This is a genomic window from Nocardioides insulae DSM 17944 (assembly GCF_000422825.1).
Classification (GTDB): Bacteria; Actinomycetota; Actinomycetes; order Propionibacteriales; family Nocardioidaceae; genus Nocardioides; species Nocardioides insulae.
This window is the reverse complement of sequence record NZ_KE383928.1, coordinates 615,985-846,670: the sequence shown is the minus strand read 5'-3', so window position 1 is coordinate 846,670 and position 230,686 is coordinate 615,985. Positions and strand designations below refer to the sequence as shown.

The 230,686-nt window shown below is 71.2% G+C and carries 205 protein-coding genes, 1 tRNA gene and 1 riboswitch (2 of these 207 running past the window's edge); of the genes, 66 read left to right on the top strand and 140 right to left on the bottom strand.

The genetic code is table 11. From position 1 onward, the window contains the following. Window positions 1-543, bottom strand: partial view of a benzoylformate decarboxylase gene (gene mdlC / locus G515_RS0114140; RefSeq protein WP_051218392.1) — the 5' end (the start) only. It extends 1,089 nt beyond the left edge of the window; the window shows 543 of its 1,632 coding nt (coding positions 1-543); it begins with the start codon at window positions 541-543; the stop codon falls past the left edge of the window. Between the two features lie 89 nt (window positions 544-632). Here mdlC and G515_RS0114135 point away from each other — a divergent pair, with 89 nt between their 5' ends. Continuing rightward, the gene (locus tag G515_RS0114135; protein ID WP_028660656.1) at window positions 633-1,538 is read left to right on the top strand and encodes a LysR family transcriptional regulator; all 906 of its coding nucleotides are present in this window, start codon (window positions 633-635) and stop codon (window positions 1,536-1,538) included. Window positions 1,539-1,746: 208 nt separating this feature from the next. Here the strand turns inward: G515_RS0114135 and G515_RS0114130 are convergent, their stop codons facing one another. Beyond that, window positions 1,747-3,057: a M1 family metallopeptidase gene (locus G515_RS0114130; protein WP_051218391.1), complete on the bottom strand. Its 1,311-nt coding sequence runs from the start codon at window positions 3,055-3,057 to the stop codon at window positions 1,747-1,749. 15 nt (window positions 3,058-3,072) lie between these two features. Further along, the gene (locus G515_RS21555; RefSeq protein WP_051218390.1) at window positions 3,073-6,966 is read right to left on the bottom strand and encodes a Pls/PosA family non-ribosomal peptide synthetase; all 3,894 of its coding nucleotides are present in this window, start codon (window positions 6,964-6,966) and stop codon (window positions 3,073-3,075) included. Between the two features lie 291 nt (window positions 6,967-7,257). Here G515_RS21555 and G515_RS21550 point away from each other — a divergent pair, with 291 nt between their 5' ends. Then, complete coding sequence (locus tag G515_RS21550) at window positions 7,258-8,763, top strand: S1C family serine protease (RefSeq protein WP_084653576.1); 1,506 nt, start codon at window positions 7,258-7,260, stop codon at window positions 8,761-8,763. Window positions 8,764-8,974: 211 nt separating this feature from the next. On the opposite strand, the gene G515_RS0114115 is transcribed toward G515_RS21550, so the two are convergent. Beyond that, window positions 8,975-10,669, bottom strand: coding sequence for an ABC-F family ATP-binding cassette domain-containing protein (locus G515_RS0114115; RefSeq protein WP_028660654.1), 1,695 nt, complete (start codon window positions 10,667-10,669; stop codon window positions 8,975-8,977). A gap of 289 nt (window positions 10,670-10,958) precedes the next feature. Here G515_RS0114115 and G515_RS0114110 point away from each other — a divergent pair, with 289 nt between their 5' ends. Further along, window positions 10,959-12,275, top strand: a complete 1,317-nt coding sequence (locus G515_RS0114110) for a cytochrome P450 (RefSeq protein ID WP_245565408.1) — start codon at window positions 10,959-10,961, stop codon at window positions 12,273-12,275. A gap of 74 nt (window positions 12,276-12,349) precedes the next feature. On the opposite strand, the gene G515_RS0114105 is transcribed toward G515_RS0114110, so the two are convergent. The 3 genes from G515_RS0114105 to truA all read right to left on the bottom strand — a co-directional run bounded on the left by G515_RS0114105 (window position 12,350) and on the right by truA (window position 14,839). Further along, window positions 12,350-13,132 (bottom strand): class II aldolase/adducin family protein, encoded by a 783-nt coding sequence (locus G515_RS0114105; RefSeq protein WP_028660652.1) that lies wholly within the window; start codon window positions 13,130-13,132, stop codon window positions 12,350-12,352. A 229-nt stretch (window positions 13,133-13,361) separates the two neighbouring features. Next, window positions 13,362-13,970: a class I SAM-dependent methyltransferase gene (locus G515_RS0114100; protein WP_028660651.1), complete on the bottom strand. Its 609-nt coding sequence runs from the start codon at window positions 13,968-13,970 to the stop codon at window positions 13,362-13,364. After that, window positions 13,967-14,839 carry a tRNA pseudouridine(38-40) synthase TruA gene (gene truA / locus G515_RS21545; RefSeq protein WP_036555548.1) on the bottom strand — a complete coding sequence of 291 codons (873 nt, stop codon included), beginning with the start codon at window positions 14,837-14,839 and terminating at the stop codon, window positions 13,967-13,969. Before truA ends, G515_RS0114100 begins: the two co-directional genes overlap by 4 nt. A 220-nt stretch (window positions 14,840-15,059) precedes the next feature. Here truA and G515_RS0114090 point away from each other — a divergent pair, with 220 nt between their 5' ends. Then, window positions 15,060-15,512, top strand: a complete 453-nt coding sequence (locus G515_RS0114090) for a hypothetical protein (protein WP_028660650.1) — start codon at window positions 15,060-15,062, stop codon at window positions 15,510-15,512. Between the two features lie 318 nt (window positions 15,513-15,830). On the opposite strand, the gene rplQ is transcribed toward G515_RS0114090, so the two are convergent. The 13 genes from rplQ to G515_RS21530 all read right to left on the bottom strand — a co-directional run bounded on the left by rplQ (window position 15,831) and on the right by G515_RS21530 (window position 38,773). Further along, window positions 15,831-16,349 (bottom strand): 50S ribosomal protein L17, encoded by a 519-nt coding sequence (gene rplQ, locus G515_RS0114085; RefSeq protein WP_028660649.1) that lies wholly within the window; start codon window positions 16,347-16,349, stop codon window positions 15,831-15,833. Window positions 16,350-16,784: 435 nt separating this feature from the next. Continuing rightward, window positions 16,785-17,795 carry a DNA-directed RNA polymerase subunit alpha gene (locus G515_RS0114080; protein WP_028660648.1) on the bottom strand — a complete coding sequence of 337 codons (1,011 nt, stop codon included), beginning with the start codon at window positions 17,793-17,795 and terminating at the stop codon, window positions 16,785-16,787. A 128-nt stretch (window positions 17,796-17,923) separates the two neighbouring features. Further along, window positions 17,924-18,532 (bottom strand): 30S ribosomal protein S4, encoded by a 609-nt coding sequence (gene rpsD, locus G515_RS0114075; RefSeq protein WP_028660647.1) that lies wholly within the window; start codon window positions 18,530-18,532, stop codon window positions 17,924-17,926. Window positions 18,533-18,563: 31 nt separating this feature from the next. Then, window positions 18,564-18,971 carry a 30S ribosomal protein S11 gene (rpsK, locus tag G515_RS0114070; protein ID WP_028660646.1) on the bottom strand — a complete coding sequence of 136 codons (408 nt, stop codon included), beginning with the start codon at window positions 18,969-18,971 and terminating at the stop codon, window positions 18,564-18,566. Between the two features lie 67 nt (window positions 18,972-19,038). Then, a complete protein-coding gene (gene rpsM, locus G515_RS0114065) occupies window positions 19,039-19,416 on the bottom strand; it encodes a 30S ribosomal protein S13 (protein WP_028660645.1) in 378 nt (125 codons plus the stop codon). A gap of 198 nt (window positions 19,417-19,614) precedes the next feature. Continuing rightward, window positions 19,615-19,728, bottom strand: a complete 114-nt coding sequence (gene rpmJ, locus G515_RS0114060) for a 50S ribosomal protein L36 (protein ID WP_028660644.1) — start codon at window positions 19,726-19,728, stop codon at window positions 19,615-19,617. Window positions 19,729-19,779: 51 nt separating this feature from the next. Beyond that, window positions 19,780-20,001 (bottom strand): translation initiation factor IF-1, encoded by a 222-nt coding sequence (infA, locus tag G515_RS0114055; protein ID WP_011757309.1) that lies wholly within the window; start codon window positions 19,999-20,001, stop codon window positions 19,780-19,782. A gap of 308 nt (window positions 20,002-20,309) precedes the next feature. After that, entirely contained in the window at window positions 20,310-21,371 is a 1,062-nt protein-coding gene (locus tag G515_RS0114050) for an LLM class flavin-dependent oxidoreductase (RefSeq protein ID WP_245565406.1), read from the bottom strand. Then, window positions 21,368-23,857: a transglutaminase-like domain-containing protein gene (locus G515_RS0114045; RefSeq protein ID WP_157571111.1), complete on the bottom strand. Its 2,490-nt coding sequence runs from the start codon at window positions 23,855-23,857 to the stop codon at window positions 21,368-21,370. Before G515_RS0114045 ends, G515_RS0114050 begins: the two co-directional genes overlap by 4 nt. Further along, a complete protein-coding gene (locus G515_RS21540; RefSeq protein ID WP_051218389.1) occupies window positions 23,854-25,146 on the bottom strand; it encodes a DUF58 domain-containing protein in 1,293 nt (430 codons plus the stop codon). Before G515_RS21540 ends, G515_RS0114045 begins: the two co-directional genes overlap by 4 nt. After that, complete coding sequence (locus G515_RS0114035) at window positions 25,146-26,114, bottom strand: AAA family ATPase (RefSeq protein ID WP_028660641.1); 969 nt, start codon at window positions 26,112-26,114, stop codon at window positions 25,146-25,148. The genes G515_RS21540 and G515_RS0114035 overlap by 1 nt, the downstream gene beginning before the upstream one ends. 128 nt (window positions 26,115-26,242) lie before the next feature. Further along, the gene (locus tag G515_RS21535) at window positions 26,243-32,494 is read right to left on the bottom strand and encodes a fibronectin type III domain-containing protein (protein WP_036555544.1); all 6,252 of its coding nucleotides are present in this window, start codon (window positions 32,492-32,494) and stop codon (window positions 26,243-26,245) included. A gap of 117 nt (window positions 32,495-32,611) precedes the next feature. Beyond that, complete coding sequence (locus G515_RS21530; RefSeq protein ID WP_051218388.1) at window positions 32,612-38,773, bottom strand: Ig-like domain-containing protein; 6,162 nt, start codon at window positions 38,771-38,773, stop codon at window positions 32,612-32,614. A 317-nt stretch (window positions 38,774-39,090) separates the two neighbouring features. Between G515_RS21530 and G515_RS0114020 the strand changes: the two genes are divergently transcribed. Continuing rightward, the gene (locus G515_RS0114020; protein WP_157571110.1) at window positions 39,091-40,644 is read left to right on the top strand and encodes an FHA domain-containing protein; all 1,554 of its coding nucleotides are present in this window, start codon (window positions 39,091-39,093) and stop codon (window positions 40,642-40,644) included. Further along, window positions 40,641-42,047: a serine/threonine-protein kinase gene (locus G515_RS0114015; protein ID WP_028660639.1), complete on the top strand. Its 1,407-nt coding sequence runs from the start codon at window positions 40,641-40,643 to the stop codon at window positions 42,045-42,047. The genes G515_RS0114020 and G515_RS0114015 overlap by 4 nt, the downstream gene beginning before the upstream one ends. A gap of 55 nt (window positions 42,048-42,102) precedes the next feature. Here the strand turns inward: G515_RS0114015 and G515_RS21525 are convergent, their stop codons facing one another. Then, window positions 42,103-43,311 carry an enterochelin esterase domain-containing protein gene (locus tag G515_RS21525; protein ID WP_036555542.1) on the bottom strand — a complete coding sequence of 403 codons (1,209 nt, stop codon included), beginning with the start codon at window positions 43,309-43,311 and terminating at the stop codon, window positions 42,103-42,105. A 218-nt stretch (window positions 43,312-43,529) separates the two neighbouring features. Here G515_RS21525 and G515_RS0114005 point away from each other — a divergent pair, with 218 nt between their 5' ends. Beyond that, complete coding sequence (locus G515_RS0114005; RefSeq protein WP_028660638.1) at window positions 43,530-44,705, top strand: YncE family protein; 1,176 nt, start codon at window positions 43,530-43,532, stop codon at window positions 44,703-44,705. On the opposite strand, the gene G515_RS21520 is transcribed toward G515_RS0114005, so the two are convergent. The 7 genes from G515_RS21520 to G515_RS21510 all read right to left on the bottom strand — a co-directional run bounded on the left by G515_RS21520 (window position 44,686) and on the right by G515_RS21510 (window position 52,616). Further along, window positions 44,686-45,501: an ATP-binding cassette domain-containing protein gene (locus G515_RS21520; RefSeq protein WP_051218387.1), complete on the bottom strand. Its 816-nt coding sequence runs from the start codon at window positions 45,499-45,501 to the stop codon at window positions 44,686-44,688. The two genes, G515_RS0114005 and G515_RS21520, sit on opposite strands and share 20 nt — an antisense overlap. Then, window positions 45,498-46,544, bottom strand: coding sequence for a FecCD family ABC transporter permease (locus tag G515_RS0113995; protein WP_028660637.1), 1,047 nt, complete (start codon window positions 46,542-46,544; stop codon window positions 45,498-45,500). Before G515_RS0113995 ends, G515_RS21520 begins: the two co-directional genes overlap by 4 nt. Beyond that, window positions 46,541-47,554: a FecCD family ABC transporter permease gene (locus tag G515_RS0113990; protein WP_084653575.1), complete on the bottom strand. Its 1,014-nt coding sequence runs from the start codon at window positions 47,552-47,554 to the stop codon at window positions 46,541-46,543. The genes G515_RS0113995 and G515_RS0113990 overlap by 4 nt, the downstream gene beginning before the upstream one ends. After that, window positions 47,547-48,467, bottom strand: a complete 921-nt coding sequence (locus tag G515_RS22775; protein WP_028660635.1) for a hypothetical protein — start codon at window positions 48,465-48,467, stop codon at window positions 47,547-47,549. Before G515_RS22775 ends, G515_RS0113990 begins: the two co-directional genes overlap by 8 nt. Further along, a complete protein-coding gene (locus G515_RS0113980) occupies window positions 48,464-50,776 on the bottom strand; it encodes a hypothetical protein (RefSeq protein ID WP_028660634.1) in 2,313 nt (770 codons plus the stop codon). The genes G515_RS22775 and G515_RS0113980 overlap by 4 nt, the downstream gene beginning before the upstream one ends. Beyond that, a complete protein-coding gene (locus tag G515_RS0113975; RefSeq protein ID WP_028660633.1) occupies window positions 50,773-51,771 on the bottom strand; it encodes an ABC transporter substrate-binding protein in 999 nt (332 codons plus the stop codon). The genes G515_RS0113980 and G515_RS0113975 overlap by 4 nt, the downstream gene beginning before the upstream one ends. Before the next feature lie 164 nt (window positions 51,772-51,935). Further along, entirely contained in the window at window positions 51,936-52,616 is a 681-nt protein-coding gene (locus tag G515_RS21510) for a FadR/GntR family transcriptional regulator (RefSeq protein ID WP_051218386.1), read from the bottom strand. 276 nt (window positions 52,617-52,892) lie between these two features. Here G515_RS21510 and G515_RS22770 point away from each other — a divergent pair, with 276 nt between their 5' ends. Next, window positions 52,893-55,565, top strand: a complete 2,673-nt coding sequence (locus tag G515_RS22770; protein ID WP_051218385.1) for a YncE family protein — start codon at window positions 52,893-52,895, stop codon at window positions 55,563-55,565. A 173-nt stretch (window positions 55,566-55,738) separates the two neighbouring features. Continuing rightward, entirely contained in the window at window positions 55,739-56,665 is a 927-nt protein-coding gene (locus G515_RS0113960) for a sulfite exporter TauE/SafE family protein (protein WP_028660632.1), read from the top strand. A 216-nt stretch (window positions 56,666-56,881) separates the two neighbouring features. Here the strand turns inward: G515_RS0113960 and G515_RS21500 are convergent, their stop codons facing one another. The 34 genes from G515_RS21500 to G515_RS0113790 form a co-directional block, all read right to left on the bottom strand. Further along, on the bottom strand, window positions 56,882-57,496 hold the full coding sequence (locus tag G515_RS21500) for a 4'-phosphopantetheinyl transferase family protein (protein ID WP_051218384.1): 615 nt from the start codon (window positions 57,494-57,496) through the stop codon (window positions 56,882-56,884). Continuing rightward, window positions 57,489-61,460 (bottom strand): non-ribosomal peptide synthetase, encoded by a 3,972-nt coding sequence (locus tag G515_RS21495; protein WP_036555541.1) that lies wholly within the window; start codon window positions 61,458-61,460, stop codon window positions 57,489-57,491. The genes G515_RS21500 and G515_RS21495 overlap by 8 nt, the downstream gene beginning before the upstream one ends. Then, window positions 61,457-62,401, bottom strand: coding sequence for an isochorismatase family protein (locus tag G515_RS23105; protein ID WP_084653572.1), 945 nt, complete (start codon window positions 62,399-62,401; stop codon window positions 61,457-61,459). Before G515_RS23105 ends, G515_RS21495 begins: the two co-directional genes overlap by 4 nt. Window positions 62,402-62,529: 128 nt before the next feature. Continuing rightward, window positions 62,530-64,206, bottom strand: a complete 1,677-nt coding sequence (locus G515_RS0113940; RefSeq protein WP_028660631.1) for a (2,3-dihydroxybenzoyl)adenylate synthase — start codon at window positions 64,204-64,206, stop codon at window positions 62,530-62,532. Next, the gene (locus G515_RS21485; RefSeq protein WP_051218383.1) at window positions 64,203-65,360 is read right to left on the bottom strand and encodes an isochorismate synthase; all 1,158 of its coding nucleotides are present in this window, start codon (window positions 65,358-65,360) and stop codon (window positions 64,203-64,205) included. Before G515_RS21485 ends, G515_RS0113940 begins: the two co-directional genes overlap by 4 nt. Further along, window positions 65,357-66,133 carry an SDR family oxidoreductase gene (locus G515_RS0113930; RefSeq protein ID WP_028660630.1) on the bottom strand — a complete coding sequence of 259 codons (777 nt, stop codon included), beginning with the start codon at window positions 66,131-66,133 and terminating at the stop codon, window positions 65,357-65,359. Before G515_RS0113930 ends, G515_RS21485 begins: the two co-directional genes overlap by 4 nt. Window positions 66,134-66,506: 373 nt before the next feature. Then, on the bottom strand, window positions 66,507-67,337 hold the full coding sequence (map, locus tag G515_RS0113925; RefSeq protein ID WP_425411233.1) for a type I methionyl aminopeptidase: 831 nt from the start codon (window positions 67,335-67,337) through the stop codon (window positions 66,507-66,509). An 11-nt stretch (window positions 67,338-67,348) separates the two neighbouring features. Next, complete coding sequence (locus G515_RS0113920) at window positions 67,349-67,918, bottom strand: adenylate kinase (RefSeq protein WP_028660628.1); 570 nt, start codon at window positions 67,916-67,918, stop codon at window positions 67,349-67,351. Continuing rightward, window positions 67,915-69,216, bottom strand: coding sequence for a preprotein translocase subunit SecY (secY, locus tag G515_RS0113915; RefSeq protein ID WP_028660627.1), 1,302 nt, complete (start codon window positions 69,214-69,216; stop codon window positions 67,915-67,917). The genes G515_RS0113920 and secY overlap by 4 nt, the downstream gene beginning before the upstream one ends. Before the next feature lie 154 nt (window positions 69,217-69,370). Beyond that, the gene (gene rplO, locus G515_RS0113910; protein ID WP_028660626.1) at window positions 69,371-69,811 is read right to left on the bottom strand and encodes a 50S ribosomal protein L15; all 441 of its coding nucleotides are present in this window, start codon (window positions 69,809-69,811) and stop codon (window positions 69,371-69,373) included. Between the two features lies 1 nt (window position 69,812). After that, window positions 69,813-69,995 carry a 50S ribosomal protein L30 gene (rpmD, locus tag G515_RS0113905; protein ID WP_028660625.1) on the bottom strand — a complete coding sequence of 61 codons (183 nt, stop codon included), beginning with the start codon at window positions 69,993-69,995 and terminating at the stop codon, window positions 69,813-69,815. Continuing rightward, on the bottom strand, window positions 69,995-70,609 hold the full coding sequence (rpsE, locus tag G515_RS0113900) for a 30S ribosomal protein S5 (protein WP_028660624.1): 615 nt from the start codon (window positions 70,607-70,609) through the stop codon (window positions 69,995-69,997). Before rpsE ends, rpmD begins: the two co-directional genes overlap by 1 nt. Before the next feature lie 43 nt (window positions 70,610-70,652). After that, on the bottom strand, window positions 70,653-71,036 hold the full coding sequence (gene rplR, locus G515_RS0113895; protein WP_028660623.1) for a 50S ribosomal protein L18: 384 nt from the start codon (window positions 71,034-71,036) through the stop codon (window positions 70,653-70,655). Window positions 71,037-71,038: 2 nt separating this feature from the next. Next, window positions 71,039-71,578 (bottom strand): 50S ribosomal protein L6, encoded by a 540-nt coding sequence (rplF, locus tag G515_RS0113890; RefSeq protein ID WP_028660622.1) that lies wholly within the window; start codon window positions 71,576-71,578, stop codon window positions 71,039-71,041. 27 nt (window positions 71,579-71,605) lie between these two features. Beyond that, complete coding sequence (gene rpsH / locus G515_RS0113885; protein ID WP_028660621.1) at window positions 71,606-72,013, bottom strand: 30S ribosomal protein S8; 408 nt, start codon at window positions 72,011-72,013, stop codon at window positions 71,606-71,608. A 91-nt stretch (window positions 72,014-72,104) separates the two neighbouring features. Then, window positions 72,105-72,290 carry a type Z 30S ribosomal protein S14 gene (locus G515_RS0113880; RefSeq protein WP_017932844.1) on the bottom strand — a complete coding sequence of 62 codons (186 nt, stop codon included), beginning with the start codon at window positions 72,288-72,290 and terminating at the stop codon, window positions 72,105-72,107. A 1-nt stretch (window position 72,291) separates the two neighbouring features. Beyond that, window positions 72,292-72,861, bottom strand: coding sequence for a 50S ribosomal protein L5 (gene rplE / locus G515_RS0113875; RefSeq protein ID WP_028660620.1), 570 nt, complete (start codon window positions 72,859-72,861; stop codon window positions 72,292-72,294). Then, window positions 72,861-73,217: a 50S ribosomal protein L24 gene (gene rplX / locus G515_RS0113870; RefSeq protein WP_028660619.1), complete on the bottom strand. Its 357-nt coding sequence runs from the start codon at window positions 73,215-73,217 to the stop codon at window positions 72,861-72,863. The genes rplE and rplX overlap by 1 nt, the downstream gene beginning before the upstream one ends. 2 nt (window positions 73,218-73,219) lie before the next feature. Then, on the bottom strand, window positions 73,220-73,588 hold the full coding sequence (rplN, locus tag G515_RS0113865; protein ID WP_028660618.1) for a 50S ribosomal protein L14: 369 nt from the start codon (window positions 73,586-73,588) through the stop codon (window positions 73,220-73,222). 184 nt (window positions 73,589-73,772) lie between these two features. Further along, entirely contained in the window at window positions 73,773-74,048 is a 276-nt protein-coding gene (gene rpsQ / locus G515_RS0113860) for a 30S ribosomal protein S17 (protein WP_028660617.1), read from the bottom strand. After that, window positions 74,045-74,287 carry a 50S ribosomal protein L29 gene (rpmC, locus tag G515_RS0113855; protein ID WP_245565404.1) on the bottom strand — a complete coding sequence of 81 codons (243 nt, stop codon included), beginning with the start codon at window positions 74,285-74,287 and terminating at the stop codon, window positions 74,045-74,047. The genes rpsQ and rpmC overlap by 4 nt, the downstream gene beginning before the upstream one ends. Beyond that, the gene (gene rplP, locus G515_RS0113850; RefSeq protein ID WP_028660615.1) at window positions 74,287-74,706 is read right to left on the bottom strand and encodes a 50S ribosomal protein L16; all 420 of its coding nucleotides are present in this window, start codon (window positions 74,704-74,706) and stop codon (window positions 74,287-74,289) included. Before rplP ends, rpmC begins: the two co-directional genes overlap by 1 nt. Before the next feature lie 5 nt (window positions 74,707-74,711). Next, window positions 74,712-75,530, bottom strand: coding sequence for a 30S ribosomal protein S3 (gene rpsC / locus G515_RS0113845; protein ID WP_028660614.1), 819 nt, complete (start codon window positions 75,528-75,530; stop codon window positions 74,712-74,714). Then, complete coding sequence (rplV, locus tag G515_RS0113840) at window positions 75,530-75,955, bottom strand: 50S ribosomal protein L22 (protein WP_084653571.1); 426 nt, start codon at window positions 75,953-75,955, stop codon at window positions 75,530-75,532. The genes rpsC and rplV overlap by 1 nt, the downstream gene beginning before the upstream one ends. Window positions 75,956-75,992: 37 nt before the next feature. Next, window positions 75,993-76,274: a 30S ribosomal protein S19 gene (rpsS, locus tag G515_RS0113835; protein ID WP_028660612.1), complete on the bottom strand. Its 282-nt coding sequence runs from the start codon at window positions 76,272-76,274 to the stop codon at window positions 75,993-75,995. 5 nt (window positions 76,275-76,279) lie between these two features. After that, window positions 76,280-77,116: a 50S ribosomal protein L2 gene (rplB, locus tag G515_RS0113830; protein ID WP_028660611.1), complete on the bottom strand. Its 837-nt coding sequence runs from the start codon at window positions 77,114-77,116 to the stop codon at window positions 76,280-76,282. A 25-nt stretch (window positions 77,117-77,141) separates the two neighbouring features. Beyond that, window positions 77,142-77,444 (bottom strand): 50S ribosomal protein L23, encoded by a 303-nt coding sequence (rplW, locus tag G515_RS0113825; protein WP_028660610.1) that lies wholly within the window; start codon window positions 77,442-77,444, stop codon window positions 77,142-77,144. Continuing rightward, window positions 77,441-78,070 carry a 50S ribosomal protein L4 gene (rplD, locus tag G515_RS21480; RefSeq protein WP_036555540.1) on the bottom strand — a complete coding sequence of 210 codons (630 nt, stop codon included), beginning with the start codon at window positions 78,068-78,070 and terminating at the stop codon, window positions 77,441-77,443. Before rplD ends, rplW begins: the two co-directional genes overlap by 4 nt. Window position 78,071: 1 nt before the next feature. Next, window positions 78,072-78,743 (bottom strand): 50S ribosomal protein L3, encoded by a 672-nt coding sequence (gene rplC / locus G515_RS0113815; RefSeq protein WP_028660609.1) that lies wholly within the window; start codon window positions 78,741-78,743, stop codon window positions 78,072-78,074. Between the two features lie 11 nt (window positions 78,744-78,754). Beyond that, window positions 78,755-79,063: a 30S ribosomal protein S10 gene (gene rpsJ, locus G515_RS0113810; RefSeq protein ID WP_008360994.1), complete on the bottom strand. Its 309-nt coding sequence runs from the start codon at window positions 79,061-79,063 to the stop codon at window positions 78,755-78,757. A gap of 628 nt (window positions 79,064-79,691) precedes the next feature. Continuing rightward, window positions 79,692-80,522, bottom strand: coding sequence for a TIGR03620 family F420-dependent LLM class oxidoreductase (locus G515_RS0113805; protein ID WP_028660608.1), 831 nt, complete (start codon window positions 80,520-80,522; stop codon window positions 79,692-79,694). A 30-nt stretch (window positions 80,523-80,552) separates the two neighbouring features. Further along, the gene (locus tag G515_RS0113800; RefSeq protein ID WP_028660607.1) at window positions 80,553-81,146 is read right to left on the bottom strand and encodes a dihydrofolate reductase family protein; all 594 of its coding nucleotides are present in this window, start codon (window positions 81,144-81,146) and stop codon (window positions 80,553-80,555) included. A 167-nt stretch (window positions 81,147-81,313) separates the two neighbouring features. After that, window positions 81,314-82,060 (bottom strand): tRNA (guanosine(46)-N7)-methyltransferase TrmB, encoded by a 747-nt coding sequence (gene trmB, locus G515_RS0113795; RefSeq protein ID WP_028660606.1) that lies wholly within the window; start codon window positions 82,058-82,060, stop codon window positions 81,314-81,316. 97 nt (window positions 82,061-82,157) lie between these two features. Beyond that, complete coding sequence (locus tag G515_RS0113790; protein ID WP_028660605.1) at window positions 82,158-83,279, bottom strand: NDMA-dependent alcohol dehydrogenase; 1,122 nt, start codon at window positions 83,277-83,279, stop codon at window positions 82,158-82,160. 213 nt (window positions 83,280-83,492) lie between these two features. On the opposite strand from G515_RS0113790, the gene G515_RS0113785 reads away from it, so the two are divergent. From G515_RS0113785 to G515_RS21470, 3 genes are all read left to right on the top strand, one after another. Next, the gene (locus G515_RS0113785; protein ID WP_084653570.1) at window positions 83,493-84,293 is read left to right on the top strand and encodes a family 16 glycosylhydrolase; all 801 of its coding nucleotides are present in this window, start codon (window positions 83,493-83,495) and stop codon (window positions 84,291-84,293) included. Window positions 84,294-84,437: 144 nt separating this feature from the next. Next, a complete protein-coding gene (locus G515_RS21475) occupies window positions 84,438-85,526 on the top strand; it encodes an Lrp/AsnC family transcriptional regulator (protein WP_051218382.1) in 1,089 nt (362 codons plus the stop codon). 410 nt (window positions 85,527-85,936) lie between these two features. Then, a complete protein-coding gene (locus G515_RS21470) occupies window positions 85,937-87,292 on the top strand; it encodes an MFS transporter (RefSeq protein ID WP_169570610.1) in 1,356 nt (451 codons plus the stop codon). A gap of 87 nt (window positions 87,293-87,379) precedes the next feature. Here the strand turns inward: G515_RS21470 and G515_RS0113770 are convergent, their stop codons facing one another. The 8 genes from G515_RS0113770 to G515_RS0113735 form a co-directional block, all read right to left on the bottom strand. Further along, window positions 87,380-88,672 (bottom strand): RNA polymerase sigma factor, encoded by a 1,293-nt coding sequence (locus tag G515_RS0113770; protein ID WP_028660603.1) that lies wholly within the window; start codon window positions 88,670-88,672, stop codon window positions 87,380-87,382. 22 nt (window positions 88,673-88,694) lie between these two features. Then, window positions 88,695-89,069 carry a YciI family protein gene (locus G515_RS0113765; RefSeq protein WP_028660602.1) on the bottom strand — a complete coding sequence of 125 codons (375 nt, stop codon included), beginning with the start codon at window positions 89,067-89,069 and terminating at the stop codon, window positions 88,695-88,697. Window positions 89,070-89,343: 274 nt separating this feature from the next. Beyond that, window positions 89,344-90,537: an elongation factor Tu gene (gene tuf, locus G515_RS0113760; protein ID WP_028660601.1), complete on the bottom strand. Its 1,194-nt coding sequence runs from the start codon at window positions 90,535-90,537 to the stop codon at window positions 89,344-89,346. A gap of 87 nt (window positions 90,538-90,624) precedes the next feature. Next, on the bottom strand, window positions 90,625-92,739 hold the full coding sequence (gene fusA / locus G515_RS0113755; protein ID WP_028660600.1) for an elongation factor G: 2,115 nt from the start codon (window positions 92,737-92,739) through the stop codon (window positions 90,625-90,627). A gap of 86 nt (window positions 92,740-92,825) precedes the next feature. Next, complete coding sequence (gene rpsG / locus G515_RS0113750; RefSeq protein WP_028660599.1) at window positions 92,826-93,296, bottom strand: 30S ribosomal protein S7; 471 nt, start codon at window positions 93,294-93,296, stop codon at window positions 92,826-92,828. Continuing rightward, the gene (gene rpsL / locus G515_RS0113745; protein ID WP_028660598.1) at window positions 93,296-93,667 is read right to left on the bottom strand and encodes a 30S ribosomal protein S12; all 372 of its coding nucleotides are present in this window, start codon (window positions 93,665-93,667) and stop codon (window positions 93,296-93,298) included. Before rpsL ends, rpsG begins: the two co-directional genes overlap by 1 nt. A gap of 325 nt (window positions 93,668-93,992) precedes the next feature. Beyond that, window positions 93,993-95,246, bottom strand: coding sequence for an MFS transporter (locus G515_RS0113740; RefSeq protein WP_028660597.1), 1,254 nt, complete (start codon window positions 95,244-95,246; stop codon window positions 93,993-93,995). Beyond that, window positions 95,243-95,668: a MarR family winged helix-turn-helix transcriptional regulator gene (locus G515_RS0113735; protein ID WP_028660596.1), complete on the bottom strand. Its 426-nt coding sequence runs from the start codon at window positions 95,666-95,668 to the stop codon at window positions 95,243-95,245. The genes G515_RS0113740 and G515_RS0113735 overlap by 4 nt, the downstream gene beginning before the upstream one ends. Window positions 95,669-95,786: 118 nt before the next feature. Between G515_RS0113735 and G515_RS0113730 the strand changes: the two genes are divergently transcribed. Continuing rightward, a complete protein-coding gene (locus G515_RS0113730) occupies window positions 95,787-96,071 on the top strand; it encodes a DUF2530 domain-containing protein (protein WP_245565402.1) in 285 nt (94 codons plus the stop codon). Window positions 96,072-96,100: 29 nt separating this feature from the next. Here the strand turns inward: G515_RS0113730 and G515_RS0113725 are convergent, their stop codons facing one another. Beyond that, window positions 96,101-96,874, bottom strand: a complete 774-nt coding sequence (locus G515_RS0113725; protein ID WP_245565401.1) for a DUF3027 domain-containing protein — start codon at window positions 96,872-96,874, stop codon at window positions 96,101-96,103. A 94-nt stretch (window positions 96,875-96,968) separates the two neighbouring features. Here G515_RS0113725 and G515_RS21465 point away from each other — a divergent pair, with 94 nt between their 5' ends. Further along, window positions 96,969-98,618, top strand: a complete 1,650-nt coding sequence (locus G515_RS21465) for an MFS transporter (protein WP_157571108.1) — start codon at window positions 96,969-96,971, stop codon at window positions 98,616-98,618. A 174-nt stretch (window positions 98,619-98,792) separates the two neighbouring features. Here the strand turns inward: G515_RS21465 and G515_RS0113715 are convergent, their stop codons facing one another. Both G515_RS0113715 and G515_RS0113710 read right to left on the bottom strand, forming a co-directional pair. Beyond that, complete coding sequence (locus G515_RS0113715) at window positions 98,793-99,191, bottom strand: cold-shock protein (RefSeq protein ID WP_028660593.1); 399 nt, start codon at window positions 99,189-99,191, stop codon at window positions 98,793-98,795. Between the two features lie 202 nt (window positions 99,192-99,393). Then, complete coding sequence (locus G515_RS0113710; RefSeq protein WP_157571107.1) at window positions 99,394-100,134, bottom strand: M50 family metallopeptidase; 741 nt, start codon at window positions 100,132-100,134, stop codon at window positions 99,394-99,396. A gap of 181 nt (window positions 100,135-100,315) precedes the next feature. Here G515_RS0113710 and G515_RS0113705 point away from each other — a divergent pair, with 181 nt between their 5' ends. Further along, window positions 100,316-102,430 carry a S8 family serine peptidase gene (locus G515_RS0113705; protein WP_028660591.1) on the top strand — a complete coding sequence of 705 codons (2,115 nt, stop codon included), beginning with the start codon at window positions 100,316-100,318 and terminating at the stop codon, window positions 102,428-102,430. Between the two features lie 68 nt (window positions 102,431-102,498). Continuing rightward, a complete protein-coding gene (gene lepB / locus G515_RS21460) occupies window positions 102,499-103,221 on the top strand; it encodes a signal peptidase I (RefSeq protein WP_051218380.1) in 723 nt (240 codons plus the stop codon). Window positions 103,222-103,235: 14 nt separating this feature from the next. Here lepB and G515_RS0113695 read toward each other — a convergent pair whose 3' ends face one another. From G515_RS0113695 to G515_RS21455, 4 genes are all read right to left on the bottom strand, one after another. Then, complete coding sequence (locus G515_RS0113695) at window positions 103,236-104,603, bottom strand: MDR family MFS transporter (protein WP_245565400.1); 1,368 nt, start codon at window positions 104,601-104,603, stop codon at window positions 103,236-103,238. A 214-nt stretch (window positions 104,604-104,817) separates the two neighbouring features. Further along, complete coding sequence (locus G515_RS0113690) at window positions 104,818-106,113, bottom strand: RDD family protein (RefSeq protein WP_028660589.1); 1,296 nt, start codon at window positions 106,111-106,113, stop codon at window positions 104,818-104,820. 7 nt (window positions 106,114-106,120) lie between these two features. Then, on the bottom strand, window positions 106,121-107,794 hold the full coding sequence (locus G515_RS0113685; protein WP_028660588.1) for an FHA domain-containing protein: 1,674 nt from the start codon (window positions 107,792-107,794) through the stop codon (window positions 106,121-106,123). Then, a complete protein-coding gene (locus tag G515_RS21455; protein ID WP_036555537.1) occupies window positions 107,791-108,612 on the bottom strand; it encodes a PP2C family protein-serine/threonine phosphatase in 822 nt (273 codons plus the stop codon). Before G515_RS21455 ends, G515_RS0113685 begins: the two co-directional genes overlap by 4 nt. Before the next feature lie 69 nt (window positions 108,613-108,681). Between G515_RS21455 and G515_RS0113675 the strand changes: the two genes are divergently transcribed. From G515_RS0113675 to G515_RS21450, 3 genes are all read left to right on the top strand, one after another. Then, window positions 108,682-110,961 carry a helicase C-terminal domain-containing protein gene (locus tag G515_RS0113675; RefSeq protein WP_028660587.1) on the top strand — a complete coding sequence of 760 codons (2,280 nt, stop codon included), beginning with the start codon at window positions 108,682-108,684 and terminating at the stop codon, window positions 110,959-110,961. A gap of 158 nt (window positions 110,962-111,119) precedes the next feature. After that, window positions 111,120-112,250, top strand: coding sequence for a thiolase family protein (locus tag G515_RS0113670; RefSeq protein WP_028660586.1), 1,131 nt, complete (start codon window positions 111,120-111,122; stop codon window positions 112,248-112,250). A 113-nt stretch (window positions 112,251-112,363) separates the two neighbouring features. Continuing rightward, window positions 112,364-113,347 carry a LysR family transcriptional regulator gene (locus G515_RS21450; protein WP_169570608.1) on the top strand — a complete coding sequence of 328 codons (984 nt, stop codon included), beginning with the start codon at window positions 112,364-112,366 and terminating at the stop codon, window positions 113,345-113,347. Here G515_RS21450 and G515_RS21445 read toward each other — a convergent pair. Then, complete coding sequence (locus G515_RS21445; RefSeq protein ID WP_051218379.1) at window positions 113,254-114,153, bottom strand: LysR family transcriptional regulator; 900 nt, start codon at window positions 114,151-114,153, stop codon at window positions 113,254-113,256. The genes G515_RS21450 and G515_RS21445 overlap by 94 nt on opposite strands. 112 nt (window positions 114,154-114,265) lie before the next feature. On the opposite strand from G515_RS21445, the gene G515_RS0113655 reads away from it, so the two are divergent. From G515_RS0113655 to G515_RS0113645, 3 genes are read left to right on the top strand one after another with little or no spacing between them, the layout of a single operon-like run. Continuing rightward, the gene (locus tag G515_RS0113655) at window positions 114,266-115,078 is read left to right on the top strand and encodes a crotonase/enoyl-CoA hydratase family protein (protein ID WP_028660585.1); all 813 of its coding nucleotides are present in this window, start codon (window positions 114,266-114,268) and stop codon (window positions 115,076-115,078) included. A 2-nt stretch (window positions 115,079-115,080) separates the two neighbouring features. Next, window positions 115,081-116,214: an acyl-CoA dehydrogenase family protein gene (locus G515_RS0113650; RefSeq protein WP_051218378.1), complete on the top strand. Its 1,134-nt coding sequence runs from the start codon at window positions 115,081-115,083 to the stop codon at window positions 116,212-116,214. Next, window positions 116,211-117,260, top strand: a complete 1,050-nt coding sequence (locus G515_RS0113645) for an acyl-CoA dehydrogenase family protein (protein WP_028660583.1) — start codon at window positions 116,211-116,213, stop codon at window positions 117,258-117,260. Before G515_RS0113650 ends, G515_RS0113645 begins: the two co-directional genes overlap by 4 nt. A gap of 214 nt (window positions 117,261-117,474) precedes the next feature. Here G515_RS0113645 and G515_RS0113640 read toward each other — a convergent pair whose 3' ends face one another. The 13 genes from G515_RS0113640 to G515_RS0113580 form a co-directional block, all read right to left on the bottom strand. Next, on the bottom strand, window positions 117,475-118,449 hold the full coding sequence (locus tag G515_RS0113640; RefSeq protein WP_028660582.1) for an NADPH:quinone oxidoreductase family protein: 975 nt from the start codon (window positions 118,447-118,449) through the stop codon (window positions 117,475-117,477). A 122-nt stretch (window positions 118,450-118,571) separates the two neighbouring features. After that, on the bottom strand, window positions 118,572-120,260 hold the full coding sequence (locus tag G515_RS0113635; RefSeq protein ID WP_211221037.1) for a class I adenylate-forming enzyme family protein: 1,689 nt from the start codon (window positions 120,258-120,260) through the stop codon (window positions 118,572-118,574). After that, complete coding sequence (locus tag G515_RS0113630; RefSeq protein ID WP_028660580.1) at window positions 120,257-121,030, bottom strand: crotonase/enoyl-CoA hydratase family protein; 774 nt, start codon at window positions 121,028-121,030, stop codon at window positions 120,257-120,259. The genes G515_RS0113635 and G515_RS0113630 overlap by 4 nt, the downstream gene beginning before the upstream one ends. A gap of 29 nt (window positions 121,031-121,059) precedes the next feature. Further along, window positions 121,060-121,863: an enoyl-CoA hydratase/isomerase family protein gene (locus G515_RS0113625; protein WP_028660579.1), complete on the bottom strand. Its 804-nt coding sequence runs from the start codon at window positions 121,861-121,863 to the stop codon at window positions 121,060-121,062. 1 nt (window position 121,864) lies between these two features. Further along, entirely contained in the window at window positions 121,865-123,442 is a 1,578-nt protein-coding gene (locus G515_RS0113620) for an AMP-binding protein (RefSeq protein WP_211221036.1), read from the bottom strand. A 346-nt stretch (window positions 123,443-123,788) separates the two neighbouring features. Next, window positions 123,789-124,988: an acyl-CoA dehydrogenase family protein gene (locus G515_RS0113615; RefSeq protein WP_245565399.1), complete on the bottom strand. Its 1,200-nt coding sequence runs from the start codon at window positions 124,986-124,988 to the stop codon at window positions 123,789-123,791. A gap of 57 nt (window positions 124,989-125,045) precedes the next feature. Beyond that, the gene (locus G515_RS0113610) at window positions 125,046-126,251 is read right to left on the bottom strand and encodes an acetyl-CoA C-acetyltransferase (RefSeq protein ID WP_028660576.1); all 1,206 of its coding nucleotides are present in this window, start codon (window positions 126,249-126,251) and stop codon (window positions 125,046-125,048) included. 59 nt (window positions 126,252-126,310) lie between these two features. Further along, window positions 126,311-127,216 carry an HTD2 family dehydratase gene (locus G515_RS21440; RefSeq protein WP_051218377.1) on the bottom strand — a complete coding sequence of 302 codons (906 nt, stop codon included), beginning with the start codon at window positions 127,214-127,216 and terminating at the stop codon, window positions 126,311-126,313. Further along, entirely contained in the window at window positions 127,216-127,956 is a 741-nt protein-coding gene (fabG, locus tag G515_RS0113600) for a 3-oxoacyl-ACP reductase FabG (protein ID WP_028660575.1), read from the bottom strand. The genes G515_RS21440 and fabG overlap by 1 nt, the downstream gene beginning before the upstream one ends. A gap of 23 nt (window positions 127,957-127,979) precedes the next feature. Then, window positions 127,980-129,140, bottom strand: a complete 1,161-nt coding sequence (locus G515_RS0113595; protein WP_028660574.1) for an acyl-CoA dehydrogenase family protein — start codon at window positions 129,138-129,140, stop codon at window positions 127,980-127,982. Window positions 129,141-129,168: 28 nt separating this feature from the next. After that, window positions 129,169-129,999, bottom strand: coding sequence for an HpcH/HpaI aldolase/citrate lyase family protein (locus G515_RS0113590; RefSeq protein WP_028660573.1), 831 nt, complete (start codon window positions 129,997-129,999; stop codon window positions 129,169-129,171). Continuing rightward, complete coding sequence (locus G515_RS0113585) at window positions 129,996-131,222, bottom strand: CoA transferase (RefSeq protein WP_028660572.1); 1,227 nt, start codon at window positions 131,220-131,222, stop codon at window positions 129,996-129,998. Before G515_RS0113585 ends, G515_RS0113590 begins: the two co-directional genes overlap by 4 nt. Beyond that, window positions 131,222-132,433, bottom strand: a complete 1,212-nt coding sequence (locus G515_RS0113580) for a CaiB/BaiF CoA transferase family protein (RefSeq protein WP_028660571.1) — start codon at window positions 132,431-132,433, stop codon at window positions 131,222-131,224. The genes G515_RS0113585 and G515_RS0113580 overlap by 1 nt, the downstream gene beginning before the upstream one ends. A 107-nt stretch (window positions 132,434-132,540) precedes the next feature. Here G515_RS0113580 and G515_RS0113575 point away from each other — a divergent pair, with 107 nt between their 5' ends. The 3 genes from G515_RS0113575 (at window position 132,541) to G515_RS21430 (ending at window position 136,099) form a co-directional block, all read left to right on the top strand. After that, the gene (locus G515_RS0113575; RefSeq protein WP_028660570.1) at window positions 132,541-133,452 is read left to right on the top strand and encodes a LysR family transcriptional regulator; all 912 of its coding nucleotides are present in this window, start codon (window positions 132,541-132,543) and stop codon (window positions 133,450-133,452) included. Between the two features lie 295 nt (window positions 133,453-133,747). After that, entirely contained in the window at window positions 133,748-134,527 is a 780-nt protein-coding gene (locus G515_RS21435) for an NAD(P)-dependent alcohol dehydrogenase (protein WP_211221034.1), read from the top strand. A gap of 432 nt (window positions 134,528-134,959) precedes the next feature. Further along, the gene (locus G515_RS21430; RefSeq protein WP_245565397.1) at window positions 134,960-136,099 is read left to right on the top strand and encodes a Ca2+-dependent phosphoinositide-specific phospholipase C; all 1,140 of its coding nucleotides are present in this window, start codon (window positions 134,960-134,962) and stop codon (window positions 136,097-136,099) included. Between the two features lie 59 nt (window positions 136,100-136,158). On the opposite strand, the gene G515_RS21425 is transcribed toward G515_RS21430, so the two are convergent. Next, the gene (locus tag G515_RS21425; RefSeq protein ID WP_084653562.1) at window positions 136,159-136,944 is read right to left on the bottom strand and encodes a TetR/AcrR family transcriptional regulator; all 786 of its coding nucleotides are present in this window, start codon (window positions 136,942-136,944) and stop codon (window positions 136,159-136,161) included. Window positions 136,945-137,046: 102 nt separating this feature from the next. Between G515_RS21425 and G515_RS0113555 the strand changes: the two genes are divergently transcribed. Together G515_RS0113555 and G515_RS0113550 are read left to right on the top strand one after the other, a co-directional pair. Next, window positions 137,047-138,495: an MFS transporter gene (locus G515_RS0113555; RefSeq protein WP_028660569.1), complete on the top strand. Its 1,449-nt coding sequence runs from the start codon at window positions 137,047-137,049 to the stop codon at window positions 138,493-138,495. Window positions 138,496-138,738: 243 nt separating this feature from the next. After that, window positions 138,739-139,560: a hypothetical protein gene (locus tag G515_RS0113550; RefSeq protein ID WP_028660568.1), complete on the top strand. Its 822-nt coding sequence runs from the start codon at window positions 138,739-138,741 to the stop codon at window positions 139,558-139,560. A gap of 84 nt (window positions 139,561-139,644) precedes the next feature. Here the strand turns inward: G515_RS0113550 and G515_RS0113545 are convergent, their stop codons facing one another. The 5 genes from G515_RS0113545 to G515_RS21415 are packed head-to-tail and all read right to left on the bottom strand — an operon-like array spanning window position 139,645 to window position 145,887. Continuing rightward, on the bottom strand, window positions 139,645-140,997 hold the full coding sequence (locus G515_RS0113545) for an MFS transporter (protein ID WP_028660567.1): 1,353 nt from the start codon (window positions 140,995-140,997) through the stop codon (window positions 139,645-139,647). Beyond that, window positions 140,994-141,800, bottom strand: coding sequence for a CoA-transferase subunit beta (locus G515_RS0113540; protein WP_051218375.1), 807 nt, complete (start codon window positions 141,798-141,800; stop codon window positions 140,994-140,996). The genes G515_RS0113545 and G515_RS0113540 overlap by 4 nt, the downstream gene beginning before the upstream one ends. Then, window positions 141,797-142,720, bottom strand: coding sequence for a CoA transferase subunit A (locus G515_RS0113535; protein ID WP_028660565.1), 924 nt, complete (start codon window positions 142,718-142,720; stop codon window positions 141,797-141,799). Before G515_RS0113535 ends, G515_RS0113540 begins: the two co-directional genes overlap by 4 nt. 49 nt (window positions 142,721-142,769) lie before the next feature. Continuing rightward, a complete protein-coding gene (locus tag G515_RS21420; RefSeq protein ID WP_051218374.1) occupies window positions 142,770-144,764 on the bottom strand; it encodes a TRAP transporter permease in 1,995 nt (664 codons plus the stop codon). Then, window positions 144,757-145,887: a TAXI family TRAP transporter solute-binding subunit gene (locus tag G515_RS21415; RefSeq protein WP_036555532.1), complete on the bottom strand. Its 1,131-nt coding sequence runs from the start codon at window positions 145,885-145,887 to the stop codon at window positions 144,757-144,759. Before G515_RS21415 ends, G515_RS21420 begins: the two co-directional genes overlap by 8 nt. 148 nt (window positions 145,888-146,035) lie before the next feature. Between G515_RS21415 and G515_RS21410 the strand changes: the two genes are divergently transcribed. Beyond that, entirely contained in the window at window positions 146,036-146,920 is an 885-nt protein-coding gene (locus G515_RS21410; RefSeq protein WP_051218373.1) for an acyl-CoA thioesterase, read from the top strand. Window positions 146,921-146,959: 39 nt separating this feature from the next. Here G515_RS21410 and G515_RS0113515 read toward each other — a convergent pair whose 3' ends face one another. After that, window positions 146,960-147,619 (bottom strand): GntR family transcriptional regulator, encoded by a 660-nt coding sequence (locus G515_RS0113515; protein WP_028660564.1) that lies wholly within the window; start codon window positions 147,617-147,619, stop codon window positions 146,960-146,962. Window positions 147,620-147,789: 170 nt separating this feature from the next. Between G515_RS0113515 and G515_RS0113510 the strand changes: the two genes are divergently transcribed. From G515_RS0113510 to G515_RS0113485, 6 genes are all read left to right on the top strand, one after another. Further along, the gene (locus G515_RS0113510) at window positions 147,790-149,010 is read left to right on the top strand and encodes a sarcosine oxidase subunit beta family protein (protein WP_028660563.1); all 1,221 of its coding nucleotides are present in this window, start codon (window positions 147,790-147,792) and stop codon (window positions 149,008-149,010) included. A gap of 19 nt (window positions 149,011-149,029) precedes the next feature. Next, window positions 149,030-149,353, top strand: coding sequence for a sarcosine oxidase subunit delta (locus tag G515_RS0113505; protein ID WP_028660562.1), 324 nt, complete (start codon window positions 149,030-149,032; stop codon window positions 149,351-149,353). A gap of 1 nt (window position 149,354) precedes the next feature. After that, complete coding sequence (locus tag G515_RS0113500) at window positions 149,355-152,306, top strand: FAD-dependent oxidoreductase (protein WP_028660561.1); 2,952 nt, start codon at window positions 149,355-149,357, stop codon at window positions 152,304-152,306. Beyond that, window positions 152,299-152,925, top strand: coding sequence for a sarcosine oxidase subunit gamma (locus tag G515_RS0113495; protein ID WP_028660560.1), 627 nt, complete (start codon window positions 152,299-152,301; stop codon window positions 152,923-152,925). Before G515_RS0113500 ends, G515_RS0113495 begins: the two co-directional genes overlap by 8 nt. 138 nt (window positions 152,926-153,063) lie before the next feature. After that, window positions 153,064-154,746 carry a DNA repair helicase XPB gene (locus G515_RS0113490; protein WP_028660559.1) on the top strand — a complete coding sequence of 561 codons (1,683 nt, stop codon included), beginning with the start codon at window positions 153,064-153,066 and terminating at the stop codon, window positions 154,744-154,746. A gap of 245 nt (window positions 154,747-154,991) precedes the next feature. Next, entirely contained in the window at window positions 154,992-157,163 is a 2,172-nt protein-coding gene (locus tag G515_RS0113485) for an ICP22 family protein (RefSeq protein WP_028660558.1), read from the top strand. 121 nt (window positions 157,164-157,284) lie between these two features. On the opposite strand, the gene G515_RS0113480 is transcribed toward G515_RS0113485, so the two are convergent. Then, window positions 157,285-157,806, bottom strand: a complete 522-nt coding sequence (locus G515_RS0113480) for a thioesterase family protein (RefSeq protein WP_028660557.1) — start codon at window positions 157,804-157,806, stop codon at window positions 157,285-157,287. After that, a complete protein-coding gene (locus G515_RS0113475; protein ID WP_028660556.1) occupies window positions 157,803-158,756 on the bottom strand; it encodes an NADPH:quinone oxidoreductase family protein in 954 nt (317 codons plus the stop codon). The genes G515_RS0113480 and G515_RS0113475 overlap by 4 nt, the downstream gene beginning before the upstream one ends. Window positions 158,757-158,859: 103 nt before the next feature. Here G515_RS0113475 and G515_RS21405 point away from each other — a divergent pair, with 103 nt between their 5' ends. From G515_RS21405 to dctP (G515_RS21390), 8 genes are all read left to right on the top strand, one after another. Then, the gene (locus tag G515_RS21405) at window positions 158,860-159,360 is read left to right on the top strand and encodes a hypothetical protein (RefSeq protein ID WP_084653560.1); all 501 of its coding nucleotides are present in this window, start codon (window positions 158,860-158,862) and stop codon (window positions 159,358-159,360) included. 104 nt (window positions 159,361-159,464) lie between these two features. Further along, window positions 159,465-160,664, top strand: coding sequence for a phosphoglycerate dehydrogenase (gene serA, locus G515_RS0113465; protein WP_028660555.1), 1,200 nt, complete (start codon window positions 159,465-159,467; stop codon window positions 160,662-160,664). A gap of 48 nt (window positions 160,665-160,712) precedes the next feature. Next, entirely contained in the window at window positions 160,713-161,318 is a 606-nt protein-coding gene (locus tag G515_RS21400) for an HD domain-containing protein (RefSeq protein WP_036555787.1), read from the top strand. Window positions 161,319-161,461: 143 nt separating this feature from the next. Continuing rightward, window positions 161,462-162,820, top strand: a complete 1,359-nt coding sequence (locus tag G515_RS21395; protein WP_211221032.1) for an MFS transporter — start codon at window positions 161,462-161,464, stop codon at window positions 162,818-162,820. Between the two features lie 403 nt (window positions 162,821-163,223). After that, on the top strand, window positions 163,224-163,739 hold the full coding sequence (locus G515_RS0113450; protein WP_028660554.1) for a TRAP transporter small permease: 516 nt from the start codon (window positions 163,224-163,226) through the stop codon (window positions 163,737-163,739). A 51-nt stretch (window positions 163,740-163,790) separates the two neighbouring features. Next, window positions 163,791-165,311, top strand: coding sequence for a TRAP transporter large permease (locus G515_RS0113445; RefSeq protein ID WP_028660553.1), 1,521 nt, complete (start codon window positions 163,791-163,793; stop codon window positions 165,309-165,311). A 137-nt stretch (window positions 165,312-165,448) separates the two neighbouring features. Beyond that, window positions 165,449-166,741, top strand: a complete 1,293-nt coding sequence (gene dctP, locus G515_RS0113440; protein WP_028660552.1) for a TRAP transporter substrate-binding protein DctP — start codon at window positions 165,449-165,451, stop codon at window positions 166,739-166,741. A 185-nt stretch (window positions 166,742-166,926) separates the two neighbouring features. Beyond that, window positions 166,927-168,168: a TRAP transporter substrate-binding protein DctP gene (gene dctP, locus G515_RS21390; RefSeq protein ID WP_157571105.1), complete on the top strand. Its 1,242-nt coding sequence runs from the start codon at window positions 166,927-166,929 to the stop codon at window positions 168,166-168,168. A 137-nt stretch (window positions 168,169-168,305) separates the two neighbouring features. Here dctP (G515_RS21390) and G515_RS0113430 read toward each other — a convergent pair whose 3' ends face one another. Then, window positions 168,306-168,581: a DUF4031 domain-containing protein gene (locus G515_RS0113430; RefSeq protein WP_028660551.1), complete on the bottom strand. Its 276-nt coding sequence runs from the start codon at window positions 168,579-168,581 to the stop codon at window positions 168,306-168,308. 57 nt (window positions 168,582-168,638) lie between these two features. On the opposite strand from G515_RS0113430, the gene G515_RS0113425 reads away from it, so the two are divergent. Then, the gene (locus G515_RS0113425; protein ID WP_028660550.1) at window positions 168,639-168,983 is read left to right on the top strand and encodes a hypothetical protein; all 345 of its coding nucleotides are present in this window, start codon (window positions 168,639-168,641) and stop codon (window positions 168,981-168,983) included. A gap of 12 nt (window positions 168,984-168,995) precedes the next feature. On the opposite strand, the gene G515_RS0113420 is transcribed toward G515_RS0113425, so the two are convergent. Next, window positions 168,996-169,703 (bottom strand): GntR family transcriptional regulator, encoded by a 708-nt coding sequence (locus G515_RS0113420; RefSeq protein ID WP_028660549.1) that lies wholly within the window; start codon window positions 169,701-169,703, stop codon window positions 168,996-168,998. A gap of 101 nt (window positions 169,704-169,804) precedes the next feature. Here G515_RS0113420 and G515_RS0113415 point away from each other — a divergent pair, with 101 nt between their 5' ends. Next, on the top strand, window positions 169,805-170,416 hold the full coding sequence (locus G515_RS0113415; RefSeq protein ID WP_028660548.1) for an alpha-ketoglutarate-dependent dioxygenase AlkB: 612 nt from the start codon (window positions 169,805-169,807) through the stop codon (window positions 170,414-170,416). Between the two features lie 127 nt (window positions 170,417-170,543). Here the strand turns inward: G515_RS0113415 and G515_RS0113410 are convergent, their stop codons facing one another. From G515_RS0113410 to G515_RS0113350, 13 genes are all read right to left on the bottom strand, one after another. After that, window positions 170,544-171,326: an SRPBCC family protein gene (locus tag G515_RS0113410; RefSeq protein ID WP_028660547.1), complete on the bottom strand. Its 783-nt coding sequence runs from the start codon at window positions 171,324-171,326 to the stop codon at window positions 170,544-170,546. After that, window positions 171,326-172,189 carry an FAD binding domain-containing protein gene (locus G515_RS0113405; protein WP_028660546.1) on the bottom strand — a complete coding sequence of 288 codons (864 nt, stop codon included), beginning with the start codon at window positions 172,187-172,189 and terminating at the stop codon, window positions 171,326-171,328. Before G515_RS0113405 ends, G515_RS0113410 begins: the two co-directional genes overlap by 1 nt. A gap of 52 nt (window positions 172,190-172,241) precedes the next feature. After that, window positions 172,242-174,746: a xanthine dehydrogenase family protein molybdopterin-binding subunit gene (locus tag G515_RS0113400; protein ID WP_028660545.1), complete on the bottom strand. Its 2,505-nt coding sequence runs from the start codon at window positions 174,744-174,746 to the stop codon at window positions 172,242-172,244. After that, on the bottom strand, window positions 174,743-175,228 hold the full coding sequence (locus G515_RS0113395) for a (2Fe-2S)-binding protein (RefSeq protein WP_028660544.1): 486 nt from the start codon (window positions 175,226-175,228) through the stop codon (window positions 174,743-174,745). Before G515_RS0113395 ends, G515_RS0113400 begins: the two co-directional genes overlap by 4 nt. Before the next feature lie 117 nt (window positions 175,229-175,345). Beyond that, window positions 175,346-176,572, bottom strand: a complete 1,227-nt coding sequence (locus G515_RS0113390) for a helix-turn-helix domain-containing protein (protein WP_028660543.1) — start codon at window positions 176,570-176,572, stop codon at window positions 175,346-175,348. Between the two features lie 67 nt (window positions 176,573-176,639). Then, a complete protein-coding gene (locus G515_RS0113385; protein WP_028660542.1) occupies window positions 176,640-177,227 on the bottom strand; it encodes a TetR/AcrR family transcriptional regulator in 588 nt (195 codons plus the stop codon). Window positions 177,228-177,538: 311 nt separating this feature from the next. After that, a complete protein-coding gene (locus G515_RS0113380) occupies window positions 177,539-178,699 on the bottom strand; it encodes a thiolase family protein (RefSeq protein ID WP_028660541.1) in 1,161 nt (386 codons plus the stop codon). A 99-nt stretch (window positions 178,700-178,798) separates the two neighbouring features. Further along, entirely contained in the window at window positions 178,799-179,953 is a 1,155-nt protein-coding gene (locus tag G515_RS0113375) for an acyl-CoA dehydrogenase family protein (protein WP_028660540.1), read from the bottom strand. A 68-nt stretch (window positions 179,954-180,021) separates the two neighbouring features. After that, window positions 180,022-180,900 (bottom strand): acyl-CoA thioesterase, encoded by an 879-nt coding sequence (locus tag G515_RS0113370; RefSeq protein WP_051218436.1) that lies wholly within the window; start codon window positions 180,898-180,900, stop codon window positions 180,022-180,024. 8 nt (window positions 180,901-180,908) lie between these two features. After that, window positions 180,909-182,594: a class I adenylate-forming enzyme family protein gene (locus tag G515_RS0113365; RefSeq protein ID WP_028660538.1), complete on the bottom strand. Its 1,686-nt coding sequence runs from the start codon at window positions 182,592-182,594 to the stop codon at window positions 180,909-180,911. 183 nt (window positions 182,595-182,777) lie between these two features. Further along, window positions 182,778-183,914, bottom strand: coding sequence for an XdhC family protein (locus tag G515_RS0113360; protein WP_028660537.1), 1,137 nt, complete (start codon window positions 183,912-183,914; stop codon window positions 182,778-182,780). After that, complete coding sequence (locus tag G515_RS0113355) at window positions 183,907-185,040, bottom strand: vWA domain-containing protein (RefSeq protein WP_051218369.1); 1,134 nt, start codon at window positions 185,038-185,040, stop codon at window positions 183,907-183,909. The genes G515_RS0113360 and G515_RS0113355 overlap by 8 nt, the downstream gene beginning before the upstream one ends. Further along, on the bottom strand, window positions 185,037-185,912 hold the full coding sequence (locus tag G515_RS0113350) for an AAA family ATPase (protein ID WP_028660535.1): 876 nt from the start codon (window positions 185,910-185,912) through the stop codon (window positions 185,037-185,039). Before G515_RS0113350 ends, G515_RS0113355 begins: the two co-directional genes overlap by 4 nt. A gap of 120 nt (window positions 185,913-186,032) precedes the next feature. On the opposite strand from G515_RS0113350, the gene G515_RS0113345 reads away from it, so the two are divergent. The 6 genes from G515_RS0113345 to G515_RS22765 are packed head-to-tail and all read left to right on the top strand — an operon-like array spanning window position 186,033 to window position 191,122. Then, window positions 186,033-187,091, top strand: coding sequence for an AAA family ATPase (locus tag G515_RS0113345; protein ID WP_036555780.1), 1,059 nt, complete (start codon window positions 186,033-186,035; stop codon window positions 187,089-187,091). A 7-nt stretch (window positions 187,092-187,098) separates the two neighbouring features. Next, window positions 187,099-188,013: a DUF58 domain-containing protein gene (locus tag G515_RS0113340; protein ID WP_028660533.1), complete on the top strand. Its 915-nt coding sequence runs from the start codon at window positions 187,099-187,101 to the stop codon at window positions 188,011-188,013. Beyond that, window positions 187,997-188,494: a hypothetical protein gene (locus G515_RS0113335; protein WP_028660532.1), complete on the top strand. Its 498-nt coding sequence runs from the start codon at window positions 187,997-187,999 to the stop codon at window positions 188,492-188,494. Before G515_RS0113340 ends, G515_RS0113335 begins: the two co-directional genes overlap by 17 nt. A 2-nt stretch (window positions 188,495-188,496) precedes the next feature. Continuing rightward, complete coding sequence (locus G515_RS21385) at window positions 188,497-189,522, top strand: VWA domain-containing protein (RefSeq protein WP_051218368.1); 1,026 nt, start codon at window positions 188,497-188,499, stop codon at window positions 189,520-189,522. Then, window positions 189,519-190,457 (top strand): vWA domain-containing protein, encoded by a 939-nt coding sequence (locus tag G515_RS0113325; protein ID WP_028660531.1) that lies wholly within the window; start codon window positions 189,519-189,521, stop codon window positions 190,455-190,457. Before G515_RS21385 ends, G515_RS0113325 begins: the two co-directional genes overlap by 4 nt. Next, window positions 190,454-191,122 (top strand): hypothetical protein, encoded by a 669-nt coding sequence (locus G515_RS22765; RefSeq protein ID WP_028660530.1) that lies wholly within the window; start codon window positions 190,454-190,456, stop codon window positions 191,120-191,122. Before G515_RS0113325 ends, G515_RS22765 begins: the two co-directional genes overlap by 4 nt. Window positions 191,123-191,144: 22 nt before the next feature. Here G515_RS22765 and G515_RS0113315 read toward each other — a convergent pair whose 3' ends face one another. From G515_RS0113315 to G515_RS23510, 9 genes are all read right to left on the bottom strand, one after another. Then, a complete protein-coding gene (locus G515_RS0113315; RefSeq protein ID WP_028660529.1) occupies window positions 191,145-192,071 on the bottom strand; it encodes an alpha/beta fold hydrolase in 927 nt (308 codons plus the stop codon). A 110-nt stretch (window positions 192,072-192,181) separates the two neighbouring features. Continuing rightward, window positions 192,182-192,526, bottom strand: coding sequence for a Rieske (2Fe-2S) protein (locus G515_RS21375; protein ID WP_084653552.1), 345 nt, complete (start codon window positions 192,524-192,526; stop codon window positions 192,182-192,184). 16 nt (window positions 192,527-192,542) lie between these two features. Further along, window positions 192,543-194,276, bottom strand: a complete 1,734-nt coding sequence (locus G515_RS0113305) for a GMC oxidoreductase (protein ID WP_036555523.1) — start codon at window positions 194,274-194,276, stop codon at window positions 192,543-192,545. Window positions 194,277-194,440: 164 nt separating this feature from the next. Then, complete coding sequence (locus tag G515_RS0113300; protein ID WP_028660527.1) at window positions 194,441-195,043, bottom strand: nucleotidyltransferase family protein; 603 nt, start codon at window positions 195,041-195,043, stop codon at window positions 194,441-194,443. A gap of 7 nt (window positions 195,044-195,050) precedes the next feature. Next, on the bottom strand, window positions 195,051-195,605 hold the full coding sequence (locus tag G515_RS0113295) for a hypothetical protein (RefSeq protein WP_028660526.1): 555 nt from the start codon (window positions 195,603-195,605) through the stop codon (window positions 195,051-195,053). Between the two features lie 263 nt (window positions 195,606-195,868). Continuing rightward, window positions 195,869-196,141, bottom strand: coding sequence for an acylphosphatase (locus G515_RS0113290; RefSeq protein ID WP_028660525.1), 273 nt, complete (start codon window positions 196,139-196,141; stop codon window positions 195,869-195,871). A gap of 179 nt (window positions 196,142-196,320) precedes the next feature. Further along, a complete protein-coding gene (groL, locus tag G515_RS0113285; RefSeq protein WP_028660524.1) occupies window positions 196,321-197,958 on the bottom strand; it encodes a chaperonin GroEL in 1,638 nt (545 codons plus the stop codon). A gap of 368 nt (window positions 197,959-198,326) precedes the next feature. Then, window positions 198,327-199,187: an ATP-grasp domain-containing protein gene (locus tag G515_RS21370; protein WP_051218367.1), complete on the bottom strand. Its 861-nt coding sequence runs from the start codon at window positions 199,185-199,187 to the stop codon at window positions 198,327-198,329. Between the two features lie 159 nt (window positions 199,188-199,346). Next, window positions 199,347-199,490: a GPGG-motif small membrane protein gene (locus tag G515_RS23510; RefSeq protein ID WP_169570605.1), complete on the bottom strand. Its 144-nt coding sequence runs from the start codon at window positions 199,488-199,490 to the stop codon at window positions 199,347-199,349. A 261-nt stretch (window positions 199,491-199,751) separates the two neighbouring features. On the opposite strand from G515_RS23510, the gene G515_RS21365 reads away from it, so the two are divergent. From G515_RS21365 to G515_RS0113260, 3 genes are all read left to right on the top strand, one after another. Beyond that, entirely contained in the window at window positions 199,752-200,321 is a 570-nt protein-coding gene (locus G515_RS21365; RefSeq protein WP_051218366.1) for an RNA polymerase sigma factor, read from the top strand. Further along, complete coding sequence (locus G515_RS0113265) at window positions 200,318-201,121, top strand: hypothetical protein (RefSeq protein WP_028660523.1); 804 nt, start codon at window positions 200,318-200,320, stop codon at window positions 201,119-201,121. Before G515_RS21365 ends, G515_RS0113265 begins: the two co-directional genes overlap by 4 nt. Window positions 201,122-201,382: 261 nt before the next feature. Continuing rightward, window positions 201,383-202,360, top strand: coding sequence for a ketopantoate reductase family protein (locus tag G515_RS0113260; RefSeq protein ID WP_028660522.1), 978 nt, complete (start codon window positions 201,383-201,385; stop codon window positions 202,358-202,360). Here the strand turns inward: G515_RS0113260 and G515_RS21360 are convergent. From G515_RS21360 to thrC, 4 genes are all read right to left on the bottom strand, one after another. Then, complete coding sequence (locus G515_RS21360) at window positions 202,354-203,235, bottom strand: SGNH/GDSL hydrolase family protein (protein ID WP_084653550.1); 882 nt, start codon at window positions 203,233-203,235, stop codon at window positions 202,354-202,356. The two genes, G515_RS0113260 and G515_RS21360, sit on opposite strands and share 7 nt — an antisense overlap. 149 nt (window positions 203,236-203,384) lie before the next feature. Next, window positions 203,385-203,852, bottom strand: a complete 468-nt coding sequence (locus G515_RS0113250; protein WP_028660521.1) for an OsmC family protein — start codon at window positions 203,850-203,852, stop codon at window positions 203,385-203,387. 159 nt (window positions 203,853-204,011) lie between these two features. Continuing rightward, entirely contained in the window at window positions 204,012-204,290 is a 279-nt protein-coding gene (locus tag G515_RS0113245) for a MoaD/ThiS family protein (protein ID WP_028660520.1), read from the bottom strand. Between the two features lie 66 nt (window positions 204,291-204,356). Next, entirely contained in the window at window positions 204,357-205,631 is a 1,275-nt protein-coding gene (gene thrC, locus G515_RS0113240; protein WP_028660519.1) for a threonine synthase, read from the bottom strand. Window positions 205,632-205,640: 9 nt separating this feature from the next. Continuing rightward, window positions 205,641-205,780: riboswitch (SAM riboswitch) on the bottom strand. Between the two features lie 185 nt (window positions 205,781-205,965). On the opposite strand from thrC, the gene G515_RS0113235 reads away from it, so the two are divergent. Both G515_RS0113235 and G515_RS0113230 read left to right on the top strand, forming a co-directional pair. Beyond that, a complete protein-coding gene (locus tag G515_RS0113235; RefSeq protein ID WP_028660518.1) occupies window positions 205,966-207,729 on the top strand; it encodes a histidinol-phosphatase in 1,764 nt (587 codons plus the stop codon). After that, complete coding sequence (locus tag G515_RS0113230) at window positions 207,726-208,346, top strand: hypothetical protein (protein WP_028660517.1); 621 nt, start codon at window positions 207,726-207,728, stop codon at window positions 208,344-208,346. The genes G515_RS0113235 and G515_RS0113230 overlap by 4 nt, the downstream gene beginning before the upstream one ends. A 127-nt stretch (window positions 208,347-208,473) precedes the next feature. Here the strand turns inward: G515_RS0113230 and otsB are convergent, their stop codons facing one another. From otsB to napA, 3 genes are read right to left on the bottom strand one after another with little or no spacing between them, the layout of a single operon-like run. Next, window positions 208,474-209,307, bottom strand: a complete 834-nt coding sequence (gene otsB / locus G515_RS0113225; RefSeq protein ID WP_028660516.1) for a trehalose-phosphatase — start codon at window positions 209,305-209,307, stop codon at window positions 208,474-208,476. Between the two features lie 33 nt (window positions 209,308-209,340). Continuing rightward, window positions 209,341-209,907, bottom strand: a complete 567-nt coding sequence (locus G515_RS0113220) for a LytR C-terminal domain-containing protein (protein WP_051218363.1) — start codon at window positions 209,905-209,907, stop codon at window positions 209,341-209,343. Between the two features lie 8 nt (window positions 209,908-209,915). Further along, on the bottom strand, window positions 209,916-210,209 hold the full coding sequence (napA, locus tag G515_RS0113215) for a nucleoid-associated protein NapA (RefSeq protein ID WP_051218362.1): 294 nt from the start codon (window positions 210,207-210,209) through the stop codon (window positions 209,916-209,918). 149 nt (window positions 210,210-210,358) lie between these two features. Here napA and G515_RS21355 point away from each other — a divergent pair, with 149 nt between their 5' ends. Together G515_RS21355 and G515_RS0113205 are read left to right on the top strand one after the other, a co-directional pair. After that, window positions 210,359-211,567 carry a benzoate/H(+) symporter BenE family transporter gene (locus G515_RS21355; RefSeq protein ID WP_211221031.1) on the top strand — a complete coding sequence of 403 codons (1,209 nt, stop codon included), beginning with the start codon at window positions 210,359-210,361 and terminating at the stop codon, window positions 211,565-211,567. 10 nt (window positions 211,568-211,577) lie between these two features. Further along, window positions 211,578-212,996 (top strand): alpha,alpha-trehalose-phosphate synthase (UDP-forming), encoded by a 1,419-nt coding sequence (locus tag G515_RS0113205; RefSeq protein WP_028660513.1) that lies wholly within the window; start codon window positions 211,578-211,580, stop codon window positions 212,994-212,996. Between the two features lie 17 nt (window positions 212,997-213,013). Here the strand turns inward: G515_RS0113205 and G515_RS0113200 are convergent, their stop codons facing one another. Then, a complete protein-coding gene (locus G515_RS0113200; RefSeq protein WP_028660512.1) occupies window positions 213,014-213,775 on the bottom strand; it encodes an IclR family transcriptional regulator in 762 nt (253 codons plus the stop codon). 175 nt (window positions 213,776-213,950) lie between these two features. Between G515_RS0113200 and G515_RS21350 the strand changes: the two genes are divergently transcribed. The 3 genes from G515_RS21350 (at window position 213,951) to G515_RS0113185 (ending at window position 218,025) form a co-directional block, all read left to right on the top strand. Beyond that, a complete protein-coding gene (locus tag G515_RS21350; RefSeq protein ID WP_036555521.1) occupies window positions 213,951-215,573 on the top strand; it encodes an OPT/YSL family transporter in 1,623 nt (540 codons plus the stop codon). Further along, a complete protein-coding gene (locus G515_RS0113190) occupies window positions 215,570-216,634 on the top strand; it encodes an S-methyl thiohydantoin desulfurase domain-containing protein (RefSeq protein ID WP_028660511.1) in 1,065 nt (354 codons plus the stop codon). The genes G515_RS21350 and G515_RS0113190 overlap by 4 nt, the downstream gene beginning before the upstream one ends. A gap of 170 nt (window positions 216,635-216,804) precedes the next feature. Continuing rightward, on the top strand, window positions 216,805-218,025 hold the full coding sequence (locus tag G515_RS0113185) for an alpha/beta fold hydrolase (protein ID WP_157571103.1): 1,221 nt from the start codon (window positions 216,805-216,807) through the stop codon (window positions 218,023-218,025). 200 nt (window positions 218,026-218,225) lie between these two features. Here the strand turns inward: G515_RS0113185 and G515_RS0113180 are convergent, their stop codons facing one another. Continuing rightward, window positions 218,226-219,227 (bottom strand): LLM class F420-dependent oxidoreductase, encoded by a 1,002-nt coding sequence (locus tag G515_RS0113180; RefSeq protein WP_028660509.1) that lies wholly within the window; start codon window positions 219,225-219,227, stop codon window positions 218,226-218,228. A 231-nt stretch (window positions 219,228-219,458) separates the two neighbouring features. Here G515_RS0113180 and G515_RS0113175 point away from each other — a divergent pair, with 231 nt between their 5' ends. Continuing rightward, window positions 219,459-220,157 carry a uracil-DNA glycosylase gene (locus tag G515_RS0113175; RefSeq protein ID WP_028660508.1) on the top strand — a complete coding sequence of 233 codons (699 nt, stop codon included), beginning with the start codon at window positions 219,459-219,461 and terminating at the stop codon, window positions 220,155-220,157. 54 nt (window positions 220,158-220,211) lie between these two features. Here the strand turns inward: G515_RS0113175 and G515_RS0113170 are convergent, their stop codons facing one another. Together G515_RS0113170 and G515_RS0113165 are read right to left on the bottom strand one after the other, a co-directional pair. Beyond that, window positions 220,212-220,652 (bottom strand): hypothetical protein, encoded by a 441-nt coding sequence (locus G515_RS0113170; RefSeq protein ID WP_028660507.1) that lies wholly within the window; start codon window positions 220,650-220,652, stop codon window positions 220,212-220,214. A 96-nt stretch (window positions 220,653-220,748) separates the two neighbouring features. After that, complete coding sequence (locus G515_RS0113165) at window positions 220,749-221,729, bottom strand: aldo/keto reductase (RefSeq protein ID WP_211221030.1); 981 nt, start codon at window positions 221,727-221,729, stop codon at window positions 220,749-220,751. A gap of 58 nt (window positions 221,730-221,787) precedes the next feature. On the opposite strand from G515_RS0113165, the gene pdxY reads away from it, so the two are divergent. Continuing rightward, window positions 221,788-222,648 carry a pyridoxal kinase PdxY gene (pdxY, locus tag G515_RS0113160; RefSeq protein ID WP_245565390.1) on the top strand — a complete coding sequence of 287 codons (861 nt, stop codon included), beginning with the start codon at window positions 221,788-221,790 and terminating at the stop codon, window positions 222,646-222,648. A 40-nt stretch (window positions 222,649-222,688) separates the two neighbouring features. Here the strand turns inward: pdxY and G515_RS0113155 are convergent, their stop codons facing one another. Both G515_RS0113155 and G515_RS0113150 read right to left on the bottom strand, forming a co-directional pair. After that, entirely contained in the window at window positions 222,689-223,015 is a 327-nt protein-coding gene (locus G515_RS0113155; RefSeq protein WP_028660504.1) for a hypothetical protein, read from the bottom strand. A gap of 256 nt (window positions 223,016-223,271) precedes the next feature. Continuing rightward, window positions 223,272-223,344, bottom strand: a tRNA-Thr gene (locus tag G515_RS0113150). A gap of 157 nt (window positions 223,345-223,501) precedes the next feature. Between G515_RS0113150 and G515_RS21345 the strand changes: the two genes are divergently transcribed. The 4 genes from G515_RS21345 to G515_RS0113130 all read left to right on the top strand — a co-directional run bounded on the left by G515_RS21345 (window position 223,502) and on the right by G515_RS0113130 (window position 228,061). Beyond that, complete coding sequence (locus G515_RS21345; RefSeq protein WP_036555519.1) at window positions 223,502-224,710, top strand: DUF4032 domain-containing protein; 1,209 nt, start codon at window positions 223,502-223,504, stop codon at window positions 224,708-224,710. Between the two features lie 313 nt (window positions 224,711-225,023). Beyond that, window positions 225,024-225,629 (top strand): TetR family transcriptional regulator, encoded by a 606-nt coding sequence (locus tag G515_RS0113140; RefSeq protein ID WP_028660503.1) that lies wholly within the window; start codon window positions 225,024-225,026, stop codon window positions 225,627-225,629. Between the two features lie 133 nt (window positions 225,630-225,762). Then, complete coding sequence (locus G515_RS0113135; RefSeq protein WP_028660502.1) at window positions 225,763-226,941, top strand: acyl-CoA dehydrogenase family protein; 1,179 nt, start codon at window positions 225,763-225,765, stop codon at window positions 226,939-226,941. Window positions 226,942-226,957: 16 nt separating this feature from the next. Then, on the top strand, window positions 226,958-228,061 hold the full coding sequence (locus G515_RS0113130; RefSeq protein ID WP_028660501.1) for an acyl-CoA dehydrogenase family protein: 1,104 nt from the start codon (window positions 226,958-226,960) through the stop codon (window positions 228,059-228,061). Between the two features lie 147 nt (window positions 228,062-228,208). On the opposite strand, the gene G515_RS0113125 is transcribed toward G515_RS0113130, so the two are convergent. The 3 genes in view from G515_RS0113125 to cysS are tightly spaced (at most 7 nt apart) and all read right to left on the bottom strand, a layout consistent with a single transcriptional unit that may run on beyond the window. Further along, complete coding sequence (locus G515_RS0113125; protein WP_028660500.1) at window positions 228,209-229,711, bottom strand: metallophosphoesterase; 1,503 nt, start codon at window positions 229,709-229,711, stop codon at window positions 228,209-228,211. A 7-nt stretch (window positions 229,712-229,718) separates the two neighbouring features. Further along, window positions 229,719-230,666: a 23S rRNA (guanosine(2251)-2'-O)-methyltransferase RlmB gene (gene rlmB, locus G515_RS0113120; protein WP_028660499.1), complete on the bottom strand. Its 948-nt coding sequence runs from the start codon at window positions 230,664-230,666 to the stop codon at window positions 229,719-229,721. 3 nt (window positions 230,667-230,669) lie between these two features. Then, on the bottom strand, window positions 230,670-230,686 hold the final stretch of the coding sequence (gene cysS / locus G515_RS0113115; protein ID WP_028660498.1) for a cysteine--tRNA ligase. Its footprint extends 1,390 nt past the window's final position; only the last 17 of its 1,407 coding nucleotides appear in the window; its start codon lies off the right edge, out of view; its stop codon occupies window positions 230,670-230,672.

Below are 230,686 nucleotides of genomic sequence, written 5' to 3'. Positions count from 1 at the left end.
CCCGGCCGCTGCCGGCCGCTCCCAGTCGTCGTAGGGCACCGAGACGAACGACGGACCCCGCCGGCCCGGCCCGGCGTGGTGGATCGCCTCGGCCAGCGTGCGGGGCACGTCGACGGCGGCCAGCGGCTCGGCGGAGTAGCCGGTCAGCGGCCGGGTCAGCTGGGCCGCGTCCATGTTGGCGAGCATGACGTTCTGCCCGACCGTCTCGCGGACCTGCTGTCCGGCGAGCAGGAGCAGTGGGGAGCGGGACACGGCGGCGTTGCTGAGCCCGCCCATCGCGTTGCCGGTGCCGGAGGCTGCGTGCAGGTTCACCACGCCGAGCTCACCGGAGGCCTGGGCGTACCCGTCGGCCATCGCCACGGCCGCGCCCTCGTGGAGCGCCAGCACATAGCGCATGCTCGCCGGCATCCCGGCGAGGAACGGCAGCTCGTTGGAGCCGGGATTGCCGAAGATCGTGGTCACCCCGGAGCGTTCGAGGAGCGCGTAGGTGCTGTCCCTCACGGTCGTCGTACCGGTCGGCCGGGCAGGTGTCGCGTTGGTCACCGACGAACCGTATGGCTGCCATCACATCGATGACCAATAGAATCGGCTGGGTCGAAACATCGACGGATTCGATAACGAGGGGGTGCGGGATGACCGGCACGCTGGACATGGCGCAGGTGCGCACCTTCGTGCTGCTCTACGAGACCCGGTCGGTGACCGCCACGGCGGAGCTGATGCGGCTCTCCCAGCCCACCGTGAGCTACACCCTGGCCAAGCTGCGCCGGCGGTTCGGCGAGGACCTCTTCGTCCGCGGCCGCGAGGGGCTGCGGCCCAGCGCGCGCGCTCGTGAGATGTACCCCGCCCTGCGGGACGCGCTGGCGACCATCGACCGCACGTTCGCCGGTCCGGCGGAGTTCGACCCGGCCACCACCGAGCGCGAGTTCAGCGTGATGCTCTCCGACTTCGGCGAACTGTCCTTCCTGCCGCTCCTGCTGCCCGCGCTCGCCCGCCGCGCGCCCGGTGCCTGGCTGCGCGCGCGCAAGCTGGTGGTCGACGAGTTCGCCGATCTGCTCGTGGCCGGCCGGCTCGATCTCGCCGTCACCAGCGCTCCCCCGAACGACGACCGGGTGGTGGGGCGTCCGTTCCTCCGGGTCGACTACGCCCTCATCGCCGCCGCCGATCACCCGCGGGCCCGCGGCGGTGCCCTCGACGAGGAGGGGTTCGCGCGGGAGCGGTTCGTCACCGTGCACTCCTCCGGCGACCATCTGGGTCCGCTCCGGCTGCTGCGCCGGCTCGGGCTGGAGGATCGCGTCGAGCTGGAGCTGGCCAGCTACGCCTCGGCGCCGTACGTCGTCGCGACCAGCGACGTGCTCGCCATCGTTCCCCGCCACATCGCCGAGGTCTTCGCCCGGCGGCACGCCCTCTCGGTCATCGACCTGCCCCGCCCGATCGAGGCGATCGATGTCACCGCCTACACCCGCCGCTCGGCCTCCCCTGCTCAACGGTGGATGGCGGACCTCGTCGTGGAGACCCTGGCCGATCAGCGGCTGACCTGAACCCAGACCGGGCCGACCGGCCCGCACCGGGCCGCACCGGGCCGCACCGGGCCGCACCGGGCCGCACCGGGCCGACCCGCTGTCCGGCGACCGCCGAACCGACCCGGTCCCGAGCCCACCCGGTCGCGAGCCGATCCGCGATCGGATCTCCGGCGACCCGATGGCCGGCGATCGTCCCGGCCGGTGCCGGACGGCACCGGCGGGCAGGTCAGGTCAGCGCGGGGAGTTCCTTGCGGCGCAGCCACGCGTCGAACAAGCCGGTGAGGGGGCGTCCGGCGACCTCGGCCGCGAGGGCCTCGAAGTCGGCGGTGTCGGCCGAGCCGCCGGCGTACCGCGCGACCCAGGTGCGCAGCAGGCCGAAGAAGGCGTCGTCCCCGAGCTCGCCGCGCAGCGCATGCAGCGTGAGCGCGCCGCGCTTGTAGACCCGGTCGTCGAACATCAGGTCTGGCCCCGGATCGGCGAGCAGGAGGTCCTTCCGCAGTCCGTCCAGCCGGGCGTGGTGATGCGCCGCCCAGGCGTCGGCCGAGCGGTAGCCACCGTCCTCGGCCCACAGCCACTCGGCGTAGCAGGCGAAGCCCTCGTGCAGCCAGATGTCCTGGAGCCGGCGCATCGTGACGGCGTTGCCGAACCACTGGTGGGCGAGCTCGTGCGCGACCAGGCGCACCTGCTCCCACTCCCCGGTCAGGAAGTTGCGGCCGAAGGTCGAGAGGGACTGCGACTCCAGCGGGATCTCGAGCTCGTCGTCGGTGACCACGACGGTGTAGGCCGGGAACGGATAGGGCCCGAAGAGACGCTCGAAGCAGGCCATCATCTCGCCCTGGCGGCCGAAGGACGCGTCGAAGTCGGCGCGGGCGGAGTCCGGCACTGCCGCGTGGATGGGCACCCGTCCGGCGGAGTCGAGCTCGATCAGGGCGTAGCGCCCGATCTGGACGGTCGCGAGGTATGGCGGCATCGGCTCGACCTGCTGGTACGTCCAGGTCTCCCCCGAGCCGTGCCGGGTACGACGGACCAGGGTGCCGTTGGCCACCACCGTGTAGTTGGCCGCCGTGGAGACGGAGATGGTGTAGGCGGCCTTGTCGTCCGCGCGGTCGTTGCAGGGGAACCAGGTGGGCGCGCCGTGCGGTTGGCCGGCGACGATGACCCCGTCGGTGAGCTCCTCCCAGCCGGCATCGCCGTGGTGGCGCAGGACCAGCGGGTGCGGCTTGCCGGCGTACTTGACCGTGACGGTGGCGCGCTCGCCCGCGCGGATCCGGTCGCGCAGGCTGACCACCAGCCGATGCTGGCGGTGGGCATGCTTGGCCGGCTGCCGGCCGTCGACGGTGACCTTCTTGACCTGGAGGTGGGCCAGGTCGAGCACCAGCCGGTCCAGATCGGTCAGCGCCTCGACCGTGATCACGGCGGTGCCGCTGAGCCGGTTTCCGACCAGGTCGTACTCGAGATCGAGGTCGTAGTGGACCGCGTGCCAGGACGGGTCGCCGTGGTGCGGCAGGTACGGGTCGGCGGTGGGGAGGTGCGGCACGAGTCGCAACCTACGTCACGCTCCCTGGGTCTGCGGGGTAGGGGCGGCGGCCTCGTCGGGGGCGAGCTCCCAGGGGCCGATCGGGTTGCCGATCCACATCGTCTTGGGCGGGAGCGACTCCCCGCGCATGACCAGCGAGGCGGGGCCGACGACCGCATGGCCGCCGATCCGCGCGGCCGGCAGCACGACGCTGTGCGGGCCGAGGGTCGCGCCGTCGTCCAGGCTGACGGTGTCGAGGCTGAGCATCCGGTCGTGGAAGAGATGGGTCTGCACCACCGTGCCGTGGTTGACGACCGCCCCGTCCCCGAGCGTCACCAGGTCCGCCTCCGGGAGCCAGTGCGACTCGATCCAGACTCCTCGGCCGATCCGCGCCCCGAGCATCCGGAACCACCAGACCAGCAGCGGCGTACCCGAGGCGGGCTGGGCGAACCACGGCGCCGCCACGGTCTCGACGAAGGTGTCGGCCAGCTCGTTGCGCCACACGAACGAACTCCACAGCGGATGCTGGCCCGGACGCAACCGGCCGATCAGCGCCCACTTGGCCACCACCGCCGAGAACGCCGCGAGCGCCCCGGCCAGCACCAGCGCGACCCCGCCGAGCAGGACCGCCAGGAGCAGGTGCACCTCCCACAGCCGCACCACCGCGACCACCACGCCCGCGCCGAGCAGCGCCGAGAGCGTGATGGGCAGCAGCCGGCACAGTTCGAGGAGCGCGCGAGCCACCTTGAGCCGCGCGGGCGGGTCGTAGGTGCGGCCCTCATCGCCCTGTTCGGAGGTACGCCGGAGCCGGGCCGGCGGCGAACCGAGCCAGGACTCCCCGGAGCGGGCCTTCCTGCGCCGCGGGGCCGCGGAGAGCACCGCGACCAGCGACGCCTTGGGGACCTTGCGCCCGGGCGCGGCCATCCCGGAGTTGCCGACGAAGGCGCGCTTGCCGACCTTGACCCGCTCGACCCGGACCCAGCCGCCGCCGAGCTCGTAGCCACCGATGAGCGTGTCGTCGGCGAGGAAGGCGTGGTCGTTGACCTGGGTGAGCCGCGGGATCAGCAGTGCGGTCGAGATCTCCACGTCCCGCCCGATGCGGGCGCCGAGCGCGCGGAACCAGGCCGGTGTCAGCATCGAGGAGTACAGCGGGAACAGCCAGGTGCGGGCCTCGTCGAGCACCCGGACGGTCGCCCACACGGCCAGGCCGCGGGTGCTGCGCACCGGGTGTACGCCGGGCGCGATGGCCAGACCGGCCACACGGACGACGGCCCAGACCGCCAGCGCCAGGGTCACGAAGCCCACCGCGGAGGCGAGCGGGGCGATCCACAGCAGGCCGGGCCACGCCCCCTCGGCCAGGGCCGCCACCGTCGACGGCGATCCGGCCAGCAGCCAGGCCACCAGCGTGCCGACCGCGATCGCGAGCACCGGCAGGCCGGCGAGCACCAGCCCGGCGACGCCGTACGCGCCCACCCACAGCGGCGAGGAGCGGCGTCGGGGGTGCCAGGGTCCGCGGGCCTCGCCGGCGACCCGCCGCGCGGGCGAGCCGGACCAGAACTCACCCTCCGGGACGGTGCCGAAGACCGCGGAACCTGGGGCGACCTCGGCCCGGGCCCCGACGAAGGAGTCGGGGGTCAGGGTCGAGCGCGCTCCGATCCGGGCCCCGGCCCCGACGTGCACCGGTCCGAGGCGGACGACGTCGCCGTCGATCCACCACCCGCTGAGGTCGACCTCGGGCTCGATCGAGCACCCCTTGCCCAAGTGCGCCAGACCGGTGACCGGCGGCAGCGTGTGCAGGTCGACGTCACGTCCCACCTTGGCTCCGAGCAGCCGCGCGAACCAGGTCATCCAGGAACTGCCGGCCAACGCATCGGCCCCCACCTGCGCGACCGCCTGGGTCGCGAACCAGAGGCGGAGGTGCGCCTTGCCACCGCGGGGGTGGTCGCCAGGCGTGACCGGCGCCAGCACGATCCGCACCACGCCCGCGGCCAGCAGGATCCGGCCCGGCGGGGTGAGGAAGGCCAGGACGGCGAGCAGGAGGCCCCACCACGGCAGCGTCGGCAGGGCCATCCCGGTGATCGTCTCCGCCGCGGCGGTACCGACCGCGGTCCAGGTGAGCCAGCGCGGCACCGCCAGGCAGCGCACCCCGAAGCTCGCGAGCAGCTGCCCCGCCTGCGTCTTGAGCGGCACCGAGGCCACCTCGTGGTCCCGGGTGGCGCCCCCGGCGGTGAGCCCGTCGAGGTGGTCGGCGAGCTCGCCGAGGGTCGGGTTGGCGTAGAGATCACCGACGACCACCTCGGGGTACGTCGCCCGGATCAGGCTCACCATCTGCGCCGCGGTCAGACTGCCCCCGCCCAGGTCGAAGAAGTCGTCCCCGCGGCTGCCCACCTCCGCACCGAGCACCTCGAGCCAGAGTTCGGCGATCCACGCGGCCGTGCCGCTCAGCTCCGCCCCTCCGGTCCGACCGGCGCCGGGGACCGGCCAGGGCAGCGCGTCCCGGTCGACCTTGCCCGACGTACGGGTCGGCAGGGTGTCCACCACCGCCAGTCGCGGCACCAGTGCCGCCGGGAGTTCCCGGCGGAGCTGGGCGAGCGCGGCGGTGGGGTCGAAGCCCGGGGCGGTCGCGACGTACCCGACCAGCAGTTGATGACCCGCGTTGGTACGCCGCACCGCGGCCGCGGCACCGTGCACCTCCGGCAGTGCCAGCAGGGCACTGTCGACCTCGCCCAGCTCGATGCGGCGACCGCCGAGCTTGACCTGGTCGTCGGCGCGCCCGCCGAAGAGCAGCCCCTCCGGGTCGTTGACCACCAGGTCGCCGGAGCGGTAGGCCCGCTCCCAGCCGAGGGTGGGCATCGGCGCGTACTTCTCCGCGTCCTTCGCGGGATCGAGGTAGCGGGCCAGCCCGACCCCGCCAATGATCAGCTCCCCGGTCGCGCCCGGCGGGACGGGCCGCCCCTCGGCGTCGACGACGGCGAGGTCCCAACCGTCCAGGGGCAGCCCGATCCGCACCGGTCCCTCGCCGGTCAGCAGCGCGCCGCAGGCGACCACGGTCGCCTCGGTCGGGCCGTAGGTGTTCCAGACCTCCCGCCCGGGCCGGGCCAGGCGCGCGGCCAGCTCCGGCGGGCAGGCCTCGCCGCCCATGATGAGCAGTCGGACCCGCTCCAGGGCCGGCGCCGGCCACAGGGCGACCAGGGTCGGCACCGTGGAGACGACGGTGATCTCGTTGGCCACCAGCCAGGGGCCGACGTCCACCCCACTGCGCACCAGGGCACGCGGCGCCGGCACCAGGCAGGCGCCGTACCGCCAGGCCAGCCACATCTCCTCACAGCTCGCGTCGAAGGCGACCGACAGCCCGGCCATCACCCGATCCCCCACGCCCAGGGGTTCCTCCTGGAGGAACATCCGGCTCTCCGCGTCGACGAAGGCAGCCGCGCTGCGGTGCGAGACCGCCACTCCCTTGGGCTTACCCGTCGAACCGGAGGTGAAGATCACCCAGCAGTCGTCGTCCAGGCCCGGGTCGGCCGGCTCGACCGGTCCATCGCCGGGGCGGCGAACCTCGAGGGCGAGGTCAGTACCCACGACCGCAGCCACCTGCGCCTCACCGAAGACCAGCCGGGCGCGCTCCTCCGGGTCCTCGGCGTCCACCGGTACGTAGCCGGCGCCGGCGCACAGCACGCCGAGGACCGCGACGTACAGGTCGGTGGTGCCGCTCGGGATGCGCACCCCGACCTTGTCGCCGGGGCCGATCCCATGCTCGGCGAGCCGCTCGGCGAGCTCGTCGGCCGCCTCCTCCAGCTCGGCGTAGGTGAGCACCCGGTTGCCCGCGTCGACGGCGGGCTCATCCGCGGCACCGGCGACCGTCTCCCGGAAGATGTCGACGAGCGTGCGGGCGGGCGGTGCGGAATCACCGCGCAGGAGGGGGTCGATCACAGCCGGTCACCCAAGCCCACCGAGGTGAACGGAAGGTGAGCAGATCCCACTGGTTGGGCTGGAGATGTCGCAGCTCACACCGAACGACGCGATCTGGGCCCACCCGAGCCCCCAGGCGGCCGCCTGATGCCACGAGTCACCCGGGGCCATCGAGACCCCACCCTCCGGGCTCGGTCCTGAGCAGCGGGCAAGACCCAGGTGAGGATCTCCGGTGAGGGCCGAGACGGATTTCTTCCGTGCCTGACAGGGTGATCTCAGCTGACTCACAGGCTCGGGTCCGAAAGTAAGAACATGACCGAACGCCACGATGAGACCCAGCCGTTCCCCCGCTACCCGGGGCCGACCACGCCCCCGCCGGCCGGGACGCCGTGGACGTTCGACCCGCAGCGTGCGGACGGCGCAGCCTCCCAGCCCACCAGTGAGGCACCCACCCGCAACGAGAACGTGGCGGCCGCCGCGCCGGCAGGTGCCGGGGGGGCAGCGACCGCCACAACCACCACCGCCACCCAGGCGCCGGCTCCGGCCTCGGGGCCCGCGCCGACAGGATCGAAGCGGTCGGGCCGGAGCGGCTTCGTCGCCGGCGTACTGGCTGCCTCCCTGGTCGTGGGCGCGGGCGCCGGCCTGGGTGGTGCGGCCCTGTGGAACTCGCTGGGCGAGGAGCCGTCCAACGGCGGCACCTCCTCCGCGGTGGCCAACGTGGTCGACCAGGGCGACGCGGACGCCGCGGACGGCTCCGTCGAGTCGGTCGCCTCGAACGTGCTCCCCTCCGTGGTCATGATCGAGGTCAGCGGCGAGGAGGGTTCCGGCTCGGGCTCCGGCATCATCCTCAGCGCCGACGGCACCATCCTCACCAACAACCACGTCGCCAGCGTCGCCGGCGACGGCGGCACCATCCGGGTGGACTTCAACGACGGCACCCACGCCCCGGCGACCGTGCTGGGCACCGACCCGCTCACCGACACCGCGGTGATCAAGGCACAGGGTGTCTCGGGTCTCACCCCCGCCACGATCGGCAAGTCCAGCAACCTGGACGTCGGCGAGCAGGTCGTCGCGATCGGTTCGCCCTTCGGCCTGGACTCCACGGTCACCTCGGGCATCGTGAGCGCGCTCGACCGCCCCGTCAACGTCGGCTCCGACGAGGAGGGCAACGCCACCGTCTACCCGGCCATCCAGACCGACGCGGCGATCAACCCCGGCAACAGCGGCGGCGCCCTGGTCGACATGACCGGTTCCCTGGTCGGCATCAACTCCTCGATCCGCTCGACCTCCTCCGCCGACGGTGAGGCCGGCTCGATCGGCCTCGGCTTCGCCATCCCGATCGACTCGGTGATGCCGATCATCGACCAGCTCTCCCAGGGCGAGACGCCCACCCACGCCCGCCTCGGGATCACGGTCTCGGACGCCTCGGCCTCCGGCCAGTCCCAGGAGGCCCCGCAGTACGGCGAGGGCGAGGGCCAGGGCGAAGGCCAGGACGAGGGCGGCCTCGGCGGCTTCGGGTTCGGCCTCCCCGGGCAGGAGGAGCAGCAGCAGCCCGAGCAGCAGGAGCAGGAGCAGCAGTCCACCGAGGACCTCGAGGACGGCGCCCAGGTGCAGGAGGTCTCCGACGGCTCCAGCGCCGGCGAGGCCGGCCTCAAGTCAGGCGACATCATCACCAAGGTCGACGACTCGGCGATCAGCAGCGCCGACGACCTGATCGCCACCGTCCGGGCCTACCGCCCCGGCGACCAGGTCAGCGTCACCTACGTCCGCGACGGCAAGACCGACACCGCCTCGCTGACGCTCGACTCCGACGCCTGACGCCCCGGCGCCCACCGTCCCCCACGGGGCACGGGCGTCAGGCGATCGGCCCCCTCGAGGCCCCACGGTTCCCCCTTGCCGTGGGGCCTCACGCTTGCCCTTGGACCCTCGCTCGATCGATCGCGCCCCGCTGCCGAGCCGGGCTCCGACGGCATCGAACCCCTTCGCGACGGCTGAGGATGCCCACGCCCCGTCGAGGGGCGCGGCGAGCTCAGCGGACGCGTTGGACCCGCCCCTCGTCCCAGATGGGGTCGTCGGACTCATAGACCTCGCCGTCCGCACCGAAGACGAGGAACCGGTCGAACCCGCGGGCGAACCAGCGGTCGTGGGTGACCGCCAGCACCGTGCCCTCGAAGGAGTCCAGGCCGGTCTCGAGCGCCTCCGCGGACTCGACATCGAGATTGTCGGTCGGCTCGTCGAGCAGGAGCAGGGTGGCGCCGGAGAGCTCGAGCAGCAGGATCTGGAAGCGCGCCTGCTGGCCGCCGGAGAGCGAGTCGAAGGTCTGCTCGGCGTTCGCGGCCAGCTCGTACCGGTCGAGCACCCGGCTGGCCTGCTCCCGCCCCATCCCGGCGCGCCCGCGACCGTCCGGGGTCTGGTCCCCACGGTGCAGGATCTCCAGCAGCGTCCGGCCCAGCAGCTCAGGGTGGGCGTGGGTCTGGACGAACCAGCCCGGCCGCACCCGCGCGCCCAGCCGCCCCACGCCGGAGTGGGCGACCGGTGCCACCTGCACGTCGCCGACCGGCAGGTGCTCGACGTCGGGCCGGCTGCCGCCCGCAGCGAGGAGTCGGAGGAAATGGCTCTTGCCGGAACCGTTCGAGCCCAGCACCGCCACCCGCTCGCCGTACCAGACCTCCAGGTCGAAGGGACTCATCAGCCCGGTGAGGCCGAGCCGCTCGCACACGACGGCCCGCTTGCCGGTGCGGCCGCCCCGCAACCGCATCGAGACCTGCTGCTCGCGCGGCTGCTCGGTGGGCGGTCCCGCCTCCTCGAAGCGCCGCAGCCGGGTCTGGGCGGCCTGATACCGGCTGGCCATGTCGGCGTTGTACGCCGCCTTCTGCTTGTACATCAGCATCTGGGCGCGCAGCTTGGCGTGCTCCTCGTCCCAGCGCCGGCGGAGTTCCTCGAACCGGGCGAACCGCTCGGTCCGGGCCTGGTGATAGCTCGCGAACCCACCCGGATGGGTCCACACCCGGTTGCCCCCACCCGAGCCGAGCTCGACGGTGACCACCCGGGTCGCGGTGCTGGCCAGCAGTTCCCGGTCGTGACTGATGAACAGGATCGTCTTCTCCGACTCCCTGATCCGCTGCTCCAGCCAGATCTTGCCGGGCACGTCGAGGTAGTTGTCCGGCTCGTCGAGGAGGAGCACCTCATCGGGGCCGCGCAGCAGGTACTCGAGCACCAGCCGCTTCTGCTCGCCTCCGGAGAGGGTGGACAGGTCGCGGTGCCGGGCCCGGTCGTAGGGCACGCCGAGCGCCGCGGTCGTGCACACGTCCCAGGTGACCTCGAGGTCGTAGCCACCCGCGTCGGCGTACTCGGCGAGCGCGGTGGCGTACCGGAACTGGAGCGGCTCGGTGTCGTCGTCCATCAGAGCGATCTCGACGCGGTCGACCTCGGCCGCGGCGGCCCGGATCCTGTCCGGCGCCACGCTGAGCAGCAACTCCCCGACCGTGGTCGACCCGGCCGCGACGTGTTGGCGCATCACCCCGAGGCCGCCGCTACGGGTCACGACCCCCGCGTGCGGCCCCAGCTCGCCGGACACCAGCCTCAGCAGGGTCGTCTTGCCGGCACCGTTGGCCCCGACCAGCGCGACCTTCGCACCGTCGCCCACCCGGAAGGACACCTCGTCGAGCAGCACCCGGCCGTCGGCGAGCTCGTATCTCACCCCGGCGACATCCACATGACCCACGTCGGCCGATTGTCCTCTCCCCCACCCTCTCCTCGCACACGGGTTTCCTGCCCCCACCCGGTCGAATCGGTCCTCGTGGACGGTCGAGTCGGTCCTCGCGGACGGTCGAAGCGGTCCTCGTGGACGGTCGAGTCGGTCCTCGTGGACGGTCGAAGCGGTCCTCGCGGACGGTCGAAGCGGTCCTCGTGGACGGTCGAAGCGGTCCTCGTGGACGACGCGACCGGCGACACACCCGACATCAGGGGGATTCCCGATGTATCGGATCGTCACATCCGTCAGACTGGTGCCCATGCCGATCACATGGGTGAAGGAGCGGGTCCGCAAGATCGCGATGCGTCGCGTGATGCGGGGCCAGGACTCCGCCCTGCCCGATATCACGACCCTCCGCAAGGTGCCCGACCACCTGACCTACCCGCTGCGCCGCAACGGCCTGGACCTGCTGCCGGAGGTCGCCGACGTCCGCACCCAGGAGCCGGTCACCCTGCTGGGTTCGGTGCTGGGCCTCGACCTGTTCCTGGTCACCGGGTATCACGAGTCGCGCGCCGTGCTCGCCGACCGGTCGTCGTACTCCAACGACATGCGGCACCTGCTGGGCACCCGCCAGCGGTCGGACGCCGAGGGCATCGGCGGGTTGGGCATGACCGACCCGCCCGACCACACCCGGTTGCGTGGCCTGCTCACCCCCGAGTTCACGATGCGCCGGCTCAAGCGACTCGAGGGGCTCATCGACGGGATCGTCGAGGACGCTCTCGATGGCATGGAGGCCGCCGGCCCGGTGGTCGACCTGGTGCAGAGGTTCGGGTTCGAGATCCCCTTCCGGGTGATCTGCGACCTGCTCGGGATGCCCGAAGAGGTCCGCGACGAGTTCCACGGGCTCGGGGTCGCCCGCTTCGACGTCAGTCAGGGCGGGGTCGGCGTCTTCGGTGCGGCCACCGACTCCCGCACCTTCCTGATCGAGACGGTCAAGCAGCAGAGGTCCGACCCCGGCGAGGGGCTGATCGGCGAGATCATCCGCAACAAGGGCCACGAGTACGACGACGTCGAACTGGGCGGGCTGGCCGACGGGGTGTTCCTCGGCGGCTACGAAACCTCCGCCTCGATGCTCTCGATGGGCGCCTACGTGCTGATGCAGCGGCCCGACGCCTACGAACTGCTCCGCTCCGGCACCCGTGCCGAGGTCGACGGCGTGATCGAGGAACTGCTGCGCTACCTGTGCCCGGTGCAGATCGCCTTCCCGCGCTTCGCCAAGGAGGATCACGACCTCTACGGCAAGCAGGTGAAGAAGGGATCGGTGGTGGTGGTCAGCCTGGCCGCCGCCAACCGCGACCCGGCTCACGTGCCGACTCCCGACCAGTTCAGCCTGGAGAACGCCGAAACCGCCCACCTCGCCTTCGGGCACGGCCTGCACCGCTGCGTGGGTGCCGAGCTGGCCCGGATGGAGATGCGCGCGGCTCTGACCGGGTTGGCCCGGCGCTTCCCCGACCTGGCGATGGCCACCGAGGACGTCGGAGAACTCGGCTTCCGAGATCTCTCGATCGTCTACAGCCTCGACAAGCTTCCCGTCCGCCTCAACGCCGACCCCGCGCTCGCCGCCGAGTCCGCCTGAGCTCCCGGCCGGGCGTCCGGCGGGTCGGCCGGCCTCCTGACGGTGCCGGCTGACCCGCCGCTCGCCGTACCTGCCTAGTCGAACAGGTCCGGGTCGGTGCGGATGATCTGCTGGTAGAGGGGCTGGAAGTTCACCCACCCGGCCAGCTCATAGCCGACCTGCCCGTGGGTGAGCTTGGCCTGGTCGTGGTCGATCAGCACGGGTCGACCGGCGGCCTTGGCCAGCAACTGGGCCTGGGCGGAACGCTCCATCGTGATGAACCACCAGGCCGCGGAGTCGACGGACTCGCCGACCGTGAGCAGGCCGTGGTTGCGGAGGATGACGGCCTTGTAGGAGGCGAGTGCGCGGGCGATCCGCCGGCCCTCCTCGGTCTCGAGGACCACCCCGGTGTAGTCGTCGAAGAGCCCGTGGTCCTCGTAGAAGGCGCACGCGTCCTGGGTCAGCGGTTCCAGCAGCTCGCCGAGCGAGGAGAGTGCCTTGCCGTGCACGGAGTGGGAGTGTGCGGCAGCGATCGCGTCGGGGCGGGCCTGGTGCACCATCGCATGGATCGCGAAGGCCGCCTGATTGACCTTGTAGCGACCGTGGACGACCTCGCCCTCGTGGTTGACCAGGATCAGGTCGCTGACCTTGATGTGCTTGAAGCTCATCCCGAACGGGTTCACCCAGAAGTGGTCGGTGTGCTCGGGGTCGCGGGCCGTGATGTGTCCGGCGACCCCCTCCTCGAAACCGAACCGGCCGAAGAGTCGCAGGGCCGCGACCAACCGCTCCTGGCGGTGCCGACGCTCGCTCTCGACGTCCTCGAAGGTCGGCGGAAGAGCGAACTCCAGGTCATCGGACGGAATCGGACGGAGGTTCATGGCGGTTCCCTTCGGGTGATCATGCCTTCGCACCAGACGTTCCTGGTCTGAGCGGCCCACCGCCACGACCGCGGCCGAGCCGGGCCTCACCCTTTCGCACGGACCGCCCGAGTGGCAACGGTCACACCGAGGTCGACCTGGTCTCCCCTGGGTTCCTGGCCCCGTTGCTGCGTGACCGGTCCCGACGCTGGCCGGGCGCACCGGGGCGGGGATCCTCGCCCCTCGCGAGTCACGTCCCGGAGGGCCGGACGCTCTCCAGGACCCGGAAACCCTTTGCGCTGGCGATCCGTGCGGTCGGGAAGCCCTGCTCGGTGAGCCAGCGCTGGAGCGAGTCGCCGCCGAGGTTCTTCCCGACGACCATCACCGCCCGGCCACCGGGCACCAGTCGCGGGAGCCAGGTGAGGAGCAGTTCATGCAGGGCCTGCTTGCCGATCCGGATCGGGGGGTTGCTCCAGATCTCGTCGTAGACCGCCTCGGGGTCCGCTGACCCGGGCGTGAGCGCCTCGAACCGGTCGGTGACGCCGATCGCGGCGGCGTTCTCGCGGGCCAGCAGCAGCGCGCGCTCATTGACGTCGACGGCGGTGACCCGTGCGGAGGGTACGGCGAGCGCGACCGCGAGCCCGATGACGCCGTACCCGCAGCCCAGGTCGAGGATCCGGCCTGCGGCCGGGGGCTGGGTCTCGCGGAAGAGGACCGAGGTGCCGATGTCCAGACGGCCCTGGGCGAAGACGCCGGAGCCGCTGGTGAGTCGGAGCGTCCGACCCCACACCTCCGCCTCGACGGGGGTCCGGCGGAACTCCACCGTCGGATCCGCTGAGAAGTAGTGCTCGTCGTTCACGCGAGATCCTCCTGGGTGCTGTCGGCGGTCGCAGTGGCCCCGTGCGTGGGCCGTCGGGCCCGGGTCTGCTCGGCCCGGCGCAGCAGGCCCTCATCCGGCGGGTAGGCGACCTCTTCGAGGGTGAGACCCGCGGCCGGTGCGACCGACACGCCCTGGTCGCGGCGTCCCGCGTGCAACACCCGGCCCGCCCAGGCCGGGTCGCGGCGGCCCTCACCCACGGTGAGCAGGCACCCGACCAGCGCGCGCACCATCGAGTGACAGAAGGCGTCGGCCACCACGGTGGCCTCGGCGACCCCGCCCGAGTCCCGCGCCCAGGTGAACCGGGCCAGCGTCCGGATCGTGGTGGCCCCTTCCCGCGGACGGCAGAACGAGGCGAAGTCGTGCAGTCCGAGCAGGTCCGACGAGGCCACGTTCATCGCCGACAGGTCCAGCGGCCGGGGCCAGGGGATCACGTGGGTACGCCGGAGCGGGTCCAGCGACCCTGGACGGTCGGCGACCCGGTAGACGTAGCGCCGTTCCAACGCCGAGAAGCGGGCGTCGAAACCCGGCGCCGCCTCCACCGCAGAGCGGATCCGGATGTCGGTCGGGAGGATGCCGTTGAGCCGGCGTACCAGCGCCTCCAGGGGCGGATGCGGCGAACGACCCGCGCTTGCGACCAGGTCGTCCGGCTCCACGTCGAGGTGGATGACCTGTCCACGCGCGTGGACACCGGTGTCCGTGCGGCCCGCGCAGACCACTCGCTGCTCGGGCACACGGAGCGCGGTGGCCAGCGCCGCCTCGAGGGTGCCCTGCACGGTGCGGAGCTTCGGCTGGGTCGCCCATCCGTGGAAGTCGCTGCCGTCGTAGGCGAGGTCGATCCGGATCCGCACCCGGACAATCCTAGGAGTGCGCGGTACGACGGTGGAATTCCTCGGGAGGCGAGCCACGCAGCCCGGCCGGGGTATTGCGGAGCCTGAGGCCCGAGACCGTGTGCGGCCGCTCCGACATGGGGTAGGTCATGTCGGCCGCCACCTCTTCCTGGTTTAGGCCGTCGACGAGGCGGGTACACGGCCTCGCAGTCCGTTCCTCCCGAGTGAAAGTAGCTCTTCGATGAAGCGTCTCATCGCGCTGGTGGCCTCCGTCTTCATGGCCGCCAGCCTCACCCTCCTGGTCTCCCCCTCCTCCGCGCACGCCTCCTCGACCACCAACGCGTCCGAGGGCCGCAGCCTGATCACGGTCGACGGCGTCTCCGCTCGCCGCAAGTGCCTGACCCGGGTCAACCAGCCCGGCACCCGTCAGGTCAACCTGTGCGCGAACGTCCGCAGGGGCAAGCTCGTGCTGACCGGCAAGGTCTTCCCGAAGTACGCGAAGGCCCCCGTCCAGCTGCAGTACAAGAAGCGGGTCAACGGCAAGTGGAAGACCGTCCAGCGGCACCGCACCAACAAGTTCGGCAAGTACAACTTCACCGCCAAGAAGACCGGCTACTACCGCACCCAGGCCCGGGCCGGTAAGGGCTTCCGCGCCTCCTTCTCGGACGGCTACTTCAGCTTCTACCGCTACTGAGCCGAAGCCGCGCAGCGACCTCGACCGCTCCGTTGAGGCAAGGCTGACACTCACGAGGGCGTGTCTCCCACTGGGAGACACGCCCTCCGTCGTCTCCGCAGGCGACTCGTGGGTCCGGCTCTGTCCGTACCGGCTGCGGGTCGGGGACCGTGCGGGTGACACACCTACTCGATTGTCCGCGGCGGCCGAGCCAACGCACCGCAACGCCCGACTCGACCGCCCACAAGGCCCAGCTCAACACGCAGGGACGGTGCGGGCATGCACGAGGGCCCGTCACCTGCGAACAGGTGACGGGCCCTGGTGGGTGATCCGTGGGGATCAGGCCTTGTCGGACTCCTCGGCGGGAGCGTCCTCGGCGGCGTCGGTCGCCTCGGCCTCGGGGGCCTCGGTCTCCTCAGCGGCCTCGGTCTCCTCGACCTTGTCCTCGACCGGAGCAGCCTCGGCGGCGGCCGGCTTGGCGGTCGGGGCCTTGGGCTCGTAGGCCTCGGTGACCAGCTCGATCACGGCCATGGGGGCGTTGTCGCCCTTGCGGGGGCCGATCTTGGTGATCCGGGTGTAGCCACCCGGACGGTCCGCGAACTGCTCGGCGATGTCGGTGAAGAGCACGTGCACGATCGACTTGTCGCGGATGGTCTTGAGGACCTCGCGGCGGTTGTGCAGGTCGCCCTTCCTCGCCTTGGTGATCAGCTTCTCCGCGTGCGGACGCAGCAGTCGCGCCTTCGCCTCGGTGGTGGTGATCCGGCCGTGCTCGAAGAGCGCGGTCGCCAGGTTGGCGATGATGAGCTTCTGGTGGGCCGGGCTACCGCCGATGCGGGCACCCTTCTTGGGAGTAGGCATCTGCCTCGTCCTTTCTCTCCGGCCGTGTCAGGTACCGGGGTAGACGCTCTCGAGGAGCGATTTTGGGAGGGAAGGTGGCCTCGACAGGCTCGGCCACCGGATCTTCAGTTGTCGCGCGGCAGCCGGTGGACAGTGCCGCTTGCATCCACCGGCCGGGCTCGACGAACGAGCCCTGTTCAATTGTCGCGCGGCAGCGTGTCGCGCGCAGCCGGTGGATAATGGCGCTTGCGCCCACCGGCGAGCACGACACGCTCGCGCAGATTCAACCCGCGCCGCAGCGTGTCGCAGCCGCCGGTGCACCCTGTCCTTTGAACGCACCGGCGAGCGGAGACACGCTCGCGCAGATTCAACCCGCGCGGCAGCGTGTCGCAGCCGCCGGTGCACCCTGTCCTTTGAACGCACCGGCGAGCGGAGACACGCTCGCGCAGATTCAACTCAGTACTGCTCGTCCTCGACGAAGGCGTCGTCGTCGTCGTCGCCGTACACGACGGCGGACGGGTCGAAGCCGGCCGGGCTGTCCTTGAGGTTGAGCCCCATCTCGACCAGCTTGGCCTTGACCTCGTCGATCGACTTCGCACCGAAGTTGCGGATGTCGAGGAGGTCCTGCTCGGAGCGGCTGATGAGCTCACCCACGGTGTGGATGCCCTCGCGCTTGAGGCAGTTGTAGGACCGGACGGTCAGCTGGAGGTCCTCGACCGGCAGGGCCAGGTCGGCGGCGAGCTGCTCGTCGACCGGGGACGGACCGATGTCGATGCCCTCGGCCTCGACGTTGAGCTCACGGGCCAGCCCGAACAGCTCGACCAGGGTCGAACCGGCGGAGGCGAGAGCGTCGCGGGGCCGGATCGAGGGCTTGGTCTCGACGTCGATGACGAGCTTGTCGAAGTCGGTGCGCTGCTCGACTCGGGTCGCCTCGACCTTGTAGGTGACCTTGAGGACCGGGCTGTAGATCGAGTCGACCGGCATCCGGCCGATCTCGTTGTCCAGGCCCTTGTTCTGCGCCGAGGAGACGTAGCCGCGGCCGCGCTCGACGACGAGCTCCATCTCCAGCTTGCCCTTGTCGGACAGGGTGGCGATCTTCAGGTCGGGGTTGTGCACCTCCACGCCGGCCGGCGGGGTGATGTCCGCGGCGGTGACGTCACCGGCGCCGGACTTGCGCAGGTACATGGTCACCGGCTCGTCGTGCTCGGAGGAGACGACCAGGCCCTTGAGGTTCAGGATCACCTCGGTGACGTCCTCCTTGACGCCCTCGATGGTCGAGAACTCGTGGAGAACACCGTCGATCTTGATGCTCGTGACCGAGGCGCCGGGGATCGAGGAGAGGAGGGTACGACGCAGCGAGTTGCCGAGCGTGTAGCCGAAGCCAGGCTCGAGCGGCTCGATGACGAAGCGCGAGCGGAACTCGTCGACGACCTCTTCCGACAGGGTGGGGCGCTGTGCGATGAGCACTGATTCTTTCCTTTCCGGGCCCACCCGCTATTTGACGGGCCCGAATTCACAAGGTTGTGGGAATGTGTGGCGGAAAGCCGAAGGGCGGTGGCCCCGCCGCCGTGAGGCAACCGGGCCACCGACCGTGGTCACTTCTTCGAGTAGTACTCGACGATGAGCTGTTCCTGGACCGGGATGTCGATCTGCTCGCGGACCGGGAGCTGGTGCACGAGGACGCGCATCCGGCTGGGGATGGCCTCGAGCCAGGCGGGGACGACGCGCTCGCCGTGGGTCTCACGAGCCACGATGAACGGGGTCATCTCCAGGGACTTCTCACGCACGTCGATCACGTCGTGGGCCGAGACCTGGTACGACGGGATGTTGACCTTCTTGCCGTTGACCAGGAAGTGGCCGTGCACGACGAGCTGGCGGGCGTGCTTGCGGGTGCGGGCGAAGCCGGCCCGGTAGACGACGTTGTCCAGCCGCGCCTCGAGCAGCTGCAGCAGGTTGTCACCGGTCTTGCCGGAACGGCGCGAAGCCTCGGCGTAGTAGTTGCGGAACTGCTTCTCCAGCACGCCGTAGGTGAAGCGAGCCTTCTGCTTCTCCTGCAGCTGGGAGCGGTACTCGCTCTCCTTGATGCGGGCCCGACCGTGCTGGCCGGGGGGGTAGGGACGGCGCTCGAAGGACGAGTCGCCGCCGACCAGGTCGACACCGAGACGGCGCGACTTGCGGGTCATGGGGCCGGTGTAACGGGCCATTACTCTTCAGTCTCCTCTAGTCTCGGGCGGATCAGACGCGGCGGCGCTTCGGCGGACGGCAGCCGTTGTGCGGGGTGGGGGTGACATCCTGGATGGTGCCCACCTCGAGGCCGATCGCGCCGAGCGAACGGATCGCGGTCTCGCGACCCGAGCCCGGGCCCTTGACGAAGACGTCGATCTTCTTCATGCCGTGGTCCATGGCGCGACGGCCGGCGGCCTCGGCGGCCATCTGCGCGGCGTACGGCGTGGACTTGCGCGAGCCCTTGAAGCCGACGGTGCCGGCAGAGGCCCACGAGATCACCGCACCGGTCGGGTCGGTGATCGTGACGATGGTGTTGTTGAACGTGCTCTTGATGTGGGCTTCGCCCTGAGCGACGTTCTTCTTCTCCTTGCGGCGGACCTTGGTCTTCGCCGCGGCCTGACGGCTCTTGGGAGGCATTCAGTATCTCCTGCGGTAGCTGGTCTGTGAGATCGGTGAAGGGGTGATCAGCGCGAGAGCGCTGGGATCACTTGGCCTTCTTCTTGCCGGCGACGGTCCGCTTCGGGCCCTTGCGGGTGCGAGCGTTGGTCTTGGTGCGCTGGCCACGGACAGGGAGACCCTGGCGGTGGCGGCGACCCTGGTAGCTGCCGATCTCGATCTTGCGGCGGATGTCGGCCTGGACTTCACGACGGAGGTCACCCTCGGTCTTGACGCCCTGGGCCTCGATCTCGTCACGGAGCTTGACCAGCTCCTCCTCGGTCAGTGCGTGGACGCGGGTGCTCGGGTCGACACCCGTCGCGGCCAGCAGCTGCTGGGAAGTGGTACGGCCGATGCCGTAGATGTAGGTCAGCGCGATCTCGACGCGCTTGTCATTCGGAAGGTCGACACCTTCGAGGCGTGCCATGGTTGGTCCTTCTGGGTTTCACAGAGGTGTCGGTCGACTCGCGTCCTGGTGGCTGCTCGAATGCTCGAGCCCAGGCTCCGGCCTCTGCTCCGGAGGTGGTTCGCTGCCGGGTCCTCGGATGAGGGACGACGTGCTAGCGGGTCGATGAGATGTTCAGTTGTGTTCGGGCCGAGCCGGTGCGGTGCACCGGCGGCGGCCTCAGCCCTGGCGCTGCTTGTGGCGCGGGTTGGAGCAGATCACCATGACGCGACCGTGGCGACGGATCACCTGGCACTTGTCACAGATCTTCTTCACGCTCGGGTTGACCTTCATGTCAGCCCTTTCTTTGTCGTCGGCTCATGACCTGGCCCCCGGAAGGGCAGGTCACTTGTACCGGTAGACGATCCGACCGCGGGTCAGGTCGTAGGGGGAAAGCTCCACCACCACGCGGTCCTCGGGGAGGATCCGGATGTAGTGCTGTCGCATCTTGCCGCTGATGTGGGCGAGAACCTTGTGACCATTGCTCAGCTCGACGCGGAACATGGCGTTGGGGAGGGCCTCCACAACGGTGCCCTCGATCTCGATCACGCCTTCTTTCTTCGGCATGTCCTCCGCAATCTGTTGGTGGGTTGTCTACCGTTTCCTGCACCGGCAGCGGTACGCCGCCGGGTGGCCCGGGAACCTCTCCACCGCGAAACCGGGGCGGAGTGGACCTCGTGCAGCCGCCGCTTCACCTCACCCGGCACAGCACTCCGCACACGAGGAGGGGGTGGTGACCGGGCAGCCGTGAGGCATGAAGCAACAGACCCACGTTGGGCCGACACGCCAGTCTACTCAGACGGGTGAGACATTTCCCAATCGCTGGAGGTCCCCCACCCCGCGGGCGGGGTGCCGCGTCCGCGGTGCCGAGTCGCTCAGCCGGCCAGCAGGCGCAGCGTCTCGGCCCTGGCGGGACTGTCTGCGGGATCGGTGCCCTCGTGCGCGCCGGGCACGGGGTTGATCATCACCTCGTCGACGTCGTACGCCTCGGCCAACTGCCCGATCCGGCGACGGGCGTCCTCGGGGGTGCCGATGATCCACTTGCCGCGCATCGCGTCGACCAGCCCCCGGTGCGCCTCGGGGATCTCGACCTTCTCGGCCTCCTCGACCAGCAACTGCGGGCGGAGCGGGGCTCCGGTGCGGAGGCTGAGCATGCTCAGCAGCTGCGGCAGGGCGCGGCGCTCGGCCTCCTCCTGGGTCTCGGCGACGCAGGCGTTGACGGTCAGGAAGGTGCGCGGCTCGGCGTTCTCCGGGGAGGGACGGAAGCTGCTGCGGTAGAGCTCGAGGGCCTCGCTGGTGCCCTGCCCGGAGAAGTGGTGGGCGAAGACGTAGGGCATGCCCTTGTCCGCGGCCAAGCGGGCGGAGTAGTCGGAGGAACCGAGCAGCCACACCGTCGGCACGGACCGCGCGTGCGGGGTGGCGTGCAACTCGTGGCGTCGACCGCCGACCGAGACCGCGACCCCGGCGGTGTCCATCATGGCGAGCACGTTCTCGACGTACTCGGGGAACCGGGTCACCGCCTCGTCGGTGACGCCGCCGGCACCGTGCCGCAGCGCCCAACTGGTGACCGGATCGGTGCCCGGGGCGCGCCCGATGCCGAGGTCGATGCGGCCCGGGAAGGCGGCCTCGAGGAGCGCGAACTGCTCGGCCACGACCAGCGGGGCGTGGTTGGGCAGCATCACTCCCCCGGACCCCACCCGGATCCGCTCGGTGGCGGAGGCGAGCAGCCCGATGAGGACGGGCGGGTTGGTCGCCGCCACCGCCGGCATGTTGTGGTGCTCGGCGACCCAGTACCGGGTGAGGCCGAGCCCGTCGGCGACCCGAGCCAGCTCCACCGAGGCGCGGATCGCGTCACCGGTGGCCTGATCGGTGCGCACCGGCACCAGATCGAGGACCGAGAGGGCGGGCAGGGGCGGCGGGGTCGCGGCAGAACTCACGACGGCTCAACCAGTTCGTGGCCGTGCTTGTTCCGCGGGTCCTCGGCCTGCCGGGACGCCTCGCTGCGCGGGACGATCTGCTCGGGTTCCCTGGCCCAGCGGCGGCGGAAGGTGCGCAGGCTGAGCATCGCCTTGAACCGGGTCCACCGGCTCTCGCTCGAGCGCATCGCGGCCCGCTGCTCGTCGACCCCCTGCCAGTACGACGCCACCTCGTCCTCCCCCGGCGGGGTGGGTCCGAAGACGTGGCCATCGGCCGAGCGCGCCAGCTGGTGTGCGGGCACGGTGTCGAGCAGCTGCGCCTGTTCGCGCCGGGTGAGCCCACTGGCGACGGGAACGCCGTGGCCGAGATCGCGGGCGTTGTCGACCAGTTCGCGCCAGCCACCGCCGATCCGGGCGGAGGGGTGGCCGCGGGTCCGGCGCCGGTGCCGACGCCAGGCCTTGGCGCCCAGGATCGACCCCAGCACGAGAGCCAGCAGGAGCAGAGGCGAGCCGAGCACGACCAGCACGATCTGCAGCCACAGCGGGACCGACCAGCCCGAGTCGTCGTCCTCGTCCTCGGAGCGGGTCTTCAGCTGGGTGTCGGTCTGCTCCCCCTCGGTGGACGGCGGCGGGATGGGGGCCGGCGGCGGCACCACCGACCCGCTCATCTCCTCCTCCTGCTGGGGCGGCTGGTCGGCCGGCTTCTGCCGGCCCATGAAGGCCTCGGTGGGGAGGGTCCGCCAGCTTCCGTCGGCGGCCTGCAGCTCCACCCATGCGGTGACCTCGGCGCCGGTGACGACCCCGTCGGCCGGGACGAGGGCTCCCATCACGACGCGGGCCGGCACCCCGATCCGGTTGGCGAGCAGCGCCATCGTGGCGGCGTACTGCTCGGCGTTGCCGGCCATGATCGGGTAGTTGACGAACTCCTCGCCGAGCCGCTTCTGGTTGTGACCGGCGTGGTAGATCCGCTCCTTCGGCGCCACCCCGTCGCTGAATCGGCCGACGGTCCGCAGGTGCTCGGCCGCGGCGAAGACCCGGGCCATCGGGTCGATCTCGCCCTGGGTCCAGTCGTTGGCCTGGGTGTCGAGGAAGGCCGCGGACTGGTAGGCCGCCGGGAGATCGGTGGAGGGCGCGGTGGTCTTCCCCAACGAGTCGTCGGGCAGCACCGCGGTGAAGCGGTAACTCTCGCCGGGCCGCAGGCCGGCCGGGACGATCCCGGTCGAGGCCGCCAGGTTGTACCGGAAGCTGTCCTCGATCGCGTCCGCCTGCTGGGAGTCCGAGTCCTCGTCGAAGGTGAGGTGGCGCAGGGCGCCGACGGTCGGGAGCCACACGTCGGAGTAGCCCTCCCCGAGGGTCACCTCGGCCTCCACCTCCTCGCCCTCCACGGGGTTGTCGATGGTGGAGGAGACCCGCTGATAGGTGTCCAGGCTGGTGGTCGGGTCGACGTCCTCGGCGGCGCGCCAGACCATGCCGTCGTAGTTCTCCAGCGCGGCGAAGCGCACCCGGGTGCCGGGTTCGACGCCGGAGATGGTGAACAGGGTCTTGTCGTGCAGGTTGACCGAACTCTGTTCGGCCTCCTTGTCGGGCAGCTCGACGTACTTGCGGAATCCGGCCAGCGGCGAGGGATAGTCGCCGATGTCGAAGGGCGGCTCGACGTAGCTGCGCAGCACCACCCGCTCGTCCTCGGAGCCGGCCAGCCAGGTGCCGATCGGCCAGGCCAGCGCCGCGGCCAGCCCGACCAGGGCCAGGCCGGCGAGGCCGCGACGGGCGAAGCCGGTGCCGGCACCGGAGCCGGTGCGCGTCGCCAGCGCGAGCGAGCGCAGCGCCAGCCAGGCCAGCGCGGCCGCGGCGAACAGCACGCCCTGGACGAGGACCGAGGCGGGGTGCTGGGTGCCGAGGAGGATCACGCCGACCAGCAGTGCCACCGGGACGAGCACCGGGAGTACGACGCCGACCTGGGCCGGCAGGTGTCGCCACCGGTGCGCGCCGACCAGCAGGGCGCCGCTCAGGCCCGTGGCCAGCCCCATCACCCACGGGATGACTAGGGCGCTGCCGTCGCCGTCCACGGGCGGCAGGGTGGTGAGCAGGTCCTTCCAGCCGAAGATCAGCTGGTCGACCAGGCTCCCCAGGGTGCTGGGGAGCGGCAGGTACGCCGAGGCACCCTCGCTGCGCAGGCACAACGGCCCGCCCAGCACGAAGAACGCCGCCACGGTGAGCAGGATCGCGGCCACGGCCGGCCAGCGTCGCGCGTGGGCGAGCTGGACCGCACCGATCCCGATCACGACCCCGAGCACGCCGACCACGAAGAACCAGATGCCGGTGAAGGTCGGCGCGAAACCGATCAGGGCGAGGGCGGAGAGGCCGAGCAGGAAGGCGAGGTCACGCAGCCGCTCGCGCTGGGCGAGCAGGGCGGTGAGGCCGCCGGCACGGCGGCTGCGGGACGGCATCCCGCTCTGGATCACCGGCGGCGGTCCGGACCGAGGGCCGGGCTGGGGCGGCTGACTCATCGGACACTCCACAGCAGCAGCGCGGCCAGGTCGTCGCGGGAAGCGAGGTGGAGCACCGGGAGGTCGCCGGCCTCGGTCACCCGGCTGCGTTCGGAGGGGTCGATGACCACGGCCAGCTTGCGGACCTCGGGCCCGAACGTGGAGGCCGCCCGGCGCAGCGTCGTGAAGTCGGTGCCGGTGCCGCCCACCAGGAAGAGCAGGCTGGTGTCGCCGGCCACCCGGGCGGCCGTGCGGCAGGCGTCGATCAGGCCGACCCGGCCGGTCTCGGCCCGGCAGACCGTATCGAGGGCCAGTTGGCCGTCGCCGCCGGCGCTGACCCGGTCGCCGACCACCACCGTGGCCTGGAAGTCGTCCAGGAGACCACGCACCACCACGGAGGCGACCGCGGACATCGCGGTCTCGAAGTCGTCCGGGCTGCCCCAGACCGACCCGTCGTCGTCGGTCACCAGGGTGACGTGGCTGCGGCGGGTGTCGAGGTACTGGCGGACCAGCAGTTGGCCCTCGCCGCCGGCGGCCATCGCCTTCGCCGAGGAGCGCCAGTGCACGTGCCGCAGGTCGTCACCGGGCACGTACTCGCGCAGGGCGTGGAAGGCCAGGTCGCTGTGCGAGACGGCGTCGGTGGTCACGCCCTCGAGGTCACGCAGCAGACCGGCGCCGAGGGAGTCCAGCGGCACCATCGGCGGACGCACCATGATCTCGGTGACCCCCACCCAGGTGAGGTCGCGCGAGGCGATGCCGAGCGGGTCGCCGCGCCGGATGGTGGCCGGCCCCACGGGGATCACCCCGCGTCGCTCCGTGCGGATGGTGAAGTCCTCGACGTGCGACTCCCCCGCCGCCAGCGAGGGCAGGTCGTAGCGGAACAGTCCGTTGCCGACCGGGAGATCGAGCCGCAGCGCGCGCATCCGGGAACCGCCGACGTTGGTGATGGTCAAGGACGCCGCCACCGACTGGCCGGCGATCACCCGCTCCGGATCGAGCAGCAACTCGATCCGGACCTTCGCCCGGCCGACCAGCCACGGCAGGGTGAGCAGCACCAGGATGACGCCGGCGGAGCCGACCACCGTGAGCTCGACCCAGTGCAGCCGCATCCCGATGAGCAGCGCGAACAGCCCGAAGAGCAGCGAGATCCAGCCGATCGGCTTGATCACGCCCAGGATGTCGCCGACCACGTCGGCAGCCCGGTCGATGGTCCGGGAGCGGCGTACGGCGTCGCGTGCCCGCTCCAGGGCGCGGCCGAGCGCGGCCACACCGGGGACCGACGTGGCTGCGGCGCGGCGGCGAGCCGACATCAGGCCACCCGGTCGGTCGGCGGCACCACCGACTGGAGCAGCTTGTCGATGACAGACTCGACGGTGACGCCGCTGAACTGGGCCTCGGCGTCGAGCAGCAGCCGGTGGCACAGCACCGGCTCGGCCAGCTCCTTGACGTCGTCGGGGACGACGTGGTCGCGGCCGTCGGCGGCCGCCCAGGTCTTCGCGACCCGGATGAAGGCCAGGCAGCCACGGGCCGAGAGGCCGAGCTTGACGTGGGCCAGGCGGCGGGACTCCTCGGCGAGCTCGGCGACGTAGCCGACCACCGCCGGGTCGACGTACACGTCGTCGGCCAGCTGGCTCATCTGGTGGATGGTCTGTGCGGTGATGACCGGCTGCACCAGCGCCGCCCGGTCGCGCACCTTGGCGTTGATCAGCAGTTCGACGGTGGCCTGCCGGTCGGGGTAGCCCATCGAGGTCTTCATCAGGAACCGGTCCAGCTGTGCCTCCGGGAGGCGGTAGGTGCCGGCCTGCTCGATGGGGTTCTGGGTGGCGATCACCAAGAACGGCTTGCCCACCTCGTGCGGGACCCCGTCCACGGTGACCCGCCCCTCCTCCATCACCTCGAGCAGGGCGGACTGGGTCTTCGGCGAGGCCCGGTTGATCTCGTCGGCCAGCACGATCGTGTGGAAGATCGGGCCGGGGTGGAATTCGAAGGAGCCCTTGTGCTGGTCGTAGACGGTCACCCCGGTGACATCGGAGGGCAGCAGGTCGGGAGTGAACTGGATCCGCGCGTGACTGCCCTGCACCGTGTTGGCCAGCGTGCGGGCCAGCATCGTCTTGCCGGTGCCGGGGAAGTCCTCGAGCAGGATGTGGCCCTCGGAGAGCATGCAGGTCAGGGCGAGCCGCACGACGTGCCGCTTGCCGAGCACCGCCTGCTCCATGTTGGCGGTCAGCGTGTCGAAGGTCTGCTTGAACCAGTCGGCCTGCTCGCGGGTGAGGGTCATCTCGTCCTGTCTCTCATCTGTGCACTGCTGCTTGCTGCTGATTCACTGCTGCTGGCCGTTTACCGGCCGGGCGACCGTCGGCCATGGTACGGCGCCAGGGTGGCCCGGCGACGAGTCGGCGATGCCCCTCAGCCGCCGCCGAATCCGGCGGTCGGCCACGGATGGTGGTTCGACTCCTCGATCCCATCGGACCCGTTCGCCTTCTGGCAGCGGATCCACTGCTCCTTCTCCGGCTTCCCGTAGTACGCGTCGGCCTGGTAGGTGCCGTTTCCCGCGAAGTTCTCCGAATGCCCCCAGTTCGCCCTGTCCACGGAGTGGAAGGTGCAGGTCACCCGGCTGGCACCGAACCCGCTGAGATGGACCTGGATCCGCCCGCAGGTCTTGTCCGTGCACGCGCTCGGGATCCCGAACCCCTGACACGAGGGCGCATCGAAGCTGGGGTCGTCGTTGCACTGGCTGCCCCGGGTGACATTCACGGTCCGGTTCGGCGCCGGGGTCCTGGCCGAGGAGAACACGGCCGACACCGACGAGCGACCGTACTCGCTCCTGTCCTGGATCGTGATCCGCAGCCTCTCCACGGTGCTCGCCCCTACGCCCATGTCGCCCGTACGGACGCTCGTCGGGCCCACGCCGGCGCTGCTGGCCGCCGTGTTGCGGGAGGTGTTGATCCCCTTGACGGTGATGCGCGTCGGCGCCCCCTCCGAGTCCCAGGAGATCGACCAGCGGATCTTGCTGTCGGTACCGGTCGGGGTGCCGGTGGCTCGGATCGTGCCGGCATCGAGCGGTCCGGCGGTCTGCACCGACTGGGTGGGGGTGATCGGGCCGCAGCCCGACTCGTTGCACAACTGCAGGGCGATCCGGTGGGGAGCGTTGACCCCGAGGCTGTAGTACCTGGTCGGGGTGCCGTGCTGATCGGGGAGTGTCGTACGCCGAGTGCCGTCGACGTACACCCGTACCGTGGACTCCTCGCCGCGGGAGTCGGGCACGGAGTAGGTCAGCTTCGCGCGCCTGTCGGCCTTCGGCGCGGTCACGCTCCAGCTCTGCCACGCCGCCGGACTGCCCACGGCCGCCCAGGAGGAGGCCGCACTGGGTCGGCTTGTCCGCGCCGCACCGCCGGTCACACCCGGCACACCCGCATTGGTGGCGGTGACCTGGTAGCGGTAGGAGGTGCCGTCGTAGCGCATCCCGGCGTCCACGCAGCTCAGCGTCCGCAGCCCGGTGCAGTGCGGCAGCCTGGTGCCGTTGCGCAGCACCGTGTAGGTGACCGGGCCGGGTCCGTTGGGCGGGACCGCACTCCAGGTGACCTCGACCGCGCCGGTGTCCCCGGCGGTCTGCCGGTCCTCGATCCTCGGCCGCGCCGGCGCGGCCGGCGTACCGACCGACTGATGGGGCGCCGAGACACGCACCGGACCGGACGCGAGATCGTTGACCGCCACCACCGAGAAGGCATAGGTCTTCTCGTTGTCCAGACCCCCGATGGCAGCCTGTGGGCGAGTGACCTGTCTTGCCTCACCGCCGCCGGGCCAGCTCACCAGGTAGTGGTCGATCGAGCTCTCCCGCTCCGGACGGTTCCAGGCGAGGACCAGCTGGCCCTCGCCGACCCGTTGCAACCGGATCGGACCGACCTGTCCGGGCTTGGCGTCGGGAACGGCCTGCGCCGAGCTGCGACTCGTCTCCGACCAGCCCAGCGCGTTGTGCGCCTGCACGGTGAAGCTATAGGACCGACCGTTGGTCAGTCCGTCGACGGTGCAGGTGGTGGTGGCACAGATCGTGGTGCCGGCGTCCCCGGTGCCGGTGACCCGGTAGCGGTCGATCGGCGAGCCGTTCGACTCCGGTGCCCGCCAGGACAGCTGGACCTCCTGGCTACGCACGGTGCGGCCGGGCACCGGCGCGGCCGGCGTCGCCGGCCGGTCGCGGACCACCGCACGCACGGTCGTGGTCGCGCGCCGGTTGGGCGGTGGGTCCTCACCGGCCACGTCGGTCATCTCGACGCGGAAGCGAGCGGGACCGTGGACGCGGTCGCCCGTCCGCAGGATCAGCCGCGAGCCGTCCGCCCGGGCGTCGACGTCCAGGGTGGTGAGCGGGGTGACCTCGAGGATCCGCGGGTCGGCCTCGTCCACGCCCGGGGTGAGGAAATTCGCCAGGTCCAGGGTGCGCTCCTCGCCCGCGCGGAGGTCGTCGACCGAGACCGGCGCCAGGGTGGGCGCCGGCTGGGCGGTGACCACGATCGGGACGACGCCCGTGGCGCCGTGCTCGGTCGAGACGGTGAGTCGCCCGGTGGAGCCGACCTTGGCGTCGCCGTCGGCGGCCACGCTGATCCGCCGGCCGCGCGGCTCGATGATGCTCAGTCCGTCGCTGCTCGCCTGCCAGTCGGCGGCGTACTCGAGGCCGTCGGCGTCCTCGGGGTCGGTGGTCCAGGTATGGCAGACCGCGGAGACGTCGAGGGTCATGCTCTGTCCCTGGGCGATGCCGATCGGTTCCTCGGGACACCTCAGCACCGGGGCGGTCTCCCCGACCTGCACGGGCACGGTGAGGATGCCGGTGCGGCCCTCGGCGTCATCGACGCCTCGTCCGGTGGTGACCTCGAAGCTGACCGCGGCCGGCCCCTGGTAGTCCTCACCGGCGGTGAGCTCGATGGTGCGCTCGTCGGTGGTCCGGGCAGCGAGCTGGCCCTCGGGCGAGGTCCAGATCCGGTCCACGAGGGTGAGCCGGACCTCGCCGCCGGCAGGGTCGACCACGTGCTCGGAGATGTCGACCGTACGGGTCTGTCCCGGGTCGAGCTCGATGCTGCCACGGGCGTACGGCGCCGACTCGTCGCGCGCCGGGACGTAGACCGACGCGGTCGTGGCACCGCCGTCGGCGTCGGTCACCCGGACGGGCACGACACTCGGTTCGTCACCGCGCGGGAGGGTGAGCGAGCCGCCGTCGACGTCGTAGATCTCCTCCGCGGGCAGGACGACCTGGCTGATCCGCAGGGCGTCGTCGGGGCCGTCCGGGTCGGTGGCGTTCGCCAGCAGGTCGACGGTGACCGTGGAGCTGGTCGCTGCACCCTGCTCGTCGCGCCCGAAGGCGTCGGGGACGATCGGCGGGTTGTCGTACCCCTCGACCGAACGCACCAGGACGGTGCCGCGCGTCGTGCTGACGCCGTTGCCGAGGGTGTAGACGACGGACACATCGCCACCGTCCTCGGGTGCCCGGACCGAGATCGGACCGGTGTCACCGGTCAGTTCGACGCCCTCCGGTGGGTCGACCAGCTCCATCGTGACCCGGTCGCCCGCCGCCACGTGGTCGTTGGCCACAGCGTCGACCCGCACGGTCCGCCCGGGCGCGACCCGGGCGGTGTCGTCGACGGCCAGGGGCGGCTGCGGTTCCGCCGGTGGCGCGACCGCCACCCGGACCGTGCCCTCGGCCGTGCCGCCCTGCTCGTCCTCGACGGTGTAGCCGAACTCGTCGGTGCCGCCACTGTCCGGGAACGCCTCATAGACCAGCGAGTTCGCACCATGGTTGAGCACCCGGCCCAGCCGCGGTGGCGTACTGATCGAGGTGAGGGTCACCGGGTCGCCGTCCGGGTCGACGCCCGCGCCCGGCAGCCGGAGGGTGAGTCGGTCACCGGCGGTGACCCGGCCCTCCAGGGCGGGCGGCTCGGGCACCCGGTTGTCGTCGGCCGGTAGCACGGTGACCTCGACGGTGCCCGGCGCGGACTCCCCGGAGGACACGGATGCCTGGTAGTCGATGGTGGCGGTCGCGGCCTCCTCGAGATCGCCGGGGGCGACGTAGCGGACGTGCCGCCCGGCGACGTAGGCGTTCCCGAGGGTGGGCCGGTCCTCCGCGCTCGGGCGCACGGTCAGCTGGCCCGGCTCTGCCCCCGCGACGTCGTCGACCAGTTGCACGGGTTCCCCGGTCGGGCTGAAGTCGTTGTCGAGCACCGGCACCGAGACGGAGGCACCGGCGCGCACCGTGACCGGGTCCGCCTCGGTGACCGGGGTGGGATCCAGCTGGTCGGGGCGTTGGGTGACCACGACCTCCCCCTCGGCGGAGGAGGCGCCGTTGCTGATCGTGTAGCTCACCGTCTGCGGGCTCGGGGCCAAGGTGTCCTGCCGCAGCGAGACCCGCACCCACCGTCCCTCGACCACGGTCACGTCCAACGCCTCGGACTCCGCCTCGGCGCTCTGCACGGTGAGGAGTTGGCCGGCCGGGTCGACGTCGTTGGCGAGGACGTCGACCAGCCGCGGCGACTGGCCCACCAGGGACGCCTGGTCCGGCACCGCCACCGGCGCCCGCAGATCGTCGGCGGGACGGACGTCGACCCGGATCCTCGCCCGGGAGAAGGCCGAGTTGCCGTAGGCGGCGTCGTACTCCAAGAAGTAGGTGCGCGGCTGCTCGGCCCGGAAGCTCAGGGTGCCCGACACCCGGTCGGTGGTCACCTGCGCGCCGCCGACCGGAGTCACCTCACCGGCAAGGGTGAGCGCGGCGTTCGGGTCGAGCGGGTCCGAGCCCGGGTGGTCGTTGGCCAGCGGCCGGATCAGGATGGGCTCGCCGGCCTCACCGGTCACCACATCGGGCTGGGCCCGCGGCGCGACCGCCTCCCGGGCGGTCGCGTCCTGCACCAGGACACTGACCGACCCCTGGGCGCTCTCTCCCACCGCGTCGCCGACGACGTAGTCGACGGTGACCTCGCCCCGACGGGCCGGAGCGGTGAGCCGGATCCGCCCGTCACCGGCCACCCGGGCCTCGGCCCCCTGGCTAGCCGCGCCCGACACGGTTGCGGACGTGACACCGAGCGGGTCACCGTCGCCGTAATCGCGCCAGTCCGGCAGCACCGGGAGATCGAGGACCCCGCCCGCCGGCACCGCCCAGCGCTCCGGCTCCGCCTCGTCGTACCCCTCCCGCCGGGTGGGGCGGGCGTTGACCTGATCGCTGCGCGGCGTGACGGTGACCTCGGCGGACGCCGCGACGTCCCGGGTGCCGTCGTCTACGTGGTAGGTGAAGGTGACCGGGGTGGCGGTTCCCTCCGGGAGCCGGATCTGGACGGTCTGGCCGTCCGGGCTCACCGTCACCTCGGCCTCACCGTGCGGTGTGTCGACGGAGCGGATGGAGAGCAGCCGTCCCTGCGGCGCCGCATCGTTGTCCAGCGGGTGCAGCACGGTCAGCCGACCCGGGCGGGCGCCGAACCGGTCGTCCTCGGCCTTCGGCGGACGCCGGTCGCCGACCGACTCCTGCTCCTGCTGCTGCTCGGCGTCCTCGGAGTCGACGACCTCCTTCTTGAACGCCTCCCAGTCGTCGATCTGGGTCGGGCTGTCGGTGTCGAGGTCCCACACCGACCCGGTGGCGCGGTCGTTGAGCACGATCTCCCCGCGGTTGACCCGGAACACCAGATCCGAGGCGGTCGGCCCCAGACTCGCCACGTCGGTGCCGCCCCCACCGCAGCGCTGGGCCACCGACGCGTCGGCGCCGCCCATGCTCGACCAGGCGCCGAACACACAGGCTCCGAGCCGCACCGGCTCGGCCGGCGTACCAGCGATGCCGTCGGTGAGATCCCGGGAGTCGCCGGTCTCGAGGTCGACGGTGACCAGTCGGCCGCCGTCCGCCAGGACCACCTCGTCGGCCTCGGGCCCGGGCTGTTGCAGGACCGCGTCGGAGGAGACCGACGAGGTCGCGCCGCTGGGGAGCAGGAGGGTGCCGGACTCCCCGTCGAGGACGACGGGGGCCTCGCCCACCGTGGTGACGCTCGACCCCGGACCGATCTCCTGGTCCAGCGACCGGGTCTCCGGTGCGCCCAGGTCGGCCCCTGAGGGGCGCAGCAGGCTGAGGGTGTCCGCGGCGGCGGAGAGGACGACGGCCGTGCCGCCGGTGCTGACCGCGAGGTCGGCATCGCCACCGAGTTCGGCGATCGGGTCGTTCTGCGCGTCCACCGTGCTGGCCGCCGGGATGCCCGTACCCGAATCGGCCAGGGTGCCCCATATCCGGCCGTCGGCCGGGTCGACGACAGCGAGGGTGCCACCGCTCAGCCCGACCCGGGCCTGCGCCGGTACGGCGGCCACATCGCCCTCGACCACCACCACCCCGGCCGGGTCGATGGTGGCGACCTGCTGCCGGGCCAGATCCACGCCCACCACACCGGCACCGTCCTGGACCACGTCGGGCGAGCTGCCCAGCTCGGTCGGGAGCGCGCTGTCGAGCTGGTTGATCGGCTTGTTCATCCGGCCGTAGAAGCCGTCGGCCCGGTTGGTCACCCAGACCCCGCCGTCGTGCAACTCCGGGTCGTGGGCCTGGTAGCCGTCGGCCCGCACCGCCACCCAGGAGAGGCCGACCACGACCAGCAGCAGCGCGAGGTACGGCGCCGGCGCGGCATACCGCCTCGCCGTCCCTGCCTTGCCCACTGCTGCTCTCCCGAGTCGTTCGTCTCAGCCCTGCCCGATCCGGGTGCGCCCTCGCCGAGACATGCCTACCCACATCGGGAGAGGCTCAATCCCCCGCCGGAGACCTGGGCGGATCGGTCAATACCAGTCGAACTTCCCGCTGCTCACCCCGTCGCAGGTGACCTCGATCCAGTCGATCCGGCCGGCGTACCACCCGGGCTCGGCGTAGCCATCGCTGAGCTGCCTGATCTGGAAGCCGCCGCCCGCGCTGCTGTTGGCCGTGCAGCGGAACGTCGCGCCCGGGTCCTCGAGGTTGAAGTTCTCCAGGGTCACGCCGATCCGGCGGCACTCCGCGACGTCGCAGCGGGTGCCGTCGGGCGAGTTGACCTTGCACGGCGTAGAGCCGCTGTCGTTGCACTTGGATCCGTGGCTGACCCGCACGCTCCTCGCTGGCCGGTCCGGTGTGGTGACCGATGCGGTCGCCGAGTCGCTGCCCCGACCCGAGTCGGTCACGGTCACCGTGACCTTCTCCGTGACCTCGTAACCGAGGTCCACCGCCGAGGTGGTGTAGGTCTGGACGCCGGTCCCCGAGAGCGTCTTCGAGACGTCCCGCTGGGAACTCCTGATCCGCAGCGAGGCGCTGCGACCCATGGTGTCGACCGTGACCGTCCAACTCGCCGAGTTGCCGGAACGGTTCGCCGTGACCGATCTGATCGCGTTGGTCAGCTGGTCGTAGGTCTGGACCGACGTGCTCCCGGTCTCCGCTCCGCAGGTCTGCTCGTTGCACAGTTGCAGGCTCACCGAGTGCGCCGAACCGGTGCTCAGGTCGTAGCTGTGGCTCTGCTGGCCGGTCTCCTCGTAGGTGTACACCGTCCCGCCCACCGTGACCTTGACCGTCGACGTCGCCCCGCGCGAGTTGGGCACGGTGTAGCTGACCACCGCCTTCCCGTCCGCCTTCGGGGCACTGGCGCTCCACGAACCCCAGTCGGCCGGCTTGCCGACTGCGGTCCAGCTCTCCGCGGCGCTGGGGGCGCTGGTGCGGGCCGCGCCGCCGGGCGTACCGGGCACCCCGGCGTTGGAGGCGGTCACGGTGTAGCGGTAGGTCTGGCCGTCGTAGCTGATGCCGGTGTCGTCGCAGGTGGTGGCCGTCTGGTTGGTGCACTGCGCCAGCGGGGCGCCGTTGCGCTGCACGGTGTAGGTCACCGGGCCGGGCCCGTTGGGCAGCACCGGCCCCCAGGCGAGGCTCACCGCCCCCGCGTCCCCCGCGGTCTCCTGGTCGGTGACCGTCGGCGCGCCCGGTGCGGGCGGCGTACCGATCGACTGGTACGGCGCCGAGGTGCGCCCCGGCCCGACGTCGAAGGCGTTCTCGGCCACCACCGTGAAGACGTAGGTCTTGTCGTTGTCCAGCCCGCCGATGGTCGCCGCCGGGCCGCTGACGGTCGCGCCCTCACCACCGGGCCAGGAGACGTGGTAGCGCTCGATCGCCGAGGTCTGGGTGGTGGGTGCGGTCCAGGCCAGCGCGATCGTGCCATCGCCCACGCGGGTACGCCGGATCTCGCCGACGATGCCCGGCTTGGCGTCCGGGGTGGCGACCGCGGATCGCGGACTCGGGTCGGACCAGCCGACCCGGTTGTGCGCCTCCACGGTGAAGGTGTAGTCCACGCCGTTGGTCAGCCCGGTGATCGTGCACCCGGTCGAGCCGCATTCGCGGGTGCCCGCACCGTGATCGCCGGTCACCCGGTAGCGGTCGATCGGCGCACCGTTGGCCTCCGGCGCCCGCCAGGAGAGCACCACTTCCTGGCTGCGCACCGTCCGCCCCGGCACCGGCGCGGTGGGGGCGTCGGGGGTGTCCAGGATGGTGACCTCGAGGGTGCTCGACGCCTGCCGGTTCGCCGGCGGGTTGCCACCGACGTCGGCCATCGTCACCGCGAACCGGGCGGTGCCGTGCACGTCCTCGCCCGCGCGCAGCACCAGGCTGGTGCCGTCGACCTCGGCGTCGACGTCCAGCTCGGTCATCGCCTCGATGCTCAGGATCTGCGGGTCCGGGTTGTCGGCACCGGTCGTGAGATAGGGCAGCAGGTCGACCCGACGTTCCTCACCGGCCGCCATGTCCTCGACGCTGACCGGCGCCAGCGACGGCGACGGGGCCGCGACCACGACCACCGGGATCAGCCCCGGCTCGCTGCCGCGGGTCTTGACCGCCAGGGTGGCCTCGGTACCGGCTTCCGCATCGGGCGCCGCCTCGACGCTGATCTGCTCGCCCCTGGGTTCGATGATGCTGAGCCCGTCCGCCCCGGCCTCCCAGTCGGCGGTGTACTCCAGGTCGTCGGCCTCGTCGGGGTCGCTGGTCCAGGTGTGGCACAGCGCGGTGATGTCCATCTCGATCGTCTGACCCTGCGCCACCTCCAGCGGTGACGAGGGGCAGCGCAGCGCGGGCCTGGTGGAGCCCACCTGGACCGGCACCGAGAGCACCGTCTTGACCCCGGGCGAGGTGTCGGTGACCCCCGAGAGCACCTCGACGCTGACCGCCCCCGGTCCGGCGTACTGCTCCCCGGCGGAGACCTCGAACTCGCGTTCCCCGGTCACGGTGGCATTGATCTGCCCCTCGGGCGAGGGCCAGATCCGGTCCTTGAGGGTGAGCGAGACCCCTTCGCCGGAAGGGTCCACCACGTAATCCTCGAGCGCGGCGGTCACCGTCTCCCCCGGGTCGAGTTCGATGGCCCCGTCGACGTAGGGCAGGGAGCTCCCGGCGGCCGGCACGTAGACCGACGCGGTGGTCGCGCCCCCGTCGGCGTCCTCGACCCGCACCGGCACCACCGTGGGGTGCTCGCCCCGGGTCAGCGTCACCGAGCCGCCGTCGACCGACGCGGCGAGCGCGGCGGGCGCCGTCACCTCGGTGACCTGCAGTGCGTCCTTGGGACCGTCGGGGTCCACGGCGTCCTCGAGCACGTCGACCACGACGGTGTTCTCGGCGGCACCGCCCTCGGCGTCCTGGCCGAAGGCGTCGGGCACCACCGGCGGGTTGTTGAACCCCTCCACCGCCCGCACCAGGATCGTGGCCCGGGTGGTGGAGACCCCGTTGCTCAGCGTGTAGACGACCTTGACGTCCTCGCCGCCGTTCGGCACCCGGACCGAGACCGGCCCGGTCGTGCCGTCCAGGGACACGCCCTCCGGCGGGTCGACCAGCTCCATGCTGACCCGGTCACCCTCGGCGACGTGGTCGTTGGCCAGCGCGTCCACCACGATCCTGCGGCCGGGTGCGGCCCGGGCGGTGTCGTCCACCGCCAGCGGGGCCTGGACCTCGGCCGGCTCGGTCACACCGACCCGGACCGTCCCCTCGGCCTCGGCGCCCTGCGGGTCCTCGACGCGGTAGGAGAACTCGTCGGTGCCGGTACTCCCCGGGAAGGCCTCGTAGACCAGCGAGTTGGCGCCGGATGACAGGATCCGGCCCAGCTTCGGCGGCACCGAGATCGAGGTCAGCGTCACCGGATCGCCGTCCGGGTCGACCTCGGCGCCGGGCAGCCGCAGGGTCACCTCGCCGCCGGCCATCACCCGACCCTCCAGCAGCGGCGGCTCCGGCGGCCGGTTGTCCTCGGCCGGCAGCACCGTGACCTCGGCGCTTCCGGGCGCCACCTCACCGGCCGAGTTGGTCGCCTGATAGCCGATCGTGTACGTCGTCGTCTCGCGCACGGTGGGGGCGACGTACTTCACCACCCGACCGGTGACATAGGCCTGCCCGAGCGGCACCTCCTCGTCACCCGGCGGCCGCACCACCAGCTGACCCGCCTCGGCCTCGGCGACATCGTCGACCAGCCGCAGCGGGTCGCCGGCGGGGCTGAAATCGTTGTCCAGCACCGGGATCGCGGCCGCGCTGCCGGCGCGTACCGTCACCCGGTCCACCTCCGTGACGGGGGTGTTGTCCTCGGGCCGGGGCCGCTGGCTGACCATCACATCACCGGTGACACCGGAGTTGGCACCGTTGCTCAGGGTGTAGTGCACGACCCGGCTGCCGGCGCCCAGCAGGGGCTGCCGGGCGGCGATCCGCACCCAGCGACCCTCGACGACCGAGACGTCCAGGTCGGCGTCGTCGGCTGCCTGCGCGCCCTGCACCGTGAGCACCCGGCCGGCGGCGTCGACGTCGTTGGCCAGCACGTCCACCAGCGTGGGCGCCTGACCGGACAGGGTGACCTGGTCCGGCATCGCCACCGGGTCCCGGGGCGGGTTCTGCGCCGGCCGTACGTCGACGCGGATCTTCGCCCGGGAGAACTGCGAGTTGCCGTACGCCGCGTCGTAGTCGAGGAAGTAGGTCCGTGGTGAGTTCGCCCGCAGGGTCACCGTCCCCTCGACCAGGTCGGTGCTCACCCGGGCACCGCCGGGCGAGGCCACCTGCCCGGCCAGCACCAGCTCGGCGTCGGGGGTGGTCGGGTCGGAGCCGGGATGGTCGTTGGCCAGTGGACGGATGAGGATCGGCTTGCCCACCTCGCCGCTGACCACGTCCGGCTGCGCCGAGGGTGCCACCGCCTGCCGGTCCCGGTGATCCTGGACCCGGACCCGGACGGACTCCTCCACCGGTTCCCCGACCCCGTCACTGACCTGGTAGCTGATCGTGGAATCACCGCGCTGAGCGGGAGCGGTGAACCGGATCCGGCCGCTCCCGGTGACGCGCGCGGTGGCACCGGTCCGGTCTCCGCGCTCCGCGGTCGCCGCGGCCACGCTGATCGGGTCGCCGTCGTCGTAGTCGCGCCAGTCCGGCAGCACCGGGATCTCCAGCACGCCTCCGGCCGGCACCGACCAGGTCTCCGGTTCGAAGCCCTCCCGGAGGGCGGGGACCTCGTTCTCCCCGTCCTGTCTCGGCGTCACGGTCACCTGGGCCTGGTCCGACACGCCCTCGCGGCCGTCGTCCACGTGGTAGGCGAACGTGACCGGCCGGGTCGCGCCCTGCGGCAGCCGGATCTGGACGGTCTGCCCGTTCGGGCTGATGGTCAGTTCGGTGTCGGGATCCGAGGGCTGGTCCAGCGACTGCACCGACAGCAGCCGGCCCTGGGGAGCCGCATCGTTGTCCAGCGGGTAGAGCACGGTGGTCCGACCCGGGCGGGCGCCGAACTGGTCGTCCTCGGCCTTGGGCGGACGCCGGTCACCCGAGGTGGTCTCGTCCTCCTGCTGCTTGTCGTCCTCGGTGTCGACCGTCTTCTTCTTGAACGACTCCCAGTCGTCGATCCGGGTCGGTGCGTCCGTGTCGAGGTCCCACACCCGGCCGCTGGACCGGTCGTTGAGCACGATCTCGCCCCGATTGACCCGGAACACCAGGTCGCTGCTGCCCGCCCCGAGCGTGTTCATCGCCGTGTCCTCGTCGCCACAGCGCTGGGCGACGTACCCGTCCGCCCCGGACCAGGCCCCGAACACACACGCCCCCAGGCGCACCGGCTGGGCCGGCGTACCGGCGGCACCGTCGGCGATGACCTCGGCCTCACCCGAGGCCAGGTCGACCGAGACCAGACGGTCGCCCTCGGCCACCAGCACGCTGCCTGCATCCGGACCGGGCTGCTGCAGCACCGCATCCGGCGCCAGCTGACTCGTGCCACCACCGACCACGCTCAGGGTGCCGGACTCCCGGTCCAGCACCACCGCGGTGTCGCCGACGGTGGTGACCGTCGAGCCGGCACCGACCGGCGACTCGAGGTCCTGCGGGTCCGCGGGCTGCAGGCCGCTCTCGCCGGCGGACAGCTCGGTGAGCTGGTCCTCGGCGGCGGAGAGTACGACGACATCACCGTCCCGGCTCACTGCCAGGGCGGCATCGCCACCCAGCTCCGCGGTCGGGTCCGTCTGCGAGTCCAGTGCGCTCACCGTCGGATGCTGTGCGACCGGGTCCACCCGTTGGGCCCACAGCTGTCCGCTCGCCGGGTCCAGCACCGCCACCGTGCCACCGGCCAACTGCACGGCGGCGTCGGCCGGCAGGACCGCGCGTTCGCCCTGGACCATCTCGACCTGGCCGGGGTCGATGGCGGTGATGCTGCCCTGCCCGGGATCGACCGCGACCACCGCCGCGCCGTCCTGCACCACATCCGGGGTGCTGCCCAATTCCGCCGGGATGGCGCTGTCCAACTGGTTGATCGGCTTGTTCATCCGACCGTAGAAGCCATCGGCGGTGTTGGTCACCCACACCCCGCCGTCGTGGAGTTCGGGGTCGTGGGCCTGATAGCCGTCAGCACGCACCGCCACCCACGAAAGCCCGGCCACCACGATCAACAGCGCGAGATAGGGAGCCAGGGACACGGCGCGACCGCGGCTGCTGCGCGCCATGTCCCCACCTCACAGAGTTCGTCGGCGTCGTCGTCGCGGCTCGCTCGGCGACGGCATACGCGAGGCGAGGGTAAAGCTCAGCGCCTCCAACCGCCAACGTCACGCTATCGACCACCCTCGATCGCCCTGCGCCCGCGATCGGCTCTGCCGACGTACGGGACAGGTCGCGCCCACCCACGGCGCGCCTGGTGGGTCGGACGCGGCCCGGTCACCCAGCGCCCACTCGCGGCCACCTACCATGCCGGTGTCGGGTCCGACGGCAGTGTGATCGGATGGACGGGAGCACCGGCGGCGACCGGACCCGGGGGGAAGTGGGGATGAGCATGCGGGCGGGCTACGTGCCGGGCGGCGGGCTGCTGCTCGGCGACGGGAGCCGCTGGCTGCTCGCCGACTCACCACCCGACCCCGGTACGGCGCAACAGCTCTGGGACGCCCTGGTGGGACCGCGCATCCCCGATCCCGAGGCGGTCGCCGACCTCGCGGCGATGCTGGGCGCCTCCTCGGTGGTCGTGATCGATCTGGACGCGCGGCAGGCGGTCGGCGTCGGGCGAGTGATCCGCGGCGACGCCGGCCTCGCCGAACGCGGTGAGGCCGTCGAACTGGTGCTGGACCGGGCCCACGACCGGGCCCGCGAGCTTCCGCTGGCCTCCGGGGTCGTGGGGGCCGCGAGCGTCCGCATCACCCTCACCCGTCCTGCCCCAGCGGCCATCGCGGGCGGGTCCGGCGGCGGTCGGGAGAGCGCCACCGGGGGCGTGGGCGCCCCGGCCGCGGGCGCCGGTGCCCTCATCGACGGCATCCCCGACGCCATCCTGCACGCCACCGCCCCCGACCTGGCCGGCACCCACGAGACCGTGCACGACACGGCCGCCCACCCGGTACTCGACCCCGAGCACGACCCCGGGCACGACACCCAGCGCTCACCGCGCTCCGCGCCGGAGTCCGGAGCCACCGGCCCCCAGACCGGCCCCCACTCCGGTACGGCGCACGACGCCGACCGGTCCGGTGAGGGTCGGGTCGGGCACACCCGGGTGCGCACCGGGCCGCGTCCCGCGCCCAGCGCGCCCGCGACCTCCCCGCCCACCGATCCACCGCCACCGGTCGACGGGCCGCCCGGCGCCGCCGGGATCGCGGGGTCGGCGGCGCCACCGGGATCGACCGGTCCCTCCCTGCCCGAGCCGTCCTGGCACCCCGACGACCATGACGGGCACACCCAGGCGCGCGGCGCCGAACCGCCCACGGACCACCTGAGCCATGCCACCGGCGAGACCGTCCAGGCGGTGCGGTGCGACAACGGGCACTACACCCCGGCGCACTCCTCGGTGTGCCGGACCTGCGGAGGACCCGTCGCCGAACAACCGCCGTCCCGGGTGCCCCGGCCGCCGCTGGGCGTCCTGGGCCTGCCCGACGGCCAACAACTGCTCCTCGACCGCGGCGTCGTGCTCGGCCGCAAACCACGGCCGCTCCCCGACGGCGAGGCCTGGCCGCACCTGGTGCGACTGCCCGATCAGGCCACCCACCTGTCCCGCCTGCACGTCCAGATCACCCTGGACGGCTGGCTGGTGCTCGCCCGCGACCTCGGCTCCCGCGCCGGCACCACCCTGCTCGTGCCGGGACGCGCACCCGAGCGGCTGCGCCCCTACGACACGGTGATCCTCGAAAACGACCACCGACTCCTGCTCGGCGACGACTACACGGTCACCTTCCGCACCGGTCTGGACCTCGCCGTACCATCGGGGCCGCCGTCGCCGGCGCCCGGCGGGCCGCCGCCCAGTGGGCCTCCCCTGACCGGGCCGCCCCCCGGACCACAGCCCGCGCCCCCGGCGTACGGCGCGCCGACCCCGCCACCGCACAGCAAGGACCGCCATCCGTGACCGCCCCGCAGATCCCCGGCTTCACCTACGTGCAGCCGTTGGGCTCCGGCGGTTTCGCGGACGTCCATCTCTATGAGCAGCAGTGGCCCAAGCAGCGGGTGGCGATCAAGATCGTGCGCCCGGACATCTCCTTCACCGCGCGGGAGAAGGAACTGTTCCGCAGCGAGGCCGACGCGATGGCGCACCTGGCCGACCACCCCTACATCGTCAACGTCCTCAACGCCGGCGAGGTCGAGGGCCGGCCCTACCTGGTGATGCGCTTCTGCCCTCCCCCCGACCTCGGGGTGAGGGTCCGCACCGCCCCGATGTCGGTGGTCGACGTCCTGGCCACCGGCGTGAAGCTGGCCAGCGCCGTGGAGACCGCGCACCGGTCGGGCATCCTGCACCGCGACATCAAGCCGAGCAACGTGCTGGTGACGACCTACCAGGAGCCCGCGCTCACCGACTTCGGCATCGCCGGACGGATCGCCGAGGTCCATGCGGACACCGAGGTCCGGATGTCCTACCCGTGGGCCCCGCCGGAGATGATCGACGGCCGTTCCAACGGCACGGTCGCCTCCGACGTCTACTCGCTGGGCGCCACCTTGTGGAACCTGCTGGTCGGCCGCTCGCCGTACTCCGTGCCGCACGGCGACAACTCCTCGCGCGCCCTCGCCACCCGCATCCTGCACACGCCCGCACCCGCGACCCAGCGGCCCGACGTACCGCCGGCGCTGGAGCGACTGCTGGCGCAGTGCCTGGCCAAGCAGCCCGACCAGCGGCCCCGGTCGGCGCTCGAACTGGCCCGCTCCCTGCAGCAGATCGAGAGCTCGATGGGGTATGCGCGCACCCCCCTCGCGGTGGAGGAGTCCCGGGGGTTCGCGGCGCCCGCGGCCGAGGACAACCCCGAGGACGCCACCGTCTTCAAGCCGAGCACGTTCGTCCAGGGCAGCGGCAGCGTCACCGGTTCGGGGGCCGCCCCCGCGGACGGCGACCTCGAGGAGCCCCCCCGCTCGTCGCGCGGAGTGCTCTGGGCAGCGCTCGGCGTGGTCGCCGCGCTGGCGCTCCTGGTGACGCTCGTGGTCCGTGGTGGTGATGAGTCGGAGGAGCCGACCGAGGAGACCACACCCTCCTCGGCCCTGACCACGCCCGGCTCGCCGCTGGCCGACCCTGCGCCGCCACCGGCTCCCGAGATCTCGGTGGCGACCGTGCCTCGCGGCTACCGGTTCACCTGGTCGCCCGCCGAGACCCCGCTCGCCGACGACACCTACCAGTGGACGGACCCGAGCACCCAGGAGTCGCAGCGCACTCGCGCCACCTCGGTCGTCCGGCCCGCCGAGGGCCGGGTGTGCCTGCGCGTGGTCGTCGTCCGGGTCGGCGCCGGCACCTCCCCTCCCGCCGAGGCCTGTGCCGGCAGCCGCTGACCCGGCGAGCCCTCAGCCCGACCCGGAGCCCTCAGCCCGGCCCGGCCCGGAGCCGTCAGATCGGCTCCGCGGCCCAGCGGACGGCGTCGGCCAGTGCTCCGCGCCACCAGGCGTCGTCGTGGCCACCGTTGTACGACGCCTCGGTGACCCCCACACCGGCCGCGCGGAGGCGCTCGGCGAGTTCGCGGTGGGGACCGGCGAGCACCCATTCCTGGAGTCCGTGGGCGAGGTGGATGCGCGGCGTCCGCTCGGCGCCGGCCAGTTTGTCGACGGCGACGGCGAGGTCGTCCTGCCACAGGGAGGCGCTCTGGCTGGCCACCCACGCCACGGCGTCGGGACGGAGCAGGCCTGCTCGCAGCGCGGTGAGTCCGCCGAGACTCTGACCCGCCACACCCACCTGGTCGGTACGGACGCCGCGGCGATCGGCCACCCACGGGACCAGTCGCTCGACGACGTACTCCACCCCGGCGCCGTCGTTGGAGAGTTCGGCCCAGCGCTGGTCCCGGTCGCCGGCGTCGAGGAAGACGGCCCGCAGCGGCTCGGTGCCGTCGGCCTGGAGGTTGTCGAGGGTGGTGGCCAGGTCGTGCGTCTCGGCCCAGACCTCGCCGTCGAGCACGACGAGCAGCGGCAACGGCTCGGCCGTGGTGAAGGCCGCCGGGTCGTAGAGCCAGACCCGGCGTCCGTCGGGGCCGAGGTCCTCGTGCATGCTGCCCCGTTCGACGTCCGCACGCGGTGCGAGCCAGGGCTGCGGCGCGGCGTCGGGCAGTGCGCAGACGGATCGGAGTGCGCCGTGCCTGCCGGGGCAGGTCTCGGGGTTGCGGGGGTCGGTCCGGCCCTGGTCGAGGGCTCCGCGCAGGCTGACCTGGTCACCGACCACCCAGGGCGCCTGCTCCCCCGGGCGCTGGACGAGGAAGGCGTAACTTGCCCGCCAGTCCGAGGCCATCGCGAAGGACGCGTGCCACAGGTCGGTGTCGCCCTTGCGTTCCAGCAGGGTGGCATCGAGGTCGGTCTCGTCGGTCAGCCGGTTGGCGAAGAGCAGTACCTGCTCCGCGTCGTGGTCGCGCCAGCAGAAGGTCACGACCGCCTCGCCGGGCACGCCGGTCTCCTCGACCAGCGGCAGGGTGCGCGCGATCTGCTCCCAGAACATGGGCACGTCCTCGGGCGCCAGTCGGTCGATCAGGTCGCTCCGGACCCGCGGCACGGGCGTGGGTCGGGGCACCTTGGGCGGGCGGGGACGTGGCGGGATCATCGCGGAGGAGGTCATCTCGGGTCGGGGCAGGGGCGGTGGAACGTTAGTACGCCGGCATCGGCGGCAGCGGACCGCGGTGCGCGGCGAGCGGGTCTCCCCTCGGCGGCCCCCGGTGGGGAGACGAGAAGGAACAGCCTGATATGAAGGCAAGCCTAACCTTGTTCGTCCGAGGCGGTGGAATCGGAGTCACGTCGACTCCGTCCGGTCACCTCGATCTCTCGGGAGGTCTCTTCGTGCTGCATGCCCTCACCCGGTCCGTCCCACCGCCGCATCGACGGCGCCCTCCTCGCGGCCTGCTCGTCCTCGCGGGGTCGACCCTGCTGCCGATCATGGCGCCGTCCGTCGCGGCGGACGGCGGGCCCGCGCCAGCCGGCAACGAGTCCGCTGCCCCCGCGACCCAGGGCACCGAGATCGTGACGAGCTCGCCTCCGGGAGCACTCGGCCAGGGGCTCTACCAGACCGCCGTCAGCACCGAGCGGGGAGTCGTCTACGCCACCACGGCAGGGGGTGGCGTCTCCCGGCTGCACCGGCTCGACCGGGAGACGCTCACCCCGCTCGACTCGGTCAGCCCTCCGGCCGCCCCGTCCGCGCCCGAGCTGCCCCTGGCGGCGTACGGCGTCGGCGTCGACGACCAGCACGGCACGGTGTGGCTCACCCACAGCCGCGATGACACCGTCTCCGTGGTCGACCAGGACACCCTCCGGCCGCTGCACACCCATCCCCTCGGCACTGTCCCCGGTGCCCGCGACGTCCAGCACGACCCCGTCACCGGTCGGGTCTTCGTGACCTCGGCCGCGCCGACCACCGAGGGGACCGGCTCGGTGAGCGTCTTCGAGGGAGACGACGAGGACGGCGACGGTGTCCGGTTCGAGAAGATCGGCGAGACCGGCGTTCTTCCGCGCAGTGAGTTCTCCCCGATGAGCCTGGCCTCCGACCCGTCCACCGGGAAGATCTGGACGGTCAGCCTGAGCACCCCTCGCGCGATGTCGATCGACACCCGGACCCTGCGGCACCGGGTGGTCGAGCTCGATCTGCCCGACACCGGCAGCGCCGGCCCGTCCGGCGTGGCGGTCGACCCCCGCGCCCGCCGCCTCTACATCACCTCCCAGGACGACGGCATTCTGCTGGTGACCGATTACGCCGGCCGCAGGATCGCGGCGACCCGGACCGGCCCGGGTGCCCTCTCGGTCGCGTTCGAGCGGAGGCACCGACGCGTGTACGTGACCGACTTCGCCCAGAACAGCACCCCCGACACCACCGTGTCGGTGCTCTCCGCGCGCGGTCGACTGCTGCACCGGATCCCCCTCACCCACGCCCACCACGTGCGTGCCGACGGGCGCGATGGGGTGCTGGTGTCCACCCTCGGTGGCAGCGACCAGATCCTCCGGCTCACCCGCTCCCGGGGGTAGGTCGACCGGCGGCGGGGGTGCCGACCAACGGCAGGATCATCGGCGTACCGCTCAGCGGGTCCGTGACCACCTGGCAGGGCAGGTCGTAGACCTCCTCGACCAGCTCGGCGGTCACGATCTCGCGCGGGTCGCCGGAGGCCACGATCTCGCCCTGGGCCATCACGATCAGGTGGTCGGCGTAGCGGAAGGCGAGGTGGAGCTCGTGCAGGACACAGACCACGGTCCGTCCCTCGCGCGCCAGCCGGCGGGCGAGCTCGAGCACCTCGAGCTGGTGGGCGATGTCGAGGTACGTCGTCGGCTCGTCCAGCAGGAGCAGCGGCGTCTCCTGGGCCAGCGCCATCGCCAGCCACACCCGCTGGCGCTGGCCGCCGGAGAGTTCGTCGACGGCACGCTCGGCCAGGTCGGTGACGTTGGCCGCGGCCATCGCCGCCCGGACGGCGGCCTCGTCCGCGCGCGACCACTGGCGCAGCAGGCTCTGGTGCGGGAACCGGCCCTTGGCCACCAGGTCGGCCACCCGCATCCCGTCCGGGGCGGTCGGCGACTGCGGGAGGAGGCCGAGCGTCCGGGCGAGCTCCTTGGTGCCGTACTCGCCGGTGGGGCGGCCGTCGACCAGCACCCGACCCGACTCCGGCGAGAGCATCCTGGCGAGGGTGCGCAACAGGGTGGACTTGCCGCAGGCGTTCGGCCCCACGATCACGGTCATCACGCCATCGGGGATCTCGACGTCGAGGCCGTGCAGGACCGGCCTGCCGGCGTACGCGACGCGCAGTTCCTCGGACCTCAGCCGCATGCTCATCTCTTCCTCCAGTCGACCGCGAGCAGCACGATCAGATAGATGCCTCCCAGCGCGCCGGTGACCACACCGACGGCGAGTTCGGTCGGGGCCAGCAGTCGCTGGGCGATCAGGTCGCTGCCCAGCACCAGCAACGCGCCGGTCAGGGCGGGCCCCACGATGCCGGGCGTGGGCGTGCCTGCCAGCCGGCGCGCGACCTGCGGCGCGGCCAGGGCCACGAACGCGATCGGGCCGGTGACCGCGGTCGCGACGCTCACCATGGCGACCGCGATCACCACCGCCGACGTCCGGATCCGCTGCGCCGGTACGCCGACCGCCCGGGCGGTATCGTCGCCCAGCGGGAGCAGGTGCAGCGCGCGAGCGATGGTCACCGCGCACGCCGACAGGACGGCGACGGCGACGGCGAGCATCGTGGTGCGCGGCCACAGCACCGTGTTCAACGAGCCGGCCAGCCACTGGGCCGCGGTCTGGGCAGCCACCAGCGAGGCCTCCGCGACGAGCAGGGTGTTGATCGCCCCCAGGGTGCTGCCCACGCCGATGCCGACCAGCACCAGGCGGGTGCCGGTGAGTCCGTGTGGCCGCACCAGCACCTGCACCAGCGCCGCGGTGAGCAGGCCGCCGACCAGCGCCCCCAGTGCGACCGCGTCGGTGTCGCCCCCGACGACGATGATCTGGATCAGCGCGCCGGTGGCCGCCCCGGTGGTGAAGCCGAGGATGTCCGGACTTCCCAGCGGGTTGCCGGAGACCATCTGGAACAGGCTGCCGGCGACCCCGAGGGCGATCCCGACCAGGATCGCCGCGACCACCCGCGGCAGGCGGATCTCGGTGACGAAGTAGCTGGCCAGCGGGTCGGTGCCGCCGCCGCCGAGCGCGGCCAGCACCTGGCCGGCCGAGACGTCGTAGTCGCCGATCATCAGCCCCACCACCGCCAGGACGAGCACGACCCCGCAGGTGGCCAGGGCCACCCAGGCCGATCGGCGGGAGAACCTGACCGAGCGGTGACCGCGTCGCCAGGTGACCAGTCGCCCCTGCCCGATCGCGCTCACAGCGCCGGCACCTTGCGACGACGTACGACGGCGACGAAGACCGGCCCGCCGAGCAGCGCGGCGATGACCCCCGCGGCCACCTCCTGGGCGGTGACCACCCGGGCGAGGGTGTCCGCGACCAGGAGCCAGGAGGCGCCGAGCAGCAGGCAGAGCGGGGTCATCCAGCGCAGGTCGTGGCCGACCGCGGCCCGGGTGAGCATGGGCACCGCCAGGCCGACGAAGGCGATGGGCCCGACCGCGGCGGTCGCGGCGCCGCACAGCAGCGTGACCGCCACCATGGCGAGGCTGCGGGTCCAGGGCACGCGCACGCCGAGGGCCCTGCCGGTCTCATCCCCCAGCCCGAGGGCGTTCAGGGCGGGGCCGATGAGGACCGCGATCACCAGTCCGACGAGCAGGAACGGGGTGATCGCGCTCAGTTCGGTCCAGCCACGCCCTTCCAGCGAGCCTGCCACCCAGAGCCGGAACTCGTTGAACGCCTGCTGGTCGGCCAGGATCACGGTCTGGGTGATCGCGACCAGCGCCGCGCTGACCGCCACGCCGGCCAGGGCCAGCCGGGCCGGGGTGGCGCTGTGCCGCCCGGTCCCCGCCAGGAGGTAGACGCCGACCGAGGTGACCGCGGCCCCGGCGAAGGCGAACCAGAGGTAGAACCAGATCCCGGTGAGCCCGGTGACCGCCACCGCGAGCACGACCGTCAGCGAGGCGCCCGCGTTGATCCCCAGGATGCCGGGGTCGGCCAGCGGGTTGCGGGTCAGGCTCTGCATCAGGGCGCCGGCCAGCCCGAGCGCGGCCCCGACCGCGACCGCGACCGCGGTCCGGGGGAGCCGCTGGCCGTGGATCGCGGCCGACTCGGTCGACCCGTCCGGGTGGAGCAGCAGGTCCCACACCTCGGTCACCGGCAGCCGGTTGCTACCCACCGACAGGCTCAGCAGCACCGCCACCACCATGATCACGGCGGCGACGACCAGGACGGTCCAGCGGCGGGAGGTGCGGGCAGTCAGCCCATCACCCATGACGCCGCCGACCGAGGAGGATGCCCAGCACGATGCCCGCCACCAGCAGCAGTCCGGCGGTGCCGATCCAGGGGAAGCGGTCCGCGGCGACCGCCGCAGCGGCCTGCCCCTCGGTGTCGTCCGCGACGGGTACGACGGTGTCCGCCGGCTCGGCCGCGGCCGAGACCAGCCGGGCCCGCTCCTTCTTCGAGGGCTTCGACACGGTCAGTGCGGCGCCGGCCTCGATCGAATCGGGGTCCGTCCCCCCGACCGACCCCGGGTCGGCCCCGGTCTCCTCGCCCGATGGGGTGTCACCGGTCGGTGAACTCTGCTGGTCGGTGGTGCTCGGGTCGCTCCCGGTCGACTCGGACTCCTCCGTGCTGCCGGGGTCGGTCGACGTACCCGAGTTGCCCGGGTCGCCCGGGTCGCCCGAGTCGGCCGAACCATCGGCGGTGCTGGTCCCTCCCGAGCCGCCCGCGACCACGGTGAAGTCGGTGTTGCCGCGACAGGTGTAGCCCTGAGTCCCGACGTACTTCCCGCCCTTGGTCAGCTCCTCGCTGGCCAGGAAGCGCAGCCAGTGCCGGCCGGGCTTGATGTCGGTCGGCAGGACGAACGACCCGCTCACCGTCCCGCCCCCGGGGATGGCCTGCTGGTGGACCACGCAGGCGCCGTGCACCGACTTGCTCGAGCAGGTGAGACCGTCGTCGATCTTGATGTAGACGGTCTCCCCCGCAGGGAAGCCGGAGACCCGGAACCCGATCGTCCCGCCCGGGACGACGCTGCCGCCGGAGACCGAGGCCGAGGTGCCGGGAGTGTCCGGGCTGGCACCGCCGTCGGGGATCGCCGAGGCGGGTACGGCGAGGGCGGTGATGGTCAGCAGCACGGCAGCCAGTCCGGCGGCGTACGCCAGCAGGGGCCGCCGCACGGCCCTCACCGGGCACCTCCGCGAGGTCGCATCAGCAGACCGAGCCCGAGGCCGGTCAGCAGCGCAGCTGCCAGGCCGAGCATCCACCCGTCCGTGGCCGAGAACCAGCCGGCGATCTGCCGGATCTGCTCCGTCGTGACGGGCGCCGACGCATCTGTCTCCGGTGTCCCGGTGACGCCGCCGGTCAGGTCGGCCTCGGCCCAGCCGATCAGTTCACCCTCGGCGTCCTGGAGGGTCAGTCGGTACGGCGCGACCGGGAGCTTCGCGAGGTCGACCGTGATCCGTGTCGCCGGCTTCCCCTTCGCACCGGGGCGCACCCAGCCGGCGGGCAGGATCTCCTTCTCGGCGTACACGTGCACGAACAGCGGTCCCTCGGGCGGCTTCTCCGCCTTCTTCACCAGGCTGGCGACCTCGCGCTGGAGCAGCACGGTGACGACCGTGCCCTCGAGCGACGAATCGAGCCGGTCGACGGGGTCGAGGTCGTCGTATGACCTCACCGGCGGCTTCGGGTCGGTGAGGCCGGGGGGCGTGGCCGGATCGGTCGCCGGGTCCGCGTCGGGGGTGAGCGTGCCCCCTGGCGAGGGGGCCGCCTGCTCGTCCTCGTCACCGGAGCCGTCGTCGTCGCCGCCGCCCTTGGGGTCGGAACCCTCATCGTGGTCGGAACCGTTCGGGTCGGAGCCGCCGTCCGGGCCGGTCCCGTCCGGCGAACTCGCCTCGCCCGGGAAGGTGACCGAGGCCCAGCCGACGAGTTCGCCGACGTGCCCCTGGGCACCGCTCTGCAGCACCAACCGGTGCGGCCCCTGGACCGGCGTACCGCCGAGACCGGTGACCAAGGTGCCACCCGCACCGAGGCGGAACCACTGCTCGCCCCACGGGTAACGCGGCGATCCGTCCGGAGCCATCGCGGACAGGAAGATCCAGTCGCCTGCCGCCCCGCGGGGAACCCGGACGGTCAACCGGGCACCGGAGACCGTGGCGGACACGCCGTGCGCACTGCCCGCGGTGAGGGCGCCGGCCGGGAGCGGGTCCGGTGCAGCAGTGGGCCGGTAGGAACCGATCACGAACTCACCGGACTCGACGCTGCGCACGGTGTCGCCCGCGACGAGCGAGCCGGAGAGCAGCCGCAGGGTGTGGGCTCCCCGGCCGATCGCGGGCAGCGAGGTGCCGGTGGTCCCGTCCGGCAGCGTGATGTGGGCGGTGAAGGTGCCGTCCCGGTGCCCGGCCTGCACGATCGCCCAGATGCTGGTGTTGGCATGCAGCGAGGTGTCGACGTGGTTGATGGTGCCCTCGTCGATCTTGACCCCGATCTTGGAGCCCCCGCCGGCGGGGTTGCACCAGCCGGCGCCCGAGATGGTCAGGGTCCCGCCCAGCGAGACCGTCGGAGTCTCGATCGAGACGCTGGGGCTGTCCGTGGTGGGGACGCAGGTGACGTCCGACCCTCCACCGGCCGAGCTGCCGCGATCCCCGGCGACGGCGAGCGGGGTGCTGGTGATGGTGCGCTGGACGTCGCCGGCGGCGAACTTGCCGCTGAACAGCGACACGGTGAGGAAGTCACCCCTGCCCAGGCCGCCGGGCAGGTCGAGACTACGGTCGAAGGACCCGTCCGCCGCCGCGGTGAACCGTGCCCAGATCGTGGCGTCACCATCGATCACGCCCGTGCCGGAGCGAGTGAACTGGCCGGTCGCGGAGTTGAGCTTGACCACCACCGTCGACCCGCCCGACCCGCTGCTCTTGCGCCACCCCGAACCCCGGATGCGGAGGGCACCACCGGGTTCGACGGCGTCCTCGACCCAGGCGGTGGCCCCGCCACCGGTCAGGGTCTGGGCGGCCCAGGCGGGGGGCTCCGGGTCGCTGTCTCCGCGAACGGCGAAGCTCCCGGACTGCAGGGTGCGGCCCGCATCCCCCGGCTTCAGCGATCCGCTGAGGAGGCGGAGGGTGTGGGAGCCCGCGGTGAAGGCCGGGGTCGAACTCTGCGCGGTGCCATCCGGAAGCTCGATCCCGGCCTCGAAGGTGCCGTCGCCACGAGCCTCGACGATCGCCCAGATCGTCTTGTTCGCGTGCACCGAGTCGTCGGTGCGGGAGAATCCGCCCTCGTCGATCTTGACCCCGACCACGCTGCCGCCACCGTCGGGGTGACACCAGCCCCGACCCGAGATCCGCAGGGTCCCGCCGAGGCTGACCGTCGGATCCTCGATCGTCACCGTGGCCTGTGCACCCGAGGCACAGGTGGGTTCGGCCGCCTGGGCGGGCGCGATCGCGACCGTGGCCGGCAGCAGGGTCAGCCCGGCACCCAGGAGCAGGGCGAGGAGCCGCCTCACGCCAGGATCCCCGTCACGTTGTCCACGATCCGCGACATCAGGATCGGCCCGCCGGTCGAGGTCCACAGCGAACCGTCCACCGGGTAGATGTGACCGGTCCGGTACGCCGCCAGCGTGCTGAACCCCGGCACCTCCTCGGCCTGTGCCAGGGCCTGCTGGGCTCCGGTCAGGTCGGCGGCGCCACCGGCGTCCGGGTTTGCGTTGGACGAGCCCCCCAGGGTGCCGAAGAACATGTAGTCGGCGTCGATGGTCGCGATGTTCTCCAGCGAGACGGGCTCGCTGTGGCCCCGCCCCCTCTTGTCCTGCGGGCCGGGCCGCTGGAGGCCGAGGTCGCTCAGCGCCATCCCCGCCGGCAGTTCCTTGAGGATCATCGCGGCCGAGGAACCCTGCCAACGCACGACCGAGAAGGTGTCGTCGGCGTAGGAGGTCAGGTCCTTCTTCGCCTCGGCGACCTTGGCGTCGTACTCGGCGAGCACGGCGGTGGCCGGCTCCTTCTCGTTGAGCGCCTCCGCCACGAGTTCGAAGTTGGCCCGCCAGTCGCCCCCGGCGTAGCCGGTGTAGAAGGTGGGCGCGATCTTGCGCAGCACGCCGATCGCCTCGGGGTTGTTGTTGATCGAGGTGCCGTCGACCAGGATCAGGTCGGGGTCGGCGTTGGCGATCTTCTCGTAGTTGGGCGCGGCGACACCGCCGAGCAGCGGGATCTCTCCGGCCTCATCGGCCAGGTAACTCGGCACCGAGCTCTGGCCGCGTCCGCTGACCGTGCCCACCGGGGTGACTCCGAGGGCCAGGACGCCGTCGAGGGTCGGTTCACTGAGCGTGACCACCCGCTGCGGATCGACCGGGACCTCCATCTCGGTCCCCTCCACATCGACCACGGTCCGGGTCTCGCCCGCGGCGACCGAGGTGGAGGTGTCACCGCAGGCCGCGAGGGCCGGGGGGATGAGCAGGGCGAGCACGGCGAGCGCCGTTCGGGCGGCGCGACGGGGAGCAGTCATGGGTCAGCACATTCATCTCAGACGATCGGTCGGCCGCGGCGTGCCGAGAACACGCGACGAACCAATTGAGTAAGGGGATCCTAACAGCGGTCTGATGTATTGCCGCACGGCGGTGGCCCGTCTCACACCGATGGAACACCCGCCCCGTCCTCCGGGTGCGGGGCTCAGGAACCCGCTGAACCAGGTCCGGTGACCCTGAAGTCGTCCTCGGCATGGGCCGCGGCCAGGGACGCCGCCGCCTCCGGCCTGCCCGCAGCGATCGCCGCGAGCACCGCGGCATGGTCCGCCCGCCGCTGCTCAGCACCTTGGCTGGGCGCGATCTGACCCGTCGCGACCCCCCGCTGCAGGGCACTCATCATGCCGGTGTGCAGCTCGGCGAGAAGCTCGTTCCGGCTCAGCTCGACGATGATCGCGTGGAACCGCCCCGGCACCTTCCCGGACAGGGCGCCCTCCGCCCCCGGCGTATCCGCCTCATGAGCGAGTCGCAGCCGCGCAGCGCCGTCCTCGTCGATGTTCGCAGCGGCCAGGTAGGCGGCCTGGGCCTCGAGCCCCCGGCGGACCGCAAAGATGTCGGCCCAGGAGTGCTCGGCCGCGAAGTCGGAGAGGATCCCTCGCAGCGGGACCAAGGACCGCACGAAGGTGCCCCGGCCCGGCGCCGGCTCGAGCATGCCGAGGTGCGCCAGCCTGCTGACGGCCTCACGGATCGTGCTCCGGCCGACCCCGAACTCGGCGGCGAGCTCGGCCTCGGTGGGGATCTGGCCGTCGACCGGCCAGCGCCCGCGCCGTACGTCGTCCTGGAGCCGACGCACGGTGGCGCGCGCCCTCTCGCCGCCTCGCGCGACCACGGGAACTCCCTTCCGAACGCCGAGGGCGACTCCCTCCGACACCTACCCGGAGTCTAAGGACCCACCGATCGACCACGCCCGATCCGCGCCGGCGCCGATCCACACTCCCCGGACCACCGGCCCGACGACCATCCGCCGCGATCAGGACCTGGGGGTGAAACAGGACACACCGTGGCGAGTTCTCGAATCATCTGCTCTAATTTAGGTTTGCCTCACCTCATGATCGGTCGCGTCTCGGGTCCGCGACCTCACTTCCATCCTTCAGGAGCACAGTCCGTGAGTACTTCCACTCAGCGGCGATCCGGGCGCGTCCGGATCGCCCACGCCGGCATCGCGGCCACGGCCGTCGCCGTAGGTCTCGGCTGCCTCACCATGGCGCCGGCACAGGCCGCCGACCCGCGGCCCACGACGGGCGAGGGCGAGATCCACCTGACCTCCGCCGTCCAGACCAGCCACGGTTCGACCCTGTCCTTCGCCGGCACCGGCTTCGATGACAACAACGACACCGGCTCCTACCAGAAGCTGTCGGTCAAGATCGACGACGGCGCGTACGCCGGCGGCGAGGGCGGCGTCGTCGCCACCACGCAGGTCCAGGGCGACGGGTCCGTGTCCGGCTCGATCACGGTGCCCGAGGACCTGGCCGACCTGTCGACGGACGGCACCAGCGGAACCGGCACCGCAGCCGGCGAGCACTGGCTCCGGTTCCTGGCCAGCACGCCAGTCACCTCCCAGACCAGCGACTACTTCACGCTGAGCGAGGACGCGGCACAGGCACCGACCGTGACCGCCACCGCCACCACGGCCACCGGCCGCAGCTCGGGTGTCACCGTGTCGGTCACGGGTTCCGGCTTCGCCCCCGGCCAGGCCGTCACCGTCGAGGACGGTGCCACCGGCACGGCCTACACCTGGGCCACCGGCGGCACCGCCGACGAGTCGGGTGCGCTCACCGGCACGCTGACCCGGTTCGCGATCGGCGCCTACCCGGCGGGCGAGCACCAACTCGTCCTCACCGGCGGGGACGCCGCGAACCCCGGCGTGGCCCAGGTGAGCGTCCAGCCGGCGATCGCCTTCGCCGGCCTGGCGGTGGGCAGCAGCGGCACCGTCACCGTCTCGAATCTCACCCCCGGTGCGGAGTTCGCGGGCGTCGAGCTGGACCCGAGCCCCGCCGATGGCGACGAGATCGCCCTGCTCGACCAGAGCATCACCGCCGACGCCTCGGGCGTGGCAACCGGCGCGGTCACCGTGCCGGACGGCGAGTACCTGGGCACTCAGGACCTCACCCTGAGCCAGTCCAAGCCGTACGCGCAGACCTACCGGACCTCCTCGAAGGTCTCCCCGAGCTCGACAACCTTCGGCGAGGCGAAGTACGACCGGGTGGAGACCGGCTCCGGCGACGTCGCGCAGGGCCTGTACCAGTCGGCCTACAGCGCCACTCAGGACGCGCTCTACGCCACCGCCGCGTTCAGTGGGACCGGCGGCTGGGACGGCTACCTCTACAAGCTCGACCCCGACACCCTGAAGGTGCTCGACTCCGAGCGCGCCGCCCCGGTCGACCCGACCGGCGCCCCCGAGGGCGCCCGGTTCGCGCAGTACGGCGTCGGCGTCGACGACACCAACGGCACCGTGTGGGTCACCAACACCCGGCAGAACACGGTCGCGGTCTACTCCCAGGACGACCTGAGCCTGCTCTCCCAGCTGCCGGCCAACACGATCACGCACTCGCGCGACGTGATCGCCGACCCGGCCAACGGTTACGTGTTCGTCAGTTCCGCCAGCGAGGGCAACTCCGGCAACGGCGTCATCGGCGTGTTCGAGGCCGACGACCTGGACGCCGACGGGGTGAAGTACGAGTTCGTCAAGAACATCGCGGAATACCCCCGGACGACGTTCTCGCCGATGAGCCTGGAACTCGACGCCGCGAACGGCAAGCTGTTCTCGGTCAGCTCGGCCAGCCAGAAGGCGATCGTGATCGACACCGCGACCCTGGACGAGCACCTCATCGACCTGCCCGACCTCACCGCGAGCAACAGCCGCGGCGCCTCCGGCGTGGCGTACGACGCGGTCACCAACCGACTGTTCATCGCCAGCCAGGTCAGCGACGAGGTGATGATCGCCCAGCTCAACGACGACATGACCGAGGGCACCACGGTCAAGGAGATCGCGACCGGCGCCCAGACCCTGAACTCCGCCTTCGACCCGGTGAACCGGCTGCTCTACGTCGCCAACTTCGGCGGCACGACCATCACGGTCCTCGACGTCGACGGCAACCGGGTGGCCAACCTGCCGCTGGCCCGGCCCAACCACCTCCACGAGGACGGCCAGGGTTCGGTCTACGCGGTCAACAAGGCCGACAACAACCAGATCATCAAGCTGACCCCGAAGGCCGATGACGGCGGCACCGTGCCTCCGGTCAAGCAGAGGCTGACCGTCGGGCGCCCGGCGTACACCGGCGCGGTCAAGGTCGGCGGGACGCTCAGCGCCCGGACCGGTGCCTGGACGAAGGGCACGACGTTCAGCTACCAGTGGAAGCGCAACGGCGCCTCCATCCGTGGCGCCGTCAAGCGCACCTACACCGCCACCCCCGCCGACGCCGGGCGCCGCCTCACGGTCACCGTCACCGGCCGCAAGGCGGGCTACACGACCGCCTCGGCCACCTCGCCGGCCCGCGTGGTCGCCAAGGGCGCCCTGTCGGCAGCGCAGCCCACGATCACCGGCAAGGCGAAGGTCGGCAAGATCCTCAAGGCTCGTGCGGGTCGTTGGACCGCCGGCACCAGGCTGAGCTACCAGTGGTTCGCCAACGGCAAGGTGATCAAGCAGGCCCGCAAGGCGACCCTGAAGCTGAAGACGGCTCAGCGGGGTAAGCGGATCACCGTCAAGGTGACCGGCGCCAAGTCCGGCTACGCGACGGCGATCAAGGTCTCCAAGCGCACGGCCAAGGTCAAGCGCTAGACCTAGTTCCCACACCGACGGCCCTGTCCCCTCCCGGGGGCAGGGCCGTCGTCGTTGCTCGAGCGACACACCGTGGACATGGTGATTGACCGGCCTCTTTCCAGGCATATAGTCTCTTTATTCACTAGTCTTTAGAGCTTCACGGTCATTACTCTTGATAAGGACGGACACCCATGCGCAATCTCCTCCTCCTGGCGCTGGTCGGGCTCGGAGCGCAGCTCGTCGACGGCAGCCTCGGCATGGCCTACGGCGTCACCTCCACGACGCTTCTGCTGGCGATCGGTACCAACCCCGCGGCCGCTTCCGCCACCGTTCACCTGGCCGAGATCGGCACGACGCTGGTGTCCGGCGCCTCCCACTGGCGCTTCGGCAACGTCGACTGGGGTGTCGTCGCCAAGATCGGGATCCCCGGTGCCGTCGGCGCCTTCGCCGGCGCCACCTTCCTCTCCTCGCTCTCCACCGAGGTTGCCGCGCCGGTGATGGCGATCATCCTGCTCGTGCTCGGGCTCTACGTGCTCATCCGCTTCACGGTGGCCGGGCTGCCCACCCAGCACCTCGGCAAGCCGCTGCGTAAGCGCTTCCTGGCCCCCCTCGGTCTGGTGGCCGGCTTCGTCGACTCCACCGGTGGCGGCGGCTGGGGGCCGGTCGGTACGCCGGCGATCCTGGCCAGCGGCCGGCTGGAGCCCCGCAAGACCATCGGTTCGATCGACACCAGCGAGTTCCTGATCGCGGTCGCGGCCAGCGCCGGGTTCATCGTCGGGATCGGGTCCGAAGGCATCGACTACGCCTGGGTCGGCGCCCTCCTGGTCGGCGGCATGATCGCCGCGCCGATCGCCGCCTGGCTGGTGCGTCACCTGCCCGCGCGGATCCTCGGCTCCCTCGTCGGCGGTCTGATCGTGATCACCAACATCCGCACGCTGCTCCAGAGCGACTGGGTCGGCGCCTCCTCGGGCGTCCAGACCGCGGCGTACGCCGTGATCTTCGCCCTGTGGGTCAGCGCGGTGCTGTACTCGCTCCAGGAGTACCGCAAGCAGCGGGCGCAGGAGCGGGAGCTGGTCGAGGAGGCCGAGGGCGCCTCCACCCCCACCCCCGCGCAGTGACGTCGCGCTCGACCGCACCATGACCGGCAGCGCCGGCGCGGACAGGACCCTTCCCCTGACCGCGCCGGCGCTCTCGTCTGTTCAACCCACCCGAGGAGCCACTGATCGATCCCGCCTGCTCCCCGCCGCGATCCGGCACGTCAGGGCGCCGGGCTCGCTCGACAGGCTCCATGCCTACGCCCGCCGGTCGTCGTCGCCTCGCCGAGCCGGTATCGATCAGCGTCGGCCATCGGACGCCCACGCCCCGACGACCCGGCCGTCGGGGGCGACCCACTCGGCCAGGCGCAGGCCTCCGATCTCTTCGGCGGGTGCGTCCCCGGTGAGCACGCACAGCCCGCCGATGGTGTCGAGTTCGGCCAGTCCGGCCTTCACCAGGGCCTCCTTGCGGGTCCAGAGCCGGGCGAACGCGACGCCGGGGGCGGCCTGCTCCCCCACCCACTCGGCCTCCCGGGGGGTGAGCGTGCCAGCCGGAGCCGGGCCGCCTGGCACGACCTCGACATCGACGCCGCACGGCCCCGTCGCCGCGACCGCGGCGACATGACCGCGGGTGTGGCTCAGGCTGACCCGCAGGTCCGAACCGACGACGTACGGTGCGCCGTGACGGTCGCTGCCGCACCGCCCGCACCGCTGCCGGATCTCGACCTCGGCGGCCGCGCCGCCGACCAGTTCCGCGACGCACTCGCGCACCAGCAGGTGGGCCGCGAGGTAGGAGCGCCGGTCGTCCTCGCGACGCAGCCGGTCCAGCCGCCAGCGTTCGGCCTCGCTCAACGCCGCGATGTCCGGCTCGATGTCGGTATCGGCCGCGAACCGGACGGCCACCGCCTCACCCATCGAGCAGTCCGGCCAGCATCCTGCCGATGATATCGACCGCGGGCCGGCGCAGCAGCTCGCCATGGGTCGCCTCGACGGCGTGGCGGCGTACCTCCCCCTCGACGTGGGCCTTCCATGCCGCGGCCTCCAGCCAGAACTCCGGGCGCGGGGCCGTGGCCACCACGACGTCGAGGTCGCCCGGCAGCCCGCGATGACTCGATCCGCGGACCAGCCGGGCGGACTCGATCACGCTCGCCATCGCACCGCTGAGCGCGGGTTCGGGCAGTTCGGCGAGGGCGGAGCCGGCGCGGCGCAGGGTCTCGGCGACCAGCTCGCGGTCGATCCGGCTGCCTTCGGGGAGGAACCCCTCGACGCCGCCGAGGCGCAGGATCCCGAGGAGCGCGTCCTGGTCGGTCGGCTCCTCCAGGTGCGACCACTGCTCGGACGGGTAGGCGTCGAGCAGGACGACCGCACCGACCTCCTGGCCCTCGCCGCGAGCGCGGGCGGCCACCGCATGGGCCGCCATGCCGCCGACCGACCAGCCCGCCACGTGGAACCGGCCGTCACCGACCACCTCTCGGATCGACGCCAGCTGCCGGGCCGCCAGCTCCTCCAGGTCCGCCGCGGGGACCGGCATACCCGCGGCCAGCCCGGGGGCCTGGACCGCGTGTACGGGCTGCGTGCCCGGCAGGGTGCGCAGCAGGCCGGTGTAGCACCAGCCCAGGCCGCCGGCCGGTGGCAGCAGGAACAGCGGGGGCATCCCGTCGTGCCCGGTGCGCAGGGTCAGCAGTTCGGCCAGGTCGCGCCGTGCCTCGCCGGCGTCCGACCGAGTGTCCGACCGAGTGTCCGACCGGGTGTCCGACCGAGTGTCCGACCGGGTGTCGGACCCGGTGCCGGCCCCGCTGTCCCGTCGCGAGGTCCTGACCAGGTCGGCGAGCCCGGCCGCGGTGGGGTACGCGAAGACGTCGGCCAGGCCGAGCGCGCCCTCGGTCACCCCGAGCCGCTCCTCGAGCAGCCCGAGCAGCCGCAACACCCGCAACGAGTCGCCACCGGCGCTGAAGAAGTCCGCATCCGGATCGACCACGTCCAGCTCGAGCACCTCGGCGACCGTCTCGGCCACCTGCTGCTCGAGCAGGTCGCGGGGCCCGGAACCGCCCGCCGTCACTGCCGCCGACGGCGGGTACTGCTCCGCCAGTCGGCGCCGGTCGGTCTTCCCGGACGTGCCCAGCGGCATCGCGGGTACGGCGACCCAGTGGCTGGGCAGGAAGGAGGCAGGCAGGCCCTCGCCCGCGACAGCCATCAGCCGGTGCCGGATCTCCTCGGCAACCCCGGCGTCCTCGGCATCCCCGGCGGCCCCGGCATCCCCGGGCGCCGTGGCGACGTACCAGAGCACGAGCTGCCCGTCGACGACCCCGGCCGCGACGGCGTCCACCCCCTCACAGCCCGCGACCACCGCCTCGATCTCACCCAGTTCGACGCGTTGTCCGCGGATCTTGACCTGGTCGTCGATCCGGCCCAGGTAACGCAGTTCGCCGTCCGACCGCCAGGCGGCCAGGTCGCCGGTCCGGTACATCCGGGCCCCGGGCACCGCGCTGAACGGGTCGGGCACGAAGCGCTCGGCGGTGAGGTCCGGTCGGCCGGCGTACCCCTGGGCGACCTGCACTCCGCCGAGCCAGAGCTCGCCGGGTGTGCCGATCGGCCGGGGTCCGCCGTCGGGGCCGAGGACGTAACAGGAGGTGTTCCAGACCGGGCGGCCGATCGGCACGGCCGCACCTTCGAGGGCATCGTCGGGTCCGCAGTCGTGGACGGTGACGTCGATCGCCGCCTCGGTGGGCCCGTACAGGTTGCAGGGGGCCACCCCGAAGCACTCCAGGGATCCCGCCACCAGATCGGCGGTGAGCGCCTCTCCGCTGGTGACGACCGTGCGTACGACGCCGGCCCCGGCACGCTGCCGGCTTGGCCGGTCGGCGAGGAAGGCGCGCAACATCGAGGGGACGAAGTGGAGGGTGCCGACCCGTTCGCGGACGATCAGGTCGGCCAGAGCGCGCGGGTCCCGGTGCTCGCCCGGCTCCGCGATGACGACGGCAGCACCCACCTGGAGCGGCCAGTACAGCTCCCACACCGAGACGTCGAAGGAGATCGGCGTCTTGTGCAGCACCCGGTCCCCGGGCCCGAGCGGCAGGTGGTCCTGCATCCAGGCCAGTCGGTTGTCGATCGCCTCGTGCCCGACCAGCACACCCTTGGGCCGCCCGGTGGAGCCGGAGGTGAACAGGAGGTACGCCGTGCCCGGCCGCTCCTCCGCCACCCGATCGAGGGTTCGGTAGCCGTCGGCTTCGAGGACACCGACCGCGCCGGCGTCCTCGAGCATCCCCTCGACCCGGGCGGCCGGCAGATCCGGGTCAAGCGGCAGGTAGACGGCCTCCAGCAGGGCCAGCGCATGGACGGCCTCGTAGAGCCGGAAGCCACGCTCCAGGGCGACACCGACCACCTGTCCGGGCCGGACCCCGAGCTCGCCGAGTTCGGCGGCGAGGCCGCGGGCCGCGCCCAGCAGTTCCCGGTAGGACCGGTGCTCGTCACGGAAGACGAGTGCGCACGCGTCCGGCGTGCTCGCCGCCTGGGCCAGGAACCGCTCCGCGAGGGTCGCGCTCTGCCGTGGGTGCACGGTGCCGTTGAAACCCTCCAGCACCAGTGCGCGCTCCTCGACGCTCAGCAGCGGCAGGTCCGCGATGTCGGTCTCCGGCTCCGCGGCGGCGTACGCCGCCAGCCAGTGCCGCAGCCGGGTCAGGTGCCACTCGACCTCGTCGGCGTCGTACAGCGTCGGGTTGGCGTCCAGTTCCAGCCGCAGGGCCCGGCCCCGGCGGGGGGTGCCGCGCAGACACACGGTGAGGTCCTCGACCGGGCCGGCGGTGAGATTGCGGACCACGCCGCGCATCCCACCGAGGGTGATCTCCACGTCGAAGGGGATCAGATTGACCTGCGCGCCGAACAGTTGGCCGCCGTCGCGCCGGGCGAGTCTTCGGGCGAGCTCCTCCTGGCGGAGGAACGGGTGCCGCCGTACTGCCTGCTGCTCGGCGGCGGTCGCCTCGAGTGCCGCCCCGACGGTGCCGGCGGCCGGCACCGTCGCGGGCAACACGTTCATCGCCGTGCACACGGTGCGCGAGCTGGGCAGAGCCGGTTCGCCGGGGATGGTGCGGTTCATCAGGGGCAGCCCGACCCGGACCGCGGGCAGACCCGCCAGCCGACCCAGGTAGCCACCGATCGCGGCGATCGCGAGGTCGCTCCACCCGACGCCGAGCCGCCGGGCACCGGTACCGAGCGCCGCCACCTCGGCGTCATCCAGCATCACGGTGTGCTTCAGCGCGGCGGGCGCCGCCGTCGCGATCCGGCCAGCCGCTCCGGCGGGCCCGCTCATGGCGGCCAACCGCTCCTCCCAGAAGGTCTCGGCGGCCGCGTCGACGCGCCGGGCCTCCTCCGCGACCACGTCGGCCAGTCCCACCCCGGTCGGAGCCGACGGAGCCCCGTCGTAGTGCTCGGCCACGCGACGCAGGAGCTGCTGGGCGCCGTAACCGTCCAGCACGAGGTGGTGGGCGGCGTGGTACCACCAGCAGCGCCGATCGGGCAGCCTCAACACCGCCGTTCGTACGACGTCGCCGGCACCCGGGTCCATCGGGCGGGCGAGATCGCTCCGCATCCACTCCTGCGCCTCGACCTCCCCCGCCACGTCGAGCACCTGGAGCGAGGGGACCTCCTCGCGGACCCACTGCCGGGGCCCGTCGGGGGTGGCCTCGACCAGGACCCGGGTCTGCTCGTGCTCGCGGTAGGTCGCGGCCAGGGCGCGTTCCAGGCGGACCGCGTCGAGCGGTCCGTCGAACTCCACCACCTCCGCGGTGGTGTAGCACGGGTTGTCGGGTGCCAGCTGATGCGCGAAGTAGAGCCCGCGCTGCGCACTGGTGAGCGGCAGCCAGCCCCGTTCGGAACCGCTCACCCGGCTGCGACTGCGCCCTGTCCGCGCAGGAACTCGACGGTGGGACGGCGGGTGAACTCGCCGAAGTCGATGTCGACGCCGTGTTCGGCAAGGACGTCGAGGAACTCGAAGGCCCGCAGCGAGTCCAGGCCGAGCTCGAACAGGTCGCCGGACGGGTCGGCGAACGCGGCGGCCACGACCTCCTCGCTCAGCACGGCGGCGAGGCCGCTCCGCACGGTCTGCTCCCATGGCCCGGCCATCTCGGCCGGCTCGGAGGTAGCCGGCTCGCCGGCGTTCTCGGATCGGGTCTGATCCGGTGCCGGCTCGGGCGCCCAGGCACCGATCACGTCCTCGGCCAGGGTCACCACGCCGCAGCAACCGGCGACCTGATCGATCGCCCGGGCATGCTGCTCCTCACCGAAGTCGGCGACGGCGTCCGCCACCAGGAACGGATGGACCTCGCGTTGGAACCCGTCCAGCGCGGTCGCCGTGATCCCGATGTGTGCGTAGACGCCGGTGAGGACCAACTGGTCCCGCCCGGCCGCCCGCAGCCGCTCCGCGAGATCGCTCTTCGCGAAGGCGCTGTAGCGGCGCTTGACCAGCACCGTGTCCGCGTCCGTGGGAGCCACCTCTGCGACGATCTCGGTGTGTTCGGCCGCCGCCGACATCCCCCCGCCCCACAGGTCGCCCTGCAGGCCACGGTCGGAGTGGTCGCCGTCCTGGGCGGTGTAGAACACCGGTACGCCGGCCGCCCTGGCGGCCGCGAGGACCCGGGCGGTCTGCTCCAACGCCCCCCGCAGGGCCGGGCACTCCGGGCTGTAGGGACGCAGGAAGTAACGCTGGAGATCGTGCACCAGCACCGCCGCCCGCTCGGGGCGCAGCGTCCAATCGGCCTTGCTGGCGGGCAGGGCGCGGCGCGGCGGCACCGGCGCGTCGTACTCGATCAGGGTGGGTAGTGCCATGGGGTTCTCCTTCGCATCGGTGGTGGCCGGAAGCGGACCCTGCACGGGTCTGGCGCAGGTCAGGGGGTGTGCAACAGCGGGGAGTGCACCGTTCACCGGTCGCCCGGTGACGGGCGCCTCCGGGCCGCTCACCCCGCGGGCACCTGGTCGGTGAGTCGAGCGGCAAGCGTGCGGCGCAGGTCGCGGCGGCTGTTCTTGCCGACGTGGGTCTCGGGGAAGTCGTCGAGCACGGTGATCAGGTCGGGGATCTTGTACGTCGCCAGCCCGGCCGCGCGTAGGTAGGTGCCGAGCACGGTGGTCAGGTCGGGGACCTCACGATCCGGCTCGGGGCGGACCACCAGACAGATCCGCTCGCCGAGGTACTGGTCGGGGAGGCCGACCGCGATGGCGTCGAGGACATCGGGATGACTCAGCGCGAGCCCCTCGATCTCCTCACTGGCGATCTTCTCCCCGCCGCGGTTGATCTGGTCCTTGTCGCGGCCGGTCACCACGAGGTGGCCGCTGGGGAGTCGGCGGACCAGGTCACCGGTGCGGTAGAACCCGTCGGCGGTGAAACTGTCCCGGTTGGGCGCCTCGGCGCGGTAGTAACCGCGGATCGTGTACGGCCCGCGGGTCAGCAGCGCGCCCTCCTCACCGTCGGCGACCTCGCGGTCCTCCGCGTCCACGACCCGGACCTCGTCGTACTCGCTGATCGGCCGGCCCTGGGTGGTGAGCACCAGTCCGTCCGGCTCGTCGAGGCGGGTGTAGTTGACCAGCCCCTCGGCCATCCCGAAGACCTGCTGCAACCTCGCTCCGAGCACCTCGCGGATCTGTGGGGCCACCGCGTCGGAGAGCCGGGCGCCGCCCACCTGCACCACGTCCAGGCTGGACAGGTCCGGGGTACGCCGGCGCGCGGCCGAGATCCAGGCCTGCGCCAGCGGCGGCACCAGGGAGGCCATCGTGCAGCGTTCCTGCTCGATCAGCCGGAACGCGGTGCGCGGGCTGGGATCCCGTGCCAGGACGACGGATCCGCCGCTGTGCAGGACGCCGAGGATGCCGGGCGAACTCATCGGGAAGTTGTGCGCGGCCGGAAGGCTCACCAGCAGCACCGTGCTCTCCCCGAGCCCGCAGATCGAGGCCGACTCGCGCACCGAGTAGAGGTAGTCGGCTGCGGTGCGCGGGATCAGCTTGGAGATTCCGGTCGTGCCTCCGGAGAGTTGCAGGAAGGCGACCTCCTCGGCGGGGTGTGCCGTGCCGGGACCGTCGGCAGCGCCGGAGCCGGAGACGGTCGGCGGGTCGGGGGCCGAGGGCCAGGTGGCCACGTCGATCAGCTCCGGGGGTTCCTGCCCTGCGGAGCGCAACTGAGCGGACACCTCGTCGTGCATGGCGCGGAAATCGTGACCGTCCCACTCGCCGACGACCACCAGCGCGGTGGCGTCGCTGAGCGAGCAGAAGTGGGTGAGCTCGAGGGCCCGGTGTGACGGCAGACCGAAGACCGGTAGCGCCCCCATCCGGAACAGGCCCAGCACCACGGCGACGTACTCGACGATGTTGGGCAGGGTCACCACCACCCGGTCACCGCGGGTGACCCCGGCGGCCGCGAGGCGGTCGGCGGCAGCCGAGGCTCGGCGGCCGAGCTCGGCGTAGCTCCATCGCACGGAGCGGCCGTTCGCATCGGTGCCGACCACGGCGGTGCGCTCGGCGTACCTCTCGCATCTGTCGCGGACGAAGTCGGCGAAGGTCTCCCCGGTCCAGCAACCCGCGGCGCGGTATCTGGCGCGGAACTCCTCCGGCCAGGACGGCACCCTCATAAGCGGGGATCTCATCGGGCCACCTCACCGGCGTCGACCAGGTCGGCCGGGAGCCCGATCGCGCGGGCCATGGTGGCCAGCTTCGCGCCCGTCTCGCGCACCTCCGCCTGCGGATCCGAGCCGGCGACGATGCCTGCCCCTGCGAAGATCCGGAGCCGTTCCCGGTGCAGGACGCCGGCCCGGATCGTGACCGCGAACTCGCCGTCACCATCGGGGCCGACCCAGCCGACGGCCCCGGTGAGCGGGCCGCGCGAGGCGCCCTCCAGTTCGGCGATCAGCGAGGTCGCAGCCGCCGTCGGGACCCCGCCGACGGCGGGTGTCGGGTGCAGCGCGTGGGCCAGATGCAGGGCGCTGGGCCCCGGCGCGGCGCCGTCGAGACGCGCCCGGATCGGCGTGGCGAGGTGCCACAGGGTGTCGGTGGCCACGAGTTCGGGACGCGGGGCGGCGCTCACCTCGACGCACACAGGCGCCAGCGCCGCGAGGATCGCATCGACGACGAAGGCGTGCTCGGCCAGGTCCTTGGCCGAGGTGGCCAGCTCCTCGGACCGGCGCAGGTCCTCGTCGGGGTCGGCAGCCCGCGGCACCGAACCGGCAAGGGGGTGACAGGTGACCTCACGGCCGCGGCGCCGGACCAGGAGTTCGGGGCTGGCACCCACCAGGACCGGACCCTCTGCCGACAGGTCGGAGGTGAGTGGGAGGCCGAAGGTGTACTTGCCGGGCCGCGAGGCCACCAGGCGTGCCACCACGTCGTGCGGGTCGAGCGGGATGTCGGTCAGCACGTCGAGGCCGCGGCCGAGCACCACCTTGGCCACGTCTCCCCGCTCGATCCGGTCGAGCGCGGCGAGGACCATCTCGGCGTACTCGCCCGGGGTGGGGCGGGCGGTCACGCGGAGCCGGTTCCCGGCCTGGTCCGCCGGAGCATGGGAGCTGGGGACGGCTGAGTCGGGGCGGACGCGGTGCATCACCGCCGGACCGCCGGGCGCGAAGGCGAGCGCCCCGACGGCGCGCTCGCCGGGGCCGAGCCCCGCCACCACCTCGTCGAGGAAGGCTAGGTCGGCCGGTCCTGCCAGCGTGCGGAGCACGTCGGCCGCTCGCACACTCTCATCGCCGGCGAAGAGCACCGGCGCCGTACGCACGCCGGGGGGAAGGGGGGCGAGCAACTCGGTCACAGGGAGGCACCTCCGTCGACGTAGATCTGTTGCAGGGTGACGTGCCGCGCCTCCTCGGAGAGCAGGAAGCAGACCATCGCGGCGACGTCGTCCGGCTCGGCGATGCGCTGGAGCGGGATCCCGACGCGGTAGGACGCCGGGTCCCCGGCCAGGGTCGCGGAGGCGCCGCCGTCCGGGTCGCGCCACAGCTCGCGCAGCATCGCCGTGTCGGTCGAGCCCGGCTCGACGACGTTGCAGCGGATGCCGCGGGCGGCCAGTTCGAGCCCGGCGCATCGGGTGAGTGCCGAGGTCGCCGCCTTCGAGGCGGCGTAGGCGAGCATGCCGGTGCGCGGCACGCGTGCGGCGTTCGAGCTGACCACGACGACGGCCGCGTCGTCGCGCAACAGGGGGGTGCCCGACTGGAGGCAGTGCAGCACCCCGGTGGTGTTCACATCGAAGTGCCGTTGCCACTCATCCGGCGTCACCTCCGTCAGCCCACCCGGGACGAGGATGCCCGCGGCGCAAGCCAGCGCGTCCAGGGGGCCGAGCTCGTCGGCGGCGCTACGGAACGCGTCCTGCACCGCGACCCGGTCGCTCACGTCCGCGGCCAGTTCGACGACGCGGGCCGCACCGAGCTCGCTCGCCTCCTTGCCGACGAGCCCGACCGCCTCGGCGTCCTGATCGAGCAGCGCGATCGCTGCACCCCGACTTGCCAACTGACGCACGACCGCCCGGCCGATGCCTGAACCGGCACCGGTCACCAGGGCGGTCGCGCCCGAGATCAAACCAACCATGAGCAAGACCTTAGGGCAGGCTTACCTACATAGGCCACCGGGAGTGCGTGAGGCCCGAGTCACACCATCCCCGGCGCCACCGATGCGGCCCCAAGGCCCTCGGCGACCATGGCGCCATCGGCTCCGCCGTGGGGACAGGGGTCACGGGCCGCCGGCTCGACCCCGGCGCAGCGGCGGCCTCGACCTGGACTCCCCCAGCACGCCTGATCCCGCGGGTGTCGGCAGTGGGACGCCCACCGGGTCGGGTCGTGGAGGCAGGGCGTCGGCGCCAGCCGCCCCAGGGGTCACAACGCCCAGGGAAAAGGTGCGTTTCCGGGGGCTCAACTGCCCCGGAAACGCACCTTTCACCGGTGAACCGGGGAAACGTCCGGGTTCAGTCCCGCCCGCCGTACGGCAGGCCGAGGCGCTCGCAGAAGGCGCGGCCGCCGTCGAGGGCGGTGAGGACCCAGAACCCGTCGGGGGTGAGGGTGAAGGTGTGCTCGAAGTGGGCGGCCCAGCTGCCGTCCGCGGTGACGACGGTCCAGTCGTCCTCGAGGATGTCGTTCTCCTGGTCCCCGAGGGTGAGCATCGGCTCGACGGCCAGGGCGAGGCCGCGCTGCAGCTTGGGGCCGCGACCCGCCTTGCCGAAGTTGGGGACGTTGGGGGGCTGGTGCATCTCGGAGCCGATGCCGTGACCGACGTAGTCCTCGACGATGCCGTACGGCGCTGCGCCCGGCTCCTGCTGGCTGCGGACGTACTGCTCGACCGCATGTGAGATGTCGGTGACCCGGCCGCCGAGGCGTGCGCCGGCGATGCCGCGCCACATGGCCTCCTCGGTGACCCGGATCAGCTCGGTGGCCTCGGCGCTGACCTCGCCGACCGGCACGGTCACGGCGGAGTCGCCGTGCCAGCCCTCGACGATGGCGCCGCAGTCGATGGAGATGACGTCGCCCTCGGCCAGCACCCGGTCACCGGGGATGCCGTGCACGATCACCTCGTTGACCGAGGCGCAGATCGAGGCGGGGAACCCGTGGTAGCCCTGGAAGGACGGCGTCGCGCCCCGCGAGCGGATCGAGTCCTCGGCCAGGGCGTCCAGGTCTGCCGTCGTGATGCCGGGACGCACCGCGTCACGCAGCAGCGCGAGGGTCTCCCCCACGACCAGACCGGCCCGACGCATCAGGTCGATCTGCTCGGGGGTCTTGAGCTGGACGCCGCGGTCGAGCAGACCCATCGGGCTCAGGCCAGCCCGCGGAGCACGGTGTGGATGCGCTCGGCCACCACGTCGATCTCGCCGAGACCGTCGACCTCGTGGACCAGGTCCCGCTGGGAGTAGACGGCGATCAGCGGCTCGGTCTGCTCGGCGTACACCTCCTGGCGGTGCCGGATGACCTCCTCGGTGTCGTCGGCGCGGCCCTGCTCCTGGGAACGCTGGAGGAGTCGGGCGACGACCTCGTCGCGGTCGACGGTCAGGCTGATCACCGCGTCCAGTGCGGCTCCGGTGTCGGCGAGCATGCCGTCCAGCTCCTCGACCTGCGCGAGGGTCCGCGGGTAGCCGTCGAGCAGGAATCCACCCTGGGCGTCGGGCTCGGCGATCCGGTTTCGGACCATGCCGTTGGTGACCTCGTCGGGGACGTACTCACCGGCGTCCATGAACTTCTTCGCCTCGAGTCCGAGCGGCGTGCCCTCGGAGACGTTGGCGCGGAAGATGTCTCCCGTGGAGATCGCGGGGATCTCGAACTTCTCGGAGATGAACGCCGCCTGAGTGCCCTTGCCGGCACCTGGGGGGCCCATAATGATCAGCCTCATCGCAGGAATCCTTCGTAGTTGCGCTGCTGGAGCTGGCTCTCGATCTGCTTCACCGTGTCGAGTGCGACGCCGACCATGATCAGGATGGAGGTGCCGCCGAACGGGAAGTTCTGGTTGGCGTTGATCAGCGCCAGCGCAATGAGCGGGATGAGCGCGATCAGGCCGAGATAGAGCGAGCCCGGGAACGTGATGCGGGACAAGACGTAGGACAGGTAGTCCTCGGTCGGCTTGCCTGCCCGGATCCCGGGGATGAAGCCGCCGTACTTCTTCATGTTGTCGGCCACCTCGTGCGGGTTGAAGGTGATCGACACGTAGAAGTAGGTGAAGAAGATGATGAGCAGGAAGTACACCGTCATGTAGATCGGGTGGTCGCCCTGCACGAAGTAGGTGTTGATCCAGTCGACCCAGGCGGCGGTGCTGTTGCTGTTGAACTGCGCGGCCATGGCCGGCAGGTAGAGCAGCGAGCTCGCGAAGATGACCGGGATGATGCCCGCCTGGTTGACCTTGAGCGGGATGTACGTCGAGCTGCCGCCGAACATCTTGCGGCCTACCATCCGGCGGGCGTACTGCACGGGGATCCGGCGCTGGGCCTGCTCGATGAAGATGACCGCGGCGATGAGCGCCAGTCCGATCACCAGGACCACACCGAAGGTCCACCAGCCGCGGGAGTTCTTCACATCCCACATCGCCGCCGGGAAGGTGGCGATCACCTGGGTGAAGATCAGGATCGACATGCCGTTGCCGATGCCGCGGTCGGTGATCAGCTCACCGAGCCACATGATCACGGCGGTGCCGGCGGTCATCGTGATGACCAGGACCAGGAAGGTCGCGGTGCCGTTGTCGACCAGGAGGTCCTGGTCGCATTGGAGCAGGTTGCCCGAACGGGCGAGCGCGACGATGCCGGTCGCCTGGAGGACGGCGAGCCCGAGGGTGAGGTAACGCGTGTACTGGGTGATCTTCGACTGACCGGCCTGGCCCTCCTTCTTCAGCGCCTCGAGCCGCGGGATCACGACCACGAGGAGCTGCAGGATGATGCTGGCGGTGATGTAGGGCATGATGCCCAGCGCGAAGATCGTGAGCTGGAGCAGGGCTCCGCCGGAGAACAGATTGACCAGGTTGTAGAGGCTCGCACCGTCACCCTCACGGGTGGCCTGGATGCACTGCTCCACGTTGGCGACGTCCACGCCGGGGGCCGGGATCTGGGATCCCATCCGGAAGATCACGATGATCAACAGGACGAACAACAGCTTGCGTCGCAGATCCGGAGTCCGGAAAGCGTTCGCGAACGCGCCTAGCACGAAAGTCCTCTTCCTCACACGCAGATACGGGGTTCCCCCGTATGGGGGGAACTCCCAGCGGAATGCCCGGGGAGCCTAACAGTCGGGTTGAACAAAGGCGCGGTCAGGCCGCCTCTCGGCGGTCTGACCGCGCCTTTCACACGTCCAGTGAGGATCAGAGAACCGTGGCGGAGCCGCCCGCGGCCTCGATCTTCTCCTTGGCCGAACCGGAGAACGCCTGCGCGCTCACCGCGACCTTGACGGACAGGTCGCCCTGGCCGAGGACCTTGACGGGCTGGCCCTTGCGGACCGCACCCTTGGCAACCAGTGACTCGGGGGTCACGTCGCCGCCCTCGGGGAACAGTGCGTTGATCTTGTCCAGGTTCACGACCTGGAACTCGACCTTGAACGGGTTCTTGAAGCCCTTGAGCTTCGGAAGCCGCATGTGGATCGGCATCTGGCCGCCCTCGAACCCGACCGGGACCTGGTAGCGCGCCTTGGTGCCCTTGGTACCGCGGCCGGCGGTCTTACCCTTGGACCCCTCACCGCGACCCACGCGGGTCTTGGCGGTCTTGGCACCCGGAGCAGGACGCAGGTGGTGCAGCTTGAGCGTCATGTCAGTCGACCTCCTCGACCGTCACCAGGTGACGGACGGTGTTGACCATGCCCCGGATCTCCGGGCGGTCCTCCTTGACGACCACGTCGCCGATCTTCTTCAGACCGAGCGTGCGCAGGGTGTCCCGCTGGTTCTGCTTCAGACCCGCCAGGCCGCGCTTCTGCTGGACCTTGAGCTGAGCCATCAGTTGCTCACCCCCTGGGCCGCAGCGCCCTCGGCGCGCGCCTTGAGCAGGGCCGCCGGAGCGACCTGCTCGACGGGGAGACCACGACGAGCGGCAACCGCCTCGGGCTGCTCGATCATCCGCAGCGCCTCGACAGTGGCGTGGACGATGTTGATCTGGTTGGACGACCCGAGCGACTTGCTCAGGATGTCGTGGATGCCGGCGCACTCCAGTACCGCACGCACCGGCCCACCGGCGATGACACCGGTACCGGGCGCGGCCGGGCGCAGCATGACCACACCGGCGGCCTTCTCGCCCTGGACGGGGTGCGGGATGGTGCCCTGGACGAGCGGGACGCGGAAGAATGCCTTCTTCGCCTCCTCGACGCCCTTGGCGATCGCCGACGGAACTTCCTTCGCCTTGCCGTAGCCGACGCCGACCAGACCCTGACCGTCACCGACGACCACGAGGGCGGTGAAGCTGAAGCGACGTCCACCCTTCACGACCTTGGCGACACGGTTGATCGCAACGACGCGCTCGATGTAGGCGGTCTTGTCAGCGCCCTGGCCACCGCGACGATCGTCGCGATTGCCTCGGCGCTCGCCACCGCGCTGTCCGCGCTGGGCTCCGCTCATGAGACTCTTCCTCTTCTCTTACTACTGCTTGTCTTGCGATCGGTCAGAAGTCGAGGCCGCCCTCACGGGCGGCGTCGGCGAGGGCCGCGATGCGGCCCGTGTAGGCGTTACCGGCGCGGTCGAAGACCACGCTCTGCACACCGGCCGCCTTGGCCCGCTCGGCGACGAGCTCGCCGACGCGCTTGGCCTTCGCGGTCTTGTCACCCTCGGCCTCGCGCAGGTCCGCCTCGATGGTGGAGGCGGAGGCCAGCGTCTTGCCGACCAGGTCGTCGACGACCTGCACGGTGATGTGCTTGGAGGAGCGGGTCACGACCAGGCGAGGACGCTCGGCGGTGCCGAGGATCTTCTTGCGGCCGCGGATCTGGCGACGCAGGCGCGACTTGGTACGAGCCGCGGTGTGCTTGTTGTTGGACAGCGAGACAGCCATCGTCACTTACCAGCCTTTCCGACCTTGCGGCGGATGTTCTCGCCGGCGTAACGGACGCCCTTGCCCTTGTACGGCTCGGGCTTGCGCAGCTTGCGGATCGTGGCTGCGACCTCGCCGACCAGCTGCTTGTCGATGCCCACGACGCCGAGCTTGGTCGGACCGTCGGTGGTGAAGGTGATGCCCTCCGGCGCGTCGAAGACGATCGGGTGGCTGTAGCCGAGCTGGAGCTCGATCTGGGCCGGGCCCTTGGGCAGGACGCGGTAACCCACGCCCACGATCTCGAGCTTCTTCTCGTAGCCCTCGGTGACACCCACGACCATGTTGTTGATCAGGGTGCGGGTCAGGCCGTGCAGGGCCTTGCTGTTGCGGTGGTCGTCGGGGCGGTTCACCTGGAGGGTGCCCTCGCTCTGCGCGACGGTGATCGGCTCCGCCACGGTGTGGGTCAGCGAGCCCTTGGGGCCCTTGACCGTCACCACGGCGCCGTCGACCGAGACGTCGACACCGGCCGGGACCGCGACGGGGAGCTTGCCAATACGCGACATGCTTCTAACTCCTATCTCGGTCTCTGGTCACCAGACGTAGGCGAGGACTTCCCCACCCACGCCCTTCTGGTTCGCCTGGCGGTCGGTCAGCAGACCCTGGCTGGTCGAGATGATCGCGACACCCAGGCCGCCGAGCACCTTGGGCAGCCCGGTCGCCTTGGCGTACACGCGCAGGCCGGGCTTGCTGATGCGGCGTACGCCGGCGATCGAGCGCTCCCGGTTGCGGCCGTACTTGAGGGTGATGGTCAGCTGCTTGCCGACCTGCCCCTCGGCGGGCTCGAGCACCTCGAAGGAGGTGATGTACCCCTCCTGCTGCAGGATCTCCGCGACGCCGGCCTTGATCTTGCTGTAAGGCATGGACACCGCGTCGTGGTACGCCTGGTTGGCGTTACGCAGACGTGTAAGCATGTCTGCGATCGGGTCAGTCATCGTCATGGCCGTGAGGCCCTTTCTCCACTCCGGTTTCGCATCTGCATCTCAGGCGCGACCTGTAGCGACTCGTTTACGTTGATGGAAGGAACTTCGGTCACCAAGAGGACTTGGTCACGCCCGGCAGCTCGCCGCGGTGTGCCATCTCCCGCAGGCAGATCCGGCAAAGGCCGAACTTGCGGAAGACGGCCTTCGGGCGGCCGCAGCGCTGGCAGCGGGTGTAGCCGCGGACAGCGAACTTCGGCTTGCGGGCGGCCTTGACCTTGAGCGCGGTCTTCGCCATGTCAGTTCTCCTTGAACGGGAAGCCGAGGGCCTTCAGCAGCGCCCGACCCTGGTCGTCGTTGGTCGCAGTGGTCACCAGGGTGATGTCCATGCCGCGGACCCGGTCGATCTTGTCCTGGTCGATCTCGTGGAACATGACCTGCTCGGTGAGACCGAAGGTGTAGTTGCCGTTCCCGTCGAACTGCTTGCCGTTCAGGCCGCGGAAGTCGCGGATACGCGGCAGGGCGAGCGTCAGGAGCCGGTCGAGGAACTCCCACATGCGGTCGCCACGCAGCGTGGTGTGCGCGCCGATCGGCATGCCCTCACGCAGCTTGAACTGCGCGATGGACTTCTTCGCCCGGTTGATGAGCGGCTTCTGGCCGGTGATCGCGGTGAGGTCCTTGACCGCACCCTCGATCAGCTTCGAGTCGCGGGCCGCCTCGCCGACACCCATGTTGACCACGATCTTGGTCAGCCCGGGGATCTGCATGACGTTCTCGATACCGAACTCGGCCTGCAGCGCGGGAGCGATCTCCTCGCGGTACTTGGTCTTGAGTCGCGGCATGGTGGCCGCGGTCTGGGTCTCGGTCATCAGATGTCCTTGCCGGTCTTGCGCGAGATGCGAACGCTGCGCTCCGCGGGGTAGGTCGAACCGTCGGGACGACGCTTCTGGACCTGCTCGCGGCGGTAGCCCACCCGGGTCACGCCGTCGCCCTCGAGGAGCATGACGTTGGAGACGTGGATCGGGGCCTCGGTGGTGATGATCCCACCGGTGTTGCCACGACCCTGCGTGTCCACCTTGGTGTGCTTCTTGATGCGGTTGACACCTTCGACGATCACGCGCTCCTCCTCACGGAGAACGGCGATGACCTTGCCCTCGGCGCCCTTGTCCTTGCCTGCGATCACCTTGACGGTGTCGCCCTTCTTGATGTTCAGGCTCTTAGCCATGCTCACAGCACCTCCGGAGCCAGCGAGATGATCCTCATGAACTTCTTCTCGCGCAGCTCACGACCGACCGGGCCGAAGATGCGGGTACCACGGGGCTCACCGTCATTCTTGAGAATCACGGCGGCGTTCTCGTCGAAGCGGATGTAGGAGCCGTCGGGACGACGACGCTCCTTCACCGTGCGCACGACGACGGCCTTGACGACGTCACCCTTCTTGACGTTGCCACCGGGGATCGCGTCCTTCACGGTGGCGACGATGGTGTCGCCGATGCCGGCGTAGCGACGACCCGAGCCACCGAGAACGCGGATGCACAGGATCTCCTTGGCACCCGTGTTGTCGGCGACCTTGAGTCGCGACTCCTGCTGGATCATTGTTTCTCCTTGTCGAGCCGGTTCTCATCCGGTGCGTTGCCGGGTGAGCCTGGCCGAACTGATAGGGATTGCGGGCGACAGGCCCAGCGATCTATGGTCGCTGGGCCTGCCCCCAGGGGTCAATTCCGCGGCGATGCCGCGAGGTAGGGACGCGGCGCCGAGGCGGTAGCCGGGCGCCGCGACCTCACTTCGCCTTCTCGAGGATCTCGATGACGCGCCAGCGCTTGGTGGCCGACAGCGGACGGGTCTCCATCAGGAGGACCCGGTCACCGATACCGCACTCGTTCTGCTCGTCGTGGGCCTTCAGCTTGCTCGTACGGCGCATGACCTTGCCGTACAGGGCGTGCTTGACGCGGTCCTCGACGGAGACGACGACGGTCTTGTCCATCTTGTCGCTGACGACCAGGCCCTGCATGGTCTTGCGGGCGTTGCGGTTCTCGGGCGCGGTCTGCTCGCTCATGCGGCACCATCCTCGTTGCTTGCACCCGGGGCGGTCCGGATGCCGAGCTCGCGCTCACGCACCACGGTGTAGATCCGGGCGATGTCCTTCTTGACCGTGCGGAGACGGCCGTGGCTCTCCAGCTGACCGGTGGCGGCCTGGAAGCGCAGGTTGAACAGCTCTTCCTTGGCCTCGCGCAGCTTGACCTCGAGGTCCACGTCGTTGAGCTCGTCGAGCTCGTGAGCCTTCAGGGCGCTCATCAGAATTCACCCGCCTCTCGCGAGATGAACCGGCACTTCATCGGGAGCTTGTGCATCGCGCGGCGCATGGCCTCGCGGGCGACTTCCTCCGAGACACCGGACAGTTCGAACATGACACGGCCGGCCTTGACGTTGGCGACCCACCACTCGGGCGAACCCTTACCGGAACCCATCCGGGTCTCGGCGGGCTTCTTGGTCAGCGGGCGGTCCGGGTAGATGTTGATCCAGACCTTGCCGCCACGCTTGATGTGGCGGGTCATGGCGATACGAGCGGCCTCGATCTGGCGGTTCGTCACGTAGTGACTGTCGAGGGCCTGGATGCCGTAGTCACCGAAGGCCAGCTTGGTGCCACCCTTGGCCACGCCGGTGCGCTTGGGGTGGTGCTGCTTGCGGTGCTTGACGCGACGGGGCATCAGCATGGCGGTCAGCCCTCCTGGGGAGTGGTCTCGGCGGCGGGAGCCTCAGCGGCAGCCGGCGCCTCGATGGCGGGAGCACCCTCGACGTTCCGCTGGGAACGGCTCGGACGCGAGCCACGGCCCGGGCGGTCGCCGCGCGCGCGGCCACCGCGGCCGGGGACACCGGCGCGGGCTGCAGCCTGGGCCTGGCGCTCGGCACGCGAGCCGGACACCTCACCCTTGTAGATCCAGACCTTCACGCCGATCCGGCCGAAGGTCGTACGGGCCTCGTAGAAGCCGTAGTCGATGTCGGCCCGGAGGGTGTGCAGCGGCACGCGGCCCTCGCGGTAGAACTCGGTCCGCGACATCTCCGCGCCGTTGAGTCGGCCCGACACCTGGATGCGGACGCCCTTGGCGCCGGCACGCATGGTGGACTGCTGGGCCTTCTTCATCGCGCGACGGAACTGCACACGGCCGGCGAGCTGCTCGGCCACACCCTGCGCGACCAGCTGAGCGTCGACCTCGGGGTTCTTGACCTCGAGGATGTTCAGCTGGACCTGCTTGCCGGTGAGCTTCTCCAGCTCGCCACGGATGCGGTCGGCCTCGGCGCCGCGGCGACCGATGACGATGCCCGGGCGGGCGGTGTGGATGTCGACGCGGACCCGGTCACGGGTGCGCTCGATCTCCACCTTGGAGATGCCGGCCCGCTCCATGCCCTTGCTGAGCAGCTTGCGGATCGCGACGTCTTCGCCGACGTAGGCCTTGTACAGCTTGTCGGCGTACCAACGGGACTTGTGGTCCGTCGAGATGCCGAGTCGGAAGCCGTTCGGGTTGATCTTCTGGCCCATCAGGCCTTCCGTCCCTTCTTCTCGACGACCACGTCAGCCGGCTGGACCGCCAGCGTGATGTGGCTGGTGCGCTTGTTGATGCGGGTGGCACGGCCCTGGGCACGCGGACGCCACCGCTTCATCGTCGGCCCCTCGTCGACCTGGGCGACGGAGATGACCAGGTCGCCGCGGTCGAGACCCTCAGTGGTCTCGGCGTTGGCGATGGCGCTCTCCAGCACCTTGTAGACGGTCTCAGAGGCTGCCTGCGGCGCGAACTGCAACAGGGACAGCGCCTCGTCGACGGGGAGGCCTCGGACCAGGTCGACGACCCGGCGGGCCTTCAGCGGGGTGATCCGCGCGTAGCGGGCACTCGCGAAGGCACCCGGCTGGTCGCCGAGCAGCGACTCGCGGCGGGCGCTCGTGCGCCGGCGCTCAGTAACGCTCATAATGCTCGTTCTCTCCAGTTCCTCGGTCGCCCCCGCGTCAGCGGCGGCGACCCTTCCGGTCGTCCTTCACGTGACCCTTGAACGTGCGGGTCGGGGCAAACTCGCCGAGCTTGTGGCCGACCATGGAGTCGGTCACGAACACCGGGACATGCTTGCGACCGTCGTGGACGGCGATGGTGTGCCCGATCATCGTCGGCACGATCATCGACCGGCGCGACCAGGTCTTGATGACGTTGTGGCTGCCCTTCTCGTTCTCCGCGTCCACCTTCTTCTGCAGGTGGTCGTCGACGAAGGGACCCTTCTTCAGGCTGCGAGGCATCTTGGTTACTTCCTACCCTTGCCGGACTTACGGCGGCGAATGATCTGGGAGTCGGAGGCCTTGCGCTTACGCGTACGGCCCTCGGGCTTGCCCCAGGGCGAGACCGGGTGGCGGCCACCGGAGGTCTTGCCCTCACCGCCACCGTGCGGGTGGTCGATCGGGTTCATCACGACACCACGGACGGTCGGGCGCTTGCCCTTCCACCGCATCCGGCCGGCCTTGCCCCAGTTGATGTTCGACTGCTCGGCGTTGCCGACCTCACCGATGGTGGCGCGGCAGCGGACGTCGACGAAGCGCATCTCGCCGGAAGGCATGCGCAGCGTGGCGCGGCTGCCCTCACGAGCGACCAGCTGGGCGCTGATGCCCGCGGAGCGGGCGATCTTGGCGCCGCCGCCGGGGCGCAGCTCCACGGCGTGGATGGTGGTACCCACGGGGATGTTGCGCAGCGGCAGGTTGTTGCCGGGCTTGATGTCGGCGTTCGGGCCGGACTCCACGGGGGTGCCCTGGGTCAGGTCCTTCGGCGCGATGATGTAGCGCTTCTCGCCGTCCGCGTAGTGCAGCAGCGCGATCCGGGCGGTGCGGTTGGGGTCGTACTCGATGTGAGCGACCTTGGCCGGGATCCCGTCCTTGTCGTAGCGGCGGAAGTCGATGACGCGGTAGGCACGCTTGTGACCGCCACCCTGGTGACGGGTGGTGATGCGGCCCTGGTTGTTGCGACCGCCCTTCTTCGGCAGCGGACGCGTGAGCGACTTCTCCGGCGTGGTCCGGGTGATCTCGACGAAGTCGGCCACCGAGGAGCCACGACGGCCCGGGGTGGTCGGCTTGTACTTACGGATAGCCATGTGTTCAGTCCTTCTTTCCGCAGCCTCAGGCCGTGCCGGAGAAGATGTCGATGCGGTGGCCGTCGGCCAGGCTGACGATGGCGCGCTTGGTGTCCTTGCGCTTGCCGAGCCCGTTGCGGGTACGGCGCGTCTTGCCCGGGCGGTTCAGCGTGTTGACCGAGGTGACCTTGACGTTGAACACCTTCTCGACCGCGATCTTGATCTCGGTCTTGTTCGCGTCCGGACGGACGATGAAGGTGTACTTGTTGGCGTCGAGGAGGCCGTAGCTCTTCTCCGACACCACGGGGGCGATCAGGACATCGCGGTGGTCCTTGTGCAGGGTGCTCACTGGGCAGCCTCCTCGCTGGTCGTGGCGCCGCGGTAGCGGTCGATCAGCGCGTCGTAGGCGCCCTGGGTGAAGACCACGTCGTCGGAAGCCAGCACGTCGTAGGTGTTGAGCTGGTCGACGGCCACGATGTGGACCTCGGCGGCGTTGCGCAGCGAGAGCCAGGTGAGGCTGTCGTTGCGCTCGAGCACGACGAGGAACTTGTTGCGGTCGGTCAGCGCGGCCAGCCCGGCGAGGGCGGCCTTGGTCGACGGCTTCTCCTCGATGCCGAAGCCCGCAACCACGTGGACGCGGTCGGCGCGGGCGCGGTCGGAGAGGGCACCGCGCAGGGCGGCGGCCTTCATCTTCTTGGGGGTCCGCTGGTCGTAGCTGCGCGGCTGCGGGCCGTGCACCACGCCACCACCGGCGAACTGGGGCGCGCGGGTCGAACCCTGACGGGCGCGGCCGGTGCCCTTCTGCTTGTAGGGCTTCTTGCCACCGCCGCGAACCTCGCCGCGGGTCTTGGTGGCGTGCGTGCCCTGACGGGCGGCGGCCTGCTGCGCGACGACGACCTGGTGGATGAGCGGGACGTTGACGTCCGCGCCGAAGATCGCGGCGGGCAGGTCGACCTTGACGGTCTCGAGAGCCATGTCAGGCCTCCTTGCCAGAAGTCGGGTTCAGCTTCGCGGCGCTGCGGAGCAGGATGAGGCCACCCTTGGGGCCGGGGACGGCGCCCTTGAGCAGGATCAGGCCCTTCTCGGCGTCCACGGCGTGCACGGTGACGTTCTGGGTGGTGACGTTGTCGGTACCCATCCGGCCGGCCATGCGGACACCCTTGAACACGCGGCCCGGGGTGGCGCAGGCGCCGATCGAGCCGGGCTTGCGGTGGTTGCGGTGCGCGCCGTGCGAGGCGGACACACCGGCGAAGCCGTGCCGCTTCATCGTGCCGGCGAAGCCCTTGCCCTTGGTGGTGCCGGAGACGTCGATGACCTCGCCAGCGGCGAAGGTGTCGACGGAGATCTCCTGGCCCAGGGTGTAGCTCGCCGCGTCAGCGGTGCGGATCTCGGTCAAGTGGCGGCGCGGCGTGGTGCCGGCCTTGGTGAACTGACCGCTCTGCGGCTTGTTCACCTTGCGTGCCTCGATCTCGCCGAAGCCGATCTGGATGGCGTTGTAGCCGTCGGTCTCGGGCTGGCGGATCTGGGTGATCACGTTGGTGTTCGCGGCGATCACGGTCACCGGGACGATCCGGTTGTTGTCGTCCCACAGCTGGGTCATGCCGAGCTTGGTGCCCAGCAGCCCCTTCACGTTGCGTTCGATCGTCATTACTTCAGACCTCAGAGCTTGATCTCGATGTCGACACCGGCCGGCAGGTCGAGCCGCATGAGGGAGTCGACGGTCTTCGGGGTGGGGTCGATGATGTCGATGAGGCGCTTGTGCGTGCGCATCTCGAAGTGCTCGCGGGAGTCCTTGTACTTGTGGGGCGAGCGGATGACGCAGTACACGTTCTTCTCGGTCGGCAGCGGCACGGGGCCGGCGACCTTGGCACCCGTACGGGTGACGGTGTCCACGATCTTGCGCGCCGAGGTGTCGATCACCTCGTGGTCATAGGCCTTGAGCCTGATGCGGATCTTCTGTCCCGCCATAGGTCTCTCTCGTCCTTCTCGTCAGCTGCCGCGTGCGTTTACCGGGATGTCCTCGGGTTTGAGTCTGTCCCGCCCTGTTGCCCACCACTCGGCTCCGACCCCCGAGGTCGGGCGTGTCGCCTAGTTTCGGCTGACACGGGACCTGGATCTCGCCTGTTGTCGTGGCCCTGACGGTGTGTCAGGTCTGATCGGGTCTCCCCTTCGCGTTCACGAAGGCGGCGCTGGCGCACACTGAACCTCGGAACACTTCCCACAGGCGGACAAACAGCCCGGGAGGGAGACGCGATTCAGAAGTCAAGGTGTGCCGCACCCCGGCAGACCCGCCGGAGCAACTTGTCCATCTTGGCAGATCCCGGGCGTGTCGTCCAAATCGTTGGCGCTCCCCCTCGGCACTGGTCGGATCCGTGGTGGTGACGGTGCCCCACGGGGCGGACCTGGCCACGGCGATCCGGGCGGAAGCCCGAGGCCGAGCCGAGCGTCGGCGCGGTCGCCGGGATGGTGGCCGCGCGTTCCGCTGGGCCCGGACCGCGGGGCCGAGGAGCCCTTCGCCGGGCGGTCGAGCCACCGCAGGGTGCGGCCCCGACCGGCCGGCGGCGTACCCCAGCCGCCGCGTCGCCCGACCGGCGGATCAGACCAGCCGGAGGGCGTCGGAGAGCCGCTCCAACTGGCCCACCGGGTCCGAGCCGATGGGCTGCACGGCAACGTGATCGGCACCTGCCTGGAGGTGCCCCTCCAGGGCGGCGACCGCCGCGGCGGCGGTCGGGTTGGCGGCCAAGGCATCGACGAGGGCGTCGGAGCCACCGTCGGCGAAGTCCGCCGCGGGCACACCGAACCGGATCAACGCGTTCACGTAGTTGCTCAGCCCGAAGTACCTCGCGAGGTACTTGCGCGCCTTCGCCCGGGCCTCCTCCGCGTCGGGGGCGAGCACGATCTTCTGCTCCGGAGCCAGGAACGCCTCCCCCAGCACACCGCGCGCATGCCGGGTGTGGTCCGGCAGCGTGAGGTAGGGATGCGCCCCCAAGGACCGCTCCTTCGCCAGTTCGAGGGTCCGGTCACCCAGGGCGGCGAGGAGCCGGCGGTCCGCCGGCACCCCCTCGGCATCGAGGACATCGAGGTAGTCACGCAGCGCCGCCAGCGGTCGAGCCCGGTGCGGCGTGGCCTCCTGGTGGCCCGAGCCGATCCCGAGTACGAACCGACCCGGGTGCTCCTCCTCGATCCGCCGGTACGACGCGGCCACCTCGACCGGCTCCGCGGTCCAGATGTTGACGATCCCGGTGGCGATCACGATCCGCTCGGTGGCCCGGAGCACCTCCTCGACGATGCGGAGGTCGGCCGGCGGCGAACCGCCGATCCACAGGGTGCCGTACCCGAGTCGCTCCGTGGCCGAGGCGAGGGTCGGGTCGACTCGCGGGCCGCCGTACCAGACGCCGTAGGTGCCGAAGGTATCCGTAGTGGTCATGTCCGTCGGCAACCTCCGGCCGGGCCCTGGCTATTCCGTCATGGCGTGCTGGACGTCATAGACCAGCTTGACCACGCCGTTGGCGTAGGCCCGGCTCTCCCGCAGAGCCAGGGTGTGCTTGTCCTTGTCGGTCTCGCTGAACATCCGCTTGCCGGCACCGAGGACGACCGGGAAGACCAGCAGGTGGTAGCGGTCGATCAGGTCGGCGTCGGCCAGCCCGCGTGCCAGGGCCGCACTGCCCTGCACCACGATCGGGCCGCCGTCGGTCTGCTTCAGCGCGGCGACGTCGTCGAGACCTCGCAGGATGCTGATCTCCCCCCAGCCATCGACCAGGTCCTCCACCTGGAGGGTGGTCGAGACGACGTACTTGGGCATCGCGTTCCAGCCGGCGAACTCCTCGACCATCGAGGGCCACACCTTGCTGAACGCGTCGTAGCTGGTCCGGCCGAGCAGCATCGCCGCTGCCTCCTCCTGCTCCGCGGCCTTCAGTTCGTAGACCTCGGGTAGGAATTCGATGCCGCGGTGGGTCCAGCCTCCGCTCCGGTGGGGCTCGGTCGGGCCTCCGCCGGGGGAATCGACGACGCCGTCGAGGGATACGAAGGCGGTGTAGATCAGGGTGCGCATGGATCGTCCTCGGGTTGTCTCGGAACAGAGTCGTACACAGGTCGAAGCGCCGATCTCCGGATCGACACCTGCCGACGCCGGATCTGGGTAGATCCTGACATGGGCGATCGGGGGGCGGGCGCCGTCAGGGTCGACTCCGGCGAACTGCGGAGGACGTCGTCGTCGGGTCAGGCCGAGGTCGTGTAGCGCAGGTCGGTGATGGTGCGGTCGGCCGCCAGGCCCTTGCGCTCGAACTTGGTGACCGGTCGCTCGGCCCACCGGTCCACGACTCCGCCGGTGAGTCCGGGCTCGGCGTCGAGGACCTCGACCATCTGCTCGGCGTAGTCGGCCCAGTCGGTGGCCAGTCGCCAGGTGCCACCCGGCACCAGCCGGGACACGACGAGCCGGGCGAAGGACGGCGCCACCAGCCGACGCTTGTGGTGACGCTTCTTGTGCCACGGGTCGGGGAAGAAGGTCCACAGCTCCTCGATGCTGTGCGGCGCGATCAGATGTTCCATCGTCCAGACCGCATCCACACTGCACATCCGCACGTTGTCCGCACCCGCCTCGGCGACGCGCCACAGCGTGTCTGCCACCCCGGGGCGCCACACCTCCAGCGCCAAGACGTTGCACTCGGGCCGGGCCGCGGCCAGGGCGGCGGTCGCCTCCCCCACACCCGAGCCGATCTCGACGATCAGCGGCGCCTCCCGACCGAACCAGTCCGACCAGGAGAAGTCGGGCGCCTCGACAGCCTCGTCCGGGATCACCCATCCCTCATGGTGCGCGTCCCATGCCTCCTGCTGGTTGGGGGTGAACCTGCTCCCCCGGCGGGAGTAGGAGAGCACCTCCCGCATCCGGCGGCCGTCGGCGGTGAACTTGTGGTGCGGGCGGGCGGGGCGGGTGCCGCCGGCGGCACCGGGATCTGGCTGCGTCATGACGGCTCCGATCCTAGTGACCCGGCAACGCACTGGCCCGATCGGCGGAGCGCCGATCGGGCCAGTGTCGAAGGGCAGGTCCGGGCCTGCGCCGGACTCAGTCGTAGATGATGACGCCGCGGATGTTCTCGCCGTTGCGCATCGCGTCGTACCCCTTGTTGACGCCCTCGAGGTCGTAGGTGTGGGTGACCAGGCCGTCCAGGTTGTACTGACCCTGCAGATAGAGCTCCATCAGGCGCGGGATCGCGGTGCGGATGTTGGCCGAGCCGAACAGGGAGCCGACGATCTGCTTCTCGAAGAGCGTGAGGATGGAGCCGGGGATGGCCAGGCTCTGCTCGCTGGTCGGGTGGATCTGCGTGATCACGATCCGCGAGCGCTTGGCGCCGAGCTTGAAGGCCTCGCCCACCACGTCACCGTCGCCGACCCCCATGGTCATGATGACCTTGTCGAAACCGCGGCCCCAGGTGGACTCCGCGATCTTCTCCTGCGCCTCCTCGACCGAGGCGTAGGTGTGCGTGGCGCCGAACTCGACCGCCTTCTCGCGCTTGAACTCCACCGGGTCGATCGCCGCGATCGCACGGGCCCCGGCCATCCTGGCGCCCTGGATGGCGTTGGAGCCGATGCCGCCGGCACCCACGACCGCGACGTAGTCACCCACCTGGACCTGGGCGGCGTTGACCGCCGACCCCCATCCGGTCACCACACCGCACCCGAGCAGGCAGGCCTTGTCCAGCGGCCAGCCCGGGTCGATCTTGACCACCGAGGCCTCGTTGACGACGGTGTGCTCCGCGAAGGTGCCCAGCCCGCACATCAGGCCCAGGTCGAGCCCGTCGGAGGAGTGGTGTCGGGAGGTGCCGTCGGCCTGCACACCCATGGCCAGGGCGCCGCCCATGTCACACAGGTTGGAGTGTCCCTCGACGCACGCCGCGCAACGGCCGCACGCGGGGATGAAGCCGAACACGACGTGGTCGCCGGGCTGGACGGAGGTCACTCCCTCGCCCACCTCCTGGACGACGCCGGCGCCCTCGTGGCCTCCGATGACCGGCGGCCCGGCGGCGGCTCCGGCCAGGTCACCGGTGACCAGGTGCTCGTCGGAGTGGCACAGACCCGAGGCCGCCATCTTGACCAGCACCTCCCCCCGCTTCGGCGGGTCGAGTTCGATCTCCTCGATGCTCCAGGGGGTGTTGATCTCGCGAAGAATTGCTGCGCGCGTCTTCATGCCGTGTGTGCTCCCGCCGATGAACTGATGAAGGTGAATGGGGTCCGAGGTGGGCCGTACGGCCCGTCGCAGGGCCGTGATCGGCCTCACAGATCGGACTGTAGGTTCTGGCGCACTCCGGGACAAGGCATTCCCGCTCGGGTCGTGTCCGGACCTCGGCGCCGGCCGGTTCCACAGTTCGGACACAGGTCTCGAGTTGTGTAGCGTGCCCGGATGCTCAGAACACGACTTGTACGCCGGAGCGCGGCGATCGGCTCTGCGGCGGTGCTGGGGCTCAGCCTCGCCACCCTGCCGAGTTCCGCCACGGCCGAGCCCGCACCGTCCCCACGCGTGGGCGGCAAGGACTTCGCCTTCTACGACTACAACTGGTCGCCGGTCCGCTACGTGGACCACTTCCGGGGCGGCCTCAGTCGCCAATGGAAGCGGACGGGGCACGGCAAGGCCTACACCAAGAACGGCATGCTGACCCTGGAGAACGCCAACCGCGGCACGATGGCGGTCACGCTGCGTGCCGACCGGGCGAAGGTCGGCCGCTGGTCGGTGCGGCTGCGGGCACGCGCGTACGAGCGTGGCCAGGCGCCCGCCCGCGCCGTGGTCGAGGTCGTGCCGGCCAAGACGTCGGCCCGGCACTGCGGCGCCCGCGACATCGCGCTGGCGAACTACGTGCCCAAGCGCAAGAGCGTCCGGTTCTACGCCCGTCATGGCAAGAGCCAGTGGGCCGCCAAGAAGCGGGTCGGACTGCGCAACGACCAGTGGCACACCTACGCCGTCCAGGTGACGCGCAAGCACATCACCTGGTTCGTCGACTCCGACCCGATCCGGCGTACGACGCGCGCGGCGTACTCCGACACGCCGCTCACCATGCGGGTGGCGCTCGAGGGCTCCAAGCGGCGGGCGACCAACCACTCCCGACTCCAGATCGACACCGCGCGCACCTTCTCGATGGAGAAGCGCGGCGGAGTCAACGTCAAGGCGCCGCGGCCCAAGAAGGTCGGCTACGCGAAGGCCTGCTGACCGAACCCACATCCCTTCGGCGCCCCGGGACGATCTCCGTCCCGGGGCGTCGTCGTCTCCGCGGCCGGCGCCGCGAACCATGGGGGGGCGCTGAGGAGTCTTCTAGGATCGGCTCGCGGACCACACGGAGCGGAGGTGGCGTGCGTGGCTCCTGCACTGCTCGACGGCTCCGGCGTATCCGATGAGGACGCGTTCGCCCTGATCAACGCCCTCCAGGTCAATCCGCGCGCCTCCTGGGCGAGCGTGGGTCGCGTCCTGCAGATCGACCCGGCGACGGCGGCGCGCCGATGGCAGCGCCTCACCGCGGCCGGGGAGGCGTGGGTGGCCGCCTATCCCCTCCGGACCCCCCGCCGGATGACCGCCCTGATCGAACTGCGCTGTGTCGCCGCACGCACCTTCGAGATCGCGGAGTCCTTGGCCCAGGACCCCCAGTGCATGAACATCGACATCACCACGGGCGGTCGCGAGCTCATCCTCACCCTCATCACCCGATCGGCCACGGAGATGTCGGAGTACGTCCTGCGCCGCTTCTCCGGCCTGGACGGCGTACTCGGCATCAACACCCGACTCGAGTTCAAACAGTTCGCGGACGGCTCGGACTGGCGTGCCCCGACACCGGCGGAGCGGGACATCCTCGCCCTCAGCCCCGAGCACGCCGTCCGGCCCGCGACCCCGCCCACGACCCAGGACTGGGCGATCGCAGCGGCCCTCGGGCGCGACGGTCGGCTCAGCACCTCCGAACTCGCCCAGCTCACCGGGCTGAGCGAGACGACGGTACGCCGGCGCCTCAACCTGCTGCTCGGGAACGGCCAGCTCCGGCTCCGCTGCGACCTCGCCCGCGGGCGCTCACAGACTCCGGTCGGCGTGTGGCTCTTCCTCCGGGTCGCGGCCGACGGGCTCGACGCCTTCGGTCGCGCGATCGCCCAGCACCCCTACATCCGGTTCGTCGGCTCGGTGGACGGCGCCTCCAACCTGATGGCCCAGGCCTGGGTCCCCGAGCCGGGTGAGGTTCCCGCACTCGAGGCCCAGCTCGCCAAGCTGAGCAGGACCGGCCAGGTGGTCGACCGCTGCGTCATCCTGCACAGCGTCAAGCGGGTCGGACGGATCCTGGATCAGCACGGGCGGGCCAGGAGGACCGCCTCCACCGACCTGCGTGAACCGCCGAGCTGGACCGGTTCACCGCCCCTCCCCTGGCTGATCGGCGACGACCCCTCCGACCCGGCGCGCTCCTAGGAGGCGCCCCGGGGGGAAGCGCCGAAGACTCCTCAGGTTCCGTGCACGCCGGCGCCCGACCCGTGAGGCAGCGGGCCCCCGGACGGGCACCGGTAGGACGTCGTACCGCCGCGAGCCGACTCGGCCCAGGCCCCGTTTCGCCCGGAGGAGGCTCCGGCCCGCGGCACGGGACAGACGGATCCTGGGCACAGACCGTCCCATTGCGGCTGAATCCGGCAGAAGCAGCTGGAATGGACTCCCGAATTCCGCGCTGGAACCCCGGCTCTGCTGGGATGACCCGGCATCACCCGTGACCCCCGACACACCTCATCTTCCAGGAGGCCCCGATGGCCAGTACGGCGTCCGTGCGCCCGAGTGCCACGACCCCCCGACGCGACTCTCGCCCACCCGCTCCCGCCGCCCTGGGAATGGTGGGAGCCCTGATCTTCGTCGAGTTCTGCAGCGGCATGCTCCAGGGCTGGATGCAGCCGCTCCTCACTGCCGTCACACACGAGTTCGAGATCTCGGCCGGCCAGGTCGGATGGGTGACCTCGTCCTACCTGCTCGCGGCAGCGATCTTCGTGCCGGTGCTGGCCAAGCTCGGGGACAAGACCGGCCATCGCCGGATGCTCGCCGTCGCCATCGCGATCACCATCGTCGGCGCTGTGCTGGTCGCGACGGCCCCGAACTACCACATGCTGATCCTCGGTCGGGTCCTCATCGGCGCCCTGACCGTCTTCCTCCCCCTGGAGTTCGCGATCGTCCGCGAGCGCGGCGGCAGCTCCGCCGGCCTGGGCATCGGCCTGCTGGTCGGCAGCCTGACCCTCGGCGTCTCGGTCGGCGGCATCCTGAGCGGCCAGGTGATGGACTGGACCGGTGACCTGCGCACCACGCTGTGGATCCCGGTCATCTTCATGACGATCTGCTTGGCGGTGCCGATCTTCCTGGTCAAGGAGACCACCACCCGCGCGGCCGGCCGCATCGACTGGCCGGGCGCCGCCCTGCTCGGCATCGGGCTGGCCGTCCTGCTCTACGGCCTCTCCCAGCAGCCCAAGCAGGGCTGGAGCGGCGCCGTCACCGGGGCGGTCGTGGGCGGGGTCATCGCCCTGGCCGCGTGGGTCCTGCTCGAACTGCGTGTCGCCAACCCGCTGGTGGACGTACGCCGGCTGAGCCGTCGGCTCACCGCGCCGTTGTTCGTCGTCGCAGCCGTCGACGGCTTCGTCTTCTTCGGCCTGATGACGATGTACTCGATCTACGCCGGCCTCCCCCGGGAGACCCTGGGCTACGGCCTGTCCCTCGAGCCGGTCCAGATCGGCTACCTGTTGGCACCCCCCGCCATCGCGGCGGCCGTCGCCGGATTCGTGGCCGCACGCCTCGCGGCGCGGGTCGGTCACGCCAACGCGCTCGGGATCGGCATGGTCCTGGCTGCCGCGGGGTACGCCTCGCTGGCGACCTGGCACGGCTCCCTCGCGGCCGTTCTGGGCGGCAACATGGTGGCCTCCTTCGGCATCGCGATCGCCATGTCGATGCTGCCCACCATGCTGCTCCAGCGCAGCGATCCCGCCTCTGCGGGCATCAACACCGGCATGTACAACATGCTCCGCACCTCCGCCGGCTCCCTCGGCACGGTCGTGTTCGGAATGATCCTGAGCTCGATGGTGCTGAATGGCTCCGCGGTTCCCTCCGAGGCGGCCTTCTCCGTGATCTGGCTCGTCGCCGCCGTGCTGTGCCTGGTCACGCTCGCGTTCGTCGTGATGCTGCGGCGCACCGAGCCCGCCACCGACTGAGCCCACCGGCTCGGCCCACCGACTGGGCCCACCGCGACCCCGAGCGGCCCGCATGCACCCCGCATGCGGGCCGCTCGGCGTTCAGGCTCACCCATGCTCCGAGGCGCGTGCCAGGTTCAGTTCGGCCCGACCGCGCAGGACCGCGCGCTCGCTCTGGTTCCGGGTGCGCGCCGCCGCCTCGGTGAAGGCCCCGGCCGCTTCCCGGTGCCGTCCCGCCCGCTCGAGCAGATCGCCTCGCACGCTGGGCAGCAACGGAGAGTCGGCCAGCGCGCCCCCGGCCAGCGTCGCCAGCACGGCAAGACCTGAGTCCGGGCCGAAGGCGCGTCCGTGCGCCACCGCACGGTTCACCTCCACGACCGGCCCTGGCGCGGCCCGGGCCAGTACGTCGTACAGCGCCGCGATCTGACGCCAGTCCGTGTCCTCGGCACGCTCGGCGCGCGCATGCTGAGCCGCGATCGAGGCCTGGAGGAAGTACTTCCCGACCGGTGTCCCGCGAGTGGCGAGCCGTTCGGCCCGCCGTAGTGCCGCCGTCCCGCTGCGGATCAGAGACCGGTCCCAGCGCGATCGGTCCTGGGCCTCCAGCAGGACCGGCGCACCGCGCTCGTCGACGCGGGCGGACAGCCGCGACCCCTGGAGCGCCACCAATGCCTCCAGCCCGAGCACCTCCGGCTCCTCCGGGGTCAGGTCCGAGAGCATCCCAGCGAGCCGGATCGCCTCCGCGGCGAGTTCTGGCCGCGTCCACTCCTCCCCCGCGGTGGCGGCGTAGCCCTCGTTGAAGATCAGGTAGATGACCGCCATGACATCGTCCAGGCGGCTGTCCCGCTGCGCCGCGGTGGGCAACTCGAACTCGGCGTGCGCCTCGGACAGGGTGCGTTTGGCTCGCGAGATCCGCTGGCCCATCGCGGCCTCGGTGGTGAGGAATCCGCGCGCGATCTCGCGGGTGGTCAGTCCTCCCACCAGGCGTAGGGTCAGGGCGGCTCGGGAGTCGGGGGACAGCGCAGGGTGGCAGGACAAGAAGATCAGTCGCAGGACGTCGTCCTCGACGTGGTCGACCTGATCGTCCAGATCGGGCATCTGCGCCTCCTGTCCCCGGCGCGCATGCGCGACCTCGGCGAGCTTGCCTCGGAGATTGTCGGCCCGTCGGAAGTGGTCGATGCCGCGCCGCTTCGCGGTGGTCATCAGCCAGGCCGCCGGGTTGTGCGGGACGCCGGTCGCGGGCCACTGCTCGAGGGCGGCCACCAGGGCGTCCTGGGCCAGGTCCTCGGCCAGTTCCAGGTCACCGGTCATCCGGGTGAGTGCGCCGACGAGGCGGGCCGACTCGGCCCGCCACGCGGCGAGGACGACCTCGCTCGGGTCCTCGGCGCTGATCCCTTCCGGCACCCGGCCAGCGTAGTGATTCCGCTCAGTCGCCCGGCTCCTCCGGCGCCTCCGAGATCTGCCTCAGGGTCGCGATCACAGTCGCCTCAGGCCAGTGCTTGGCATGCAGTTCGGCGAACTCGCGCTGGTCGGCCACGGCCTCCTCGACGGTGTCGTAGTTCATGATGGCCCAGCCACCGACGACCTCCTTGGCCTCGGCGTAGGGTCCGTCGACCCGGCTGACCTCGCCCTGTCGAACGACGAAGTTCACGGCGTCCTCGGTGCCGTACAGGCCGCCGCCGTCGAGGAACACACCCTTCGCAGCCCGCTCACCGATATGTGCCTCCATCGCATCGAACATCGCCTGCGGCGGCGTGCCGATGCCTTCCGCCATCCTCACGAATCCCATGAAACGGGGCATCTCGATCACTCCTCGTGGTTTGTTGGTGGACCTGCTCTCCAACATGCGTCGAACGGCGACGGCGTTCTTCGACAATCGACGTTGGCACTTTTCCGCTGGCGTGCACAGCCGCACGGAATGCTCCGGCGCCGTTGTCGGGCGACAACCGGCCCTGCACGCAGCGGGGGTCAGGCCCGAGGGTCCCGCTGTGGAGGCGTGCCGGCCGGGAAATGCGAAAGGGCGCCCCCACCGAAGTGGGAGCGCCCTTCACAGTGCGGACGGTGTCCGCGTCAGATCACTTGACGACCTTGGTGATCCGGCCGGCGCCGACGGTGCGGCCACCCTCACGGATCGCGAACTTGTCGCCCTCTTCCATGGCGACAGGCTGGATGAGCTCGGCGCTCATCTCGGTGTTGTCACCCGGCATGACCATCTCGGTGCCCTCGGGAAGGGTCACGACGCCGGTCACGTCCGTGGTACGGAAGTAGAACTGCGGACGGTAGTTGTTGAAGAACGGCGTGTGGCGGCCGCCCTCCTCCTTGCTCAGGATGTAGACCGAGGCCTCGAAGTTCGTGTGCGGGGTGGTGGTCCCCGGCTTGATCACGACCATGCCGCGCTCGACGTCCTCGCGCTTGGTACCGCGCAGGAGCAGACCGACGTTCTCACCGGCCTGGCCCTCGTCGAGGAGCTTGCGGAACATCTCGACACCGGTGACGGTGGTCTTCTGCGAGGCCTCGCGGATGCCGATGATCTCGACCTCCTCGCCGACCTTGACGATGCCGCGCTCGATACGACCGGTGATCACGGTGCCACGACCGGTGATGGTGAAGACGTCCTCGACAGGCATGAGGAACGGCTTCTCGGTGTCACGGGCCGGGGTCGGGATGTAGTCGTCGACCGTGCTCATCAGCTCGGCGACCGAGTCGACCCACTTCTGCTCGCCCTGGAGGGCGGGGAAGGCGGCCACGCGAACGACGGGGATGTCGTCGCCCGGGAAGTCGTACTCGCTGAGGAGCTCGCGCACCTCCATCTCGACGAGCTCGATGAGCTCCTCGTCGTCGACCATGTCGCACTTGTTGAGCGCGACCACCAGGGCGGGGACGCCGACCTGGCGGGCGAGCAGCACGTGCTCACGGGTCTGCGGCATCGGGCCGTCGGTGGCGGCAACCACCAGGATGGCACCGTCCATCTGCGCCGCACCGGTGATCATGTTCTTCACGTAGTCGGCGTGACCGGGGCAGTCGACGTGGGCGTAGTGACGCGCCTCGGTCTGGTACTCGATGTGCGCGATCGAGATGGTGATGCCGCGCTGACGCTCTTCGGGCGCCTTGTCGATGGAGTCGAAGGGCGACTCCTCGTTGAGGTCGGGGTGCTTGTCGTGCAGCACCTTCGAGATCGCCGCGGTGAGGGTCGTCTTACCGTGGTCGATGTGACCGATGGTGCCGATGTTCACGTGCGGCTTGGTCCGCTCGAACTTCGCCTTAGCCACTGTGGGCTCCTCCTGGTGTGTTTTTCTTGACTGACTCGTACTGAGTGGGTGGTGCCGAGGGCACGCTGCGCCGGATCCCCGAAGGGGTCACTCGCCGCGGGCCTTCTTGATGATCTCGTCGGCGATGTTCTGCGGAACCTCGGCGTACGAGTCGAACTCCATCGAGTACGAGGCCTGACCCGAGGTCTTGGACCGCAGGTCGCCAACGTACCCGAACATCTCTGACAGCGGCACAAGGGCCTCGACGACCATGTCGCCGTGCCGCTCCTCCTGCGCCTGGACCTGGCCACGACGGCTGTTGATGTCGCCGATGACGGTGCCGAGGAACGACTCCGGGGTCGTGACCTCGACGGCGAACATCGGCTCCAGCAGCACCGGCTTGGCCTGGCGGACGGCCTCCTTGAAGGCCTGGTTGCCGGCGATCTTGAAGGCGAGTTCGGAGGAGTCGACGTCGTGGTAGGCGCCGTCCTCCAGAGCGACCTTCACGTCCACCATGGGGTAGCCGGCGAGGATGCCGAACTCCATGGCGTCCTGGGCGCCCTGGTCGACCGAGGGGATGTACTCCTTCGGCACGCGACCACCGGTCACGTTGTTGACGAACTCGTAGCCCGCTCCGGTGCCGGTCTCCTCGTCGATGCTGGGCTCGACGGAGATGACGACCTTCGCGAACTGGCCCGAACCACCGGTCTGCTTCTTGTGCGTGTAGCTGTGGTTCGCCACCTTGCGGCGGATGGTCTCGCGGTAGGCCACCTGCGGCTTGCCGACGGTCGCCTCGACCTTGAACTCACGCTTCATCCGGTCGACGAAGACCTCGAGGTGGAGCTCGCCCATACCCGCGATGATGGTCTGGCCGGTCTGCTCGTCGGTCTTGACGGTGAAGGTCGGGTCCTCCTCGGTCAGGCGCTGGATCGCCGTACCGAGCTTCTGCTGGTCGCCCTTGGTCTTCGGCTCGATGGCGACCTCGATCACCGGAGCCGGGAAGGTCATCGACTCCAGCACGACCGGGTTGGCCGGGTCGCACAGGGTGTGACCGGTCTTGGTGTCCTTCAGACCCATGACCGCGACGATCTGGCCCGCACCCACCGACGCGATCTCCTCGCGCTTGTTGGAGTGCATCTGGTAGATCTTGCCGATCCGCTCCTTGCGGCCGTTGATCGGGTTGACCACGGTCGCACCCGCCTCGACCTTGCCGGAGTAGACGCGCAGGTAGAACAGCTTGCCCAGGTGCGGGTCGGAGGCGATCTTGAAGACCAGACCGGAGAACGGCTCGGTCTCCGAAGGCTTGCGCGCGACCTCGACCTCCTCGTCCTTCACGTCGTGGCCGACGATCGACTCGACGTCGATGGGCGAGGGCAGGTAGGCGACGATCGCGTCGAGCAGGGGCTGGACGCCCTTGTTCTTGAACGCGGTGCCGGTGAGGATCGGGTTGAGCTTGTCCGCGAGGGTCGCGCGACGGATGGCGGCCTTCAGGGTGGGCACGTCGAAGACGTCGCCCTCCTCGAGGTAGACCTCCATGATCGCGTCGTCGGCCTCGGCGAGGGTCTCGACGAGCTTCTCGCGCCACTCGGCGGCCTGCTCGACCATGTCGGCGGGGATCTCCTCGACGACGTAGTCCTCGCCCTGCTGGGTCTCCCCGCGCCAGAGCTTGGCGTTCATCTCGACGAGGTCGACGACGCCGATGAAGTCGGACTCGGCACCGATCGGCAGCTGCAGGACCAGCGGGGTGGCGTGCAGCTTGTCGACGATCGAGTCGACGCACTTGTAGAAGTCGGCACCGGTGCGGTCCAGCTTGTTGACGAAGCACATCCGCGGAACGGCGTACTTGTTCGCCTGGCGCCACACGGTCTGCGACTGCGGCTCGACACCGGCCACACCGTCGAAGACGGCGACGGCACCGTCCAGGACGCGCAGCGAACGCTCCACCTCGACGGTGAAGTCGACGTGCCCCGGGGTGTCGATGATGTTGATCTGGTGGTCCTTCCACCAGCAGGTCGTCGCGGCGGACGTGATCGTGATGCCGCGCTCCTGCTCCTGCTCCATCCAGTCCATCGTGGCTGCGCCCTCGTGGACCTCACCGATCTTGTACGAGATACCGGTGTAGAACAGGATGCGCTCGGTGGTGGTGGTCTTACCGGCATCGATGTGCGCCATGATGCCGATGTTGCGGACCACGTTGAGGTCCGTGGTGATGTCGACGGCCACTGTCTTCAGCGTTCCTTAGGTGTCGGTGGTAAGCGGGTGGGGCAGGACGGCCGCCGACCTGTGGGCCGGGACCGTCCCGCCGTAGGTCACCAGCGGTAGTGCGCGAAGGCCTTGTTGGACTCGGCCATCTTGTGAGTGTCCTCGCGCTTCTTCACCGCGGCACCGAGGCCGTTGCTGGCGTCGAGGATCTCGTTCATCAGACGCTCGGCCATCGTCTTCTCACGACGGACCTTCGCGTAGCCGACCAGCCAGCGCAGCGCCAGGGTGGTACCCCGGGTGCCCTTGACCTCGATCGGAACCTGGTAGGTCGCACCACCGACGCGTCGGGACTTGACCTCGATCGCGGGCTTGACGTTGTCCATCGCACGCTTGAGCGTCACGACGGGGTCGGTGCCGGTCTTCTCACGGCAGCCCTCGAGAGCGGTGTAGACGATGCGCTGGGCGGTCTGCTTCTTACCGTCCTGGAGCACCTTGGAGACAAGCTGGGTGACCAGCTGCGACCCGTAGACGGGGTCGACGTCGATCGGCCGCTTGGGGGCCGGACCCTTGCGCGGCATTACTTCTCCTTCTTGGCGCCGTAGCGGCTGCGAGCCTGCTTGCGGTTCTTGACACCCTGGGTGTCGAGGGTGCCGCGGATGATCTTGTAACGGACACCGGGGAGGTCCTTCACACGACCGCCGCGGACGAGCACGATGGAGTGCTCCTGGAGGTTGTGGCCCACGCCGGGGATGTAAGCGGTGACCTCGACGCCGCTGCTCAGGCGCACACGGGCGACCTTGCGGAGGGCGGAGTTCGGCTTCTTGGGCGTGGTGGTGTAGACGCGGGTGCAGACGCCTCGGCGCTGCGGCGATCCCTTCAGGGCAGGCGTCTTGTTCTTCGACACCTTGTCCTGGCGGCCCTTACGGACCAGCTGCTGGATAGTGGGCACCTGGTGGTTCCCCTTCTTCTCTGCTCTCACGACGCGACGATCTGCCGCGAAGGATTGTTCTGCCATCACTGGCTTCGGTGACCGTCTCCGGCCCTGCCATCTCTGGCGTCGTGTCCGGGTGGTGCGCTACCAACCGGTGTCGTCCGCCCCCCGAGGTCGGGCGTGTCGCCCAGCCTGGTCGGTCCCGGCGCTGAGCAAGCCGGCGGGAACCGGGGCGTGCCTACCCGTCGCCCGCGGCCTTGGCCGACGAACAGTTTCCGAGCACGCGCAACGGCCTGGTTGTCCCAGACACGCACGAAAGTGTACGGAGTGGTCGTGAGCAGGGTCAAAATGCTGCGCGCGCGGCCTTGCGCACGTCCGCAAAGGACCGCTGCTGGAGGCGCGCGAGCAGGGCCACCGCGACGAGGGTGCCGAGGATGACGAGGGCTCCACCGAGGATCAGCGTCCAGCGGGCGCCGAAGGACTCACCGATCCAGCCGATGATCGGCGCCCCGAGCGGCGTACCGCCCATGACCACGGTCATGTAGATCGCCATCACCCGCCCGCGCAGGGCCGGGTCGCTCCCCAGCTGCATGGTGGCGTTGGCCGAGTTGAGCAGGGTCAGGGTGCTGAACCCGATCACCGGCGTGAACAGCGCGAAGAGGAGGTAGCTCGGCAGCACGCCGGCGATGATCTCGGCCGCCCCGAAGGCCAGCCCCGCGCCGACGATGAGTTTGAAGGGCACCGAGACCCGGCGGGCGGCCATCAGCGCTCCGGCCAGTGAGCCGATCGCCACGGTCGAGCCGAGCAGGCCGAACTCCCCCGCGCCCTTGCCGAACTCCTGGGTGGCCATCAGCGCGGAGGTCACCTGGAAGTTCATGCCGAAGGTGCCGGCGAAGAAGACGATCACCAGGACCGCCAGAAGCTTGGGCTGGCCGCGCAGGTAGCGCACCCCCTCACGGAGCTGCCCCTTGCCGCGGATCACCAGTTCCGGAGAGTGCAGCAGGGAGATGTTCATCCGCTGGAGCTGGATGATCACCGCGAGATAGGACAGGGCGTTGAGCAGGATCACCCAGCCGGTCGCCTCCGCGGTGTCGCCGAGCAGACCGATGAGCAGCCCGGCGATGGCCGGGCCCAGCAGGCGCGCGGTGTTGAAGGACGCGGAGTTGAGCCCGACCGCGTTGGTCAGGTCGTCGGGCCCCACCATCTCGGAGACGAAGGACTGCCGGGTCGGTGCGTCGAAGGCCGACCCGATCCCGAAGAGGAACGCCAGCACGTAGACCATCCAGATCTCGGCGAATCCCAGCACCGCGATCACACCGAGCACCAGGGACACCAGGCCCATGAAGCCCTGCGCATACTGCAGCAGCCGACGCTTGGGCATCCGGTCTGCGATCAGGCCGGCGTACGGGCTGAGGAGGAGGACCGGCAGGAACTGGAGTCCGGTGGTGATGCCGAGCGCCGTACCGCCCCCACCGAGGCTGAGCACGAGCCAGTCCTGGGCGATGCGCATCATCCAGGTGCCGATGTTCGACACCACACTCCCGGCCAGGTAGAGCCGGTAGTTGGGATTGCGCAGCGCTCGGAACGTGGGGCTCAAGCTGTGGCCAGTCCTTCCAGGATGGGGGCCGCCTCGTCGAGGACGGCGCGTTCGTCGGGGGTGAGATCGGCCAACCGGCGGGCCAGCCATTCGGTACGCCGATCGCGGTCGGCGGCCAGGCGCGTCCGCCCGTCCTCGGTGATCGAGACGACCACCTGACGGCGGTCGCTCTCCCCCTGGCGGCGGGCGACCAGGCCGTCGCGCTCGAGGCAGGTGACCGTCCGGGTCATGCTGGGCGGCTGGACCCGCTCGGCCGCGGCGAGCTGACCCACGGTCTGCTCCCCCCGGCGGTGCAGGAGACCGAGCACCGTCATCGCCGGGATGGAGAGCTCACTGTCGGTCTCCTGCACCAGCCGGCGGCGCAGGCGCATGATCGCCGCCCGCAGATGGGCGGCGAGCTCGTCGTCGGCGTACTCAGGCATGGTGCTTAGCCTAAGTCATTACTTCAGCTAAGTATTCCTGTGTTCTCAGACACCGACCCGAACCCACACCTCGCTGCCGAGTCGGCCGGGGCACCGCCCCCGGGTTACCGTGGTCGGCGTGGAGGAGCACGACCAGTTGCACGAGCGTCATCTCATCGCCGACGTCGAACCGCTCGACGTCGACGGCGTACGCACCGTGGCGGTCGGCACCGGTCTGTGGCTGGTCGCCTTCCTCGGCCTGCTCCCCTTCTACGGACGGCTCGTCGACGCCGACCGCGGCTGGGTGCTGTGGACCTGCCTGGCCGGATTCGGCCTGGGGCTGTGCGGGTGGGAGTACTGCCGTCGCCGGCGCGAACGCCGTAGCCAGCCGCAGCCCGGCGCCCCGGCACCCGAGCAGGGCTGAGCGCCGACCGAGGCAGGGCCCGACTCAGGTCAGACCGAGTCGATCTCGTCCTGCGTGACGGTGTCGAAGACCATCTCCGGCGGCGGGAGCGGCCGGTGCTTCTTGGCCAGCCGCACCTCGGAGTGCGCACCGCAGCCGTGATCGAGGCTGACCACGCGAGCGTCGTCGTTGGCGTCGCCGTTCGCACACACCCCGAAGGTCTCGGAGAGCGGGCCGCTCAGGCGGACGAGGAACCCGCACGACCAGCACCGGTCGGGCGCGGCCTGGGCGATCTTGGCCTCCGGGCCGGACTCCCCGGCGTACCACCGCTGATGGGCTGCGTCGCGGCCCTCGGGGCTGAGCGTGCGCACCCGACCCAGGTACAGCTCCTGGGCCACCGCACGGATCTGCGCCTTCTCGTCGGTGTCCAGAGCGTCGTCGCCGAAGGAGTACGTCGGCACCAGCCGCGGGTCGTCGTCGGCCACCGGCAGCAGGTCACCCGGAGACAGGTCGCCGGGGAGCAGCCGCTCGCGGTAAGGCACCCATGACGGCGCCACCACCGCGTCGCCGCTGGGCATGAGGACGACCTCGTCGACGGTGATCCGGTCGCTGCCCGGCGCGAGCGCGACGGTGACCGACCAGCGCCACCCGACATACCCCGACAGGGTGCAGGCGAAGTGATGGGTCACCGCATGGCCGTCCTCGACCTCGTGACCGAGGTGCTCGCCCACCGAGGCGGCGTCGGTCTCCTCCAGCAGCGCGCTGCGGGCCGCGGAGATCACGGCGTCCGCCGATGGCTCCAGCTCCGTCACGATGGTGGTCACGGAAGAAATCATCACCCATGACCCCGTCCCGTGTCAGGCCGGGGTCACCGGTGGGCCTGCGTCGCCGCCTCCGGTGACCGGGCAGGATGGGTGCATGGAGTCCGAGGAACGCAGGGGCGGAGGCGTGCGCAGGGGCCTGTCCTCGGCGTACCACGGGCTGGGTCGGGCGGGCCGCTACACCGTCTCCTCGGCCCGCCGCGCGGCGGACGCCCAGGGCGCCGACGCCTCCGGCCTCAACCGGCTCTTCCACCTCCATACCGCCAACACGGCCGGGGATGCTGCCGTGGCCATCGCACTGGCCGGCTCACTCTTCTTCCAGGTGCCGACCGACGGGTCGAGTTCCCGTGAGAACGTCGCGCTCTTCCTCGGCCTGACGATGTTGCCGTTCGCGATCGTCGCGCCCCTGATCGGCCCGTTCCTCGACCGGTTCGCCCACGGTCGGCGCTGGGCGATCGGCACCACCATGGCGGTGCGGGCGTTCCTGTGCTGGGTGCTCGCCGGGGCCCTGGCCGACGACTCGGCGGCCGTCTTCCCCGCCGCGCTGGGCGTGCTCGTCGCATCCAAGGCGTACGGCGTGACCCGGGCCGCCGCCGTACCCCGGCTACTCCCGGAGAGCCTGACCCTGGTCAAGACGAACGGCCGGGTGTCGATGTCCGGCACCGTGGGTGTCGTGGTCTCGGCTCCGATCGCGGGACTCGCCTCCCTGGCCGGCTCGGACTGGGTGCTGCGCTGGGCCTTCGTGCTCTTCGTGGTCGCGACGGTGCTCGCGATCCGACTTCCCGGACAGGTCGACTCAGCCGCGGGAGAGGGTTCGCTGACCTGGCGGGGGCGACCCGGCCTGACCCGGCGCGAGGGACGCCTTCAGATGCGGATGCCGCCGACCGTCGCGTTCGCCCTGTGGGCCAACTGCGGTCCACGGTGGTTCTCCGGTTTCCTGCTGATGTTCATGGCGTTCCTGTTGCAGGCGCACCCGATCGACGGCTGGAGCGCGACCCTGCTGCTCGCCGTGGTGGCGGGTGCCGCCGGCGCCGGCAACTTCATCGGCGTGGTCGCGGCCTCGCTGCTGCGGCGGATCAACCCGGCCATCACCGTGACGGCGGTGCTGGTCGCCGATGTGGTCGCAGCCACGGTCGGTGCCCTCTTCTACGGCGTACTCACGCTCACGCTGGTGGCACTGATGGCCGGGCTCGGGCAGTCGCTGGCGAAGTTCTCCCTCGACGCCACCATCCAGGCGGCCGTGCCGGAGAAGATCCGGGCCAGCGCCTTCGCCCGCAGCGACACCACCCTGCAGCTGGCCTGGGTCATCGGCGGCTTCGTCGGCATCGCGCTGCCGTTGCACCCTCGCCTCGGGCTCGGGATCGCGGCCGTGGTGCTCGTGGCGTGGGCCGGTTACGTCCTGGTCGCCAAGCGCCCCTCAGCGCCCGAGGACGCCGAGGCCACCACGGCAGCGGGCGCCCCCGGCCCGGCCGGTGACGGTGCTGCCGAGGGGTCCGAGGACGCCGCCGGTACGGCCGGAGCCCACGCCGATCCCGTCGGCGCAGGCTCGGGTTCTGCCGGAATCACGCGCGATCACGTCGGGCGCGGCACCGCGGAAGCGGCCGACGACGGTGCTGCGGCGGCGGACGCCGCGGAGGCTCCGGATGGCACGGACACCACCGCCCCGGACCGAGTGTCCGCCGAGCCGCCGCCCACCGCACCGATCGGGCACGACCGGCCGGCGTCGTACGGTCCCGACCTCGGCTGAATCCGCCAGCCCGCGCGGCAGCGGGGCGAGAACCGCCGTGCCACGCTCCTGTCTTCCGGCGCGGCGGTGCAGACCCGCTCGCGCCGAAAAGCCCGCGCGGCAGCGGGGCGAGAACCGCCGTGCCACGCTCCTGTCTTCCGGCGCGACGGTGCAGACCCGCTCGCGCCGAAAAGCTCAGAGCTCGAACTCGTCGGCGAGCTTGCGCAGCGCCGGGCCGACCCTCTTCGCGAACTGGCGATCGGGGTGGCGGCCCTGCTCGTAGCCGTCGCGAATGGTCTCCAGCAGCTTGATTACGTCTTCGACGATCGGCACCATCTCCTCGGGCTTGCGGCGCTGCACCGCGGCCCGATTGCGGGCCACCGAGGCCGGTGCGTCGAGGAGTCGCACCTGCAGCGCCTGCTCACCACGCCGGCCCTGCGCGATGCCGAACTCGACGCGTGTGCCGGGACGGATGGTCTTCGCGGTGCCCGCCGGCAGCGCATCGCCGTGCACGTAGACGTCGGGTCCGTCGTCCTGTGTCAGGAATCCGAAACCCTTCTCGGCGTCGAACCACTTCACCTTGCCAGTGGGCACGGCCCCTACCTCTTCTCGTCCAGCTCGCACGGTCGGCCCCGACGGTGCCGCCGGGGTGGGCCAAGCGTAGTGCCGCCCTCCTGAGACCGGCCACCGACATCTGGTCTCGGCCTCGACACACGTCCCGAGCATGTCGAGGGCGACCGTTCGGCCCGCCCGGGACCTGTGCCACGCACCGGGGATCGTCGTGGCGGCGGTGTCCTCAGCCGACGAGTTCGGGAAGCAGGGTGGTGACGCCGACCGCGAGGCCGGCCAGGTTCGCGATCAGGAGCACGACGATCCACAGCACTGCGGGCACCCGGGTGAGCCGGGCGAGGTGGTCGGGGTCGGAGCCGCGCCGCCCGTTCCTGCCGGCGCGGAGCAACTCGAGGAGGGGGCGCGGTGCGGCGAGCAGGAGCACCCAGGTGACCAGGTACGCCGCGACCACGAGCAGATCGACGGGTGCGAACCAGCTCGCCACCCCGAGCACCGCGACCGCACCGAGCACCACCGCCAGTCCGTACAGATTGCGGATCCAGACGACCAGCACGATCAGGACCAGCACCAGCAGCCACAGCAGCCCCAGCGCCCGGCCGGCGACCAGCAGGAGCGCCGCGATCAGACCGAGCAGTGCGGGCGCCAGGTAGCCGGCGGCGTACATCACCACGACACCGGGCCCGGTCGGTCTACCGCGACTGACCGTGACGCCGGAGGTGTCCGAGTGCAGCCGGATGCCGGCGAGTCGGCGACCCACCAGCACCGCTACGAGTGCATGCCCGGCCTCGTGCACGATGGTGATGGCCAGGCGCACGCGGGGCCAGGTCGCCGGCAGGCCGACCAGTGCGAGCGCCACCATCGCTGTCGCCAGGACGATCCACGGACCCGGCAATGGCTGCTGGCTGAGGGCGCGGTCGCCCAGGTGCTCGAACGCGGGACCGGCCACGGACCACGGTTCGAACGGCATGGTGGGGAGCGTAGGCCGTGCCCTGGAAGGCACCGGAAATCGCGGAACTCGGCGGTGGCACGGACAGCGCTCGGCACCCGCCCGTCGTCCACAGGCCGAGGCGGGCACCCTGGCGGGGAGGGCGTCAATGGCACACAATGGTCCACGCTCTCCCCCACAATGCGAGCACCCGAGGTCCCCCATGCTCTCCCCCCGCCAGACACCGCGACCGCACGCGCCCCGCCGCGGTGCGACCGCCGTCGTCCTCGCCGTGATCACGCTGTTGGCCGCGCTCGCCGCGCCGGCAGGCGCATCGTCGGCGTACGACCGGCCCAGTGGTGACGGGATCTACCTGGTGACCCTCACCGGACCCGGCACCGCCGGGGGCGCCGACCCCCGGACCATCGCGAGTGCCCAGGAGGGTGTCCTGCGCCGAGCCGAGGTGTCGGCTGCTCCCCTCTACACCTGGCGGACCGCACTGTCCGGCTTCGCAGCCCGCCTGAGCGCCGAGCAGGCCGCGACGATCGCTGCCGACCCGGCGGTGCGCATGGTGGAGGCCAACGCCGTGCGCCGTACGTCGGGGCGGGAGGCTGGCCTGACCCGCGACACGGCCGTGACCGGCCGGCTCCGCGGGGGCGCCGGGATCGTGATCGGCGTGGTCGACACCGGCATCGACCCGAGCGCCGCCGGCCTCTCGGCCGTGCCCGGGCTGGGCGAGCAGCCGGCGGACTTCAACGGCGAGTGCGTCGCCGGCGAGCGGATGAGTTCCTGTGACGGCAAGATCGTGGGGGCCCGCTGGTTCGTCGATGGGTTCGGAGAGGACCGGCTGGCCAGCCGCGCGACGCTCTCCGCCCGCGACGACGACGGTCACGGCACCGCGATGGCCTCGATCGCGGCCGGCAACCCCGGCGTGAGCGTCTCGGTGCCCGGCACGGGCACCGGCACCCACAGCGGCCAGGCGCCGCAGGCGCGACTGGCTGCCTACAAGGCCTGCTGGACCGCACCCGACCCAGCCGATGACGGTTGTGCCACCGCCGATCTGGTGAGCGCGATCGACGCCGCCACCGCGGACGGCGTCGACGTCCTCAACCTCTCCGTCGCCGGCCCAGGCGACCTCGACACGGTCGAGACCGCCCTCCTCGGCGCGCGCGAGGCAGGGGTGATCACCGTGGCGGCCGCCGGAACGGGGGCGGGCGGCCCCTCGGCCCATCCGAGCCCGTGGGTGCTCTCGGTCGGTGCGACGGCCGGCGCCCAGCCGCGCGGCGAGGTCCGCGCCGACGGACTCTCCCTCATGGGTGCGATGGCCGCCGACAGCCGGGTCCACGAGGCGCCGGTCGTGCTCGGCTCGCAGGCGGCCGCCCCGGGCCGGCCCCCTGCTGCCGCGCGACACTGCTCCCCCGGCAGCCTGGACGCCGCCCGGGTCGCCGACCGGATCGTCGTGTGCGAGCGCGGCGGAGGAGTCGGGCGCACCGACAAGTCCGCGACCGTCGCCCGGGCCGACGGTGTCGGCATGATCCTGGTCAACGCCGACCGCGAGCCAGTCGTCGCCGACTTCCACGCGGTGCCTACCGTGCACCTGGACCGCGCCGCGGCCAACACCCTGCTGGGCAGGCTTCGGGGCCGGCCGGACACCCGTGTCTCGCTCCTCCCCAGGGCCTCGGCGAGGCCCGATCACCCGCTCGGCACCTCCCGCGCCGGTGACCCGCGGGGCGCGGTGATCAAGCCCGACCTGGTCGCCCCCGGCGCCGGCGTGCTGGCCGCCGTGCCTGCCGCGACGGGGCGCTGGGCGCTGGTCGGCGGTACCTCCGCGGCCACCGCGATCACCAGCGGCACCGCCGCCGTACTCCTCGCCCGCACCGGCTGGTCCCCTGACCTGATGACCTCCGCACTGATCACCACGGCCGGCCACGTCTCCGGCCCGGTGCTCCGCACCGGCGGTGGCACGGCTCGGTTGCGCGCGGCCCAGCGGCCGGGGCTCGTCTTCCCGGTGTCCGACCGCGACCTCAGGGCCTGGTTCGAGGGCCGACTCCGCGGGCCGCTCAACACCCCCTCGGTCCAACTCGACACCTCGGTCGACCGGACGGCGCGGACCGTCACCAACACCACTCGGAGGGCGCGCTACTTCTCGGTGCGGGTGCGCGGCATCCAGCACCACGACGTGCGGGTGCGGCCGGCGGCGCTCCGGCTCGCGCCCGGGGAGAGCGGCCGATTCACTGTGGCCGTCGCCGGGGAGAGCCCCCGGCGCGACGACGGCCGGATCGTGTGGCGCGGCTCGACCGGCACCGTCACGAAGATCCCGATCGTGATCTCCCGCTGATCACCCCGGCACTATCCGGCCGACCCGAATCGGCCGGCGCGTTGGCCCTGCCTGGATAGGGTCACGACGTGAGCAAGCCAGCACGCAGCGCCGCGTCCCTCGTCCAGGAGGTCGTGTTGCTGCTGGTGCTCGCGGTCGGCCTCGCCCTGGGCATCAAGACCTTCGTCGTGCAGGCCTTCTACATCCCTTCCGGGTCGATGGAGCCCGGACTCAGCATCGACGACCGGATCCTCGTGGAGAAGGTCAGTTCGTGGTTCGGTGGCGAACCCGAGCGCGGCGACGTCGTCGTCTTCGACGATCCCGGCGGCTGGCTCGACGAGAGCGAGAGCGCCGGCCCCTCCGGCCCGGTCGCCTCCACCCTCGCCGCCCTGGGCCTCTACCCCACCGGCGGCCACCTCGTGAAGCGGGTCATCGGAGTCGGCGGCGACACCGTCTCGTGCTGCGATGCCCGCGGTCGGCTCAGCGTCAACGGCCACCCCCTGGACGAGGACGACTTCATCGATCCCCAGTCCGTGTGCGACGGCCCCATGGCCGGGTGCCGACGGGGCTGGAGCGCCACCGTGCCCGAAGGCAGACTCTTCGTGATGGGCGACAACCGGGATGAGTCCGCGGACTCGTCCTACCACCTGTGCAGCCGACCGCTGCGCGAGTGCGACCCTGCGTCGGCGTACGTACCCACCGACGAGGTGGTGGGCCGGGTCTTCGCGGTGGTGTGGCCGCTGGATCATGCGACCGTCGAGCGACGGCCAGACACCTTCGACGACGTGCCGGAGCCTGCCGAGACCGATTGACCCCAGAGCCTCGGTCACACGGTGGTGACGGCATCGCGTCGGCTGGGCAGCAGGAACGCCAGTCCGACCGCGACCAGGCTGAGCCCGGTCGCCCACCAGAACGCCCGGTCGAAGCCTGCCGCGACCGAGGAGGGGTCGGTCGGATCCACGATCGTCGCGGTCAGCACCATCGCGAGCAGCGCGGTGCCGAAGGATCCGCCGAGCTGCTGGGTGATGCGGGTGAAGATGCTGGCGTCCGGCATCTCCTGACGCTCCAGACCGACGTACGCCACGGTCATCAGCGAGGTCATCGCCAGGCCCACCCCCATCCCACGCACCAGCAGTGCCAGCATCAACCACCAATACGCGCTCTCCGCCCCGGAGAAGGCGAACGGCAGCGTGCCCAGGGTGATCACCGCGAATCCGGTCACTGCGACCGGGCGAGCACCCAGCGTGTCGGTGAATCGGCCGCCGAGAGATCTGGCCAGCAGCGTGCCCACGCCCTGCGGGATGAGGATCAGCCCAGCCGTGAGAGCGTCTTCGCCGCGCAGGGCCTGGAAGTAGAGGGGCAACAAGAACATGGCGCCGAACAGGGCGAGGCCGGCCAGGCTCATCAACAGCGACGCCATCGCCAGGGGGCGGTGGCGCAGCAGTCGCAGATCGAGCAGGGCATGGGGGCCCCGTCGCAGGGCCCATCCGATGAAGGCGGCCACCAGGGCAAGACCGAACAGGATCGGCAACCACACGTCGAGATACCCGACCCCGCCGTGCTCGCCGATCCGGGAGAGGCCGTAGATGACCCCGACGACGCCCGGCGAGAGCAGCAGGAGCCCGACGACATCCAGCTTCCGGGTCGGATGGTGACCGGAAGGCCGGTCGTCCGGGACGATCCGCCAGGCCAGGAAGATCCCGATCAGGCAGACCGGCACGTTGACCAGGAACAGCCAGTGCCAGGTCAGCTGGCTGAGGATCAGACCGCCCAGCACCGGTCCCAGGATCGGGCCGAGCGCCGCCGGCAACCCGGCCACCGCCATCAGGCGACCCAGCGCCTGTCCGCGCGAGGCCTGCATGATCAGGGTGATCATCAACGGGGTCATGACGCCACCGGCGAGCCCCTGCAGGACCCGGAAGGCGATCAGGCTCTCGGCGTTCCACGCGAAAGCGCACAGCGCCGACCCCACCAGGAACCCCGCCTGCGCGGCGATCCAGAGCCGTTTGCCCCCCACCCGCTCCTGGAGCCATCCGGTCGCGGGGATGGCGATGAACATCGCCAGCAGGTAACCGGTGCTCACCCATTGGATGGTGCTGAGCGAGGCGTTGAGTTCGTCGGCGAGGTCGTTGAGCGCAACGTTGACGATGGTGGTGTCGAAGATGACCGCGACGCCGCCGGTGATGATCGCCATCGCGATCCTCACGACCTGGGGGTCGAGACGCGACGAGTCCGGAGCTGAGCTGGAGGGCGGTGTCGCCATGGGTCTCCTCAGCGCTCGGAGCTTCCTCGCCCCTGCATCGTAGGGACTTTCCGGTCGCCAGGCCTTCAGGCGGGGCCGGATCGATGGAGCCGCGGCGCGGCGTCCGAGGGCCCTCGGCGCCTCGGGACGCCCGTCCCGGGACGGGTCAGGCCCTCGCGACCGTCATCTCGCGGTCACCGAACCTGACCCGGTCGCCCTCGCGCAGGGTGGCCGGCTTGCGTGCGCCCAGGGCCCGGCTCACGCCGGCCCGGATCAGGACCGACCCGTTGGTCGATCCGCGGTCCATCACCACCAGGGCTCCGTCGGGGGCCACCTGGAACTGGGCGTGGGTCTTGGACAGCGACATGTCGCTGGAGGGCAGCGCGACCAGGTGTGCCACCGGTTCGCCGGCCCGGGCCTCGGGTTTGCGGCCCACCAGGGCCAGGCCTTCGACCACGAAGGACTCTCCGGTGTCGAAGCTGACCTGCCACCGGACGTTGGCCATCGGCGGAGGTGTCTGATGACGCCCGGCCGCCGGGGCCTGGTGTACGGCGGGCGGTGGGTTGCGGGTGGCGGCGTGGCTGGAGAGGTGCGCTCCCGGAGCCGGACGGCCCGGCTGAGCCTGCTGGCTCGGCGCCTGGGCGGCGGCGCTCGGTGCCGGGTTCCGGACCGGGACCTGCGGGGCCGGAGCTGGCGCCGGAGCCGGGGCCGGAGCCGGTGGCGGCGTCACGGCCGGCGGCTCCGGTGAGTACGCCGCCGGGCGGGCGGGTTGCGGTGCCTCGGGTTCCGCCGAGAGCCAGGGCGTGGGTACGTCGTACCCCGGGGCAGGCGCGGGCGCCGACGCGAACGGCGGCACGGGGTCCTGGGCGGGGGCCGCGGCCGGGGGCCCGACGGCCGGTGCCTCAGGTGCGGCGGGCTCGGGCGTGGGTGGGACCGGCATCAGCCGCATCGCAGTGAGGTTGACGATCCGGCGGGGGGCGGGAGCCTCGTCGACGTCGGCGACCTCCGGCGGCCGGACATCGACCACCGCCGAGTGGCTGACCAGGTCGTGCCACCCGCGACGGAGACCAGAGCGGTCCATCACGGCGGTCCAGGCCAGCATGCCGATGCCCAGCCCGAACACGGGCAGACTGGCGATGCCGAGGATCAGCTGACGCAGCAGGGCACGGCCCACGCCGAGCGGGCCGCCGGTCTCGCGGCGTACGACCCGCAGTCCGAGCGCGGCCTTGCCGGGCGAAACGCCGGCGAGGCCGACCATCATGGCCCACAGCAGCGAGACCACGACCACCACCGCCAGCACGATCAGTACGGTGGTGAGGACCTCACCGCTGACCAGCCAGCCGCTGACGCCGGCCGCGATGAAGAGCGACCAGGCGATCAGCCGATCGATGACGAAGGCGTAGAAGCGGCGGTCCAGACCGGCTGCGACCGCGTTCTCCTGCGGGGTTTCTGGCACAGACATCTGCCGGTCAGGCGTTCAGGACGCGGATGGTGAGTCCGTCCCCCAGGTCGACGATGGCGCCCGGGATCAATTGGACCGGCATGCCCGGCGGGAGTTCCTCCGGCCCGAGCCCGGGCTGGACGAGCACGGTGCCGTTGGTCGAACCGAGGTCGGTCACCACTGCGGCGCCGTGGTCGACTCCGGATCCGGGACGGATCTCGAGATGGGTGGAGGAGATCTCCTGGTTTGGACTGGGCACCGTCACCAGCATCGGCTGCTCCGTGGCGGTGAACCGACTGGCCTCCGGTGCGCGGCCGACGATGACGACTCGGTCGACGTCGACCCGCTCCCCACTGGAGAACTCCAGTCGGGCGACCGGGAATGCCGTGACGCTCGGGGCCGAGGGCTGGCCGGGGATGCCCGGATGCTGGCGCGCGAACTCCTCCCCCGGCGTACCGATCTGGGTGAGTCCGTCGTGGTCCTGGTCGGCCGGTGGCGCGGTCGGCATCCCCTCGGTCATCGCGCCCGGGTCGACCGGGGGCTCGGCCGGCGGCCCGGTCACGGCTGGCATCTGCTCGGTGAGCGCGTCGGCGGCGAGATCCTCACCCTGCTCGTGGCTCGGCCAGTCTCTCGCCCCTTCGCTCAGACCGTCGGCCGAGCCCGCACCGGGCAGCGGCGGCGGGGGCGGAGGGGTCCAGGCCGGCGGCGGCATGGTGGGTGGGGCCGGCGGCGGTCCGGGCGGCGGCGGCATGGTGGGCCCACCGGGCACGGCCGGCGGCACGAACGGAGGCGGCGGCGGAGCGGCCGCGCCCTCCGTCTGCTCCGGGTCCTCCGGCTCGGTCTCCTCGGCGTCACCCTCCGGCACCGGGGGGATCGACGGGTCGGTGAGCGGGTCGGACCCCCACTGCGGCTCGGTCTCCCAGGACGAGATGGACGCGGCTGCCTCGTCGTCGGACGAGTCGCCCTCGGCGGGGGCGGGATCCTCGAACCCGTATGCGTCCTCGAACTGCTCCTCACCCTGGTCCGCGTCCTCGAACTGCTCCTCACCCTGGCCGGCGATCTCACCGTCACCCTGGAGGCCGACCTCCGCGCTGTCGGAGGCCGGGTCGTGGACTTCGGGCACGAGGACGAGCGGGGGTGGTGGCGGAGTCGTGGGCCCGCTGGGCGGGGTCGCGGCCGGCGACCAGGCCGGTGCGGCGGCCTCGGGCGCGGGCGCCGGCGCGGCGGCCTCGGGCGCCGGCGCGGGCTCGGGCGCGGGAGGAGGAACCTCGATCCGCGACACCCGCACGAGCCCGGAGTCGACCAGCATCGGTTCACCCTCGGCACCGCCCTCGCCGACGTCGACATGGAGGTGCGTGACGCCGCTGAGGCGACGCTCGACCCACGTTGCCGAAGAGGAGCCGGTCAGCTCGACCGTGCCGTCGTCCGACTCGAGGACGGCGGTGGCACCGCCACGGATCATCACCCGGGTGACCAGTGCGTCCTCCGGGCCCTCGGTGGCGAGCAGCACGAAGCCGGGCAGGTTGCTCAGACCGGTCGAGACCAGCGAGTCCAGCACCGTGTCGAACTCGGCTCCGTCATCGACCAGCCCCCACAGGGCGCCGGCACGCGCCTTCTCGGTGGGCGGGAGCAGCACGGTGGCGCGTGCGCCCACGATGCCGATCCACTCTCCCGGTCGGTATGAGGTGACCACGTCAGTCACGGAAGGACTCCCAGTTTCTGTTCAAGACTCGCCCGCTGTCGCTCCGAGTCATAGGGGTTCTCGTCCGACCATCCCACCACATCGATGACGATGGCGGTCGCGTTGTCCCGACCGCCCTCGGCCACGGCGGCGAGGACCAGCCGCTCGGCGGCGTCCCGCGGATCCGGTGTCTCGCCGAGGACGGATGCGATCTGATCGGCGTCCAGCATGCCGCTCACCCCGTCGGAGCAGAGCAGGAGACGCATCCCCGCCGGCACGGTGAGATGGAAGAAGTCGGGGTCGACCGGCGTACCGCCACCGAGGGCACGGGTGACGACGTTGCGGTCGGGGTGGACGGCGGCGTCCTCGGGGGTGATGGAGCCCGCGTCGACCAGTTCCTGCACCACGCTGTGGTCGACGCTGACCTGGGTCAGGGTGCCGTCGAAGAATCGGTAGGCGCGCGAGTCACCGAGGTTGGCGAGCAGCCACTGCGGGCCGTGGCTCGCGCGGACCAGGACGGCGATCACGGCGGTGGTGCCGGAGTGGAAGTGCGGCTGACCGGCCGCGCGGTGCTCGGCGGAGTACGCCGCGATCCGGTCCTGGGCACGGCTCAGGGCCGCGGTGACGGCGGCGGTGGCGCCGGCCGGGTCGTACTCCCTCTCGCCCAGGGCGCTGAACTCCTCCACGACCATCCTGCTGGCGACGTCGCCGCCGTCGTGACCACCCATCCCGTCGGCGACCACCCAGACCGGCGGTGCGGAGAGATGCGAGTCCTCATTGACCTCGCGCACGAGGCCCACATCGGTGGCCGCGCCATGGTGGACCTCGAGTTGATTCATCCGCTCCTCCGGTGACCTGCTCGGTCGGGGCACCTCGGGGTGTGGTGCTGGGCGCCTAGAGTAGAGCGAGTGAGTCGAGGGGAGGGACACCGGTCGCTGGCCGACCAGCTCCGGGCCTGGCCCGAGGAGCGGCTCGCCCGGCTCCTGATCCTGCGTCCCGATCTCGCCACTCCTGTCCCTCGCGACTCCGGCCAGTTGGCAAGCCGGGCGGCGACCCGTGCTTCCCTCGTTCGTGCGCTCGACCAGCTGACGCGGGCGGAGCTCGTCGTCCTTGATGCCCTGGTGATCGCGCATCAAACCACCCGTCGGGATCTTCTTCATCTCATCCGTGCGGACGAGACCGGTATCACAGCCGCCCTGGACCGGCTGTGCGATCTGGCCCTGGCCTGGGAGTCGACCGGCGGCCTGCGCGCCCTGACCGGGATCCCGGCACTGCTGACCGGCGGGCCCGAGGGCGGGGTGAGCGGCGTCCGGCCGCTCGCGGAGGACGCCGAGGGCCCCGGGGCGGTGTCAGCGCGACTGGAGGCCCTCTCACCGGCGGCCAGGGCCCTGCTCTCACATGTCGACCGGCAGGGCGGCGAGGCCACCAGCGGCACCGCTCGACTCGACGTCACCCCCGAGGAGGCTGATCACCCGGCCGAGGAGCTCATCGCCCGGCGCCTCCTGGTGCCGCACGGTCGCGTACTCGCGGTGCCCGGCGAGGTGGCCCTGGCCCTGCGCGGTGGCACCACCACCCGGGACCGCTCCGACATCCCGCCGGCCGTGTCGACCTCCGACCGGCCCGCCCGACTCGTCGACCAGGGCGCCGCCGGCGCCGCCTTCGAGGCGGTACGCCGCACAGAGCTGCTCCTGGACGGATGGGGCACCTCCCCGCCGGTCGCCCTGCGCAGCGGCGGTCTGGCCGTACGCGATCTCAAGGCCGCAGCCGGCCGGCTCCAGGTGGACGAGCCGACGGCGGCGCTGCTCGCCGAGGTGGCGTACGCCGCCGGCCTGGTCGCCACCTCCGCCGACCAGGACGGGAACCCGGCGTGGATGCCCACCGACGCCTTCGACGGCTGGGTCGCCGTCGACCCCGCGGACCGCTGGCTGACCCTGGTCGACGCGTGGCTGGCGATGCATCGCGCGCCCGGACTGGTCGGCAGCCGGGACGCCGCGGGCAAGACGTGGAACGCGCTGGTCCCCGAACTGACCAGCGTGCACATCGCCGACACCCGGCGGATGACGCTCGACGTCCTCACCGGGCTCCGACCGGGCGAGGCGCTGGCAGCCGGCACCGGGGCGCCCAGCCTGGTGTCGAGGCTGAGCTGGCTCCGCCCCCGGCGGCCGCGCAGCCGGGCCGACCACGCGGTCTGGACCCTCACCGAGGCCGAGACCCTCGGCGTGACCGGCCTCGGCGGTCCGTCGTCGTACTCGCGGGCCTGGCTGGCAGGCGAGGACCCGCGGCCGCTCCTGGCCGACCTCCTCCCGGAACCTGTCGACCACCTCCTCCTCCAGGCCGACCTGACCGGGGTCGCGCCGGGCCCCCTCGATCCCGCCCTCGCACGCCGCCTCCAGGAGATGGCCGACGTGGAGTCCCGGGGCGGGGCGACGGTGTATCGCTTCACCCCCTCGAGCGTGCGCCGCGCCCTGGACGCCGGTTGGACCGCTACCGAGATCCACACCTTCCTCGGGAGCGTGTCCCGCACGCCGGTGCCGCAGCCGCTGGACTACCTGGTCGATGACACCGCACGCACCTTCGGAAGGATCCGGGTGGGGCACGCCGAGGCCTTCCTGCGGGCCGAGGACGAGACCACGCTCACCGAGCTCCTCAACCATCCGCGCGCCGGCTCCCTCGGGCTGCGGCGGATCGCACCGACGGTGCTGGTGAGCAGTACGCCGATCGACCTGCTCCTCCCGCGGCTGCGCGACCTGGGTGCCGCGCCCGTGGTCGAGGCCGCCGACGGCACCGTGCACGTGGCCCGCCCCGACGCGCTGCGGGCCCGGACCCCGCAGGCACCTCGCCCGACCGGGCTGGACACCGCCCGCTCCGCGGCCCGGGTGAGCGCCGTGGTCGCCGCCGTTCGCGCCGGGGACCGGACCCGGGCCGAGACGGCGGCGCAGACCCCCTCACCCCTCCCCCAGCCGCCCTCCGACGCGGTGGCCGTGCTGCGCGAGGCGATCGACGCCGGCGCACCGGTGCTGATCGAGTACGTCGATGACCGCGGCGTACGCACCGACCGCGTGGTCGACCCCGTCGCCGTCGACAGCGGCCGACTCACCGCCCACGACCATCGCGCCGAGGCCGTACGACGCTTCGCGGTCCACCGCATCACCACCGTTCGGCCCGCCCCCTCCGCCCCGGCGGAGTGATCGCGGCCCGGCCAGACCCGGTCTGCGTGCGAGGGGCCTCCTCGTGTCGAGGCGAGCCATAGGTTGCACCTCACGGCCGGATCAGGAGGCGGTCTTGGTGTGACGGCCGTCGCGCGTGGTTCCTTGGAGGCATACCCCTCAGCCTCGAAGGAGCCCCCATGCGCGACGCCGTCATCGTGGATGCCGTCCGGACCCCCATCGGCAAGCGGAACGGTAGCCTCGCGGGGATCCACCCCGGCGACCTCTCCGCCCACGTCCTGACCGCCCTCGCCGGCCGCACCGGCCTCGATCCCGCCATCGTCGACGACGTGGTGTGGGGCTGTGTGACCCAGCAGGGCGACCAGTCCGGCAACGTCGGCCGGGTCGGCGTGCTCGCAGCCGGCTGGCCCGAGCACGTCCCGGCGACCACCGTGGACCGCAAGTGCGGTTCGGCCCAGCAGGCCGTCGCCTTCGCGGCCGCGGGCGTCATCGCAGGCCACTACGACGTGGCGATCGCGGGTGGCGTCGAGTCGATGTCCCGCGTGGTGATGGGCGCCAACGTCGGCGATGGTGCGCCGTACAGCCCGAGCGTGCTGGAGCGCTACGGCGTGGAGCGGATGAACCAGGGCATCGGCGCGGAGATGGTGGCCGAGAAGTGGGGCCTCACCCGGGGTCAGCTCGACGAGTACAGCGCCCGCTCGCACGCCCGGACCGCCGAGGCGGCCGACGCCGGTGCGTTCGAGGGCCAACTGGCACCGATCGCCGGTCTCACCGCCGACGAGGGCCTGCGTCGTGGCAGCAGCATCGACTCGCTCGCGGGCCTGAAGCCGGCGTTCAAGCCGGACGGCGTGATCCACGCCGGCAACTCCTCGCAGATCTCCGACGGCGCCGGCGCGCTGCTGATCACCACCAGCGAGCAGGCCGCCCAGCGCGGGTGGACGCCGCTGGCCCGGATCCACACCACCGTGGTCACCGGCGACGACCCGGTGATCATGCTGACCGGCCCGATCCCCGCGACCGCGAAGGCGCTGGAGCGCTCCGGCCTCGGTATCGAGGAGATCGGTGCCTTCGAGGTCAACGAGGCCTTCGCGCCGGTGCCGCTGGCCTGGCAGGCCGAGTTCGGGGTGCGCGACGAGGTGCTCAACCCGCTCGGCGGCGCGATCGCCGTGGGCCACCCGCTCGGTGGTTCCGGCGCCATCCTGATGACCCGTCTGGTCCACCACATGAGGGACCAGGGGATCCGCTACGGCCTCCAGACCATGTGTGAGGCCGGCGGGATGGCCAACGCCACCATCCTCGAACTGCTGTGAGTCACTGAGTAGGCGTGCTCCACCCGCCGGGCACGCCTGCGACCAGGCTCCCGGCCCATCGCGGGAAGACCGCGGTGGGCCGGGTCTCAACGTCCGGCAGTAGGCTGCCGGACGTGGACCCGCAACACGTCCGCTACTTCCTCGCCGTCGTCGACCAGGGCAGCATCAACAGTGCCGCCGGGGCGGTCGGCGTGGCCCAGCCGACGATCTCCCAGGCGCTCCGGACACTGGAGCGCGAACTGCGTACGCCGCTGTTCCACCGCATCGGTCGCGGCATGGTCCCCACCTCGGCCGGACACGCCCTGGTCGGCCCGGCCCGCAAGATCCTGCGCGACATGGCGACCGCCGGCGGGAGCATTCCGGACTCCGAGGGGCACTTGCGCGGGCGGCTCGACGTCCGGGTCCAGCCCGCGCTGGCCCGGGGGCCGCTGCCCAAGCTCGTGGCCGCCTTCCACGCCCGCCATCCGCGGGTCGAGATCACGCTCGCCTCGCTCGAGGACGAACGGCGTACCGCCGCGCTCATCCGGGACGCCGTATGCGAGGTCGTGGCCTGTCACCTCCCCCATGTCGACCCCGACTCGGGGCGGCACACGCCCCTCGAGGAGGTGTACCTGGGCACCCAGGAGTACTGGCTGGCCTTCCCGCCGGGGCACGAGGCGCCGGCGGAGAACCCCATGCGCTGGAGCCAGATGGCCAGCCCGATGGTGGCCGTCCCCCAGGGCGGCCAGCACGTCCGCCAGATCTACCGGAACATGCCCACCGAGCAGCAGCACCGCCCCGCTGCGGTGATGCTGGCCAACCGGGACGCGCGGCTCGCCTTCACACTGGCCGGGGTCGCTCCCACCTGGATCGAGAGGTCAGAGGCCGAGATGGCGCGGCAGCACGGCGCAGAGGTCCGCGCGCTCACGCCACCGCTGCCGACGCGATGCGGCCTGGTCTTCGAACCGGAGACCCTCTCACCGGCCGCCGCCGCCTTCGTGGCGATGGCCCGTGATCACGTCGGTCACGAGGACGGCGCCGACCCCGCGGCTGCCGACCCGGCAATCGGGTCCCCGACCAGCAGCGCCAGGAACGCCTCGCCCGCCGGGGAGAGCTGACCGGCGCGGTAGACCACCCCGACCTCCCGCGAGATCTCGGGCTCGGTGACCCGCTCGACGACCCCGACCAGCTGGCTCGAGGAGATCCCCTCCGGGAGGACGGCGGCGCCGGCCCCGGCCATGACCAACTCCCAGAGCAACTGCCGGTGGGCGCACCGGATCCCCGGCCCGGTGGGCAGCACGTCCGGGTCAGTGACCAGGTCGGCCAACGAGTCGTCGATCTCCCGCATCAGCGGCACCCCGGACAGCATCGACTGCGGCACCGGGTCGGGCAGCTCGGCGGCCAGTGCGGGCGGCACCACCAGCATCATCCGCTGCCGGCCGCACGGCACGACGGTCAGCGCGTCGGCACGCACGGGCAGGGTGGTGAGGCCGAGCTCGGCGGTGCCGTGACGTACGGCGTCCACCACGCCGGCCGGACGACGCGGATCGGAGACCCTCACCTGGACACCGGGATGGGCCACCCGGAAGCGATGCACGAGCGAGGGCAGCCGCTCCAAGGTGAGGTCGGGCAGCGCGGCGATCAGGAGCCGCCCCTCCTCGAGTCGGCGTACCGCCTCCACCCGCGCCCGGGCGGCCGCGACGTCGTCCATCACCCGACGGGCGGCCACCTCGAAGCGGCGACCGGCCTCGGTCAGGACCAGCCCTCGTCCACGGCGCTCGAACAGGTCGGCGCCCACGCTGCGCTCGAGGGTCCGGATCGCCTGGGACAGCGATGGCTGGGCGATGTAGAGCGACTCCGCAGCCCGGGTGATGCCCCCGTGGTCGACCACCGCCACGAAGTACTCCACCAGCCTCAGATCCACCTGCTCACCCTAGGGGCTGCGCGCCGCGAGGTCGTGGCATAGGACGTGACTATCGCCACGTTCGCGCGCAGGTCTTTGTGCGCGCCGTCACGGTGGGCCACAGTGTCCCCTTGTGAGTGCCTCCTCCCCGTCCCCGCTGTCCGTGACCCGAGACGGGCATGTCGAGACATGGACCCTCGACCTGCCCGACGCACGTAACCCCATCTCCGGCGACGACATGATCGACGCGATCGTGGCCGCCGCCGATCGGGTCAACCGCGACGTCGACGTACGAGCCGTGATCGTGACCGGCGCGGGCTCGGCGTTCTCCGCGGGCGGCAACATCAAGGACATGCAGCGGGGCGACGGCCTGTTCGGGCACCCCGCCCACCGGCAGCGGGTCGCCTACCGCGACGGGATCCAGCGGATCCCGCGGGCCCTGGACGCCTGTGAGGTGCCGTTGATCGCGGCCGTCAACGGCCCGGCCGTCGGCGCCGGCTGCGACCTGGCCATGATGTGCGACCTGCGGGTCGCCTCCACCACCGCGTTCTTCGCCGAGAGCTTCGTCAAGCTGGGCATCATCCCCGGCGACGGGGGCGCCTACTTCCTCCCCCGGGCGGTCGGCGCCGCGCGGGCCGCGGAGATGGCCCTCACCGGTGACCGAGTCGACGCCGCGACCGCCCTGGAGTGGGGCATGGTCTCGCGGGTCGTCGTCCCCGAGGAACTGCTCGGCGCCGCCCGTGAACTCGCCGACCGGGTCGCGGTCAACCCGCCCCAGGCCGTGCGGATGGCCAAGAAGCTGCTCCGCGAGGCCCAGGGACAGAGCCTCGACACGGTGCTCTCCCTCTCCGCCGCCTTCCAGGCGATCGCGCACCAGACCAACGACCACACCGAGGCGGTTGCCGCGTTCGTCGAGCGTCGTACCCCCGAGCTGACCGGGGACTGACCATGACCTCACTGCTGCCCCCGCCCGTCGCGGACACCCCCGAGCTCCGCACCCTGCGTCGCGACGTCCGCACCTTCGTCGCCGGTCAGGTCGCCGCCGGCGCCTTCACCCCAGACGTCGACACCTGGCTCAACGGCTTCGACCCCGCCTTCAGCAGGGCGCTGGCCGAGCAGGGCTGGCTCGGCATGACCATCCCCACCGAGTACGGCGGCCACGGCCGGACCTTCCTCGAGCGCTTCGTGGTCACCGAGGAACTCCTCGCCGCGGGCGCCCCGGTGGCCGCGCACTGGATCGCCGACCGCCAGGCCGCCCCCTCGCTGCTCAAGTTCGGCACCGAGGAGCAGAAGCAGCGCTTCCTGCCCCGCATCACCCGCGGTGAGCTGTTCTGGGCGATCGGCATGAGCGAGCCCGACTCCGGCTCCGACCTCGCCTCCGTGCGCACCCGCGCGGTCCAGGTGGACGGCGGATGGCGGCTGACCGGCACCAAGGTGTGGACCTCCGGCGCCCACCATGCGCACGCGTTCTTCGCCCTGGCCCGCTCCGCGCCGCTGGACCCGGCACACCGGCACGACGGGCTCTCCCAGTTCATCGTCATGCTCGACTCCCCCGGTGTGGAGATCCGCCCGATCCACTCGATGAACGGCGCGCACCACTTCAACGAGGTGCACTTCGAGGACGTCTTCGTGCCGGACGACCTGGTGATGGGCGAGATCGGGCAGGGCTGGCACCAGGTCACCTCGGAGCTGTCCTACGAGCGGTCGGGTCCCGAGCGGTTCCTGTCCAGCTACCAGCTCCTCGCCGCCCTCGTCGACGCCCCCTCGACCGGGGCCGATCAGCAGATCGGGCAGTACGTCGCCCGCACCGCCGCCCTGCACGAGATGTCCAACAGCGTGGCGAGCGCCCTGGAACACCACCACGACGTCTCCTCGGCCGCGGCCGTGGTCAAGGTGCTCGGCACCGCCCTGGAGGGCGACGTGGCCGACCTCGGGGACGTCCTCACCGAGGACGACCCCGGCGACCCGCAGCTGCGTGCGCTGGTCACCCGAGCCGTGATGCACCGGCCCGGTTTCACCCTCCGCGGCGGCACCAGCGAGGTGCTGCGCGGCGTGATCGCAAGGGAGCTGGGTCTGCGATGACCACCATCGACACCCCCGTCAGCATCGCCGAGGTCGACCCCGACCTGATCGCCACCATGCGCGAGGTGCTCTCCTCCTCGGCCCCGACGCCCCGAGACCCCGACACCGGGGTCGAGTTCGACCAGGCCCTCTGGGACCAACTGGACGAGCTCGGGCTGGCCCGGCTGACCGGTTCGGAGGAATCCGGCGGCAGCGGGGCAGGCTGGGCCGAGTCGGCCGCGCTGCTCACCCAGGCCGCGTCGTTGGCAGTCGCCCTCCCGCTGGCCGAGCACGACCTCCTCGCCGGCTGGCTGCTCACCTCGGCGGGCCTGCCCGTCGACGCCGACCTGCGCAGCGTCGCCGTGCTGGACGCCGACGGATCGGCGCGGGCGGTGCCGTGGGCCCCGGTCGTCTCCCGCATCGTGCTGGCCTGGCCGGCCGGTGACGGCGGCTGGCGGGTCGCCGACGTACCTGCCACCTCGGTGAAGCTGACCGCGGACACCAATCTCGCCGGCGAGCCCCGCGGCGAGATCACCGCGACCCTCGACGACTCCGAGGGCGTGCCGGTCCCCGAGGACCTCATCCGCCGACTGCAGCTGCGCGCCGCCCTGGTCCGCGCCGTCCAAGTGGCCGGCGCCCTCGAGCGCACCCTCGACCTGGTCACCGAGCACGTCACCACCCGAGTGCAGTTCGGACGGCCGATCGGCAAGTTCCAGGCGGTCCAGCACCTGGTCGCCGACATCGCCGCCGAGACCTCCCTCGCCCGCGCCGCCGTCGACGCCGCGGTCCGCACGGTGGCCACGCCCGACGTGGACCTCGCCGAACTGCGGTTCCGCGTCGCCGTCGCCCGCTCCTGTGCCGGCCATGCCGCCTCGGTCGTCGTCCGCAACAGCCATCAGGCCCTCGGCGCGATCGGCACCACCCTCGAGCACGACCTGCACCGCTTCACCCTCCCCGCCCTCGCCTGGCGCGCCGAGTACGGCTCCACCGCCTCCTGGGACCGCGTCGTCGCCGACTCCGCCCTGTCCGTTGGTAGCGACGGGCTCTGGGAGCTCATCGCGGGCTGAGCGGGCTCGGTACGTTTCCCCGGTGCACCGGGGAAAGGTGCGCTACCCGGCCGAAAAATCGGCCAGGTAGCGCACCTTTTCGCTGGGTGCTGTGACGCCAGGGACAGTAGTGAGGTCTACGAGCCCGGCCTTGGGCTCACCCGGCGCGAGGAGACCGTGAGACGCAAGCGTCCGCCGCACCGCGAGGCGGTACGGCGGACGCTCGGCGCAACGGTCAGGGGATCAGGGCGAACTTGCCCACCGCCCGACGCTCCTCGATCCGGAGGAGTACGTCGGGTGCGTCCTTCAGCGCTACGGCGGTGGGGGCCGGCGGGTTCAGTTCGCCGCGGCCGATCCGGGCCAGGACGTCGGTGAGCAGGGCGGTCCGGCCCTCGACCCCGCCGACCTCGCGGGCCCAGTCACCCCAGTCGACGCCCACGACCGAACGGTTGCGCAGGAGCACGATGTTGGCGGGCAGCCGCGGGATCTCGCCCGAGGCGAACCCGAGGACGCAGAAGCGGCCCCCGGCGGCGAGCGCGCGCAGCGCGCTCTCGGCAGCCGGACCACCGACCGGGTCGATCACCACGTCGGCACCGCCGCCCGTGGCCTCCCGGATCGAGTCCTTGAGCCCGTCGTACCCGATCGCGACGTCGGCACCTGCGGCGAGGGCCAGGGCGCGCTTCTCCTCCGTGGAGGCGACCGCGACGACCCGCGCGCCGAGGCTGCGGGCCACATCGACGGCGGCCAGTCCGATGCCACCACTGGCCCCGAGCACCACGACGCTCTCGCCCGCCTCGATCCGCACCCGGTGGGTGGTCGCGAAGACCATGGTCAGGTAGCCCTCGGTGGTGGAGGCGGCGACGGCCGGGTCAACCCCCTCGGGCAGCGGTACGACGGACGCCGCCGGGGCCACCGCGTGGGAACGGTATCCACCGTCCCCGGTGGCCACGGTCACCACCGGTGTGCCGAGCGGGAGGTCGCTCACCCCGCCCCCGACAGCGGCCACGCGGCCGGCCACCGAGGTGCCGGGGGTGAACGGCAGCGGCGGCAGCACCTGGTAGCCGCCGCGCACGATCAGTCCGTCGACGAAACTGACACCGGCCGCGTCGACCTCGATCACGACCTCGCCCGGACCGGGGAGCGGGTCGGGTTCCTCGACCAGTGCCAGCTTCTCGGGGGAACCGAACTCGGTACAGATGATGCGCTGCATGAGACTCCTGTGAGATGAGTGCGGGGGGCTGAGCCGCTCGAAGCAGCCGCCGAAGCCGCGATCGGTGCCCGGGGTCACCCGGGCGCCCCCGGGTGACCCCGGGCAGCCCGGGCTTGGGGCGTTCAGTTGTTGGCGCGGGCGCGGAGATCGGTCTTGAGGATCTTGCCGGCCGCGTTCGCGGGCAGGGCCTGGATCACGTGCACCTCGCGCAACTTCTTGTAGGGCAGGACCCGCTCGGCGACGTAGGCCTGGACCTCATCGGGGTCCGGCTGCGCTCCGGGCGCCGCGACCACGAAGGCGATCGGCAGCTGCCCGACCGCGGCGTCCTCGCGGCCGACCACCGCAGCCGCGGTGATCGCCGGGTGCTGGACCAGGAGCTCCTCCAACTCACGGGGGTACACGTTGTACCCCTTGTAGATGAGCATGTCCTTGAGGCGGTCGCTGATGAACAGGAAGCCGTCCTCGTCGAAGTAGCCGATGTCCCCGGTGCGGAGCCAGCCGTCGACGAACTGCTCGGCGGTCAGCTCGGGATGGCCGGCGTAGCCGTCGGTGACCTGGGGTCCCTTCACCCACAGCTCACCGTGCTCGCCCGCCGGCAGAACGGCACCGTCCTCGGACCGGATCTCGACGGTCACGTCGGGAAGCGGGAAGCCGACGCTGCCCAACTTGCGCGCGCCATCGCGGTACGCCGGACCGGAGGTGACCACGCAGGTGCCCTCGGTGAGGCCGTAGCCCTCACAGACCACCGCACTCGGGAAGAGCTTCGAGAGCCCCTTCATCGTCTCCAGGTCGATCGGCGCGGCACCGGAGGTCAGGACCTGCAGGGAGCTGAGGTCCAGGCGTTGCCCCTCCGGGGAGGCCACCAGTGCGTGACACAGGGTCGGGCTGGCGCTGAGGTAGGTGGCCCGCTCGGCCTCGATCATCTGCAGCAGCCGATCAGGCGAGAACCGGCCCATGATGATGACCCTGGCTCCGGAGGCCAACATGAACGAGGTGTTCAGCAATGCCTGGGCGTGGTACATCGGGCCCACCACGATGCTGACGCCCCGCCCTTCGGGCAGGCCGCAGTCCTCCCGACCGATGGGGTCGAGTTCGTAGCGTCCCTCCCGCATCGCGACCGTGCGGCCGGTCCGCCAGGCGACGGACTGGCAGATGTTGGCGATGACGTTGCGATGCAGGACCCGGACGGCCTTCGAGCGGCCGGTGGTGCCGCCGGTGAAGGCCAGGTGCGCGACGTCCCCGGAGGTGACGCTGAGTACCGGGGGCTCGGCGGGGTGGCCGGCCACGAAGTCGGCGATCCGGGTGACGCCCTCGGCGTCCGGCACCTCGGCGGTGACCGGGGCGGCGGTGGTGCCCGGCACCACGACGACGCGACGGACGGTGCTGCCGGCTCCCGCCTCCAGCACCGTGGACACGTGGTCGGGATGGCTCAGGACGACGACCGCACGGGAATCCTCGATCTGGCTGCGCAGACCGCTGACGGTGTGCAGCGGGTTGCACGGCGAGACGGTGGCGCCGGCGAGCATGGCGCCCCAGTACCCGACCACGATCCAGCGGCAGTTGGGCAGGTGCAGGAGGACGGTCTCGCCCTCACGGACGCCGTCCGCGCGCAACGCCTGCGCGAACGCCGAAGCCTCGGCGAGGAGTTCCGCGTAGGTGAGCTGCTCCTCGCCGTCCTGTACTGCCACCCGGTCGGCGAAGCGGCGGGCGATCCCCGCGAAGAGCGCACCGACCGGAACGGCGGGGTAGTCGAGGTTCCTCGGCACCCGTTCGGGCCACAGGTCGGTGCGCTCGGCCACGGTGACGGTCACCGGCCGGTCCACTTGGGGGCGCGCTTCTCGGCGAATGCGAGCGCCCCCTCCTTGGCGTCGTCGGAGGCGAAGACCGGGCTCACGATGGCCCCCTGGCGCTCCCAGCGCTCCTCCACCGGCCAGGCACGCGACTCGACCATGACCTGCTTGCTCGCGCGGACGGCGAGCGGGCCGTTGGCCGCGATGGCAGCCGCCAGCTCCAGCGCGGTGTCCAACGCGGCGCCGTCGTCGGCGACCCGGTTGACCAGGCCGAGCTCGTAGGCCCGCTCGGCACCGAGGAAGTCACCGGTCAGGGCCAGCTCCATCGCCACCGCCGGCGAGATCAGGTCGGGCAGCCGCATCAGGCCGCCGGCCGCGGCGGCCAGGCCGCGCTTGACCTCGGGGATGCCGAACTTGGCGCCGCGACCGGCGGTGACCATGTCACAGGCGAGGACGAGCTCGCAGCCGCCGGCGAGGGCGTAGCCCTCCACGGCCGCGATCAGCGGCTTGGCCGGGGGCTTCTGGGTCAGGCCGGCGAAACCGCGGCCGGGAATGCTGGGGCTCTCGCCGCGCAGGAAGCCCTTGAGGTCCATGCCGGCGCAGAAGGTGCCACCGGCACCGGTGATGATGCCCACCGACAGGTCCTCGCGGGCGTCCAGCTCGTCGAGAGCGGCAGCGACGCCCTGCGCGATGGCGAGGTTGGCGGCGTTCTTGGCCTCGGGACGGTTGAGGGTGATCACCATGACGCCGTCGTTGGTGGAGACGAGGACGTCGTTGTTCTGCTCGGTCATGTCGGCCTTTCGGTTCGGTTGTTGGGGGGTCAGGAGTTCTTCGCGGACGAGTCGTGGCCCGACGGGCTCACCTGGAACTGTCCGGTGAACTCCGGCTCGGTGCGGTTGCGGAAGGCCGCCATCGCTGCGGGGGCGTCGGTGGCGAAGTTGACCGCCTGCGCGGTGCCCTCGGCCTCCAGCGCGTCGTGGAAGGAGCCCTGCGAGGCCTTGTTCAGCAGCGCCTTGGTGGAGGCCAGGCCGATCGGCGGGCCGGCGGCGAGCCGGGCGGCGAGGTCGGCGACGTATCCGTCGATCTCCTCGACCGGTACGACGTAGGTGGCCAGTCCGATCCGCTCGGCCTCGGCGGCGTCGATCATCTCGGCCAGCAGGGCGAGCCGCTTGGCCTGGAGCATGCCCACGGTGTGCGGGAGGAGCCAGGAGGCGCCGGCGTCCAGGGACAGGCCGCGGCGCGCGAAGATGGCGCTGAACCGGGCCCGCTCGGAGGCGACCACGAAGTCGCACGCCAGCGCCAGGCTCAGGCCCGCACCGACGGCGACGCCGTCCACCTTGGCGACGACCGGCTGCGGCAGGTCGTGCAGGGCCAGGGCGACGTCGTTGAAGTGCCGGATCCGGCGCAGCGGGTGCTCCGACCGGGTGCCGCTCACGTCGGCGCCCGAGCAGAAGTCACCGCCCTCGCCCTGGAGCACGACCGCGCGCACCGAGTCATCGAAGCCGGTCTCGCGCAGGAGCGGGAAGAGCTCCTCGAGGGTGGCCGGGTCGATCGCGTTCTTCTTGGCCGGGTTGTCGAGGGTGATGACGCGGACCGCGCCGTCGTCCTTGTAGTGCATCGGCATGTCAGAGACCTGCTTTCGGCTGGTAGGCGCGGCGGAGTTCGCCCTTGACGATCTTCCCGTTGGCGTTGACCGGCAGCTCGTCGACGACGATGGTCTGCTTCGGCACCTTGTAGGCCGCCAGTCGCTCGCGACCGAAGCTCTCGATCTCGTCCGACGTCGGAGCCTCGTCGCCACGGGCGACGACGATCGCGACCGGGACCTCGCCCCAACGCTCATCGGGAACGCCGATGACCGCCACGGTGCCCACCTTGGGGTGCGCGGCCAGAGCGGCCTCCACCTCGGCGCAGTAGACGTTCTCGCCGCCGGAGATGATCATGTCCTTGAGCCGGTCGACGACATAGAGGAAGCCCTCCTCGTCGGCGCGGAGCAGGTCACCGGAGTGGAACCACCCGCCCTTGAACGCTTCCGCGGTCTTCTCCGGGGCGTTCCAGTAGCCCATCATCACGGTGGGGCCGCGGTAGACGATCTCGCCCACCTCGCCGGGCGCGACGTCGTTCATGTCGAGGTCGACCAACCGGCACTCCACGTGCAGCATCGGCTTGCCCACCGAGCCCGGGCGCGCGACGGCGTCGACTCCGCGCAGGATCACGGAGGTGGAGCAGGTTTCGGTCTGACCGAACGCGGTGCTGATCTGGGCCCGGGGGAAGGCGTCCAGGATCTCCTGGACCAGCGCGGGGCTGGCCGGCGCCGCACCCCAGGAGGCCAGGATCAGATCGGGGAAGGTGCGTCCCTCGATGGCCGGGTGACGCACGATCGCCTGCCACTGGGCGGGCACGAGGAAGGTCTGGTTCACCCGCTCGCGGGCGAGGAGATCGATGATCGCGGCGGGGTCGAAGGCACCGCTGCCAGTCAGCACCATCCGGCCGCCCAGGTAGGCCGCGGTGAGCCAGTTCAGCATGCCGCCGATGTGGAACAGCGGCACCGGCACGAGGAAGGTGCGCAGCTCGATCGGGTAACCCTGGTGCGCGATCCGAGCGCCCATCCAGGTGTGCACGTTGGAGTGCGAGAGCATCGCGCCCTTGGGCGCACCGGTGGTCCCGGAGGTGTACATGATCATCGAGCACGACTCGGCGTCGACCCGCTGCTCGGGGAACGGGGTGACCTCGCCGAGGGCCTGCTCCCACTCCGCGCCGGCCACCAGGGTACGGCGCACCTCGGTGCCCTCGGCCGCGGATTCCGCGGTCGCGGCGAGGGGCGCGTCGGTGAGCAGGGCGAGCGCGCCCGAGTCGACCAGCTGGTAGGTGATCTCGCCCGGCGAGAGCCGGAAGTTCAGCGGCACCAGGATCGCGCCCAGACGGGCCACGGCCACGGTGGCCTCGATGAACTCGGGGCGGTTCTGCATGAGCAGCGCGACCCGGTCGCCCGTGCGCACCCCCTCATCCGCGAGCAGACGCGCGAGGCGACCCGCCCGGTCGTGCAGCTCGGCGAAGGTCATGGTGCTGTCCTCGAACGTGAGGACGACAGCGTCGGGCTGCGTGCGGGCGTGCCGGCCGACCCAGGCCGAGAGGTCCACGCCTTGGCCGTGGACATCGAGAGTGTCCTGAACGAGGTCCTCAACAGGACTCAGGGTGACGCTCACGTATTTCCTCCATCTCAGAACTGAAGGGCGGTCTCCGGTCGCAAAAAGCGAGCCGGACCGCCCGGTACATGGTGTGTCGGGCACCACACGTTGGCAAAGACCGGTTGCAACATCGACCATGAGGCCCTTCCTATGGCGCCGATGTCCCCTCGTCGTGGGTACAGCCGCACCGGCTCTCGACCTCCCTCGCCGAGTCGGTGTAGCGGTGTGCCGAACCTGCAGGACCCGCCGGCGGGCCCGGCGGAAGTGGGGTGGGAGTGGGGCGGGAGTGGGGTGGAACGACACCGGGGCCGGCCCGTGGGAACGGACCGGCCCCGGACTCGGTGACGGGGGTGAGAGCAGTGCGTCAGAGCGCCCGCTGGGCAGCCTTGACCAAACCGCCACCGATGATCAGACGCTGGACCTCGCTGGTGCCCTCGTAGAGGCGCAGCAGGCGGACCTCGCGGTAGATCCGTTCGACCGGCACCTCGCGCATGTAGCCGGTGCCGCCGTGCACCTGGACCGCGAGGTCGGCGACCTTGCCGACCATCTCGGTGCAGAAGAGCTTGGCGGCCGACGGCGCGATCCGCCGGTCCTCGCCGGTGTGGTACTTCCGGGCAGCGTCGCGGGCCAGTGCCTCGCCGGCCATCACGCCGGTCTGCATGTCCGCGATCATGGCCTGCACCAGCTGGAAGTCCCCGATCGGGGTGCCGCCCTGGGTGGCGCTGGCGGCGTAGGCCACCGACTCGTCGAGGGCTCGACGGGCGGCGCCCACCGAGAGTGCGGCGATATGCACCCGCCCTCGGGCCAGCGACATCATCGCGGCCTTGTAGCCGACCTCCTCCGAACCGCCGACCAGAGCGTCGGCCGGCACCCGGACGCCGTCGAAGGTGACGTCGGCGGTCCAGGCTCCCTCCTGCCCCATCTTCCGGTCCTTCGGGCCGACCTCGACGCCCGGCGCGTCGGCAGGCACCAGGAAGACGGCGATGCCGTTGTCCTTGCCCTGCGGCTCCCGGGTGCGGGCGAAGGTGATGAACAGGTCCGCGATCGGCGCGTTGGTGATGAAGCGCTTGCCGCCCGAGATGACCCACTCATCGCCGTCCTGAACCGCCTTGGTGCGGAGGCCGGCCGGGTTGGACCCGGCGCCGGGCTCGGTCAGGGCGAAGGAGGCCACCACCTCACCGGAGGCGATCTTCTCCAGCCAGGCGGCCTTCTGGGCGTCGGTGCCGTAGTTGACCAACACCTGCCCGGCGATGCCGTTGTTGGTGCCGAACATCGAGCGCAGGGCCAGCGCGGTGTAGCCCAGCTCCATCGCCAACTCGGCGTCCTGGGTGAGGTTGAGGCCGAGGCCGCCCCACTCCTGCGGGATGGCGTAGCCGAACAGTCCCATCTCGGCGACCTGCGCGCGCAGGTCCTCCGGGATCGCGTCCGACTCCATGATCTCGGTCTCCCGCGGCACCACCTTGGTGCGTACGAAGCTGCGGGTGGCCTTGAGGATCTCGGCGAAGTCCTCGTCGCTGACCTGCTCGAGACCGGGCTTGGTCATCGGGTCGTGGGTGATGGTCATGTGTGCTTCCTGGTGGGTCGAAGTATCAAGAGATCGGTACGACGCTCGCGCCGTCGCTCACACGCGCTCGAAGACGCCGGCCAGGCCCTGGCCGCCGCCGATGCACATGGTGAGCAGGCCGTAGCGGCCCTGGCGGCTGTGCAGTTCCCGGGCGAGGGTGGCGAGCATGCGGCCGCCGGTGGCGCCGACCGGGTGGCCCAGGGAGATACCGGAGCCGCGGACGTTGAGCCGCTCGTCATCGCCCTCGACCTTCCACTCCCGCAGGACGGCGAGCGCCTGGGCTGCGAAGGCCTCGTTGAGCTCGATCAGGTCGAGGTCGTCGACGGTCAGGCCGGCGCGCTCCAGCGCACCCGCGGTCGCGGGGACGGGGCCGATGCCCATCCGGTTCGGGGCCACGCCGCCCATCCCCCAGCTGACCAGCCGGACCAGCGGGGTGAGGCCGAGCTGCTCGGCCTTCTCGGGCGTGGTCACGATCGCCATCGAGGCGGCGTCGTTCTGTCCCGAGGCGTTGCCCGCGGTCACGGTCGCCTCGGGGTCCTGGCGGCCCATGATGGGCTTGAGCTTGGCCATCGATTCCAGGCTCGCGTCGGCGCGGGGGTGCTCGTCGGTGACGATGACCTCCTCGCCCTTGCGGGTCTTCACGGTCACCGGCACGATCTCATCGGCCAGCAGCCCGGACTGCTGGGCGGCCACGGCCTTGCGGTGCGAGGCGAGCGCGAACGCGTCCTGCTCCTCACGCGAGATGGAGTAGTCGCGGCGCAGGTTCTCGGCGGTCTCGATCATCCCGCCGGGCACCGGGTAGGCCTCGCCGCCGGCGGTCTGCCGGCCACGGACCAGGCCGTCGTGGATCTTGACGCCGGTGCGGGCGCCGCCCCAACGCATGTCGAGGGAGTAGAACAACACGTTGCTCATCGACTCGGCGCCGCCGGCGATGACCAGGTCGCTGCCGCCGGAGCCGACCTGGAGGGCGGCGTTCACGACGGACTGGAGGCCGGAGCCGCAGCGCCGGTCGACCTGCTGGCCGCCGACGGTGACCGGCAGGCCGGCGTCCAGCGCGACCACCCGACCGATGGCGGGGGCCTCGGGGTTCGGGTAGCAGTGCCCGAGGATCACGTCGTCGACGTGGTCGGGGTCGAGACCGGTGCGCTGCATCAGACCGGTGAGGGCCGCGACGCCGAGCTGGGTGGCGGTCACGGACTTGAACATGCCGCCGTAGCCGCCGATGGCGGTGCGGACGGGCTCGCAGATGACGACCTCACGCATGGTGGGGGCCTTTCTGTCGGGGTCCGCGGCGGTGACCGCGGATCGGGGGTCGGGGACGGTTACTGAAGGATGGTGGCGGTGAGCGCGACCCGCGGCTTGTCCTCGGAGAGGAGCTGCAGGGCGACGTCCTCGCCCTGCTCGGAGCTGGTGCGCTCAGCGACGCGGAGCCGGGCCGGGGCGCCGCAGAGGAGTGGGGCGAGGTTGCGGTGGGTGATCCGCCCGACCCGCGAACCGGGCGACTCGAGCCGGACGACCTCGGCCAGGGCCAGGCTCATCAGCGGGCCGTGCACGACCAGTCCGGGGTAGCCCTCGACCTGGGTGGCGTAGGGCCAGTCGTAGTGGATCCGATGGGCGTTGCCGGTGGCGGCGCTGAACCGCATCAGCAGGGTCGGATCGGTGGTCAGCTCCCAGGACCATTCGCCGGCCCGGGTCAGGGGTGCGGCCGGGAGAGTGCCCACCGCCTGCTCCAGGAGTACGCCGGCCTGCGACCGGTCCCCCGGCGCGGCCGCGTCGCGGTAGACGAGATCCTGCCGCTCCTCCACCGCCAGCTCGCCCGAACCGTCGTACAGGCGGGTCGCGACCTGGACGATCACCAGGTCGCCGCTGCGCCCGGTCTTGTGCTCGACCGAGACGACCTCGCTCTCGCTGCGGGCGGTCTCACCCACCCGCAGGGTGCCGGGGAAGCTGACCGCTCCCCCGGCCCACATCCGGCGGGGCTGCGAGACCGGGGGCAGGAAGCTCCCCTTCCGGGGGTGGCCATCGGTGGCCAGCGACGAGGACGGCGCCCACCGCGGCAGCGCCACCCAGTGCCACAGCGGCGGCAACGGGTCGCCGGGCCCGACGCGGGCGGACCCGTCGTCGAGCAGGGCCTGCAGGGCCGCGACCGGCGCCGGGTCGACGTACACGTCGGCGGTGACGGTGTGGGGCTCCCAGGTGCCCGGTTCCAGCGACTCCGTGGTGGACATCAGAGCAGTCGCCCGCCGGTGACCTCGGCGACCGTGCCGGTCATGTAGGAGGACAGGTCGGAGGCGTAGAACGTGGCGACGTTCGCGATCTCCTCGGGCTCGCCGGCGCGGCCCATCGGGATCTCGGTCATCTTCTGGTCCCATGCCTTCTGCGGCATCGCCTCGGTCATGGCGGTGCGGATCAGACCCGGCTGGATGGCGTTGACGCGCACACCCTGGTGGGCGATCTCCTTGGCCGCGGCCTTGGTCAGGCCGACGATGCCGGCCTTGGCGGCCGAGTAGTTGGTCTGGCCGATCATGCCGACCTTGCCGGAGATGGAGGACATGTTGACGATGGCGCCGAAGCCCTGCTCCCGCATGATCAGCGAGGCGGCCTTGGTGCCGTTCCAGCAGCCCTTGAGGTGGACGGCGATGACCTGGTCGAACTGCTCCTCGGTCATCTTGCGCATGGTCGCGTCGCGGGTGATGCCCGCGTTGTTGACCACGATGTCCAGCTTGCCCCAGACCTCGACGGCGGTGTTGAGCAGCGCCTCCACCTGGCCGTAGTCGGTCACGTTGCAGGTCACCGCGCGGGCGACGTCCTCACCGCCGAGCTCCTTGACCGCGGCCTCGGTGGCCGCGAGGTCGAGGTCACCGAGCACGACCTTGGCGCCCTGCTCGACGTACTTCTTGGCGATCGCGAGGCCGATGCCCTGCGCGCCTCCGGTCACGACGGCGATCTTGCCCTCGAGAAGTCCCATCTTCGTCTCTCCTGTCTCGCTGATCAGTGCTCGTTGGACCGGGCGACCCACTGGGCCGCGATCACGTTCCGCTGGATCTCGTTGGTGCCCTCGCCGACGATCATCAGCGGGGCGTCGCGGAAGTAGCGCTCGACGTCGAACTCACGCGAGTAGCCGTAGCCGCCGTGCACCCGGACGGCGTCCAGTGCGACCTTCATCGCGGTCTCGGAGGCGAACAGCTTGGCCATGCCCGCCTCCATGTCGGCACGTACGCCGGAGTCGAGACGCTCGGCCGCGTCTGCGGTGAGCAGCTGCGCGGCGCGCAGCTGGGTGGCCATGTCGGCGAGCAGGTTGCCCACCGACTGGTGCTTCCAGATCGGCTTGCCGAAGCTCTCCCGCTGCTGGGCGTAAGTGGTCGCCGCCTCCAGGGCCGCCTTGCCGACGCCGAGGGCGCGGGAGGCGACCTGGATCCGGCCCATCTCGAGGCCGCGCATCATGTGGCCCCAGCCGAGGTTGGGCTCGCCGCCCAGCACCTGCGCGGCGGGCACCCGCATGCCGTCGAAGGAGAGGGTGCAGGCCTCGACGCCCTTGTAGCCGAGCTTCGGGATCTTCGGGCTGATGTCCAGGCCCTCGCCCGGCTCGACCAGGATGACGCTGAAGCCCTTGTGCGCCGGCTTGGCGTCACGGTCGGTGCGGCAGAGCAGGCCGATGATGCCCGAGTGGGCGGCGTTGGAGATCCAGGTCTTGGAGCCGTTGACGACGTACTCGCCGGTGGCCTCGTCGAGGGTGGCGAAGGTCGACATCGCCTGGAGGTCGGACCCGCCGCCGGGCTCGGTGAGCGCCATCGTCGCGCGGACCTCCCCGGTGGCCATCCGGGGGAGGTACTTCTCCTGCTGCTCGGGAGTGCCGAAGGTCTTGATCAGGTAGCTGATCACCGAGTGGCCGCCGATCGCACCGGCCAGGCTCATCCAGCCGCGGGCGATCTCCTCGGTGACCCGCGCGAACGCCGCGGTGCTCACGTCGACGCCGCCGTGCTCGGCGGGCACCAGCAGACCGAAGAAGCCGAGCTTCTTCATCTCCTCGATGAGGGGCTCGGGGTAGATGTCCGGCTCCTCGAACTCCCGGACCTGGGGCTTGACCCTCTCGTCCACGAAGTCGCGAACGAGATCGATCATCTCCTGCTCGTCCTGGGTCAGGGTGCTCATGGGTGTGTCTCTCCTGCTCTGGGTGGGGTTACAACGAGGCCGGGGCCGCGTCGAGAAGGTGGTGGGCACGGTCCAGGACGGGCTTGTCGACCATCTGACCGTCGACCTTCACCACTCCGTCGGTGCCGGCCTCGGCGACCGCGGCGACGATCCGCCGGGCCCAGTCCAGCTCGGCCTCGCTGGGTGCGAGCACCTCAGCCACCGGGGCGACCTGGACCGGGTGGATGCACAGCTTGCCGGTGAATCCCAGCCGGCGGGCCAGTCCGGCCTCCTCCCGGAGGCCGGCTTCGTCCTGGATGCCCGCGCGGACGCCGTCGATCGGACCCGCCAGCCCGGCCGCGGCCGAGGCGAGGACCAGACCGGAGCGGGTCGCGGTGAGGGCCAACTGGTCGACCGGGTCGACGCCGAGCTCGCTGGCCAGGTCGAAGGAGCCGAGCGCCAGCCGGCGAACGCCGGGGGTGGCGGCCACGGCCCGGGCGTCGAGCACGCCGACGGCGGTCTCGACCAGGGCGATCACCGGGAGCGGACCGGCCCCCAGCGCGGTGAGGGCCTCGCCCGGCTCGGCCATCGGGAGGATCAGTCCGCTGATCCCGGCGGCACCCTGCAGGGCGGCCACGTCGTCGGCGTACCAGGGGGTGTCGACGGCGTTGATCCGGACCACGACCGAACCGGCCGAGCCGTGCTCGGCCAGCCAGGCGACCGCGTCGGCGCGGGCCTGCACCTTGGACTCGGCCGGGACGGCGTCCTCGAGGTCGATGACCATGACGTCGGCACCCGCGGCGGCCGCCTTGGCGAACCGGTCCGGCCGGTGGCCGGGGACGAACAGGAACGTGCGTGCGACCTCCAGGGCAGCGCTCATCCGAGGATCCCCTCCTCGCGCAGGCCGCGCAGGCGGTCGGCGTCCACACCGAGACCGGTGAGCACCTCGTCGTTGTGGGCGCCGATGGGGGCGGTGGGCGCCGGCGGGACCTGCTCGTCGTCCAGGCGCAGGGGTGCGCCGGGCGCGTAGTAGGTGCCGACACCGGGCTGGGTCAGCTCGGAGAAGAGCGGGTTGTCGCGCAGTTGGGCGGCACCGTCCGCAGCGATCTCCCCGAAGCCCTGGTACGCCGAGTGGAGCGCACGGGTGGAGGCCAGCATCGGCTGCACCTCGCTCCACGGGTGCCGGGAGAACCAGTCGCCCAGCAGGGCGGAGATGACCTGCCGGCAGCGGTAGCGCTCGGCCTCGTCTGACAGGTCGGCCTCCAGGGCCTTCTCGATCCCGGCCATCGCGTCGCCGAGCCCCGTCGCGTCCACGAGCCGCCGCCAGTGGCTGTTGGTGAGCGCGATGAGCATGAACCGGACCCCGTCGGCGGTGACGAAGTCCCGCCCGTAGGTGCCGTACACCTCGTTCCCCGCGGCGCCCCGGTCGATCCCGGTCAGCTGGGCCTCGGCGAGGTAGCCGAGCATGCCGGCGGCGGAGTAGGCGACGTCCTCGAGCGCGAGCCGGACGTGGCTGCCCCGGCCTGTCTCGCGGCGGCCCTGGACACCGGCCAGCAGCCCGGTGGCGAGGTAGAGGCCGGCCGCGATGTCCCAGGCCGGCACCACGGTGTTGGTGGGCGTGGTGCGGTCGGCCGGACCGGTCAGCATGGCGAAGCCGGTGGTGGCCTGCACGGTGTAGTCGACCGCCGAAGAACCGTCGCGACGTCCGGTGAGCAGTGCGTAGACCAGATCGGGGCGTCGCTCGGAGAGGGCCGGGTAGCACAGGTCGGCGTACCGCTCGGAGTTGGCGACCGCGATCGCGCCACCCGGGTCGTCCTCGGGCGCGCCGGTGCCGCAGATCAGGTCGGCGACCAGGTCGCGGCCCTCCTGGCGGGACATGTCGACGGCGAAGGCCCGCTTGCCCTGGTTGAGCCCGCTGAAGTAGAGGCTGGTGCCGTCCTCGGCACGCGGCATCCGGGTCCGGTCCGGTGCGCCGGTCAGCGGCTCGACCCGGATCACGTCGGCGCCGAGTTGGCGCAGGGTGAGGCCGCACAGCGGGGTGGCGACGTAGCTGGAGAGCTCGACGACGCGGAGTCCGGCCAGCGGTCCCTTCGGCGGGGTCATCACTGGATCACCCCCGCCACACGCAGCGCGGCGACTTCGTCCTCGGCCACGCCCAGGTCCGCGAGGACGGCGTCGCTGTGCTGACCGAGCGCGGGCACGTCGCCCATCACGAGCTCGACGTCGCGGTAGGTCATCGGAGGCAGCAGCGCCTGGACCGGGCCGGTCTCGGTCTGCACCTCGCGCCAGCGTTCGCGCTCGCTGAGCTGAGGGTGGGCGATCAGTCCGGCCATGTCGTTGATCTGGGCCGCGGCCACGCCCGCCTCGGCGAGCCGCTGCTCGAGGTCACCGGTCGCCCAGGTCGCGGTGCGGGCGCCCACCTCGGCGTCGCACTCGGCCCGGTGCTGCACGCGGAGCAGGTTGGTCAGGAAGCGGGGGTCATCGGCCAGCGCCTCGTCGTCGAGCACCTTGCGGCACAGCAGGTCCCAGCCACGGTCGTTCTGGACGCCGATGAGCACCTCCCCGTCGCGGGTCGGGTAGGCGTCGTACGGCGCGATCGCGGCGTGGCTCAGACCCATCCTGGGGAGCTGGCGGCCGGCGTACATCGCGACGTACATCGGGTGGCCGAGCCACTCGGCGGTGGCGTCGAACATGGTCACGTCGATGCTGGCGCCCTCGCCGGTGCGCTCGCGACGGAACAGCGCGCTGAGCACGGAGGTGAGGACGTACATGCCGGCGGCGATGTCGGAGGTCGGGATGCCGGTCTTGGCGGCGTGGTCGGGCGTGCCGGTGATGGAGACCAGGCCGGTCTCGGCCTGCACCAGCATGTCGTAGGCCTTGCGGGTGGCGTGCGGGCCGCTGGTGCCGTATCCGCTCAGGTCGACCGTGACCAGCCGCGGGTTGCGACCCCGCAGCGTGTCGGTGTCGAGGCCGAGCCGTGCGGCCGCACCGGGGGCGAGGTTCTGCACGAACACGTCCGCCCCGTCGATGATCCGGGCCAGCAGCGCCCGCCCCTGCTCGGTCTTCAGGTCGAGCGCGACCGAGCGCTTGCCGCGGTTGAGCCAGACGAAGTGCGAGGCGACGCCGTTCACGGTGTCGTCGTACGCGCGGGCGAAGTCGCCCTCGCCGACCCGCTCGATCTTGATCACCTCGGCCCCGAGGTCGGCCAGATGCCTGGTGCCGAGCGGGGCGGCCACGGCCTGCTCGAGCGAGACGACGCGGATTCCGGCCAGGGGCAGCGCGGAATCCCCCGTGCCCGGGGTGTCAGGGGTCATAGGACGATGGTGCCAACAGAATCAATACCCAGCAATGGCGCAATAGGTATGATCGCCATACGCGTGCCGTATCAAAGCCCGCTGACCAGCGACGACGAGGACCCGGTTTGGACCTGCACCACATCATCGCGTTCCTCGCCGTCGCCGAGGAACTCCACTTCGGGCGCGCGGCGGCGCGCCTGCACATCGCCCAGCCGCCGTTGAGCCGGACGATCCAGCAACTGGAGCGACACCTCGGCGCCACCCTCTTCGACCGCACCACCCGGCGGGTCAGGCTCACCCCGCAGGGCGAGGCGCTCGTGCCCGCGGCCCGCGAGATCGTGGCCGCCTTCGACACCGCCGAGCGCATCGTCGCCCACGCCGGCCAGGGTGCCGTCGGCCGGGTCGCGATCGGGTTCGCGGGCCCGTCCTCGCATGCGCTGATCAGCGCCCTGGCCCAGCAGGTCCGGCACGACCAGCCGGGCATCGAGGTAGCACTGAGCAGCACGACGTACGGCGCCGAGGCGATCAACAAGCTCCGCGAAGGCACCCTCGACATCGCGATCGTCCGCTGGGATTCCACCCCGCCGGGTATGCGCTCCCGGATCGTGCGGATCGACCGCTTCGTCGTGGTGGTGCCCGACACGCACCCCCTCGCCGGACGCGAGTCGGTGAGCATGGCCGAACTCGCCGAGGAGCCATGGATCTTCCTCGAGCCCTCCAGCGGCTCCTCTCTGCGCGACACCGCGATCCGCCTGGCTCAGCAGGCCGGGTTCATCCCCCGGATCGTGCAGCACGGTCCCGACACCTGGACCATCATGGCCCTGGTCGCCGCGGGCGTGGGCCTCACCTTCACCGTCGCCTCCGCCTTCGGCAACGTCATCACCACCGGCCTCTCCGTCCTCCCCCTCGAGCACGGCGCCGAGGAGGCCCATGCCCGCCTCATCTGGCGCGCCGAGGAGACCAGCCCGGCGGTGGACCGCGTCCTCGAGCTCTCCGAGATCGCTCTCCCCACCCCTGAGGGGTACGCCGAGGGCTGACCGCCGGGCAGACTTGGACGGGATCCAGGGAGGATTCCCATGGCACCACCCCCAATTCCCCTCCAGCGAGCTCCCCGATCGACACCCGGGGGCCGCCAGACGCACACCCGGGGGCCGGCTCGATGAAGGCGGTCGTCCAGGACCGGTACGGCGGTCCCGACGTGCTGCGCATCGAGGACATCCCGACCCCCTCACCCGCCGCCGGGCAGGTGTTGGTCAGAGTCGCGGCCACCTCGCTCAATCTCAGCGACTGGGAGGGACTGCGCGGCTCCCCCGCCTACGCCCGCTGGCCGGGGTGCGCCGCCCGCGACGCCGCACCCTCGGCTCCGACATCGCGGGGGTGGTCGCGGAGACGGGGCGCGGAGTCAGCCGGTTCCACGTCGGGGACGAGGTGTACGGCGACAACCTGGCCCTGATGGGCGGCTTCGCCGAGTTCGCGGTGGCTCCGGAGGGCGCGCTCGCGCACAAGCCCGCGGAGTTGAGCTTCGCCGAGGCCTCCACCATCCCGCAGGCCGGAGCGATCGCCCTGCAGGGCACCCACTCGGCCTTCCCCGGCGCCCGGGTCCTCATCAACGGTGCCGGCGGCGGATCCGGCGCCTTCGCCATCCAGGTGGCCACCCGGATGGGCGCCCACGTCACCGGGGTGGACAACGCCGCCAAGCAGGAGTTCATGCGGGCGATGGGCGCCGAAGAGGTGGTCGACTACCGCCGCGACGACTTCACCCGCTCCCGCGAGCCCTATGACCTGATCCTCGACCTGGTCGCCCACCGATCGGTCTTCGCCTACCGTCGCGCGCTCGCCCCCGGCGGCCGGTATCGGTGCGCCGGCGGGTCGGTCCGCAGCCTGCTTCGCGTGGCGACGATCGGCTGGTCGATCGGCCGGCTGACGCGGCGCTCGATGGGAGTGCTGGTGGTCAAGCAGGGGCCGGCCCACTTCGGTCCGCTGGCCCTGCGGTGCGTCTCGGGCGAGGTGCGGATCCACATCGAGCGCACCTTCGGCCTGGACGACGTCCCCGCCGCGCTCGCGCATCTCGGCGGAGGTCACGCACTCGGCAAGGTGGTCGTCGTCCCCTAGGAACGTGCCGAGCAGGGTGGAAGGCGCGAGCGGCGCCCTGTGAGTCTGTCGGCCTGTGCAACGTCAAGGGCATCGAGGCCGTGCCGGGCGGGTCCTCTGCGGACACCACCACCGCCGCTCCCACGACCCCGACTACACCCACACCCGCCTCCCCAACGTCGACTACCGCTACCACCGACGTACCTGAGCCCACGTCATCCACCTGGCTGTCCGAGCCTTCGGATCACTCCCCCGGTTTCGAGTCACCATCCGCGCAGGAGACCTCACCGCTTCATCGGGCGTTCACGTGAACCTCCGGGGGCGTGTCCTCGCAGGTCACCGTCTCTCGCGAGCATCGCCGGGTTGTGTCCACCCACCATCAGGAGCACACCGTTGCGCCCCCTACACAAATACGCCCTCACAGGTTTGGCGATCGCGCTTCTCGGGATCCCCGTGACCGACACGCTCGGAGCCGGTGAGGCCACCGCGGCACCCGCAGCCACCTCGAGTGCCGCCGCGGACGGCAACACGTCGCGACGCGGCCCGGTCAGGATGAACGAGATCCAGTTCATGGGCGCCCACAACGCCTACCACCGCGAGATGCAGCAGCCCGAACTGTCCGGTGCGGTGGCGATCGATCCCGGCCTGCCCGGGTGGGCGTCGTACTCCCATGCCTCCATCACCGACCTGCTCGGCCAGCAGCGCGTCCGGGGGCTGGAACTGGATCTCCTGCCCGATCCAGAGGGCGGGCTGTACCGCCATCCGCTTCCCCGGAAGAACGCCGGCCTGGGTCCGATCGAGGATCCGGCGATGACCGAGCCCGGGATGAAGGTCCAGCACGTTCCGGACGTGGACTACAACAGCAGTTGTGCGACCTTCATCCAGTGTTTGACGCAGGTGGAGTCGTGGTCCGCGGACAACCCGGATCACAGTCCGATCGTCATCCAGCTCGAGCTCAAGCAGACCGATGACCGATGGGAGAAGCTGGGCGGCGCGACCAGCCCCGCGTGGAGCCCGGCACTGCTCGACGACGTCGACACCGAGATCCGCTCCGTCTTCGATGAGGTCCAGCTGATCACCGCCGACGACCTGCGCCGTCCCGGCCACACCCTGGAGGAGTCGGTCCTGGACTACGGCTGGCCGACCCTTTCGTGGGCCCGGGGAAAGGTGATGTTCTTCTTCGACAACGGCGGGCCCGGCGCGATCCGCGACATGTACCTGGATGGCCACCCCAACCTGGCCGGCCGGGCAGTGTTCACCCGGGGCAACCCTGGCGATCCCGACGCTGCGATCACCATGGTGAACGATCCTCGCGGCGCGAACGCCGACACGATCACCGACCTCGTCGAGCGCGGCTACTTCGTGCGGACCCGCTCGGACGAGCCGTTCGCGACCGTGAAGAACGAGGAGTTCTCCCGGGTGGAGACCGCGCTGAACAGCGGCGCTCAACTGATCACCACCGACTTCCCGACCGTCGGCATGGCGGCGCGCTGGGACAGTGACTTCGTCGCCCAACTCCCCGACGGCGCCACGGTGCGTTGCAATCCGGTCTCGGCGACCCGGGCCTGTCGCGACCGCCAGGTCGACGACTGAGCGCGACCGCGTCGGCGACTGACCGAACCGCGGGGGTCCGGAGGCTGGCGATCCGCCGCTCAGCCTCCGCCCTCGCGAGGCTCGGGGCCGACAGGTCGAGGCGCCATGGCCTGCAGTCTGAGTCCGGCCAGCAGCAGGTCGAGACCGGCGCGGAACTGCTCGGCATCATCATGATGGGCGAAGGCATCGGCGATGTCGTGGACGAACGGGAACTCGTCGGCGTCGAGGGCGCGCCACAGGTCGGCATGGCGGCCGAGGAACTCGTCGCGGGCGACCGATCCGTCGAGTAGCTCCTCGGGCGGCTCCTGACCGATGTCGGCGGCAGTGCCGATGACGAATCCGACCACGGCGGACACGGCGTGGAAGCGCTGCTGCGACGTGAGGTCGAGGCGCAGCAGCGGCCTGCCGACGCGCTCGTAGTAGCGCATCGAGTTCGGCTGCAGCCCGCTGTTGGCCATGAAGTAGCCGGCCAGCCACGGGCGACTTTCGACCACGTCGAAGAGCTGGACGGCGAGCGCGCGGATCTCGCCGATCGGATCCGGGTCCGCGACGTCCCGGGTCTCGGCTACCAGCGTGGCCAGCACGTGGTCCGCGGCCCTGGCGAGGAGTTCCTGCTTGTTCGCGACGTACCAATAGATGCTCGCCACGCCCCCGCCCAGGTGCTGCGCCAGGGCCCTGAACGTCAAGGCGTCCTCGCCGCCCTCGTCGAGGATCGCCACGGCTCCGCCGAGGACCGCCTCGAGCGAGTGCGAGACACGGGGGCGAGTGGGGCCGCCTGCCCGGCGGGTCGAGCGGCCGGCTCGGCCCACACGCACTGGCGCGGGTTCGGCGTTCGGGGCACTCATGTCGCCATCCCACCACAGATTGGACCTGAATCGAACATTGTTCTACGCTCGAACACTGTTCGATGTATCGAACGTTGTTCGGTCGAGATCTCAGGAGGTCCCATGTCCACCGCATTAGCCCCGTCGCCACCGGCGTACCGCTCCCTGCGGGCCGCCTGGCTGCCCCTGCTCGCCCTGTGCCTGGCCTTCTTCGTGGAGATGGTCGACAACACGCTGCTCTCGATCGCACTGCCGACCATCGGCCGCGACCTCGGCAGCAGCACCACTGCTCTGCAGTGGGTCACCGGCGCCTACTCACTCACCTTCGGCGGCCTGCTCCTGACCGCCGGCTCGGTCGCGGACCGGTTCGGCCGCAAACGTGTCCTGCTCACCGGACTGGCGGCATTCGGGGCGATCAGTCTGTGCGTCGTCGCGGTCTCCACGACCGCGGAACTCATCGCCCTACGGGCCGCCCTCGGCCTGGCGGCGGCGGCGATGGCGCCGGTGACGATGTCGCTCATCTTCCGGCTCTTCGACGACGAGAAGCTCCGGATGCGCGCGATCTCGATGGTGATGGTCGTCGGGCTCTCCGGCTTCGTGCTCGGCCCGCTGCTGGCGGGCAGCGTGCTCGCCCATGTGAGCTGGGTGTGGCTGTTGGTCATCAACGCGCCGATCGCGGCGATCGCGGCGTTCGGGGTGTGGGTCGGCGTCGACCGCGACCGACCCGAGGACCTGACCCACGACCCCCTCGACCTGCTGGGCGCCGTACTCAGCGTCGCCGGCATCGGGCTGGCCTGCTACACGTTGACCAGCGGCGTCGAGCATGGCTGGCTCTCCGCCGTCACGATCGTCTCGGCGCTGGCCGCGGTCGCCGCCGTCGCCGGCTTCGTACGCCACGAGCGGCGGACGTCCTCGCCGATGCTCGACCTCTCCCTGTTCGACCGAGGCCCGGCCCGGGGAGCCGTCCTGGCCCAGGTAGGGACGTCGATCGCGATGGCCGCGGTGATGTTCGGCCTGATCCTGCACTTCCAGTACGCCTACGGCTGGAGCCCGATGAAGGCCGGTCTGGCCAACCTGCCACTCATCATCACGATGCTCGCTGCCACCCCGTTATCGGAGTGGCTCGCTCGGCGCTACGGACACCGGGTCGCCGTCCTGACCGCCGGTCTGCTGCTCACGGGCTCTCTGGTCGCGATGTCGTGGGCGGTCTCCCACGGCTACCTCGCCATCGCGGTCTCGATGGTCGTGATGACCGTCGGCATCCGCACCATCATGACCATCTGCGCCGTCGCTCTGGTCGATGCGATGCCGGAGAACCGCACCTCCATCGGTGCCGCGCTCAACGACACCGCCCAGGAGGTCGGCACCAGCGTGGGCACCGCGCTGATCGGCACGCTGATCGCCGTCCTGGTGACCACTCAACTGCCGGCCGGCACCTGGTCCGCCGATCTGGTCTCCCAGTTCTTCGCGGGTGAGCAGATCGCCTACGCCCTCATCGCGGTCGTCGTCGGGGCCGTCACGATCTTCGGCGCGCTCCTGCTCACCGACTCCCGCACCGTCGAAGAGCACTGACCCCAACCACTTCGCGGGCCTCCTTCCGTTCCCGGCCGAGGAGGGCGGCGACGGTCACGACGACGCAGGTGTGTCTCCCGTACGCGTTCGGCGGCGCATCTCAGGCGACGCGTTCCAGGCAGCTACTCTTCCCTCGCCACCGTGCCATCCGATTCGCCGAGTCCGTCGCCCGCGTCATCTCCGCACCCGGCCAATGACCCGGATTCGGGGTAGAACCCCGCCGAGTCAGTCCATGATTGCCCGGTGGACGATGACACCTACCGTCAGGAGCTCGAGGCGATCCTGACCAATCCGCACCCGACCGGGATCGACCCGGACGATCCCTACGGCAGGGCCGAGGACGGGATCGACCGCTACGACGGCTACGGGCGGGACGTGATCGTCGGGCACCTCACCCTGACGGACGGCGAACACGGCACCGAGCTCGTGGTCGCCTACACCCACGACCTGCCTTCGTCCCCTCCGCTGCGCGGCCGCCCCTCCGGCGGTTTCGTCCACCTACCCTTCGACCCGGAATGGCGAGACCTGAGCGGCTATGCCGAGCCCGCCACGTACGCGCCGTCGGTGGCCAGCAAGGTGATGTCGGCTGCCAGGCAGCAGTGGGAGCGTCACGGTCCCGGGCGGGACTGGGCGGCCGAACGAGAACAGATGCGTGCCGCGCTGCCCGACCGGGCGGCGCAACAGCGGATGCTCTGGGAGGCACTGGACGGTGTGGGTTCGGCCGAAGAGGTGTCCCCTGGCAGGTTCGAGGTGCAACTCCCCGACCCCTACACCGGCCATCCGGGTCAGATCCTCACCGTGCTGGTGACCCCCGACCAATGGGAGGAGGTACTCGCCTGGCAGGCCGGCGCGGACTACGACCTCTATCTCTCCGAACTCGTCGCGTGCGGTGAGCCCGACGAGAGCTTCATCGTGTTCTACGAGGGCGACCTGGTCCGCTCGACCCGCGAGCAGCTCCCACCCGTCCACGGCCGCGCGATCGCGCGGTACATGACCCGCCAGCTCACCCGCAGACCGATCACGGACGCCGGCTGGTACGCACACCCGCCCGAGCACCACACCTGACCCGCGGGACGCGCCGGTCGTTGTCCGGCTGACCGGGGATCCGACGTGTGCTGCGGGTCAGACAGATGCCCTGATGGTGCGGGATCAGAGCCGACCCGGCCGACGCCACAGCAGGGTGAGGGCGGCGGCCCCGGCCACGAGCGCCAGGCCGGCGTGGACGAGGACGGGGAGGCCGAGGGCGTAGCAGCCGGCGACCCAGGCGTACCCGAGGGCGAGGCCGCCGAAGCGGCCCATGTTGTGGACGCCGAGAGCCAGGCCCGCCCGCGGGCGGCCGCCGAGGAGCACGAGGGCGGCCATGCTCTGCACGGTCGCAACGCCGCAGCCGATGAGCAGGAGCACCACCACCATCGGGACCAGCACCACGGTGCCGTGCACGGTCGCTTCGAGCACGGCCATGGCAACGGCGCAGCCGAGGAGCAGCACCAGCCCGCCGGCCAGGGTGGGCTCGGCACCGTAGCGTCCGGAGAGCCGGCTCGCGATCGGCCCGAAGACCGACATGCCGATGGCGACGGCGAAGACCACCGCGCCGATCAGGCCGGCGCCGAGCCCGAGGTCACGCCCGAGGTAGAGGGGCAGCCCGACCATGGTGATGCCGAGGCCGCACATGCCGGCACCCGCTGCGACCGTGGCCACGACGTAGGCACGATCACGCAGAGCGTCGCCGAGCAGGTGGCTGCCGTCTCGGCGGGTGCGCAGCGCCCAGCAGAGGACCGCGACGCCGGGGAGGATCAGGGCGGCACAGGTCAGCGGGGCACCGCCCTGGCCGGCCCAGGTGAGCCCGACGATGAGCAGGCCGGCTCCGCCGAGCAACTGGGCCATCGGACCGGTCTCGAGGGCGGGATGTCCCGCCGGCACCCACGGGACGTAGCGGACCACGACGGCCAGGACGCCGAGGCAGACCACGGCGTAGAGACCGAACAGCGCCCGCCAGCCGAAGAACTCGGAGACCACGCCCCCCACCAGCGGCCCGACCGCCTGGCCGATGCCGATCGCCGAGGCCCAGGCGGCCATCGACCGTGCCCGCCGGTCCGGCCAGAAGTCGGAGAGGCCCTTCTGGATGGCCGGCGGGATGCCCGAACAGGCGATCCCCTGGACCGCCCGCATCGCCACCAATACGCCGATGCCCGGTGCCACCGCGGCACCGGCCTGCCCGGCCACCATCAGCAGCAGCGAGCCCACCAGGAACCGGGTCATCCCGAGCCGTTCGGAGAGCCACCCGGCCAGCGGCGCGAAGACCACCATCGCCACGGTGAAGGCGCTCACCGCGAGCACCGTCTCCTGCGGGCTGGCCCGGAGTTCGGCGGTGATGTCGTTGATCGGCGCCGACATCACCGTGCTGGACAGCGTGCCGAGGGTGGAGGTGGTGAGCAGCGCGACGTACGCCGCCCGGCCGGGGGTGCGCCCCCCGACCTGACGCGCCACGTCCGAGGCGGTCACCGCAGGTAGAGGCGGACGGTATCGATCTCCTCACGGAGCAGGCGGACATCCTCCACCCGTGGCCGCGGGGTGAGGACCAGGTCCTCCCGCACGCGGAGGTCCCAGCCGGTGTTGTCCCGGACCTGCTCGACGGTGACGCCGGGGTGGATAGCGGCGAGTTCGAGCTCGCCGAACCTGTCCGGGCGGCGCAGGATGCCGAGGGGGGTGATCACGGTCGTCACCCCAGCACCCGGAGGCTGGTGGAAGCCCTCCTGGGCGCGGGCGCGCACCGGGCTGGGCGAGGTCACGAAGTCGACCTGCTCCGGGAGCGCTCCCGGATCGTGCCTGCGCAGCACCACGAAGATCTCGTGCGCGCTGGCGATGATGTCGCACGCTCCACCCGATCCGGGCAGCCGGACCGTGGGCTGGTGCCAGTCGCCGATGAAGGAGGTGTTGATGTTGCCGACCCGGTCGACCTGCGCGGCGCCGAGGAAGCCGACGTCGACGTTGCCGCCCTGGAGGACGTAGCCGAACAGCGCGTCCATGCCGAGCATCGCCTCGGCCCCGGACACCAGGACCGAGTCGGCGATCCCCTCGGCCATCGCCTCCGGGTGTGCACCCACGACGCCGGACTCGTAGACCAGTTCGACGTTCGGGTTGGTGGTGCGCTTGGCCAGGTCGACCGCCAGGGTGGGCAGACCGACGCCGGCGAAGATCCGCCGCCGGCCGGCGAGCTCGCGAGCGGCGACGGTGGCCAGGAACTCGGTGCTGCTCGGCGGCAGGTCGGAGAGCTCCTCGGCAGGGTTGTCGGCGGCGAGGGTCATGACTTCCTCCGTCCGTAGGAGACCTCACCGGACGGCGCGTCGGCGACCTGGAGGCCGGCCCAACGCTCCGCTCCGATGCGGTCCAGGTAGTCGGCGTGGTCGACGGTGCCGTGGATCCACTCCTTGATCCAGGCCCGTACCGCCTCCTTGTCCTTGCTGATCGGGGTCCACTCCCGGTAGAAGGCGCTGTCCCGGTCGTAGCAGCCCTGCGCGTACGACGGATGCGCACCGCCCGGCACCGGCACGATCGCGTCGACCGCGTGGGCGGGGATCAGCGTGCGGTTGGGGTCCGCCCGGATCACCTCGGGCGCGACCACCTCCTCGACGGTGACGATCACCCGGGACGCGGCGTAGGCCGCCTGCTGCTGGGCTCCGGTGATGCCCCACATCTGCACGTTGCCGCTCTCGTCGGCGCGCTGCGCGTGGATGACGGTGACGTCCGGGTTGAGCGGCGGTACGACGTACACCTTGCCCTCGCCGTAGGGGCTCTCCACCGCGCGGATGCGGGGGTTGAGCTCCGGCAGGTCGCTGCCGACGTAGGAGAGCAGCGGGTAGAACGGCAGCCGCTTGGCGCCGGCCTCGTAGCGGCAGTACATGCCGTAGTGGGAGTACTCCTCGACCTCGAGCGGCTCGGGGTCGTGCTGCTCGACGCGGCGACGGATCTCGTAGAGGGAGCCCGCGGACCCGCTCGCGAAGAAGGACGCCACCAGCTTGCCGACGCACTCGGCGGCGAGCAGTTGGTCGGTGAGCAGGTCGGGCGTCATCCGGCACACGGTCAGGTTGCGGCGGCCCTGCCGGATGATCTCGTGGGCCGCGGCGAACGGGATCAGGTGCCCGAAGCCCTCGAGGGCAACGGTCGCCCCGTCGTGCACGTGGGTCCCGATCGCCTCCGGGAGCGTGGTCACCTTCGATGCGTTCATGCGGGGTCCCCGTTCGAAGCGGAGCGGAGCGAGCATTCGGATGGGGTGCTCACGCGGTGACCTCCTGGTTGCTGCGGACAGGGCCGGGGCCGATCAGGCGGAGCGTCACCAGGAGCACGATCACGACGGCCAGTCCGGTCAGTGAGGTGACCAGCCCGGGCGCCAGCAGCGCGATCCCGGCGACCAGGGCCACCGCCCGTGCCCAGATCGGCAGGCGGACCTCGGCGATCGGAGCGTATCCCTCGAAGGCCGCGCCCATCGCGTAGACGCCGACGATCGCGAGGCCGAGTGCGATCAGCACGTTCGGGAGGCTGTCCTGGGCGACCAGCGCAGGGTTCAGGGCGAAGCAGAACGGGATGATGTACTTCACCGCGCCCAGTTGCATCGCCTTGAACCCGGTGGCCATCGGTGGTGTCTTGGCGATGCCGGCCGCCGCGAAGGCCGCCAGGGCCACCGGCGGGGTGATGTAGGAGGCGGCCGCCCAGTAGATGACGAACAAGTGCGCGGCCACGGCGTTCACGCCGAGCTCGACCAGCGCCGGTGCCATCACGATGGCGAGGAAGACGTAGACCGCGGAGACGGTCATGCCCATGCCGAGGATGAAGCAGGTGATCGCGCCGGCGATCAGGATCATGATCACGTTGTCACCCACGGCCGAGACCAGCTCGCGAGCCAGGGAGAGCGAGACGCCCGACATCGACAGCCCGCCGACGATCAGGCCGACGCCCGCGATGATGCCCACGATCTCGGCGATCGAGCGGCCGGAGTCGACCACGATCGCCAGCAGTCCCCGGCCACGGATCGGGTTCGTACGACGCACCATGGCGATGATCAGCAGGGCCGCCGCGGCGATGAAGGGCGCCTGGGCCTCGTCCTGGCGCCAGACCAGCAGGAAGACCAGGCCCGCGATCGCGAGCAGGAACGGCCACCCGGCCACGATCGTCGCGCCGATCCGCGGCAGCGCGGATCGCAGCTCGCCGCGCAGCCCGGTGCGGGCGGCGTAGGCGTCGACCTGGGTGAAGATGCCGAGGTAGTACAGGAGCGCGGGGATGGCGGCGGCGAGGGCGACCTCGGAGTAGGGGATGCCGAGGAAGGAGACCATCAGGAAGGCAGCGGTACCCATGATCGGCGGGGTGATCGAACCGCCGGTGGCGGCCGTGGCCTCGATGCCGGCGGCGTAGGTGCCGGGGTAGCCGGCCCGCTTCATCGCGGGGATCGTCATCGGGCCGGTGGTGAGCACGTTGGAGACGGCCGAGCCGCTCATCATGCCCATCCCCGCCGAGCTGGCGACGGCGACCTTGGCCGAGCCACCACGGGAGTGCCCGAACACCGAACGGGCCAGGTCGATGAAGAAGTCGGCCCCGCCGGTGCGCTGCAGCACCACACCGAAGATGAGGAAGCCGACCAGGATCACGCCGGCGGTCTGCAGCGGCAGGCCGAGGATGGAGTCGGGGCCGAGCGCGTGGATGGTGGCGGCCCGCTCGATCGGGAACGGCACGCCCTGCAGGAACTTGATCGGCACCTCGCCGGCGACCAGCGGGTAGAGCGAGAACGCCGTGGCGATCAGAGTGACGACCAGACCGGCGGTACGCCGCAGGCCCTCCAGCACCACCAGCCAGAGCACGAAGGACAGCACGGCCGCGAGCGGCGGTGCGGCGTAGTCCCAGCCCTCCAGGGAGATGTTCTCGGCGTTCACCGCGAAGTAGAGGTTGGTCGCCACACAGACCAGCACCAGCAAGGCGTCGTACCACGGCACCGAGAACGGCGGCCGAGGGTTCTTCTTGCTCGCCCGCAAGAACACGAAGACCTGGGAGAGGAACAGGGCCAGCACCACGTAGAGGAACTGGTTGCGCAGCAGGGTGAAGCCGCCGGGGTTCCAGAAGAACACCTGGTTGAGCACCACCAGCACACCGAGCCCGGTGAAGGCGATGACCACGGCGACCCAGAGCCGCTGCGCGCCGGTGAGCCGGTCGGGTACGGCGGGCGACTCGGTGTGCCGCTCGGCCGTGAGCTCCTGGTCCGGAGCGTCGGTCAGGTCAGGCATCGGTCTTCTCCTCGAGGTTCTCGGCCTTCCAGTCGGCCCAGGCCTGCTCGAGATCCTCGGCACCCTGGACCTCCTCCCAGCCCTTCTCCAGCAACTTCTCCTGGGCGAGCAGTTCGTCCTGCTTCGCCTGGGCCTCGGGCGTCCACACGCCCTCCTCCTTGAGGACCTGGATGAGTCCGGGGTGGAAGGGGACCTCCTTCGGCTCGGTCATGGCCTCATCGATCGACCAGCCCGAGGTGGTCGAGGTCGCGTCGGCGTACCGGTCGTAGGAGTCGAGGACCGAGTGGGCCATCTGCGCGGCGACGACGTCGGAGGTGTCGGCATAGGTGACCACCGGGACGGCGTACCAGAAGCCGACCGAGGTCTCGCCCTCCTCCTGGCCGGGGGCGCCGGAGAACTCGCCGAGCTCCACCGACGGCACGCCCTCGGCGACCGCCTTCTGGGTCTGCGGGTCCGACGGATCGAACTCGAGCCAACGCACCGGGGTGGAGGACTCCAGTTCGAACAGGGAGGAGCCGTAGACCTGCTGGAAGAGGATGTCGAGCTTGCCGGCCTTGAGCGCATCCGGCTGCTCGCCGTAGCCGATGTCGACCGGCTCGACGTCGTCCCAGGTCAGCCCGGCGGTGGCCAGCATCGCCACGGTCTTCTGGTTGACCGAGGGGTTGGCGGTGATCCGCGGGACCTTCTTGCCGGCCAGGTCGGCGGCGGTGTGAATGTCGGAGGACGCCTTCACCATCCAGCTGTGCGGCGCGGTGGGTGCCCAGACGACGCGGATGGGCTGCGGCCCCCAGTCCTCGTCGGCGAAGTCGTATTCGCCACGGAACGCGAAGATGTACTCGTCACCGGTGCGCGCGAACTGGGTCTGCCCGTCCTTGAGCGGCAGCACCCGGCCGATCGCCGTGTCGGAGGTGATGATCCGGAACCGGGTGTCGTCCTGGGTCGTCACCGCGTCGGCGACCGCCGCGACGTCGGCGAAGGTCGCCGTGCCGGTGCCGTAGGTCGACATCGCCACCACGTCGAGCGGGGTGTCACTCTGCGCAGGGTCCTCACCTCCCCCGCACCCGGAGAAGGCGAGCACGCCGGCCGCGAGCAAGGCGACCAGTCCGTGGCGTCGTGAGGTCATGCATCCGTCCCATCGTTCGTCATTGTGCGCATGCAACTGTGAACGACGACACACGCTTCGCGCCAATACTTCTTCGACCGTCGATTGATACCCCGACGGTTCTGATACGCCAAGGACCGTGACCCACGGTGGTCGTAATCTTGGCCCCATGCCCGCCGCGATCACCCTCGACGACCTCCGTACGGCGCTCACGCTCACGCCTGCGGGCGCGCACCCCCGAGGCCACCTGCTCACCGGCGGCGGGCAGGCCCACCCGAGCGACCGGGTCTTCGGCGGCCTGCTCCTCGCCCAGGCCGTGATGGCCGCCGGTCAGGCGTCCCCGCCCGGGCTTCTCCCGGTCTCCCTCCAGGCGGACTTCCTCGTCGGAGTCCCTGCCGGCCGCCCGATCACCTGGCTGGTCGAGGACCTCGGCACCCTCACCTCGTTCGCGACCCGGCGGATGACGGCACTCGGCGACGGCGAGGCTCCGCTGTTCACCGCCACGGTCCGACTCACCCGCGACCGCGCCGATCTGCCGTCGTACTCCCTCGTGGAGCGGTGGAAGGTGCCCGGCCCCGAGGGCCTCACCGACCTGTACGGCCGATACGGCGAGGACGAGCGCATCCCCCCGTGGTGGCGACTGCGCCGCCCGGTCGACATCCGGCACACCGAACCGCCCTCCTACCTCGCCCCGGAGCAGCCACCCACCCACCGGCAGACGGTGTGGTGGCGGGTGGCGGAGGACCTCGGCGAGTACGACGACCTGTTCGCCGCCGCGGTCACGGCGTACACCTCCGACATGAGCGTGATCGAGCCCGTCTTCCGGCAGAGCGGCGCCTCCCGACACCTCGACGGCAGCCGGATCCTCAGCCTCACCCACAACCTGGTGCTGCACCGGGTTCCGCGTCTGGAGGCATGGATGCAGATGGACTGCGAGGTCGCCGCACTGTCCCACGGGCGGGCCCGCGGCACCGCCGAGATCCACGGCCCGGAGGGCCACCTCGCCTCGTTCACCCAGCTCGCCCTGGTCAAGCTGGGCGGCCGGCCCGCCTGAGCGCCGCTCGACCACACGCAACGGCCGGGCGTCGAGGGGTCAGAGGACGGCGCGGACGGACTCCTCGAAGTGCGCCACGTGCTCCCCGGCGAGGGCACCGGCGCGATCGGGCTCGCCGTCGAGGATCGCCTGAAGTAGACCCACATGCTCGCGGATGTGCTCCCCCACCGACGGCAGCCGGTCCAGGACCAGGCACCATATCCGGGTGGCCAGGTTGTCCAGCCTGACCAGCGTCTCCTCCATGTGCGGATTGCCGGCCGCGCGATAGATCAACCGATGCACCGTGAGGTCATAGGCCATCAGCGCCCGGCGCTCCTCGGTCTCGGGCTCCAGTGCCGCGATCTGCTCGGCCCGCTCGGCTAGTTCGGAGCGCACCGCGGCGGTGGCGTGGCGCGCGGCGCGGGCCGCTGCGAGCGGCTCGAGCACCCTGCGCATCTCGCTGATGTCGGCGAGGTCGGTGAGATCGACCCGGGTGGCGAAGGTGCCGCGCCGCGGATAGGAGACGACCAGTCGGTCGCGCTCCAGCTGCTTGAGCCCTTCGCGCAGGGGGGTGCGCCCCACGCCCAGTTCGGCGGCCAGAGCGGCCTCGTTCACGGCTTCCCCGGGCGCGATGTCCAGCAGGATCAGCCGATCCCGCACCTGGTGATAGGCGCGGTCGGCGAGCGAGGCGTAGGTGCGCTCCGCCATGTCGAGGCCCATGTCCACCCTTCGCGATGTCGGCGATCCGCCCGGCCCGGAGGAATCCGAGGTCGATCCGTTGACCGCGCCACATCCTAGGCCTACGGTTGCCGACATCTAATATATCAATCGTCGACGATGCATCCGGCGCCGTATCTCTCCCTTGCACCCACCGTCGAGAAGGTCTCCGCATGAACCAGCGCAACCTGCCCGAACACCCGGATTTCCTGTGGGACGACCCGGAGCCGAAGAGCAGCTACGACGTGGTCATCGTCGGCGCCGGTGGTCACGGCCTGGCCACGGCGTACTACCTGGCCAGCATGCACGGCATCACGAATGTGGCGGTGCTGGAGCGTGGGTGGCTGGCCGGCGGCAACATGGCCCGCAACACCACGATCATCCGGTCGAACTACCTGTGGGATGAGTCGGCGGCGATCTACGAGCATTCGCTGAAGCTGTGGGAGGGCCTGGAGGAGGAGTTGGACTACGACATCTTCTTCTCCCAGCGTGGGGTGCTCAACCTCGCGCACACCCTGCAGGACGTGCGCGAGTCGGTGCGCCGGGTCGAGGCCAACCGCCTCAACGGGGTGGACGCCGAGTGGCTGGATCCCAGGCAGGTCAAGGAGGTCTGCCCGATCGTCAACATCGCCGACGACATCCGCTATCCGGTGATGGGTGCGACCTACCAGCCTCGTGCCGGGATCGCGAAGCACGACTGGGTCGCCTGGGGGTACGCCCGCCGGGCCGCCGAGCTCGGGGTCGACCTGATCCAGAACTGCGAGGTGACCGGGTTCGAGATCAGCGGCGGTCGGGTGATCGGTGTCCGGACCAGCCGGGGGCGGATCGGGGCGGGCAAGGTGGCCCTGGCCGCAGCGGGGAGCACCTCGGTGCTCACCGAGCTCGCGGGCTTCCGGGTGCCGATCCAGTCGCACCCGTTGCAGGCGCTGGTCTCGGAGCTGCACGAGATCATCCACCCCACCGTGGTGATGTCCAACCACGTGCACGTCTACGTCTCCCAGGCGCACAAGGGCGAACTGGTGATGGGCGCCGGCGTGGACTCCTACAACGGGTACGGCCAGCGCGGTTCGTTCCACATCATCGAGCAGCAGATGGCGGCCGCGGTCGAGCTCTTCCCGGCCTTCTCCCGTGCCCACCTGCTGCGCACCTGGGGCGGCATCGTCGACGTCACCCTGGACGCCTCGCCGGTGATGGGGCTGACCCCGGTGGATCAGCTCTACCTCGACTGCGGGTGGGGCACCGGCGGGTTCAAGGCGGTGCCCGGCGCCGGCTGGGCCTACGCCGACACGATCGCCCACGACCGGCCGCACGACCTGGTCGCGCCGTACGGCCTGGACCGGTTCGTGACCGGCCATCTCATCGACGAGCACGGCGCCGCCGCCGTCGCACACTGACCCGCGAAGGAGCACCCTCATGCTCACCATCGACTGTCCCCACTGCGGCCCTCGTCCCGAGACCGAGTTCGGGTACGGCGGCCAGGCCCACGTCGCCTACCCGGAGGACCCCTCCGCCCTCACCGACGAGGAGTGGGCCGGCTACCTCTTCTACCGCGACAACCCCCGCGGCGAGTTCGCCGAACGCTGGGTGCACTCGGCCGGCTGCCGGAAGTGGTTCAACGCGGTCCGCGACACCCGGACCTACCGGATCTCGGCCACCTACACCTCGGCCGGCCCGGTCCCGGCCGGCATCGTGCGGCCGCGCACCGACGTCCCCCACCCCGTGAGCAAGGGAGCCTGACATGACCAGCACGGGACCCCAGCCCCACCGCCTGGAGACCGGTGGCGTGATCGATCGCTCCCGACCGGTCGATTTCCTCGTCGAGGGCGCCGCCGTGAGCGGGTACGCCGGCGACACGATCGCCTCCGCGCTGCTGGCGGGCGGCCGCCGACGGGTCGGCGACTCGATCTACCTCTCCCGCCCGCGCGGCATCGTCGCCGCCGGAGTCGAGGAGCCGAACGCGCTGGTCCGGATCCGCGGTGAGTGCGACGAGTCGATGCTCCCGGCCACCACCGTGGAAGCCGCCGACGGGCTGGACGTCTCCCTGCTGAGCGGGATCGGCGTGCTGGACCAGCGGCAGGACCCGGCCGAGTACGACACCATGAACGTGCACACCGACGTGGCCGTGATCGGTGCCGGTCCGGCCGGACTGGCCGCCGCCCGCGAGGCCGCGGCCACCGGCGCCAGGGTGACGGTGTTCGAGCAGGACTTCGAGCTCGGCGGCTCAATGCTGGCCGACCCGACCCAGCACATCGAGGGCGTCCCGGCGCGCGAGTGGGTGGAGGTGGTCCGCGCCGAGCTCGAGGCAGCGCCGGAGGTCACCGTCCTGGCCCGGACCACCGTGTTCGGCAGCTACGACGGCAACTACCTGATCGCGCTGGAGAAGCGGGGCGACCAGTTCGGCGCCCCGGCGCGCCCGGGGGTGTCCCGGCAGCGGGTCTGGCACGTCAACGCCGCCCGGGTCGTGCTGGCCACCGGGGCGATGGAGCGCACCGTCGTCTTCGCCGACAGCGACCGGCCGGGCGTCATGCTCGCCTCCGCGGTGCACACCTACCTGGGCAGGTACGCCGTCCTGCCCGGCCAGGCGGTCGTCGTGTTCACCACCAACGACTCCGCCTACCCGGTGGCGCACGCGTTGGTTGCCGCGGGTGCGGCGGTGACCGTGGTCGATGCCCGTGAGCGGTCGGTGTCCTCCCCCGCTCGGGACGCCGCCGTGGCCGCCGGGCTGAGCGTGCGCCCGGGCAGTGCCGTGGTCGGGGTGGACGGCGACGCGGGTGAAGCGGTCGAGGCCGCCTGGGTCGCGCCGATCGATGCGGCCGGCACCCCTGGCGACGCGGAACGTGTGAGCGCCGACCTGGTCGCGGTCTCCGGCGGCTGGAGCCCGACCTTGCACCTGCACAGCCAGCGGCAGGGCTCGGTCCACTGGGACGACCAGCTGGCCGGGTTCGTGCCGACCGGGCCGGTCGGCGGCCAGTTCCTGGCCGGGTCGGTGGCCGGCGCCTACTGGACCGAAGGGTGTCTGGAGCAGGGACGCCGGGCCGGGCGGAGGGCCGCTGCCGAGACCGGCCACGGGCCGGCGTACGAGGCGGAGACCGCCCATGAGCAGCCCGGGCAGTCGGAGCGGGCCGCGCGCGCGGGGACCACCCGGCAGCTGTGGATCGTCCCGGGCCGGGCGGAGGGCTACGCGCGCCACCTCGTGGACCTCCAGCGGGACCAGACCGCGGCCGATCTGCTCCGCGCCACCGGTGCCGGGATGCGTTCGGTGGAGCACATCAAGCGCTACACCTCGATCGGCACCGGCGCCGATCAGGGCAAGCTCAGCGGGGTCACCACGATCGGGATCCTCACCGCCGCCCTCGCCGACCAGGTGCCGGCCGCCGAGGGGAGCCCGCTGACGCCGGGCGACATCGGGACGACGACGTTCCGGGCACCCTTCACTCCCGTGGCCTTCGGCGCCCTGGCGGGGCGCTGCCGGGGCGACCTGTTCGACGCCGCCCGCACCACGCCGGCGCACTCCTGGCACGTCGAGCACGGCGCCGTCTTCGAGGACGTCGGGCAGTGGAAGCGCCCCCGGTACTACCCGCAGGAGGGAGAGGACATGGACGCCGCGGTCACCCGCGAGTGCCGGGCCGCCCGCGAGGGCGTCGCGTTCCTGGACGCCACCACCCTGGGGAAGATCGAGGTCCGCGGCGCCGACGCCCCCGAGTTCCTCAACCGGATCTACACCAACGGCTACCTCAAACTCGCCGTCGGCAAGGGCCGGTACGGCGTGATGTGCACCCCGGACGGCATGGTCTTCGACGACGGTGTCTCGCTCCGGCTGGCCCCGGACCGCTACTTCATGACCGCCACCACCGGCAACGCCGCCAAGGTGCTGGACTGGCTCGAGGAGTGGTCACAGACCGAGTGGCCGGACCTGGATGTCACCTTCACCTCGGTGACCGAGCAGTGGGCCACCACCGCGGTGGTGGGTCCGCGCTCGCGCGAGGTGATCGCCCGGCTCGCCCCCGACCTGGACGTCTCGAAGGAGGGGTTCGGGTTCATGGAGTTCCGCGACACCGTGCTGGCCTCCGGGATCCCGGCCCGGATCTGCCGGATCACCTTCTCGGGAGAGCTGGCCTACGAGGTGAACGTCGCCACCTGGTACGGCCTCAAGGTCTGGGAGGACATCGCCGAGGCCGGCGCGGACCTGGACATCACGCCGTACGGCACCGAGGCCATGCACGTGCTCCGCGCCGAGAAGGCCTACCCGATCGTCGGGCAGGACACCGACGGCACGGTCACCCCACAGGACCTGGGGATGGACTGGATCGTCTCGACGACGAAGGAGTTCATCGGCAAGCGGTCCTACAGCCGTCGCGCACTGACCGAGGGCGTGCGGAAACACCTGGTCAGCGTGCTCCCGGTCGACACCTCGCTGCGGCTCCCCGAGGGCGCCCAGCTGGTCGAACCCGACGCCCTCGGCGACTACACCGGCCAGAGCCTGCCGGTCCGGCCGATCCCCATGCTCGGACACGTCACCTCCAGCTACCACAGCCAGGCACTGGGCCGCGGCTTCGGCCTGGCCCTGGTCTCCGACGGCCGCAACCGGATCGGGGAGACCGTCCTGGCCTCCTTCGGCGGTCGGTTCGCCGAGGTCCTCATCGATGAACCCGTGCTCTACGACAAGGAAGGGGCCCGACGCGATGGCTGAGACCGCAACCTTCACCCGGGCGCAGGTGCTCGCCCACCGGCGCAGCCCGGCACAGCACCTGGCCGCCGAGATGGACCGGGGCTCCGGGGCCGCCGTGGCCCTGCGGGAGGTGCCGTTCCTGACCCAGACTGCGCTTCGCGCGATCCCCGACGGTCCGGCCGGCCGGGCCCTGGAGTCGGCGCTGGGCGTCGTACTCCCCCGGCGCTGCGGCGAGGTGGCCAAGGGACCGGACGGTCTGGAGGTGCTGTGGCTGGCACCCGATGAGTTCCTCGCGGTGGCACCCGACGAGGCCGACTCCGGCATCCTCGCCACCGAGTACGCCGACCGGCTCGCCGAGAGCCTCGGCACCCACCGCGGCCAGGTCGTCGATGTGTCGGCCAACCGGGCCACCCTCGAACTCTCCGGCCCCCGAGCCCGATCGGTGCTGGACAAGAGCGTGCGGATCGACCTGCACCCACGGGTCTTCCCGGTCGGCCAGGCGCTGGTCACCCCACTGGGCGCCACCCCGGCGATCCTGTGGCGGACCGGCGAGACGACTTGGCAGGTGCTGGTCCGCTCCTCCTTCGCCACCCACGTCACCCGCTGGCTGCTGGACGGGATGCGGGAGTACCTCTGCTGACGCTGGACCCCCGGGCTGACCGGCGGGCGGGCGCGTTCGGCCGGTCCTGACGCCGGACAGGACCGTCGGCCGCCTGCTCGGGCGGAACGCCGACCCGGCACGGATCCGGTCTGAGCCACACCCTCGTACCCTGGACCGGTGAACGACGGCCCCCTGATCGTCCAGTCCGACAAGACCCTTCTGCTCGAGGTCGACCATCCCCGGGCCGTGGAGGCACGCAAGGCGATCGCCCCGTTCGCGGAGCTCGAGCGCAGTCCCGAGCACATCCACACCTACCGACTCACCCCGCTCGGACTGTGGAACGCACGGGCTGCCGGCCACGATGCCGAGCAGGTCGTCGACGCGCTCCTGGAGTTCAGCCGGTACGCCGTCCCGCACGCGCTGCTGGTCGACGTCGCCGAGACGATGGCCCGCTACGGCCGGCTGCGTCTGGAGAAGCACCCCACCCACGGTCTGGTGCTGGCCACGGTCGACCGGCCGGTGCTCGAGGAGGTGCTGCGCGCCAAGCGGGTGCAGGGGATGCTCGGCGCCCGGATCGACGACCACCCCGACAGCGAGGGTGCGGTCGCCGTGCATCCCTCCGAGCGCGGCAACCTCAAGCAGGCGCTGCTCAAGCTCGGGTGGCCGGCCGAGGACTACGCCGGGTACGTCGACGGGGAGGCCCACCCCATCGAACTGGTCACCGACGACTGGCAGTTGCGCCCCTACCAGGCCGAGGCGGCCGAGTCGTTCTGGCACGGCGGCTCGGGTGTCGTCGTGCTGCCCTGCGGCGCGGGCAAGACCCTGGTCGGGGCGGCCACCATGGCGCATGCCAAGGCGACCACCCTGATCCTGGTCACCAACACGGTGAGCGCCCGCCAGTGGAAGGACGAACTGGTCCGTCGTACGTCCCTCTCCGCCGAGGAGATCGGTGAGTACTCCGGCTCGGTCAAGGAGGTCCGGCCGGTCACCATCGCGACGTACCAGGTCCTCACCACCAAGCGGAAGGGTGTCTTCCCGCACCTCGAACTTCTCGACGCCCGCGACTGGGGGCTGATCGTCTACGACGAGGTCCATCTGCTGCCGGCCCCGATCTTCCGGATGACCGCCGATCTGCAGGCGCGCCGCCGGATCGGGCTCACCGCGACGCTGGTGCGGGAGGACGGGCGCGAGGGTGACGTGTTCTCCCTGATCGGCCCCAAGCGGTACGACGCCCCCTGGAAGGACATCGAGGCGCAGGGCTGGATCGCGCCCGCCGACTGTGTCGAGGTCCGGGTCACCCTCCCGTCCGAGGAACGCCTCGCCTATGCCACCGCGGAGCCGGACGAGCGGTACCGGCTGGCCGCCTGCACCCACCACAAGATCGACGTCGTCCGCGACCTGATCGCCCAGCATGCCGGGCGGCCCACGCTCGTGATCGGGCAGTACATCGACCAGCTCGACGAGATCGCGTCCGCCCTCGACGCCCCGGTGATCAAGGGCGAGACCTCGGTCAAGGAGCGGCAGCGACTCTTCGACGCGTTCCGGGCGGGCGACCTCGACCTGCTGGTGGTCAGCAAGGTCGCCAACTTCTCCATCGACCTGCCCACCGCCGAGGTCGCCATCCAGGTCTCCGGCTCCTTCGGGTCCCGCCAGGAGGAGGCCCAGCGGCTCGGTCGGCTGCTTCGCCCGGGTGAGGCGCCGGCCCCGGACGGCGCGCGCAAGGTCGCCCACTTCTACGCGATCGTCTCCCGCGACACCGTCGACGCCGACTTCGCGCAGAACCGTCAGCGCTTCCTCGCCGAGCAGGGCTACGCCTACCGCATCGTCGACGCCGATTCCCTCGGTGACCTGTTCGCCTGAGCCCGACCCGGACGGCGAACGGGTCGGGTAGGCGGGAGGGACCCACCGCTCGGGCGCCAGGCACGATCGCGTGCCGGGACTACCCGCTGGTAGCCGAAGAGGTTCGCGGTGACGCGCATCTCCCCCAGATGAGGGATGCCAATTGCCCCGTTCGCCTGCGGGCGACGGTCCGGCCCTGCGAATATTCGGTCGCGCACCGCGCATCTCTCGGGTCTCTCACGTCCCTCGATCAGGAAATCTCACCGATGAAGAAGAGCATTGCCTCCGCCGCCGTTCTCGGCGCGACCCTCACCAGCCTGGGCTTCGCGCTGCCGGCTTCGCCCGCCTCGGCGGCAGACCCGAACTGCAGCGCGGGCTCGCCCAAGCTGATCGAGACCATCCCCGCGGTGACTCACACCGAGTCGCAGTACGCCAAGACGATCACCCACCCCGCCCAGGGCGAGCCGATGGTCTCGGTCAAGGTCCAGGACGCCGTGGCCGAGGTCAGCCACACCGACGTCGAGTACGTCGTGAAGAACTGGCTCGGAGAGGTCGTCAAGACCCGCTGGGCCCACAAGGATTCCGGTCGGACCGTGTTCTACGACTGGGAACTGTGGCACCGCACGGGGGTGACCCAGCGCCACGTCGAGGTGCCGGCCAGGGACGCGGTCTGGGAGGACCGGGCCAACCCGGACTATGTCCCGGCGTCCACCGAGACCCTGTACTACAACGGCAAGTCGGGTGGCACCACCGACCCGGCGAAGGCGGCGTGGGTGCGCTACACCCCCACCGGCTGGAGCCAGGTGGTCGACACCAAAACGGTCACCGACGCCCCCGAGTCCTACCTGTGCGACTTCGTGAAGCCGGTGGCCACGATCGCACCGCAGTCCTCCCTGGTCCGCCCGGGTCACCTGTTCACCGTCTCCGCCACGGACGACCACCAGGTGGCCAAGACGGTCGGCAACGTCTACGGCCCTACCGGCCTGCTCGACTCCAACCAGACCTCCGGGCGCAGTCTCGGGGTGACCGTGCCCGGCGCCGACGGCGACTACTACCTCAAGTACAACGCCCTCGACTCCGTGGGCAACCTGTCCACCACCGGGCAGCACCGATTCACCGTCGACGGCACCGCACCCACCGTCTCCGACAAGGGCCAGCCCGGGGCGGCCCAGTCGAAGTCGTTCAAGCTCTTCGACCGCAACAAGATCGCGACCGCCTCGGTCAACGGGGTCGACTTCGCCCTGACCGACGCGGTGTGGACCGACGTCAACGACCTCACCCCCGGCCGCCGCGGAGCGGTGGAGGGCACGAACGTCCTCACCGTCACCGACCTCGCCGGCAACACCACCGAGGTGACCTTCGTCCTCGACACCACCGGTCCCACCGTGACCGACAAGGGCCAGCCCGGGGCGGCCCAGTCGAAGTCGTTCAAGCTCTTCGACCGCAACAAGATCGCGACCGCCTCGGTCAACGGGGTCGACTTCGCTCTCACCGACGCGGTGTGGACCGACGTCAACGACCTCACCCCCGGCCGCCGCGGAGCGGTGGAGGGCACGAACGTCCTCACCGTCACCGACCTCGCCGGCAACACCACCGAGGTGACCTTCGTCCTCGACACCACCGGTCCCGTCGTGACCGAGAAGGACGGCTCGTCCGCCACCTCCCGGTCCTACTCCCTCGACGACGGCGCGCTGGGCAGCAAGGTCGCCGGCGTCCGGATCAACGGTCACGACCACCCGCTCTCCGCCAACCGCTGGTCCGACGTGAACGGCGTGATCGTCGGGAACTACTGGGGCGCTCTGGCCGGGGAGAACACCCTGGTCGCCTACGACGCCCTCGGCAACGAGACCACCCTCACCTTCACCCTGGACGCCGTCCAGCCGGTCCTCCCCGAGGAGGAGCCGGACACGGTGGCCGAGGAGCCGACCGAGAGCACCCCCGAGGTCCCCGGTCCCTCCACCGACACCTCGACCGACACCTCGACCGAGGGTGGCCAGGGCGGCCAGGTCTCCGACGCCTCCGCGAACGACGCGGCCGGCGCGCAGCCCGATTCGGCCGAGTCCACCCTGGGCGAGGAGCAGGCCGAGGAGAGCGAGCAGGACGGTTCCGGTTCGGGGGCGGTCCGGCCGGACGCCGACCCCGCCGACAGCGGCGAGGGGACCACCTCTGAGGAGTCCACCCCGGAGGAGTCCACCGACGAGGAGGTGGCCGCGGCCGCCTCTGGCGGGTCGGCCCCGAGCGCGAAGCAGACCGTGACGCAGGGTGATGAGCTCCCGGTGCGCGATCACTCCGGGCCCGCGCCGGAACTCGTCGAAGCCTCGCTGGCAGCAGCCCCCACGCACGAGGCGGACGGCAAGCAGTACGCACTGCTCGGGGCGAGCCTGCTGGCTCTGCTCCTCGGCGCGTCGGCCGCTCTGATCCGGGTCGTTCGCCGCTGATCGAAACCGGCCCGCCGGGACCCCTGCGCGGTGTCCGGCGGGCCCGAACACCGCTCTGCCCCCGACCCAGGCAAGTGCCTGAGTCGGGGGCAGAGTGGTTGGTGTCAGCGTGGGTCGAGGCTCAGCGAAGACCCATCGTGCCGGTCGGCGGCAGCGTCCAGTCCAGCGCCCGGTGCTGGGCCAGCAGGGCATCGATCGGCTCGGCGAGGACCTGCTGCCACGGGACGGTACGCCGGGTGGTCAGGTCGACGTGGCCCTCGACGTACTCGAGCGTGTTGACCACGCGCCCGGTGGTGCGGTTGACGATGATCGAGGCGGCGTGCAGCAACTTGGCGTTCCGGGCCAGCAGCCGGGTGTGCACGCTGACCTCGTGGCCGATCAGCACCTCGTCGTAGAAGTTGATGTGCTGTTCCATCGTGAAGGTGCTCTGACCGTAGGTCGCGAGGTAGTCCCCGTGCACCCCGAGCTCCTCGAAGAACCGGTGCGCGCCCTGCATGTGGAAGTTGTAGTAGTGGCACACGTTGACGTGGCCGTTCTGGTCCTCCCACTCCGGCGGAGCGAGGAGGCGGACCTCGTTGCCGAGGGCATCGATCTCCGCGACGGTGGGCAGCGCGGGGCGGGACGGCGCCTGGGCGCCGCTCATACCGTGAGCACCACCTTGCCGGTGGCGGCCCGCTGCTCGAGGCAGACCAGCGCGTCGCTGGCCTTCTCCAGCGGGAAGGACGGCCCGATCACCGGGGCGAGGGCACCGCTGGACAGGTGCGGGAGCATCGCGTCCCACTCCTTCATCAGGTGGCCCGGCTTGGTCATCGCGAAGGCACCCCAGCCGACGCCGACGACGGAGACGTTGTTGAGCAGCAGCCGGTTGACCTTGACCTCGGGGATGCTGCCGCCGGTGAATCCGATGACCAGCAGTCGGCCCTGCTCACGCATGGCCCGCACCGAGTCGGTGAAACGGTCGCCGCCGACCGGGTCGACCACGATGTCCACCGAGGCCCGGCCCACCGAGTCGAGGAACCCGTCGGCCAGCACGACCTCGTCGGCACCGGCGGCCAGGGCGATCTCGCCCTTCGCCTCGGTCGAGACGACGCCGATCACGCGGCCGGCGCCGTACGCCTTCGCCACCTGGATCGCCGCTGTACCGATCCCCCCGGCGGCACCGTGCACGAGCACGGTCTCCCCCGCGGCGAGGTTGCCGCGCTCGATCAGCGCGAAGTAGACGGTGCCGTAGTTGAACATGAACGACGCGCCGGCCTCGAAGCTCACCGAGTCGGGCAGCTTGAAGGTCCGGTCGGGGCTGGAGAGGGTCGTCTCCGCGAAGCCCCCGATGCTGCACAGGGCCGCCACCCGGTCGCCGGGCTCCAGGCCGGAACCCTCAGGGGCCGCCACGACCACGCCGGCCACCTCGGCGCCGGGGACGAACGGCAGCTCCGGCTTGATCTGGTACTGCCCCCTCGTCTGGAGCAGTTCGGGGAAGGCCACGCCCGCGGCCTTCACGTCGATGATGACCGCGTCGTCGGCGGTCGGGGCCGGGATGTCGACCAGCTCGATGGCCTCGGGCCCCTCGAGCTTGGTGATCTGGATCGCACGCATGTCCGCGACCTTAGGGTGAACCTGAGACCGGCTTCAAGAGTGTCCGTACGCCGGGCATGACCGGGTCAGGAGTGGCGCGAACCGCGTCGGAGAGGATGTCGCCATGACGCAGCCCCCTCCCCCGCCACGACCGGGGCATCCCCAGCCGCAGCCGCCGCCGCAGTCGTCGCAGCCACAGCCGCAGTGGCGTCCGCAGCCGCAGCCGGTCCAGGCTCCCGTCGGCTTCCTGCACGTCCACCTCCAGGGGAGCGTGCTGACCATCAACGCCATCACGCCGCAGGTGCGACTCAACGGCCACCCGGTGCCAGCGCGGTACGGCGACAACGTGTTCCCCGTGCCACCTGGCCCGTGGGCGATCGACGTCTCCACCCAGTGGTTGCGCACCTACGGCCACGCGCGCCTCGACGTACGGGTGGCCCAGGGCCAACACATCCCGGTCTTCTATGCCGCGCCGCTGCATCAGTTCGCGAACCGGGGCGCGATCGGGTTCGAGAAGCAGGAGCGCCCCGGCAAACTCGGTCTGTGGCTCATCCTGGGCTCGCTGGTGGCCGTCGTGGTCCTGATGGTGCTGGCCGCCGTCCTCTCCGCAGTGCTCGGCGGCTGACCGCGATCCGGCCGGGCCTCGGGCCCCGGCGCCGGTCCCAGGTGTGACCGTCCGCATCCCGTCGCGCCCTCCACGGACCGGCGCCGCCCACTACTGTGGGTGGCGTGAAGGTGCTGCTCCTGGAGAACATTCATTCGCTCGCTGTCGAGAATCTCGAGCGCGCGGGCTTCGAGGTCGAGTTGCTCAGCCACTCGCTGTCTGAGGACGAGTTGGTCGCCAAGCTCCCCGGTGTGGCCATGCTCGGCATCCGCTCCAACACCCACATCACCCCGCGGGTGCTGGACGCCGCCACCGACCTGATCGCGATCGGCTGCTTCTGCATCGGCACCAACCAGGTCGACCTCACCGCCGCCGCCGGGCGCGGCATCGCGGTGTTCAACGCACCCTTCTCCAACACCCGCAGCGTGGTGGAGCTGGTCATCGCCGAGATCGTCGTACTCGCTCGCCGGCTCGCGGAGAAGAACCAGCGGATGCACGACGGCGTCTGGGACAAGTCGGCCAAGGGCAGCCACGAGGTCCGGGGGCGCACGCTGGGCATCGTCGGCTACGGCAACATCGGCACGCAGCTGTCCAACCTCGCCGAGGCGATGGGCATGTACGTCATCTTCTACGACATCGCCGACCGGCTCGCGCACGGCAACGCCCGCCGGATGCCGAGCCTGGACGCCCTGCTCGCCGAGGCCGACGTGGTCAGCCTGCACGTGGACGGCCGCCCCGGCAACGCCGGCATCTTCGGCGAGGAGCAGTTCGCCGCGATGAAAAAGCGCGCCCTGTTCATCAATGCCTCCCGCGGCATGGTGGTCGACGACGTCGCGCTGCGCCGACACATCGAGTCCGGTCACATCGCCGGCGCCGCCCTCGACGTCTTCCCCGTCGAGCCCAAGGCGCAGGGCGACGAGTTCACCTCGGTCCTGCGCGGGCTCGACAACGTCATCCTCACCCCTCACGTCGGCGGGTCGACCCAGGAGGCGCAGGAGGAGATCGGCTACTTCGTCTCCGGCAAGCTCCGCGACTTCGCCCGCGAGGGCTCCACCGCACTCTCGGTCAACCTGCCCGCCGTCCAGCCCTCACCCCTCACCGAGGGTGAGCGGTACGCCTTCCTGCACGTCAATGTGCCCGGCGTTCTGGCGGAGGTCAACAACCTGCTGGCCGAGGATGGCGTCAACATCACCGGGCAGTACCTCGCCACTCGCGGCGAGCAGGGGTACGTCGTCACCGATGTCGCCAGCCACATCCCGGAGAGTGCTTCGGCCAAGCTGGCGGCCTCGACCCACACCATCTGGCTGCGGTCCTACTCGGCCTGACCCCGCCGGTCCTCCGGTACGGCGGGTGGTGCTGGTTCAATGGGTCGGGTGGACCTCCCGCATCAATGGCCGCTGCCCGACTCACCCGACCTCGGTGAGGACCTGGTGGCGGCATACACCGACCCCACCCGGCACTACCACGACCTCCGTCACCTCACCGAGGTACTCACCCAACTCGACGAGTTGGCTGCGGCCGGTGAGCTCTTCCCCGACCTGCCGGTGACCCTGGCCGCCTGGTTCCACGACGCCGTCTACGACGGCGAGCGGGACGCCGAGGAGCGGTCGGCGGTGTGGGCGGAGGAGGCACTCCGGGGCCTGGTGCCCGACGACGTCGTGACCGAGGTCGTCCGACTGGTCCGGCTGACCGAGACCCACGACCCCGCCGACGACGACCCCGCGGGCCGCGCCCTCTCCGATGCCGACCTCGCCATCCTCGCGGCCGACGAGGCCCGCTACGCCGAGTACGCCGCGGCCGTCCGAGCCGAGTACGCCCACCTGTCCGATGAGGACTTCCGGATCGGTCGTACCCAGGTGCTGGAGACGCTGCTCGACAAGGAGCGGCTGTTCCGCACCGAGTACGCGTACAGGCGCTGGGAGGTTGCGGCCCGCACGAACGTCCGTCGCGAACTGGCCGGCTGGCACGCCTCGGTCTAACCCTCTTGTGCGGGCCGCATAGGCGCGCCCTATCTCCCTCTTCGTCCTCACGTCTTTGTCGCCGTGTGACCGCGCGCACATGATGGGGGTCACGCCCAGTGACATTCCCCTGGGCACTCTCCCCTCGACGTGAAGGACACGCCGTGACCCTGACCCATCCCGCCGAGCCCGCGCGGCTCGACGACACCAGGCCCCCCGAGGACCACAGGCTGAAGGCCTGGGGCTTCACCGGGCTGCTGATGCTGCTCTACATCATCAACTGGGCCGACAAGGCCATCTACGGTCTGGTCGCCCAGCCGCTCTCCGAGGAGTTCGGGCTCAGCCAGGGCACGATCGGGTTCATCGGCTCGATGTTCTTCGTGGCGATGACCGCGGGCAGCTTCCTGGCCGGCGTGATGGGCCGGTACTTCACCCTCAAGTGGTGCCTGGCGATCATGGCGATCGGCTGGTCCTTCGCGATGCTGCCGCTGGCCTTCGCGGGCGGCTTCGCGATCCTGCTGCTCAGCCGGATGTTCCTCGGCCTCCTCGAGGGTCCCTCCAGCCCGATCATCCACACCGCCCTGTACAGCTGGCACCCGAACGAGAAGCGCGGCCTCCCCTCGGCGTGCATGGCCGCGTGCGCCTCGATCGCCAAGATCGCCGTGGCTCCCGTCATCGCCGTCATCATCGCCACCTGGGGATGGCGGGCCGCGTTCTTCGCCTGCGCGGCGATCGGCCTGGCCTGGCTGCTGGCGTGGCTGCCGACCTGGAAGGTGGGGCCCTACGGGGCCGAGACCGGGCGCCGTTCAGCAGCCGGCGCGGATATCGCCTCCGCCGCGGCTGCCGCGGAGCCCACCGTTCCGCTCCTGAAGATCATGACCACCCGCACCTTCATCGGCGGCGCGTTCGCGTGCATGACGATGTACGCCATCGTCACCGCGGTGCTCACCTGGCTGCCGTCGTACTTCGAGCTGGGCCTGGGCTTCAGCCGGGTCGAGGCCGGTGCCATGTTCGGCTTCCCGAGCATCGCCTCCCTGGTCATCCTGTTCATCCTGACCTCGCTCAGCGACCGGCTGATCGCGCGCGGCGCCACCTCCCGTGTCCTGCGCGGCGTCGTCCCCGCCATCGGACTGCTCTTCACCGGCGCCGCACTGACCCTGCTGCCCTACGTCGACGGCAAGTACTTCGCAGTCGCCTTCATCTCGATCGGCTATGCCTTCGGTGCCTCGATCTTCCCGCTCTTCAATGCGGGTCTGTCCGAGATCGTCCCGCCGCGCCAACTCTCCGCCGTGCTCGGTGTCTTCATGGGCATCATGGTCCTGGGCGGCATCTACGGCCCCTGGCTGACCGGGCTGATCGTCGACGCTGCTGCGACTCCCGTGGCCGGCTACACCGCGGCGTTCCAGACCTTCGGCCTCATGGCCCTGGTCGGCAGCCTGATCGCGCTGTTCGGGGTCAACCCCGAGCGCGACAAGCTCAAGCTGCGCCCGCATCTGGCACAGCCCTCCCGTACGGAGGTCTGAGCGCTCCCGCCTGGGGCCTCGCCACGCCTCTCGCGCCTACGCCGCCCGCCCGACCGGTCGATCCCGACCGGTCGGGCGGGCGTTCTGCGTCCGCAGAGGTCGGCGTCGTGTGACCGTTATCACAACATCACCGGGATGCATAGGCTCTCGCTATCACCCCATTCACCCGAACGTCTTTGTGGTCCCCGTCACCCACCGACACGATAGGGGTCCGCCCTGACCTCCGGGTCGGGTGCAGCGGTTGCCACCGCCACGCCTGATCACCTCGGTCGATCCCGTGCAGCCGGCACCCGTGCCAGCCCGACCGGGAGGCGGATCCCCGGCACTGCTCCGCAGCGTCAACCAGTCCGCCGCCCCGGTCGGCTGCGTGACCTGGCCCGCCCCGACACAGAGGTGACCCCCGTTGCGATTCCTTCACGGTCTCGACAAGACACTGTCGATCTTCACGGCGATCGCCGTGATCCTCATGATGCTGCACATCGTTGCGCACGCGCTGATGCGCGCCTTCTTCAACGCACCGATCTACGGCACCAACGAGCTCGTCGCGTACTGGTACCTGCCCGTGGTCGCCCTGCTGGGCATCCCGGCGGCACAGCTACAGCGCGAGCACATCTCGGTCACCCTGGTGCTCGAGCGGCTCAACACCACCACCGCTGCGGTGTTCAAGATCTTCGCCTGCGTCTTCGGTGCACTCCTGTCCCTGGGCTTCGCCTGGTTCGGCTTCGCCGAGGCGATGGACAACATGGAGATGCGATCCACTGCCGGCGTGACCGACATCATCACCTGGCCGGTCTACTTCCTCGTCCCGGTGGTCTTCATCCTGCTGGGCATCCTCTACGTCCTGGACATCCTCACGATCGCCCGCACCGGCGATGTCGAGGCCGACGAAGTGGGCGAGCACATCGATGCACCTGTCTAGCCCGACCCCACCCGAAGACATCCACGGCCAGGCACGACAGGAGAACCCCCGATGAGTGAGACCCAGACAGACCCCACCACCCCGGCCCCGCCGCTGTTCCCCACCGCCACCCGACGCCGCGGCCGACCCAGCTGGCTCGCCCTCGCGATCGGCTTCGGCCTCTTCGCCATCTGCCTGATCGGCCTGTTCACCAGCCCCACCCCCGCCGTCGCCGGCCTGTGGTGCATCGGCATGATGCTGGTCCTGATGTTCCTCGGCGTCCCGATCGCGGTCTCCCTGGCGATCCCCTCCCTGGTCGGCATCTACGCCCTCTCCGGCATCCCGGCCACCGAGAACATCCTCTCCACCGCGCCCTACCACTCGGTCTCCAAGTGGTCCATGAGCGTGCTCCCGATGTTCATCTTCATGGGCATGCTGCTCTCCCAATCGGGCATGACCACCCGGATCTACCGCGCCACCGACCGCTGGTTCTCCTGGCTGCCCGGCGGGATCGGCATCGGCACCACCGCCGCCGGAGCCGGCCTGGCCTCGGTCTCCGGCTCCACCATCGGCATGACCTACGCCCTGGGCCGCGCCGGCATCCCCGAGATGCTCCGGGCCGGATACGACAGGCGCGTCGCGGTCGGCACCATCATCGTCTCCGGCCTGCCCGGCAACCTGATCCCGCCCAGCATCCTGCTGGTCATCTACGCCGGCATCGCCTCGGTCCCGGTCGGCCCCCAGCTGGTCGCCGGCGCCGTCCCCGGCATCTTGATCGCGGTCTTCTTCGGCGTCTTCATCTTCGCCCTCGGCGTCCTGTTCCCCCACCTGGTCGGCCGCGGCAAGAAGGGCGAAGGCGTCCAGGACAAGGTCACCTGGGCCCAGCGCTTCCAGTCCCTCGGCGAGATCTGGGGCTTCCCGGTGATCATGGCCGTCCTGTTCGGCGGCATGTTCTCCGGCACCTTCACCCCCACCGAGGCCGGCGCCGCCGCCGCACTCACCGCCCTGATCCTGTGCCTGTGGTACACCCGCAACGACAACCCGCTGCAGAAGGTCGCCAGCGCCGCCTTCGCCACCGTCTCGGCCACCTCCGCGATCTTCTTCATCATGATCGGCGCCGAGATGCTCACCCGGCTCCTCGCGATCACCGGCCTGGCCCCGATGATGACCGACTGGATCACCAGCTTCGGCCTCAACCGGGTCGGATTCCTACTCGTCCTCGTCGCCCTCTACGTCGTGATGGGCATGTTCTTCGACACCCTCTCGATGATGCTGCTGACCATCCCGATCCTGCTGCCCACCCTGACCACCATGGGAGTCGACCCACTCTGGTTCGGCGTCTTCGTCGTCCTCCTCGGCGAACTCGGCATGATCACCCCACCCGTGGGCATCCTCACCTACCTGGTCCACAACATCACCAAGAGCCCCGAGGTCAACCTCGGCCAGACCATCACCCTCAAGGACGTCTTCACCTCCCTGGCCTGGTTCCTCCCCATCGTGGTCCTCTTCCTGATCGTCATGATCGCCGTCCCCGAAATGACCCAATGGCTCCCCGACCTGTTGGAGAACAGCAGCAGCTCCGCCACCCCGTAGGAGTCTGCTGAGCCCTCCGCGCGGCCGGGCGCCGCCCGGCCGACGGCGACCTCGGGAAACGCCGGAGCAACACCCGTTTGGTTCCACCTGCGCAGTTCCTGATCCGTCCGACAGAACTCTTCGAAGGGGAGAACACGATGTCAGCACCACGTCCCAGGAGGTCCCGGGCCCTGGCCCTGGTGGCCGCGGCCGCCGGAGTGAGTCTCACGCTCAGCGCGTGCGCCGGCAGCGCCGGAGGCGGCAGTGACGAGGCCGGTTCGTCCGGCTCCGGCGAGGGCTTCGAGTACGACGCCCCGCAGGAGGACGTCGACGCGGTCCTCGAGGACCTCGACCCGGTGACGCTCACGTTCCAGCCCTCGGCCGCCTCGCAGAACTCGGTGATGGCTCCGGCCGGCACCGTGTTCAAGGACATCGTGGAGGAGCGCTCTGGCGGGAAGATCAAGGTCGACATCGTCTGGGGCCAGGCGATCGCCGGCTGGACCGAGGTGAACGACGCACTCGCCGACGGCCGCATCGACGTCGCCTACACGCTGCCGGTCTACGAGCCCACCGAGTTCCCGGCGATCAACGACCTGGGCACCTCGCTGGCCGGTCTCTCCTCCTCGCCGTTCGTGGGCGAGATGGTGGCCAACGCGGTGGGTAGCGAGATCGCCTGGGACAACGAGAACGTCCTCGAGCAGTACGAGGCGAAGGGGCTGGTCCCGCTCAACCCGCTGGCGGCCTCGGGCGGCTACTACACCGTCTGCTCGGACCCCGTGGAGACGGCTCAGGACTGGGACGGTCTGCAGGTGCGGATCGCCTCGACCGCTCAGGCCGCCCAGGTGGAGAACCTCGGCGGCACCCCGGTCTCGATGGAGTACGGCGAGACCTTCGAGGCACTCCAGCGCGGCACCGTCGACTGCACCCTGGGCCAGCTCGTGCCTTCGGCGGAGGCAGGCGTCTTCGAGGTCGCGCCCGAGCTCGGCTACACCACCGACTCGAGCTTCTCCCGGTCCCCGGGCGCCTACCTGGCGGGCTCGACGTACCAGGAACTGCCGCTCGCCTACCAGCAGATCATCTTCGACAGCATGGCGTTGGCGTCCTCCGGTGGCATGCAGGCGATCATCGGCGGCAACGCCGACGCGGTGAGCCAGGCCAAGGAGGCCGGCGGCCAGGTCGCGCCGTTCGCCGACGACATCCAGGATGAGATCCGCTCCTACTCCGAGGAGCTCACCTCCGAGGCGGTCGCCAACGGTGAGATCCCCGAGGACATCCAGCAGGTCATCGCCGACTCCGCCGAGCAGTGGACCACCGAGTTCGAGGGCCTGGGCTACACGGACAAGGGCGAGACCAAGGACTTCGACCAGTGGTACGACCCCGAGACCGACTACACGGCCTACGCCGAGGCGGTCTACGAGAACGGCGCAGCGATGGAGCACCGCCCCAGCTGAGCCGCGTCGCCTCACCTCTCGGGGAGCCGCGCGGTCCGGGTCCCAGTCCACTCGGCGGGGGCTGGGACCCGTCAGAGGGGTGTGCCGCGACCGCGGCGCACCCCTAGAAGACAACCCTCATCACGGAGAGCACATTGAGAACAGCAACCATCCGACGCCGCGTCGTGCGAACCACGCTCGGCGCCATGGCCCTCGCCACCGCGACGGCTCTGTCCGCCTGCGCCGGATCGGCCGGTGGCAGCGACAGCAGCTCCTCGGGAGGAGGTGAGGGGGTCGAGTACGGCGCGACGCCCGAGGAGTACCAGGAGGCGCTGGCCGACATGGAGCCGGTGACGCTGAAGTACCAGCCCGGTGCTCAGTCCGCGGCGGGTCACACCGGTGAGGCGGAGAGCGAGTTCATCAAGCAGGTGAGCGAGCTCTCCGGCGGGAAGATCACCCTCGAGCCGGTGTGGGCCCAGGCGATCGCCCCGTTCGACACCGTGACCGAGGCCGTCGCCGACGGCCGGCTCGATCTGGGCATCGAGATCCCGATCTACACGCCGAGCAAGTACGCCGCGATCAACGACCTGATCAACCTCACCCCGTCCAAGCCGGCCAGCCCCTACGTCACCGAGATCGCGCACACCGCCGCGATGCTGGAGACGGCCTGGGACACCCCCGAAGTGATGGACAACTACGAGGCGATGGGCGTGACCGCGCTGCGACCCGCCTGGTTCGAGTTCTCCAACGCGCTGATGTGCACCGAGCCGGTGACCAGCCCCGCCGACCTCAAGGGCAAGCAGATCCGGGTCGGTTCGGCCGCCGACCTCACCATCGCCGAAGCGCTCGGCGCCACCGGTGTCTCGATGCAGTTCGTCGAGGCGTACGAGGCGCTCCAGCGCAACACCATCGACTGCACCTTCGGCGGCCTGCGCATCGGCGCCGAATACGGCTTCCTCGAGGTCGCGCCGTACGTCACGTTCCCGACCGAGGCGGCCTGGGTCCGCAACCCCACCGCCCTGGTCGCCGGCCCCGGCTACACCAACCTTCCGCTGGCGGCGCAGCAGGTCATCTACGACGCGTTCTCGACCGCGAACGCGAACTCGCTGGAGGCAGCGGTCTCCTGGACCGCCGACGCGCTGACCAAGGTCGAGGAGAACGGCGGCGACGTCGTGCGCCTGGACGAGGACGCGATGGAACTGCTCAACGGTGCCATCGACAAGCTGCGGCAGCAGACCATCGACTCGGAGAACCTCGACGGCCAGGCCGCGGTGGACGCCTTCGACGAGAACTACGACAAGTGGATCGCCATCGCGGAGGAGGAGGGCTACGAGAACACCGACGACTACTTCGCCTTCGCCGACGCCCAGCACGCCGACCCCGTCGACCTCCAGCCGTTCTCGGAGCGCATGTTCGAGGAGATCTACCTCGAACACCGCCCTGAGTGACCCTGGCTGCCCCACCTAGGGCCCGCGCGGTAGTGCAGCGCCACCGCCGGTGCGTCCCCGTCCTGGGCACGCACCGGCGGCGGCACGCACCGGCGGCGGCACGCACCGGCGCGGCGACACGCTCGCGCACATCCAGTTCAGCGCGAGGCGGGCCTCTTCCGCCGGCGCAGGTCGGCGGCGATGAGCCTGGCGACCAGGTCTCGGCTGGAGGTCGGCGTCGCGCCCGCGGCCACCACGGCGTCGTACCACTCGGAGGGGACGTCGTAGTGGTCGCGGTCGAAGCCGCGCTCGGGCAGGCCGACCTCGCGCGCGAAGTCGTGCAACTCCTGGTAGGACGTGTCACTGGCCAGGTGCGACCACAGGCGCCCTCGCCAGGGCACCAGCGGCGGGTCGATCAGCAGCACGCGCACCATCCTCACACGTCCGGCCGGCTCACCACTCCCCCTTGCCCGATGGGTGACCATGGAGGGGTGGATACCGTCCTCCTCCTCGAGGCCCGTGCCCGCGTCCTGGCTGATCTCGACGCCCGCGGGCTCGCCACCGCTCCCTCCGTCTCGGCATTGGAGGAGGCGGTGAGCGAGCGCGGCTGGTGGGTCGACCAATGGCCGGAGGGTGTCACGTACGTCGCCGGGCTGATCGCCCAGGACGTGCAGGACGCCCTGTTCGAGACCACCGGTCGTTGGCCGCTGTGCCGATCGTGTCCCGAGCCCGCGCCCCAGCACTCGCTGTTCATCAGCCCCGACCTCGGCGGCCCCGATCCGGTGTGGATCTGCGAGGAGTCGGGGGACGTCGTCGCCCCGCTCGGCTGCCTGTGAGGTCTCGGGGAGTCAGCGGTCCTCGAGGCTGAGGCGTAGGGCGTAGCGATCACCGCGGAAGACCGACTGCGACACCTCGATGACCTGGCCGTCACACAGGCCGCGACGGCGCTTGCGCAACACCGGCATCGTCTCGCGGGTCCCGAGGTGGACAGCCTCCAGTGCGCCGGCGTGGTCCGCGGTCCAGTGGTCCTCCACCCGGGTGGGTCGCAGTTGGCGCGCCCCGAGCCAGGCGTACAGGCTGGCCGGCAGCGCTCGGGTGAGCGTCTCGACCAGCCGGGCGGGCAAGAACACGTCCTCGAGGCAGAGCGGCTCACCGTCGGTGAGTCGGAGCCGTCGCCAGTGCACGACCGCCTCGCCGTGGGACAGTTCCAGCGCTCGGGCCACCCCGGGGCCGGCCTGCTCGCGGCGGGCCAGCACCGTGCGGGTCTCGACCATCTGCCCGATCCGGCCGAGTTCCTCGGTCAGGCCGACCACCCGGTTGAGGGGGCCGCGGGAGGCGGCGAAGCTCCCTCGCCCCGGGATCCGCTCGACGAGCCCTTCGGAGACCAGCGCGTCCAGCGCCTGACGCACGGTCATCCGAGCCACGCCGAACCGCTCCACCAGGTCGCGCTCGGAGGGGAGCGGTGTGCCCGGCGAGGCCTCATCGAGCAACTCCCGGAGAGCCTCACGCACGCGCACATGCTTGGGGCGGGGGCCCCCGAGATGCGCGTCGGCCATAGCCCGAGACTAGGCATCAAGCGGGGTCAGTGTCTGCCCAATCGTTAAATCCGGCACTAGGATCGAACATTCTTTCGAACTTCTGGAGTACGGTGAGGCCCATGGACTTCCAGGGCACCCTGTTCGAAGCCGCACCGGCCACCCCGGATTTCAGTGGGCTTATCCGGACCCCGTTGACCCGCGGTGCCTGGGTCGACGTGTGCCCGGCCTGGCTCCCCGAGGCCGACGACGTGTTCCGAGCGCTGCTCGACGACGTGCCGTGGCGGGCGGAGCAGCGGGAGATGTACGACCGGGTGGTCGAGGTGCCCCGGCTCGTCCACACCTACCTGCGCGGTGAGGCACTCCCCCATCACCGACTGGTGGAGGCCCGGGAGAGCCTGAGCGCTCACTATGCGCCCGAGCTCGGCGAGCCGTTCGTCACCGCCGGCTGCTGCTATTACCGCGACGGCCAGGATTCAGTGGCCTGGCACGGCGACACGATCGGGCGCGGCAAGATCCACGACACCCTGGTCGCGATCGTCTCCGTCGGCGACTCCCGCCGGCTGTGTCTGCGTCCCCGCGGCGGCGGCGACTCGATCTCGGTGGAGCTCGGGCACGGCGACCTGGTGGTGATGGGCGGCAGTTGCCAACGCACCTGGGAGCACGCCGTGCCGAAGGTGGCCCGTGCCGGCCCGCGGATCTCGGTGCAGTTCCGCCCGCTCAACGTCTTCTGACCGGCCGACTCGGCGCCCTGCCCAACCTTCGGTGGACGGGTGGCCCGCTCCGTGCGACGGGCAGGACGCCTCGACGGGCTCGGCGGACGGACGGACCGCCGACCGAGCCTGTCGAGGTCCACACGGGTCAGGCGGAGCGCCTCCTGATGCGTCGGCTGACCCACCACACCACGACCAGCGCACCCAGAGCGGCCGCGGCCGGCTTCGCGTAGGTCTTGATCAAGACCGGGAGCACTGTCGCGCCGAGATCGAGTGCCTCCGGCTCCGGCGCCCGATGCTGCGGTCTCGGGGGCTGCGCCTCGGCCGGCCCTGCCGACCTCAGCGGAGGCTCGACGGACGTCGTCGCACCGGTGTTCGCCTCGTCTGCCGTGCCTTGCCCCGCGGACTCCGCCGTACCGTCCACGGGACCACCCGCTCCGGCTGCCCCGGCGACCGGGACAGGAGCGGGCTCCGCGGCGGTTTCACCACCGGACTCGGCCCGCTCGGCCAGGCAGGCGACGAACTGGCCGAGCAGCTTGTCCGAGACGTCTTGCAGCACTCCCCGGCCGAACTGGGCCGGCTTTCCGGTGATGGCCAGGTCGGTGTGCACACTGACCCGGGTCTCCTCCGACCCGTCGGCGAGTTCGACGGTGACGGTGGCGCCCGCCGTACCGTTGCCGCGCTTGTCCTTGCCCTTGGCCTCGACCACCATCCGGCGGGCGGACTCGTCCTTCTCGGTGAAGGTGCCCGAGCCGTTGTAGACCAGGGCGATCGGGCCGAGCTTGACCTTCACGGTGCCCTGGAAGGAGTCGTCCTCGACCGAGGTGACCTGGGCGCCCGGGAAGCATTCGGCGAGGGAGCCGATGTCGAGGAACCGCTCCCAGGTCTCCTCCACGCTGCCGGGCACGCTGAACTCGTGCGTCAACTCCATCAGGCGGTGCCTCCTGAGATGGCGGTCATCAGGGCGCGGCGGGTGAGCACCTGGGCCAGGTGTGAGCGGTACGCCGCATCGCCGTTCAGGTCGCTGGGGGGCGCCGTACCCTCACTGGCCCGGGCCGCAGCCGCGGCCACGCTCTCCTCGGTGGCAGGACGGCCCGTGAGCGCCTCCTCGACACCGCGGGCGCGCAGCGGGGTGTTGCCCATGTTGGTCAGCCCTACCCGGGCCTCGGCGACGGTGTCGCCCTCGAGACGGACGGCCACCGCCACGGCCACGATCGACCACTGGTGCTTGACCCGCACGAACTTCTCGTAGTGGGTCCGCCAGCCGGTGCGCTTGGGCACCCTGATCTCGGTGAGGATCTCGTCCTCCCCCACCGCCGTCTCGAAGAGGTCGAGGAAGAACTCGTCGGCGGCCACCGTCCGGGTGCCGCCCGCGCCCGCGATCACGAAGCGGGCGTCAAGGGCTCGCGCGGGCGCCCCCAGGTCACCGGCCGGGTCCGCATGGACCAGCGCGCCGCCGATGGTGCCGCGGTGGCGAATCTGGGCGTCGGCCACCTCGGCCTCCGCATCGGTCAACAGGCGAGCGTGCTGCGCGACGAGCGGGTCCTCGCCCACCACGGCGTGCGGGGTCATCGCCCCGATCACCAGCTCGTCACCCTCCTCGCGGATGCCGCGGAGCGACTCGATCCGGCCGAGGTCGATCACCCACTCGGGAGCGTTGAGCCGCATCCTCATCACCGGCAGCAGGCTCTGCCCGCCCGCGAGGAGCTTGGCGTCGTCGCCGTGCTCACCGAGCGCGGCGAGCGCCTCCTCGAGCGTGGTCGGTGCGACGTAGTCGAATGCCGCCGGGATCATGCGGGACCGCCCTTCGAACCGGAACCTTCTGCGGGCTGGGCTGGGATGCGGATCACTGGCCTGCTCCTTCCGTGCTGGACGCGCCGGGCTGTTCCTGGTTGCCGGCGGCTCCGCCGGACTCGAAGTGAGGCATCGCCGCCCCCGGGGTCGAACCGCCGGAGCCCGCTCCGTGGATGGCCTGCCACACCCGCTGCGGAGTGCACGGCATCGTGACGTCCTCGACGCCGAGCGGTCGCAGCGCGTCCACGACGGCGTTGACCACCGCCGGTGTGGAGGCGATCGTGCCGGCTTCGCCGACCCCCTTGGTGCCGAGCGAGTTGGTCAGGCTCGGGGTGACCGTGTGGTCGAGGTCGAAGCTGATCGTGTCGGCCGCGGTCGGCAGCAGGTAGTCCACGAACGACCCGCTCACCAGGGTGCCGGACTCGTCGAAGACCGCCTCCTCCCACAACGCCTGGGCGATGCCCTGCACCAGGCCGCCGTGCACCTGACCGCTGACGATCAGTGGGTTGATGATGGTGCCGACGTCATCGCAGGCGACGTACTTGCGCATCCTCACCTGGCCGGTCTCGGTGTCCACCTCCACCGCGCACAGGTGGGTGCCGTGGGGGTAGCTGAAGTTGACCGGGTCGTAGGTCGCGTCGGAGTCCAGCGAGGGCTCCATCCCGTCGGGCAGGTTGTGCGCGGCGAAGACCGCACCGGCCACGTCCTGGATGCTGATGCCGGCCTCGGTGCCCCGGACGGAGAAGGTGCCCGCACGGAACTCCAGGTCCTCCACGGAGGCCTCCAGCAGATGCGCCGCCACCGGCTTGGCCTTCTCGATCACCTTGTCGGAGGCCTTGACCAGCGCTTCACCGCCCACCACCAGGGAGCGGGAGCCGTAGGTGTCCAGCCCCTTGGGAGCGACCTGGGTGTCGCCGTGCAGCACCTCGACGTCCTCGAAGGGTACGCCGAGCCGGTCCGCCACGATCTGGCTGAACGCGGTCTCGTGCCCCTGCCCGTGGGCGCTCGCCCCGGTGACGACCTCCACCGTGCCGGTGGCCAGCATCCGCACCTGGGCGCTCTCCCACCCGCCGGCACCGTAGTCGAGACTGCCCAGCACGCGGCTGGGTGCGAGCCCGCACATCTCGGTGAAGGTGCTGACCCCGATCCCGAGCTGGACCGGGTCACCCGACTCGCGGCGACGCCGCTGCTCGGACCGCAGGTCGTCGTACTCGAAGAGCTCCTTGGCCCGCTCGGTGGCGGCCTCGTAGTGCCCCGAGTCGTACTCCAGCCCGGCGACCGTGGTGAACGGGAACTCCTCGTGCTTGATCCAGTTCTTCTCCCGCACCTCGAGGGGGTCGACGCCGAGTTCGGCGGCGAGCTCATCCATCATCCGCTCGATACCGAAGGTGGCCTCCGGTCGGCCGGCACCGCGGTAGGCGTCGGTCCAGGTCTTGTTGGTCAGCACGGTCTGACAGGCGAAGTGGTAGGCGGGGAACTTGTAGATCGCGTTGAACATGAACGCACCCAGCACTGGTACGCCGCCACCCACGATCGCGACGTAGGCCCCCAGGTCGGCGAGCAGCTCGACCTTGAGGCCGGTGACGGTGCCGTCCTTGGTGGCGCTGAGGGTGAGCTTCTGCCACTGGTCCCGACCGTGGTGTGCGCTCATCAGGCTCTCGGAACGGGTCTCGGTGTACTTCACCGGCTTGCCGAGCCGGCGCGCCAGCGCCACCGTGAGCCACTCCTCGGGGGTGAGCTGGAGCTTGCCGCCGAACCCGCCACCGACGTCGGGGGCGATGACCCGCAGCTTCGACTCAGGTATCCCGAGCGTCGCCGCCATCGCGAAGCGCAGCACGTGCGGGATCTGGGTGGCCGACCAGACGGTGAGTTGCTCGCCGGTCGGATCGACCACGGTGGACCGAGGCTCCATGAACGCCGGGATCAGCCGCTGCTGCCGGAACTCGCGCTCGATCACGACCCCGTCCGTCCGCGCCCGGGCGATGGCCTCCTCGACGTCGCTGCCGGTGCCGGCCTCCGCGGAGTCGAAGATCCACAGGGCGCTCTTGTTGGTGCCCAGGTCCGGGTGGGCGAGCGCCCCGCCGTTCTCCGGCGTCGCGGCGGCCGCCTCCTTCAGGTCGACCGCAGCGGGCAGCTCCTCGTAGTCGACATCGACCAGTTCGGCCGCGTCCCGCGCCTCCGCGGCGCTGCGCGCGGCGACGACGGCGACGATCTCGCCGGCGAATGCCACCCGGTCGACCGCCATCGGCGTGTGGACCGGCGTGACCTGGTCGGGGGTGATCGGCCAGGCGTTGATCAGCACCCCCATCTCCTCGCCGAGCTCCGGGCCGGTCAGTACGGCGACCACCCCGGCGGACTGCTTGGCGGCCGCGGTGTCGATGCCGGTGACCCGGGCGTGCGCGAACGGACTGCGCACCATCGCGAGGTGCACCATGCCGGTCAGGGTGATGTTGTCGGTCCAGCGGGTCCGGCCGGTGATCAACCGGGCGTCCTCCTTGCGGCGACGGTCACGACCGATCTCCGCCTCGGCCACCGAGCGGTCATCGACCGTGGTCATGGCTGCTCCCCCTCGGCGGCGTACTGCACCGCACGCACGATGTTGTGGTAACCGGTGCAGCGGCACAGGTTGCCCTCGAGCCCCTCCCGGATCTCCTGCTCGGTGGGGTGGGGGTTGCGGTTGAGCAGGTCGACCGAGGCCATGATCATGCCGGGCGTGCAGTAGCCGCACTGCAGGCCGTGGCACTCCCGGAAGGCCTCCTGGACGGGATGCAGTTGCCCGTCGGCACGGTCGGGGACGGTGTCGGCCAGGCCTTCGATGGTGGTGATCTCGCCACCGTCGGCCTGGACGGCGAGGACGTTGCATGACTTCACGCTCTGCCCGTCGAGGTGGACGGTGCAGGCTCCGCAGTTGCTGGTGTCGCAGCCGACCACGGTGCCGGTCTTGCCCAACTGCTCGCGGAGATAGTGCACCAGCAGGGTGCGCGGCTCGACGTCGTCAGAGACCGCCATGCCGTCGACGGTGAGTTTGATCCGGGTCATGAGAACTCCTGATCACACGAGGGGGTGTGTTGTACACCACAACCTAGTGATGTCGAGGTTGGGCGCAGGTTGGTCGGGCGCCCCTTCATCGATTTACGGGCCCGAGGCCTGGACCCGTCAGTGTGCCGCCGCAGCCAGCCTGGCCTTGAGCAGCGGCAGCGCCGGATGCGGCCGGCCGGAGCGGCTGAGCTCGTCCAGACCCGCCTGGACCACCTCGAGGTCGTACGGCGCCAGGTCGGCGTAGCGCAGCACCGCGTCGGGCCGCGGGTCGGCGAGCAGCGCCTCGCGCACGGCGACCGCGACGTACTCCCCCAACTGGCTCAGCGCCGGCGAGTTGGTGCCCGGCAGCAGGTCGCCGCCGTAGACCTCCATCGCCAGGCCGATCTCCCCCCGCCGGAGCAGCCCGAGGACGTGCTCGACATCGGTGGCGACCGGCATGCACAGCCGGTAGGGACGGGAGGAGAGCTGGCCGCCGAGGGCGTGCCGCAGATGCGATACCTCCGCCTTGAGGGTGGAGAAGGTGACCGCCTGGTCGCCGTACAGCATCGCGTGCAGACGTTCCAGGGAGAGCCCTTCGGGGTGCAGCGCAAGCAGGGCGAGCACCTCGGTCTGGCGCCGGTTGAGCAGCAGCCGGTGGCCGTCGAGGCGGGCCTCGGCGGTGCCGAGCAGGGTCATCACCAGACCGGGGTCGGCGGTCTCCTCGGGCTCGCCGGCGCCGTGCCGGGAGGCAGGTAGCGCCTGCTCGATCAGCCGGGCCAGCACTCGAGCGGTGGCCAGCCCGATCGGGTGGGTGCGGTCCCAGGTGGTGGAGAGGTCGAGCACACCGAGGCGGTGGCCGGTGACCGGGTCGTGCACCGGTGCGGCCCAGCAGACCCAGTTGTGCACGATCGGCGCGTAGTGCTCGGCGCTGAAGACCATGCTGGGACGCCCCAGCCGATTGGCCAGGTCCAATGCGTTCGTGCCGACCGAGCGGTCGTCCCATCGGCCGCCGGGCACGAAGTGCACCTGCTCGGCTCGCTGCCGCATCATTCGGCCGCCGTAGGTCCACAGCACCCGGGTCTGGGGGTCGGTGACGCCGATGACCAGGTCGCCGTCCTCGGCGCTGCGTCGCAGCTCCTCCTCCACCCGCTCCACCGCGACCTGCAGCCGTGAGTCCTCCCAGTAGGCACGGGCGTCGGACTCGTCGCCCAGGGGTGCCGCGGGCACGGTGGTCTCGACCGTGACCCGTGACCGGCACCAACTGTGCAGGATCTCCGGTCGCACCGGGACCTGCGCCGGGGAGCCCTGCACGAAGTCGGTCCAGGCCCGGATCGCCGCCTGGCGCTCCTCGTGCAGGTGCCTCATGCCTCGCGAGGCTACACCGGCGTGAACCGGCTCACACGTGAACCCGGGTCCCCGCCCGCCGGAGGGGTCAGGGACGGTACTCGACCAGGGTCAGGGCGAGGGCGACGTAGCGTTCGACGAGCTCGTCGACACCGACCGCGCCCTCCACGTCGTACCACTGGGCGATGGCGTTGCACATCGCGATGATCGCTCGGCGCGCGTCCTCGGCGTAGGCGGTGTGGAAGAGACCTGCTTCGAGACCGTCCTCGACGATGCCGCGGAACCGGTCGGAGGCCTCGTCGTTCCGCTGGTGCCACCGCTCGAGGTGCTCCGGCTCGAGGCTGCGGGTCTCGCTGAGCACGATGTTGCTCTTCACCGGGTGCTCGATGCGGAAGTGCACCGTCGCGGTGACCAGCGCCCGCAACCGGTCCGCGGGATCCTGTGAGGCGGCGGCGAGGGCCTGGTCGCAGGCACCCCAGTACGACGCCTGGTCGGCCTCCAGGATCGCGGCCAGCAGGTCCTGCTTGCCCTTGTAGTAGTAGTACAGCGCCGACAGGCTCAGCCCCGCGCGCTGTGCGATGTGCCGGATCGACGCGCCGCTGTAGCCGCGCTCGGCGAACTCGTACCGGGCGGCGTCCACGATCGCCTGCTGGCCCACGGCCGCACGTACCGTCACGAATCCTCCTTGGTCGGACCGGATTGCTCGTTCGCTGTGAGGCCCTGGCGCGAGCGAAATCCGGATGTGGTGCTACTCAACTCGCGCGGCAGCGTACAACTCCCACGACTTCGCGAACACGCTCGCGCTGATCGCGATCCGCGCGGCAGCGTGGCGCCGCCGCCGGTGCATCGTTTCCTCTGCACGCACCGGCGAGCCGCGACACGCTCGCGCACTCATTCAGCCTCGCGCGGCAGCGTGGCGCCGCTGCCGGTGCATCGTTTCCTCTGCACGCACCGGCGAGCCGCGACACGCTCGCGCACCTATTCAGTTCAGAGCAGCTCGAGGATGGTGCCGTTGGCCATGCCGCCGCCCTCGCACATCGACTGCAGGCCGTACTTGATGCCCTGGTCCTTCATGTGGTGGACCAGGGTGGTCATCAGGCGGGCACCGGAGCCACCGAGAGGGTGACCGAGGGCGATCGCGCCACCGTTCGGGTTGAGCAGCTCGTAGTCGGCGCCGAGGTCCTTCTGCCAGCCGAGCGAGACGGAAGCGAAGGCCTCGTTGATCTCGAACGCACCGATGTCGGAGAGCTTCAGGCCGGCGCGGTCGAGCACCTTGCGGGTGGCGGGGATCGGGCCCTTGAGCATGGTGATCGGGTCGACGCCGGCGAGAACGCCGGTGTGGAAGCGCGCGATCGGGGTCCAGCCGTTCTTGGCGGCGATCTCGCTGGTGGTGATGAGCAGGCCGGCCGAGCCGTCCGAGATCTGCGAGGAGTTGCCGGCGTGGATCACGCCGTCCTCCTTGAAGACGGTCTTGAGCTGGCCCATCTTCTCCAGGGTGCCGCCGCGACGGATACCCTCGTCGGTGTCGAAGAGGCCGTTCTCGGTCTGGACGGGAGCGATCTGGTCCTTGAACCGGCCCTCGTCGACCGCCTTGGCCGCGCGGGCGTGGGAGTCCAGCGCGTGCTGGTCGAGCTGCTCGCGGGTGAGGCCGTACTCCTCGGCGATCATCTCGGCGCCGATGCCCTGGTTGAAGCGGTAGTTGTCGTAGCGCTCGGCCACGAGGGTGCCGTACGGCGTGCCGAACTGGCCACCAGCCGACGTGGCGCCCATCGGCACCCGGGACATGACCTCGACGCCACCGGCGATGGCGACGTCGTACTGACCGGCGATGACGCCCGCGGCGACCTGGTGCACGGCCTGCTGGGAGGAGCCGCACTGACGGTCGATGGTGAGGCCGGGGACCGACTCGGGCCAGCCGGCGGCCAGCACGGAGTAGCGGCCGATGCAGCCGGCCTGCTCGCCGACCTGGGACACGCAGCCCCAGACGACGTCGTCGATGATCGTCGGGTCGAAGCCGTTGCGCTCCTGCAGCGACTTGAGCACGTGGGCGGAGAGGTCGGTGGGGTGGATGCCGGAGAGGGCGCCGGCGCCGGGCTTGCCGCGGCCGACCGGGGTCCGGACGGCGTCGACGATGACTGCGTCACGCATGGTGGTCACTCCTGTGATGGGTGGTGGTTGGTCGAACTGGTGGAGCTGGGGTGGTGCGTCGGGGTGGTGGACCGGCGTACCTGCCGCCGGTCCACCTCATCAGAGACCGAGGTCCTTGGCGATGATCGTCTTCATGACTTCGCTGGTGCCGCCGTAGATCCGGGAGACCCGGGTGTCGGCGTACAGCCGGGCGATGGGGTACTCCCAGATGTAGCCGTAGCCACCGTGCAGCTGCACGCACTTGTCGATCACGCGACCGGCGACCTCGGTGCAGAACAGCTTGGCGCGGGCGGCGTCGGCGATGCTGAGCTCGCCGGCGTCGAGAGCCTCCAGGGCCTGGTCGGCCATGATCCGGGCAGCCTGGGTCTCCGCGGAGCACTCGGCGAGCACGAACTTGGTGTTCTGGAACTTCGCGACCGGCTGGCCGAAGACCTGGCGCTCCGAGACGTACTGGGTAGCGAACCGGATCGCGGCCTCGGCGGCCGCGGCCGCGCCGAGTGCGATGGTGAGGCGCTCCTGGGGCAGGTTGCTGGTGAGGTAGCGGAAGGCCTCGCCCTCCTCGCCGAGCAGGTCGTCGACCGGCACCTTCACGTCGGTGAAGGCCAGTTCGGCGGTGTCGGAGGCCTTGAGCCCGAGCTTCTTCAGCTTCTTGCCGACCACGAAGCCCTCCGAGGTGGTGTCGACCACCAGGATCGAGAGCCCGCCGCGACGGTTGTCGGGGTCGAACGGCGAGGTGCGGCACACGACCAGGATCCGGTCGGCCAGCGCACCACCGGTGATGAAGGTCTTGGCGCCGTTGAGGATGTAGTGGGACCCGTCGTCGGAGAGGACGGCCTTGGTGGCGATGTTCGCCAGGTCGGAGCCGGTGCCGGGCTCGGTCATCGCGATGGCGGTCATGATCTCGCCGCTGACGAAGCCGGGCAGCCAACGCTTCTTCTGCTCCTCGGTGCCCTTCATCAGGTAGGGGAGCATCAGGTTGGTGTGCACCGAGTGCGAGCCGAACGAGACGGCCGCACGGGTGGTCTCCTCGATCGCGATCGCGGCGTACTTGAAGCTGGGCTCGCCGCCGCCGCCGTACTCCTCAGACACCTGCGTGCCCAGGACGCCGAGCTCACCGAGCCGGTTGTAGAACTCGCGGGGCGGGTGCCCCTGCTCCTCCCACGCGTCGTGGACCGGGACGACCTCCTTCTCGATGAAGTCCCGCAGCATCTGGCGGTAGGACTCGTGGTCCTCGTTGTACACGGTGCGACGCATGGTTCTCTCTCTGTCCTGGATCGGGGGGTACTGAAATTGTCGGGATTCGGGGATGGATCGGGGGCTGCTCACTCGCCGGGCGGTACGACGACCACGGACTCCTGGGCGGTCGAGGCGACCAGCCGACCGCTGCGGTCGTAGAACTCGCCGTGGGCCAGCGCGCGGCTCTCGCCCTCCAGCACGCTGCGCTGGCGGTAGAGGAGCCACTCGTCCGCCCGGCAGGCGTGGTGGAACCACATCGCGTGGTCGAGGGACGCGACCCGGGTGCGGGAGACCGCGCGATTGATCTCGGTGATGCCGTGCGCGAGCAGTGCGGTGGGGCTGAGCGTCACATCGGAGAGGTAGGCCAGCGCCGCCTCGTGCACCCCCGGGTCGTCGGGGAGTCTGCCCACGGTGCGGAACCAGGCGATCTTCTCCACCTCGCCCTCCTCGGGGCGACGGCGCACCGCCGCCTCGCGGCACTCCATCGCACCGCGGATGTGACTCTCGGGGTCGCGGAACCAGAAGCCGTCACGCAGGTCCTCGGGCCCCGGCACGTCGGGCATGCTCGGCTGGCGGGTGAGCCGGCCCCGGCCGGCGGTGTCGGCATAGGAGCACTGCAGGGTGGCGACCTCGGCGCCGCCCTGGCGCACCTCCACCCGGCGATTGGCGTAGCTGCGGCCGTCGCGCAGCAGCTGGACGTCGTAGAACGCGTCCTCGGTCGGGCTCACCGCGGCCAGGAAGTAGCAGTGCAGGGAGTGCAGCCGGCGTTCGATCGGCACGGTCGCCCGAGCGGCCATCAGCGCCTGCCCGAGCACCGCGCCGCCGTACGCCGCCGTCGGCCGACCCTCGTGCGGACGGCCGAGGAAACCGCCCTCGACCGGCCGTACGGTCATCAGGTCGCCGCGACCCAACGGCCCGTAGCCGTCCTGGTCGACCTCGGGCACGGTCTCCACCGGCTCGGTCATCCACACGCTCACCGCGCGCCCCCGGAGTAGTTCTGGCGCAGCTCGGTCTTGAGGATCTTGCCGGCCGCGGAGACGGGCAGCGCGTCGACGAAGACGACCTCACGGACCTTGGCGTAGGCCGCCACCCGCTCGGCCACGAACCCCATCAGCTCCTCGGCCAGCTCCGGGGTGGCGTCGTACCCCTTCTCCAGGACGACGAAGGCGACCGGGATCTCGCCGACCTCGGGCACCGGGGCGCCGATCACGCTGGCACCGGCCACGGCGGGATGCTGGTGCAGCGACTCCTCCAGCGGGACCGGGTAGACGTTGTAGCCCTTGTAGATCAGCATGTCCTTGGCCCGGCCGACCAGGAACAGGAAACCGTCCTCGTCCAGCCGACCGATGTCACCGGTGCGCAGCCAGCCGTCGACGTACTGCTCTGCGGTGAGGCCGGGCTGGCCGTGGTAGCCGGCGGTCACCTGCGGACCGCGCACCCACACCTCGCCGGTCTCCCCGACCGGCACCTCGGCGCCGGCGCCGAGCTCGCGGATGGCCACCTCGGTGTCGAACAGCGGGGTGCCGACGCTCCCCTTGGGGGTGGGGTTGGGGTCGTCCACCGGGTGCATGGTCACCGCCATGGTGGCCTCGGTGAGGCCGTAGCCCTCGACGATGGTGGCGTTCGGGAAGACCCGGCCCAGCTTGGCCAGGGTGTCGGTGTCGATCGGCGCGGCACCGGAGTTGACCACCTTCACCGAGGTGAGGTCGCGCTCGAAGACTCCCGGCACCGTGAGCAGGGCGTGGAAGAGCGCGGGCGAACCCGGCAGGGTGGTGATGCGCGCCTGCTCGATCAGGTCGATGAAGCCGGCCGGATCGAAGCGTCCCACCACCGTCGCACATGACCCGGAGACCACGGAGCCGACCTGGGCGACCAGGCCCATCGCGTGGAACATCGGCGCCAGAGCGGCGCCGACGCCCTCGCCGAGGGGGCTGATGTACCGCGTGCCGCCGCCGTCGATCGCCTCCAGGTAGACACCGCCCTCGGCGTCCACGCGGGGCACCGCACCGCCCCGGAAGGACTGGACCTGCAGGGAGTTGGCGACCACGTTGCGGTGCAGCACGCGCACGGCCTTGGAGCGGCCGGTGGTGCCGCCGGTGAAGGAGAAGTGAGCCACGTCGTCGGGCTCCGGGCTGGCCGCCGGGCCGGCCTTGTGGTCGAGCAGCGACTCCACCCGGAGGCAGTCGGTGTCCTCGGGCACCTCACCCGGGGCGACCGACGTGCCCGGCACGATGATCCGGTGGGCGAGCGTGGGGACCCCGTCGAGGGGAAGACCGGCGACCGTCTGCGGGTGGGTGAACACCGCGACCGCCCCGACCTCGCCGAGCTGGTCGGCGATGGCCAGCGGCGGGAGGCTGGGGTTGACCGGTGTGACCGCGGCGCCGGCAAGCAGGATGCCGAAGTAGGTGGTGGTGAACCACATCGAGTTCGGCTGGTGCAGCGCGACCGCGTCGCCCTGCCTGACGCCGAGCTCACGCAGACCGGTCGCGATCCGCAGGGCCCGGTCGTACAGTTCCGCGTAGGTGAGCGTGGTCTCGCCGTCCCGGATCGCCGGTCGATCGGCGTACCGCCGGGCCGAGCCAGCCAGGACGTCGCCGACGGCGGCGCGCGGGTAGTCCAGCGAGGCACTGGTGTGGCCCGCAGGCAGGTACCGGGACATGCAGGAACTCCTAGGTTTTCGAACGCTCGTTAAGTAACGACGTGGGAGTACGGTAACCCCACTTCCTGTGAGCCTCAACACTCGTCCGGAGTGCGACCGGCCACATTGCCGCGAGGGGCCGCCCGATCCTCACCGACCGGCGCCGTCGCGATGGGATCGGTGGGCTATCGGTGGACTACGGGGTCAGTCCGTGTGGATTCGCCCGGAGGTGCGAGCCAGCGGCTCACCGCTGCCTCCCCAGCGTCCCGCGACGATCTCGGCCGCGATGCTCACAGCGGTCTCCTCGGGGGTCCGTGCACCCAGATCGAGCCCGATCGGGCTGCGCAGGCGCGCGAGTTCGTCGTCGGTCAGGCCCGCCTCACGGAGTCTGGCGAGGCGGTCGTCGTGGGTACGCCGCGAGCCCATGGCGCCGACGTAGGCCACCACCGGAAGCCGCAGGGCCACCTCGAGCAGGGGTACGTCGAACTTCGGATCATGGGTCAACACCGCGATCACCGTGCGCTGGTCGATCCGGCCGGACTCCTCCTCGGCGGCGAGGTAACGATGCGGCCAGTCGACCACCACGTCCTCCGCGCCCGGGAACCTGCTCGCGGTCGCGAAGACCGGCCGCGCGTCACACACGGTCACCCGGTAGCCGAGGAAGGTGCCCACCTTGGCCACCGCCGCGGCGAAGTCGATGGCCCCGAAGACCAGCATCCGGGGCCTGGGCGCGAAGGCCCATACGAAGACGCGGGCGCCCTCGCCGCGGCGCTCGCCGTCGGGCCCGTAGGTGAGGGTGCCGTGGTGCCCCGCGGCGAGCAGGCCCAGCGCGTCGTCGTGTACGGCGGCCTCCAGACGCCCGGACCCGAGCGAGGCTCCCCTGACGCCGGTCGAGGCATCGACACCCGGCCGCACCACCATCCGGCGACCGACCCGGCCGGGGTCGGGGTGCTCGACCAGGGTGGCCACCGCGACCGGGCGGCCGGCCTCGAGATCCGCGGCGATGTCGTCGAGTTCGGGGAAGGTCTCCCGGTCGACCTTCTCCACGAACACGTCGAGGATGCCACCGCAGGTGAGGCCGACGGCGAAGGCATCATCATCGGAGACGCCGTAGCGCTGGAGCACCGGATCGCCCGAGTCGAGCACCTGCTGGGCGAGGTCGTAGACCGCACCTTCGACGCAGCCCCCGGAGACCGAGCCGACCGCGCTGGCGTCCGGCCCGACCAACATCGAGGCCCCCGGGGGACGCGGCGCGGACCTGAAGGTCGCCACGACCGTGCCCATCCCGACGCTCTTGCCCGATCGCCACCAGTCCAGCAGCTGCGGCAGCACCTCACGCACGACCGATCACCTCCACGAGTTCAGCGTAGGTCGCCAGCGAATGCCCGGCCACGAAGTCGTCCAGATGCGGTAGGACGGCCACGATCCCGCGCTGCAACGGTTCGTAGCCGACCTTGCCGCGGTGCGGGTTGACCCATACGACCCGATGCGCGACCCGATGCAGCCGCGCGACCTGCTCGGCGAGCTGGTCGACCGAGCCCCGCTCCCAACCGTCGCTGGCGATCACCACCACCGCGCCCCTGGCCATCCCCCGGCGACCCCAACGGTCCATGAAGGCCTGCAGGCCCTCCCCCAGCCGGGTGCCGCCGGACCAGTCCGGCACCGAGTCACCAGCGGCCGCCAGCGCCCGCTCGGGGTCGCGGTGACGCAGCGCGGCGCTGACGCGGGTCAACCGGGTGCCCACCGTGAACACCTCCACCCGACCGGCGCTCGCCGGGGCCGTGACCAGCCGGTGCCCGAGGCGCAGCAGGGCCTCGGTGTATCCGCTCATCGAGCCGGAGACGTCGATCAGCAGCACCACCCGCCGCGGACGTACGCCGGGTCGCCGCCACGCGATCTCGCCGGGCTCCCCCATCCTGCGCAGCGAGGCCCGGAGGGTGCGGGCGGCGTCCACCTCACCGCGGTGCCACCGCCGGTGCCGGAAGGTACGCCGCCACGGCGGCCGCACCCGCAGCCCGCCGAACAGCACCGCCAGCCGCGCCCGCTCCGCCGCCGAGAGGGCGGACACGTCCCGGTGGCGCAGCACCTCTGCCGCACTGGCCCGGGCCCGGACCGGGTCCTCACCCTCGCTGGTCTCCTCACCGGGACCGAGCTCGTCGAGCGGGAGATCCACGATCGTGGCGGTGGCGGTAGCCGGCGCCCGGCCGGTTCCGAGCGCGGCGGGGTCGCCGAACCAGGCGGTGAAGATCTCGTCGTAGCGCGAAAGATCGTCCGGTGAGCCGCAGAGCGTCGCCCGGCCCGCGGCGTAGGTGCCGGGCAGGTCGTCGAGGCCGAGGATCGCCACGGCCTCCAAGTAGCTGCGGCTGCGGTCCTGGGTCACCGGCACTCCGGCGGCACGCAGCGCCCGGGCGAAGCCGAGGAGCACCTCGACCGCGGGCCGGGCCGCTCCGGCCCCCGGTCCGGTCACGCCAACAACCGGTCGAGTGCGGCTCGGACGCGCTCGGTGTCCTCGCGGTACTTGACCAGGGCACCCAGCGTCGTCGCGGCCGAGGAGAGGTCCAGCTCGGTGGTGCCGAGGTGGTGCAGCGCCCGCGCCCAGTCGAGGGTCTCGGCAACGCCGGGGGGCTTGAGCAGTCCGGCGTCCGTCCGCAACTGCTGGACCACGGCGACGACCTGGCGGGTCAGCGTCTGGTCCACCTCGGGTGCGCGGGAGCGCACGATGGCGACCTCCCGCTCCAGCCCGGGGTGGTCGATCCAGTGGTAGAGACAGCGCCGCTTCAGCGCATCGTGCAGCTCGCGGGTGCGATTGGAGGTGAGCACGACCAGCGGCGGCTCCGGTGCGGCGATGGTGCCGAGCTCGGGGATGGTCACCCGGTAGGTGGCCAGCACCTCGAGCAGGAACGCCTCGAACTCGTCGTCGGCCCGGTCGACCTCGTCGACCAACAGCACCGCGGGAGCCTGCTGGAGGGCGGCCAGGACCGGGCGGGCGAGCAGGAAGCGCTCGTCGTAGAGGCTCTTCTCCGCCTCCTCGACGTCCTGCCCGGAGCGGCCGACCGCCTCGAGCGCTCGCAGGTGCAGGATCTGGCGGGGGAAGTCCCAGTCGTAGAGCGCCTGGCTGGCGTCGATCCCCTCGTAGCACTGCAGCCGGACCAGCGGCAGCTCCAGCGCCTCGGCGAGCGCCTCGGCCAGCGCCGTCTTGCCGGTGCCGGGCTCCCCCTCGAGCAGCAGTGGCCGCTGCATCCGCAGGGCCAGGTATGTGACGGTGGCGAGTTCGGGGTCGCTGAGGTAGCCCGTCCCGGCCAGACGATCGGCCAGCTGGTCGGTGGTCAGCGCATCCATGGCCACACCATAGTGTCGGAGACGTTGGCTAGCGTGAGAAGTGTTTCCGGACCCCGTCCGAGGGGCACCAGGATCGTGCCCCACGCATCCCGCACCGCCCGCACCAGCCGAGAGGCCGCCATGACGCTCCCCGCCGACCCCGTCATCTCCCCCGGCGCCGCCTCGCACCCGGCCCCGCCCTCGAGCGAGGAGATCGCGGAGGCCGGTGAGGTGCTGCGCACCGTCACCGACTCCTTCCGCGCCCGGGTGGCGGGGCAGGACCGCCTGCGCACCGCGCTGATCGTGGCGCTGCTCGCCGAGGGCCACGTGCTCCTGGAGAGCGTCCCAGGTCTGGCCAAGACGCTGGCGGCGACCACGCTGGCCGGTTCGGTGGCAGCCGACTTCTCCCGCATCCAGTGCACCCCCGACCTGCTGCCCAGCGACATCATCGGCACCCAGGTCTACGATCCGCGCCACCACGAGTTCGAGACCCAGCTCGGGCCCGTGCACGCCAACATCGTGCTGCTCGACGAGATCAACCGCGCCAGCGCCAAGACCCAGTCGGCGATGCTCGAGGCGATGCAGGAGCGACAGACCTCGATCGCCGGGGTCGTGCACCCGCTCCCCCAGCCGTTCATGGTGCTCGCCACCCAGAATCCCATCGAGGAGGAGGGCACCTACGTCCTGCCCCACGCCCAGATGGACCGGTTCCTGCTCAAGGAGATCGTCACCTACCCCCGCCCGGAGGACGAGCTGCTGGTGCTCGACCGCTTCCAGGACGGCACCCTGGGCGGCACCGACCGCTCCCGCGACCCGGCACCGGTGATCACCTCCGATCAGGTCCGCCGGCTTCAGGCCCTCACCCGCCGGGTGTACGTCGACCCGGCGATCAAGCGCTACATCGTCACCCTGGTCGGCGCCACCCGGGAGGCCAGACAGGCCCTCGGGCAGGGGCCGGCGCACCGGCTGGGCGAATACGTCGAGGTCGGTGCCAGCCCGCGGGCCTCGATCGCCTTCTTCCAGGCCGCGCGGGCGCTCGCGGTGATCCGGGGGCGGAGCTGGGTCATCCCGGAGGACATCCGCGAGCTGCGTCATCCCGTGCTGCGCCACCGGTTGCACCTGAGCTTCGAGGCGCTGGCCGACCAGGTCCGACCGGAGACCATCATCGACGCCGTCTTCTCCGCCATCCCCTCACCGTGAGCCGACCGTGCCGCACCTGACCAGGGTCAAGTCCCGCCTCGCGCTCCGCACCCACCGTCCGGTGCGCGGGGTGCTCGACGGCGAGTACGCCTCGCTGCACACCGGCCGCAGCCTGGACTTCAACGACCTGCGCGAGTACGTCCGCGGTGACGACGTCAAGGACATCGATTGGAAGGCCTCGGCCCGGTCCCGCTCGCTGCTGGTGAAGCGCTACGTCGCCATCCGGCAACACCAGATCACCCTGGTCGTCTCGACGGGCCGCTCGATGGCGGCCGGCAACACCAGAACGCGGAGCAAGCGGGAGGCCGCGGTGCTGGTGGCCGGTCTGGTGGGGTGGCTGGCGTTGCGACACGGCGACCAGGTCACCGTGGTCCACGGGGACAGCGCCGAGCAGCACATCCGCCGCCCGGCCACCACCGAGGTGGCGCTGGAGCACGGCCTCGCGGCGATCCACGACGCCACCGTGCCGGGCGCGGCTCCGAGCGACCTCGCCGGTCTGTTGCGCTTCGTCACCCGGGTGGTGAGGCGACGCAGCATCCTGCTGGTGGTCACCGACGACCCGGCCACGGATCAGGTCGAACCGGCCGGTGACGAGCCGCTCGATCCGGCGTTGGAGTCGGCCCTGCGCCGTCTGGTGGTGCAGCACGAGGTCCTGCTGGTCACCGTCGGCGACCTCGACCCCACCACCGCGTCCGCCGACACCCTGGTCGACGTCGACACCGCGACGGCGGTGCCCGAGTGGCTTCGCGGCGACGCACAGTTGCGGGCCGAGTACGCCGACCTGGTGGCCCGCCGCCGGGCACAGTGGCGCTCGACCCTGGAGCGGCTCGGCATCGCCCACGAGCAGGTCGGCGATGAGGACTCCGCGGTCCCGGCGGTCTTCCGGCTCCTGGAGAGGCACCGGCATGCGCATGTTCGCTGACCTCGCCGCCCCCGCCCCCGACGAACTGGTCGATCCCGTCGGGTACTCCTCGTGGTGGGCGCTGTTCGGCGTCCTCGCCGTTCTCGCTGTGGTGGTCTACTACGTCGTCGTGTCGCTGTGGGGCCGACCGTGGCGACGCCGGACGGAGCAGCGCCGCGGCGGCGACGTGGGCACGGTGCGGGCCCAGCACCTGGAGCAGCTCGACGCGGTCGAGAGCGCGGTGGCCGCGGGCAGCCTGGCCGCCCGTGTCGCCCACCAGCAGCTGAGCACGATCCTGCGCTCCTACGTCGCCCAGGTGACGCCGATCGAGGCACCGGTGATGACGCTGGAGGAGCTGCGCGCAGACGCGCCCGCCGAGCTCGCGGAGGCGATCGAGGTCATGTATCCACCCGAGTTCGCACCCGACGACCTCGGCGGCGCCGACCGCGCCTTCGGCGAGGCCGCCCACCGTGCCCGGTCGCTCGTGACGAGGTGGGGGTGAGCATGGAGCTGGGCGCCGACCTGCGCTGGCCGCTGATGTGGCTGCTGTTGCTCGCCGTCCCGCTGGCCGTGCTGGTGGGTCTCGCCCTCCGTCCGGGCCGCCGCCACCGCGACACCACCTGGGTGGCGCACAGCGGCGTCCTGCGCGGCCTCCCCCGCTACGCCGTCCTGCTCCGGCGGCGCCGCTTCTGGGCTTGGTGGCGGGCGGCGGCCGCACTGCTGGTCGTGCTGGCCGCGGTCTGGCTGGCCGCGCGTCCCTCGGCGGTCACCGCCCAGCCACCCACCGAGCGCAGCCGCGACATCATGCTCTGCCTCGACTCCTCGACCTCGATGACCGATGAGAACGTCGAGGTCCTGGCCGCCTTCCGGGAGCTCGTCGACCAACTGGAGGGTGAGCGGATCGGGCTGACCATCTTCAACGGCGCCGCCGTGCCGGTCTTCCCCCTGACCGATGACTACGACTTCATCCGCGACCAGCTCGACCTGGCCGAGCAGAAGCTCTCGGTCGAGGATCCCGACTACGTCGCCGGCACGATCCTGATGTACGGCGGCAGCTCGCTGGTCGCCGACGGTCTTGTGACGTGTGCGCAGAGCTTCGATCGGCCCGAGACCGAGCGCGGTCGCGCGGTCGTGCTCGCCTCCGACAACGAGCAGCAGGGACGCACCATCTTCACCATGTCCGAGGCGGGTCGCTACGCCGCCGACCGGGACATCGTCGTCTACGGGATCGGCTCGCCCGCGCTGCGCCGAAACCCGGACCTGCGAGAGGACTTCGAGGAGGCGGTCGCTCCCTCGGGCGGCACCCTCACCCTGCTCGGCCAGGGGCAGACCACCGGGTCGATCGTCGACGGCATCCAGCGGCTCGAGCGCACCCGACTGCAGCTGCCCTCCCGGCCGGTGCCCCATGACCAGCCGGCCGCACCCACGGCTCTCGCCGTCGTCGGGATCGGACTGCTCGCCACCGGATGGGTGGCCGAGTGGGTGCTGGCCCGTCGTGACCGTGCCCGGATCGGCCGGGTGCGCCCATGACCCCTCTCCTCCGCCGGCCCGCCACCGTCGCGCTGTGGACCCTGCGCTGCCTGGTGCTGCTTCTCCTGGTCGGGGTGCTCGTGCGTCCGGGGTGGGGCACCGACCACGCCGAGGGGCGTCTCTCCGATCTCGACGTCCTGGTCGTGGTCGACCGCACCCGCTCGATGGCCGCGCTCGACCAGCCCGACGGCGGCCCCCGGATCAACGCCGCCAAGGAGGATCTGCACGCGCTTGCCGAGGAGCTCGCCGGGTCCAGGTTCTCCCTGATCACCTTCGGCGGTGACGTGGTGCGCACCGCGATGCCGTTCTCGACCGACCTCGCGGCCTACGACTCCCTGGTCTGGACCCTGCGGCTGGAGGACCCCTACTTCGGCGCCGGCTCGATCATCGATCAACCGCTGGAGGAGATGCGCACCCGGCTCGAGCAGAGCGCCGAGCAGCACCCCGACCGGCGCCGGGTGGTGGTCTTCGTCAGCGACGGCGAAAACACCAAGAAGGGTGCCGAGCAGCGCTCCTTCGCCGAGCTCGCCGACGTGGTCGACGCGGGCGTGGTGCTGGGCTACGGCACCGAGTCCGGTGGACCGATGCCGGTCGAGGACGACGGCTCCGGGGAGGAGGTCATGCGTGACGACGAGGGCGAGCCGATCCTCTCCCGGAGCGATCCCGACAACCTCGCCCGGGTCGGTGCCGATCTCGGGATCCCGGTGGAGCGTCGTACCGTCACCGACCCCACCCCGATCGCGGAGATCACCGACGGCTTCGCCCCGACCTACGCCGCCGGCACCGACCCGGTGGAGACCGACCGGGAGTTCACCTGGCTGCTCGGCCTGCTCCTCCTGGTGCTGGTGCTGGTGGAGGTGACCCTCGCGGTCCGGACCCTGCGTCTCACCCGTCGTCCGGCCCCCCGCCCTCGCCCCCACGGCGGCAGCCGATGAATCGCACCCGCTCCACCCTCCTGCTGGCCGGTCTGCTGCCCGCCCTGATCCTGCTGGCCTTCGCGGCGAAGGTCGGCCTGATGCTGGGCAACCAGAGCAGCGGGGACCGGGCCTATGCCGCGGGTGACTTCCCGGCCGCGCTGGAGGACTACGACGCCAACCGGCGACTCAACGTGCTCGAGCGCTGGATCGCGCCGTTCGACGCGGGGGTCGCGGCGTTCCGTACCGGCGACCACCAGGGCGCGGTCGCCCGTTACCGCGAGGCGCTCACCGTCGTGCCCGAGGACCGCGAGTGCGTGGTGCGGATCAACCTCGCCCTGGCCTTCGAGGCGCTCGGCGATGACGCCGCGCGCTCCGGTGACCGCGCCGCGGCCGAGCAGCACTGGCAGGCCGGCGTGAACGCGCTGGCCGAGGGCGGATGCCCCCAGGACGCCGGCTCCGAGGAGCTCACCGAGGACTCCGGATCGGTCGACCAGCGGCTCCGGGAGAAGCTCCCGCCGACCGGTCAACGCCAGCCCCCGCCGCTCTCCGACCCGCCCCCGCCGGAGGATGAGACCCCGCAGGAGGAGTTGCTCGAGGAGCGCAACGAGCGGGGCTACCAGGAGCGCCGCGACAACCAGCAGTGGCTCGACGACCAGCGGGGCGACCCCGAGTACAGCTGGTGATCAGTCCACGCCGAGTCGTCGGTCAGGTGGTGGCTTGCCCTCCGTCGGTCGGTCCGGTTCCTCCGCCGCCGTCGGTGTGGCCGGCGATCGCATCGACGAGGTCGGGCCACAGGTGCTTGGGGCGGTCGTGTCCCATATCGGGCATGAGCACCAGCTCTGCGCCCGGGATCAGCTCGGCCGTACGCCGGCCACCGCTGGGATCGATCAGGGTGTCGTCGAGCCCGTGGATGACGAGGGTCGGGAGCCGCAGCCTCGCGAGTGCCGCGGCGCGTGACCCGTCGAGAACCATCGCGCCCAGCTGCCGGGCAACGCCGGCCGGGTAGTAGGCGCGGTCGTAGCTGGCCGCGGCCAGCTCCCGCAGTGCCGCGACATCGGGATAACGCCTCGACGCCCACACCGTCTCCGCTTCAGCGGCACGCACGTACCCGTCCCGGTCGGCCGGCCTCGGGGTGAACAGGATCTGTTGGGCTCGGGCCGAGGACCGGCCGACCTCGGGTTCGCCGGTCGAGGACATCATCGAGGTCAGGGTGAGGATCCGCGCCGGATGCTCGATCGCCATCCGCTGGGCGATCATGCCCCCCATCGATGCGCCGACGACGTGAGCGCGCTCGATCCCCAGCGCGGTGAGCAGGCCGATCCCGTCGGCGGCCATGTCCGAGAGCGTGTAGGGGATCATGCCCTGCGCTGCCGGGATGTCACCGTGGCTGACCGCGGAGACGAACGCCGCCAGATCCACCGGGTGGCGGTCCCACTTGGTGGAGAGACCGCAGTCCCGGTTGTCGTACCGGATGACGTGGCGACCGCGTTCGGCGAGCAGACGGCACAGGTCCTCGTGCCAGGCGATCAGCTGGGCACCGACACCCATCACGAGCAGAAGCGCGGGGTCATCCGGGCTCCCGAACCTCTCGTAGGCGATGTCGACGTTCGGCGCGACACGGACAACAGGCACCCGGTGACTGTGCCACAGCCGTGTCCCGAGGAGACCACCGATCTCCTCTCGGGGACGTGCGCCGCACGGCTCGGGCCGCTGGCGGGGAGCCTCCGATCGCCGCGGTCCGCTCAGATGCGGGGGGCGATGCGGGCATGGATCTGCTCGTCGATCACCTCGACCGCATGGGTCTCGAGCCCTTCCATGGCGGGCCCACGAAGCACCTCCCCGGTGGTGAGGTCGTAGCGGCAGCCGTGGCACTGGCAGATCATCGTGGTGCCCTCGAGCAGCCCGGCCGAGAGCGGGCAGGCCTCATAGGTGCACAGATCGTCGACGGCGTACAGGTCGCCGTTGACCCTGGCGACGGCGACCCGGCGCTTGTGCTCGGCGACGTAGTAGGGCACGACGAATCCCTCGGTCACCTCGGCGGCGGGGCCGAGGAGACGGAATCCTTCACGGCTGCTGGTGGCGGGCATGGCGTCTCCCGGCTGGTCAGTAGGGGTATTCGGGAATGATGTCGGCCGCGCGCGCGTCGAGCCGCAGTTCGCCCGGCACCCCGGCCGGCACGATCGGCCGTCGCGGTAGGACCGGGGCGATCCGCTCGTACCCGGAACCGAGCGGGGGACGGGGGTCCGGCTCGCCCTTGTCGGGCCACAGCGACATCGCGCGCTCGGCGAGAGCGGTGATCAGCAGGGAGGGGTTCACCCCGGGGTTGGCGGGCATCACGCTGCCGTCCATCACGTGCAGCCCCGGGTGCCCGAAGACCCGCTGGTAGGGGTCCACGACGCCGTCATCGGGCGACTCCGCGATCGACATCCCGCCGATGAAGTGAGCCGACGCGGTCCGGTCGAGCACCTCGAAGGCCAGTGCCCCCTGATCGGCCCCCATCCGGGTCGCCAGCCGGTCGACGTACTCCTCCACGACCGGGATGTGGGCGGCGGGTGGCGTGCCGGGTCCGGGCTTGCTGCGCAACATGCCGTTCTTCCAGAACAGGTCGATGGAGGTGTCGGAGGTCTGCATGCACAGCATCACCGCCATCCGCTCGGACCAGTGCCGCGGGTCGTCGAACTTGAGCACCTCTCCCGGACTGGTCACCAGCTTCTTGAGCCACTCCCGGGTGGGATGATCCTGCGCGCCCTGTTGGTGAAAGGTGAACATGAAGGCCATCAGGTTGCTGCCGCGGCCGTAGTAGACCGGTTCGATGCTGGTGTAGGGGTCGGGCCAGACACCCGAGGTGATCGAGACCGATCCGGGAGTGATGTGGACCCGCTCCGGGTCGCGCTTCCAGTCCTCGTACGGGATGGTCACGCTGAGCAGTTGCTCGGAGTTGGTACGGGCCCGCCTGCCGAGCTCGGTGGAGAGACCGGGCAGGGTGCCGTCGTACTGCATGTGGTGGAGCAGCTTCGCCGAACCGTAGGCATGAGCAGCCACGATCACCTGCTCGGCGGTGTAGACGTGGCGATCCCGCTTGAACGCCCGCTGCATCCAGCCGGGGTGACGGGCGCGCACCTCGAACCCGCCGCCCTCCAACGGCACCACCTCGTGCACCTCGTGCAGTTCGTGCACCCTGGCCCCGAACTTCTCGGCGAGGTAGAGGTAGTTGACCGTCAACTTGTTCTTCGCGTTCCGCCCGCAGCCGATCATGCAGTCACCGCAGTTGATGCACCCGGTGCGACGCGGTCCGACACCGCCGAAGTAGGGATCCTCGACCTCCTCACCGGGGGAGCCGAAGTAGACGCCGACCGGCGCCCGATTGAAGGAGTGACCGACCCCCATGTCCTCGGCGACGGCCTTCATGTTCCGGTCGAAGTCGGTCAGCATGTAGGGGACGCGCTCCACGCCCAGCATCCGGCTGGCCTGATCGACGGCCGGGGCGAGTTCCTCGGACCAGTCGGTGATGTGCGACCACTCCGGCGCCTCGAAGAACTGCTTCGGGGGGACGAACAGGGTGTTGCCGTAGACGTGCGAGCCCCCGCCCACCCCCGCACCGGAGAGGATCAGCACGTCGTCGAGCACGGCCATCTTCTGGATGCCGTACATCCCCAATTCGGGCTGCCAGAGGAACTTGCGCACGTCCCAACTGGTGGTCGGGATGTCCTCGTCCAGCCAACGCCGGCCGGCCTCCATCACGCCGACCCGATAACCCTTCTCGGTGGCGCGCAGTGCCGCGACGCTCCCCCCGAACCCGGAACCGACGACGATGACGTCGTAGTCGAAGCCACTCATGCGGATCTCCTCACACCCGACAGTCCGGCAAGCAGCCCCTGCGGCGAGATCTACTGCGCCACGACCCGGGGCCCCAGTGATTCAGTCCAACCTGCGACTCACTCTAGGGGCACCCGACCCCGTTGGCACCACCATCCTTCGCCCGGTCATGGCGGGGCGGCGCGTCAGGCCGGGGTGTCGCGGTCCGCTCCGCCGGCCAGGTCCCCGCACTCGAGGAGGGTCACGGCTCGCCCGGCCAGGTAGCGGCGAGCACCCTGGTCGCCGTGGGTCTGCTCCGCGATCATCGGCCAATGGGCGCGGCCCAGCAGCACCGGATGACCCGGTACGCCGCCGTAGGCGGCCCGGGCCAGGACCTGGTCGGCTTCGCGACCGACGGTTGCCGCCGCGAGCAAGCGCGCGACCACGCCGGGGCCGACGTCCGGCAGGTCGACGAGGTGCACGACCGCGACCTCGGCATCCCCGTCGGCCAGCTCGGCCAGCTCGGCCAGCCCGGCCACAAGCGATGCGGACATCCCGTCCGACCAGCGCTCGGCGCGTACCACCCTGACCGCACTCGGCGCCTTGCCTGCCCAGTCCTCGGCCAGCACTCGCTCGGCCTGGTCCGCCGAGGCACCCAGGACCACGAGTACGTCCTCGCAGCCCCCCTCGAGCAGGACGCGCACGCTGCGGGTGAGCCAGGCGGTGCCGTCCGGGTCGCGCATCAGCGCCTTGGGCCGGCCCATCCGGCGGCCCGCACCCGCGGCGAGGAGGAGCCCCGTGGCGTGCACGCCTGGCTCAGTTGAACGCGGCGTCGTACAGCTTCTGGAGCTGCGGGGAGACCGGCCCGCTGAAGCCGCACACGGTCAAGGTGCCCTCGTCGTCGGCCGCCAGGAGGTAGTCCTGGCCCTCTTCGAGGGAGAAGTCGCCCTCGAACGCGGCCGCCCCGGGCATCGCCACGGCGACCGTGTCGCCGACGGTGCCGGCGTACACGTCGGTGGTCTCCACGGTGGCCTGGTCTCCGTCCACCGAGACCACCGTGCCGGCCAGGGCGAGGTCCTTGGCGGCCAGCGCCTCTGAGGTGGGGACCAGGCAGCGGCCACCGGCCGCCGGGAAGGCGAGCGTGGTCACGGCCGGGGCGGAGGTATCCGCAGACGAGGGGGCGCTGGGAGACGCCGATCCGCTCTCGGAGGGGCTCGCCGACGAGCCGTCGGCGGAGGTCTGCGACGCGTCGTCACCCGCCGCATCGTCATCTCCGAACATGGCGAACAACGCGTACCCGAGGGCCACGAAGACCACTGCTGCGGCGAGGGCACCGGACAGCAGGGCGAGGCGGGGCTTCTTCGTCTGCACCCCCCTATCCAACCAGCCCGGCCCAACAGCCGCGCACACATCCCGCCGTGAGGGAAACGCTGATCAATACCGGCATCGCGAGCGTTGCGAGGCGAGTGCGTCCGGCAAGCCGCGGGAGCGAAGGCATGCTGGGGCCGATCGAGCGAGCGCGGCGCCGCCGGCGTGCCGCATCGCGGCGCGCAGCAGGCGGGATTGATCAGCGTTTTCCTGGGTCTTGGCCCGCCCGATCCTTCCGCCCCACCCCGTTCCCCGCGGGCACCGGATCACCGGCGGACCTCGAAAGTCTCGGCCCCAATGGTCCCGGAGGGGGTGACCTCGAGGTGGTCCACCCGCGCCTTCGGCGGGCCGATACGGCACGTCTCGATCAGCGCGAGGACGGCGGCGGACTCCCCCTCGAAGTGGCCGGTCACCGAGCCGTCGGGCTGGTTCGCGACCCAGCCGGTCACGCCCTGCCGGCGGGCCTGCTCGGCGACGTAGGCGCGGTACCAGACCCCTTGGACCCGCCCGGTCGCACGCACGTCGTAGGCAGCGCTCACCCGGCCATCCTGCGACACCGTCACGAACCGCGCATCAACCCAGGGACGGCACCGCGGCGGCACACGGACGGAACCACACAGGGACGGAACGACATGGGGACCGCACGGGAACGGCACAGGGCCCCCGCCGTGACGGCGGGGGCCCTGTGGTGATGCTCAGGTGAGCACGGGGGCGGGGCTCAGAAGCCCATACCGCCCATGCCGCCCATGTCGCCCATGTCGCCACCGGGCATGGCCGGCGCCTTCTCGGGCTTGTCGGCCACGACGGCCTCGGTGGTGAGGAACAGCGCGGCGATCGACGCGGCGTTCTGCAGCGCGGAACGGGTCACCTTGGCGGGGTCGATGATGCCGGCGGCGATCATGTCGACGTACTCGCCGGTGGCGGCGTCCAGACCGTGACCGGGGGTGAGACCCTTCACCTTCTCCGCGACGACGCCACCCTCGAGACCGGCGTTGACCGCGATCTGCTTGAGCGGGGCGGAGGTCGCGCTCTGGACGATCGCGGCACCGACGGCCTCGTCGCCCTCGACCTCGAGCTTCTCGAAGGCCGCAGCGGCAGCCTGCACCAGGGCGACGCCGCCGCCGGCGACGATGCCCTCCTCGACGGCCGCCTTGGCGTTGCGCACGGCGTCCTCGATGCGGTGCTTACGCTCCTTGAGCTCGACCTCGGTGGCCGCGCCGACCTTGATGACGGCCACGCCGCCGGCCAGCTTGGCGAGGCGCTCCTGGAGCTTCTCGCGGTCGTAGTCGGAGTCGGAGTTCTCGATCTCGGCACGGATCTGGTTGACCCGGCCCTCGATCTGGGCCTGGTCGCCAGAGCCCTCGACGATGGTGGTCTCGTCCTTGGTGATGACGACCTTGCGGGCCTGGCCGAGCAGCTCGAGACCGGTGGTCTCCAGCTTGAGGCCGACCTCCTCGGAGATGACCTGGCCACCGGTGAGGATGGCGATGTCCTGGAGCATGGCCTTGCGGCGGTCACCGAAGCCCGGGGCCTTGACGGCGACGGACTTGAAGGTGCCCTTGATCTTGTTGACGACCAGGGTGGAGAGCGCCTCGCCGTCGACGTCCTCGGCGACGATGACCAGCGGCTTGCCGGTCTGCATGACCTGCTCGAGCAGCGGGAGCATGTCCTTGACCGAGGAGACCTTGGAGTTCGCGATGAGGATGTAGGGGTCCTCGAGCACGGTCTCCATGCGCTCGGTGTCGGTGACGAAGTACGCCGAGATGTAGCCCTTGTCGAAGCGCATACCCTCGGTGAGCTCGAGGTCGAGACCGAAGGTGTTCGACTCCTCGACCGTGATCACGCCCTCCTTGCCGACCTTGTCCATCGCCTCGGCGATGATCTCGCCGACCGTGGTGTCAGCCGCGGAGATGGACGCGGTGGAGGCGATCTGCTCCTTGGTCTCGATGTCCTTGGCCATGGCGAGCAGCTGCTCGGACACAGCGGCGGTGGCCGCCTCGATGCCGCGCTTGATGCCCATCGGGTTCGCACCCGCGGCCACGTTGCGCAGACCCTCGCGGACCATCGCCTGAGCGAGGACGGTCGCGGTGGTGGTGCCGTCGCCGGCGACGTCGTCGGTCTTCTTGGCGACCTCCTTGACGAGCTCGGCGCCGATCTTCTCGTACGGCTCCTCGAGCTCGATCTCCTTGGCGATGGACACACCGTCGTTGGTGATCGTGGGGGCGCCCCACTTCTTCTCCAGGACGACGTTGCGGCCCTTGGGGCCGAGGGTGACCTTGACGGCGTCGGCGAGCGTGTTCATGCCACGCTCGAGGCCGCGCCGGGCCTCCTCGTTGAAAGCAATCAGCTTCGACATAACTCCTGCGATCCTCGCATTGAAGAGTCTGGGGAACGGGGCGATGGGTTGCCCGCGACGGACGACCCGAGCCGACCGGCGAACCCTTCTCGCCGGAGCACCGGGCCTCAACTGACACCGCTCCGAGTGTTGTCACTCTCGGTATGAGAGTGCCAGCCTCATGTTTAGCACTCGACCATGGCGAGTGCAAGAAATGCCGGGTGAATCTCGCCTGGTTCCAGCGATCGTCGCCGTCGCGTGCGTCACCCGGAGGGGGTGCCTTCACGGCCGAGCGCTGAAGGCGGATATGGGGCCCGTCGAGGTGCGGCGATGCGCACGGCGCGAGCGGACGGCGGCGCGCAGCAGCCGCAGGATCGCTGGATCGGGGGTCAGGCGTTCCCGAGTTCCTGGCAGACCCGCGCGACGAGGTCGGCGAACCGCTCCGCGTTGGTCGGCACGACGTCGAGATAGAGCCCCGGCTCGATCAGCTCCAGTTCGCTCAGCACCCAGCCGCCGTTCCAGGGCATCAGGTCCGCCCGGGCGTACGCCGGCCGCGTGCCGGTGAGCGACTCGACGGCCGCCACCGCCGCCAGGGCCAGCGCGGCCGACTCCGGCTGGACGGGCACCTGGGCCGAGCGGCCGCCGTGTTGCTCGTGGACCCGGACCTCGCCCTCCCCCGGAACCTTGTCGACCTGGGCGACGACCTCGTCGCCGAGGACGAAGAGTGAACGCTCCCCCAGCGTCCGGATCCTGTCGACCAGGGGCTGGACGATCCACGGACCGGGCAACAGGCCGATGAGCCGCTCGTCCTCGACCGATCCGAGGGGTACGACGCCCAGGCCGCCCGCGCCGATGCGCGGCTTGACCACCACCTCCCCCCACCGGTCGAGCGAGTCGGCCAGCACGGTGAGCAGGGCACTGTCGTCGAGCAGCTCGGTCGGCAACGTCGGGACCTGCTCGGCGAGCAGGCGCAGGTAGGACTTGTCGGCGTTCCACTCGATCAGGCCGCCGTTGAGCACGGTGGTCTCGGCCGCCACCCGCCGGGTCCACGCCCGGAACTCCGGCCAGCGCCGGTGGTAGTCCCAGGTGCTGCGTACGGCGACCAGATCGGCGTCCCCCCAGCGCACGTCGGGGTCGTCCCAGCGCACCCAGCGGGCCTCGATCCCGCGAGCCGCCAGCGGCGCGATCAGGTCACCGCCGGGTTCTCCGGTCGGCATGAGTTGGAAGGTCGCCAGGAAGACGGTCGTCACCCGGGCGAGCCTACGGTGACGACCCGCCCGGGGACCGACCCGGCACCGGCGCCGAGGACGACGCCTCGGCGCAGGAGTGGGCCCTCGAGACACACTCGCTCGGTGTCGGGCGGATCCGGGGCTCCGATCCGGCGGCGGATCGGCGAACCGACCCGGCGGCTACCCGAAGACGCTGATGCCGCCCGGACCGATCAGCAGGCCGACGACGATCAGGACACCGCCCCAGAGGAACTGCCCCCGGATCAACGAGACGATGCCGGCGATCACGAAGATCGCCGCGATGATCAACAAGATGATTGTCATGGATGTCCACACCCCTTTCGTTGCCGTGTAGTACCCGCCTGTGGGCTCGGCTAACGACCACAGGTCCGGTCGCGGGCCGCCGGCCGGTCGGCACCGGTCGATCCACGCCTACGCTCACATGTCGACGCTCACGCGGTGCGGGCGTCCCTGTGCCCGGGGCCGGCCCGTCCGGTGGGCCGGGCCGACCCACCGAACCGCGAGACATGCCACAAAAGGCCATCCGAGCCGACACACTTGTGCTCGATCGGACAGGAACTAGGTGTGGAGTCCACTACTTCGTCCCCAGCGGAGCGTGAACAACGCTTCCGGGAGGTCTACGACGCGGTCTACCTCGACCTGCTTCGTTTCGCACGCAGACGCGTCCACCCGACCCGTGCCGAGGATGTCGTCGGCGAGGTCATGCTGGTCGCGTGGCGCCGCCTCGACGAGGTTCCCGTCGATCTCTCGGCGGCGCGCGCCTGGCTCTTCGGCGTGGCACGCAACGTCCTCCAGAACACCCGGCGACGCGACGCGAGGCACGATGCCGTCGCCGTCCGCCTCGCCGAGGTTCGGCACGCTTCCGAGGTGGTTGGCAGCCACTCTGATCTGGTCGCGCACCGGGTCGACATCGCGGCGGCCTGGGCACTGCTGAGTGCCTCCCACCAGGAGGCGATCGCTTTGTCGGTCCTCGACCGGCTCACCGCCCCCGAGGCAGCCGCCGTGCTAGGCATCTCACCGACCGCGTTCCGTCTTCGCCTGTCGCGCGCTCGCCGCATCCTGCGCAGCCATGTCGACACCGCCGCCGGCGGCCGCCTGACCGACCGCTCTGCTTCCGAGAGGAGCCCCCGATGAACAAGCACTCCGCCGCTGCCCTCACCGCTGCTCTGCGCGATCTCGACCCCGCTCCTGAGGCAGTCCTGACCGACGAGGAGCGGCGGCACGCAGATGCGGCGTACGACCGCATCGTCGCCACCCCTCACGGCGTCGGGCCCGCGGCGGGTGGGCCGCGGCGTCGCCGGTGGCGGCTGTGGGTGCCGCTGGGTCTCGCCGCGGCGGCGGCCGCCGCCATCCCTGCACTCGTGCTCGGCGCCGGCTCCGCCTTCGCGTCCTGGACGCCCACCCCCGAACCGCTCGCCCCCGCGGAGGCAACTGCGGCCGCGGCCGCCTGTCGCGCAGGCCTCGGCATGCCGGCGGGCCCGACTCCGACGCTGGTCGCCGAGCGGCGCGGGGACTGGACCTATGTGCTCATCTCCGAGCCCGACGCGGAAGGGAGCTGCCTGATGCCCAACGATCTCGTCGGGCAGGACGACTCCGACCACGAGGTCATAGGGAGCTATGACCCGGACCCCGGCAAGGCCCCGACCCTGGCACCGGATCGGATCGATGAGACCGGAAGCATGGCGAGCAGCACCGACGAGGGGTGGTTCCGGAAGGGGTGGCTGACCTGGACCCACGGCTACGTCGGCAGCGACGTCACCGCCCTCACCGTCCACACGCCCCTGGGCTTCGATGTGGAGGCCTCGGTCGAGGATGGGCGATTCGCCGCTTGGTGGCCATCGGACCAGCCCAGCAGTGAGAACCTCGAGGTGATGGAGGCGTGGGACTACACCGTGACGCTCGCCGACGGGAGCACTCGGCATGCCACCGGATGACTCCAGAACGTGGGGTCGGTCACTGCCCACTCGTCTTCGCGCCAGGGGGCCGCGGCACCCGATGACCGGCCGCCCCTGCCGCGGGGCCGCCCGGCTCGTGGGGGGTTCGCGCGCCGGGCGGCGTACGACACCGCCGGTCTCCGCACGGTGAGCACCCGGTGCGTCAGACCCAGGAGACGTCGTTGCCCTCGGGTCGGACCGCTGCCGGGTGCGGATCCACATGCTCGATGCCTCCTGTTGGCCCCGGCTACGCTGCCGGGCGTGGACGTCTGCGTGGTGGGGCTCGGAGCGGTCGGCGGGTTGATCGGTGCGCGGCTGGCCCGCGGCGGGGTTCCCGTGTCGGCCGTGGCCCGCGGAGCGACCCTGGAGGCGGTACGCCGCGACGGTCTGACCCTGATCGAGGACGGCGAGCGGTCGGCGTACCCGATCCGCGTCTCCGGCGACCCCGCGCATCTGCGCACCCCCGACGTCGTCCTGCTCTCGGTGAAGGCCACCGCCCTCCCGGCGGTGGCGCCCACCGTGGCCGCACTGCTCGGGCCGCACACGACGGTGGTGAGCGCGACGAACGGAATCCCGTGGTGGTTCTGCGACGGGCTGCCGCTCCCGCCGCCGGGCGGCGCCGCCGCGATCCCGTCCGCCGACCCGGGTGGGGTGCTGCGGGCCACGTTGCCACCCGGGCAGGTGCTGGGGAGCGTGCTGCATCTGAGCGCCTCGACACCCGCTCCGGGAGTGGTCGAGCACCGCTTCGATGAGCGGATCGTGCTCGGCGAGCCCACCGGCGGCACCTCGGAGCGGGCCGAGCGGGTGGCGGCACTGCTGCGCACGGGGTTCACCACGCAGGTGAGCGACTGCGTGCAGCGCGACGTGTGGTTCAAGCTGTGGGGCAACATGACGATGAACCCGCTCTCGGCGGTCACCGGCGCCACCATGGACCGGATCCTGGACGACCCGGAGCTGCGCGGGTTCGCGACCAGGTGCATGCGCGAGGCCGCGGAGGTGGGTGAGCGGATCGGGCTGCACATCGACGTCGACCCCGAGCAGCGGCACGCCGTCACCCGGCGGCTCGGCGCGGCACGCACCTCGATGCTGCAAGACGTCGACGCCGGCCGGCCGATCGAACTGGACGCGCTGGTCACCACGGTGATCGAACTCGCCCGCTCGCTCGGCGTACCCACCCCCGAACTGGAGACCCTGCTGGGGCTGGCGCGGGTGCACGCGCAGGTGCGGGGCCTCTACTGACCAGGCGCCGGGGCCGGCCCCAGCCCGGCGGCCAGTGGTGGCTGGTGGCCGAACGGGACGTCGCCGCCCAGGCCCAGGGCCGCGAGCACGGAGGGCAGGATCGCCTTCGCCGTCCTCGCATAGCCGTGCGCGCTGGGGTGGAACCGGTCCAGGCTGAACATCTCCTCCGGGTTGGTGATGAAGAACGGTCCGACGACCTCGGAGAGGGACACCGCATAGGCACCGTGTTCGCGGGCCGCCCGCGCCTGGGCGGCGGCCAGCTGCCTGGACGCGCGCGAGCCGAGCAGACGGAGCGGCTGCGGCACCGGCTGGAGCATCCCGAGATCGGGACACGTGCCCACCACCACCCCCGCGCCCTTCGCCCGCAGCCAGGTGACGGCGTCGACCAGGTGCGACACCGACTCCGCCACCGGCACCCGGTGCGTGACGTCGTTGCCGCCGACGATGACCACCGCGACGTCCGGGCGGTACGACGGCGGCAGCCCGGTCAGTTGATCGGCGATCATCGACGACTCCGCCCCCACCCGCGCCACCGTGGTGAGTCGCACCGCCCGCTCGGTCTTCTTGCCGACCTTCTTGGCCAGCCGGGCGCCCAGCGTGCCGCGGGGCTCCTCGGCCCCGAGCCCCGCCGCGATCGAGTCACCGACCACGAGCAGCTCGATCGGCTCGCCGTACCGCTTCTTGTAGGTCTTGTCGCTGGTCGGCGCGCTCTCCCCGTGCGGCTTGCCGATCACCGCCCGGGCCGCGGCGGCCTGCCGGCTGAGCAACGCCCGCGCACCCACGCCGAGCACGACCGCCAGCGCACCGACTGCGCCAGCCACGCTCGCGGTCACCGCGAGACCAGCCATCCAGCGCGCGTCCTCCCGTGTCCCCATGGTGAGCTTCTAACCCGCCCGGGTGAACGCCGAACGGATGCCGCCCGGCCTCGGCGGGAACTTCCCGGGTCATCGCGCCCGGACGCGCTCGGTCCAGGGCGGCCCCGGACCGTGCCCTCGGTCCTAGCCCTCGGTCCTAGTCCTCGGTCCTAGTCCTCGGCGAGCAGGATCTCCGGCTCGTGGGTGACCGGGAAGTTCATCGAGGCCGCGATGAAGCAGTTCGCACTCGCTTCGGCGTGGATGGCGCGGGCGGTCTCCACCTGCTCGGCTGCGGCAACGCTCACCCGCGGCCGAAGCACCACCGAGGTGAAGTGACCGCCCTGCCCGGACTGCGACATCGTGCCGACCGGGCTGTCGTCGTACGCGGTCACCACGACACCATGTCGTACGGCCGAGTGCAGGTAGGACAGCAGGTGGCACTGGGCCAGGGCGGCCAGGAGCAGCTCCTCCGGGTTCCAGCGGCCGGCGTCGCCGCGGAAGGTGGGGTCGGCCGATCCGAGCAGCTCGGGCTTGCCCGCGGCCCGCAGCAGCACATCCCGGTCGTAGTCGCGGTAGCCGCTGGTGCCGCTCCCCCGGTTGCCCTGCCAGGTCAGGTCGAGCGCGTAACGGTGATCCATGCCCCCAGTGTCCCCGACCGCCGCACAGGTACGCCGACCAGGAGATCCGCGCAGGCCGGGGGCGATCTCGCCCGCAGGGTCGGACGCGGACCGAACACAGCTGCGCCGACCCACCGCAGGATCGCGGTGGGTCGGCGCAGGCGTAGCGACGCAGCGGGGTCAGCAGCCGCCGGCGACGGCGGGGATGACCGAGATCTGGGTGCCGTCGGGGGTGGGGGTGTCCAGGTTGTCGAGGAAGCGGACGTCCTCGTTGCCGACGTACACGTTGACGAAGCGACGGAGCCCGCCGTTGTCGTCGAGGATGCGGCCCTTGATGCCGGCGTAGTTGGCCTCGAGGTCCTCGATGATCTCCGCCAGCGTGGCGCCCGAGGCGGACACCTCGGACTCGCCACCGGTGTAGGTACGCAGGATGGTGGGGATGCGGACGGAGCTGCTCACGTGGATTCCTTCGCTGGTGTGGCTGGGGTGTGGCTGGGTGACGGCTGGGAGGCGACTGACGGCGGGTCAGGCGAGCCCGGTGGCCGCGAACGCGGAATAGGTCGGCGCGATCGTGGCCGCGGGGCCGACCGAGCCGCTGACCGCGTCGAGGGTCTTGAGGCCGTGACCGGTGTTGATGATGACGGTCTCCGCCTCGGGGTCGAGCTGACCGGTCTCGACGAGCTTCTTCAGCACCGCGGTGGTGGTGCCGCCGGCGGTCTCGGTGAAGATGCCCTCGGTGCGCGCGAGCAGCACGATGCCCTCGCGGATCTCGTCGTCGGTGACGTCCTCGACGGCGCCACCGGTGGAGTTGGCGATGTCGAGGACGTAGATGCCGTCGGCGGGGTTGCCGATGGCCAGGCTCTTGGCGATCGTGTCGGGCTTGACCGGGCGGATCGCGTCCACGCCGGCCTTGTACGACGCGGAGACCGGCGAGCACCCGTTCGCCTGGGCACCGAACACCTTGTAGGGCTTGTCCTCGACCAGTCCGAGCTTGATCAGCTCCTGGAAGGCCTTGTGCACCTTGGTCAGCTGGGAACCGGACGCCACCGGGATGACGATCTGGTCGGGGAGCCGCCAGCCGAGCTGCTCGGCGATCTCGTAACCGAGGGTCTTGGAACCCTCGGCGTAGAAGGGGCGGACGTTGACGTTGACGAACGCCCAGCCCTCCTCCTCGCCGGCGATCTCGGAGGCGAGCTTGTTGACGTCGTCGTAGTTGCCGTCGACGGCGACCAGGTTGCTGGTGAAGACGGCGGAGTTGACCTGCTTGGGCTGCTCCAGGTTGCTCGGGATGAAGACCACGGTCTTGATCCCGGCCCGGGCGCCGGCCGCGGCGACGGCGTTGGCGAGGTTGCCGGTGGAGGGGCACGCGAAGACTCGGGCCCCGAGCTCACGGGCGGCGCTGAGCGCGCAGGCCACCACGCGGTCCTTGAAGGAGTTGGTGGGGTTGGTGCTGTCGTCCTTGACCCAGAGCTTGGCCAGGCCGAGTTCGGCGGCGAGGTTCTTCGCCTCGAGGAGGCGGGTGAAGCCCGGCTCGGTGTTGGGGCTCTGCTCGATGTCGGTGGGGACCGGGAGCAGCGCCTGGTAGCGCCAGATGTTGCGCGGGCCGGCCTCGATCTCCTCGCGGGTGATGCTCGGGTAGGCGTAGGCCACCTCGAGCGGTCCGAAGCACTCCGGACAGGCGTAGTGGGGGCCGAGGGCCACCTGGTGACCGCACTCGCGGCACACCAGCGCGGTGGCGTTGCCGAAGGCGCCCTCCCGCAGTTGGTTCTCGCGGACAGCTTCGGGGGCGACAGCGCTCATGAGTCCTCCTCCTCATCTTCCCCGAGCGCGACTCTCGCCCCGGGCCGGAATTAGCACCTCTTCCACGAACCGACGCGAGGTCGCGGCGGAGGATCGTGGCGGTTGCCGGGACTTCTTCGGGCCGTTCCCTCAGTCCCTCTCGATGAGCGCCCTCACTGTAGGCAGTCCGTACGTCGGGATGCACATCGGCATCTCATATCTCGGTCAGGCGTCTCATTGATCGAGATCGCCGGCGACGCTTCACCGCCCCGTCACCTGACGGCCGCCCAGCGGACAGACCCGGCCGGTTGTCTCGATGTGCTCTCCCCGACGAATCCGGACGAAGGAACCCCACGTGAGCCACCACCCCGACGGACACTCGCACGACCACGCCGCGCACGGCCATTCCCACGAGCACTCCCGCGAGGTCGACGACCTCACCCTCGCCGCCTCCTCCGATGCCTCCGACCGCGACCTCACCCCGGCCGAGGTGAACCGGCGGGGCCTGCTCCGCGCCGCGGGCATCACCGGCGCGCTGACCGCGGGCATCGCGGGGATGACCGGGATCAGCCCGGCGATGGCCGAGGAGGCCGCACGCCGCCGCGGCACCACGGACCGAGCCGGCCAGGGCGACCAGCCGACCAAGGGCGGCAAGATCCGGCACTGGCTCGCCGGCGACCACCACATCCACACGCAGTACTCCTCCGACGGGCAGTACACGGTCCTCGACCAGGCCCAGCACGGTGCGGCGTACGGGCTGGACTGGATGGTCATCACCGACCACGGTGGCCCGACCCACGCCCACCTCGGGGTCGACCTGGTCAACCCGGACATCCTGGCGGCCCGTGACGAACTCGACGGCACCTTGATCTTCCAGGGACTCGAGTGGAACATCCCCGCCGCCGAGCACGGGACCGTCTTCGTGGCGCCGGGCAAGCACGAGGTCGCGGTGCTCAAGCAGTTCGAGAACAAGTACGACGGCAGCGTGCGCGACGCCCGCGAGAACACCGCCGAGAACGAGGCACTGGCCGTCGCCGGCATCCAGTGGCTGGGCCAGCAGAAGGACAAGCGCCGGGTCGAGGACGCACTCTTCCTGGCCAACCACCCCGCTCGCAACGGCATCGACAGCCCGCACGAGGTGCGCGCCTGGCGCGACGCGGATGACCGGATCGCCGTCGGCTGGGAGGGCGCGCCCGGACACCAGGCCGGCGGTCTGCCCACCGGCTACGGGCCGGGCAGCGCCCGCGGGGCCTACGGCAACTCGCCGAGCTCCGCGTCCTTCCCGGGCTACCCGCCGGAGAGCTACCGCTCCTGGGGTGGCTTCGACTTCTACACCTCGACCGTCGGCGGCCTGTGGGACTCGCTCCTGGCCGAGGGCAAGCCGTGGTCGATCTCGGCCAATTCCGACTCACACCGCAACTGGGGCGACACCTCGGCCCGCCCGGACGGCTCCACCTCGGAGCAGTTCGACCGGGACGGGCGCTACGGCAACCCGGTCTACGGCGGTGCCGTGGAGTTGGAACGGGCGGACTTCTGGCCCGGCTTCTACAGCCGCACGCACGTGGGAGCCGCCAGCCGGGACTACACCGCGGTGATGAAGGGCATCCGCGACGGCCGGGTCTGGGTCGACCACGGCAACCTGGTCAAGCAGGTCGACGTGCGCGTGCTCGCCGGAGCACGCTCGGAGACCCTCGGCGGCACCCTGCTGGCCAAGCGCGGCAGCCGGGTCCGGCTCGAGATCACCATCACCGCCCAGGACGTGCCGAACTGGGCGATGTTCACCCCCAAGCTCAACCGGGTCGACCTGATCCGCGGCGCCGTGGACCCGTTCCACGCCACCTCGGACCGCGACACCCTCACCGCACCGGACACCAAGGTCATCGAGCAGACCGACACCTCGGGACGCGAGGGCACCTTCACCCTCCGCTACGACCTCGGTGAACTCGACGAGGCGTTCTACGTGCGGCTGCGCGGCACCGACGCCAACCGCTCGCAGGTCGGCTATCTCGGCGACGACGTCGACCCGGCCGGACCCGCCATCGACGTCGTCGGCGACGCCGACCCGTGGACCGACCTGTGGTTCTACACCAACCCGATCTGGGTGCTCCCCTCGCGATGAGCCCCTCGGTCTCGACCGCAACCTCCACGGCCACCCGCGCGGTGGCCGTGGACACCGGCGCGCGCAGCCTCGCCGACGTCGAACACCTCGCGCACGGTCTGGATCGGGCTCTTCACGTCGTGTTCGGTGCGGACCAGGACGCCTACGTGCTCAGCAGCCACGTCGCCCGTACGCCGATCGCGCGCCACGTCGCGGTCATCACCTGGCCGTCGTCGCCCGCGACCGATCCCGACACCGTCACGGCCGCGGTTCTCGACCAGTTCGCCGGACTCGCTCTGGTCGAGGGCACCCTGGTGGCCGAGCCCGCCCTCGCCCCCGGTGCGCGGGACGCCGCAGCGGAGGCCCTCAGTCGTCGTACGGGCCGCCTGATGCGCTACCCCGGCCGGTCCTCGGTGGAGTCGGTCACCACCGCCGCACGGGCGGTCGCGGAGAGTTGTGTGGATGCCGTGCGGGGTCTCGCCGGGGTCCTCGTGGAGCCCGACACGACGCTCGACCTGACCGGTTTCGCCCGCCCGACCTGGCAGGACGGCCGGGCCGTCCTGCTGGTCCAGCAGGGTCGCCAGGGTCTGATCCCCTTCGAGGTGCGCGACCAGGTCCCCTGCTGTTCCACGCACTGACCCGGTTCCTGCTGCTGCACCGGCGGGGTCCGGGACGTGGACCCACGATTCACCGGAAGGTGAGGGTGGATCGCCGTCCCGGACCTGCTCGGGTCGACGACTCGGGAGAGCCCCACCCGATCGCGGATCAGGCGGCGTCGGCGATGAGCTTGCGCAGGAGCGCGAGCACGCCGTCGGGTCCGGGGACGACGATGTCGCTCAGACCGATCAGGGCGTTCTGCTCGTCGGAGGCGGAACAGACCAGCAGGGTGGCCAGACCGGTGGCGGACCAGGCGGCGACGGACTCGAACGCGTCGATGTCGCCCAGGTCGTCGCCCGCGAACAGGATGCCGCGCGCACCCACCCGGTCGACCAGGGTGTCGACGGCGATGCCCTTGTCCATGCCGGGTGCGCGCACCTCGATGACCTGACGGCCGGGCTCGAGGATCAGGTCGTGGGCCGCAGCTTGCTCCCGCAGCGCCGGCAGCAGTCGCTGGTAGGCGCCTTCGGGGTCGGGCATCCGGCGGGTGTGGACGGCGACGGCCAGGCCCTTCTCCTCGACCCAGGCCTCGGCGGCGTCGTGTTCGCGCAGGAGACGCGGCAGGCCGCGCTCGAAGGAGGAGAGGCCGGCCGGGGGCCGCGGGCTACGGATCCGGCGATGCTCGGTGCTCCATCGTTCGTTGCCGTACTGGCCGAACACGTGCAGCTCGGTGCCGTGCTCGGCCAGGGCATCGCCGACCGATTCCAGCCCGCCCAGGTCGAGGACCTGACGGGCCGGTCGTCCGGTCACCACCGCGATCGCGCGGACGTGCGCGGCCAACTCGACCAGCACCTCGCCCGCCTCGGGGTGGATCCGAGCCTGCTCCGGGTCCTCGACGATCGGCGCCAGGGTGCCGTCGAAGTCGAGGGCCACCAGTGCTTCGGAGGCCACCGCGGTCAGGGCGGCGTACCGGGCGGCACCGTCGGGCGAGACGAACTCCATGCCTTCAGCCTCGCACCCCCGGTGGGCCGCTGCTCAATCCAAGGGTGACGTCAGGATGACGGTCAGGCGATCCATCTGCATCGGGTCGACCGCGGCGCTGACCCGGTCGATCCCGAGATCCAGCGCCAGTTGCTCGGCCTCGCGCTCCATGCCACCGGGGTAGTAGACGGTGTTGTCGGGGATGGTGCCGTACCAGTTGTCCGCGCCGACGACGTTCCAGCCGGCCGAGGACGCCTGGCCGCTGACCTCGCCGGCGAGACCGGTGATGCCGGAGTTGTTGAAGACGACCACGTAGGTCTGACCCCGCTCGATCGGCTTGGGCTTGGGCTTCGGCTTGGGCTTCTTCTGGGTCGGCTCGGCGGTGGGCGAGGAGGTCGCGCTCGGCGAGGTGGTGGCCGAGGGTGCCTCGGCGACCGGGGTGATGTCACGCTCCTCGGGCTGGTCATCACCGGTGGCGAAGAAGGCCACCGCGGCGACGGCGACGGCCGCCACGCTCAGCAGCACCACCGGCGAGGACAGTACGGCGCCGCGTTCGTCGCGCGGGCGCGCGGTCCGGGAGCGGTATTCGGAGTGCCGGGAACGGGGAAGGAAGGCACGCATGGGTTCTCTCAGATCTCGAAGCCGAGGCGTCGTGCGGAGCGTTGCCGCTGCCGGGCCGCGCGCAGACGGCGCAGCCGACGGACGAGCAGCGGGTCGGCCGCCAGCGCCTCGGGGCGGTCGATGAGTGCGTTGAGCACCTGGTAGTAGCGGGTCGAGGACATGTCGAACTTCTCCCGCACGGCGGACTCCTTGGCGCCGGCGTACTTCCACCAGTGCCGCTCGAACTCGAGGATGCCCTGATCGCGCTCGCTCAGCCCGGGCTCGTCCGACTCGTTGCCCGGCAAAGCGTTGGCCGCATCCATGCGATCCCCCAAGGAAGTCCAGAGTGGTGCTCGTCGGGGCTCACTCTAACCCGCGAACCACAGCGATGTAGTTCTCCGCGCGGCGTGTACGCCGGCCGTGTGGCCGGCCTCTCGGGACCACCGACCGGGACCGGAACTAGAGTTCCCTGGTGGCCGATCGACACCTGACCCTCGCCGGGGTCACGACCGCGCTGGTGGGCTTCACCAGCTCCTCAGCGGTCGTGCTGGCCGGCCTCCACGCGGTCGGGGCGACCTCGGCCCAGGCTGCCTCGGGGCTGGTCGCGCTCTGTGTCACCCAGGCGGTCGGCATGCTCTGGCTCAGCCACCACCACCGGATGCCGCTGGTCCTCGCCTGGTCGACTCCGGGGGCGGCCCTGCTCGCCAGCAGCGGCGCCGTCTCCGGAGGGTGGGCCGCGGCGGTGGGCGCATTCCTCGTCGTCGGACTGCTCGTCCTGCTCACCGGAGTCTGGTCTCTGCTCGGCCGGCTGGTGACCGCGATCCCCACCGCCCTCGCCCAGGCGATGCTCGCCGGGGTACTGGTCTCGCTCTGCCTGGCCCCGGTCCGCGGGCTCGTCGAGGAACCCGTCCTGGTCGTGCCGGTGGTGCTGGTGTGGCTCGCACTGCTCCGGCTCGCGCCACGCTGGGCCGCCCCGGCCGCCTTCGGGGCCGCACTCCTGGTGCTGGGCCTCGCTGCCGCCCGGGACGGCGGTCTGTCCGGGCCGCTGCTACCGACCCTGGCGCCCGTCGTACCCACCCTCACCTGGGCCTCGGTGCTCGGAGTCGCACTGCCCCTGTACGTCGTCACGATGGCCTCCCAGAACGTGCCGGGTGTCGCCGTCCTGGCCTCCTACGGTTTCCGGGTGCCGTGGCGCTCGAGCATGACGGTCACCGGGCTGGGCACCGTACTGGGCGCCCCCTTCGGCGGGCACGCGATCAACCTGGCGGCGATCACGGCCGCGCTGGCGGCCTCGCCCGAGACCCATCCCGACCCGCGGCAGCGCTGGCGTGCGGTGTGGGTGGCCGGTTGGGTCTACCTCGCCCTGGCGGTCGCGGCCACCGCCCTGACCACCCTGGTCGCCACTGCCCCCGCGGTGTTGGCCGCGGTGGCCGGGCTGGCGCTGTTGCCGACGCTTGCCTCATCCCTGGCCGGTGCGATGGGCGAGGACGCCGCCGGGCACCGCGAGGCCGCCGTGGTCACCTTCGTGGTGGCGGCCAGCGGGGTGACGGTGCTCGGCATCGGAGCGGCCTTCTGGGCCCTCCTCGCCGGGCTGGTGGTGCTCGGGGTGCTCACCCTCGCCCGCCCCCGCCCGGCGTCCTCATCCGTGGAACCCAGCACCGCAGACCACCGGGACGGCTAGGGTCGGGACCGTGCAGTCCGAACTCGTGGTCGTTGCCAATCGCCTCCCGGTCGACCGGGTCACGATGTCGGACGGCACGAGCGGCTGGCGCAAGTCCCCCGGCGGGCTCGTGTCCGCGCTCGAGCCGGTCCTGCGGCGCCAGGACGGCGTGTGGGTCGGTTGGCCCGGCGGCACCGAGTCGGGCCTGGAGCCGTTCGAGGACGACGGCCTCCACCTGGTGCCGGTCTCCCTCTCGGCGCAGGAGGTGGAGGAGTTCTACGAGGGCTTCGCCAACGCCACCCTGTGGCCGCTCTACCACGACGTCGTGGCCAAGCCGGAGTTCCACCGGGAGTGGTGGGACTCCTACCAGTCGATCAACCGCCGCTTCGCGCAGCGATGCGCCGAGGTCGCCGCCGAGGGCGGCACCGTGTGGGTGCAGGACTACCAACTCCAACTCGTCCCGGCGATGCTGCGCGAGCTCCGACCGGACCTGCGGATCGGGTTCTACCTGCACATCCCCTTCCCGCCCTCCGAGCTGTTCCAGCAGCTCCCGTGGCGGCGACAGATCCTCGAAGGACTGCTCGGGGCGGACCTGGTCGGCTTCCAGACCCCCGCGGCCGCCCAGAACTTCGTCCGCCTGGTGCGGCAGCGCGTCGGACACCGCACCCAGCGCAGCCAGGTGCACCTGCCCGACGGCCGCACGGTCCACGCCGCGGCGTACCCCATCTCGATCGACTACGCCGGCTTCGAGGAGCTGGCCCGGTCCGAATCGGTCAATCAGCGCGCCAAGGAGATCCGGCAGATGCTGGGCGATCCGGCGAAGATCTTCCTCGGCGTGGACCGGCTCGACTACACCAAGGGCATCTACGCCCGGCTGCGGGCGTACGGCGAGCTCGTCCGCGAGGGCGAGATCGACGTCGAGGACTCCGTCTTCATCCAGGTGGCCGTGCCCAGCCGCGAACAGGTGGAGCAGTACCGCCTGCTGCGCGACGAGATCGACCGGCTGGTCGGACGGCTCAACGGCGACCTCGGTCAGATCGGTCGCCCCGCGATCGCCTACCTGCACTCCTCCTATCCCCGCGAGGAGATGGCCGCGATGTACCGCGCCGCCGATGTGATGGTCGTGACCCCCTACCGCGACGGCATGAACCTCGTCGCGAAGGAGTACGTCGCCTGCCGGTTCGAGGACGACGGCGCCCTGGTCCTCAGCGAGTTCGCCGGCGCGGCCGAGGAACTCCGACAGGCCTGGCTGGTCAACCCCTATGACCTGAACGGCATGAAGTCCGCGTTCCTCGAGGCCTTCCGCGCCTCCCCCAAGGAGCGGAGCCGACGGATGCGGGCGATGCGCCGCCAGGTCTCCCGCAACGACGTCGCTGCCTGGGCGGCCCGCTTCCTCACCGATCTCGCCGACGTGGGCGCCGGACGCGGCCACGACCTGAACGGCGCCTGACCCACCTCGGCGGTCGGCTACCGACCGTCCGGCCCGCTCACCCAGTAGTCGTCCCCGATGGCCCGTCCGGCCTTTCCCGCGGCGGCACGGACCGCGGCCCCCATCTCGTCCCGAAGCTGGGGAGCCACCTCGTCGGAGGCGATCGCGATCCCGATTCCGTGCACCTGACCGGTCGCCGGATCGCGCACCGCCGCGGAGACGCCGAAGACCCCGTCGACGTACTCACCCCGGGAGTAGGACCAGCCGCGACGTAGGACGATGTCGAGATCCTCGCCCAGTTCCTCGGCCGTCGACGGCGCCGATCCGTAGTCGGCGCCCAGGCGGGGGTCCCCCAGCGCCGTGGCGCGGTCGGAGCGGGACAGGATCGCCCTGCCCATCGAGGTGGCGAAGGCGGGTGCGCGGTAGCCCGGCGGCGTGTGGGCCTGCAGGACGTTGCTGCCCATCCGAAGGAGGAGGACGACGGAGTCCCGCCCGTCCAGCACGTTGACATACCCGGTGTAGCCGGTGGCCGCGACCAGAACCTCGAGGGACTCCTCGAGGACGGCGAGCACACTGCGGGAGCCGCCGGCCACCTGGGCGGCCGAGATCACCAGCGGGGCCGGCCGGTACGCCCGCGAGGAGTCACGGACCAGCAGACCGTGCTTGGCCATCTCACTCAGTGTCCGTGAGGCCGAACTCTTCGGCACGCCCAGCTCCGCGACGACGTCGGAGACCGTGATCTCCCGCCCCCGCGCGACGATCAACTCAAGTACGGCACGGGCGTTGGCGAGCGTGCTCATACCGGTCTCCTTCCACCTCGGACGGCGATCATGACGCATCCGACTCCGCGTCGCGGCCGCAGGGTTGACGTGATGGGGAACCCCACGCACACTGTTCCATATTATTAACTCTGGTTCCAGATTCTTAGACTCACGAGGAAGTGAGCGGTGTCGGACCGGTTCGCAGGGAGATCCCATGACCACCAGCACCGCTGGCCCGACTCGGAACGGTGCCCACCCGCGGGCACTCGCGCCGGCCAACCTCGTGCTCACCGTCCTGCTCAGCTTCTTCGGCGCCATCGTGGGCATCCAGATCCTGGCCACGCTGGGCATCACCCCCGCCACCTCACTGGTCGGAGCCCTCGTCGCGATGGCGCTCGCCCGGGTGCCGATCACCCTGATGCGCGGATTCCGCAGCATCCACGCCCAGAACCTGGCCCAGACCAGCATCTCGTCGGCGACCTTCGGCGCCGCGAACTCGCTCTTCCTACCGATCGGCATCCCGTTCATCTTCGGTGAGCCCGCGCTGATCGTGCCGATGCTCATCGGCGTCTCCTGCGCGATGCTGCTCGATGCGTACCTGCTCTACCGCATGTTCGATTCCACCGCCTTCCCCGCGACCGGCACCTGGCCGCCGGGCGTCGCCGCGGCCGAGGCGATCAAGGCCGGCGACGAGGGTGGCAAGGGCGCCCGCCTACTGGGTCTGGGCCTCGCCGTCGGAGTCGCCGGCGCCGTCTTCTCGCTGCCGATGTCCGCCTTCGGCGTCGCCCTGATCGGCACTCTGGCCGCGATGATCGCCTTCGGCTGCGGCCTCCTGTTCGGCGGATACTCCCTGCCGGTGTTCGGCCTCGACCTCAACGCCCACTACATCCCCCACGGCCTGATGATCGGCGCCGGCGTGGTCGCCCTGATCCAGGTCGGTCGCGCGGTGTCCCGCAAGAGGACGTCGCGTGGCACCCCTCCCGCCGCCGAGCGGGCCGACGGTAGCGCCGGGGCAGGCTCCACCGCCCCCGACCTGAGCCGCTCCCTCGGTCTCGGCTCGGCCGGCTACGTCGCGATCATGATCCTGCTGTGCCTGGGCACCGGCATCTGGACCGACATGTCGGTGCCGATGCTGATCGGCTTCGTGGTGTACGGCGCCGTGGCAGCCTTCGTCCACGAACTCATCGTCGGCATCGCCGCGATGCACTCCGGCTGGTTCCCGGCGTTCGCGGTGGCGCTGATCACCTTGATCATCGGCATGCTGATCGGCTTCCCACCCGAGGCCCTCGTGGTCCTCGCCGGCTTCTCCGCGGCCACCGGTCCCGCCTTCGCGGACATGGGCTACGACCTCAAGGCCGGGCACATGCTGCGCGGGGAGGGCGCCGATCCGCGCTTCGAACTCGAGGGCCGTCGCCAGCAGCTGATCGCCGGGATGATCGGCTTCGTGGTCGCGATCGTCGTGGTCTCGCTCTCCTACCAGTACTTCTTCGACAACGGCATGACGGCGCCGATCGACGCGGCGTACGTCGCCGCCATCGACGCCGGTGTCTCCTCCGACGTTGCGCGGGACCTCCTGCTGTGGGCCGTTCCCGGGGCGCTCCTCCAGCTGATCGGCGGTTCGCGGCGCCAGCTCGGCATCCTGTTCGCCACCGGTCTGCTGATCTCGACCCCCGCGGCCGGTTGGCTGGTCGCGATCGGCCTGGCCGTCCGGGTGCTGGTCCTGCGGTGGCGCGGCCCCGAGGCCAAGTCCGAACTCGAGGTCTTCGCCGGCGGCGCCATCGCCGGTGACGCTCTGTACAGCTTCTTCTCCGGATCCATCAAGGCGGTCATCAAGTGAAACGTGTGCTCTCGTTCGACGACGTGGAGACGGCCGTCCTCGGCGGTGCGATCCTCGGCGGTGGTGGGGGCGGGCTGATCGAGCCCGGCCTCGCCACCGCCCGGCACGCCCTGGCCTCCGGCGCAGTCGAACTCTGGTCGGTCGACGAGTTCGCCCCCGACGTCCTGGCCGCGACGGTCGCCCTGGTGGGAGCCCCGGCCGCACCCGACCCGCAGATGGCCCCAGCCGACATGCTCGCCACGATCCGTGGGCTGGAGCAGACCCTGCCCGCCGGACAGACCCTGGCAGCGATCAACACCAACGAGAACGGCTCCCAGACCACCATCAACGGCTGGTTTCACGCCGCGATGTCCCAGCTTCCGGTCCTCGACCTGGCCTGCAACGGACGCGCCCACCCCACCGGGTCGATGGGGGCCCTGGGCCTCCACCGTGAGGAGGGCTACGTCTCCCGCCAGGCCTACGCCGGTGGCCGGGGCGCCCGGAGGGTCAGCGGCGTCGCCACCGGCTCGCTCCAGGCGGCCGCGGGCGTCGTCCGGCAGGCCTCGATCGAGGCCGGCGGCCTTGTGGCCGTCGCCCGCAACCCGGTCTCCGTGGAGTACGCCGCCACGCACGGCGCGCCCGGTGCGATCTCGGCCGCGATCACGCTCGGGGAGCGCTACCTGGCCGGCGGCGTGGATGCCGCGGTCGCCCATCTGGGTGGCTCGGTGGTCACCCGTGCCCGCGTCCGCGTCGCCGACCTGGAGCAGCGCTCGGGGCTCGACGTCGGCCGGATCGAGCTCGAGGACGGCACCGACCTGGGGGTGGTCAACGAGTACATGACGTTGAACCAGCGCGGCGCCCGGATCGCCGACTTCCCGGACCTGATCATGACCTTCACCGAGGAGGGTCCGATCCCTTCGGCGCACGTGCGGGCGGGCATGGCCATCACCGTCGTCCATGTGCCTGCGGACCGGCTGCTGCTCTCCCGCACCATGTTCATGCCCGAGCTCTACGACGGAGTCGTGGAGCTGCTCGGTGAGGAGTTCGGTCCGCGTCCGGCCGCGCAGGAACCCGCTGCGTGAGCCCCCGTCCGGCGCCGTATCGTCGGGCTGCTCACCGCTGCGTGATCGTTCATGACGGCCTCGCCCGGTGATCCGCGCGACCCGGTGGCCGGAGGTTTGGTGCGCGATGACTGGGCGCGCTCGATGAGCAGCACCCGTGACAGGCGGCGGTGACCGAGGCAGCGAGCGGAATGTCGACCCGCGCGGCGGGTACGCTCATCGGCGAGGCCGGCGGCCCGGGTCATGATGCGGGCGGGGCGGCCACGACCCCCAGGCACCACACCATCGGGAGGCACGTCATCGCGTTGTTCCCTCGTCCCGAGGCGATCCTCAACGCCGTCCGTGCCGCGGCCGGTCACCTCACCGAGGCCCTGGTGTACGGCGGCCTGGCCGACCTGCGCCCGATGCCGCGCACCCTGATCGACGAGGGCCCGCTGCGGGAGGTGTACCGCTATCGGCCCGGCGGGACGACCGCCGCGCACGCCGATCCTGTGGGCGAGCCGGGGATGGACCCAGGCGTCGACCCGGTGCTCCTGGTGGCACCGGTGGCCGCGCCGGCCTTCTGCTACGACCTGCGCCGGGGCTGCTCGCTGGCCGAGCACCTGGTCGACACCGGTCGGCCCACCTATCTGGTCGACTACGAGCGGATCGACCTCCACGGCGGAGATCTCGACCTCGCCCCCTGGGTGGACGACGTCGTCCCCACCGCGGTGGAGAGCGTCTCGGCAGATGCCGGCGGCCGGCCGGTCCACCTGGTCGGCTGGAGCATGGGCGGCATCTTCGCGGCCCTGGGCGCCGCCGACCGCCCCGACCTTCCGATCGGCTCGCTCACCGTGCTGGGCTCCCCGTTCGACCTCGCTTCGGTGCCGATGCTGGCACCGCCGAGCCCGCAGGTTCCCCTGGCCGGAGACCGTCGCCCCCAAGGCCGTCGGTTGTTCGGCGACCTGCCCGGCCCGCTGCTCCGCCGAACCCTGCAACTCGGTCCCGTGGACCGGCTCCTGGGCAGGCCGCTGGCGGTCGCCTCCCATCTGGACGACCCCGACTACCTCGCCCAGCTCGAGGCGGTGGATCGGTTCACCGCGTCCACCACCGCCTACCCCGGTCGCGCCTTCGGCCAGCTCTACCACCGGCTGCTCGGCGGCAGCGAGATCGCCACCGGCCGGGTCGTGCTCGGCGGGCGCACCGTCGCCCTCGCCGACCTCACCGCCCCCACCCTGGTCCTCGCCGGCGCCGGCGACGCGATCACCCCGCTGGACGCCGTGCGTGCCGTCGTACCGCTGCTCGAGGGGGCCCGGGAGGTCCGGCTCGAGGTCGTGCCCGGCGGCCACCTGGGCATGCTCACCGGCCGCGCTGCCCGCACCTCCACCTGGCCCGTCCTCACCACCTGGCTCGACCAGGTCTCCTCCCCCTGACCCGTTGAGTCGGTCCTCCCGGACGGTCGAGTTGGGGGTTGTGGGCGGTCGAGTCGGTCCTCCCGGACCATCGAGTCGGTCCTCCCGAACCATCGAGTCGGTCCTCCCGAACCATCGAGTCGGCCGCGCACGCCCCGCCACTCCGGGAGGCCCGACTCGACCGCCCACAACCCCCAACTCGACCGCCCGGGAAGGCCAACTCAACCGAGGGCGGGAATCACCTGTTGTTCGAAGAGTTCCATCGACGTGCGGTCGTAGGCGGCGTCGGCGAAGTAGGTGATGGCGTAGCCGAGGCCGACCTTCTCCAACTCCCGGAGCTTCTCGGCGACCTGCTCGGGGGTGCCGACGAGGGGGCCCTGGGAGAGGTCGTGGGCGACGCGGGCCGCCCGCTGTGCTCCGGCCGGCCCGGCGAGGTGTTCCTCGAACCAGGCGAGCTTGTCCCGTACGTCGCCCTCGGTCTCGCCGATCACGACGTTGTAGTTGGCACTCCGGGTGATCTCATCGAAGTCCCTGCCCAGGCTCGTGCAGTGCTCACGCAGGATGTCCGACTTGGCCGCGAAGGCCTCGGGCGCTCCGGAGAAGTTGGTGTAGTCGGCGTACTCCGCTGCGATCCGCAACGTGACCTTCTCCCCTCCGCCCGCGATCCACATCGGGATCCGGTTGGTGGGGCTGGTGGTCTGCAGCGGGAGCGGCCGGCAGATCGCCCGATCGACCTGGTAGTGCTTGCCGTCCAGGGTCGCCTCACCCGTCGTCCACGCCTGCCGGAAGATCTGCACGCCCTCGCGCAGTCGGCCCAGACGCTCACCCGGGCTCGGGAAGCCGTAGCCGTAGGCGCGCCACTCGTGCTCGTACCAGCCACCGCCGATGCCCATCTCCACCCGGCCGCCGGAGACATGATCGATGGTGGTCGCGACCTTGGCGAGGTACGTCGGCGGCCGGTAGCTCATGCAGGTGCACATCTGACCCAGGCGGATCCGCGAGGTGGTAGCAGCGAAGGCCGCCATCAGGGTCCAGGCCTCGTGGGTGGCCTCCACCGACGGCTTGGGCACGGTGTGGAAGTGGTCGTAGACCCACAGCGACTCCCACCCGGGGACGGCGTCGGCGCGCTGCGCGAGTTCGTGCATCGTCCGCCACTGGGCCTCCGGGTCGATGCCCGCCAGATCCATCCGCCACCCCTGAGGAATGAAGATCCCGAACCTCATCTGCCTACTCCTTCTCGTGTTGCGAGTGGACCCAGCTCGCCGCCGTCCGGCGGCATGGTCGCGACACTACTGGGCAGGAGGGTTCGTCCACGACGACTTCGCCGCCCTCCTCCGCGAACGGAGCAGTCGGGCGCCCCGAGGCCGCGGTGGCCTCCCCTGAGCCGAGGCGTGGTCGAGCGGGCACGTTCGCCCCGGGCCGCCGGGGGCATGGGCACTGGCTACCCTGCGGCCATGAGCGCACTCGCCGGACTCGTGGACAAGGGGCTGATGGCTCCCGACTGGGCGAAGGCGTTGGCGCCGGTCGAGGACCGGATCGCCCGGATGGGCGGGTTCCTGAGGGAGGAACTCGCCGCCGGCCGCGCCTACCTCCCGGCCGGCGACCACATCTTCCGGGCCTTCCAACGGCCGCTGGCCGAGGTGCGGGTGCTCGTCGTCGGGCAGGACCCCTACCCCACCCCGGGTCACCCCATCGGGCTCTCCTTCGCGGTGGAGTCGCATGTGCGACCGCTGCCCGCCTCGTTGCGCAACATCTACGCCGAGCTCGCCTCCGACCTGGGCCTGGTCCCACCGGAGCACGGCGATCTCACCGCCTGGGCGGATCAGGGGGTGATGCTCCTCAACCGGGTACTCACCGTGCAGCCGGGCGCCCCGGCGTCCCACCGCGGCCGCGGCTGGGAGGAGGTCACGCAGTGCGCGATCGAGGCCTTGGTACGCCGGGGCGGCCCACTGGCCGCGATCCTGTGGGGCCGCGACGCCCAGAGCCTCAAGCCGATGCTGGCCGGCGTCCCGTGGGTGGAGTCGGCGCATCCCTCCCCGCTGTCCGCGCGGCGCGGATTCTTCGGCTCGCGGCCGTTCTCCCGGGTGAACCGACTGCTCCTCGACCAGGGCGGAGCCCCGGTCGACTGGAGCCTGGAGCCGCGGGCCGGCTGACGCCCGCGCCCCTGGTGCGGCCACCCGGCAGCACCGTCGGGAGCGGGCTCGGCCTCAGCGGGCCTGCTGTTCGGTACCCGCCCAGCAGGTGTCGGTCGCGAGGGGCTCGTCCATGCAGAGGCGGAAGTGCACCCAGTTGATGTCCTTCGTGTACAGCCCGTTGCCGTGCCGCTTCCAGTCGGTGAGCTTGCGCTTGCCGCACCCGCCGGCGTTCGGGGTGCTCCGGACCCAGTCCCCCTGCTCATAGGCCCGACCCTGGCCGACCTCGAACCGACTCTGGACGTAGACGCCGCGATCGTCGCACTTCGCGTCGTGGACCCAGCAGGACACCTCATAGGACTGCTCGTCGTCCGAGACGCGCGAGGAGCAGCTGTAGTCCCCGCGCGAGTTGCCGTCCTTGGCGTGCTGGGTCTGCTCCCAGGCCCAGGCCGCACTCGTGGAGACGACGACCAGCACCAGGGCCCCGGTCAGTCCGATCAGCAATCTCCTGAGCATCTGTTTCCTCGCTGCGTTCGGTGACGAATGGTCACCGCAAGATAGCCGACGACCGCCCGGGGCGTGAGCGGCGACCGCAGTACGGCGGTCTGGGGCTCAGAGTGACCCGTCGGAAGACGTCCCGGAGGTGATTGAGTCCAGTTCGACGAGGTCCTCGGGGGTGGGCTCCCAGCTGAGGGCCTGGGCGTTGGTGCGCACCTGATCGGCGGTGGTGACCCCGGAGATCACGGATCCGACGGCCGGCTGTGCGGCCAGCCCCGAGATCGCGACGTCGACCGGACGGAGGCCGCGTGCCGCGGCGTACGCCTCGAGCGCCTCGATGGTGTCCCAGTCCGCGTCGGCCAGCCAGGAGGCGCCTCGGGAGTCCAGCGCGATCCGGGTCCCCTCCGGGGCGTCCTGCCCGCGCCGATACTTGCCGGTGAGCAGGCCGTACTCCAGGGGGAAGAACGGCAGGATCCCCACGCCGAACCGCTCTGCCGCGGGCGCCACCTCGTCCTCGATGCTGCGGTCCAGGAGCGAGTAGCGGTTCTGCACCGACACGAACCGCTCGAACCCGGCGGTGCGCGCCGTCCAGTCGGCGTCGGCGAGTTGCCAGCCGGCGAAGTTGGAGCAGCCGAGGTAAGAGATCTTGCCCTCGCGCACCAGGTCGGTGAGGACGCCGAGCGATTCCTCGATCGGCGTGACGGGGTCGAAGCGGTGCATCTGGAACAGGTCGATGCGGTCGGTCCGGAGCCGGCGCAGGCTGGCCTCCACCGCCCGGCGCAGGTAGTGCCGCGAGCCGCGGGCACCGAAGTCGGGCCCGTTCGCACGCCCGACCGGGAGCCCGGCCTTGGTGGCCACCACGAAGTGCTCGCGCTGGCCGGCGATCGCCTCCCCGATCATCTCCTCCGAGGCACCCGGGGCGATCCCGTAACTGTCCGCGGTGTCGAGCAGGGTGATCCCGGTGTCGCGGGCGGCGCCGAGGATGTCGCGGACCCCGTCGAGGTCGACGCGTCGGGAGAAGGCGTTGCAGCCGATCCCCACCGCGCTCACCATCAGTCCGGAATCACCCAGCGGCCGGTAGCTCATCGTGCTCATGCCACCATCAGACCACCCGACCGGGCCGAGACCGGCGACGCCCCCGAGCGGTCCTACTATGACGACTGTGCAGATCCTCTCGATCCAGTCCTCGGTCGCCTACGGTCACGCCGGCAACTCCGCCGCGGTCTTCCCGCTGCAGCGGCTCGGTCACGAGGTCTACCCGGTGCTGACGGTCCACTTCTCCAACCACACCGGGTACGGCGCCACCCGCGGTCCGCTGCTGGCCCCCGCCGACGTCGCGGAGGTCCTGCTCGGGGTCGAGGAGCGGGGCGCCTTCCCGCAGATCGGCGCCGTGCTGTCGGGTTACCAGGGCGACCCATCGATGGGCGCGGTCGTGCTGGACGCGGTGGCCCGGGTGAAGGCGGCCAACCCGGAGGCCGTCTACTGCTGCGACCCGGTGATGGGCGATGTCGGCCGCGGTTTCTTCGTCAAGGAGGGCATCCCGGAGTTCATGCGGGACCAGGTCGTCCCGGCCGCCGACATCATCACGCCCAACCACTGGGAGCTGGACTTCCTCGCCGGCCGCACCACGACGACCCACGCCGAGGTGCTCGACGCCGTGGACGCCGTCCGCGCGACCGGGCCCTCCGACGTACTGGTCACCAGCGTGCTCACCTCGGACGTCGCCGAGGGCAGCCTGGACATGATCGCCGTCTCCGACGCGGGCGCCTGGGCGGTCACGACCCCGCTGCTCCCGCTCACCGCCAAGGGTGGTGGTGATGTCACCACCGCGCTCTACCTGGCTCACCTCGGCGGCGGGGCCACCCCTGCCGAAGCACTCGCCAAGGTCGCCTCCACGATGTACGCCGTCCTCTCGGCCACCGTCGAGGCCGGGCGTGAGGAGATGGCTCTGATCGGCGCCCAGGACGCGATCGCGAACCCGCCCGAGAACTTCCCGGTCCGTCGGCTGCGCTGAGCCCGACCCGTCCGGGGCGGGCCCGCGATCTCGATCTGGCTCAGTCCTGATCGAGGTCGATCTTGTTGCCCTCCGGATCGAACACGTCGCCCAGCGGATCCCAACCGAGCGCGATCTCGGACTCCTCGTCCGGTGTCGCCATGTAGTTGGCATCCATCAGGGACTCGGCGATGCCCAGCACCATGTCGACCGCGTCGCCCAACCGGGTCTCGCCCACGCCCGTGGAGAACTCCACGATGTGCGCCTTGTCAGCCACCTTCCCGTGCTGGAAGTGCACCATCCAGCCGTCCGGGCAGGTCACGTTCATCTCGGGCTGATCGAGGTCGAAGTCCAGCTCCACCCCGTCGGTCTCGTCCTGCTCGCTCATCGCGCCTCCTCGTGTGTGCGACTCGACCGTATGCGCTGGGCGCCGGTCGCACCACCGAACATGCCCGGCGATGCGCCCGTACGCCCGTCGGGCTCGTCACACCTCGTCGCCCGCAGCGTTCGCTCGGGATCCGGTTGAGCACCTGCCCGGGCGCACCCGTCCTCCACCCCGAGGCCACCCCACTCGAGAGGGCGCCGTGCGCCCCGTCCTCCGGCACGGCCGTGAGGACACGCTCGCGCCGTCGGACGGCCCCGCGAGCCGGTGACAGGAATCGAACCCGCGACCCTCTTATTACAAGTAAGACGCTCTACCAACTGAGCTACACCGGCGTGCCTGAGAGGCGCCGCCATCCTAGACGTAGCCCGCCGCTGGCCCCGACCCCCGGGCGGTTCTGGCGACAGCGACGTGGCGCAGGAACACCCGCCCGCGACGCCCTGGCAAGCGCGCAGCAGGCGTGATCGATCGGTGGTTCCCTAAGGTTGGCCCATGGCGCTGCGCATCGTGGCGACCAGGCCGGAGCCGGCGACCTTCGGCCTGCCCTGGTCCACCCCGCTGACGGACTGGCCGGAGACTCCGATCGGGGTCGTCGTGCCGAGCCGGCTGGGGCTCTCGCGACACGTGGTGCGAATGATCCGCGTGGCCGACCGGCTGTTCGCGGTCAAGGAGACGACCGACCACTTCGCGTTCCGCGAATACCGGATGTTGCGCGACCTGCATCGGATGTCGCTGCCGGCGGTCACCCCCCAGGCGGTCGTGACGGGGCGCAAGGATGAGAAGGGGGAGGACCTTCCGGCCGTGCTGATGACCGAGCGACTGGCGTACTCGCTCCCCTACCGCAGCATCTTCGAGCACGGGCCCGGCGGCGCGACCCTGGAGAAACTCGTGGACGCACTGGTGGTGCTGCTCGTGCGTCTCCACCTGGCGGACTTCTACTGGGGGGACGTGTCCCTCTCGAACGTGCTCTTCCGCCGCGACGCGGGCGGGTACGCCGCCTACCTGGTCGACGCGGAGACCGGTGAGCTCAAGGACCCGCTCTCCGATCGGTTGCGCGAGCACGACGTCACGGTGGGCTGCGAGAACGTGTTCGCCGAACTGCTCGACCTCGCCGCGGGGGCCGGCGCGGAGGTGGACGCGATGGCGGTGATCGAGAGGATCCGGAGGCGCTACGACAGCCTCTGGGACGAACTCACCGGCGAGGAGTACGTCGGCGCGGACGAGCTGTGGCGCGTCGAGCGCCGGGTCGAGCGGCTCAACGACCTCGGCTTCGACGTCGACGAACTCGATCTCGTCACCGATGTGGACGGAGAACAGATCCGGATCACCCCCAGGGTGGTCGAGCTCGGTCATCACCGCCGCGAACTGCGCGAGCTGACCGGCCTGGAGGTCGAGGACGCCCAGGCGCGCCACCTGCTCAACGACCTGGCGTCCTACACCGCCGCCCACGAGCTCGGGCGACTGCCCCGGGGAGTGGTCGCCGCCCGCTGGTTGAGCGAGGTCTACGACCCGATCACGAGGATGATCCCGGCCGACCAGAGCGAGAAGATGCAGGCGGCACAGATCTTCCACGAGGTGCTGACGCACCGCCGGCAGCTCTCCGAGCAGGCTGGCTTCGAGGTCGAGATCTTCGATGCCGCCCGCTCCTACGTCGACTCCGTCTTCCCGCACCGCCCCAGCACCGACCTCGGAGCCGGCTGACCCGACTGCACCACCTCGAGCGTGCGGCGCACGGGCCGTGTGGTCCTTGACACAGTCCGCCGGGTGCAGTTGGCTCCGCAAACGAGAACTCGTTCTCCCTCTCGGCCGCATCGAGCGGCGACGAGCGAGCCAGGAGCCGCCCCGTGAGTCTGTCCGACCTTCCCGTCGAGGTGTTCGCACAGGGTCGACGCCGCGCGCGGCCGATCTCCGGCGCCCACCGCAGGCAGGATCAGCGGGACAGTAGAGTGCCCGCTCACCCCACCAGCATCACGCGCCACATCGGTGCGGAGTCGTCCCCAGAAGGGAGCAGGGCATGACCGACCAGATCGTGACCCGCCGTACCCCCGAGGCCCGGGCGTTCCGCGCCGAGCGTGTGATCGAGGTGGCCACCGAGCTCGCCACCGAGGGCGGGTACGACGGGGTCCAGATGCGCGAGGTGGCCCGGCGAGCACCGGTCGCGCTGGCCACGCTCTACCGGTACTACCCCTCCAAGGACGAACTGCTCCGGGCCGCCATCGGCGCCCAGCTCGAGGCGCTCGAGAGCGACATCACCCGCCGCCCGCCACGCCAGCACTCCGCCTCCGGACGCGCGGCCGAGGCCTTCATCCGTGCCTTCCACGCGATGGGGCGCAGCCGCGGCTTCGCCCACGCCGCGATGAGCTCCTTCCAGACGCCGCGCCCGCTCCAGCTCGACCCGGAGGGCGAGCCCCGGCCCAAGTCCACCCGGTTCAGCGAGATCGCCACCCTGGCGGCCTGGGGCGTCGACCACCACCCCACTTCCGATCAGCGCAAGGCGCTGGCCGTCCTCGAGTCGCTCTGGGTCTCCAGCGTGATCGACTGGCTCAACGGTCAGCTGACCGCCTCCTACGTCGACTCCCAGCTCCGGTTCGCCGCCGATCGCCTCCTGGACGAGTCCTGATCCGCACCGCCCCTTGACATGAGCTGCGTCACAGCACGAAGCTGTCCCCGCGCTCGCGAGAACGTGTTCTAGTTGCTGCCTGGTGGGGACCGACCGAGTCGCGCACGCCCGCCCGGCCCAGGAGAGGATCCCCATGCCCATCGATGAGTTCCGGGCGAAGGCCCGGGCGTGGCTCGAGGCCAACGCCAAGCCCTACGACGAGGCCGACGAGTACCACTTCTCCCTCGAGGAGTCCAAGCGGTTCCAGAAGGCCCTCTGGGATGCCGGCCTGGCCGGCATCACCTGGCCCAAGGAGTACGGCGGCCAGGGGCTCGGCGCCGCGGAGCAGGTCGCCTTCAACCAGGAGGCCGCCGACTTCGCCCTGCCGACCGGTCCGTTCGTGATCGGTCTCGGGATGCCCGCGCCCACCATCATGGAGCTGGGCACCGAGGAGATGAAGAAGCGTCACCTCCCGAAGATGGTCTCCGGTGAGGAGATCTGGTGCCAGCTCTTCTCTGAGCCCAGCGGCGGCTCGGACGTCGCCTCGCTGCGCACCACTGCGAAGCGCACCGAGAACGGCTGGGTGATCAACGGCCAGAAGGTCTGGACCACCGGCGCGCAGTTCTCCGACTTCGGAGCGATCATCGCCCGCACCGACCCCGAGGCCCCCAAGCACCAGGGCATCACCATGTTCGTGGTCGACATGCACCACCCCGGCGTCACGGTCCGACCCCTCAAGGTCGCCACCGGGGACTCCCCGTTCAACGAGGTCTTCTTCGACGACGTCGAGGTCCCGGCGGACGCCGTGATCGGTGAGGTCAACCGGGGCTGGCAGGCCTCGGTCATCATGCTGCGCAACGAGCGGGTCACCATCGGCGCCAGCGGTCGCTCGCGGGCGAGCGTGCTCAGCTTCGAGACCCTCGCCGACCTGGCCGGCGAGCGCGGCCTGACCGAGGACCCCTCGGTCCGTCGTACCCTCGCCGAGCTCTACGCCAAGGAGAACTCCACCCGTGCCTTCGGCCGCCTGCTGCACGAGCGGGCGACCTCCGGCATCCCGATCGGCGCCGCCGGCTCGGCGGCCAAGCTGGCCGGTGCGGAGCTCCACCTGTGGACGGCCGAGGCCGTGCAGGAGGTCTTCGGACCGCTGTACGCCAGCGGCGACCCGGAACTGGTCGGCGTCGTGAAGGGGGCGCTCGGCGCCCCGGGCAACGCCACCGCCGGAGGCACCAACGAGATCCAGCGCAACATCATCGCCGAGCGGGTGCTCGGCCTCCCCAAGGATCCCGGGGTCGACCGCAACCTCCCGTTCAACCAGATCCGCTTCGGCAACTGACGCCCCAGGAGTCCCCATGAGCCTTCTCTTCAACGACGAGCAGGATGCGCTCCACGACGCCGTGCGGCGCTTCGTCGAGCAGCACAGCCCGATGACCAAGGTCCGCGAGGTGATCGGGTCCGACGCCTCCTTCGACCCCACCGTGTGGCGCCGTCTCACCGACGACCTCGGCCTGGCCGGCCTGGCCATCCCGGTCGAGTACGGCGGTGCGGGCGCCACCCTCGCCGACGTGTCCGCGGCGTACCGTCCCCTCGGCGCCGGCCTGGTGCCCTCCCCGCTGCTGGCCTCGGCCGTGCTGGCCGCAGGACTCCTGCTGGCACTGGACGACGAGGCGGCCAAGAAGGAGTGGCTGCCCCAACTCGCCGCCGGCGAGCTGATCGGCTCGGTCGCGATCAGCGAGCCCGGCAACCGCAGCTGGGTGCCCGCCGAGCTCTCCACCCGGGCGGTCGCCACCGCCGAGGGGAGCCGACTCACCGGCACCAAGGTCGCCGTGCTCAACGGCGCCGACGCGGACGTGCTGCTGGTGATCGCCAGCGGCGACCAGGGGGCCGGAGTGCACCTGGTCCGCCGTGACGCCGAGGGCCTCACCGTCACCGCCACCAAGGGCGTCGACCTGGTCCGCGGCGTGGCGACGGTCACGATGCAGGACACCCCGGCCACCCCCCTCTCCGGGGACGGTCTGGCCGCGCTCGACAAGACCCTGGACCTGGTCAACGTCGTGGTCGCGTCCGAGCAGGTCGGCGCCATGGAGCGCCTCTTGGAGTTGACCGCCACCTACGCCAAGGAGCGCTACTCCTTCGGCCAGCCGATCGGCGCCTACCAGGGCGTGAAGCACCCGGTGGCCAACATGTTCACCTCCCTGTCCCTGGTGGACGCCTCCCTGCGGGAGACCGTCGAGGAGGGGCAGGACGACGTGCGCGCCGCCGCCGCGGCCACCCGGGTGCTGGCCAACCAGGCCTACGTCGTCGCCTCCCGCGACACCATGCTGATGCACGGCGGGATCGGGTTCACCTGGGAGCACGACGCCCACCTGTACGCCAAGAACGCGATGGCCGACAACGTCCTGTTCGGCACCACCGAGGAGCAGTTGGACCGGCTCGCCGCCACCGTCCTGGACTGAGCGACCTCCCCGGGCCCCGTCCGCTCGGCCATGCTGGCCGAGCGAACGGGGCTTCTCCATGTCCGCCGCGTCTCGAGTCGGCCACCGGCGAGGATCGCGGGATCTCGGGCCCGCTAAGAACCCCGACCACGCCCGATCGGCGCCGGATCACTCCGGGCGGGAGAGCTCGACGTAGTCGTCCACGGTGAAGACACCGTTGGTCTGCAGTTCGACCGGCTGGATGCCGACCGGGCGGCCGTCCCGATAGGTGATCAGGGTGACCTCGGCCTGGCGCCGCGGCTTGCTGCCGAGCGCCACGGCGTACGCCGCACCACCGGTGGTGCCGTTGGTGTAGGTCCAGCCGGGCTCCTCGCCCTCGCCGGCGACCTTGGTGGGACCGACCTGCACGTGCAGGTGACCACCGACCACCAGGTCGGCGCACCCGCGGCGCAACGTCTCCTTGCCGAGGTTGGCGTCGTGCAGCAGCAGGGTGCCGACCCGGCCCTCCTCACACGCGGCGTCCGCCAGTCGGTCGCCGACCTCGGTGAAGGAGAGGCCGCCCTCGTCGCGCCAGTTGCCCAGCCCGCTGGACCGCGGGTCGGGGACGCCGAGCAGCGTGCTCTCCCCCGGCCCCTCGACGATCTCGCCGTCCAGCATCGTCCAGCCCTTGTCGGCCAGGTCCTGGCCGACGAAGTCGCCGTGGTCGTGGTTGCCGGTGACGGCGTACCGGTCGAAGTCGTGGAAGGCGGCGTCCAGCGAGTCGAGGCTGAACCCCTCCCATTCGGCTCCGGTGGAGGTGTCATCGCCGGCGTCGAAGACGGCGGTGGCGCCGCCGGCGTCGGCGACCGCCCGAGCCACCTGGTCCATCCCGATGTTGTCGTGCCGGTCGCTCACCAGCAGCACGACAATCTCGTCCTCGGCCGGTTCGCGCAGGGGGAGGTCTGCTGCCGCCTCGGCCGCGTCACCGTAGAAGACCTTGGACTTGTCGTAGGTGTCGACTGCCGAGGTGATCAACCGCTGGGTCTGGTCGGTGGTCACGTCACCGCGCACCTCGACGGGCACGAGTTCCTCGGGCACGGGCACCTCGGGGCCCAGGAAGGTCGCCAGCGGCTCCCACTCCCCCGCGACCGGCTCCTCGCCGTCCGGGCTCCAGGGCTGCCAGATGACCACGCCGAGCGCTGCGGCGGTGAGCACCGCGACCCCTCCACGCACCGAGGGTGTGGGGTCGAGGAGTTCGCGTCGCCGGGCCGCGCCCAGCAGCGCCCACACCAGCACCGGGATGGCGGCGATCGCGGCGCCCCGCAGAAGTGCGGAGACCGCCATCTCCTCGACGGCGCCCTGCACGGCGTGCACGGGTCCCTCCGGCGAGCCCGCCAGGTAGGCGTACCGCTGGAGCAGCGCTCCGGTGCTGTCCGCGTCGGTCTTGCCGAGCGTGATGTCGACCCCGATCGGCGAGCCGGAGTCGATCCGGACGTCGGGCAGGACCGGCCCCGACTCGAGCACGACCTTGCCGGAGAACGTCGGCTGCAGCACCGCATCGTGGCTGGCCACGTTGATCTCGCGGTCGGTGTGCAGGAAGACGAGCACCGCCGAGGCGAGTGCGAGGACGACCCAGACCCCGACGTAGGTCAGGACCCGAGCCCAGGTGGGCAGAGTTGTCGGCCGAGCCATCCGGCGGTCAGACCGCGCGCGCCTGGGCGATCGCGTAGAGGGTCACCGACGTGGCCACGCCGGCGTTGAGCGATTCGACGGAGTTGGCCATCGGGATCGACACGATCTGGTCGCAGGTCTCCCGGACCAGCCGCGACAGGCCGCCGCCCTCGGCCCCCACCACGACCACCAACGGCCCGTCGGCCAGTTCGAAGGCCGGCAGGTCGACGTCGCCGTCCATGTCGAGCCCGACGACCATGCAGCCCTCCTCCTGGTAGGCCTTGAGCTGGCGGACCAGGTTGACCGTCTGGGCCACCGGGATCCGCGAGGCGGCGCCCGCCGAGGTCTTCCAGGCCGATGCGGTCATGCCCGCCGACCGCCGCTCCGGGATCAGCACGCCGTGCGCGCCGAAGCCGGCCGCGGAGCGCACGATCGCGCCCAGGTTGCGGGGGTCGGTGATCTGGTCCAGGGCCACCACGAGCGGCTGCTCGCCGACCTCGTCGGCCCGGGAGAGCAGATCGTCCGGATGGGCGTACTCGTACGCCGGGACCCGCGCGGCAAGGCCCTGGTGCACGGCACCGTCGGTGAGCCGGTCGAGCTCCGGACGGGTCACCTCGAGCAGGGCGACCCCGTGGTCGGCCGCCATCCGGAAGGCCTCCCGCAGCCGGCCGTCGCGCTCGGCGCCCTCGGCGACGTACAGGGTCGTGACCGGAACCCCCTCGCGCAACGCCTCGACGACGGGGTTGCGGCCGGCGATCCACTCGGCGTCGGTGCCACGCTTGCGCGGCCGGCTCTGTCGCTGCGGGGACGACTTCTGGGCGACCTTGTGCGCCTTGTGGTACTCGCGGTCCTTGGCCTTCGGGGTCGGACCCTTGCCTTCGAGGCCGCGCCGGCGCTGACCGCCGCTGCCCACGGTGGCACCCTTCTTGGTGCCGGCCTTCGCGACCGCGCCGCGGCGCTTGCTGTTACCTGCCATCGCTCAGATGCTCCACTTCG

Coding starts and splice junctions, on each gene's coding strand:
- G515_RS0114135 (WP_028660656.1), top strand. CDS start 633: ATGACCGGCACGCTGGACATGGCGCAGGTGCGCACCTTCGTGCTGCTC.
- G515_RS21550 (WP_084653576.1), top strand. CDS start 7,258: ATGACCGAACGCCACGATGAGACCCAGCCGTTCCCCCGCTACCCGGGG.
- G515_RS0114110 (WP_245565408.1), top strand. CDS start 10,959: ATGCCGATCACATGGGTGAAGGAGCGGGTCCGCAAGATCGCGATGCGT.
- G515_RS0114105 (WP_028660652.1), bottom strand. CDS start 13,132: ATGAACCTCCGTCCGATTCCGTCCGATGACCTGGAGTTCGCTCTTCCG.
- G515_RS0114090 (WP_028660650.1), top strand. CDS start 15,060: ATGAAGCGTCTCATCGCGCTGGTGGCCTCCGTCTTCATGGCCGCCAGC.
- rplQ (WP_028660649.1), bottom strand. CDS start 16,349: ATGCCTACTCCCAAGAAGGGTGCCCGCATCGGCGGTAGCCCGGCCCAC.
- rpsD (WP_028660647.1), bottom strand. CDS start 18,532: ATGGCCCGTTACACCGGCCCCATGACCCGCAAGTCGCGCCGTCTCGGT.
- rpsK (WP_028660646.1), bottom strand. CDS start 18,971: ATGCCTCCCAAGAGCCGTCAGGCCGCGGCGAAGACCAAGGTCCGCCGC.
- rpsM (WP_028660645.1), bottom strand. CDS start 19,416: ATGGCACGCCTCGAAGGTGTCGACCTTCCGAATGACAAGCGCGTCGAG.
- rpmJ (WP_028660644.1), bottom strand. CDS start 19,728: ATGAAGGTCAACCCGAGCGTGAAGAAGATCTGTGACAAGTGCCAGGTG.
- infA (WP_011757309.1), bottom strand. CDS start 20,001: ATGCCGAAGAAAGAAGGCGTGATCGAGATCGAGGGCACCGTTGTGGAG.
- G515_RS0114045 (WP_157571111.1), bottom strand. CDS start 23,857: ATGAGTCAGCCGCCCCAGCCCGGCCCTCGGTCCGGACCGCCGCCGGTG.
- G515_RS21540 (WP_051218389.1), bottom strand. CDS start 25,146: ATGTCGGCTCGCCGCCGCGCCGCAGCCACGTCGGTCCCCGGTGTGGCC.
- G515_RS0114035 (WP_028660641.1), bottom strand. CDS start 26,114: ATGACCCTCACCCGCGAGCAGGCCGACTGGTTCAAGCAGACCTTCGAC.
- G515_RS21530 (WP_051218388.1), bottom strand. CDS start 38,773: ATGGCGCGCAGCAGCCGCGGTCGCGCCGTGTCCCTGGCTCCCTATCTC.
- G515_RS0114020 (WP_157571110.1), top strand. CDS start 39,091: ATGAGCATGCGGGCGGGCTACGTGCCGGGCGGCGGGCTGCTGCTCGGC.
- G515_RS21525 (WP_036555542.1), bottom strand. CDS start 43,311: ATGACCTCCTCCGCGATGATCCCGCCACGTCCCCGCCCGCCCAAGGTG.
- G515_RS21520 (WP_051218387.1), bottom strand. CDS start 45,501: ATGAGCATGCGGCTGAGGTCCGAGGAACTGCGCGTCGCGTACGCCGGC.
- G515_RS0113990 (WP_084653575.1), bottom strand. CDS start 47,554: ATGGGTGATGGGCTGACTGCCCGCACCTCCCGCCGCTGGACCGTCCTG.
- G515_RS0113975 (WP_028660633.1), bottom strand. CDS start 51,771: ATGACTGCTCCCCGTCGCGCCGCCCGAACGGCGCTCGCCGTGCTCGCC.
- G515_RS0113960 (WP_028660632.1), top strand. CDS start 55,739: ATGCGCAATCTCCTCCTCCTGGCGCTGGTCGGGCTCGGAGCGCAGCTC.
- G515_RS21500 (WP_051218384.1), bottom strand. CDS start 57,496: ATGGGTGAGGCGGTGGCCGTCCGGTTCGCGGCCGATACCGACATCGAG.
- G515_RS23105 (WP_084653572.1), bottom strand. CDS start 62,401: ATGGCACTACCCACCCTGATCGAGTACGACGCGCCGGTGCCGCCGCGC.
- G515_RS0113940 (WP_028660631.1), bottom strand. CDS start 64,206: ATGAGATCCCCGCTTATGAGGGTGCCGTCCTGGCCGGAGGAGTTCCGC.
- G515_RS0113930 (WP_028660630.1), bottom strand. CDS start 66,133: ATGGTTGGTTTGATCTCGGGCGCGACCGCCCTGGTGACCGGTGCCGGT.
- G515_RS0113920 (WP_028660628.1), bottom strand. CDS start 67,918: ATGAGGCTGATCATTATGGGCCCCCCAGGTGCCGGCAAGGGCACTCAG.
- rplO (WP_028660626.1), bottom strand. CDS start 69,811: ATGACGCTCAAGCTGCACCACCTGCGTCCTGCTCCGGGTGCCAAGACC.
- rpmD (WP_028660625.1), bottom strand. CDS start 69,995: ATGGCTCAGCTCAAGGTCCAGCAGAAGCGCGGCCTGGCGGGTCTGAAG.
- rpsE (WP_028660624.1), bottom strand. CDS start 70,609: ATGAGCGGAGCCCAGCGCGGACAGCGCGGTGGCGAGCGCCGAGGCAAT.
- rplR (WP_028660623.1), bottom strand. CDS start 71,036: ATGGCTGTCTCGCTGTCCAACAACAAGCACACCGCGGCTCGTACCAAG.
- rplF (WP_028660622.1), bottom strand. CDS start 71,578: ATGTCGCGTATTGGCAAGCTCCCCGTCGCGGTCCCGGCCGGTGTCGAC.
- rpsH (WP_028660621.1), bottom strand. CDS start 72,013: ATGACGATGACTGACCCGATCGCAGACATGCTTACACGTCTGCGTAAC.
- G515_RS0113880 (WP_017932844.1), bottom strand. CDS start 72,290: ATGGCGAAGACCGCGCTCAAGGTCAAGGCCGCCCGCAAGCCGAAGTTC.
- rplE (WP_028660620.1), bottom strand. CDS start 72,861: ATGACCGAGACCCAGACCGCGGCCACCATGCCGCGACTCAAGACCAAG.
- rplX (WP_028660619.1), bottom strand. CDS start 73,217: ATGGCTAAGAGCCTGAACATCAAGAAGGGCGACACCGTCAAGGTGATC.
- rplN (WP_028660618.1), bottom strand. CDS start 73,588: ATGATCCAGCAGGAGTCGCGACTCAAGGTCGCCGACAACACGGGTGCC.
- rpsQ (WP_028660617.1), bottom strand. CDS start 74,048: ATGAGCGAGCAGACCGCGCCCGAGAACCGCAACGCCCGCAAGACCATG.
- rpmC (WP_245565404.1), bottom strand. CDS start 74,287: ATGAGCGCCCTGAAGGCTCACGAGCTCGACGAGCTCAACGACGTGGAC.
- rplP (WP_028660615.1), bottom strand. CDS start 74,706: ATGCTGATGCCCCGTCGCGTCAAGCACCGCAAGCAGCACCACCCCAAG.
- rpsC (WP_028660614.1), bottom strand. CDS start 75,530: ATGGGCCAGAAGATCAACCCGAACGGCTTCCGACTCGGCATCTCGACG.
- rplV (WP_084653571.1), bottom strand. CDS start 75,955: ATGAGCGTTACTGAGCGCCGGCGCACGAGCGCCCGCCGCGAGTCGCTG.
- rpsS (WP_028660612.1), bottom strand. CDS start 76,274: ATGCCTCGCAGCCTGAAGAAGGGTCCCTTCGTCGACGACCACCTGCAG.
- rplB (WP_028660611.1), bottom strand. CDS start 77,116: ATGGCTATCCGTAAGTACAAGCCGACCACCCCGGGCCGTCGTGGCTCC.
- rplD (WP_036555540.1), bottom strand. CDS start 78,070: ATGGCTCTCGAGACCGTCAAGGTCGACCTGCCCGCCGCGATCTTCGGC.
- rplC (WP_028660609.1), bottom strand. CDS start 78,743: ATGACGATCGAACGCAACGTGAAGGGGCTGCTGGGCACCAAGCTCGGC.
- rpsJ (WP_008360994.1), bottom strand. CDS start 79,063: ATGGCGGGACAGAAGATCCGCATCAGGCTCAAGGCCTATGACCACGAG.
- G515_RS0113805 (WP_028660608.1), bottom strand. CDS start 80,522: ATGACCACTACGGATACCTTCGGCACCTACGGCGTCTGGTACGGCGGC.
- G515_RS0113800 (WP_028660607.1), bottom strand. CDS start 81,146: ATGCGCACCCTGATCTACACCGCCTTCGTATCCCTCGACGGCGTCGTC.
- trmB (WP_028660606.1), bottom strand. CDS start 82,060: ATGACGCAGCCAGATCCCGGTGCCGCCGGCGGCACCCGCCCCGCCCGC.
- G515_RS0113790 (WP_028660605.1), bottom strand. CDS start 83,279: ATGAAGACGCGCGCAGCAATTCTTCGCGAGATCAACACCCCCTGGAGC.
- G515_RS0113785 (WP_084653570.1), top strand. CDS start 83,493: ATGCTCAGAACACGACTTGTACGCCGGAGCGCGGCGATCGGCTCTGCG.
- G515_RS0113765 (WP_028660602.1), bottom strand. CDS start 89,069: ATGCCCCGTTTCATGGGATTCGTGAGGATGGCGGAAGGCATCGGCACG.
- rpsG (WP_028660599.1), bottom strand. CDS start 93,296: ATGCCGCGCAAGGGTCCGGCCCCCAAGCGGCCGATCGACGTCGACCCC.
- G515_RS0113735 (WP_028660596.1), bottom strand. CDS start 95,668: ATGCCTGAGTACGCCGACGACGAGCTCGCCGCCCATCTGCGGGCGGCG.
- G515_RS21465 (WP_157571108.1), top strand. CDS start 96,969: ATGGAGTCCGAGGAACGCAGGGGCGGAGGCGTGCGCAGGGGCCTGTCC.
- G515_RS0113710 (WP_157571107.1), bottom strand. CDS start 100,134: ATGCCGTTCGAACCGTGGTCCGTGGCCGGTCCCGCGTTCGAGCACCTG.
- G515_RS0113705 (WP_028660591.1), top strand. CDS start 100,316: ATGCTCTCCCCCCGCCAGACACCGCGACCGCACGCGCCCCGCCGCGGT.
- G515_RS0113695 (WP_245565400.1), bottom strand. CDS start 104,603: ATGGCGATCATCACCGGCGGCGTCGCGGTCATCTTCGACACCACCATC.
- G515_RS0113690 (WP_028660589.1), bottom strand. CDS start 106,113: ATGTCTGTGCCAGAAACCCCGCAGGAGAACGCGGTCGCAGCCGGTCTG.
- G515_RS21455 (WP_036555537.1), bottom strand. CDS start 108,612: ATGAATCAACTCGAGGTCCACCATGGCGCGGCCACCGATGTGGGCCTC.
- G515_RS0113670 (WP_028660586.1), top strand. CDS start 111,120: ATGCGCGACGCCGTCATCGTGGATGCCGTCCGGACCCCCATCGGCAAG.
- G515_RS0113650 (WP_051218378.1), top strand. CDS start 115,081: ATGACCTCACTGCTGCCCCCGCCCGTCGCGGACACCCCCGAGCTCCGC.
- G515_RS0113645 (WP_028660583.1), top strand. CDS start 116,211: ATGACCACCATCGACACCCCCGTCAGCATCGCCGAGGTCGACCCCGAC.
- G515_RS0113640 (WP_028660582.1), bottom strand. CDS start 118,449: ATGCAGCGCATCATCTGTACCGAGTTCGGTTCCCCCGAGAAGCTGGCA.
- G515_RS0113630 (WP_028660580.1), bottom strand. CDS start 121,030: ATGACCGAGCAGAACAACGACGTCCTCGTCTCCACCAACGACGGCGTC.
- G515_RS0113625 (WP_028660579.1), bottom strand. CDS start 121,863: ATGCCGATGCACTACAAGGACGACGGCGCGGTCCGCGTCATCACCCTC.
- G515_RS0113615 (WP_245565399.1), bottom strand. CDS start 124,988: ATGACCATCACCCACGACCCGATGACCAAGCCCGGTCTCGAGCAGGTC.
- G515_RS0113610 (WP_028660576.1), bottom strand. CDS start 126,251: ATGCGTGAGGTCGTCATCTGCGAGCCCGTCCGCACCGCCATCGGCGGC.
- G515_RS21440 (WP_051218377.1), bottom strand. CDS start 127,216: ATGTCCACCACGGAGTCGCTGGAACCGGGCACCTGGGAGCCCCACACC.
- fabG (WP_028660575.1), bottom strand. CDS start 127,956: ATGGGACTTCTCGAGGGCAAGATCGCCGTCGTGACCGGAGGCGCGCAG.
- G515_RS0113595 (WP_028660574.1), bottom strand. CDS start 129,140: ATGAGCACCCTGACCCAGGACGAGCAGGAGATGATCGATCTCGTTCGC.
- G515_RS0113590 (WP_028660573.1), bottom strand. CDS start 129,999: ATGAGCGCTGCCCTGGAGGTCGCACGCACGTTCCTGTTCGTCCCCGGC.
- G515_RS0113585 (WP_028660572.1), bottom strand. CDS start 131,222: ATGACCCCGCCGAAGGGACCGCTGGCCGGACTCCGCGTCGTCGAGCTC.
- G515_RS0113580 (WP_028660571.1), bottom strand. CDS start 132,433: ATGACCCCTGACACCCCGGGCACGGGGGATTCCGCGCTGCCCCTGGCC.
- G515_RS21425 (WP_084653562.1), bottom strand. CDS start 136,944: ATGAGTGCCCCGAACGCCGAACCCGCGCCAGTGCGTGTGGGCCGAGCC.
- G515_RS0113555 (WP_028660569.1), top strand. CDS start 137,047: ATGTCCACCGCATTAGCCCCGTCGCCACCGGCGTACCGCTCCCTGCGG.
- G515_RS0113540 (WP_051218375.1), bottom strand. CDS start 141,800: ATGACCCTCGCCGCCGACAACCCTGCCGAGGAGCTCTCCGACCTGCCG.
- G515_RS0113535 (WP_028660565.1), bottom strand. CDS start 142,720: ATGAACGCATCGAAGGTGACCACGCTCCCGGAGGCGATCGGGACCCAC.
- G515_RS21420 (WP_051218374.1), bottom strand. CDS start 144,764: ATGCCTGACCTGACCGACGCTCCGGACCAGGAGCTCACGGCCGAGCGG.
- G515_RS21415 (WP_036555532.1), bottom strand. CDS start 145,887: ATGACCTCACGACGCCACGGACTGGTCGCCTTGCTCGCGGCCGGCGTG.
- G515_RS21410 (WP_051218373.1), top strand. CDS start 146,036: ATGCCCGCCGCGATCACCCTCGACGACCTCCGTACGGCGCTCACGCTC.
- G515_RS0113515 (WP_028660564.1), bottom strand. CDS start 147,619: ATGGGCCTCGACATGGCGGAGCGCACCTACGCCTCGCTCGCCGACCGC.
- G515_RS0113510 (WP_028660563.1), top strand. CDS start 147,790: ATGAACCAGCGCAACCTGCCCGAACACCCGGATTTCCTGTGGGACGAC.
- G515_RS0113505 (WP_028660562.1), top strand. CDS start 149,030: ATGCTCACCATCGACTGTCCCCACTGCGGCCCTCGTCCCGAGACCGAG.
- G515_RS0113500 (WP_028660561.1), top strand. CDS start 149,355: ATGACCAGCACGGGACCCCAGCCCCACCGCCTGGAGACCGGTGGCGTG.
- G515_RS0113495 (WP_028660560.1), top strand. CDS start 152,299: ATGGCTGAGACCGCAACCTTCACCCGGGCGCAGGTGCTCGCCCACCGG.
- G515_RS0113485 (WP_028660558.1), top strand. CDS start 154,992: ATGAAGAAGAGCATTGCCTCCGCCGCCGTTCTCGGCGCGACCCTCACC.
- G515_RS0113480 (WP_028660557.1), bottom strand. CDS start 157,806: ATGAGCGGCGCCCAGGCGCCGTCCCGCCCCGCGCTGCCCACCGTCGCG.
- G515_RS0113475 (WP_028660556.1), bottom strand. CDS start 158,756: ATGCGTGCGATCCAGATCACCAAGCTCGAGGGGCCCGAGGCCATCGAG.
- G515_RS21405 (WP_084653560.1), top strand. CDS start 158,860: ATGACGCAGCCCCCTCCCCCGCCACGACCGGGGCATCCCCAGCCGCAG.
- G515_RS0113445 (WP_028660553.1), top strand. CDS start 163,791: ATGAGTGAGACCCAGACAGACCCCACCACCCCGGCCCCGCCGCTGTTC.
- dctP (WP_028660552.1), top strand. CDS start 165,449: ATGTCAGCACCACGTCCCAGGAGGTCCCGGGCCCTGGCCCTGGTGGCC.
- dctP (WP_157571105.1), top strand. CDS start 166,927: ATGGCCCTCGCCACCGCGACGGCTCTGTCCGCCTGCGCCGGATCGGCC.
- G515_RS0113430 (WP_028660551.1), bottom strand. CDS start 168,581: ATGGTGCGCGTGCTGCTGATCGACCCGCCGCTGGTGCCCTGGCGAGGG.
- G515_RS0113420 (WP_028660549.1), bottom strand. CDS start 169,703: ATGGCCGACGCGCATCTCGGGGGCCCCCGCCCCAAGCATGTGCGCGTG.
- G515_RS0113415 (WP_028660548.1), top strand. CDS start 169,805: ATGGACTTCCAGGGCACCCTGTTCGAAGCCGCACCGGCCACCCCGGAT.
- G515_RS0113410 (WP_028660547.1), bottom strand. CDS start 171,326: ATGGAGTTGACGCACGAGTTCAGCGTGCCCGGCAGCGTGGAGGAGACC.
- G515_RS0113405 (WP_028660546.1), bottom strand. CDS start 172,189: ATGATCCCGGCGGCATTCGACTACGTCGCACCGACCACGCTCGAGGAG.
- G515_RS0113400 (WP_028660545.1), bottom strand. CDS start 174,746: ATGACCACGGTCGATGACCGCTCGGTGGCCGAGGCGGAGATCGGTCGT.
- G515_RS0113395 (WP_028660544.1), bottom strand. CDS start 175,228: ATGACCCGGATCAAACTCACCGTCGACGGCATGGCGGTCTCTGACGAC.
- G515_RS0113390 (WP_028660543.1), bottom strand. CDS start 176,572: ATGAGGCACCTGCACGAGGAGCGCCAGGCGGCGATCCGGGCCTGGACC.
- G515_RS0113380 (WP_028660541.1), bottom strand. CDS start 178,699: ATGCGTGACGCAGTCATCGTCGACGCCGTCCGGACCCCGGTCGGCCGC.
- G515_RS0113375 (WP_028660540.1), bottom strand. CDS start 179,953: ATGCGTCGCACCGTGTACAACGAGGACCACGAGTCCTACCGCCAGATG.
- G515_RS0113370 (WP_051218436.1), bottom strand. CDS start 180,900: ATGACCGAGCCGGTGGAGACCGTGCCCGAGGTCGACCAGGACGGCTAC.
- G515_RS0113365 (WP_028660538.1), bottom strand. CDS start 182,594: ATGTCCCGGTACCTGCCTGCGGGCCACACCAGTGCCTCGCTGGACTAC.
- G515_RS0113350 (WP_028660535.1), bottom strand. CDS start 185,912: ATGGATGCGCTGACCACCGACCAGCTGGCCGATCGTCTGGCCGGGACG.
- G515_RS0113345 (WP_036555780.1), top strand. CDS start 186,033: ATGACGCTCCCCGCCGACCCCGTCATCTCCCCCGGCGCCGCCTCGCAC.
- G515_RS0113335 (WP_028660532.1), top strand. CDS start 187,997: ATGCGCATGTTCGCTGACCTCGCCGCCCCCGCCCCCGACGAACTGGTC.
- G515_RS21385 (WP_051218368.1), top strand. CDS start 188,497: ATGGAGCTGGGCGCCGACCTGCGCTGGCCGCTGATGTGGCTGCTGTTG.
- G515_RS0113325 (WP_028660531.1), top strand. CDS start 189,519: ATGACCCCTCTCCTCCGCCGGCCCGCCACCGTCGCGCTGTGGACCCTG.
- G515_RS22765 (WP_028660530.1), top strand. CDS start 190,454: ATGAATCGCACCCGCTCCACCCTCCTGCTGGCCGGTCTGCTGCCCGCC.
- G515_RS21375 (WP_084653552.1), bottom strand. CDS start 192,526: ATGCCCGCCACCAGCAGCCGTGAAGGATTCCGTCTCCTCGGCCCCGCC.
- G515_RS0113305 (WP_036555523.1), bottom strand. CDS start 194,276: ATGAGTGGCTTCGACTACGACGTCATCGTCGTCGGTTCCGGGTTCGGG.
- groL (WP_028660524.1), bottom strand. CDS start 197,958: ATGTCGAAGCTGATTGCTTTCAACGAGGAGGCCCGGCGCGGCCTCGAG.
- G515_RS23510 (WP_169570605.1), bottom strand. CDS start 199,490: ATGACAATCATCTTGTTGATCATCGCGGCGATCTTCGTGATCGCCGGC.
- G515_RS0113265 (WP_028660523.1), top strand. CDS start 200,318: ATGAACAAGCACTCCGCCGCTGCCCTCACCGCTGCTCTGCGCGATCTC.
- G515_RS21360 (WP_084653550.1), bottom strand. CDS start 203,235: ATGGGGACACGGGAGGACGCGCGCTGGATGGCTGGTCTCGCGGTGACC.
- G515_RS0113250 (WP_028660521.1), bottom strand. CDS start 203,852: ATGGATCACCGTTACGCGCTCGACCTGACCTGGCAGGGCAACCGGGGG.
- thrC (WP_028660519.1), bottom strand. CDS start 205,631: ATGAGCGCTGTCGCCCCCGAAGCTGTCCGCGAGAACCAACTGCGGGAG.
- G515_RS0113230 (WP_028660517.1), top strand. CDS start 207,726: ATGAGCCCCTCGGTCTCGACCGCAACCTCCACGGCCACCCGCGCGGTG.
- otsB (WP_028660516.1), bottom strand. CDS start 209,307: ATGGAGTTCGTCTCGCCCGACGGTGCCGCCCGGTACGCCGCCCTGACC.
- G515_RS0113220 (WP_051218363.1), bottom strand. CDS start 209,907: ATGCGTGCCTTCCTTCCCCGTTCCCGGCACTCCGAATACCGCTCCCGG.
- napA (WP_051218362.1), bottom strand. CDS start 210,209: ATGGATGCGGCCAACGCTTTGCCGGGCAACGAGTCGGACGAGCCCGGG.
- G515_RS0113200 (WP_028660512.1), bottom strand. CDS start 213,775: ATGAGCACGCTCGCCAACGCCCGTGCCGTACTTGAGTTGATCGTCGCG.
- G515_RS21350 (WP_036555521.1), top strand. CDS start 213,951: ATGACCACCAGCACCGCTGGCCCGACTCGGAACGGTGCCCACCCGCGG.
- G515_RS0113185 (WP_157571103.1), top strand. CDS start 216,805: ATGTCGACCCGCGCGGCGGGTACGCTCATCGGCGAGGCCGGCGGCCCG.
- G515_RS0113180 (WP_028660509.1), bottom strand. CDS start 219,227: ATGAGGTTCGGGATCTTCATTCCTCAGGGGTGGCGGATGGATCTGGCG.
- G515_RS0113175 (WP_028660508.1), top strand. CDS start 219,459: ATGAGCGCACTCGCCGGACTCGTGGACAAGGGGCTGATGGCTCCCGAC.
- G515_RS0113170 (WP_028660507.1), bottom strand. CDS start 220,652: ATGCTCAGGAGATTGCTGATCGGACTGACCGGGGCCCTGGTGCTGGTC.
- G515_RS0113165 (WP_211221030.1), bottom strand. CDS start 221,729: ATGAGCACGATGAGCTACCGGCCGCTGGGTGATTCCGGACTGATGGTG.
- pdxY (WP_245565390.1), top strand. CDS start 221,788: ATGACGACTGTGCAGATCCTCTCGATCCAGTCCTCGGTCGCCTACGGT.
- G515_RS0113155 (WP_028660504.1), bottom strand. CDS start 223,015: ATGAGCGAGCAGGACGAGACCGACGGGGTGGAGCTGGACTTCGACCTC.
- G515_RS21345 (WP_036555519.1), top strand. CDS start 223,502: ATGGCGCTGCGCATCGTGGCGACCAGGCCGGAGCCGGCGACCTTCGGC.
- G515_RS0113140 (WP_028660503.1), top strand. CDS start 225,024: ATGACCGACCAGATCGTGACCCGCCGTACCCCCGAGGCCCGGGCGTTC.
- G515_RS0113135 (WP_028660502.1), top strand. CDS start 225,763: ATGCCCATCGATGAGTTCCGGGCGAAGGCCCGGGCGTGGCTCGAGGCC.
- G515_RS0113130 (WP_028660501.1), top strand. CDS start 226,958: ATGAGCCTTCTCTTCAACGACGAGCAGGATGCGCTCCACGACGCCGTG.
- G515_RS0113125 (WP_028660500.1), bottom strand. CDS start 229,711: ATGGCTCGGCCGACAACTCTGCCCACCTGGGCTCGGGTCCTGACCTAC.
- rlmB (WP_028660499.1), bottom strand. CDS start 230,666: ATGGCAGGTAACAGCAAGCGCCGCGGCGCGGTCGCGAAGGCCGGCACC.